This is a genomic window from Thermosphaera aggregans, from assembly GCF_014962245.1.
GTDB classification, from domain to species: domain Archaea; phylum Thermoproteota; class Thermoprotei_A; order Sulfolobales; family Desulfurococcaceae; genus Thermosphaera; species Thermosphaera chiliense.
Genome location: NZ_CP063144.1, coordinates 1 through 227514, shown reverse-complemented (window position 1 = coordinate 227514; position 227514 = coordinate 1). Strand labels below are relative to the sequence as shown.

Sequence of the window (227514 nt, the reverse complement as noted above, 5' to 3'; positions counted from 1 at the left end):
ATCGCTTCCTCCTTCTCAACAGGCTGCGGAGGCGGCTGCGGCGGCGCCTCCTCCTTCACCTCTACCGGTTTAGCCTCAACGGGGAGCTTGTGCAGCTTCTGCTGTATCTGCAGGAGGTGTTGCGCCTCCTTACTCCCCTGCTTCACCAGGTTGCTGAGGTAGTCGAACACGCTCATGCTCTTGGATAAAGCCTCCTCAACCTCCCTCCCCGTTAACTCCTCAACCTCCCTGCCAGCAGGCGCTCTTGCCACGAAGTCTACCTTCAGGTTTCTCAAAACCTCTTTGAGAATAAGGTCTCCTCCGTGGTCCCCGTCCACGAACAGCAGGATCTTCTTCGTCTCAGCCAGCTTCTTAAGGGTTTCAGGAACCTTTCTAGCCCCGCCTATGGCTATCACGTTGTTTATCCCGTATCTTAGAAGGTTTATAACGTCAGCCCTGCCCTCAACCAGTATGATCGTGTCAGCCTTCTCGACATCCGGCCCTGCTGGAAGCTCGTCTGGGCCGTAGCTTATCGGCTCGGGTGCTTTAAGCATTTCCTGAATGCTCTTAATGATCTCCCTGACGTCGGGAGCCTTCTCCTTGCTCCACTTTCTAAGTATTTCCTCAGCCCTCTCCATTATCTTCTTAATCTTCTCCAGCCTCAGGTCGACTATGTCGACCACTTTCAAGCTGGCGTCGTAAGGCCCTACCTTGTCAACGCTCTCTATGAGCGCGGCTAGGAGGGCTGTCTCAACCCTGTCAAGGTTGCTCGGTATCAGGATCTCGCCAATCGTCTTACTACCCTGTATCTTAGTGTTAACCTGTATCCTCCCTATCCTGCCCTTGTCCTGTAGCTGGCGGAGGTCGAACTGGTCGCCAAGCAATCCCTCGGTCTGCCCGAATATTGCGCCGACAATGTCGTGCTTCTCGACAACCCCGTCGATCTCTATCTTAGCCCTTATCAGATACTTGCTCATTAAACCACCATTGTCTATTATAAGGATTTGAAAACCCGTATAATAAGCACTGCATCCTCGCAGAATGCCTGGTTAAAAACCTATACAACCCTAACCCTGTTAACCTTTTTATTAGCCCACGCGTACCTTCTAATCCTCCTGCTCCGCCCGTAGCCGCATGCCGCGCAGTATCCCTTGGAGACGTTGAAGCTGTGCCTGCCGCATCTTCTACACCTGATATGGGTTTTACCGCGGCTCCTCCTCCCCATGCTGCTCGTACCCTTGGTCACCTAAACCACCTCACTGCTCGGTTATAGGGGATATGAAGACCACGGTGTCTCCTCTTATCACAACAGTGCCCAGCTTCCTGCTGGACCCGCCCTCCCCTATTTCCTCGACATCGTCGAGCACTATGTTCAAGTGTTGATCATAGCTCCTCAGCTTTCCGCGGAGCGTTATATCATCCTTTATCTTGATTAAAACTATGTTCCCAATGTTCTCCTCGAGCATTTTATGCGCTGTCTCGCTCAAAACCAGCACCTCTAACGTTAATGCTTAATGAATCTACATGAAGTTTAAAATACTAGGTATCCTTAAATACTTAGCGATCAACAGGCTCAACGTGGTTGGTAATGGCTAAGAGGCATACTCTCTCGAAGAAGGAGCGGAGAAGGCTCGCCGAGGAGCTCTCCTACATTGGTGATTTAAGGATTGAGGATGAAGGGCTGGTGGAGTATTATCAGGATGAGAACGGTGAGAAAATACTTGTAAACGGTGAAGCAGCATTCGTCAAGCTCAGGGATAAGTGGATACCTCATTTAAGATTCATCCTGAAAAACCTTCAAGCCCTCAGGCTTCCAAAGGTTTACGTGGATAAAGGGGCAATGGAGGCCTTGCTCAGGGGCGCGGACCTGATGGCTCCCGGGATAAAGAGTGTTGAAGGAGTTTTCAAGGAGGGAGATATCGTAGTGATCTGCGAGCTCGAGTCCCGCAGACCCTTCGCTGTTGGCAGAGCACTAACCCCCTCAGACCCCATAGTCAAGGGGGAGCTCAAGAAGGGTAAGGTTGTTGAGAACATTCACTACTTCAACGATGAAATATGGAGGCATGGCCCCTGACCTCTTCAACCGTTAACATTTAAAACATGTCTAAATATAGGTTGAAAACCTGGATTAAACGGGAAGGGTGTTAACCATGGTGTTCAACCAGGGTGACTTCATACTCGTCGAGTACAGTATTAGGGTTAAGGAAACCGGGACCCTCCTAGACACCACGGACGAGGAGCTGGCTAAGAAGGAGAACATATACGAGGCTGACAGGCTCTACGGCCCAACACTCGTAGTCCTGGGCAGGGGCTGGATGAACGAGGTTGTTGAGCAGGAGCTTATGAAGATGGAGGTTAACGAGGAGAAGGAGGTTGAAGTACCTCCTGAGAAAGCCTTCGGCGAGAGGGACTCGGGGAAGGTTAGAACCTTCAGCCTGAAGGAGTTTCAGAGAAGAGGGTACAGTGTTAACGTGGGGGATGTTGTCGAGGTTGGAGGGGTTAAGGGCGTTGTTAAAAGCATAAGCGGCGGCAGGGTGGTAGTTGATTTCAACCACCCGCTGGCTGGGAGAACCCTTGTCTACAAGGTTAAGGTCGTGGGGAAGCTTGAAGAGTTCAAAGAGAAGGTTAAAGCCCTTGCTTCAAGACACCTCAACATCGCCGGCAGCGACATAGACGTAGCCTATGAGGAGGCGGAGAAGAAGCTGGTTGTAAGCATCCCCGGGAAGTACTTGTCGAGGAGGGAGCTGAACTACTCCAAGATATCGCTGGCGACAGACATCTTCGACATGTTCAAGGATGCTGTTGAAAAACTAGTGTTCCAGGAAACCTTGTCGAAAACCCAGGCTCAAACCGGTTAGATGACCCCGGTTTCCCTGGCCAGCCTGTAAGCAGCCTCTCGCGTTAAACCATTTTCACCAAGTATCGTGTATCTTTCAGGCCTTATCGTGTGAGCGATCGTCAAGGCTTCAACAATCTTCTCAGGCTCAATCCCTATTTCACGAGCGCTTGTCGGAAGCCCCACTTTCCTCAAGATCCTTCTAACCCTTCTCCACGATGAGTCGCCGTGAAGGTAGAGCATCATTATTGTTCCAAGAGCTATCTGCTCCCCGTGGAGCGCTCTGCCGGGCGCTACAATATCCAGGGCGTGGCTGAACAAGTGCTCGCTCCCGCTGGCGGGGCGGCTTGACCCGGCTATGCACATGGCTACCCCGCTGCTCACGAGGGCTTCCACCAGTATTCTAACCCCTTCCACGCTCCCGCTCGCGATCAGCTCATGGTATTTGAGCACGTGCTTAGCGCTCATCAATGCTAGCTGGGCAGCGTAGTCGCCGTAGTACTCTCCCTTCAACCTGTGCGCGAGAGCCCAGTCCTTAACAGCCACCAGCTTGCCGACCAGGTCGCCGAACCCTGCCATTATAAGCCTCCTAGGGGCTTTAGCAATGATTTCAACATCCGCTATTACCGCGTAGGGTGTTTTAGTGTAGATGCTGGTGGGCTTCCCGGTTCCCTTTAAGCTGGCGAAAGGGCTTGCTATCCCGTCATGGCTTGGCGTGGTCGGGATGCTTATCATTAAGGAGCCTGTTTCCTTCGCAACATACTTTGCCACGTCAATAGCCTTCCCACCGCCCACGCCGACCACTGCTTCAACCCCTTCCTCCCGGGCCCTCCCCGCTAAAGCCACCGCGCTGTCAACCATAGCGTTAGGAGTCTTCCAGACAACAACCTTTCTCTCAGGGCTGAGAGCCTCCTCAACCCTTCTCCCAGCAACCTCGTAGGTCAACTCCCCTGTCACTATTCCAACCTTTCTAACAGAAGGGGGAAGTATCTCGGAAACCTTCTCGACAACCCTGTGGCCGACGATGACTTTCAACGGGAGTGTTATCTCGTGAACACTCTGCAAAACACATCCTCCAGCATACGAATCATATATTTAAGCCTGGTTAATAATTTGAGAATTTAAAAGAACAGGCGGTGCGGCATGGAGAAGACTGCTTCTAAGACCACGACAGTTGGACTGGTGGCTGGAAAGTACGTTGTGCTCGCTGCTGACAAGAGGGCTACAGCAGGGCCTATGGTCTATCATAAAAGGGTTAGGAAGATATTGGAGATAACCCCTTACGCCGCCATGACTATATCAGGGCTTGTCGCGGACGCGCAGTTCCTGGTTGAGAACGCTAAGTATGTTGCGAAGGATTACGAGCTTAAAATGGGGAAGCGGATAAGCATTGACGCCTTAGCCAGCAGGATTTCCCTCATACTTTCAGCATACCTAAGGTTCTCACCCTTCATTGTTCAGCTCCTCCTAGGAGGTGTTGACGACGAAGGGCCTAAGCTATACTACATGGATCTCTACGGGAGTGTTTCAAGAGAAAAGTACATGTCAACCGGCAGCGGCTCCCCCGTTGCCTTCGGAGTCCTGGAGCAAGGGTATAGGGAGGGGTTGACGCTGGAGGAGGCTAAGGAGCTTGCTTTCAAAGCTGTTTCCTCAGCAATAATGAGGGATAGCTTCACCGGTGAAGGGGTTGACATAGTGGTGATAGGTCCTGAAGGGATTTCCGAGGAGACAAGGCTGTTTAAGAAAACATATGCAACGGTTTAGCTTGGAAACACTTATAAGTATGTTTTAATATGTTTTTCATCGCTGAAGACACGCAGTAGTTTTCTAACCCGTTTAAACCTTGGAGAAAAGGGATGGATTGTGAAAATTGATAAGTCAGTGTTGAACAGGAATAAGCTTGCACTACTCGGTAGCATTGTGCAGGAGATACCGCCGGAGCTCGAGCTATCCAATATAGAGTTTGAAGGACCCTCAATAGTTGTCTACGTGAGGAACAGGAAGGCTATTAGCGAGCACCTGGATCTAGCGCAGAATATTGCGAAGAAAGTTAGGAAGAGGGTTGTCATAAGGGTTTCAACAGAGTCGAGACTGCCTGTTGACGAGGCTAAGAAGAAAATCCTTGAGATAGCTCCCAAGGAGGCTGGTCTCGACCCTAACGGCATATACTTCGACGAGACCAGCGGCGAGGTCTGGGTTAAGGTTGAGAAGCCGGGTCTGATAGTGGGGAGGGGTAACTACGTAAGACACAGGATCCTCGCGGAGACTGGTTGGAGAGCAGTGCCGATGAGGGCTAGCCCTCTCGAGTCCAAGGTGCTCAGAGAGGTTGTAGCAGGGACTTTGAAGCAGAGCGAGTACAGGCTTGAATTCCTCAGAAGGCTTGGCGACAGGATCCACAGGGACGTTGTTTTCAAGAACAACTATGTGAGGATAACCGCGCTGGGAGGGTTCAGGGAGGTTGGCCGATCCTCAATACTGGTTGAGACACGGGAGAGCAGGCTGCTCCTAGACATGGGGATTAACACGGGCGTTATGGACGACCCGTTCAAGGCATTCCCATACATAGATGTAGACTCGTTAAAGCTTGAGGAGCTTGACGGGATAATAGTCACGCACTCCCACCTCGACCACGTCGGCCTCGTACCCCTGCTCTACAAGTACGGCTACAGGGGCCCGCTGTACGTTACCAAGCCTACCAGGGAGTTAATGATAGTCATGCTTAAGGATTTAATAGAGGTTTCGAGAAGGTCTGGGAGATACCTGCCTTTCACCGAGAAGGATTTAACCACGATGATACTCCACACAATCACCGTAGAGTACGACGAGGTCACCGACGTAGCCCCTGATGTCAAGCTGACAATGTACAACGCGGGCCACATACTCGGCTCAGCCATAGTCCACCTCCACGTTGGAATGGGGCTTCACAACATCGTCTACACCGGCGACTTCAAGTATGCTTCCACAAGGCTTCTCGACAGGGCTAACACGGAGTTTCCGAGGGTGGAAACCCTTATCATGGAGTCCACGTACGGGGCTGCGAGGCAGCAGAACAGGCTTGAAGCAGAGGCTGAGCTTGTCAACATTGTTAAGAGGACTGTTGAGCGCCAGGGAATCGTGCTGATACCTGTTTTCGCCGTGGGCAGGGGTCAGGAGATAATACTGATATTGAACGAGGCCATGAAGAATGGTTCAATACCCAAGCTCAACGTCTACGTTGAAGGACTTGTGAACGAGGTTACAGCCATCCACACACAGTACCCCGAGTACTTGAGCAGGAGCATTAGGGAGGCTATATACAGGGGTGAGAACCCGTTCACGGCTGACTGGCTCAAAATCCTTGAATCAGGCGTTGCAAGACCCGACATCGTTGAGGACCGGCCCTCCGTGATAATAGCTACGAGCGGCATGCTCACCGGCGGGCCAGCCGTCGACTACCTCAAACTCCTGGCCAACGACCCTAGGAACAGCCTCGTCTTCGTAGGCTACCAGGCCGAGGGGACCCTGGGCAGGAAGATTAAGGATGGGATGAGGGAGTTGACAATGGTTGTTGAGAACAAGGTTGAAGCAGTCAAGGTAGAGCTTGAAGTATACAGCATCGACGGCTTCAGCGGGCACAGCGACCAGGCTGAGCTGGTGAGGTATGCTCAAAGCATTAAGCCCAAGCCTAAGAAGATAATCCTCAACCACGGGGAGCCCTCTGCGATCGACACCTTGGCCAAGCTCCTGCGCAGGGCGCTGCTGGCTCCGGGAACAGGCTACACTTCTCTCCCAGAAATCTACACCCCCTCCAACCTTGACACCATCCACCTCACATCATAGCAGGGGCGGTGCGGCATGGTTAGGAGGGTTTTAATGCCCGGCAGGTTCCAGCCATTCCACAACGGGCACTACAGTGCTCTCAGAAGCCTTCTCGAAGAATATGATGAAGCAGTGTTAGCGGTTGGGAGCGCGCAGGAGGGTTTCACATGCCAGAACCCTTTCACAGCTGGCGAGAGGCTTGAGATGATAGACGCTCTCCTCAGGCGCGACGGGCTCAGGAACAGGGTTTGGCTCATACCGGTCCCGGATATAAGGATGCCCTTGGCGTGGACCACCCATGTCTTGGCAATGGCTCCAAGGGTTGAGGCTGTTGCCTCAGGCAACCCTCACGTCCTGTATATTTACAAGTGGGCTGGTTTGAAAACAATAGAGCTCAAACTCCACGAGCCGTACAGGTATAACGGGTCGAGGATTAGGAGCGTAATGCTCGAGGGCGGTGAGTGGAGGAGCCTTGTCCCAGACATCATAGCCGAGTACATTGACTCTGTAAACGGCGTGGAAAGGGTTCGAAAGGTGTGCTCCAGTGGAGTATATTGAGGTTGACGGTAGCCTAGGCGAGGGTGGGGGGCAGGTTTTAAGGTACTCGCTAGCTCTGTCAGCGCTCACGTTGAAGCCTGTTAGAGTGTTCAACATAAGGGCTAAAAGGGATAATCCAGGCCTCAGGCCCCAGCACCTCGCAGCCGTGAGAGCTCTCGCCGAGGTTTCAGGAGCGGAGGTTAAGGGTGCCTCCCCAGGTAGCATGGAGGTCTTGTTCAAGCCGAGGAGGAGGGTTCACGGCTCCCTGAGCATTGACGTTGGGACAGCGGGGAGCGTGTCGCTCGTTATCCAGGCAATACTCCCAGTCCTCCTTTACTCGCCCGGGGAGTCAGCGGTTACTGTTAAAGGAGGCACAGACGTGCCCTGGAGCCCCCCGGTTGACTACATGTCCCTGGTTTTCACGCACAACCTGAAGCCCATGGGGGTTGAAGCATCGGTGAGGCTTCTGAAGCGCGGCCACTACCCGAGGGGAGGGGGAGCCGTGGAGCTCCGTGTCAAGCCGGTTGCGAAGCCTTTGAAACCCTTAAGCCTTGTCAAGCGGGGAAGGCTTTTGAAAGCCGTCGTGGTCAGCCACTCCGTCAGGCTTCCAAGACATGTCGCGGAGAGGCAGGCCTCCACAGCGGCAAGCCTCATTGAGAGAGTGCTCGGGGTTAAGCCCGAGGTAGTGGTGGATGCCCCGCCGCCTGAGAGCGACACCCACCTGGGGCCGGGGAGCGGGGTGCTAGCCTATGTTGAAGCAGAGCCCTGGGTCAGGCTTGGAGGGGATGCTCTCGGCGAGAAGGGTAAGCCGGCTGAGAAGGTGGGGGAGGAGGCTTTCAGGAAGCTGGCCGAGGATTATGAGACAGGGATGGCTTTCGACAGGCACATGGGGGATATGCTAATCCCCTACCTCTTCCTTGCTCAAGGGGTTAGCAGGATAGGGGTTGCGAGAATAACCTCACACCTCACCACTGCTCTCGAAATATCCAGGCTCTTCTTCCCCGGTGCTGAAGCAAGGGTTGAAGGAGTTGCAGACGGCCCAGGCATTGTCGAGGTTAAAAGCCCTGGGTTCCAGCCTTAAGCAATCCTACAAGCCAGTTTTTCAAAGCATCCAGGTTTAAACCTGTTAAAGCGGAGACAACCAGGGGCTCAGCCCCTGTCTCCCTCCGCACTCTTTCACGAGCCTCCTCCAGCTCGCCCGGGGGTGTTGCATCCGCCTTGTTCAAAACTATCATCAACGGTTTACCCTGGAGCATGCCTTGAACAGTCCTGTAAACATTCAACTGCTCGTCTAGACTGTAGTATTTCCCAGGGGACGGGTCGATGAGGAAGAGGAGGGCATCAGCCAAGTGCTTCACGGCTAGGACCGCCCTGTGCTCCACAGGGTTTCTCTCGCTCATAGGCCTGTCGAGAATCCCCGGCGTGTCAATCAACACGATCCTCCCGTAAGGCTCCACCGCCAAGTGCCCTGCGATAATGTTCTTGGTTGTGAAAGGGTAGAAGCCTATCTCAGGCTTCGCGTTGGTGAGCCTTGATATAAGGGTTGACTTACCAGCCTGGGGCATTCCGGCTATGATAACTCTTAAATCACCCTCCACATCCGGCATCCTTGAGAACTCTATGGCTGTCTTCCTCACCGTTGACAGGATCCTCCTATTCCTCTTGTAGATTGATACAAGCCTTCCAACCCCGGCTCTGAAAACCTCCCTCGCAGCAACCTCCCCCTCGGAAGCCTTGAGCCCGCTTCTCGAAGAAGCATATATGTCGACAGCCGCCCTCCTCAAAGCCTTAATCCTCTTCAACACCTCCCCGGGTTCAACGCTTGCTTCAAGCTTGAAGAGCTCAGCGTGGAATCCTCCAATCTCTATCACCTTTCTAAGGAATGCTTCAGCCTTGGAGAGCTCGCCGTCAACCAGCTGGTAGCATGTTGAAAGCTTTTCAAGAAGCCTTGCCCTGGCGCTAACCCTTCCCGAGGAGCCAGCGGATTTTAGCCTCCGCTCAAGGATGGCTAGGAACTCGCCCGGCTCGTGAATAATGCTCCTCCTAAAATCCTCCGGCTTCAACCAAACCCTTAGTGTAGGAATGTTTAAAGCTTCTTAAAGGCTAATGGGTTAACGCCTGCTTATGGGCTTGGGGAGGCTGTATCCTGGGAGCGAGGTTTTTAACAATATTGTAGAGCCTCCGGTAGTTTGTCCCGCTGATGTTGAAGACTCTTGCAACATCCTCAGGCCCCGGGGTCTTCCCCGTCCTCACCCTGACGGAGAGCATGTACGCTAGCGCGTACTTACCTCTCTCGCTCCTGGAGAGGAGCGCGGGGTTCAACTCCTCTATGAGTTTCAAGCCATTCCTCACATCATCCCAGTACCCGTTCGCCTCAATGTTCTCAACAGCCTCCATCGAGGCTTTAGACATGATGGTTTTCACAAATCTCTTCGAGGACAAGACGGCATCGTAGTCTACTGTGAGCCACGGCTTATTCCTCACCCTCTTCTCAGCCATCCTGTAAAGCCTCATGTTAACCGAGTAGTTCTCTGAAACAATCCTTTTCACAGGCCGCCTCCTCCTGGGCTGCGGCTCCTCTTCCTCGAAGCCTACGTGAGCCTCCTCGATAATGTTCTCGACCACGAGCCCGCAGCCGCTGCAGACTACGAAGCCATCCCTGTAATCCCATACCAGGGGGTTGCCGCAGACAGGGCAGGTTGAACGCGTCATGTATACGCAACTCCATTATTTCTCTTAGGTGAAACATCCAAATAGATAGGGAGAGTAGGGCGAAAGTAATTCTATCCCAGGAGGAGACGCATGCTCCCAGCCAGGAGCCTCACGCGGGTTCGGAGCTAGCGTTGCACACTATCATGATGTGCAAGAAGCGTGCGCGCTGGCAGGGCTTACGCAGCAGCGGTAGCATGGTTGAAAGGAGAAAAAGGCTTGACCCAGAATACATTATAATAGGGGGTGGTGCTCGTGGAGGAGTTGGTCTTTAAAGCAGTGATGGCGGTTACACAGGCTTTCGTAATAACACTGGTTTTCACTATAGAAAACATAAGGTTTGCTAAGCGGCTGAGCAGGAGGTTAACCCATGGTCCCATACTATACGTGCTAGATGAAGCCGGGAGATTAAAGGAGGCTCCCCTGAGCTCAATCCCTGAGGATCTGAGAGGGAAGCTCCTGGAAATACTTAATGAGAAGGCCAGGGAAGCCGATAAGAAATGGCTTAGGCAGTTGGTATCGTCCCCCACGCCGCTCAGCAGGAGGGCGATCATTACTCAAGCTATAATACTCTTCACAGTGCTCTCAATAGTATCATTCATCCTGTACGCCTACGTGTTCAAATGGTGAATCCCCCAGCACCCGTCCCCCATCCAAGCACCAGCTTGCGTGGAAGGTTAAAGCATAGTATGTTACAGTGTTTTTAGAAAAGAGGTGAGGAACCCGTGGAAAAGGCTTCTCCCGATGAAAAGTGGCTAGCCTCCTTCCCTCCGCTCCTTCTGATAGAATGGCACCGGCGGCCGCGGCAGGTATTCAACCCCGGGCCTCTGCTGAATAGCTTGCGGGTACAGGCTCATTAACGCGTAGACTTCCAGGGGGACTTTAACGCTTACGTTCAGCCCAAGACTTCTCGCCTCCTCCACGGTTATAGGGTAGTCGTGCGTGTACCTTCCCTCTGTTAAAGCCCTGGCTACTTCACGAGCCTTCTCAACCCCCAGCTTATCCTCCAGCAGTTTAACAATGAAGCCCTGTATCTCCTTGATAGCTTTCTCGGCGACATCAGCCAGCACTAGGATGTCATCCCTCGCATCCCTGCCTTTCAGCTTAGCTATCTTCACGAGGCTTGGGGCAGGGTAAACCATGTTGCCCACGGGTATCTGAGGGTCAAGCGGCCCCAGGACGGCGTCCGGGTCCATCACGATCTCGTCCGCGGCTAAAGCTATCAGCGTCCCCCCGCTCATGGCGTAGTGCGGCACGATCACTACTTTCCTCCCAGGATGCTTCTTAAGCGCCATCGCGATCTGCGAGGCCGCCAGGACCAGCCCTCCCGGCGTGTGAAGTATTAAAGCTATTGGCTGATCCGGAGGAGTGCTCCTGATCGCCCTGATCACGGCCTCCGAATCCTCTATGTCGATATACCTGTACACTGGGAAGCCCAGGAACCCTATTTTCTCCTGCCTGTGTATCATGGTGATGACTCTCCAGCCATACCTCCTCTCTATCTCCCTGATCAGCTTCAACCTGGCATTGGCTAGCGACCTCAGCTGGAGCTGCGGGTGAACAGCCATGTAAAGGAGCAGTAGGAAGAATAACAGGCTCACGGGGTCAAACATTCCAAGGCACCCTAATTTCACGTATATTACTAGTGAATGCCGGGATAATATGCTTGATCTCGTAGCGGGCTCGCGTGGAGGAGATTGATGAAAACCCTGGGGCCGTGGGCGGCCGACGGGTCAAGCTTATTATCGCCTTGCTTCATCAAATTTTCAACGGGTTTGGAAATTTGTTGATGAATGGGGCTAGTCTTAATAGGAGTGGTGGGTTAAAAGTTCTAGCCGCAAGCGTCGCGGTCACATCAGTCCTGGGCAATTCTTACGCCTACAGCGTGTACGTGGCACCGCTTGCCAGCCTATGGGGGAGCACCTTCTGGGCTTCACTACCATTCTCAATCCTTATCGCAACCTTCGCCTTCTCAAGCATTATAGGCGGCAGGCTCTACGCTAGGAAGGGGAACATTAGGGTTCCAGCCCTGCTCAGCATGGTTTTAACCGGGGGCGGGCTTCTACTGTCATCGCTCGTGGAGGTGGTTTCAACCCCCTTATGGCTTGCAACAACCTACGGGGTGGTCGTGGGGCTTGGCAACGGCATGGGCTACGTGCCGATAGTGGCTCTAGCTAGGAAGTGGTATCCCGACAAGGCCGGCTTCGCCACGGGTGTTGTAATACTCGGCTACGGCGGCAGCGCCCTCGCGTTCGCGCCTCTCAAGGCCTTGCTGATAGAGCTCATGGGGGTTGGCCTAACATTTGCCGCGGTGGGCTTGATCTCCTTCACGATCGGGGTTCCAGCCGCCATGGTGGTGCGTGATCCCCCGCAGGAGCTTGTCAACTACTTCAGCAGGTTCGCGAAGAAGAGAGCGGTAATCCCTAAGAGAGACTATAAGCCCGGCGAGGCTCTTAAAACACCTGATTTCTGGCTGCTCTGGGCTAGCTTCATGCTTACAGCAGGCCCCGGGCTCATGTTGATAGGGCATATGGCGAATCTCGCCGCGCTAAACAACATACCCAGCCCTCCCCTCGCTGTCAGCATTTTCTCAGTGATGAACGCGCTGGGGAGGCCTCCCGCGGGCTGGGTCTCCGACAAGCTTGGAAGGTTTGGAAGACCCTTGACGATGACAGCGTTCTTCACAGCACAGGGCTTAGTGTTCTACGCGCTTTCAACCCCGTTGGCAAGCATTCCATGGCTCTTCTTCTTCATGGTTGCAGCACTAGGCTTCTTCTACGGCTCCGGCCTCGCCCTGTTCCCTGCTGCAACAGGCGACTTCTTCGGCTTAAAACACCTCTCGGAAAACTACTCCCTCATCTTCATCGGCTGGGGGCTGAGCGGCCTGCTCTTCCCGTCACTAGGCAGCTATATCGTGGATTCAACAGGAGGCTACGAGCTCGCCTTAATAATATCAAGCATTCTCAGCGTGGCGGGAGGACTGGTAAACCTTTACTTGAAGAAGCGTCTAGCTCTCTACCTGCAGTGAAGCAGGCTAACCGTTTTTTAATAAAATGAAATCCTTAACAGTGAAGACTTCCCCGCATAGGAGTATTCCCTCGGAGCATCGTTTAGATTGCCTCGTTGATCCTAGCCATCATTGCCTATCATTGTATTCGCAATTATGCTGGGCCTTAAAGCCTCACCTATTCCAAGCCATTGACCACTTAACTCAAACCTTCCCCATGCTGAGTACTTGGAGGAGGCGGGCCCGCCGGGATTTGAACCCGGGTCCTCCGGCTCCGCAGGCCGGCGCCCTATCCAGGCTAGGCAACGGGCCCTTTTAACGTGTTTTAATGTTTTCCCCGGTGTTAAAAACTGTTTTACAAGGTGTTCTACTGTGTGAGCGTGTTTTTGAAGAGGATGGTTTTCTCCTCGGGTCCTTTAGCAGTTATCTTCAATATGTCCACGCCGTCTCCTGAGAGAACATCCCTCTCTATCACTGTTTTAACGGCTTCGACAACGAGCTTCTCAGCTTCCTCGAGGCTTATGTCAGGAGTGTACTTCGGCTCGATGTATCCGAGCGCTAGCTGGGCGCCGGAGCCCAGTGCTGCGTACTTCTCCTCGATCAAGCTGCCGACAGGGTCGAGGATGTAGAGCTGTGGGCCGCTGTCATCGTATCCTCCGACAACGATCTCCGTGAGCATTGGGGCGAGCTTGTAGCTGTAGAGTATTACGGACAGCATCTTAGCCAGTCCTTTAACCCTGATCTCCCTGCCGTGCTGGAGCTCGTAGTACTTAGCCTCCATCTCGAGCATTCTCTTCAAAATGTTCACATCACCCATCAACCCCGCGAACCCTACGCCTACGTGCGGGGTTATCGCGTAGACTTTTTTAACGCTCCTGCTCAGCACGAACCCGTCGTATGTAAGCCTTTTCTCACTGGCTAGGACAACGCCTTCCCTTGTCTTAACACCTATGGCTGTGCCAGGCAACATGCTCATGAACACGCACCTTCTTCTCAACCAATATATTTTTAACAAGGAATTTATACATATCCCAGACCAGTTCTAAGCCTTTAGCGGGTGGTCTGCGAGCACATATTAGCTTGTTCAAACAATACTATCCCTGGTTGTAGCCATGTCTCAATGCCTAGATGTTATCAACACGCGTTGCAGCGTGAGATGGTTTAGGCCAGACCCTATCCCTGAGGAGACTGTGCGCAGGCTCCTGGAGGCAGCGGTGAGGGCTCCAACCGCCCAGGGTGCTGAGCAGTGGTTTTTCATGGCAGTGGTTTCGGAGGAGAAGAGGAGGGAGATTCACAGGCTTTTGAGAAAGGCGCACGAGCACTACGCTACCAGCGTGTTGCTGAAGCCGTACAGCCCCGGGGCTGTGGCTAAATGGATGAGCAGGATTGACCAGGGGATGTACGCTGCCCCCCTCTACGTAGCAGCCTACTTGGACCTCCGGGAGAGGATCTTCAGGGACGAATACTTCGAGTATGAGAGGCTGATGGCTGTTCAATCCTTGTCAGCCGCCGTGGAAAACCTGATCATAGCTGCCTGGAGCATGGGGCTGGGAAGCGTGTGGATAGGTGTCCCAGTCTTCATGAGGGAGGAGTTTGACAAGGTGTTAACGCCTCCTGAGAAATGCGAGCTCTCAGCCATAATAGCGTTGGGGTACCCGGCTGAGAAAACCGCGTCGCGGCCGAGGAAGCCGGTTGAACAGGTTTCCAAGATTATTTAGGAGGCAGTGTAGGCGGAGTTGCGGGTTGAAAATCCATTGGGTTAACGCTCGCGCTAAGCTTAATAAGCTGTGGTAGCTCGAAATATAATCGTGGTGGGCGAATGGTAAAATCCATGACCAAGGACGCACTCCTCTCAGCATTCGCCGGTGAGTCAATGGCTCACATGAGGTACCTGGTTTTCGCGGACATTGCTGAGAGGGAAGGGTTCAGCAACGTGGCAAGGCTCTTCAGGGCTATAGCGTACGCGGAGCAGGTTCACGCTGGAAACCACTACAATGCGCTGAGAATTTTCAACGAGGAGGCCAAGGTTTCATCAGGTGCTCCAATAGGCCCCGGGGATACTAGTAAAAACCTCGACCTAGCCTACAGAGGGGAGGTTTACGAGGTGGAGGAGATGTACCCTGTCTACCTCGAGATAGCGAAGTATCAGGGTGAGAGGGAGGCTCAGCGAAGCTTCCACTTCGCCTTGTCAGCGGAGAAGATTCACGCAGAGCTCTACAAGACCGCTAAGGAGTATGTGGATAGGAAGCAGGACTTCCCCCTAGGCCCTGACGAGAAAGTCTGGATATGCCCTGTATGCGGCCACACCCACGTGGGCAGGGAGCCCCCTGAGAAGTGCCCTGTTTGCGGCGCCCCGAGAAGCATGTACAAGGGGTTCTAGCTTTCAAAAAACTTTTTTAAAATCAACCGGTTAGAGCGTGTACTTCCACACGCCCTTGCCCCTGTAATTGTATATTATGGTCTTATAGGAGGTTGTGTACTCTATCGAGTAGCCAACACCCTCCCTCCCAATCCCCGAGTCCTTCCTCCCCCCGTACGGGTAGTAGCCTACCCCGTGCCTCGGCATATCGTTAACGTACACTGCCCCGACCTCAAGAAATCTTACCAGCTTCCTTATCTCATCCATGTTCTGCCCGAAGACAGCAGCGTCCAGCCCATACCTTCTCTCATTCACTAGTGAAACAGCCTCGTCAACGCTGTTAAACCCTGTGATAAGGGCTACAGGGGCGAACACCTCCTTCCAGTAGAGGATGCTCTGCCTCAGCAACCCGTGATCCCTGAACTCGACCAGTGTTGGCTCCATGTAGGTTGGCCCCAGCCTCCTACCCCCGTGGAGCACTACTCCTCCCTTCTCAACAGCGTCTTCAACAGCTTTCAAAGCCTCGTCTACAGCGCCCGGCTCTATCAAGGGACCTATTGTCGTGGACGGGTCTCTAGGGTCTCCAACCCTGACCTTGGAGAGCTCCCTCAGCAGGGCTTTCTTAAAGGGTCCGTAAACCTCGTTCTTAACGAGGACCAGCTTTATAGCATCGCACCTCTGGCCGGAGTAGCTGTAAATACCCATTGCCACTCTTTCAGCTGAGAAGTCCACGTCGGCATCGCCCAGGACTATTGCCGGATCCCCTCCCCCTAGCTCCATAACGAGCTGTTTAATCCCTGCTTTCTGAACAACCTTCTTCCCCGTCTCACTGCTGCCTGTGAAGCTTACCACGCCAACCCTGTCATCCCTTATGATCCTGTCGCTCTCGCTACCGGGGACTGTTAGAACTGCTAGAGCATCACTGGGGAACCCGCTTGCCTCCAGGACTCTTGCAAGGAGGAGCACGGGTAGCGGGTCGGCTGAAGGGGGTTTAACAGCTACAGCGTTGCCTGCTATGAAGCTGTACGTTATCTTCGACACGGTGTCGAACAACGGGTAGTTGAAGGGGATGATTGCTAGCACTATTCCAACAGGCTCCCTCCTGACAACAGCCTCGGTTTCAATTGTTGTCTGATCCCAGTCCCCGGGCATGTACTCGCCGAAAATCTTCCTAGCGTCAAGATGGGCGGCTCTAAGCCTGTCAATGCTTGCCAAAACCTCGCCCTGTGCTTGGCTACGGGTTTTACCCGAGTTAATCATCAACGCGTTCACGAAGTCCTCCTTCAACTCCTCAAGCATTTCAGCAGCTTTCTCCAAAACCTCCACGCGCCTCCACCCGGGCAGGTCCCTGGCGCTCCACCTTCCCCTGGCGTGCAGCGTGGCCATGGCCTTGTCCGCCAGCTCCCAACCGGTTTTTGAAACCCGGGCTATCACGGACAGGTCTATCGGGGTTTTAACATCCATGTAGGAGCCTGTGTCAACCCATTCACCAGTGATGAACGTTTTAAAGTATGTGGAACCGTTTCTCACAGAGTATAGTTCCTCGAAGAGTTTAGAACCAGGCTTGAAGGAGTCCGTTTCAACCGCCTCCATGATGGATTAAGGGAATATATGATTTTATACCTTCATGTTTAATTGTTTAAACCATTCATTAGGTTTTAAAACAGCCCCGTCGTGGTTGAACAATAAGCGTTAAAATCCTTGTTAAACATTTTAAAAACACAGGTGGGATTATTAAACACGCTTCTCAAACCTGCTCGGAGAACTCGCTTGGCAAGGGTGGGTTCCCGGGAGGGCGGGATGAATGAGCTGCCTGAGATGCGTCTACTTCAAGCCTAACAGCATACTCCCCTACATAGGGTACTGTGAGGCGAGGAGGAGGGCTGAGTCAGCCATCGAGCATGGAGCACCCTGCGGGGATTTCAGGGAGGCAACTATTGACGAGTTGAAAGCCGTGCTGGAGAAGGAGGGGTGGCTGTACTGCTTAACGTGTGCTTCAACAATTACGAGCGAGGAGGAGCTGCTGGAGCATTACAGGAAACACGTGGTCATCCCAGGCGTCCTCGTCGACGAATCCGTTGCTGAGGAAGCGCCTAGCGGGGATTGAGCTGGATGGGTGGAAGCTTGAAAGAGGTAGGCATCCTGCTAGGGGGTCCGCAGGGCTCGGGTATTGAAACATCCATGTGGATCCTGAGCAGGGTTCTCGTCAGCAAGGGGTATGGGGTGATAGCGGATAGGGAGTACTTCTCAAACATAACCGGGAGGCACAGCTATATTCAAATGCTCGCATCCTCCGTCAAGCCTCCCAGGTCTCTCAAATACCCTGTTGAAATACTGGCTTCAATGGATGCTGAAACAGTCTTCACCCACTTCACCGACATATCGGAGGGCGGGATCCTAATATACGATGTGAACACCTCATCCAGGAGGATTGATGAAATACCGAGCATGGAGGATGCCACCAGGGAGAGGGTTGCCAGGATCCTGTCGGATAAGAATGTCGAGCCCTCCGTGGAATCCGTTGTCAAGTACTTGGAGAGGGATAAGAGGATCCTCCCCCTCGGGCTGGACTTCTCCGCGCTCCTGAAAACCCTGAGCGAGCAGTACAGGATTGACGCACGCGCTCTCTCAAGATTCCTGAGCGGTATCATAGTGTCATCGGTCGCTGTTGTCCTAGGTCTGAGCGAGGAAGCTGTTGTGCAAGGCTTTGAGCAACAGTTCGGGGAGAGGAAGCACCTTGTCGAGCAGAACACCGCGCTCTACAGGCTGGTGAGGGATGCTTTAAGCAATCACTACGGGGCTGTGAGGCTGGATGAACCAGGATTCTCCATGGAGAAGGCAATGGTTGTAACAGGCAATGACGTAGTGGCTATCGCCAAGATCGTGGCAGGGGTTAGGTATCAGAGCTACTACCCTATAACCCCTGCTGCAGACGAGAGCTTCCTTCTTGAGAGGTACGACAACATAGTGGATGAGACCGGGGAGGTGGTAGGCTCAGTAGTGGTTGTGCAGACTGAGGATGAGATAGCAGCGGTGAACTCGGCTATCGGCGCGGCTTTAACAGGGGCTAGGGCTTCCACAACCACCAGCGGCCCAGGCTTCGACCTAATGGTTGAAGGATTATCCTGGGCAGGCATGAACGAGGTCCCCCTGGTCATAACATACTACCAGAGGGGAGGCCCCAGCACCGGGCAGCCAACCCGTGGAAGCCAGAGCGACCTTTTCAACGCTGTTTTCGCAGGGCACGGGGAGTTCGCTAGAGTAGTCTTATCCTCCAGCGACCATCTCGAAGCTTTCTACGACACTATCGAAGCCTTTAACATTGCTGAGAAATACCAGGTGCCCGTGATACACTTGCTCGACAAGTTCCTGGCTAACACTGTCGCCGTGATGCCCGTACCCGATCTCGGAGGGGTCGGGATTGAGAGAGGTGTTTTAGCTAAGGGAGGCCCCGGCTATAAAAGGTTCAGCCTGGAGTCTCTGATCTCCCCTAGAGCATTCATCGGGGCAAGGGACACCGTGATGTGGTACACGGGCGACGAGCACGACGAGCACGGGCATATCGCGGAGGACCCTGAGATCAGGGTTAAGATGTATTCGAAAAGGATTGAGAAGCTCAACCTTATTCAGAGAGAACTGCCGCTGGAGAGGAAGCTGAGGCTTCACGGGCCGGGTAGCCCAGACTACCTTGTGGTAGGGTGGGGCTCGGTTAAAGGAGTGGTGCTGGACGCGATCGAGTACTTCTCGGAGAAGGGGCTGAGGATGGCCTACCTCGATGTTAAACTCCTATGGCCATTCCCATCTGAGGAATTCCTGAAAATAACCAGTGGGCTACCCGACTCAAGGATCCTGGCTGTCGAGCACAGCTACGGCGTGAACATTGCCGAGCTGGTTTCAATGAGCACTGGGAGGAGGATTGTTAAACGTGTTTCAAAGTACACTGGGAGGCCGATCATGCTTGACGAGCTGGTCAAGGGTTTGGAGGAGATTGTTTCAGGCAGGAGGGAAAGGGTGGTGTTGACTTATGGAGCCTAGGTGGAGCTACAAGTCCAACGTCTGGCCTGACTGGTGCCCCGGTTGCGGGAACTTCGGAATACTGACAGCGCTGTTGAAAGCCCTGGAGGAGCTGAGCCTTGATCCTTCGCAAACAGTAATAGTCTCAGGCATCGGGTGCTCGGGTAAAACACCCCACTTCGTCAACGTCAACGGCGTCCACACTCTCCACGGGAGGGCAATACCTTTCGCAACAGGGATTAAGCTGGCCAACCCCGGGCTGAAGGTTATTGTCCACGGGGGTGATGGAGACCTGCTGGGCATAGGCGCAGGGCACTTCGTAGCCCTGGGGAGGAGGAATATCGACGTAACGGTAATACTACACGACAACGGCGTCTACGGTTTAACCAAGGGGCAGGCCTCGCCAACACTGCCTTTGAAAGCCAGGACGAAGTCGCTGGCTAAGCCGAATATTCAGCAACCGGTTAACCCGGTTCTCCTCGCCCTCTCATCAGGCTACACGTTCGTTGCAAGAGGCTACGCTTTCGACGGAGCGTACTTAAAGAACTTGATCAAAATGGCTGTTCAACACCGCGGGGCAGCGTTCATAGATGTCCTACAGCCCTGTATAACATTCAACGACGTGTACACTGCTGACTTCTACAGGAAAGCAGTCTACAAGCTTGAAAGCGATCCTGGATGGGACCCTGTTGTGAAAACATCCGAGGAAGCCAGTGTTAAGCTGATGCGGGCTGTTGAGAAGAGCCTTGAATGGGGTGATAGAATACCGGTAGGAGTGTTCTACGTCAACCCGCACGTGTCAACCTTTGAGGAGAGGCTTGGCGAGAGGCTGAGGAAATACCCGGTTCAAAACCCCTCTAACACGCCTATAGAGTCAGCCGGGAAGCCTGTGCTGAGCCAGGAGGCTTTCGAGAAAATGTTCAAGGAGTTCATAGTAAGGGTTTCGGGGACGCAGGGGAGGTAGAAAGTGGCTGGGGAAGGCTTGGACTGCTTAGAGGTTTTCAAAACCCTGAAACCCTTCGAAACTAGGATAGTGGCTAGAAAGGGGAGGTTTCCCGAGGAGGTTAACCACGAGGTATACCTGGGGCTGGGGGAGACCTGGGTTAGGCTGCTGGCTGTGAAGAAGTTCAACGGTAGACCTCCCTTCTACCGGGGATGGGTTGAAATATTCCACATCCTCCCCGAGGTCTATGTTAAAAAGTTTAGATACGTCTACGTGAACTCGCCAGAGGAGGAGAGCCTGGTCAAGTGCTTAGCAAGCCAGCTCTCCCCAGGGGAGAAGATGTTTATCGAGTACGTTTATGATGATGAAACATACAAGGCTCTCGAAGCAGGCGTCCCCCCGCCCCTAACACGCCTAGGCTACATGCTCCTTGAAAACGGCTTCACATGGTTCAAGAACTGGTACTTCGCAGAAGGATTCATGGAGGGCAGCCCTAAGCTCCAGGGTGAGAAACCGCTGGATGAGAACCACAGGGCCCGCCAGCTACGTGAAATCTGCGGCGAGGCCGAGGAGTTCCTGGAAGCAGCCGGAAAGAGGTCCTATGAGCCGAGCAGGGAGGGCTTCCTGGCGAATGCTGTTGAAAGGGCTCGGAGAATAATCGAGAAATGCTCACCGGGCTAAGGCAAAACCCATCACGCCTTATTCTTTTTCACCCCCACCAGCTTCCCCAACGGAAGCCGGGGCTTCTTCAGCGCCTGGCTCAGCGAGGTAGTTTTCAGCCGGGTTTACAAAACCCCTATGAAAGAGTAGCTGTTGCTGTAGACGAGGCCCCTGATAGCTTGCATGCTGAAGCATGGCTTAACGTAGTGCAGAGGGCTTACTGGGAAGCCGTAGCGGAGCTCCTCCGTGCTGAACACTAGTAGCCTCCTGCCCAACCCCTCGTCCGCGAGGGCCGCTACCAGCCCGAGGTCTATGGAGGCGTGCTCCTCGCCCAGCATATACCAGTATTTAGCGCTCCCCAGGAGGCGGCTGGAGGAGTGTGCTTCAACAAAGCTCTTCAGCTCTAAATCCATCACAGTGTACCTCCAGTAGAAGGTGAGCGAGTCCCCGCCTGTTGAAGCCTCGTAGACAAGCATGGTTGACGATGCTAGTAGCACTATAGCTAGGAGACATGTTGCAAAAGGCCTCGTCTTTGAGGCTTTCGCCAAGCCGAGCCCTACAGGGTAGACGAGGTAGTTTAGAAATCTGTGGACTATGGAGGCGGCGAACCCTGCGTGGGCTGAAACATAGAGCACGGTGGCAGCGACTGGTAGAACTGCTGGCACAGGGCTCAGGGGTGCTGGCTCACCTCTCCCGCTCTTGCGCGGCGTGGCCGCTAGGAAGGCTAGAGGGGTAGCGTAGAGCAGGAGCCAAAGGGTGTTTTTCAAAGCCTCCGTGAAGACCGAGTACTGGTGGGAGATGAGCTCGAAAACCAGGAGGCTGGGGGTTAGCATGGCTATTAAACCATCATGCCTAATGCTGAAGAGGACGAGGTAGGAAGCATAGAAAACCAGCCCGTAGGCTACAAGCATTGCCGTGGTCTCTGGGTTAAGCGGCACCGGCATCCCGATCCGCCAGGCAAACACCGCGCAGGCCACGCCCAGTAGTGCGGTAGCATATATAGTGCTTGAGTAAGCCCTGAGCCCTTCCAGCCCGGGATTTTTCAACGCGTCCACAACTCTTACGTACATTAGCGTTGTAAGATATGCCAGCGTGATCAGTGAGGTTAGCGGGTGGCTGAGAACGAGCCCCATGCATGCGGTGGCAATACCGAGCCACCTACTTTTACCCCCTCCGACAGCCATTAGGAGTAGCAGGGTCAGCGCGACCGGGTGCGCGTAAACCTCTTTCAAGTAGGCACTGGTGAACAGTGTGAAGGAAGGGTAGATAGCCAGTGCTAGGGCTCCGAGACTGCTTGCCAAGGGTTGGAAAAACCTTCTAAGCAGAGCGTAGAAGAGGATTCCTAGCGCGAGCGAGAGCAAGGGGGCTCCTATGAAAGCGTAGAAGGAGTAAAGGTCTACCCCTGTCACAAGCGTGTACGTTAGCGATGAAACAACTGCTGAAGGATATTTAGCATGGTGCGTGGCAAGCTCGAGCATTCTCACCCCGGGCTCAGCCTCCAGCAGAGCGGCCAGCCTCAGCAAGGGCCATGTATCAGTTGAGTAAACAGCATTGTTTACAAACCAGGGTATGAGCCTGAGGGCTGAGACGGTGGCGAGGACAGCGGCCAGGAGTTTATTCAGCCTCAGAATAACACCCCGATGGAAACAGTGATATCCAAGTCCTCTGCTTATAGCCTATATATAATTAGTTTGTTCTAGAATTTAAACAAAACCTTAAAAACGAGTAGGAAACCCCTGGGTGTTCCAGGGATGCTAGCTTAACGGTGGAATGCCCAGTTCCTCCACAATTCTTTTAATGCTTTCCTCGACCCCGGGTTTTTCAGGTGTTAGCGGCGGCCTTACGTAGGGTTTTACAGGTGTTTTAAGCAGTTTGAGTAGTGTTTTAACCGCTGTCGGGTATGATGTCGAGTAGTCGTATACTTTAACCAGGCTTAGCAGCCTCCTCCAAGCCTCCAGGGCTTTCCCCAGGTCCCCGGATACGTAGGCATCGTACACTGCCCTGTGCAGCTGCGGGTAAGCGTTAGCCAAGGCCATCACGCCCCCGTCGCCGCCCATCATTAAGACTGGTAGGAGCATGTCGTCCAGGCCTGTTAAAACCGCGAAGTCTTTCCTAACCTCTTTAACCCTCTGGATCAACTGTCTAATGTAGGTGAAGCTCTCGTAGGTTACCTTAGCCCCGGCTAGGTTGCTGTACTCCCTGGCTAGCTCCACGTAGAGGTCTACCGGTATGTTGATGCCTGTGGCGGCTGGGATGTTGTAGGCTATGAGGGGGAGGTCAACTTTTTCAAGAACTCTTGAGAAGTGTAGCCTCAGCCTCTCCCCGGATACTTTGAAAAAGTACGGGGGTGTCAGGATAACGCCGTGAACGCCTAGATCCTTGAAAACCCTTCCCAGGGAGACACAGTCCTCAGTGTAGTTAGCGCTTATCCCTGGGAGAACCCAGACCCTGCCGCCAGCCTCCTCGAGAACCACTTTAGTAAGCAATACAGCCTCATCCCTGGATAAGTGTGGGAACTCGCCCGTAGTGCTGTTGGGGAAGACGCCGTGGACCCTGTTCTCAACCAGGTATTCAACCAGCCACCTGGTAGCGTCAACATCTATTGAGAAATCCTCCTTGAACGGTGTTATAAGAGGGACTATAACCCCGTGAAACCTAGCGGGCGCAGCACTCATGCACAGCCCTATATACGTTAAGTAAAGCCAAGTATATAGATTCCCTTGTGGAAACCCTGTCTCACTGTGGCGGTGTGAACGGGAGAGCAGGTGGTTGCCCGGGAGGGGTTTGGCTTCAACTTGTTTGGAAATCGCGGTGTCTGATCCCTGGTTGTAAAGCATATATCGTCGCGTGGGGTAATTTATATCGGGGGTTCGATGTCGGAGGCCCTTCCTTCAAGTGGCGAGACCTACGAGTCGGACCAGGTGAGTGATAGGTTTACCGGGGGCTTGGAGAAGCTGAGGATTGGTGCTGTTTTAATGCTGGTGGTTAGGGCTGCGGGTGTTTTAATCCTTGCCGCGATCGGTGGTTTATCGCTGCTGGTTTTAACTCAGAACACGGTAGCTCCCGGTGGGATTCCTGTTCTAGCTACACTCTTGGATTCATAATTGTGGTGGAGATTATTGTTGCAGCAGTCTATGTTTTAACAATATTCGGCTACTTAATACCGTCTTTCACACGCTTCAAGGAGTATAGTCTCGAGGATTTCTCCACGCCTACTACCCTGGTTCAGGTAGGGTATGGTGTTTTCTCAGCACTATTATTCATCAGCATCATGTTGCCTTTAATGAGTGGTTTGCTAACGGTTGCTGATATACTGAGGCTTATCGGGGAGATAGGTTTAGCATTAGGCTTGTTCAAGCTTGAAGAGTTCACAGGTGTAAGCGGTTTCAAAACCTCAGCTAAACTAATAATCGCGGGGACAGCACTAGGCATCACACTCCCCGTAGCAGCAGTAGTGAGCGTTATAGGGTGGATACTACTGTATAAAGCAGCCAAGTCAGCATTAACGAAGAAGCAAGCATAACCCTCCCCTGCCCAATCCCAACCCGTAAACCACACACTTTTTCAACACCCTTCCCGCAGAAGACAAAGCCCACCCCACCCGGTTAAACACTACACCAACCATTAGAACACACAAGGCAACAGTCTTCGAGAACAACGCGTAAGCAAAAGGCTTCAGCCATAAAACAGTTATAAGCTTGACCCTAGAGCCCTCCAACCACGAGACAGCCGGCTCCCACCCCAAGATCTACAAGGAGTTGAGAAGACTCCGGGAAAGGCCCGAGATGTCGGAGGATTAGCTGGAGGCCAGACTTAGATAGTATGAATCCGTAGTGAAAAACGTGCCAAGAGGCTCCACGGTTAAGCAATCCTACAACAGAGCCCCAGCCACAACATACCCGGTAACAGTCAAGACCGAGCACGCAACCAACAACTCACTGAGCAAGATCAAACCAATCTCAAGCCTAGTACAAGTCAGTAGCGAGACAGAAATACCACTACCGGTAGACTACGCAGACAACCTCTCAGCAATTATAAAAGAACCCAAGCAAACAATATACCAGAAACACCTCGCCAAACTAACCAAAAACACGGGAGTAAAAGCCAAAGATGCCATATTCCCACTCTCACTCACAATCCCGAGAAGCTAAGGCACATAATCACCTAGAAAAACACAACCGTAAACACCAGCATCCACTCCCAAATCCCCTGAAATCGCTGGCAGAATCTCGGTAAGTTATGATTAAACAACGTTCAATAATTGGATCATAACGAGTAATCCTGTTAAAACATCATCATTGAATCATAATAATGAACAAGTGAATCAACGATCTTCCCCAACGCTTATAACTATAAGAAGCCTCTTCAACCCAGGTTTCTCACTCTGCTTTAGACTCTACCCAATGAAAGCACTAAGCCGGAGTCTCGCACTTGCACAATCTGGTTGAATAGAGCCGTGACTTATAAGATAGCTACGAATTTCTCTCGTCCTTTACTGAAACATCATTTACGGAATAGATTTCACAGTTTAAGAATACTGTGGTTACTATTAGCTTACTACATTGTTGTAAATTCTTGCTAGTTTCTCTTTGTAATTGTCGATTGTAAATTCCTTTAACAATACTTTGTGCACATTTCTCGTCATATTTTCAACTTCATCAGGGTTTTGAAGCAAGTAATTAACTTTATCGGCAAAGTCTTGAATGTCAAATGGCTTTGCGAGTAAGCCGCTGCCAGTCATCTCTATCAACTCCTTCTGTCCACCCTCAACATCGAAAGCAACAACGGGTTTACGATGAACGAAAGCTTCTAGTATAACATAAGGAAGCATTTCCCTACATACAGAAGGTACAATAACAACTGAGGCTCTTTTCAAAAGATTCTTTTTCTCTTCTCCAAACAATAAGCCGTGTAAAATCATATTTGGCATACGGTATCGCATTAGTTTCTCCTCTAAAGGCCCCGTCCCAGCTACGTGGAGTTCAGCCTTCGGATTCAGCCTCCTAGCTATTTCTGGTAGGAACAATACACCTTTTTCATGGACAAGTCGACCAATGAAGAGCACTATTTGTTCTTCATCTTTACGTATAGACTCTACTCGGGGTTCCAATGCGTCTCTTAGTAGAGCTGGGTTTACCGGGTTTGGAATGTACTGAGCCTTAACGCCAAGTTCCCTATATAATTCAAGAGTAAATGTCTTAGAAGGAGAGATCACGCAATCAGCGTCTTGTAGTAATTTCCTATAGATATAAGAAACATAAGGTATGCGAGTGATTTTTAAAGGGATTTCTATTGGTGATCGCGATTCATGTTTTTTTAGCGAAGCTACACATATAGCACAATGAGGATGTGGCGCTATCTTTTTACACACTTTAAATTCTGGGAGCATTATCTTCCACCCTATAGGACATAAGTAGTTCCATCCATGAATAGTGAAAACCAATGGGATTTTTAGTTTACGAGATACTTTGAAGATAGGATAACCATTATAGGCATCTGTGATGTTAGCATGTATTAAGTCAATTTTGAATCTTAAGCAGACTTTACTTAGGCTTTTCTCAAGGTAATTATCAAAAATGTTTACGATATGCTTTTCTGTTCTAGCATATAAAACTAAGTCTTCATAAGTCCGCCTTGTCCGATTTAAAGATGCTTTAATAATTCTATTACCCAACTCAAGATTTATGTCGGCTAGTATTCTAGAATATTCCTCCACACCACCTCCAAGCCCCCAACCCGTATTGTTTAATATCAAAATATCCAATTCAATTACACCTAATTTCTAACCTAACCCAGTTTAATACGAAAATAACATAATTGTAACATAAAATATAAAATACACATCGCACATCCTTCGCCAATTCTATTAGATTTCTTCTTTAAAGACGACGTTAATTATTAGGGAATGTGTTTGAATTATAGTGTTTTTAGGTGTAAATATTGTTATGTTGGGATTAAATCGCTGAGAGAAAACTTTGCCGACGGCTCTTTGAAAAGCAATATAATCCTCCGGCTCAGGAATAGATCCACGTTTCTTATAGCGTTTCCAAAGAGTTTGGTAATCCGCGTCTAAAAATATAAAAATCATATCTCTGGGGATAAAAGCAAACAGTATTTTCAAGACACCAATGGGTCTTTTTTTCACAATATTTTTGAAGAAATACAAGAAATCCGTGAATGAATCTAGAAGATAGCGCTCGGCAACAATAACGTAGCCGAGACGTAAATAGAGTTGAACAATGAACGTTAAGGCCAACGCATTCAGTAATTCTGCATATACAATAAACGTTGAAATTCTTTGCAATATTGTTCTCTTAGGAACCTTTGTGACATATCCTCCGGGATAAACATATGGTTCACCGCATGTTAGCCTGAGAAAGTTCCAAAGAATGCGGAAGGGATAGTGTTTCGATCGAATTAATACACGCTTTACTTTTAATCCTTTCAACCTCAATACCTTGACAATTAATCGTGCTTGCGTACTTTTACCAGCACCATCGGGCCCGTAAAGGTAAATGAACTTCATAATTACTACCTTGACTTATTTATTAACGAATCGATCAAGTATCCCAATTTTAAGGCAATACTGGAACTACCAAATCTTCTTTGTACATATTTCTGTGCATATAATTTTTCAAGATTGAATGACGGTTCTCTAATCAGAATGAGCGCTTTACTAACTGCTTCTTCAAATTCCTTCTTCTTCAAGGATTTTATATACATGACCAATGGGCACTTACCAGCAACCCATCTTATTCCAGGTAAATCGCTTGCAATCACTGGTTTACCCAATGCTAGGTACTCTACTAGCTTAGTAGGACATTGATATCGCCACCAAGGATGATCCGGAAGTATTACAAGACCTACATCGCATGAAGATACAAGTATTGGAACCTGTTCGAAGGGAACAGGAGGTAAAATAATTATATTGTTAACTCTGTTTTGCTTGATGAATTCTCTTATCAAGTTTTCGGCTGTACCTGTTCCAGCTAGTAAAAGAACTATTTCACTATTTTCTTTAAATGACTCGTAAAAAAGCTTTATTATTTGCATAATACCTCTTTCTTTATCTAGACTTCCGTGATAAAGGAGGATCTTCTTGTTAATTAGAGATTGAAGCCCTAGTTTTGGTCTTATTTCGTTAATATTTTCAGAAATGCTGAATTTTACAAATTCGTCTCCGAGAGGAGATGGTATAACCACAAACTTTCTCAGCGGGATATTTGCAATTCTTGAAAACTCATAAGCTTCAAAAGGTGTTATGGCAGTGAAAAGATCAACAAAGCACCTGCCAATGATAAGGGATAACTTGAAATTGAGAAATCTGATAAAGCCCCTAAAACCAGATTCGCCTACTGGCCTGCTGAGGATTAACATTATACCTTTATTATTTAGCAGTGTCTTGGCAAGAAAGAATATTGGAAGCATGGAATAGTCAAAAATTATAAGCTTAGGTCTTTCCCTTAAAAGGATCTTAAAAGCCGAAGCATATAATTTCATTAAGGTGAATAATGGAATATAATTTTTGACTTCTAAGGTCGTAATTAGCAAGTTGTTTTGTTTCACACTTTTATTGATAGTGCTAGGCATTATTATCCGGACTTTATATCCAGTATCTGCAAGGCTTCTAAACATTCTAAGAACTGAGGCTCCATGTAACCTGTCCAACCAGGGGTCTGAGGTAATAACCAGAATATTGGCTTTAGACATTTCGTTTTCCTATCTTAACTTTAGGGTTCAATGTTCTGTTTACATACGATAATAGGCTATCTCGACCAAGCCGTATGTAGTAAAGTTTTCGGTTTTATCAGTGTTGAGGGGTTTTTACGCATTATCATTGTCTCTGTAGTTAGTACCTTTGGGTTCATGTTGTTAGAGAGCCCGGAGTGTTGCGTGCCCTGAACGTGAAGTCAAATAAAATACAAAAACTTATGACGAGCTTTCCATATTGGATGGATCGGTTATCATTCATAGTGTGATGTTATGAGAATAAGCCACTTATGCTTTCTTCTGAAAACATAAGACTCTAATTAACGAAGGGATCCGTTCGCTTGTATCACTTTCGATAAACGGGATGAAGATTATACTTAACGGCTTTTCCCTGTTTGCACAGCTTTACGCCTCATTTGAATTTTACATCATTCTTTTTAATCTGCTCTGCTACAAATAACCGCTCTTATTGCTCTATCTAAACCTTTAACCGCGTGTTCATACGTGTAAGCTTTTTCTATGATTTTCTTAGACGTTATGCCCATTCTTTCCCTCGCATCTTTATTCATGATTATGTTTTTCAGCGCATTGTACAAGGAATCTGCATCCTTTTCTGGTACAATATAACCGTTAACTCCATGTTGAACTACATCGGGGGCGGAACCAACCGCAGTGGTAACAATAACAGGCTTTCCGACCGACATGGCCTCTACCACGCCTAAAGGCCACTCTTCAGGTAATTCTAGCGTGATTGAAGGATAAACATAAATGTCTGCGGCTAGAAAATAAGCAGGTTTAACTTCTTCAGGTATAGCCCCGGTAAAAACAACGTTTTTTTACCTTTAACTCCCCACATAGGTTTTCTAGATTTTGTCGTTCAGGCCCGTCTCCGGCTATAATTAAAACAATGTTCTCAAATTCTCTCTCGAGTTTTGCAAATGCTTTAATCAAATAGTCTACACCTTTTTTCTTTATTAGCCGACCAAAGTACAATACGATAACTTTGTCGTCAAACTCAGCTCGGAGGCGTTTGGCAAACTCTACATTCTCAGGGGTTGGCTGAAGTACACTGGTGTAGAAGTGAACGATCTTAATCTTTTCCTTGGGTATGCCTAGCAATCGCCAGTAAGTATACGCTCGTTTACCTGGACAGATTACTAATGTAGCATTGGAACACATTAATTTGTTTATGGGCCATGCCAATTTAGCGACAAGGGTATTAGGCCAGTACCAATGGGTCTCCCTAACTATTATGGGAATGCGCAGAAGTTTGGCCAAGATAAATGCAGGTATAGACTCCAACACAGGAATACCTGTTGTGATTATCACATCGAAGCGGCCCCTCAGTATGCAGCGTGTAAGACCGAGGAAAATTGGTAAACCATCTAAGAGGTAGACGTGCTTAAAACTGATTGGTAGTTCGCGGCGCCTCGTCCAACCCCATGGTACAACATCATAAATTTGCGTTAATCGTTCTATAATAGGTTGCCTACCCTTGACATGGTATCCACTAGAGTATGGGGTAATAGGGGCGGAGGAAATAATTAGTATTTTTGGCTTTTTACATGTTTTCTGGTCATGTAAATTTGTGAAATTATTCAAATCAACCCTCCCTTTTAATGATAGCCCTATCTTCTTTATACTTCTTTTTACTTATTATTTATGGATTGAGATTGAGGCTTCTAAAAGCCAGAGGATCCAGCAATCCGCCTATGGCGGATAATATTAACACTGCAATTAGTAGTATTGACAACCATCTTTGCTTTTGATGCTTGAGAGCGTTTGCCACAATCCATGTTGCTACAACCGTTGCCAAGGCATACCCGGGAAGGTTGAAATACCTTGAAATACTGAAAAATGCGATGCCCCATACATAGAATCTCTGTCTAAGACTACCGAGTGTAATGAATACCATAGATGTTAATGCAACAGCTCCCAACTCATTATCTGTTTCCTCATGTTTAAGGATTGCACGAAGATGCATTATTATGTATGACAAAGTTGCACCTATAACTAATGCAGGACCTAGCGCATTTAAAGGATACAACACCCCTCTCGGCAAACCCTCGGTTATCGCCACCTCTCCGCGTGCTGCAGCTACTATAACATGATTTATAAAACCCAAAACTTTTTGTAAGTAACCACTAAAAGGATAAAGAGCGACAGTATAAGTTATATATATTGAAAACACAGCTATAGGTATCAATACGCGATATTGTCCATGTTGAATACCACCGTGCTGAATACCTTGTCTTAAAGTAATTCTATTTAGAAGGTACAGTACAAATACCATGAATAAAAAGGAAGGTATAACCGTTATATGCACTAGACCCGCTATCAAAAGAATGAGATATGTGATTAAATTACTTATACTTAGTATGCGAAGCCGGATATAGATGGTATACAAAATTAGCATAATAAAGAGTCCCATAGTTTGTGGCAAAGGCGTATTAAAGTAACCGTAGAGATACGGGTTAGCATAGACAACCGTAACCATGCCAAAGGCTATGTGACTGAGTCTCAATAATCTATTGGAAATCTCACGAATAAAAGTCCATATTGAGAGCCAGAATAATATCTGGATTATCATGTTTAGTAATAAAACGGAGTGTAACGAGTTTAGATTTGACGTGAGGGATAATAGGGAAGTTAGCAGAGTGAATACGGGAAATGATACATAATACATGTCCTCCTTTAAGACGCTTGGTATATGGCCTAATCGTAAAATTTCTTCGGAATCGAACATGTAGGCAAATATGTCTGGATTGCGAAAGTTCTGAGGACTTGACCTTGCGTATACGGCCCATGGGAGAACAAGTAGAAGAAGCAACATTCCGATGTAAAAAGATTTGAACTGATACCAAGTACGATTATCTCCTAAAGAATTATGCGTGAGAAGTTTAAGAAAGATTATTGAGTAGAGCATCGAGAAATATAAGACGAGGAAAGGATAAGAAAAGGAAAACATGGAATTCGCCTATAACTATTGCGAATATATTCTGTCTAAAACGCTTATGAATGTCGAAATGGTTCTACGGTTGTTGAACTTTTGTATGATGTGTTCTCTGTTTTTAATGCCTAGCTCGTTAGCTTCCTCCAACGTGAGAGATTTAAAGGCCATTATCCCATCTGCGATTGCATTGTAGTCTCCTGGTTTTATTAATTTAACACCATAGCCTGCTCCAGCTACGATTTCAGGTATTCCGCCAATATTTGACGCGATAATCAGTTTGCCATGCAACATAGACTCAATTAACGCGTATGGTAGTGGTTCCGGCCATATAGAGGGAATTATCGTACATGCAATCTTGTTCACGAACTCTTCGAGACTTTTAACCCTAGGCAGTAAATTAACTACTACACCATTTCTGAGTTTTATCGTGTAAGGTTTTTCTGAGATCTTCGTCATGAAAACTGTGATATTGGCATTATTGTTTTGGATGGATTTTAATGCTTTTATTAGAATGTGGAAGCCTTTGGCGAAGCTTTTTCCGCCGAAGTAGCCTATGCCTTTACTCTCTGCTTTGATATATGGTAAGTCTGGAATTGGATTGTAAATAACATAGCTTTTATCTCGTAGGTGTGGTGATTTTGAGACTACCAAATTTCTCTGTGCATGGCTAACAAAGATCAGCGCGTCTGCGAGAGCTCCTAGTCTACTGTAGTGTTTGCCTATAAGTTCGTTTACAAAGGCGGAGCCTACAACAGATCCCGCTTTCCGCCTTCTTTCTATCATTTCATGTATTATGAACGATTTGAGGGGGGAAGGCCCTATTTTCTGTTTTTCAAAGTCGTACATTAGCGATGTTGGACATGTTAATGAGTAGTTGTGTACGTGTAATATTACGGGTTTTCTGTTAATTTTGGCGATTGGTATTACACTGTACCAGCCACCCGGTATGTAGACTACATCGTTCTGCTTTATTAGCTTATTTATGAAACTACTTAGTAAAACTCCGAGATTGGCTAGTGTGTAATACCTGGTTCCGTACAGTACCATTTTCATGGGTATCCTGTATATCTCTACTCCATTGCTCAATAACTCGTGTGAAGATTCGCCCGGAAACTTGGTGGTGACAACCGTTACTTTGAAGCCTTCATTAGCTAGTAGCTTCGAATATAACCATGTAGCTAGCTCGGCCCCGCTTCCATGAGGGTAAAACAACTCGGAAAATACAAGTATTCTAGAAGGCATTACTCCGTGACCTACCTTGGTTGTTCAACTATAGCGCAATGTTCAATCATATATTGCATCACTAAGTTCTTCACATCTTCGATCTTAGCATTACTTGTATCAATCGTTACCACTTTCAGTTTTACCTGCCTTATGATAACTTGATACGCTAATTTGTAGTATTCAACGAGTTTAGATGTTAAAGGCTCGTCTTTCTTTCTTTGAAGTATAGTCTCTGTGCTCGCATTCATGTAGAAAAGAACCGCATGTTTCGGGATCATCAAAGTAAGCAGTCTTGCATACGTGCCCGTGATTAACTCCTGATCGTTTAAGAAGTATGAGAGAGTTACTAATGTATCCAATAAGTATCTATCACAAATCACAATGTAACCTAGTAGCTGTGGCAGAAGCACGCGGTAGAATATTGCTGGAAGTAAACTTATCAATTCAAGTATTTTCCAAGGCGTTCTGATTTTTTGTTTAAGCTCATCATTAAAGCCATAATAGCTGAGAGGAAGTCCATCCGGGTTTTTACCGCTTAGTAGTTTTAAAAGCAAATATGCTAGGGTATGATGATGCTTGACACCTGTTCGCCACACTCTACACCCCTTCCTCCTCAAATAAGATGCTACGTGATCAGCATGTGTAGTCTTACCCGTTCCATCAGGGCCAAAGAAGTATATCATTTTACAGTTTAGCTCACTCATTTGAAGCGCTCCCGGAGGTAATTTAAAAGTATACCTATGCCCTTTGATGAAGGTTGCTTAATTACCTGGCCTAAAACTTTTAAATTTCTATTCCGACTTATTTCCAACCACGTTTTCAACATGTAAGTCCAAGCTATTACGGAGACAGGATACGGATATGGCACTCTAAACTCTCTAGAAATCTCAGACTTGATAATCCTCAAAGGCATCGTAGATATAAATCGTTTGTTAAATTGAAGCTGTAAATCTATATCGAAATTAAATAGTTTGTGTGCTAAGTATTGAGCACTGTATAAGTAGATAACCAATGGCAAATAAAAGTTACTCCTCACAGCTATTTTTTCTATTTTTCTTATGTCTCTTTTCATCAAAGCATGGATTGCAAAATAAAGCCCAGGTATGGATAAATTAAAGTCTTTAAGCAATGCATAAGCGGCCTCTCTAACAACTTCATAATCCTCGGAAAGCTTAAACGCAATCCACTTATTTTCAAGCTTGAACCTTTCATAGGCCTGTATGCGCCATAAATCCTCAACCCTGAACACGTCCAGATATCCAATGGCTAAGCGGGTGTGAATGTCTAGGTCTACGTAAGCACCGCCTTTTCCGATCTTCCTTAGAACAACCTCAGGAGTACCTATTTTAAGTATGAAATATCCCTTTTCCCCAAGCTTGGTTATCAGAGGATAAAGGTCTTTTTCATGGCGTAAAAGTATATCGACATCGTCTGGAATGTATCGGAAAGGCTTAAACGTTTTGAAGATCATTATTTCAATACCAAGTTTTTCTGAAATGTCCAACAGTGAACCCATCTCTTCAATCTGCATTCTCCACTTTCTTTCATATTCATCCATTAGAAGATCCGCTTCCTTTGGAAGTCTTATGCCAAGCTTTAAACATCCTTCATAGAAGAGAGGGAAAACCTTGTTTTTCACGGCGAACTTTATCGAAGAACTCAAGAAATCTTTTGTTATACTTACATCAGAGAAGTCTTCGCGCAAAGTAAAGTACGGATTTGCAACTTTAGTCACAAATTCAGAAACACCTATCTCCAAAACATCTTTTTTGCTCAATTTACTCCACCGTAAAAGCAGTAGATGAAATTTCTATCTCCAGCAAATCTTTTACTGCGAATTCGGACATAATCATTGATCGTAGGTTGCAAGTTCAATTATGTTTGCCACGTTTTGCCTCCAAAGAGATTCCCAGCTATCGCAGGTAATAATGTAGGGTTTTCCACCCTGCGATATAGATAGGGCTTCCTCAATAGCCCTCCTATACTCGACTTGGTTTTTAACAATGAATACTTTCCTATTGCGCAAAGCTGAAAAGCCTATCCCTTGCAAGCTCTGGGGGGTAGCTATGATGTTTAGCCCGCTTGCTACATATGCGAGAGTTTTTAGAAATGTTCCTGCCGCATGGCTGAAGACAGGCGAAAGTCCGTAGTCTGCTTCAGCCAAGTATTTCTTTAGCTCTTCGTAGGGTACTCTGCCCAAGATGTTGATGCTAGGGTTTCGTACTTGTTTTTTCATATCATCCCAGGGTCCTGTTATGTAGAGTCTAAATTTATCGGGCGGCATGCCATTAAAGACTTCTATAGTCGTTTTAACAGCTTCCTCATTTGCCTTAGCCCTTCCACCTGCTAAAAGTATAAAGTGAGGTACATCCGCGCCTCTTTTAGACCTTAGCTTTAGATATTCATCAATACTCTCAAAGCATATGGGATAAGGATTTGGTACTACGGCTGTTCTATTAACTTTGAACATACGCTTTGCGTTTACGAGATCTATCTCAGAAGGGTATATTACACTTGTTGAGCTCCTCAATTGCAGTTTATGTAGCGCAAGGTAAAGTCCATAACGTAGAAACTCATTGATATTAGTCCGTGAACGCAGATACAGTGTTTGAGAGTAATTTGCCAAGGGATCGTAAATCACTATTTTGCCCTTTAATCCAAGTAAGTGTGCGAAAAAAGAGAAGAGCGTCATGGAGCCAAAGACCAAATAGAAGTTTGATCTCCTGAATACGTTCATTACCTTTATAACCGCCATAAACTCGTCTACGTAGTGGGTCAGCTTAATTAATGGATTTAGATCTTCCTGGTTTTTCCACTTTAATAACCCGGCTATTGACTTATAGAACCACCGAGGCACATGAACATAGTACACACAATCTTTGAGTTTGTATGCATAGCTACATCGGGTATGATCCAGTGTAAACACTATCACCCTATTTAAATGCACACATAATGCGGAACAGATAGAATGTATTCTTACATCATCGCCCGATACAAGTCTCCACGGAGCACTATAATATGTGTAAACAAATAATACACTTGAAGTGAATTGACTTCTTAGCCTCATTGCTTTTATGTCTACGATTTAACTTGTTTATCCCAGACTATTTCCTTGTTTTTTAGGTTTCTGAACGTTGCTATGATGAGGTGTAGTTGTTGAGCTATCCACGTTCTATATGGTTTTACTACTAGTAGCACCACTCCCAGTGTTGTAATAGCTAGTGCGAGGGTGGATTGCGCGGTTGCTATGCTTGCTACCAGCAATGTGATTGATGCTAGTAGCAGGAATGGGTTTACAAGGTGTAGGAATGCTTCTACGGCCAGGACCCACTTGAACTCTCTCGGCGCCTGCTTCATCATCCAGAGTGTTTTAGCGAAGTGCTGTATCAGGTGCTGAGCCCGCCTCACCCTCCACCAGAAGTAGCCTCTCTCGGGGACTATCTCCTCAACCAAGATGTTCTCCGGGGTGATTGCTCTGTAGCCCATTAAGGCTATCCGCGTGGCCGTGTGGCTGTCATCAGCACCTATATCGGTAGGGAATCCATTAAGCTTCTCAAGCAGGCTTCTTCTAAAAGCCCCTAGTTCTCCATGAAACACCGGGGTAGCATGCGCCTTGCTCTCGGCTATTCTCAAAACATTGTAGTACTCCCTGTACCCTTCCTCAACACTGTTAACTCCTGACCCAACCGGCTTCTTCAAGCATGAGACCGCTCCAACCCCAGGGTCTGCAAACCACTTCATGGTTTCCGAAAGGGCCTCCCTGGGCCACATCGCGTCGGCATCCGCTATGACTACGATCTCGCCTGTAGCATGCTTCAACCCATGGTTTAACGCGTGTGCTTTACCCCTCCTTTCGCCCTCCCGGATGAGCCTCAACTCTATGTCTCTATGCCTGGAGGCTGACTCTTCAACAAGCTCGGCTGTTCCATCACTACTGTTACTGTCGACAACGATTACTTCCATCAGGCTCTTAGGATAGTCTTGGCCGCGAATGTTGTCCAGCCTTGCCTGGATAATCCTGGATTCATTATATGTTGGCAGGATGATCGACACTTTAGGCCTGTAGTTCTCGTCGACACGGATGTTCCACGGCTTGTTCAAGTACTTCTTCTTCATGTAGAAGTAGTATGCTAATGGTACACCAAAGTGTATAAGTCCAAGCATTAATGCTACAATGTCTAATAGTGTTGCATTCATTGCTTCTCTAAGCCAAGGCGCTTCCTAAGGATTTCCAGTGTGACTATGGTTGTTACAGTGCTGATATAGCACACTCCTGCTCCCTGGATTATCTTGGTGTTAAACCTGGTTCCAGCCACTAGCGTGCTTGATTCGTAGTGTGCTAGTGGATCAGGCATGTGTTGCCTCTAACCAAGCACCCTCCACATTGTTGGCAGGTTTAGGTAGCCTACTCCCAGTGTTATCAGTCTTTTCAAGTTGCCGAGTACTTGGGTTAAGCCCTGCCTGAGGGCTAGGAGTGCGCCGTAGAATACTGCGCGGCCTCTTAGAGTGGAGAGCTCTATCTCCAGCAATATCCCCCTTAAAACATCCCGGAGGACAGGGGATTTTACCTTGTGGAGGTGTTTCGCCGCCGCCCAGAGGAGGGCCCGGGACTCCCTCCGGAGCCTTCGCCAAGCACCGTTTCTCAAAGCCTTCCTCACGTAGCGCTTTAAAACATCTCTGTCAATATTCTCCGGTACGAGGTGCTCGGCAACCAGGCTCCTCGCCACCTCAAGGGAGCCCTGGGGGTGGCTACTCTCCAGTAAATCCATCCAGGCAGCGGCTATAAGTGTCAACACATCTCACTCAGCAATGCCCTATAAATCAACACCACTATATAGTGGGAGTGAGTTTAAAAATTTTCTCAAAACCCGTGGAAGGATTCCCCTATACAGCAGGATGTAATACCAGACCATTCCCTCTAGCGTGTGCACTCGCTCTTTAAACAGGGTGTGGGCTTGTTCCTGAATCACTCTGTTGGAACCTTACTGTGAACTAGTTAGTGAGTGCTTTGTTTGACGGGCCCGCCGGGATTTGAACCCGGGTCCTCCGGCTCCGGAGGCCGGCGCCCTGTCCAGGCTAGGCTACGGGCCCTTTTCAAATAGTTATTTAGATTGGATGCTTTAATAGTGTGTTCTCCGGGATGAATGGTTAGATCATTTTCAGCCCTGAGCCTGTTAAAACGGTTGCCACACTCATACCCTTAAGCCTGTCGAGCAGCTTCAGGAAGGCTGCGTAAACTATTGCCGAGGTGGGCTCTATTGTGAAGCCTCTCTCCCAGAGCTCCGTGTAAGCCTTCTCGATCTCGCTGTTCCCAACCAGTACGACATCCCCCTTGCTCTCCCTCACCGCTGAAACAATCTGCTCAAGCCTCGGCGGGTTGGGCACAGCAACCCCGTCCGCCAGGGTGGAAGCCTCCCCCTGCTCCTCACACCCCTTGAAGGCTTTGTAAACAGGTTGCACGCTGTATCCTTGAACAGCGTAGATCACGGGTGTTTTAGAGACTAGTCCGAGGTTTGCAAGGTTTTTGAAACCCTTATACACGCCTAGGAGGAGGGAGCCCGAGCCGACAGGGATGATCAAGGCATCGGGGACCCCGGCTTCCTCGTAAATCTCGTAAGCAATTGTAGCGAAGCCCTCGAGGAACAAGGGGCTCCTGGTGTGGGAGACGTAGAATGATTCCCCAGCACGCTCCAGCACCCTCCTCGACGCTTCAGCCCTGTCCACCGTTTCAACCACCACTCCGCCAAGCCTTCTCACAAGCTTCTTCTTACCCTCCGGAGCACTCCTCGGCATGTAGATGAAAGGCTTCAGCCCGTAGAGCCTTGAGTAGAGCGATACGGATATCCCCGTGTTCCCGCTCGTATCCTCGACAGCGGTGTCAAACCCCATCCTGTAAGCATAGTAGAGTGAGAGAGCTGACCCCCTGTCCTTGAAGCTCCCGCTAGGGTTCAAATAGTCCAGCTTAAACCATACTTCAACACCGTTCAACACCTCCCTAACCAGCGGGGTCCCGCCCTCACCCCTCCCACGCTCAGGAGTGAAGGGCAGCATGGACGAGTACCGGGCTAGACCCCGCCCCCTAGGCTCGAAAACCAGCGGGTGAGAGATCTCCAGGGGGAACCTGCACACGGGGCATTCGTAGAAGTACCTGCTCCACAAGCCTGCTTTAAACCCGCACCGAGGGCAGTACCACTCAGCCAATCCACGGGCACCCTTAATAATTACTACATGTTAAATATTTGAAGCATTGCTTTTCAACGATTAACCAGGGTTTTCCAGTGGGATTAGCAATTAGTTTATAACCTTTCGGAAATAGTATATATATGGGATCAGGTGAGCCTGATTGAAGAAGATCTTGTCAATACTAATCATACTGGCATTACTTACCCCCTACCTAACACTAGTTAAGCCTGTTCAAGCACAGCCTGTCCAACTCGTCTCGATAACCCCTGACAGGGACTACCTCTACCCTGGTGAGGATGTAAACATAACCATTCAAACATCCGTTCCATACGCAAGGGTAACATTCCTGTTAAGGCACACATACAACCCTGAGGTGGTTTACTACGCTAATACAACGATTTTCCCAGACCCGGGAACATACAGTGTTATACTCCATGTCCCATACGAGCTGTTCAACATCGGCGACACAGCATACAATGTGCTATGGATCCAGATAATATTCGGCACGGAGTCTATAAGCGTGTACAGGAGCGTTTACCCGCTCATAATGGTTTCACCATCGGTTACAACAATCCTTGACGAGAACGGGCTGCCGAAGAAGATCCATGTCTCAGGCTTCGGCTTCGAAGAGGGTGCAGGCGTCTACGGCTTCTACCTTGGAGAATACTACTACGAGCTCGAGGAGCCTGTATACGCCAACACCAGCGGCATGTTCGAGTACGAGTTCTACCTGGTCGACATAACCGGCTCCAGCATACCAGGCGGGGAGCACGAGGTGTGGGCTGACAGCGACGCCGAGTTCAACGACTACCAGCAACCGGGGATTCTCACCATTAACCCGATAGCCTTCATAAACCCGACGGAGGGGCGGGGAACAGTTGAAGACCTCATGGAGGTCGAGGTATGGGGTCTCGGCTTCCCCGCGGAGGCCGAGGTTGAAAGCATAAAGCTGTGCAGCGTCTCAAACCCGGCGCTGTGCTACGTGTTCCCGCTCGAAAACTTCTTCACCGACTCCGACGGCTTCCTCTACATCTACGATCTAAGCCAATACAATAGCACACCTCTCGCAGGAGGAGTCTACTACCTCGTCGTGGAGACTGCTGAGGAAACATACGTCTTCCCCAGCGCGCTCTACACCGTGCTCCCCTACATCGAGCTGCTGGGCCCGGACGTGTACCAGCCTAGCACGCTCATATGGTTCAGGGCCGCGGGCTTCCAGCCCGGGACGCTGATATACGTCTACGTTAACGGCGTGCTAATGGTTCAGGAAGCCACTGATGAAAACGGCTACGCGGAGTTCGCCCTGCCGGTGCCGGAGCTGGTTGAGGAGGGCAACGTGACCATACTCGTGACCGACGGGGTTTACGAAGCCTACTTCTACCTTTCAACACCGTTCGCCGTAGTACAGCCCAGCAGCATCCCAGGTAAATACAGCAGCGTCCACGGCTTAACAGTTTACGGCTACGGCTTCATCGAGGGCACAGGGGTCTCCGAGATCTGGCTCTGCGCCACCAACTGCTACGTGTTCCCGGTTGGAGACGTTTACGCTGACAACACAGGATTCTTCCACATACCAGAGCTTGGAAACTACTTCGCAACAAACATGTCCTATGGAACCTACCAACTGCTCGTGAAGCTTGACAGCGGAGGCGTGCTGGCAACCTCATCCTATGTTTCAGTCACGGCTTTAATGGAGCTGTTAACCGGCCCGAGCGTTAAGATAGGCGACACAATATCGATAGCGCTCTACGGCTTCGCATCCGGTGAAACAGTCAACGTCTACCTGGCTAACAGGCTGATATACACGGACAGTGTTGACGTAGACGGTAACGCAACCTTCGTGATCAGGATACCGCTCGATGTTCCGGGAGGAGTCCAGGAGCTCAGGGTTGAGGGTGTGGAGTCTGGAGTAATCCTCAACACCACCCTGGTGATCCAGCCCAGCGCCTTCTGGCTCGTACTGGACTACGAGCACGAGCCCAGGGACGCCCCCAGGGCTTCAGCATCCTACAATGGAACCCAGATAATAGTCTACTACCCGACAGGTGAGGTGGCTTACCTAGGAGACTATATTCAAGTCCTCGGCTACGGCTTCGGCGTTAACGAAACAGTCAACATATATGTTGGAGGAGTCCTCGCCGGCACGGCAAGAGCCGACTACTCGGGCAGAGTGGTGTTCACAGGCCTAGCCCCCTCTGTGCCGGGAGGCAGCTACAGCATAGTGCTCGAGGGCGAGGAGACAGGCACTGTTGAGGCAGTATGGCTTCTCGACGAAACAGTCACAGAGCTCGAGATAGAGGGGAGGATAATAGCTACGGCCCTGGGCAAGGACGAGCTCGTGCTGGAAGGCTCCGGAATCATAAGGATCTACGGCTCAGGCTTGAAACCAGGCACAGTGTTCAAAGCAGTCCTCGTCAACGGCACAGACGCCTTAATGTTCTACGCCTTCTACATCCAGACAGGCTGGTACGTCAACTCCAATGGACTGCTCGTAAGCAGCTACGGGTACCCATCCCTTACAATACCTTTCTCGCAGCCAGCGCTCTACATGGTTACACTGTACTATGAAGACCCCGGCGGCAACGAGTCCTCGGCTGAGCTTCCAGTTCTGGTTATAATACCTTTAGAGATAACTCAGAGGCTTGACGAGATAGAGGCCAGGCTCTCCATGCTGGAGCAGCAGCTAGCAGGAGTCGAGTCCATGATAGAGGAGCTGTCGCAGGAGATAGCCCTCCTCCAGGACATGATCAGCGATCTCACCGGGCAGCTGAACCTGGTCAACGCTACCTTGAGCGGTGAGATAAGCCTCTTGAGGCAGAGAATCATGGAGCTTGAGCAGCTAATCGCAAACCTGAGCCAGCAGCTTGAAATGGTTAACACGTCCTTAACCGACAGTATAGAGGACTTGAGAACCAGGCTTGAAAACGCTTTAACCACTATCCAGGAGCTGTCGTCAAGGATTAATGAGCTGGAGGAGAGCCTCACCGGGCTGAGCAGCCTCGTCAACAATATTTCCAGCGATCTCGAAAGCCTAGGAGAGGATGTTGGAGACTTGAACAGCAGGGTTAGCGATCTAGAAGGCCGGGTGAGCACTCTCCACAGCAGTCTCAACCAGCTGTCAAGCAGGCTTGACGATGTTTCATCACAAGCGTCGATGAGCTACTCGATAGGGATAATAGCCTTAGTGATAGGCCTTGTTGGCGCGGCCCTAGGCCTGCTAGCCTACATGAGGCCTAGGAGACCCGGGTAATGAAAAATCTTTTTTACCCAAACTCAAACATTCCTCGCAGTCTTAGCCCTTGCCCAGATTCTCGGCTGGGGAAGGTTGAACACTGTTAGCACTAGTGTGAAGACCACTGGTAGAGCGAAGCCCGTGATGCTTGGATTATTCTTGCCGTTGTAAAAGCTGAGCACGTAGTAGCCTATTGCCGAGGAGCTCAACTGCTTCTCGGAGAAGACAAGTATTTTCAGCACGCCCGTAGCGCCTTCTCTACCGCCGGAGACGTAGAAGGCTGTGAAAACCTCGTTATTGTTCGAGACCAGCAGTCTCGTAGCATTCCCCGTTCCCTCCTCTTCAACGTAGATGAGGGTTGGGAGCAGGACAGTGTCGTTGCCTGGTGTAAACCATATTCTGACAAGGCTTCCGCCGGGGACATTGGTGACGGTTATGTTATAGGCAAACCTGTAGAAGCCTAGCTGCAGGCTAGTGTTGGATGAGAGCTGGTTGTAAGGGAGGTCCTTGAAGAAATACTCTTTAACCGGGTACTCGTGAACACCGTAGCCGAGCGTGTAGCCCTCGCTGATGTACGGGGCCAGGGAGAGGAGTGTTGCCGATGCAAGCAGTGCTAGGAAGACCATGTCCAGCGGGAAGCCGCTGTAACGCACCCCTCTAAGCCTCCTAGCCGCTGCTAAGAAAATGTTAACCAGCACTGCGGTAGTGATGAGCACTACGTAAGGGTTGAAGCCTTTAGCAACGATTATCGCGTAGCCCGTGTCAACCCTGTCCACGAACACCTGGGTGAACACCCCGTTAACTATCACAGTGTTGGAGTAGTTGGCTCGTTCAAACCCTAGGTCGTAGACCCCTATGGCAGTGCTCGTCTTCCAGTGGCCTGTTATTGATTGAGCAGTATCCAGCGGAAGTATCCAGGTGTAGGATGCGCCGTAATCTACTGTGAGAATCCATGCTGAAAGAGCGATCACGATCGCTATGGAGGCTAGAACAGCCAGCTTGTCAACGCTAATGGTTATAGTGATACTGCCCATACGCATCAATAAATTATAAGGAGGCCTGGGATATAATAGTTTCGCGAAACACACTCCTTGAAAAAGACTCTGTCGTGAAAGGGGTCTGCTTGAAATCTGTCAGCACAATAGTGGGCGGCTACCTGGTCCTCGTTATAACTGTTATGATGGTTTCACAGCTCGCATACTCCTACACGCAGAGTATTGAGTCGTGGAGGAGTGTTCAGAAAAGCACTGTGGAGTCTTTAACGAGCATTACAAACCCGCCCCTGCTCAGCCTCAGAGTCCTCAACGGTGAGCTCTACCTCATAGTTAAAACAGTCCAGCCGGTTCTCATCGAGGCAGTGTTTAAAGAGTACGAGGGCTATAGGTCGTTGGCGAAGGTTTCGGAAACCGTGAGCGGTGAACTCCTCTTCCCGCTGAACTACACTGGTATCCCGTTTAAAACCGGCGTGGTCTTATCCGGGGGAGTACTCCTCTACTACTCACCTTGGAGAGACCCTTGGCTGCAGACCGCGCCCCCTGAGATCGTGGGGAGGACGGTTATAGATGAGGAGCTGGTCAGCTATTTAAACAGCGCATCGAGGACCCAGCTTGTTTTAAACCTGGACTGGGCTGGGTACAAGGTTGGGCTTGGAATAGTCAACTACACTAACACAGGGCCGGATTTTAAAACATTGATTGAGAAGGGGCCTGTTCAATGCTACCAGACCATTCCAACCCCGTACCTCTGCACTGTGAGCATGGTTCAGAACTACGGCTGGCTAACCTACGGGGAGTTGCCGAGCAAGCCTTACTACTCCTTCATAACCTACAACGGGGTTTTAACAGATCCAGCGCGCGGCCTCATCTATGAAAACGGCATCCTCAAGCTGAACCTGTCCTCCCTTTCACCGTACCTTGGGCTTCAAGGCGGCCACACCTACGTGCAGGTGTTCAGGGCTGCGCTGGTCTACGACGACCTCGAGGCTTCTTTCACAGTTAATGCTTCAATAATCAACGCTACCAAGAGCTCCAGGATTTTTGTAACAGCCTATGTTTACGACCCACGCGTCAACATCATGCAACCGGTCCTCATAGATTCTTCAAGCATAGGGTCCACGGGGCCCCACCCATGGATTGGCAGAATGGTGGTCGAAGCTCCCCCGCAGGGTGTTCTACAGGTTCAGGGAGTTTTCAACCTGACAGTAAGCCTTTCAGGGCTTGGATTGAAGGAAGCGCTCGTTGTCTACGGGGTTGAATTAGTCTCGACAGTTGTGGCGAGCACTATGGTTCAGGTGGAGTTAACGGGTCTCCGCGTCCAGGGGTGAGAAGGAATGCTTGGGAACAACCTTCTTCCCCCGTTCATGGGGAATAATCCTCAACCTCCCTCCCTCATGCTCGAAGTACAGCTCCCTCCCCTGGTAGTACCTGTCGAGGAATATGGCGAGCGCAGCTATCTCGGAGTGGGGCTGGTTGCCCACCGCTACATTGTAGTCCGCTACCTCGTAGAAGAATCTTGGAACCTTGGAAGCACCTATCACAATAAGCATGTCGCTACCCCTCCCCCTTATCTCGTCGATAACGCTGTCAACCGGTAAACCATACATTGTCAAGTGAACAATGAAGCCGTGCCTCCTCCACTCCTGCGCGTACTTGAAGGAGTCAACCCCCATTTCAAAGTGGAGGCGCCCTCCCCAGATCTTAACGGTCTTCTCGAACGCCTCCTTAATCTTCTCGTCCACGACATCCCCGAGTATGAAGCCGTTCGCTCCGAAAGCTCTTGCAACCAGCAGGGCGTGGGTTGTAACCCTTTTATCCCTTTGAGGCCTGTGCCCGTATCTTAAAACATAGATTTTCGCAGGGCTCACTTCCTCAACACCTTCCTCAGCGTTGCCTCAACAAGCATTATCAGCTTATCAATGTTGATGTCCTTCTCCGCTGAAATAGGCAGTAAGCTATCCTGGTCATTGTTTAAAACCCTCGTCAAACCCTCCATGATCCCGTTCAACCTTTCACTGCTGACCAGGTCTATCTTGTTTAAAACATGGATTAAAGGCTTACCCTTACACCCTATTTTGCTGAGAATGCTCATGGAGGTTTCAACCTCCCCCATAATCCTCTCCAACGGCTTCGAGGAGTCTAGGACGTTGAGGATTAGGTCGGACTCGGCAACCTCTTCGAGAGTAGCGTAGAATGCTTCAACAACCTCCGGCGGCAGATCCCTTATGAAGCCAACAGTATCTGTCACCACGGCTTCAAGGCTGTTAAACCTCACCTTGTACGACTTCGGGGTGAGGGTTGTGAAGGGCTCGGGGCCCACGGGCTTGCTGAGCCTTGTCAGCCTGTTGAAAAGGGTTGTCTTCCCCGCGCACGTATAGCCTATGATTGCTACGTGAGGGTATCCCAGCCTCTCCCTCCTCTCCCTTCTCAGCGACCTCGTCCTCCTAACCCGTTCAATCTCCCTTCTAACCTTGTTCTCCCTCCTCTTCAGCATGAAGTAGTATTTTTCAAACCCGTACTCTCCAGCCCCGAGGAAACCGTGCATCTCCCCTATCTTAGCATACCTTATAGCCTCCTTGATCAGCGGGAGGTTGCGCCTCAGCTGTGCCAGCTCTATCTGGAGCTTAGCCTCGAGGCTTCCAGCATGGTTTGCAAAGATCTCGAGGATGAGCATTGACCGGTCTACAACATCCTTCCTCAGCTCCCTGACAAGGTTTATTATCTGCGTCGGCTTCAGCGAGTCCATTACAACGAGCTTGTCAAACCTCTTCTTCCTCAACTCGTCGAGCACTGGCGCCGAGACGTATGTTTTCCTGCTCGGCTTCTTAACAACGAAAACATCCTCGATCACGGGGTAAACAGTTCTCACGAGGCTGAGCTCTTCATCAAGGTATTCAACATACTTCTTCGGAACCGCTACCTCAACGATCAACCCTTAGGAACCACCCTTATCCTCCTTGTTAAGCTTGACGAGGTCTCCAATGGTTATGTAGTCCTCGCCCCTGCCTGACGCCGGCGCAGACTCGTCTACAATAGGCTCCAGGAGCTTTATCCCGAGAACCTTCTCAAGCCTCCTAGCCAGGTCTATCCCGGGCTTCAGCCTCCCAGCCTCAATCCTCTTGATAATGTTCTCGCTCTCCTTAACCTTCTGAGCCAGTACCTGTTGCGTCCACCCAAGCCTCTCCCTAGCCTCCCTAACCCTTTTAGCATAGTCCTCGACAACCTCGTACTCCTCCCTGACCGCTTTAGGCCTCGGCGGGGTTGCCGCAGGCTTCGGCTGTGGTGTTTTCTTCTTCTCCTCAATGTAAGGCCTAGCCTTTCCCTGGGTTACAAGCCTGTTGTAGCACTGTGGGCATGCTATTAAAACACTCCCCTCTACCACGATCTTTCTACAATCCCTGCTGTCCTCTACCTCTCTACCACATATTTCACAGTAGCATGGCATTTTCCCGCCACACCCCTGCTTCAATATCTACCTATGGTTTAAATGGGTTTTATAATGGGATAATAAAACCGGGTTTCGTTATGAGTAGTGAGATTGAAAACCTGGATCGGCTTGACGTTGTCGTTAACGAGGAGGATTACGTCAGGTATCTTGAAAACAAGGTTAAAACGCTGGAGAATGAGCGGAAGAACCTTCTGTTGAAGCTTAACTACTACAGGAGCGAGCTCGACAAGCTCCTCGCCTCACCCTTGATCGAGGCTGTAGTCGAGAACGTGCTCCAGGATGGGAAGGTTCTTGTTAAAAGTAGCACAGGGCCAACCCTTGTAGTCACGGTTTCAGACAACGTTGACAAGTCTAGAATAGTCCCCGGGGCAAGGGTAGCTTTAAACCAGAGGGGTTCTACAATAGTGGATGTTCTCCCAGAGTATGTTGACGCCCTCGTCCAGTCTATGGAGGTTATAGAAAAGCCTAGCGTGAAGTACGATGATATAGGTGGTTTAAGCGAGCAGATAAGGGAGCTACGGGAGGTTGTTGAGCTGCCTTTGAAGAACCCTGAGCTCTTCCAGGAGGTTGGCATCGAGCCTCCGAAAGGCGTGCTACTATACGGCCCACCAGGCTGCGGGAAGACAATGCTCGCCAAGGCAGTTGCCTCAGAAGCTGGCGCAACGTTCATAAGCATAGTGGGGAGTGAGCTGGTTCAGAAGTTCATAGGTGAGGGAGCCAGGATAGTCAGGGAGCTCTTCGCTTACGCACGCAGGAAGGCTCCTGCCATAATATTCATCGACGAGGTAGACGCTATCGCGGCTAAGAGAATAGATATTGGGACGAGCGGTGAGAGAGAGGTGCAGAGAACACTCATGCAGCTCCTCGCAGAGCTGGATGGTTTCAAACCCCTCGACAGGATCAAGGTTATCGCGGCGACGAACAGGATAGACATCCTCGACCCGGCCATCCTGAGGCCTGGAAGGCTTGACAGGCTTATCGAAGTACCGCTCCCAGACCTGGACGGCAGGGTTGAGATACTGAGGATTCACACCCGCAGGATGAAGCTGGACAGCAGTGTCGACTTGAAAGCAATCGCCAAGATGACCCAGGGCTTCTCCGGCGCCGAGCTCAAAGCCGTTGTCACGGAGGCCGGGTACAACGCTATCAGGGAGAACAGGAGGGTGGTCTCCATGAGCGATTTCCTGAAAGCTGTTGAGAAGGTTAAGAGTAAGAAGCAGTATAGGAGAGTTGACGAGTTCTCCCTAGAGGTAAAAGATAAAGGGGAGTACGTGAAGTATGTGTATCAATAAGCTTTCAAGCCGAGGATTCAGGGTTGATAACGAGGAAGCCTTTAAAGGAGGAGCTGGATGAAGCGCGGAGGATAGCCGAGTACCAGTTTAACGTTAGAGGGGAGGATTTCATCCCCGATGACTCTGTTTTCATCCTAAGCCCTAGAACCTACAAGCTGAGAATGATACTTGTTAACGGGGAGAAATACCTGTCCCTGAGAGCACAGGACTACAGGTTCATCCTCCACCTGGAGGCAGGGCGGAGGCTTAACCAGCTCCTCCCCCACCCCTATCACCGGGTTTACGTTAAGCCGGAGTACAGCGTTTTCATACGTGAAGGCGGGAATCTCTTCAGCAAGCACGTGTTAATGGCTGACCCGGGGATGAGGCCGGAGGATGAGGTTTTAGTCATGGATGGGGATGAGGTGATCGCTGTGGGGAGAGCCATGCTCCCGGGCTGGGAAATAGTATATTATAAACGGGGTGAAGCAATAAGGATAAGAGAGTATGTGGGAGGTAAGCATGGGGAGCATTAAGATAATACCTTTGAAAAGCCTTGACAAATCACTCTTCGAGAACGCGCTGTTCATAACAGGTTACCAGGGTTTCGGGATGGTAGGATATTTGACAACCCGCCACCTGGTTAGGGAGCTGAAGCTTGAGAAGATAGGGTTGATCAGGACGAAGCACATGCCCGAGGTAACCCTGTACGGGGATGGCGGGCTTCTCTACCCGTTCGAGCTCTACGCGGGCGAGGTGTCCGGGCGTAAAGTACTAGTGTTGTTGAACAACGCGGTTCCACACATACATGAGAGAACGGATTACGCAGAGTTCGCAGCATCCTTGATGAAGGCTTTCAAGGTTGATGAGGCGGTTCTGGTCGGCGGGTTAGACCCTAGTTTAAAGGAGAGCGAGGATGAGAAGTACAGGTGGATACCGATAGGGAGAACCAGGATCAGCTTGAACGCCCCAATCCTCAAGAACAGGCATGTAATAGGCCCGTTAGCCTTGACAATGATGTTTGTTGAAGCATACGGTTTAAACGGGGTAGTAGTCCTGGCTTACACAGACCTCTACAAGCCGGATCCGCGGGCCAGTGCTGTAGCTGTCGAGATCGTTGGGGAGTTGCTGAACACTAAGATAGATACTTCATCACTGCTTGAAGAAGCCAAGATTATTGACGCTATAGAGATGGAGAGGGAGAAGATTGAGAAAGCTATGGAGAGCGAGCTAGCAGAGAAGAAATCTCGCCTAAGCTATATATAAGGATTTTATCCCCATGTCTTGAATACTTCCTTATCCTTTCAAACAGCTCCCTGCTCATCCACGAGGACTCCAGGACTATTAAATCACGGGCCCCAGCCTTCTCTACCAGCTTATCCATGAGCCTTGCAAGGTGCTTGTGGTTTAAAACATCCCTGGTTATCCCGCCCTCATGCTGGTAGAACGGGTACGTCGGGGATAGCGAGGGATGGAACACTCCCAGGGCTGGGTGTATGAACAAGACTTCAAACCCCTCCCCCACTCCAGCCTGGCCCACCGTTAGCTTCAAGTACTCTGGCTGGTGGTTGAAGGGTTTGGAGTGAGCCGGGATCAGGATAACCCTCTTCCCTCTCACCCGGTTCTCTAGAACCTGGAGGCTCCTCCTCCTAGCGTGAGCCAGCCTGGGGTTTTCAAGCGAGTCCCTGTCAATAATCATCAATGCTCTACCATCAGGCTTTGAACGAGGATTATACTTCTACAGTATATCACGGTACTTCCTAACCACGTGGAAGGCTCTCCTCAAGCTCGGGTGGGATTTACTCCTGTACTCGAGAAGCTCCCATAAACGGCCCTCCCTTTTATGCTGCTTAACATTCCTCAACTCCTTCATTAAGACATGCAGGTTATGGGTTGCCAGAAGCTCCTCCCTCTCCCTGCTACCCAGCTCCTTCAACTCCTCAGCACTGTACCGGCTGCAAACAGGGCAGTTGCACGGGAGGTAGGTTAGATCACTTATGTTCTTCGTCCCCGTCTCCGTCATGTATCTTCCATCCCTTGCGTAGAGTATGTAGCTCGCGGAGTCGAAGAAGTCTGCCCCCACGGCTACGAGGAACGGTATGATCATCGGGTGCCCCACGCCGAAGACGTGCAGGGGCCTGTCAGGAGGGAGGTGTAGCTTAGCCAGTGCTGTGAGCTCGACTATAACCCTGTACTCATACTTCTCCAGCAGCAGCGTCGGCGAGCCTATAGCGTACATCTGGTAGGGAAGCCTCCACGCCTGGATCGAGGATCTCACCAGGAGATCCTTGTAGGGCGACCCCTGGATCGGGAGGACCCATACCTGGTCTGAATCCATTATGAGGGGCAAGGCTTCAGCAGCCCTCCTATAGGTTTCGCGAACGGCTTTAAGAGCCTCCTCCCACGTCATCTTGCTACCTGTTGGAACATCTAGTATAACCCCTATGTCAACCCCTATGTTCTTCTCGTACTCGACAATGGTTTTATTATCTACCTCGACATCGCCGTACACGAGGACCTGGTATCCGCCTGAGTCAGTCATTATGGGCTTGCTCCAGTTCAAGGCTTGGTGAATGCTTCTTACAGCTCCATTGTTTCTCTTGTAGAAAAGGTAGGCGTTCGTGATGAACCCGTCGTAGCCTATTTCATGCAGAACGTTTAAGCCAGGAGCCTGCCTAACCGGGTCTACAACAGGGAATAAAAAAGGGGTTTCAATCACTCCATGCCTTGTCCTAAGCTTACCTATCCTCCCCGCGAGCTCGTACTCTCTAGGCTCAAAGTACAAATCGCCTATCCCTTTACAGCCTTTTCTTTAACAGCAGTATACTTCTTCCAGAGACTATACAGTGTTTCAGCCATTGGTCCAACTCCTTCAACACCCTTCTCGCTAACCCTGTATCTTCCCTGAACCTCCACTATCCTGGCCTCCGGGATCACCCTTACCAGGTGCTCAGCAATCTTCATCTCGTGGAGCAGGAAATCCTTGAACTCCTCGGGGTCGAACAAGGGGACCTCGGAAACAAGTATCTCGGAAACCCTATCCCCCTTTATCACTACCTTCGGGAACTTGACACCGTTATTGTCTACAGCGTTTTGAATCAGCAGGTTTAGTGATGGGTGGTCGAAGCCGATTAGAACACCCTCGTAATGCCGCCCATCGCTAAGGATAACCTTAACCTTCTTGTCAATCATGCCTGAGAGCTCGCTCACAAGCTTTCTTGAAGCATCAATCACGGACACCTTGATCACCTAAAGCTTTAATTTAGCTTAACGTTATTAATTCTTACTTAAAAATCAGATTAAATAGGTTTACGAGAGTGCATAGCCATGAGCGTTAAGCTGGAATGCGTTATTGACGGGGTCGAAGACCTGAGAATGCCCAGGGTTTACAGGGTGCACGCTACCTGCGGCGAGGCAAAGCTCGACTTGGAGCTGCATAATGACATCATCCCTAAGGCAATGCTAACCGGTAAGAACATGAGGGTTGAGGTTTCAAGGGAGAAGGAGAGCTGTCTCCAACACTACTTCTGCGGCCAGGGCTACGTGGTATCGGTGGGCAGGATTGGCGAGAACCAGAGAGTAGTTATTTCGCTACACGGATTCCTGGTTGTGCTGAAAACCCCGTCCCAGCTAGGCTTAAACCCCATGGACCAGGTGTTCGTTGGAGCCGATTTCGAGCAATAAAAAAGGTTTGAAGACCAAACATTTTAAGCAACCTGTTTTTCAAAGGGCGTTGTGAAGAATTCTCCCAGGCTTATAAGAATATACCGCTTCATAAACGCGGGTGAGGAAGAGGTTAGGAAGGAGCTCTCCAGGATTGAAGAGCTTATCAAGCAAAGGGTTCTCGAAAACCCTGGGGTTGTCTACAATGTTTTAACAAGCATATCCCACACCGGCGTCGACTCCCTGATAATGATAGAGGCAGGGAGCAGCGGGGAGGTTGTCAGGGAATCCGAGCTCATCTACAACTTGCTGAAAGCTTCCTGTAAAACCCTGGATTTCGAAATCGTTGAGGAGGAATCCTGGAAGCAAGCATTATCTTCAGGGCTGAGGAGTTTTTTCTACGGAGGAAGCGGCTAGACACCATACCTTTCACGGTTGCAAAACCCAGGGTTAAATACCCTGTGCAGCACAGGGTGGAGAGCGGTAACCAGGTTGGAGACTATGTTGTGGTAGGCTGGACCATTAACACTGTTCCAAGGCTTGAGGCTAGACTACCTTTAAACCTGTTGAACAGGCATATCCTAATAGTCGGGGCGACCGGGACAGGCAAGTCCTACACTGCTTCTAGAATAGCGTGGAGGGTTAGCCTGAAAGGGATCCCAGTGATAATTCTCGACTGGCACGGCGAGTACGGTGACCTGGTGGCTGAAGGGGTGAGGCTCAACCCGTTTGAAAACCCGGTGGAATTCCTCAGCACCAGCGACCCCAGGAGCGATGTAGAAGTTATCAGCGACGTACTGGGCTTGACTCCTCCGCAGGAGTACCTGCTCTGGAGAATCATCAGCGAGAAGGGAAGCAAGCTAGAGAGTGTTGAATCACTTGCGAGAGCCCTGGAAGCCTACTACGACGATGCTAGCTGGGTAAGGGAGACAAGGCTTTCACTCCATAGAAAGCTGAAAATCCTAGCCTCAAACCCCTACGCCAGATTATTCAACAGTAACAGCAGGCTACCGGTGGATGCGGCCGAACCCGGCAAGCCCGTGATAGTGGACTTGTCACTGATCCGGAATGTTAACGTGAGAAGGATATATGGTACAATGCTTCTCGCCAGACTGGTTAACATGAACTACGGCTTGAGAAAGAGGTATTTGATACTTGTAGAGGAGGCTCAAAACTACCTGGGAAGGGAGAACCCTGTCGGCTTCCTAGCCAGGATGATGGGGGAGATCAGGAAGAACAATATAGGCTTCTGCGTTATAACACAGTCGCCTTCGCTAATAGTTGACCAGGTCCTAGTCAACACTAACACTAAGATCATCCACTCGGTCAAGTCTAACATGGATTTAGAAGTGGTTTCGAGAAGCCTCTTCTTAGACCAGGAAACAGCTAGGATACTTCCCTACATGGATGTTGGAGAAGCACTCCTCTTCAATCCCAGCCTTAAAAAACCTGTTTTAATAAGGGTTGAGTAGTGAAGACTGAAAAGATTAGTCTTCCTCTTTCTTCTCCTCTTCTCCAGGCTTCTTGCCTGCTTCAGCGCCTTTCTCAAGCTTGCTGGCAGCTATTAAGTCATCGATTCTCAGGATTATTGTTGAAGCCTCCGTGCCAGCCTTTATAGCGTTAGCCACCACGCTGACAGGCTCGATAACACCGTTCTTGTACATGTCGTCAATGTCGCCGGTGAACACGTTTACCCCGATGTACTTGCCATCGTCTTTCTCATGGGCTGCTCTAAGCTTCATTATCATGTCGACAGGGTCTAGCCCAGCGTTCTCTATCAGAGTCACCACGAGTCCCTCCAGGGCTTTGGCGAAAGCCTCTATGGCGAGCTGCTCCTTCCCACCAACCTTCGTCGCTAGCTTCCTGATGTGCTTAGCCAGCTCTATCTCTATTGCTCCACCGCCGGGTACTATGCGTCCATCCTTGATAGCGTCTGCCACTGCGGACAGGGCATCCCTCATGCTTCTCTCAGCTTCGTCGACAAGCCTCTCTAAACCACCCCTTATCACAATGCTCACAGCTCTTGGGTTCTTGCATCCCTCAACGAACACCATCTTGTCCTCTCCAATCTTCCTCTCCTCAACCAGCTTAGCGTAGCCCAGATCCTCGGGCTTCAAGTCGTCGATGTTGCTCACGATCCTGCCGCCGGTCGCTCTCTCCAACTTCTCTAGATCGCTCCTCTTAACCCTTCTCACAGCGAGGATGCCCTTCTTAGCGAGGAAGTGCTGGGCAACCTCGTCAATACCCTTCTGAGTTATGACCACGTTAGCACCTATCTCAACGATCTTGTCCACAAGCTTCATCAGTATTTCCTCTTCCTGCTGCAGGAAGGCTTTCAGCTGGCTTGGGTCGTTAATCCTTATCTCAGCATCGATCTCGGGCTTCTCGATCTCGAGGGGTGCGTCGAGCAGGGCTATCTTAGCCTCGCTAACCCTTCTCGGCATTCCAGGGTGGACAACCTCCTTGTCCAGCACGATGCCGTAGACCAGCATTGAGTCGAGCAGGGCGCCTCCATACTTCTTGATTATCTGGATGTTGTCAAGGTCGACATAGTACTTGTCTCCTCTCAGCTCAACGATCTGTTTAACCGCTTTAACAGCCATCTCGGCAAAGTACTCCCTGGCATCGTGCACTGCTTTGCTGGTTAGAGAGGTCTTGGCAATCTTCTTCAACGACTCCTCATCGTCAATGCTTATCGGCTCTGAGAGCTGGTAGAGCAGGTTCAAAGCCTCCTCCATCGCCCTCCTGTAGCCGGCGATTATGAGTGTTGGATGAATATTCTTAGCCAGCAACTCCTCAGCATTCTTCAACAGCTCGCCGGAGAAGACAACAGCTCTCTTAGTTCCATCCCCAACCTCGCTGTCCTGGCTCTTCGCCACCTGGACGAGCATTTTAGCGGCTGGGTGCTGTATCTCAGCCTTGTCAAGGATTGTCGCACCGTCGTTGGTGATGGTGACGTCTCCAAGAGCGTCAACCAGCATCTTGTCCATGCCTTTCGGCCCGAACGTTGTCTTAACCATTTCAGCAACCGCTCTAGCAGCCATTATGTTGGTTCTTAAAGCATCCCTACCAGCGGTTCTCTGGGTTCCCTCCTTAAGTATTAATACAGGTATTCCAGTTGGTTCGACAGCCATTTTCATTCACCCTCGTAAACTAAGGATCCAATGATCTGTGAATTTAATGGCTTCTATATAAACTTTTCTATCCCTTGGAAAGCTTGAAGCCTTGGGGAGGAGCCTCCAAGGCAACCTCCCAGTCAACAATCCTGTAGTAAAGGTTCAACTCCTCATTGTTTAAAACCAGGGTGTGGTCAGCCCCGGGATCCATTACAACGACCAGGTAATCCCCAGCAGTCCTCACGCCTTTCACGCCAGGTATCCTGAGGAGGTGGCGTACTGCTGTGAGAGTGCAGCTTGCACAACCCTTACTCCTAACCTTCAGCTTTAACAGCTTATGGCTCAACCTAGTAAGCACCCGGGGGCCTCTCCAGCAATTTATGCTTACACTGTCTTTTAACCGTGAACTAAGCGGGTGGTTGCTTCTGCACGGTATTTCAAACACTCCCGCTACCATGGTGGTTTCGCAACGGTTCACTCAGCACTCCTCCAGGAGCTGGGGGTTGCTGGAGTAATTCAGGTTTAAATGTAATTAATATTTAATTAAGGAGTAGTAGGCTTGCCGAGGATTGTTACACCAGTGTTCAGGAGCAAGATGGATTACAAGGTTGTCACACCCCTGCAGGCCCGCCGAGACCCTGGCCGAGGCTGGTATGTGTGAGAGAGGTGTTGGTTGAGGAGTACTTGGACTTCGCCTCCCGGAACGCTAGCATAACTATTGATGATCAAATCATCCCGCTTAAACCTATCAAGGTGACGAGGCTTGAGCCCTCCTCGCAGGAGCTCCCCGATGTTTCAACCACTGTCTGGAGCTTCCCTAAGCGAGGCTCTTGGGCTACTCATAAAGGAGATTACAGGGGAAACTGGCCTCCCCAAATCCCGCGTGCGCTAATCCTCAAGTACACTGGTGAAGGAGATGTTGTATTAGACCCCATGGTTGGCTCGGGGACGACGTGTGTTGAAGCCGTGTTGCTCGGGAGGAACTGTATCGGCGTGGATTTAAACTATCATGCTGTAATGCTAACCCATCACAGGCTTTACTACCTGGTTAAAGCACTAGAGGGCAGTGGTGCCCCGCGGGGCTGGTATAGAATCTACCACGGGGATGCGAGGAGGCTGGATAAGATACAGGATGATAGCGTGGACTTGGTGGCGACACACCCGCCCTACCTCAACATAGTCAGGTATGGCGTGGAGAAGTCTGAGGGAGACCTCTCAGCTGTGAGAGGGCTAGAGGAGTTCCTGGCCTTGTTCAAGGAGGTGGCCAGGGAGATTTACAGGGTGCTTAAACCCGGGAAGACCCTAGCAATCCTCGTAGGCGACACACGGGTTAGGAAGCACTATGTCCCGCTAACCCACTACGTCCTGCTAACACTTCTAGACACCGGCTTCGTGCTGATGGAGGAGGTTGTTAAAATACAGCACAAGATGAAAACGACCAGGGAGGTTTGGAGCCGTTTGAGAAACAGGGATTTCCTGCTGATATATCATGAAAAACTCTTCATACTCAGGAAGCCTGTTGGCAAGGATTCAAGGCTGAGGTATAGTGGTAGGCAAGACTTCGTCGAGCTGAAGCTTTAAACAATAGTGGAAACCCCCGCCAGCCCTCATAGTATCACGCTAGGGCTCGTAGGTAAGAGTTGAATTTATGAGTGGGTATTTATAAATTAAAAAATGAACTGGGCTCTGCCGACTTGGAATGGTGGTTACGCTGCCGAGGAAAGAGGATAATGCTTTAATGAGGATTGCCAGGGACATCATCCGTAAGACTTATGGAGAGATAGCCTTGCAATTATTCGACTACATGCTGGAGAACAACGGGTACGTGGCTGAGGAAACCCTAACCAAGGACACCGGGATCAAGTCTAATGAAGGGAGGAAGGTTCTTCAGAAAATGTCCGAGGAAGCAATAATAGTGCCCGGGAAGCTGAAGACAGGGGATGCAACCCTTCACACATGGGTTTTAAACAAGGTTGCGCTTAAGAGCTTCGTGCTCAACAGGTTGAAGAAGGCTAGGGAGAAGCTTGAGGCCAGGCTCAGCTACGAGAGGGATAACATTATCTACGAGTGCCCGGTGTGCGGCAGAAGATACTCCTTCGAGGAAGCCTACCTGAACGATTTCAAATGCGTTAACGAGGGAGCAGACCTCCTAGAGTCTAACAATGACGAGATAGTTTCACTCCTCCAGTCGAAAATCAAGGAGCTTGATGAGAAAATAGCTGAGCTGAGTGAGCTCTGAGTTGAAAGAATACACCGTAGTAGACTTGTTCTGCGGGGCAGGAGGATTCTCCCTCGGCTTCCACCTGACACGCAGGTTTAGAACAATCCTCGCCGTGGACAATTACAATCCTGCAGGGCTTACGTACAAGCTGAACTTTCCAACAGTGAAAGTCCTGCTCGAAGACATTAAGGAGGTTAGTGATCCACTGCTGAGGAAGACGCTGAAGGATGTGAAAATAGATGTGTTAATAGGGAGCCCTCCCTGCGAGCCTTTCACAGGAGCGAACCCGAGGCGGGAGCGCAACCCGTTGGACAGGCTGTACAAGGACCCTGCCGGGCAGCTAACACTCCACTACATCAGGATCCTGGGGGTTCTCCAGCCCAGGGTTTTCGTGATGGAGAATGTTCCAGCAATAACCGAGGATGGTTTAAAAGACACTCTGCTAGGCGAGTTTGAAAGAGCCGGGTACGAGAAGGTTTACTTCAACATTCTCGAAGCCGAAGAGTACGGCACTCCAAGCCACCGGAGAAGAGTGTTTGTTTCAAACATTAGAATACAGCCTCCCCCCAGCCCCAGGGTCGTAACGGTTGAGGAGGCGCTCAGCAATCTCCCCCCTCCGGGAGGCTTCCCGCCTAATCACGAACCCCCGAAGGAGCCTTCCCGTAGAAAGGTTAAAAGGATGAGCATGCTCGACTGGGGCGAGGCCATGATCCACTACCAGGGGGCTGAGAAGGAGCTTCCAAACCTGATAAGGCTTCACCCGCGCAGGATAGCCCCCACTGTGCTGGGATCCTCACGCTTCATACATCCCTACGAGAACAGGTTTCTAACAGTTAGGGAGCAGGCAAGGCTCATGGGTTTCCCAGACTCATTCGTCTTCACAGGGGGCAGGGACGACCAGTACAATATGATCGGTGAGGCGGTCCCCCCGCCTCTCGCCAAGGCGATAGGTTTATACGTTGCCAATAAGCTGGATGAGGAAGGGGGTTGAAATGTACGTTGTGCTCTACTCTCCAACAGGAATACACAAGGTTGTAGAATTCCTTAAGACAATGTACCTGGTCGACGGGTTCACCCCCGTGATCGTCAAACCCATAGGGGCAGCGGCACAGATAGGTGTGCCGGAGGCTCATAAAATAGCCTACAAGGCTGGGAAGCCCCTGATAGTTCTACCGGAGCTGGCAGATGTTTCGAGAATCCTGGGTGCCGACCCGGTCTACTACTTGAGCGATGAAGGCGAGGAAAAGGGGTTTGAAGAGGTTTTCACAACAGGCGGAAATGCCGCGGTGGTTCTAAACGCGGGTGATGTAGAGCCTAGTAGGAAGGAGCTTGAAAACGTTAAAACAGTATGGATTAGGAACTTCCCTAAGGGCTTGCCGGCCACCGCCTTATCCGGCGTCATAGTCTACAATGCATTACTACTGAGGACTACCAGGTAGCGTAGGATATCTTTACAGCACGGCTCTCCTCGTCAATCCTTCTCCAATCCTCGTAGGAGAGCTCCCAGCCGAGCGCCCCAGCCAGCTCCTCAACCTGCTCCGGCGTCTTAGCACCCGGTATTGGCAGTATGACAGGACTGTACTTCAGCATCCAGTTCAGCACGACCTGGGCAGGAGTTTTACCATATTTTGCAGCCACATCGCGCAGCGTGTTCAACAGCTTCTCAAGCTTCGCAAAGTTCTCAGGGTGGAAAACAGCCTCACCGCCCCTGACATCCTTGAACTCGGGCAGGGCTCCCGGCGAGTACTTCCCTGTTAAAGCCCCCTTAGCCAGGGGGCTCCAGGGTATGAAGGTGAGGTCGTTTGCTTCAGCATAAGGTATCAGCTCCTCCTCAGCCCACCTCTCAGCCAGGTTGAACCTGTACTGCATGCTGACAATGTCGGTGAAGGAGAAGGATGATCTCAACTCCTCGATCAACACCACCGGGTAGTTGCTGACTCCAAGGTATTTAACCTTGCCCAGGAGGACAAGCCTTTCAAGCGTTTTAGCATAGGTTGAAGTGGGGAAGTTGTGCCAGCAGGGAGGCCAGTGAAGCTGGAGCAGGTCTATTGAGTCAACCCCAAGCCTTTTCAGGGACTTGTCCACAGACTTGAAGATGTCGTGCGGGTTCAGGAACTCGCCAGGTATTTTAGTAGCGATAACCACCTCGTCTCTATTAACACCAACCTCCTTAAGGGCTCTTCCCAGGAACTCCTCGCTCATCCCTCTCCCGTAAACCATGGCGGTGTCGAAGAAGTTTATGCCTAGCTCAACCGCTTTAGCGATCACCTGCTTAGCCTTCTCGTAATCGGTTAACCCCCATGCCTCACTATACTGCCACGTGCCCAATCCTATTCTTGAAACTTTTAAATCAGTCCAGCCAAGAGTAGTGTACTCCAAGAGCCACACACCTGTTTACAAGTATGTGCTTCATGGTTTAAAACGCTTGAAGCTTATTACCATGTTTAGGTGAACCTAATGAGCACTAAGTTCAGGATTACCGGTTTATCCGCGGCGAGAACCGCTCCCGCGATAGAGGACAGGTATGAGACCATCGTGGTCGGGGGAGGACCGGCAGGTTTGACAGCCGCGCTGTACAGTGTGAGATACGGGCATAAAACACTCTTAGTGACGAAGCTGCTAGGGGGCAACATCACGGAGGCACCCCTGGTTGACGACTATATTGGAGTACCCGATGTCTCAGGCAACGATCTCGCCGACAAGTTTGTGAAGCATGTGAAGAAGTATAATGTCCCAATAGTCATCGACGAGGTTGTCGACGTTGTGAGGAAGCCTGAGGAAAACCTTTGGTGTGTGAGGCTGAGGGATTTGAAGAAGGAGGTGTGTGCTTACTCCATAATCCTAGCGGTTGGCTCGGAGAAGAAGAAGCTTGGTGTTCCAGGCGAGAAGGAGCTTGTTGGTAAGGGGGTTTCCTACTGCGCAACCTGTGACGGGCCATTGTTCAAGGGTAAAACGGTAGCGGTTGTTGGAGGAGGCAACGCTGCGCTAACCTCAGCCATATACCTGGCTAAGATAGCTTCTAAAGTATACTTGATACACAGGAGGAGCGAGTTCAGGGCTTTCAACGTTTACGTTGAAGCAGCCAGGAGCAATCCAAACATCAAATTCTTACTCGACAGCGTTATCAAGGAGATTATCGGCAGGGACAGGGTTGAAGCGATCAGGGTTCTAAACCTGGCTACCGGGGAGGAGAGCGTTGTAAACGTGGACGGGGTCTTCGTTGAGATAGGGCTTCAACCACCCGTCGAGTTCTTCAAGAAGATAGGTCTCGAGCTCGACGAGACCGGGAGGGTGATGGTTAAGGTTGACAGGAGCACAAACCTGCCAGGCATATTCGTAGCAGGCGACGCGGCGGGAGGGCCGTTCAAGTACAGGTTTGAACAGATAATAACAGCAGCCGCGGATGGGGCGATAGCTGCTGACGCGGCTTGCAAATACGTCTGCGCCCTAAAGCATGCGGGAGGGTCAGCGCCCAGGTAACCCTCACAGCGGGACCGGGGGAATCTCTTTTTCGAAACACGCCTATAGTGAAAAATCTCGAGCCGGCCGCGTGGCGTTAAGATTAAAAAACCAATAGACTAGTTAAGAATCATGAGGGGTTTCGAGGGCCCGTAGCTCAGCCAGGTAGAGCGCCCGGCTCATAACCGGGTGGACCGGGGTTCAAATCCCCGCGGGCCCATTTAAACAGTCCTCCTATGTGCCAGCCTTCCACGACTTCAAATACTCCTCCTGCTCCGCGGTCAGCTCGTCAATGGATATACCCATTGACTCTAGTTTCAAGCGCGCGACCATTTTGTCAGCTTCGAGCGGCGGGTTCATGACTGCTGGCTTCAACGCGTGCTTGTTCTCTACAAGGTATTTGGCAGCGATGAACTGGTTGGCGAAGCTCATGTCCATTACCTCGCTTGGGTGTCCTTCAGCCGCGGCCAGGTTTACCAAACGGCCCTCTGCGAGCAGGTAGAGCCTTCTCCCATCCCTCAGCACATACTCCTCGACATTGCTCCTGATAAGCCTCTTCCCCACCGACAGCTTCTCGAGATCCGGTATCCAGACCTCAACGTTGAAGTGGCCTGCGTTAGCAAGTATGGCGCCATCCTTCATGAGCTGGAAATGCTCCCCTCTGATAACTGCCTTGTTGCCCGTGGCCGTGATGAACACGTCCCCGAGAGGGGCTGCCTCAGCCATCTTCATGACTTCGAAGCCGTCGTGGACTGCTTCAAGAGCCCTTATAGGGTCAACCTCGGTTACGATAACCCTCCTAGCCCCCAGCCCCCGGGCTCTCGAGGCAATTCCCTTGCCAACCCATCCATACCCCGCTACCACGACGACCTTGCCAGCCACAAGTATGTTGGTGGCTCTCAGTATTCCGTCGAAAGTGCTCTGCCCTGTCCCATACCTGTTGTCGAACATGTGCTTTGTGTAGGCGTTGTTCACGGCTATCACAGGGTATTTGAGAACCCCTTCCCTCTCCATGGCAACCAGCCTGTTCACACCGGTGGTTGTCTCCTCAGTCCCTCCCACTATTCTCTCGGCTAAACCAGGGTATTCCGAGTGCAGGAGGGCGTGGAGGTCTGCTCCATCATCAAGCACTATGTCCGGCTGGCTCTCGGCAATCTTTCTCAAACACCAGTAGTATTCCTCGGGCGACTGACCCCTCCAAGCGTAAACCCTTACCCCGTACTCGACCAGGGCGGCGGCGACATCATCCTGTGTTGACAACGGGTTGCTCCCGGCTAGTAGTACCTCTTCAGCCCCAGCATCCTTGAAAGCCTTCATCAGGACAGCTGTCTCCTTGGTAACGTGTAGGACTGCGCCGATCCTGAGGTTTTTGAAAGGTTTTTCATCACGGCTTCTCCTACGCAGGAGCACGAGAACAGGCATGTGCTTCTCAGCCCATTCAATCTTGAGGCTTCCCTCGGGCGCGAGGCTTAAATCCTTAACCCTGTAATCCAAGCTCACCACCATCCTAGATAGTGTTAACTAGTAACCGGTGTAATAACCAGGGTGTGGGGAAGAAAATTTAACCCCCGATGAGCCGGAAGCCTAGAATGATCAGGAAGCTGACCAATGGAACCGTTATGTTGTCATCGATCTTGCTGTGTATCTCGAAATGCTCGATAATGCTTGCCACCAGTCCTGCGAAAGCCCCGGGGAGGCCGAGGATGATCTGCCCCACGGGCACTGTTACAACAGCCATTGCAAGGTTGCCGAACCATGACTTATTCCTCCTGTTATACAGCGCGTTCCTCACGATCCCGGTTATCCCGTCGCCGAAGGACATGAATGCTACGGGGACAACGCCGTAAACCCAGTCCCTGAACACGACCCAGGAGGTAATCATTACAGCACCCCACATTATGACGAAGTTCACCTCGTTGATATTGTCGGGATCCTGGAACCAGTAGAGGAGCTTGCCTGTCTTATGCGGGATGTATGTTGCAAGGAATAGGAGGACGAGCATTGGGATAATCGTTAACGGCGTGGTGTACCCGAGAAGGGGGATTAATATTGACACGACGCCGCCGGCTAGGATGTGAATGATCTTCCTGTTATAGTACACGGCCTTGATGTGCGTGGTCCTCTTCTTAATCATCATGTTGTAGGTGAATTTCGTGAGAGGGATTACAACGATCAACACCCATATGAATAAAATAGCAGTATAGATTGACTCCCTGATCAATACCTCTGTAGATAATCCATCCAGCATAAGCCAACCTCTTAACCACTATCTAAAATATTGTTTAGAAGTAAGTAAAATACTTATTTTTATATATTTTCACTGCCTCATTAAATCCTAGCGTTTCCCAAGGTAGTCGAACAAGCTCTTCTTACCCGCTGTTGAAGCAATCTTCTTTAAATCATCCTCCGTGATCCCGAAGTACTCCAGTATTCTCAGCGCTGCAGGCACTACCTGGTGTTCAATATAGTAGTTGACATCCACCAGTCTTGGATCCTTGACGAGGCTGAAGGGCTCAGCTCTCTCCGATATTTTCCCAGCTCCTTTAACTATGACGAACCCTACCTTATCCCCTACATCTATCTTTAACCCTTTCCTCTCAAGCTTTCTCGCAGCAGAGACGTGTGGTGATTCCACATCGTATTCTTCAATCTTCTTGGTAAGGGTTTTCCATATGACCATCTTCTCAAGCGGTATCTTGTACTGCATCAGGTCGGCTATGACTGTTTTCACGTATTCAACAGCCTTGTCCACGTTCTTCTCTCTCAGGAGGATGCTGGTAATGTTCTCCTGCACCTCCTTAGCGAGCTCTGTCCAATCCCCTCTAACAGCCTCGAACCCGACTATATCTACCCTGCCATCCGTGAGCAATCCCGCGTAACGCTTCTTAGCCTCGGTGAAGAAGACTCTCTCATAAATCTTGTCAATCTTTATCTCGAAGCCCAGCTCCTTCTCAACGTACTCCACGAGGTTCTTAACCTTCACAGGGTCGTTCTCAACGAACAAGGAGTCGGTGTCGCCGTATATTACTTTCAAACCCATCTCCCTCGCCCTGTTGATCACTGTTGTGATCATCGTCCTGCCCCAGGCTGTGACAGCTTCAGCGCACTCGCGGCAGTACCACCTGGCCCCGAGCCAGCCCATGTAACCGTATGTCGCGTTAGCCAGGATTTTAACCGCTCTCTGCCTCTCATCAAGCAGCCTGTACTCCATGCTTGTCGGCGGGTATTTCTTCATCTCACTCCTCAACTGCTTTCTCAAGCCGAGGAGCATTGAGAGAACGTTCTTGAAGAAGCCGGGGGGTTCCCTCCTGAAGCAGTGCCCGACCTCGGGTGCTATGTAGTGGCTGGCTATGCTGCACCCGCCTGATCTATCAATGGTGTCAGGGCCCACGTTATACTTGATCATTATGTTAGGGTACATGCTCGTGAAATCCAACACCGCTATGTTCTCATGTATTCCTTTCAAAGGCGTTAACACCACGGCACCCTTGTATGTTTCAGCCTCCTTCTCCTCCCTGTTAGGGATTAGCTCGTTATTCAGCAACGCCTCGTGCATCAGGAACCATTCAAGCCTGTACCCCACGCTCGCAGCCCCAACCTGGTCAAGCGGGAGCCTGGTAATGTTCGATAACTGCATCGCGAACGGGAGGAATTTTTCAGCCAACCCCATCGTCGAGCGGACATCATCCTCGTTGTACTTTAAAAGCAACCCTTTCTTGGAAGGATCGTTCCAGTACTTCGGGAAGTCCACGTAGTCTATTAAAACCCTTGAATCCCTCTTCATCACTCCCAGGTAGTCTGCGACAACGTCGAGGCTTTTGATCTTGATCTCGGGTATCTCATCCGCGAAATCGTAAAGGTCAACGTTCAACCTCCCGGCCACGGAGACGTGCCCGTAAGTGCTTGTCGACGGGGGAGAATCCCTCTTCCTCCCTACATCCAGTCTCAAGCCCAGCGTGCTGGCTCTTTCCAGGAGGTACTGCCAGTCAAACCTGTTGCTATTATACCCTACGACGATGTCCGGGTCGTAGGTCTGGATGAACCTGGCGAACTCCATGATAGCGTTCTTATCGTTGAATCCGTCGGCCAGGAACTGCTTGAAGACTCCGTTACTTGTTAGAACACCTATTATTATGACAGGGTCTCTGTCAGGCTTAGGAGACCCTGTTTCACTGTAGACTTCGATATCGAAAGCCATGATCCTGAGCTCCGGGGTCGACCAGTCCTCGAGAGGCGTGATCTCTCCTTTAACCTCGTACTCCTCCTCAACCCTGTACACCGGGTTCTTACCCCTGGCCTCAACCTCCACCCTGTGCCATCCGCACGGTCTTAAATGATGGTCGAGAATGTATCTCAGGCTGAACCTTATGTCAGCCTCAACAACCTCGGCAACCTCAGGTATCTCCTTAACCTTCTCCCTATACCTTCTAACAGACTCCGGTATCACGGTCGTTATCCTTAAAGCGTTAACGGGTTTACCGTAGAATTTTTTCTCAACAGGCTCAGCCTTTATAATGGGCGAGGATCTCTCTGATAAGCCAATAATCCTTCTCGCAACGGCTTCAGCATTCGCTTTCTCCCGTAAAATAGCGTAAAAGTACGGCCTAAACCCCCTGTCCCTTAAAAGAACCCTCTTACCATCCCTTGTAACACCCCATATTATGATATGGGGTTCCTGGGAAACCACTTCGTAGCTGACGTCCAGCAGGTAGAAATCCAGCAGCATGCGCTTCCCTTTAAAAATAATGTTTAAACAATCTCATAAACATGCTTCGTAAATGTGGTGTGGCTTGAAAATACTTGAGGAGGATTTAAAGAAGGGATGGATTAAAATACTCGTCGAGGACGAGGACGACCTATGGATCCTGTACAACCTCCTGAGCCCAGGGGACATTGTCTACGGGAGGACGAGCCGCGAGGTGAAGCAGGGGGAGGGGGGCTCGAGCAGGAGGGTTTCCATGACCCTGGGCTTGAGAGTGGAGAAGCTTGAGTTCCAGGAGTTCTCTGACAGGCTGAGAGTTAGAGGTATTGTGGTGGAGGGGCCCGAGGAGTTCGGCGTGAAAGGACACTACCACACGATCAACCTCTCCCCCGGCGACGTCCTAGTGGTGTTCAAGGAGAAGTGGTCGGCCAGCGAGCTTGAAGCCTTGAGAAGGAGCTCTGTGAAGAGGAGGAGGGTGATGCTGGTGAATATTGATCATGACGAGGCATGCATAGCCATGTTGACGGAGCAGGGTGTTGTACAGCTCAGCGAGGCCTATGGGAGGTTGCCGGGTAAGATGTACGCTAGCGGGTACGACGGCTTGCTGAGAAACTACTTGGAAGAAGTGTTCATGCTTGTATCAGAGTATGCTTCAAGGGAGAAGGTTGACGCGGTCATTGTTGCCGGCCCAGGCGACCTGAAAAACACGCTTGCCGATCTCATACGCTCAGGGCTGAAGAGTTTACCAGTATATGTGGACTCAACCTCAATAGGGGGTTGCAGCGGCTTAAACGAGCTTCTTCGAAGAGATGTTGTCAAGAAAGCTGTCTCAGAGCTTTCAATCATAAGGGCTCGCGAAGTTTTCGAGGTTTTCAAGAAACTGGTTGTTGAGCAGCCTGAGAGGGTTGCTTACGGGGTTGAAGAAGCCTACTGTGCAGCATTGATGAGCGCTGTAGACAGGCTTGTCGTTGTCTCAGACCTGATTAAGAGCGGTGATGAAGGAGTTAGGAACAGGGTTCTCGAAACCCTTGACAAAGCATTCTCATCGAAAGCAGACGTTTGGATCATACCTGGGAGATCGGATGTTGGCGTTGAAGTAAGCGGTTTCGGAGGCATCATAGCGGTTTTAAGATACCCGTTGCAGAGCAAGACCTGCTAACGCTGGAGAGCCCTCCGCACAATACTGCTCCTTCTCGCAAGCTCCTGTATAGCGTGCTCGAAGGTTTCGTCAGGCTGTAGCACGTGTTTGAGGAAAACCCCTGTCCTCCCAACACTGTCCCTCCTGCTGAGAACCCTAACCCTCTCGAGAACTGTTTCAACACTGATACCGAGCTTCTCGGCTACAACGCTTTCGAAACCTATCACTGGAGATTCTAAGTGCCCGTTAGCAACCGGCTCGATCAACACAAGCTTCTTGTTAACCCCGGGAACCCGCCTATCTCTGGCTAATCCATCCTTGTCGAGCAGTCCCCCAAACCTGTAGAACTCGTACTCGCGGGGCTTCAAATCCGCGAGGGGGAAGCTCACGGTTTTCCTCTCCTCATCATCCAGCACGATGTATGCTTTAGGAGTGTTTGCAGGGGTTGCCATCACAATATACTTCTTCCTGACCTGGAGCCCGCTCAAATCTAGAACATACTCCAGCTTGTACGAGGGTACCGGGTAGGGGATGAAGACGTCTATGTCGCTCCCTTCCCATACATCGCCTCTTGCAACGCTCCCGTGCACCACGGGGTTTAACCCGGTGACGGCTAAGGCTTCAACTATTCTAATAGCTTCCCTTCTCAAACTCCTCAGCAGGCTCCAGTGAGCCTCGTTGTAAACAACCTCCTTGAACTCCGGCGTTTTCTTAACCTTCTCCCTGACCAAGACCCGGGTCCTCTACCCTTCACTGACAATTATTATTTAAAGCACATTTAACAATATTCTACTCTGGTGTGTTTAAATACATGGACGTGTTCGCAACAGCGTTGACCGCGATCCTAGCGCTGTGGCTAGTGCTTAACGCACTGCTCAGGTTTTCGAAAAAGCTTACGGGAAGCAGCAGTGTAGAGTTGAAGTACGGGGTCATCCTCATCCTTAGGAAGAAATCTGCTTTGGAGACGAGCAGGGTTTTCAAAAAGCTGAGCTACGTCTTCACGGGGTTGTTCGCGCTCTCCCTCGGGCTATTCCTATACTTCTCCGTCAACACTGTTGTTTCAAGAGTTGTGAGCAATGCTCCGGGAGCAGTCTTATTGATCCCGGGGGTTAACATAAAGGGTTTGGACATACTCTACTTCATAATCGCTGTAAGCATTGCGGCAATCACTCACGAATACTTCCACGCTAAAACAGCTGTTAGCAACGGCGTGGAGGTTAAGTCCTTCGGATTCATGATAGCATTCATCCTTCCACTAGCCTTTGTCGAAGTCTCAGAGGAGAGGTTTAACCCCTCGCCTTTGAAGGCTAAGACGAGCATTCTAGCAGCAGGCGTTGCAGTAAACTTTATCATCGGGCTGGCCTTCCTAGCCATAATTCTCCTCTCGTCAACACCTGCCCTCTACGTGCTAGGGGTTGAGCAGGGGGGTTTGGCGGAATCCCTGGGGATTTCAAGTGGTGACATACTGCTAACCATTAACGGGACCAGGCTGGCGGGTTTTGAAAGCTTGAGAAGCATTCTCTCAAGCAGTAGCGAGGGCGTGCTTGTTCTAGAGGTTTTGAAGCCTAACGGGGAAGTAGTTGTCAAGCAGTTCTACAAGAACAGCACCCCCGTGAAGCTCGGGGTCAACCTGACCGAGACAAGGGTGCCGGCTGAAGGGTTAGCAAGGCTCCTCGGATACTCATCATCAACAGGGTTGTTGAAAGCGTTCTCATGGATATACCTGGTAAACTTCAACCTAGCATTGATCAACGCCGCCCCCATATTCATAACGGACGGCGGGAGAATAGTCTACGAGGTGCTGGGGAATAAGCTTGGCTTGATCGTTAACAGCATGTGCACCGTAATCCTAGTGCTTATGATAGCCCCTATCCCGTTCTAACCGCTGGAAAAATAGTTAATAATCTCCTGTAATAAAATATTAAAACGCCCGCGGGCCGTGGGGAGGGCCTAGTTTACTGGGCCAGACAACCATGCACGGCGTGGCAGGGCCCTGTCAACCCCCACGTAAGGCAATGACCCCCGCCCCATGGGGCTTGCGGTGGCGGAGCCCTCCCTGGAGGGGGAGGGTGAACCGTCTTAGCCAGGGGAACCCGGCCAGGCCCGGAAGGGAGCAACCTAACCCTGGCCGCAAGCGTTCATGGGTCACCGGGGTTGAGACCTGCGTGGAAGGGCTCTGGCAGGGTCTTCCACGCTGTGCATGGGGCTGCGGCCCGCGGGTTGTTTAATCAATTGTTTAAACACTGATTGAAGGCAGATTAATAAGCGTTGGAGACGTATTTTAATGATCATGGTGGTTGAATGTATAGGGGATTAGTCTCTATTCTACTACTAACCATGTTACTATTCAGCCTAGCGTTAATTCCTCCGAGGGCGGAGTCTGCTGAGCAGAAGATATATCTAGCGCTTGTATGGCATTATCATCAGCCATGGTATTACAGCGTGGACGAGTCCTACTTCACCCTTCCATGGGTTAGGATGCACAGTGTTGGAAACTACTACAAGATGGCCTACATCCTCAGCAAGTACCCGGATGTGAAGGCAACGTTCACGTTCTCAGGCTCACTGTTAGAGATGCTTGTCGACTATGTTGAGAACGGCAAGATGGATATTAGGCAGATCATATCGTGGAAGATTGTCAACGGTACTGTGAACAAGACTGAAGTATTCTCCATGCTGAGAACCCCGGGCGGGTTCTTCGACATAAACTGGAACAGGATTGTCAACGTTATCCCGAGATTCAGCCAGCTCAGGAGCCTTGCCCAGTCAGCCTTCTCAACATGCTCGGCTACAGCGGTGACTGAGCAGGAGCTTGTGGACTGTGTCGTGAACCAGTTCACAGGCGGAAACCTGACTGGTCAGAACGTGGTTGACCTTGCAGTATTGTTCAACCTGTTCTGGATCGATCCTAGTGTTGCAGAGGAGCAGTACCCTGACATCTACCAGTTAATGAACCGTGCAAAACAGTATAGCTCACCAGGGTTTACCGTTGGCGACTTGCAGAGGATTCTCGAGGTTCACGAGGACATGATGTCCAGGATAACCCAGATCTACCGCAACCTCTCCTCAACGGGTCAGGCCGAGCTGATACCTGTACCGTACAGCCACCCGCTAGCACCCATTGTTGTAGACTTCGACTGGTCGGAGGATATTGAAGTACACGTTAACGTTAGCATAGAGCTGTTTAAGAGGCATTTCAACTACACGCCGGTTGGGGCGTGGCCTGCGGAGCAAGCCGTGAACTCCTACGTTGTCGAGGCTTTCAGGAAAGCCGGTATCACATGGACTATCACGGATGAGTCAATACTGGCTAAGACCGGCGTATCAACGAGCGATATAAACAACCTGGGCGTTCCATGGTACATAGACTTCCCATCCGGCAGGATATACGTCTTCTTCAGGAACACGGAGCTGAGCAATCTCTTAAGCTTCCAGTACAGCAACTGGAACCATGTGGACGCGGTTAACGATTTCGTCAACAAGGTCCTGTCATTCAGGAACCAGGCCACGGGGCCGAGGCTCGTGGTGGTAGCGCTCGACGGTGAGAACCCCTGGGAGAACTATGAGAATTTTGGAGACCTGTTCCTGAACACGCTCTACCAGAGGATCACAGAGCTCCAGGGGCAGGGAGTGCTGGAGACTGTTACCCCACGCGAGTTTATAGAGAGATTCCCAGGTACGGCTAAGCAGCTCCCGCTTCAGAACTACCAGTACCTGGACCTCGCCGGTAAGGATATTTCAAACATCCCTCCAGTCGGCTACGGCGATGATTACGGGAACCTCCCAAGGAAGACTGTGCAGGTAAGGCTGCCAGAGGGCTCGTGGTCGGGCGGAGAGCTAACCACTTGGATTGGTGACAGGCAGGAGAACGTGGCTTGGATGTGGCTTGCAAGGGCTAGGAGTAGCATACTGGAGAGGCTGGGATTAGGGAGCTTTAAGCAACTGTATGAGCAGAGGCCTGATATCGCGAAATACTTGTTGAAAGCAGAGGCAAGCGACTGGTGGTGGTGGTACGGTGGGGATGGGGGAGGCTCCCCTGAGACCTTCGACCCGATTTTCAAAGCATACTTGAAAGCAGCGTACGAGCTCGCCGGCCTCACCGTCCCGGACTATCTTAACGTTAAAGCATACCCTGACGGCAGGCCAATAGGCTCGTTGAACACTAATATTCCAAGCCCCGTCAGCACCCCGGTCACTGTTGACGGCGTGTTCGAAAGCCTGTGGTGGAACAGCATATCCAGCGGCGCAGGCTTAAACATTACAGTAGGTTCCACCTATGTTAGGAATGCTCTAATACTGTTCGACCCTGGCAAGCTCTACATAGGCTTCAATGTTTCGGCAACAGGGATAGACCTCGGCAAGCTGGCGGTAGCCGTGTACTTCACATCCTCGAACACATCCCTGTCACCGTTAAACCCCGGCTACAACGTCTACCCGAGGCATACCCCTGTCGACCTGGGAATGTACCTGGTGAGGGAGGTTTTAATCTACCCGGCTAACTCAACGGTGAAGGTTAATGCTGCGAACGGGAACGGCTCATGGATCAGCGTGGGCAACGGCGTGGGGGCTGGCTCAACAAGCTTCGAAGCAGCTGTTCCATGGAACCTGCTGGGAATACCCAGGGGAGAGTACACCTACCTGGTGGTAGCAGTCTACTATGATAACGCGCTGGTTGAGTGGTCTTCAAGGCTTGGCTTAACACATCAGCTACAGGTTCCAATAGAAGCTGTCACAGGAACCATAGTGTTCGAAATGGATGATCCCGTGGGCGACGACGACGGCGCGGGAGGCTACACCTACCCATCCAACCCCGTGTTCGCGCCTGGAGTGTTCGACCTGGTTAAATTCCAGGTTACCGACGCAGGGGACAAGGTAGTGTTCACCATTGCTTTCAGAAACCTGGGCGGTAACCCGTGGGGAGGCCCTAATGGGTGGAGTATGCAGCAGGTGCACATATACGTTCACACAACAATGAGCGGCGGTAAAACCGATACCTACGGTTTAAACGTGAAGATAGCTGAGGAGCACGCATGGCACATGGCCCTCATCGTTGCGCCCGGCTGGGGCTCGGACCCTGTTCCAATCGGCGAGAAAACCGGTATATACTACTATGATAAGGAGTTGCCGACGGCTCAGGGAGGAGACTTCAAAGTGTACGCTGACACAGGCAATAACAGGATCATCGTGGAGATACCTAAGTCAATGCTTTACGATGCCGGCAACATTGATAAGTGGATCTACACGGTCGCGGTTACAAGCCACGATGGCTACTCGCCAAGCAAGATAAGGGCTTTCCAGATCGGCGGCGGAGAATGGGTCGTAGGGGTTCCATCAGACTATGCTCTAGCAGTCCTCAACAACGTCCTACCATACGTGCTCGACCTGCTGGCGGAGACTAAGGAGGACCAGTACAGCATGCTCCGGAGCTACAGTGTTGAAGCCAAGACCCTCGCCACTGTGAGAGGTGTTGGAGCAGTCGTGCAGCCTACGGAGACAACTACAACCACCACGACTACTGAAACAGAAACCACGACAACCACTGAGACAACAACCCCCACTACAACCACGACCGCCCCGACAACTACAATAACGTCTCCAGCCACAACCACGGAGCCAACCACCCCGGCACAGCCCTTCGATTACACCTTAATCATCATCGTAGTGGTCGTGTTAATAGTGGTAGGATTGACAGCCTTCCTGTTCATGAGGAGGAGGCCTTAGGAAATAATTTTTTTCCTTGAAAACACATTAATTTTCTTAGGGTGTGACGATACTTGGCACGTGTAAGGCTTGAGAAGGTTGTTAAAAAATACGGCAAGGTAGTAGCGGTTGACCGCGTAGACCTCGACATTAGGGATGGGGAATTCTTCTCCCTCCTAGGCCCCTCGGGCTGCGGGAAAACCACGACCCTGAGGCTTATAGCAGGCTTAGAATTCCCTGACGAGGGGTTCATCTACATTGACGACAGGGTTGTCAACGATGTCCATCCCAAGGACAGGGATATAGCAATGGTTTTCCAAAACTACGCTCTCTACCCTCACATGACGGTTTTCGAGAACATAGCCTTCCCGCTTGAATCGCGCAGGAAAGCACTCAACCTGTCGAAGGATGAGATTAAAAAGAGAGTGTTGGAAATCGCTAAATTCCTGGGTATTGAGGAGTTGCTTGACAGGTATCCCTCCCAGCTGAGCGGGGGTCAGCAGCAAAGGGTTGCACTGGCAAGAGCCCTTGTGAGGAAGCCGAAGGTTTGGCTGCTTGACGAGCCCTTGAGCAACCTGGACGCTAAGCTTAGGGTGCTGATGAGGGGTGAGCTGAAGAGGCTTCAAAAGCAGCTCGGGATAACCACGATATACGTGACTCATGACCAGGTTGAGGCTATGGGGATGGCTGACAGGATAGCGGTAATGAACAAGGGGAGGGTTGCCCAGGTTGGAACACCGGATGAGCTATACTCCAGGCCCGCGGACACTTTCGTCGCAACCTTCATAGGCTCCCCGCCCATGAACCTTATCCAGTGCACTGTTGTTGAGAAGCAGCCTCTAGAGTATGTTGTCCCCCTTGAGCTCGAGGGTGGAGTCATGGGGAGCGGCAGGGTTTCCACAAGCATTGTCCTAGAGTGCAGGGAAGGGTTGAACATCCCGCTCGACCCCTCCCTTGGATCCAAGCTTCTCGGCGAGGGAGAGTCCGAGGTCTACCTGGGTGTGAGGCCGGAGGATACGCTGGTTTTCAAGGAGGCTAGGAGCGGCCTCGGTGTTTTGAAAACAAGGGTTGAGGTTGTTGAGCCGCTGGGTTCTGAAACCATATTGAACATTAAGATGGGCGAGGACTTGTTGAAGATTAGGCAACCAGCAGGCCTGGCCTTCCAGCCTGGAGAGGAGGTTTACCTGGAGTTTAACCTGAGGAAGGCGTTACTGTTCAGCAGGAAGAGCGGCAGGCTCCTGGCTTAACTGTTTTCTAACCCTTGACAGCTCCCATCCTGTATGCTTCCCCAATGTATTTCTGAGCGAATATGTAGACCAGTATGACGGGTATAGCGTAGATTAAGGCTAGGGCTGCGAACAGCGACGGGGCCTGCTCACCTCTTGGACCTATTGCTGTCTGGAAAATATATGCTCCAAGAGTCTGTATTCTCAGAAGGTTAGCCACGAAGAACTCGCCCCAGGCCCCCATGAAGGAGAAGAGTGTTATAATTACCATGGCGCTTCTCGAAGCAGGCAGGACGATTTTGAAGACGATTTGACTCCAGCTAGCGCCGTCTATGAAGGCTGCCTCATCCAGCTCCTTGGGGAGGTTGTCGAAGTATGTTTTTATAAGCCAGGTTTGAAACGGCACAGCTCCTGAGGCATATATGAATGGTAGAACCCACATGTTGAATATTGGTATACCCCACGAGTTGAGGATTACTAGGAACATGAACAAGGCTATCACAGCTATGATCCCGAAGCCTCCTCCAACCTGGCTGAGTATAAGGTAGACGTATAGGAGTGTGTCTTTCCCGAAGAATTTAAACCTTGAGAAGCTGTAGGCTGCAGGCGTGATCACGGCTACGGATATCAGGATCGTTAAGAACGATATTATGGCGCTGTTTATCAGCGCGTTGTAGAAGAGAGGGTCCTGGAAAGCCCTCAGGTAGTTTTCAAAAGTCATCCCGTACTCGAAAACCTGGGTTAGGCTTGTCAGAATAATGCCTTTCTCAGGCGTTATAGACTGTATTACAATGAATAGTACAGGGTACAGCATAGCGAACAGTACTGTAAACCCCATGACTGTCGCAAAGATTTTCAAAACCGATTTACCAAGGCTGAAGCCCATTTCACCGCCCACCTCTCAGCTTCTTCGAGGAGATAAACCATATGGTAACGTAGACTAATAGTATCATGACTATAACAAGGTATGTTGCAGCAGCATACCCGTAGTCCTTGTCTATCGACACCCTGTTGTAGCCGAACAGTATGAGGAACTCGTTAACGTTTCCTGAGCGTGTTCCAAGACCTGGGATTGAAATGGTTTTAGTTGGGCCTCCTGCGTTGAGTAGGAGGGGAACCATGAATGCTTGTAGAGAAGCTCCCGTCGTAAGTATTGTAGCAAACATCAAGGGCTTCGAGATGAGGGGTAGTACAACCCTTCTCAGCCTTGTGAAGGTTGAGGCCCCGTCTATGTACGATGCTTCCACAAGGTCTTTGGAAACCCCTGCGAGAGCCCCCATGGTAACCGTCATTATGAACGGGTATGCAAGCCAGGTTTCGAACAAGTTGTAGACGAGGAACGCGTCCCACTCGTAGTTATAAATGTCTAATCCAAGCATCCTCCCGAGCTGGCCGTTCGGGTTGAACAGGAACCTCCACGTCAATCCTGAGAGAAGGATTGGGATCGCCCAGGGCGCGAGTATTAAGCCTCTCAACACCTTGCGCCCCCAAACCAGCGGTGAGGAGTAGAGGAATGCTAGCGCTACCCCGGCTAGGAGTTTGAGAGGCACGCTTGTAGCCACGAAAACAGCTGTCTTGTACAGGGAGTAGACGAACCTGGGGTCCGTGAAAAGTTTTTGAAAGTTCTCAAGCCCTATAAACCTCATTGTCAACCTGTTTCGCTCGTTTATCAGGCTCTGGGAAACCGTGTCGAAGTAGCCTTGTAGATCACTGCTCATCCCTATGAAGTACTCCTCTGCTGAACGTATCAAGCGGATTGCTGAGTCAATCCTGCTCAACAACTCCTCCCTGCCCATCACGATGTACTGGGAAGAGAGCTGGGATACCGAGGAGTATATCACGCTAAGGTTGTTAACGGCTTCCGAAGAGATTAAGGGTCTCGTCGGCTGGAAACCTATCTCGGTACAGTTGAACGTTTTCTGAACCTGCTCAGGTATAAGCCTGAGTCCTTGAGCTGTGACATATATGGCCGAGGCGTTGAACATAACGTACAAGTCTGTGGTGTGATCCTCTGACTCCTCGACAGCCTGTTTGAAAGCAATCAACTCGTTCTCAAGCTCTCTCAAAGTATTGGTGACTCTTTCAACAACTGCTTCAGCCCTGGTTGACAGGTTCTCCTGTGTTGTAATTGCTTCAATACATGCTAACGTGTTGTCTATTTCTTTCAAAACATCAGGGTTTGGGAGAAGGTTTTCCTCAGTAGCGTTTGTGAACGCTATGCCAATGGAGAAGAAAAGAGGCCAAATACTGAAGAAAACGTAGAGAATGATGCTCGCTAAGGCAAGCGCGACTCCGATACGTGAAGGGTATAAAATCTTTTTAACGCTCATGGGAAAACCCCTTCTAAACAATCAATATGGTTCTCAAAGGGATTTGCGGGAAAAAAGAAGTGTAGGATATAACTATCACCTGCCCATGCTCTGCATTATGGTTGCATATGCCTCGTCGAGCTGCGGATCCACAACAGCGATAGCAGCCTGAATAGCCTCCTCGACAGTCTTACCCTCCGCTAAGGCATTAGTGTACTCGCCGATTATAGCGTTCAGGTTGGTGCCGATTCCCCACACCTTGTCCATCTTGGGGTCTTTAGGCATTGGCGAGCTCCTCAGGACCTGCTGCATGAAACCGTATACTACAGGGTACTGGGACTTGTTGTTGACGACGTACTGTATTACTGATTGTTTAACAGGTACGTAACCGTTCTGCTCGACAAGTATTTTCAACGCGTTATCGTTCAGAGCCATGTACAGTATGAAAAGGACGCTCGCGTAGGTTCTTTGAACGCCTCCGGAGTTAGCTAGGATTGTGAGGTAGAGGTTTCTGAAACCGCTGAACGGTTTCGGAACGTTGTTGCCTATGTTTGGAATAGGTACTACTTCAATATTGTTCAGCCCAATAGCGTTCTTAATTGAGGGCAGGGCCCATGGGCCAGTTATTATCATAGGTGTTTTACCTGTGAGGAAGTTGTTCAGCTGGTTGTTAAAGCCGAGGTCCGAGGTGTCTAGGTATGGTAGGACGTTTTGAATGTAGAATTTAACACCATCTTTCGTCCCAGTAGAGTTAACACCGACGGATCCCGTTTCCTCATCATAGTAGTATCCGCCGAACGCGGTGATGAACGGGTAGAGGTGGTAGGGGTCAAACTGGTAGGATAGTCCGTATTTGCCTGCACTAGGATTGTGGAACTGCTGCATGATATTCTTCATTTCATCGAAAGTGGTTGGCGGATTGGGAACCAACTGCTTGTTAACAATGAGGGCGATTGCCTCACCCGCGTAGGGGAGTCCATACGTCTTAAGCTTATAGGTAACTGCGGACATCGCTAAGGGCTGTATAGCCGGGGCGATATCGTTGATAATTGCTTCTGTTCCAATAAATGTTTCAAGATCCAGTATCCATCCCTTATCAGCGAAGGAGCCTATCCAGTCGTGAGCCCATGTGAAAACATCAGGCGCCTGGCCTATGAAGCTCTCCCTCTGCTCCGGCGGGAGCGCCGCTATCGCAGAAATCTGTGTTTTCAACGCATCCATGCTGGAGTAGGGTATTGGAACAACGTTGATGCCAGGGTATTCCTGCTTGAACATGTCGATTACTTGCTGGAATGCGTTGAACTCGTCCTGGGATAATGCGTGACCGAAGTATATTGTAACGGAGATGCTTCCATCCTTGGCTGCGTCGACGAATGCTTTGAAGTTGGCTGGAACAGTGATTGACAAATCACCGATTAATATCACGTTGCCTGCAGGGGGCGGGGTTGTTGTACCTGTTCCCGTAGGGGTTGTAGTGGTTTCTGTTCCGGTCGGCGTGGTAGTGGGGGTTGTTGTCTGAGTTGTTGTGGTTTGCTGTGCTCCTATTTGCTGAGAAATAAGATATGCTCCGGCAATGGCCGCTACCGCCACGATTAAAACTATAATCACAGCTTGGATCTTCGTTAGAGCTTTACTCAAGGGTTTCACCTTCAATTAAACTATTCTACCGTGGTTCTAAAAAACTTTTTCAAAGACGATTTAACTTTTTGTTTCAAGCAACATGTTGTTTCATACTGGTTTTTAAACATCAATAACAATATTAATATCCAAGGGTGTTTCCGATGCTTGAGGTAAAGGATCTCGTCGTCGAGGTTTCCGAGCGGAGAGTTGTCAACGGCGTCAGCTTCAAGGTTGACTCCGGCGAGCTGGTTGTGATAATGGGCCCTAACGGTAGCGGTAAGAGTAGCCTGGCCTACGCTGTCATGGGTCACCCCCAGTATAAGGTTGTCTCCGGTAGCGTGATAATAGACGGGGTTGACTACACCTCCAGGCCGACTCACGAGCGCGCGCTAGCAGGGCTCTTCCTAGCTTTTCAAAACCCTGTTGAAATCCCTGGTGTAAACCTCTTCATGCTTCTCAGGAGTGTTTTAAACAAGAAGATGGGGAGGATGGATATTTCAGAGTATGTTGAAGGATTGGAGAAGAGGGTTAGGAATGAGGCTGTTCTAATAGGGTTGAAGGAGGAGTTGCTTGAAAGGGATTTAAACCTTGGTTTCAGCGGGGGAGAGAAGAAGAGGTCGGAGATCCTGCAGGCACGGGTGATCAGGCCTAAGTACATTATTCTCGACGAGCCTGACAGCGGCCTCGATGTTGACGGTGTCAGGAGCGTTGCCGACTACATTAAGGAAGCGCTGTCCGCAGGCTCCTCCATAATACTGATCACACACTACCCCAGGGTCATAGAGTATGTTTCCCCAAGCAGGGTTTACGTTATGCACCGGGGCAGGTTCGTTGCTGAAGGAGGCTTGGAGCTTATCGACAAGATCAACAGGGAGGGCTATAGGTGGCTGGAGGCTGTGAGCGTTGAGGGTGCTGGAACTTGACGAGCAAGTCTATCTCGAGGGGGTGTTTTACCCGAAAGAGGTTGAGTTAAGGGGGAAGATTTCCAGGGGTCTGGTCGAGGAGATTTCGAGGCTTAAGAAGGAGCCTGAGTGGATGACCCGCCACAGGCTGAGGGCTCTCGAGTATTTTGAAAAAGCCCCCATGCCGAAATGGATGACGGGTGTTTGGAGCATAGATCTCGATGAAATATCATCCTACTATGTTAAGCCTGCTCACGCTAAGGTTGAGAAATGGGAGGACCTCCCCGAGGAGATTAGGAGGATTTACGAGAAGCTCAACCTCCCCGAGACCTATGCGAAATATCTTGCAGGCTTGACAACAGTGCTTGACAGTGAGAGCGTTTACACAGCGATGAAGGATTTGCTGAAAGACCTGGGAGTCGTCATGGTCCCGATGGAGGAGGCTGTTCGGAAATACCCCGACCTTGTTAAACAATACTTTGGAAGGGTCTTCCCCTACACGGATCACAAGTTCGCAGCCCTCCACCACGCCTTGTGGAGCGGCGGGGTTTTCGTGTACGTGCCTAGGAACGTTAAAATACCTTATCCTGTTGAAGCATTCTTCTTCATTGGAAGCGAGCTAGAGGGTCAGTTTGAACACACTGTCGTGGTAACAGATGTGAACAGCGAGATAACCTTCATCGAAGGTTGTAGCGCGCCGAGGCTTAAAACCTTCAGCTTCCACGACGGCATGGTTGAGCTTTACGCTCACGAAGGGTCGAAGCTCAGCTTCGTAACCGTTCAAAACTGGAGCAGGGATATTGTCAACTTCAACAATAAGAGAGGGATTGCTGAGAAAAACTCGGTTATTGAGTGGATAGAGGGAAGCATTGGGAGCAAGATAACAATAACCTATCCTTCAACCATCCTGAAGGGAGAGTACGCTAAGACTAACAGCACGGTTGTAGGGATTGCCAACGGGCCGTTCATCAAGGATACTGGTTCGAAAATAGTTCACGCAGCCCCTTACACGTCAAGTAGGGTGGTCTCCAAGAGCATTAGCGCTAAGCGCGGGGTTAACATATACAGGGGTATGGTGCAGGTTAACAAGGGTGCTAGAGGGTCTAAAAGCTTCGTCCAGTGTGAGAGCCTGATCCTGGATGAGGAGAGCAAGAGCTACACATACCCTATAATACACGCTTACGAGAACGATGCTGACATAGCCCACGAGGCAACAACCGCTAGGATTAGCGAGGACCAGTTATTTTACCTGAAGTCTAGAGGTCTCTCCGAGAGGGAAGCGTTATCGCTCATGATACTTGGCTTCATAAGGGATGTATTCCCGAGACTCCCATTCGAATATGTTTCAATGCTTACAAAAGTTATCCAACTAGAGTTCAGCGAGATGGGTGGTGTGGGTTGAGCATCACGGAGCTGCTTAGGGAAGGGTTCCAGAAGCACGGAGACTCGCCAACAGTGAAGCACTACACTGACTGGAGTGTTTTCAAGAATGTTTTAGAGAAGCTCGTCAACAACGAGGTAGGGTTGGATAAGAAGCTAGTGGTTGAAACATCGGGCAATGCTCGAGTAGAAGGCCTCGGCGAGATAAGGCTTTACGAGCTCAACTCAGCCCTCCCGAAATACCACATGATCTTGAACAGCGAAGCAGTCCTCGCCGGCTTCCACGGGGGAAGGGGCTTTATCAAAGTGGAGCCAGCAGTTGAGACAGGCGTGAGTGTTGGAAACCTTATAGCGAGGATTGATTCACCCGGCACGCTCGTGTTAAAGGTTGTGAACAAAGTGTCGAATGGCTTATTGCTGCTGGGGTTGAATATCAACGTAGCCGACGGTGTTGAAGCCAACGTAGTCGTGGATTTAGAGGAAGCCTCTGAGTCTGCTTCAAGCGTCAACTTCAGAGTGGAGACCGGGAGTGGATCGGTCGGCAATATTGTCTTCCTGGTTAACCCGGGGAGGATGATGAGGATTGAGGGCTTGTTCAAGCCCGGCGGCAACTCCTTCACGCTTGTGAGATTAACCGGTGTTTTAAACGAGAACAGCAGGATTGACGCTGTGCTCGACGGGCTTGTCGACGGTTTAAACACCACGCTAAACCTTTACTCAACACTCTACATGAGCAAGCATTCAGCAGGTAGTGTGCGAGGCAGGGGGACGATATCGCCTAAAGCCTCAGAGGCCAGGCTGGTGTACGGGTTTGAATCAATCCTTGAGGAGAAGGCTGTAGCGTACATGCAACCGTTTCTAGAGGTTAACAGTAACAGGGTGTTGGAGGCTAGGCACTACGCTAGAAACTACCTGGTCACACAGGACAAGCTCTTCTACCTGGCTACGAGAGGGCTGAGCTTCGAGGAGGCTAAGAACATTGTGCTGACAGGGTTGTTAACCAGTTTAATGCCGGAGGAGCTTAGGAGCTACTGCTACGGTGAAATAAAGAGGAGGATGAAGGGTTTTCCAAGGGCTAGATCCTAACCCCGATTACCTTCCTAGCCTCATCTATAAGCCATATTAAGAGCGAGGCGGCAAGCCCGTAAACCCACATGCTCAGAGGTAGCGGGGTAGTGTAGAATACCTGGTTCAGCGGCGTGTAGATGGTGACAACATGGAGCATTAGTGACGTGGCTAGCGCTGGGATAAGCCACTTGTTAAACCTTATCCTCCACACAGGCTTGTTCTCACTCCTCGATGCTAAAGCCCTGCCGAACTCTGAGAGCACTATTGTCGTGAAAGCAGCTGTCTGAGCCATTAACAGTGTTTGAGAATTCATAGTGTAAGCTAGTATTGTGAAACCGGATATGAGTGCTCCGAACAAGACGTAGTACAGGATTTTCCTCTTAGTTATCAACCCTCCTCTGTACTCTGAAGGAGGCTTCTCCATAATGCCTGGCTCAGCCGGCTCAAGGCCTAGGGCTACTGCGGGGAGAGCGTCAGTGACAACGTTGACCCATAGCAGATGGATGGGTCTCAGCGGGGGCGGAAGGTACAGTAGTTCAGCGCCGAAAACAGTGCCTACCTCGCCCATGTTGGCTGTTAGCAAGTAGTTTATAGGCTTCTTCAAATTATCGAATATCACCCTGCCCTCCTTAACCGCTTCAACAATTGTGGAGTAGTTGTCGTCCAGGAGGATGAGCTGTGAAGCCTCCTTAGCGACATCCGTCCCCCTTATCCCCATCGCCACGCCTACGTCAGCGAGCTTTAAAGCCGGGGCGTCGTTAACACCATCCCCTGTCATAGCGACCTTGTAGCCTTTAGCTTTCAACGCTTTAACAATCCTTGCCTTGTGCTCGGGCGTGACCCTTGCGTAAACGTTTATCTTGTCAACTACTCTGGCAAGCTCCTCATCGCTCATCCTGTCCAGCTCCCTCCCCTCCAGGACTGTTTCCTCACTGGCTTCCAAGCCAATCATCCTGGCTACAGCGATAGCTGTTAGCTTATGGTCTCCTGTAACCATGATTGTTTTAATACCAGCCTTGCTCGCTGTTTTCAAAGCCTCCACAACCTCTTCCCGCGGCGGATCTATTATCCCTAGGATAGCGTAGAAGACGAGGCTTGTTTCAACCTGTGATACATCGTAATCCTCGCTGAAGCTATCCATCCACTTGTACGCAACCCCGAAAGTCCTGTAGCCCTGTGAAGCCAGTTTCTCAATCTCCGCTGACAAGGCCTCCTTCACCTCTCTCGTCAACTCCTCCTCACCGCTACCCCGTACTTTGGTTGAAACATCGAGCAGGAGCTCCGGGGCCCCGGTTGACACAACCAGGTATTTACCCCCTACCTGGTGAACCGTTGTCTTCCTCTTCCTGAACCTGTCGAAGGGGTATGTTTTCACCAACGGGTATTTCTCAACAGCTTTCCTAACACCCTCCTCACCCAGGGCCTTGTACGAGAGCACTAAGGCTGCTCCCTCAGTGGGAGAGCCCTTCACCCTCCACGAGGAGCTATCCCTGGTTAAGGCAACGTCAACGCTTGTGTGCGCGGCTAGGATCTCGTACAGGAATGAATCATCCCGGGGATCGCCTGGATTGCACACCACTCTTCCAAGAGGCTCATAACCTGCCCCTTCAACCGTGCAGTGCTTTCCAATCATCTTCACTATCTTAACCGTCATCTCTCCCTTGGTGATTGTCCCTGTTTTATCGCTACATATAACGTCCACAGCGCCCAGGGTTTCAACAGCCCCAAGCCTCCTCACCAGTGCTTTCTTCTTCGCCATCCTATACGCCCCTATGGCGAGCAGGGCTGTGGCTATTGCAGGGAGGCCTTCAGGAATTGCCGCAACAGCTAGGGCTACTGAAACCATGAAGGCTTCTACAACTCCCAGATACCCCTCTATCAAGGATGTCACGAAGACCACGGCCGCTATCCCCAGTATTATCAACCCTATCTTCTTCCCGAAAGAGTCAAGCTCCTGTTCTAGAAGAGTCTTCTCCTCCTTAGCCTCAGCAATAGCCTTGGCAATCCTCCCTATCTCTGTCGAGGAGCCTGTTGAGACTACTACAGCCCTCCCCTTCCCTCCGACAACATAGGTTCCTCTGAAAACCATGTTCCTCCTATCGCTCACAGGGGTTTCCGGGGGGAGCAATGATTCAGAATCCTTCTCCACCGGTGTCGACTCACCGGTTAAAGGGGACTCGTCGACGAGGAGGTCTGCTGACTCAATAATCCTTGCGTCAGCAGGAACCTTATCCCCTTCCTTGACAATGAGGATGTCCCCTGGGACAAGCTGTGAAGCAGGTATTTCGGTTAAAACACCATTCCTCAGCACAGTGCAGTAGGGGACTGCCATGGATTTTAATGCTTCAACAGCTTTCTCAGCCTTGTACTCCTGGATGAAGCCCATCACTCCCATTATGATCACAATGGTGATGATGGCTGCAGCGTCCACGATCTCTCCGAGAGCAGCCGAGATCACGGTGGCTATTAAGAGTATTATGATGAGGAAGTTGGAGAACTGGTGTAGCAGGAGGAAGACCGGGTGCTTCTTCTTAACAATTATCTCGTTAGGCCCGTACTGGGTCAGCCTCCTGGAAGCTTCCTCGCTGGAGAGACCTGTCTCCGGGTTAACGTTGAGTTGTGCCAGGGCTTCCTCAGGCTTCATTGAGTGCCATGGCTTGCTCAATGCTTAAACCCCCTTGTAAACAATCAACGAGTGAAGCGCATAATATATTTAACCTGGTAGAATCCTGGAGCGTGTTACATGTTGTTGTGTTGAAGCATTAAATCATCCGTGCCAGGGTGAGAAGGAGCAGGGTTGTTGAAAGCGTTAGCACGGCCGCGGGCACCGTGTACTTGTACACCTTGTGGATAGGTGTGTTGAAGTGTTTCGCAGACATAACCAGGCATGCGTGCGCGGGGGAGAGCATTGCTCCTAGGAATCCTCCAAGGAATGCAAGGGTTGTATAGTACCATGTTGCTGTTAGCAGGGTTTTCAAAGCAGGGAAGCCTAGCGCTACGAACGTGAACTCGAAACCAGTGGCTATGACTATTGAGAATGGAACGGTGAAAACTGCAAGGGCACCGTAGCCTGCTAGGCGCTGAGCTAAGGTATCCGCCAGCCCGCTCGCCCTTATAGCGTTGCCGAAGACGAGGGAGACTATTATCAAGCCTATTAGGGTTGGGTCGAGAGACTTCTTAACCGATTGCTTAACCACTTCTCCGCCGGGACGGTATAGTAGCAGGAATAACACCACCACTGTTGAGAGGGCCAGGTAGAGCGGTAGGTTGAGGGTTATGGAGAGGAACGCTATCAACGGGAAGGGCCAGAGGTGGATCAGCCCTTTCAACCTGTACTTCCCGCCAGCGTTGACAACGCTGTTCCTGGAGATGTAGGCGAAAAATACGATCCCGGCTAGTGCTGAAGAAGCCATTATAAACCATGTCCTAGCGAAGATCTCACTATAGGTTAGCCCGAGTAATGCGGAAGCTAGTATGATGTTCTGGTAGAGAGGCCATGTTGAAACCCATATGTGTCTAAACCAGTAGTTGAGAAAGGTTTTCTCCTCCCCGTTGAAACCAGCCTTTGAGTAGACCGGGTCGATCATTGTGGCTGAAACATACGCGCCAGCAGGCATCGGTAGCAACCCTATCGCAGCGGGCACGCCTATTGAAGCAGTCCTCCAGCCGAGGGATTCGAAAGACTCAACCATCTCCCTTGAAGCCCTTGTGCTCCTGTAAAGGTTTGCAAGAACCATTGCAAGGGTTAGAGATACCACGGTGTTAACCATTGTAGCGTTGAAAGACTCAGCCACCACGTTGAAAACGCTCAAACCCAGCAACGGGATAGAGTAAACCAGGAAAGCAGTAGTTATTGCTAACGCAATATTAACTCTCCTCAACACAAGAACTATAGCCAAGCACACTGAAACCGCGAACACAACCACAGGGTCCAACGCAAGCATCAATCAACAACCGCCTTCCACAACCATCCATCTCTAATAAAACCCAGGCTTAAAGAATTCTAACACATAGGCAAACAGGCGAAACCAAATCATCAATGAAACCCCTAATACCAATACTGCCGAAAAGCTGTCGGTAGCGAAAGGCGGAGTTACATTTCGTCAATATCATCCTTGAACCTTGGCTATGAGCCTTGCATTCTCAGGGTGTTGCATAAAGTGTCGTCTAATGCAATGAAAATGGTTAGATTGTCACGGTGTTTTTATCTGTACGTCTTGCAGTGCTAGATACGCCAGCTTATCCGCCATAAACAGTGGCAACAGGAATTTGCTTAACCCGTTTAACGGGTTCAAGTAGTCCAACCTGCAAAGTCTCAAAATATTCGTTAACTACTTTGTCAGTGTTTATGTCGATAGTTTTCTTCCCATACTTCTCAAGCAAGTCAGGTCTAACGACTTCAGCTTCCCCTTTGTCGAGATGACAAGCACTCTTTCAGTGTGAACACCATGCCGTAGCATGCTCCATAAAAACATCATATTGCAACCAGAAACAACGAAATACCGGTTCAAATAGAGGTTTACCAATCACTGCTAAACCTTGGGCGAGCAATAATAAGAACAGGGGATTATGGAGCAGTTAAAAGAACTCTTCCTCAATACCCATGTTCGCTAGTGCAATTCGTGATTGTTTCATTAAAATATTCGCATGAGACCTGATGGTAGCCAGTAAAGTTTTCCAATGATGCTAAAATGTTTGCTGGTACCAGGTGTCTGTTGCCATGGTGCTGGTTCTCGTAGACGATTCCTATATACCAAGGGTCTACAATATACCACGTACCGTTTGCGAACACCTCTGCCCACATATGGTCTATGTCTAGAAACCGTGATATTCTAGCGGTATAGCCTAGCCTGTTCATCAAATACGCAACAGTGATAGCGTACTGTCCGCAAGAACCCCAGCCTTGCCACAGTATAACATGCGCCCGGGTAAAGCCTAAAACGCTTAAGAACGAGTAATCAAACGAAGAAAGGGTGTTGTCAATTTCTAAAACCGCCATAGGATTGTTCCACGACGAGTTAAGCCTGGCATCAACATAGTCAACTACTTTCCTTACCAAGCATTCAAAATCATCCCCGCATGCCATGGGAGTAGAATTTACAAGCGAGGCTACATCATGCTCCACGGGAAGGAATAAAGTCATACATAGAGAAGTCTCGAGTAAGAACATTACTATAAAAACAGCTAAGAAGGAGGTAAGAACATCGAAAGAACTAGCTGTTTGGTGCTGAAGGTTTAACCTAATTTTCCGTCTTAGTTGGGGGAGTTTCCGCAATAGGTAAAAGAATAATAGAGAATAAGATAAGAACTGCAACATTATCATTATTAGAATTATCATTGGGCCAAGGGGATTGAGTAGAATGGGATCGAAGAGGTTAAAATACTTAACAATGTAATAGTATAGAACTCTGCTTGGCAAAATAGAGGTTGGAATACATAATATTAGGATCCATAGAAGAACAATAACAGTCTGCAACTTACCGAGGTTCATTCCAGCATTCCTTTTGATCCATGCCACAGCATTTCATCTCTAATCTAAAACATTAACATTATGAATGTTAGATATTTAAACCTTATCATATTTTTACACTTTTTAAAATTCTGTATTCAGTATAATAAGATGTCAATGAAGAAATATTTCAAGCACAGGAAAAATAGAATTTAAAGTAGTGATTATAGAGTGTTAGTATTTTTATCGTGTAACCTCTTACTAGAGATTCGAAGTTTTTCAGGAAAAATTGGCCTTGTTTCAATAGTGTCTGGTAATATGGAAGGTATATGCACCCGCATCGATGGAATGAGCCTCTCTAGGCTGTTGCAAAAGTTTTAAAAAGGAACGCGCCGGGGGCGGGATTTGAACCCGCGCGGGGAATCCCCCACCGGCTTAGCAGGCCGGCGCCCTACCAGGCTAGGCGACCCCGGCTCCGGTTTTCATATTACTTTTCCACAACTTATTAATGTTTCCACTGCTTTACAACAAGCTCCCAGTAGTCTGAAATCATCCTCACGGTTAACGCTATCAGCAGGACGTTTCTAAGCTGGATTATCCAGAACACGGGCGATGATGTTGAGGCAGGGTTGTTTTCAACGGGGAGTCCCAGCCCCAGGGTGTTGTTTAAAACCTCTCTCAAAAGCCTGTCCTGGAACCATAGAGCGATTATTAGTGCGTTTAAAAGCTCGGAGATTACTGTCGAGGCGCGGAGCCTTGGGTCAACCCTGCAGAGGTAGAGTAGCGGTATTGCGAACAGTATGGTCTGGGGAACGGCCACAGGGTTCAGAGCCCAGGATGCTAGGATGAGCAGGGCGGTGTGCACGGCAGTAGGCTTCCCCAGGGGCCTAAGCCCGTAGAGGATGAGTATTATTGTTGACAACAACCCCCATGCCACCGCGTACAGTAATTGAGAGCCCGCAACCCCTGTGAACAACCAGTAAACACTGCTGTTGAAGACAGGGGTAAGGTAGTTTGACACGAGGAATCCTAGTGAGGATGGGTTGGCAAGGTATAATGCTGCATAGGCTGCGAGGGGAGGTATTAATCCAGCATAGTGTCTCAACGGGTGGTATGACTCCAGCATGTAGATCAGGCTCAGCCCGAGCAGGATTGTTAAGAACGGGTTCCATGTTGCAAGTAGCCCAGCGTATAGGAGTGCTTTATGATGCTCCCCTGATAGAAGGCTGGACAGGAACAAGATGTACAGTGGCAGGATCAGCGAGTCGAAGCCGTATACTCCGTATACCAGTATGCTGGCGAACCCTAGTGGAAGCCACCGCTCATCAACATTGTCTGAAAACCTCCTATGGAACAGTACGAGCGCGATCAGGATCGAGATGCTTGAGGCTAATGACTGGATGATGTAGAAAGCGGTTGCGTAAGCTGTGGAGGACATGTTGCTGGAGAACAGGAATGCCAGGCTGCTCACCCCTAGGAAGGCCATTCCCGCCAAGGGTTGTTCAGGTAGCTTGTAGTCAAGGTATGGAATAGGTAGGGTGCTTCCACCGCTGCACAGCGTAGCCCTGGTCTCCTGGTTAAACCATTTATCCGGGCTCCCGCAAGGGTTGGCGAGAATGCCTTTATAGTATGAGCTGTAGAAGTCGTTGTAGAGCGGGCTAGGGTTTAAAACAGTGTGGAAGATATGCCGCTGAACCTCAACCGGCATGTGCAGGATGAACGATGCCAGTAAAACCGCGACATATAGTGCTAAAACCATTCTAAACCTCATTTCAAAGGTCACCATGCTGTGTTTTATATTGAAGGAGAGCATTAATTATACTGTCGGTGGCGGGAGATTTGCCCAGGATTGATTTGAAAACAGTTTTCCACTACCTGGTAATAGCCCTGCTCTTCACATCCTCGCTAGCGATTTTCTACCAGAGTGCTTGGGAGTTTACGAGCCTTGAGATTGAGAGAGGAGGGAGAGGGTATGTCTCCGACGAGGTGTGGTATGTTTCATCAGCCAGGAACATCCTCTACAAGATATTCCGCGTTGAGCCAAGGCTCTCGAACAACTCCTACGGGGCCACAGTGATCTACGAGGGATACGTCAACTCGTTCAGGCTTAAAGCAGATGCAAGGGATTTCAACGTATTGGTTAGAACCGATTATTCAAAGCTCAAAGGCTTCTACGTCGTAGCACCCTCCAAGGAGGTGTTTAATGCTTACCTGACGAGGATTAGGGATTATGTTAACGTAACCGATATTGTGCCGGGCTGGATGCTGCCTGATGCTGAAAGGGTTAACGAGTACATTAACTGGGAGCACCCGCCCATGGGGAAGTACCTGGTTGCAGCATCAATCTGGCTGCTCGGCGATTACCCGCTCTACTGGAGGCTTCCAGCAATACTAGCCGGTGCTTTAACAGTTGTTTTAACATACCTTGTAATGCTCAGCTTAACCGGGAATCAAGCAGTGTCTCTCACCGCTAGCCTCCTCTTAATGCTGGACCCGTTGTCTAAAGCCCTCGCCAGCATAATGCTGCTCGACGTCTACATAGCATTCTTCACGGTTTTAACAGCTCTACTAGCTGTGAAAGGCTTGCTGAGGCATGCCATGATAGTAGCTGTCGTCGGAGGGTTGTTCAAGTTCTCAGCACTCTTCCTCCTCATACCCGTTGTCTTCCTCATGGTTAGGAAGGATGTGAGGAGCAAACCCTCCTTCACCACGCTGGTGTCATCGCTCACCCTTAACATCGCGTTGTCCGGAGTGTTATTCCTTGTTTTAACCACGCTCACATCTCTACCTATAGCTTCCTACATGGGGTTTTCAAACTGGGTTAAGTACTCTTTGATAGGGTCTTTCACATGGCATGCAAGCGTGAAGTGCACCGGGGCTAGCTGCCCTATTTCCTCAGCACCGTGGGAGTGGTTCATGAACGTTAACTCTTTCCCACTCTACATATACCCTGATGGCTCAGCGCTTAGGGCTTCAGGCACCTGGCCCTTCTGGATTTCCTCGCTCACCCTCTCGATACTACTGGCCCCGGCATGCCTCAGGGATAGGAGGTTTGGAAGGCTGTGGGTGTTCTACATGGGTGTTTTAGCAGGCTTCATCCTACTATGGCTCATGGGCGGTAGGAGCCAGTACAGTTTCTACAGCATACAGCTAGCGCCGCTGGTCTATTCGTCGCTGACCTACGCTGTCGCCTTCATAATCTTCAACAGGGACCTACTGGTTGACACTCTCAAGTACTGGGGGAGGTTTAAAGAGCTGATCGTTAAAGCAGTGATCGCTTAACAATATCCAGGGGTTTTTAAATCGATATATATCGATTTTTAAACGGGGCTTAAAATGGCTGGCGTTATTTCAAGGATGCGCTTGATAACTGTTAAAATGCCTGAGATCTACGTTGAGGGATTAGACGAGCTCGTCAAGATAGGGAGGTACAGTAGCAGGAGCGAGGTTATCAGGGTTGCGATAAGGGATTTGCTTAAGAAGGAGTTATGGATTAGTGAAAGCGAGTTTTCATGATTTTTCAAGCCGTTCTTCAATTCTCCTAATTATAAGCTTTATTAATGGATCATCCTCGTCAAGCATCCTCATGCTTAACGGAGGGTTGAAATCGGGGAGTATTCTCCTCAGGGTTTCAAGATCAACAGGTGTAGGGTATGCTAAAGGGTTCAACACCTCGATAGCCATGGCCTGTCTCGAACCCTTGATATATTTGTAATCGCCTTCTCCAACACCTGTGCCAGGGATTCTGGACAGCCTTCTCCAAACCTCCTCGGGCGAGCCGGTTATCACCCTCCCAGCTGTGAACTCGCCCATCAATGATTTAACCCGGCCGCTAACGTACAGGAGGACCCTGTCCCCTCTTCTAACCTCGAAACCCATGTACCTCCTCAGCTCAAACTTCTTCACGCCTGTGAAAATCCTGTAAGCGTACACCGGCTTAATGCTGAAGAGGTAGATTGCCAATGAACCACCTTTCAACGAGTATTTTAATAAGATTGCTTGGAATTATTTATTCTTGATGTTGAAGGTTGGTATATCTGAACAGTGATGATTGACACCAGTGCTGAAGATGATCACGATGGACGCGATAAAACCCGGGGACACGGTACTCGTCTACATAGATGATTCTAGAAAGTTCGTCGTGAAAGTAACGCCGGGTAAAATCCTTGGGACGGATAAAGGCTTCATCAAGCACGAGGAGCTGGTAGGGAGGCTTTACGGTGAAGCCGTTGCCACGAGCCAAGGGGTTAAAGCCCTCCTCCTCCGCCCGCTGAGGCATGATTACTCATCTACTGTGAGGAGGATTACCCAGATAATATATCCCAAGGATGCATCGCTAATGATCTACTACTCCGGCGTGAAACCCGGTAGCATTGTGGGCGAGGCAGGGGTTGGCTCAGGGGTTTTAACGCTCTCGCTTGCTGAGATAGTGGGGGAGAGCGGACTCGTATATGGTTTCGACGTTAACGAGAAGGCTTTGGAGAACGCTAAGGAGCATTTGGAGATACATGGCTTGAGCAGCAGGGTGAGGCTGGTTAAACACGATGTAAGGGAGCCGCTAGGCGTAGCAGGGCTTGACGCTTTCTTCCTGGACATGCCTGATCCCTGGAACGCGCTTGAAAGTGTTTACCAGGCTGTTAAGCCAGCGGGGACTGTTCTAGCATACGTTCCCACGGTTAACCAGGTTGAGAAGACAGTGCTGGCCATGGAGAGGCATGGCGGCTTCGGAGATGTTCACGCTTACGAAACACTTCTCAGGGAGTACAGTGTTGAGGAGGGTGCTACTAGACCCCACACCCTCATGGTTGGGCACACAGGCTTCATCGTGTTTGCGAGGAAGATAATGGTTTCCTAGAAGCGGTGCTTCCCCTTCACGTACAGGTAGATGGTGTGGGTTAAGCCGTTATCATCCCTTACATCTACAACCCGTTGCTCCCTCCACCCGGGTATTCTGAACTCGTGGCTGACTATTCTAGCCCCATCCCTCAACTCTTTCTCAAACTTAGGTTTCAACGCTTCATTAACGGATGTGAGGAGGAATAAGGTGACAATGGTTGCCTCCTCAATGCTTACCTCGAAAAAATCGCCGTGGATTATGAAAGCCCTGTCGGAGACATTAGCCTCCTTTATCTTTAAGGAAGCCTCCTTAACCCTTTCCGAATCCTTCTCAATCCCTACAGCCTTCTTAACGTTGAATTCTCTGACAGCAGTGATAACTATTCTCCCATCGCCGCATCCCAGGTCGTAGAGGATGTCGTCAGGGCCGGCGTTCGATAATCTAAGCATCTCCCTTACCACAGGGTAGGGTGAGGGAACGTATGGTACGTAGGGGGTCAAAACTCAGGTTCCCTCATGCTCCATGGGTGAAGCAGGAATCTCAACGCCGAGACTCCTTATCTTCTCCAGCATTATCTCCTGGGCCTTGGACTCATCCGGCTGGAGAGCCTCGTTTAAGGGTAGTTGGGAAAGAATCCACTGGACTCTCCCATCATCAAGCTCCACGAGTATTTGCGGCGCCCATGCCATGCCGAACTCGTCCTTGTCCCCGTGCTCGACAAGGTAGACGTAATCCTCCTCCTTAACCTCAAGCTCGCTTCCAACCCTCTTGCTTAAATCCTCAGCCATTTTAACCCACATTTTATGGTAGGGGTGGTGTTTAGCCGTAACCAACACGATCTTCTTGATTTTAACCATTAATCAACTACCTCCACGCATTCCAAGTTTTAGATTATACTGTAAACATATTAAATATGTGCTCCAGGCTTTTCAAGCGGTATAGGATTGGGATCAGCGAGCTCGCCAGGTAGGGGGTTGGCCCTAGAGAGGTTTTTAAAACAGTGTAGGAGAGTGTTGTTAAAACCTGCTCCAGCTCCTCCGGGGGATCCGTGTGAACGCCGGAGATGAAGCAGTCTTCAACAGGCTTTGAAACCGCTCCATCCTCTCTTAAAACATGGATGGTTTTACAGTCGTGGAAGAACTCCTTCACCAGTTCTCCGAGACTCCTGGAGGATGATACTGTGGAGCCTTCTCTCCCCAGCTTCTCGAGGACGAGCCCGTTGCCTCCCCGGGTTAAAAACCCTACTTCAAGGTTTTCATAGGATAGTTTCCCGTAAAGCATTCTTATTCTATCTAAAATATCTGAGCGCGTGAAACCCGGGGCTAACTCCACGTAGAGGAGTCTCATCCCACTACACTGGCGAGGGCTTAGGCTTCCTCTCCTCCTCAGCCCTTACCTTGATAATGCCGTAGTGGATTGCGCATGAGACACAGTAGCATTTCGTAACAGGATACCTCTGTATAACAGCCCCTTTCTTCTCCAACTCCTCCGCGAGCTGCGGTGGAACCGGGCTGTACATCCTGGTAACACATATGGCTTTATCGCTTGGAACCCTTCTCCCGCAGTTGTCGCACTGGACGATTTCAACCTTACCCTTGTCGCCCTTGTGCCTACCCCTGCTCTCTCTTTTCTTAGGCATGTGCTTGAACACCTCGTTAAGCAATCTTGCTGAATCTATAGAATAATACTGTTATAAAACTATTGCTACCGCGCTCCCTACGCCCTATGGTTTCTTAAAAGCTCCGATAACCCGCCCGAGCCTATGATATCCTCCCACCTTATCCCGAAGGCTGAGAGGAACTGCTCAAGCCCGCTTTTAACCAGCTCAATGTATTTATCCGGGTCAACCTCCTGAAGCCTCGTCAGCTGTATAGCCTTATACCCCTCCTTGCTCTTCACCTTGACGAACGTTATGATATCTCCCTCCTCCACGCTGTACCCGTAGTTCATCAGCTGGATCGCAGCCTTAACGTGAGGCGGCTTGGTCTTGGTGTAGAGGGAGGGTGTTTTCGTCAAGGCTACCCTTATAGCGAGCCGGTCGAGCGTTATCTCCTTCCTCTTTATATCGTGGTGTATGGTCTTCACCTGATCCTCCAGCCACTCGACAAACTCTATGAAGCCCGCGGGGTTTTCAACACTCCTAAGTTTTTCAAGAATATTCTCGAACAGGTCCTTGAGGAACTCCGGGGTGTTTCTTTTCTTGGCGACAAGCCCCTTGATCTCTATGCCGCCGTCAACGGTTCTGCCGAGGTAGTTCTTTTTAAGCCCTGTGAAAACCACGTATGTGAAGGACTTGTCAATCTCGATCTCAAGCCCTAGTTTCTCAAGAATCCATGACTGTAGCTTCTTCAACTGCTCCTGGGTCGGGGCCCAGACGAATATTGAATCTGTGTCACCGTACAGTGTTTTAACCCCGAGGTCCGCAGCCTTCCTCACAATCGTGTAGAAAGACTTCCTGCCCATCGCGGTAACGCTTTCAGCCACGGCTGGGGAGTACAGGGAGAACTTCTCATCCCCGAAGACACCGTAGCTGGCGTTTATGAAGACCTTGATAGCTCTCTGAACCACCTCGTACCAGGCTAGGGTTTCAGGAGGGAGGCTCTTATCCTTCGACCTTTTCTTATATATTCCAACCCTGAAATCCCTTAGAATACCGGTTAGCTGAGCCGTCAGCCCGGGCTTGTCCACGCATACTTCGTGAAGCCTCCTCCCTGTTTCATCCACAATGTCTATTGTCTTACTACACCATTTCATGTCAACGGTCTCGTAGCTTAGGTTGTATTTTTTAATAATGCTCGGGTACAGGGAGGCTATGTCGAGGACGACCACGTTGAAGAAGGCTCCCTTCGGAGGCTCCACCACTAAGGCTCCAGCATACTTCTTCCCCTCAATAATCGCCTTCGTCCCAGTGCTCCTTACATGTCTCAGAATATCCTCCTTGTTAGGTATGAGGTAGCCGAGCTTCCTGTGCTCCCAGAAGAACAGGTTTTGAATCCAGTTTGATATCTGCCTCCTGCATATGTCTTCAATGCTTGTCTTTGAAACCCTGGCTAGAAGGATCATGAGCTTCCAGACTAGTTCATTGCTGAACATTGTCAGGTTCAGCGTGATCTCAGCATCCCTATAGTTGTATGCAACTAGCAGCGAGGCTGATATGTCGCCTATGGTTTCCTCGAAACCTATTTTCGACACTCCGAGCAGTGCTCCAGAGACAGCGTCAAGCTTCTCCTCCTGGTATTTCCCCCCGAAGGCATAGTTTTTAACAGCCCTGTTCGAGAAGAACTTGTAAAGGTCTAGGTGAATGCTCGTGTCAATCCTGATCATGTCCTCCCCTATCTTCAACGGGATGTGGCTTCTCGGTATGCCCAGCTTGAAAGCCCTCATGTACAGGTATTGAAGGTCGAAGTTATCGCCGTTGTAGGTGAGGACTACCGGGTAACCCCCCATTATTCTGAAAGCTTCCAGCAACATGTCTTTCTCAGAGTCAAACACCTCCACCTCGGCTTCAACAGGGTAGTCCTCCATCATGTAGTCGAAATCATGCTTGTACTCCCTGGCCAGGAGGAGTATTTTCTTCAACCCATCGCTACCGGCTAACGCTATGCTGATGACAGGGTATTCAGCAAGCTTCGGGCTTGGGACACGTCCTTTGAACGGGGTGAAAACCTCTATGTCAACTGCTACACGCTTCACCTTTGGCGGGGACTCCTCGAACAGGAGGAGGAGCTCCTCGGCAAGCTTCACTGTTTCAGGGGGCTCGTTCCTGAACAGCTCCCTTACTTTTTCAACAAGGGATTGAGGGATCTCTGGCTTAACCATTACGAGCTTCTGGACACCGTTGGAGAAGTCTGTGACATACCTCATCCCCGGTATCAGCTTGTTATCGTAGATGTAGTTTGCATGATACTTTATCTTAGCCTCCCACGCGGTGTTGAACTTGCTCCTAATCTTCCTCACGACCAAGGGGTCCTTGGTTACCACCTTCACCAGGCGAACCCTCTCCATGGTGAGAGGGTTGATCTTGTACTCCTCCTCGATAGAGTCTACCCCGGAGTTCTCCAGGTTCCCCAGCCTCTCTCTTATCAACGACGGGTCATCAGATGTTAGGAAGTATGGTTTGTGCCTGGTGGGGTCGGCTATTTTAACAAGCCTCTCCCCTTTCTCATCAACGAATTCCAGGATAGCCTTCTCCATCTTACCATCATAGTAGACTCCTAGAAGGTAGTGAGGCTTGTTCAAAACCTTCTCATATGTTTCAGAAGGGAGGGATGCAACATAGCCTATCTTGCTAATCCTCATCAACCTAACCCTTTGCAGACTTGATAGCTAGTATTGCTTGGATGATATCCCCTTTCGAATTAACAAGGGCTTTGCGAGCCTCCTCGTATGAAACCCCTGTCTGCTCCATGACGAACTTGATGTCTTCCTCAGGTATTTTAACCTCCTCAGCAACCGGTTGCTGAGGAGCCGGCTGCGCTGAAACCTCTTCCTCCTTCACCACGCCTGAGATTTGGAATGCGACCTGACCCCCTGTTTTGAACGCAACAACCTGCGGGTTGGTTATAACCAGCTTCTTGTTCTTCAGGAAAATCTCAACCCTGTCAACATCACCGTATTCTTCAACATCAATACCCATTTTCTTAAGCATCCGCTTAAGCTCTCTCGGGCTCATGGAAAACACGTGTAAAACACCTCTCTCACTGGTTAAACAAACATATAATAGATGTGATTTATATCTTAATCAACCAGGTTTCCCAAAGAAGTAGTTAGTGAGTGATATGTTTGACGGTTAAGCTAAGGATTTTAGGCGGCGGCAGGGAAGTAGGCAGGGCTGCATACCTCCTAGAAGGCAAGGAGAAAGTGCTTTTCGACTACGGGGTAAACTTTGACGAGAAGGATATGCCGCAGCTGCCTCTCCACGTGAGGCCTGTCGACCTTGACGCTGTCGTAATCTCGCACGCCCACTTAGACCATGTGGGTGCAGCTCCATACCTGTTCATCACCGGTAAGCCAAAGATATACTCGACACGCCCAACCCTTGACATAGCTAGGCTTCTAACAATAGACTTCCTCAAGCTCAACGCCGCGGTGATCGAGTACGACATGCTGGAGTTTGAGAAAATGTACTCCAGCACGGTCTTCGTCGACTACCAGGAGTCTGTTGAGCAGGGTTTCAAACTAGTGTTTTCAAACGCGGGCCACATCTTAGGTAGCACCATGGTCTATCTCGAAACCTCAACCGGGGAGAGAATCCTTTACACGGGAGATGTTAACAATATCTCCACCTGGACACTCTCCGGAGCTGATTTCCTGCCCGCGAGCGTTGACACTATTATTATGGAGTCAACCTACGGCGGGAGGAACCATCCTAAGAGGCATTTAGTGGAGAAAAGGTTTGTCGAAACGGTTGAGGAGGTTGTGGACAAGGGGGGCACAGTACTGATACCTGCCTTCAGCGTTGGCAGGAGCCAGGAGTTGATGACCCTTCTCACGAGCGAGCTACCATATGTTGACGTCTACATCGACGGCATGGTTAAAGACATCAGCGAGATCTACTTGAAACACAGGAAGTTCCTTAGAGACCCCAGCTTGTTCATGAAAACCGTGGAGAACGTTAACTTCGTAACCAAGGCGAGCGAGAGGAAGAAGCTTGTCAACAAGCCCTGCGTGATAATAGCCTCCGCTGGAATGTTGAAGGGCGGTCCAAGCGTGTACTATTTCAAGAAGATTGCGGATAACCCGAGGAACGCTGTCCTCCTGGTGAGCTATCAAGCACCAGCGAGCAATGGTCACAAGCTCCTCGAGGAGGGCAGGCTCCCGGAGATGGAGCTTAACGAGGTTAAGGCCAGGGTTGAGTGGTATGATTTCTCAAGCCACGCTGGGAGGGACGGCCTCGCGGAGATAGCTGAGAAGTACAAGGCAAGCGTGAAAAACATCGTCCTGATCCACGGGGGAGACGACGACCAGGAAGCCCTCAGGAAGGAGCTGAGCGAGAGGCTTGGGGGAGACGTCAACATCATCGCGCCCAGGACGGGTGACGAGATAGTTCTGAGCCCGTGAGAAGCAGGGTAGCGCCGGGGCGGGGACTCGAACCCCGGACCACCGGGTATCCGCCATACCAGGCTTTTCGAAACGGGTTTCTGCAGGGGGCTGGTTTCCAACCCCCTTTAACAGCCCGGCGCTCTACCGTGCTGAGCTACCCCGGCGCTATTAATGATTAAATCTTTAGCGGGTTTATAAACTCTAAATAAATCAATAGTTTTACCACTCCCCCTGCTTGAAACCGGCGGAAGGCTTAAAGGATGTTTATGAGAAGATCCACTGTTTCCGTGAACATTGAGAAGCTTTACGAGAAGCTTCTGAAGCGGGGCAAGATGCATGTAAGGGTTGACGAGGTCGCGGGATACCTGTGCATTTCGGAGAAGAGTGCTGGGAGGTTGCTTTCAAGGATGGCTGAAAAAGGTTTTCTCGAGAAATGGGGTAATGGAATATACTTGTTGAAAACGGATGTGAAGCGAACCGGTCTTAGAGACTCATGAAGTCCTCGGGCCTCGGAGGCTCCGGCTTCAACCCTTTCCTCTGCCTTATCTTAGCGATCAAGTCCATTAGCATGCTGTCCGGTATGTAGGACCACCTGCTGAACTCCTGGCCCCATATTGCCTTGCCTGCTGTCACGCTTCTCAGGAGTTCTGCAAGGTCGAATGACTCGGCCACGGGTATTTCAGCTATCACTCTCGCAAGCGCGCCGGACTGTTGAACGTCGATCAGCTTACCCCTCTTCTTCGTCAACACTGTGGTGATGTTGCCTATGTACTCCATCGGGCTCCTAATATCCAGCTTCATAATAGGCTCGAGCAGGGTTGGCCTCGAGGGTAGGAAGCCCAGGAATATGGCGTTTCTCACCGCGGGGAATATCAGGGCTGGACCCCTGTGAGCCGGGTCCTCGCGAACCATTGCGTCGTGCAGGACGACTTTAACGCCTCTGACAGGCTCGTTGGCAAGCGGCCCCTCCTTCATGGCCAGCCTGAAGCCTTGCACAATAGTGTCCTTTATCTCCCTCAAGTACTGGACACCCGAGGTCATGTCAACCAGCAGGTTGATGTTCTCGTCAATAGCCCATATCCTCCTAGCCTCGTCAGCATCCCAGCCAGCCTGATCCCTCAGGATCTTAGCCCTCTCCCTAGCATCCATGTCCTCCGTTATGATCCCGTCCTGTATCAGCCTAATGGTTTCCTCGTTCAGCGGGGAGACGCTGATGTAGAACCTGTTGTGCTTGTTCGGGGACTTGCCCTCGTACACCTGGCTCTTATCCCTGACAGTCTCCCTGTAGACTATGACGGGTTGCGAGGACACCACGTCCAGGCCGTAGAGGTCTTTAAGCAGTGTTAGAGCAATCTCTATGTGGAGTGTTCCAACACCGCTGAGCAAGTACTCACCGGTCTCCTCGTTGATCTTGATTATAAGGCTCGGGTCTTCAATGCTCAGCTTGTGGAGGGAGTCTATGAGCTTTGTAAGCTGAGACGGGTTCTTCGGCTCTATGGCGACTGTGACAACTGACTCGGTGATCATTCTCAGCTTCTCGAAAGGCGTCATCAAGTCCTTGTAGTTCATTGAAACCAGGGTCTCACCAGACCTTGCCTTGTCAGCTCCCAGCACTGCTGCTATGTTGCCAGCGGTTATCTCGTCAGCCAGCTCCCTGTACAGACCCATGTAGAGGCTGACCTGGAGTATTTTCTGAGGCATGCGCGCGTTGACAAGCCACACTTCCTCTCCAGCTCTAACAGTGCCGGAGTAAACCCTGCCTGTAGCCACCAGCCCCGCGTGCGGGTCAACCCTAACATCGTTGACGAGCATTATCAACGGGCCGTTCGGGTCTGCATCCATCATGTACTTGGCGAGCTCGCTGTTAACATCTCCATGCCAGATCTTCGGAATCCTGTACTTCTGAGCCTCCCTCGGGTTTGGCACGAACTTCACAACCATGTCGAGAACTGCTTCGTGCAGGGGTGCAACCTTCTGCAGTTCAGGCACGGCTTCCTTCCCACGGGTGTACACGTCCACTACGTCGGAGAACTTTATACCCCTTTGCTGAGCCATGGGGATTGTGAAGCCCCACCTATCCCTTGCAGAGCCGAACGCTACCTGCCCCTTAGCAGGGTCCAGCTGCCAGGCCTGCTGGAACTCCTTGTCAGCGTATGAGCCTATCAAGGAGTTAACATCCTTTATTATCTGTATAAGCCTCTGCTGGATCTCGTTAGGGGACAGCCTCAGCTCCTTGATCAACCTGTCAATCTTATTGATGAACAGGATTGGCCTAACCCTCTCCTCCAGCGCTACGCGCAGGTACATCTCCGTCTGAGTCATAACTCCCTCGACAGCGTCAACGACAACGATCGCCCCGTCTATTACTCTGAGAGCACGGGTTGTCTTAGCCTGGAAGTCAACGTGCCCCGGTGTGTCGATAAGGTTGATGACGAACGGCTTACCCTTGTACTCGTGGTAAAGGCTGACGTTAGCTGCTTTAACAGTCATCTGCCTCTTCTGCTCAACATCGAGGTAGTCGAGAGCTAGTGCCTGCCCAGCTATCTTCTCAGAGATCAGCCCGGCAGCCCCTAGTAGCGAGTCAGATAGCGTTGTCTTACCGTGGTCAACATGAGCTGTTATACCCACGTTCCTAACTTGCTCAACATTCTTCATTATCTTGAGCACTTCGCTCGTCTGCTTATACCTAACCATGATTTATCAACCCATACCCACATGGATAAGCATTTGATGCTTAAAACAATAATTTTATAAACGAATTATAAAGATTTAGCCTGAAAACCTTACACGGCCTCCCGGGAGGAGTACTCTTTAAGCTTCTCCTCTAAAAACTTCCTCGCATACTGGATCGCTTTCTCAATATACTCGTTGTAGTCAACCATGTCCTTGAATCCTCCGCGAACCCCTACGTCCATCACGATGTTCAAGGAGTCGCTGGCTTTTTCAACACTCACTATGATTGAGAAATCGCCTTTAAACGGGAGGTTCTCGCTGAGGAAGGAGGAGATTTTCTCCTCGGCCAGCGAGGCCAGCTCCTCCATGACCTCGGGAGTGATCTCGTTGATTTTTAAGTTAAGCTCTCTAGGCTTGCCCAACAGGAATCCCGTATCTCCCTAAAGCTTCCTTAAGCTTTGCTTCAAGCTCGCTTATCTGTTTCACAAGGAAGTCCAGCTGCTTCTTATACTTATCTTTTTTCAAGGACAGGATCTCCTTCCTCTCCTCCAGCTCCTTGATCACGTCGTTCTTCCCCTTCTTAACAAGTATGTGGCCGACAACCTTGTAGAGCTCGGCTGTGTCTTCAAGATTCTTCACAGTGTTTAAAACAGTGTCAACATCCGTCAGCTCTGCCTCGGTGAGCTTTAACTCGGCGTCTATCTTAGCGTGAGTCTCCTTTAAAGTCTGGTATTGAACTATTAACTGCTGAACCTCGGGCGGAAGCGTCTTCCTGCTCATTCCTTAACCCCTCGCTCAACTCCAGCAACATTATAATTAATCCTATAAAGCTATTGTGAAGAGCTCTTAAAATATTTATTTCCGTCGACCGCATCTTCAAGGTTAAAACACCCTCCGAGCACTCCACTATTATTTCAACACTCTTAGGGGCTGACTCAGCCTCAGGCTTCAACGCTTTCTCAAGAGACATGCAGAGTTGCTGGGGTAGGCCGTTTAGAGAATACTCAACGCTATACTCGTTCATTCAGCACAACCCTTGAAACCTTTAACCAAGGCCCTATTTCAACCCCTCCTTTCCCGAGAAACCTAACCCTCAACCCTTTCCATTCTTCAAGCTTAACGGTAACGTCGGCGCGGTTGCTTAAAGCCTTGTAGAACACCATTAGGAAAAGGTCTGCCAGGTTGAAGCACTCTTCCCTGGTGCATGATCCGTAGTCAACGCTTATTGTTGAAGGATTGGAGATCTTCACAGCGCTAGGGTTTTCCCGGACAAGCCTCACCCCTCTTATAGTAACCCAGCCGATCTCCCTTCCCTCAGGCTTAACGCTCTTGAACTCTACATAGTAGAATCTCAGCCGTGAAGGGTTTCCGTTTTTCTCATCAACTACTAGTAGCCATTTAAAACCCTTGAGGTATGCTTCAGTGAACAATTCCTGAAGAGTCTTCTTCCCTCTAGTAGTTTTCTCGGAGAAGGGGATGATGCTTGACAGGTCTTTCACAAAACTCCTTGTTCTCTGAGAGGATCTGTGAGATGTGGTTATGAGGATCAAAAACTTACTCCCTGACTATGACGTTGGGGAAGTACCTGGCCACCTCGGTCCTGGGGACGTAGGCTCCTCCAGCCCATTTGTTCCCGCACTTCCTACACATCCAGAGCCCTGTTGAAACCCTGACAACCTTGCCCTGGTATCCGCAGAACGGGCATGTGTGAGGGGCGTAGCGCTTCATTAAGATGTCTCTAACCTTCTTTCTCAAAGTAGACCCGTATCTCGCACCGTACCTTCCCGCTATCTTAACTACTTTAGTCCTCCCCATTTCTAAGCACCACGTTAATACTGGTTGGTTTCTAACGGTTTCATGTAGTCACTGGGATTATTTAATATTTTCCTTATTAAATCTATAAGGAAGCCTCCCTGTTTAAGGGCTATCTCAACAGCCTGCTCCAGGGTCTTCCTGCTGATTCCTGCAATACCTTTCTTCTGTATCCCGCACACCCTGCCCTTCTCGTCAACAGCTATGGTTAGGAAGGTGTTTAACACCACTTCCTCCTCTATTGAGGGATCAACAACTATGATGTCCTCGTGAACCCCCATTGTCACCGTAGCCACCAGCGTGTTCACGGGTAGAGAGGACACATGCCTCTTATTATCTACTACGTAAACCCCTGGTTCCTTCTCCTCGTAGTAGGGTATTTTAGCCGTGGCGAGCGCTAGCATGCTGGACAGCATGCTGGCGTCAACAATGTTTCCTCCATGGTCTATAAGGTATATGTCGTTGAACACTACCCATACCTTCTTCCCGGGAGCTACAACCAGCTGTTTGAAATCTATTGCCTTAGGCTCGCGCAGGCTCCTGTCAACCACCCTGGCTACTTCAATAGAGTTCTCATCCGGCGGCCCCGGTTCAAAAGTCTGCGACGCCAGTGGGACAAACTCGGCGTGAACCTGTAGAACTCCTTCATCAGGCCTGTCGGCGAAGGGTTCTCCAAGCTCTATTTTCACACCGGTTATCACCTGTGTCGTCCCCAGTATGACGTGGGAGCTTCCATCCGCCTTCTCGATCGGGTTTAAGTAGACGCTGATGGGTCTGTAGTCTAGGAGACCCCTGCCGTCAATCCTCTCCCCCTTCCTCAACAGCTTGATAATGGCCTCTGCCTGGGCTTTAGGCAGGACCGGTTCCTTAACAGGTGTAATGCTCACCTACTTCACCTCCTCGAAAGCCTTAATGTACTTAGCGTAGAGGGCTTCCTTAGCAACCTTGTAAATGGATTCAACACCTCTCCACGCAAGCTCGATCCCTGCTTTAAGCTCCTCGGGTGTTAAGACACCGTTCAGCTGGAGAAGCAGGATTTCCCCAATATTCGGGGCTATCCCAACGGGCAGGTCTGCCTCGCCATACTCGTCCTCGAGCTCGTTGATATCTAGTGCAAGGCTTCCCTCAATCTTCCCGACCGCAACACCTATTACCAGGTCCTTCATAGGTATGCCGGCATCTGCTAGAGCTATTGAGGCAGCGGTCAACCCCGCGGTCCTGGTGCCTCCGTCTGCTTGTAAAACCTCAATGAATATGTCGATAGATGTTCTCGGGAACTGCTCCGAGAAGACAACTGATTCGAGAGCCTCCCTGATAACCTTGGAGAGCTCTATCTCCCTCCTTGAGGGAGCTGGCGACTTCCTCTCGCTCGTGGAGAACGGGGCCATGTGGTATCTAACCCTCAGCGTTGCCCTATCCGGCAGAGCTATATGCCTCGGCAAAGCCTCCCTCGGGCCAAAGACCGCTGCCAGCACCTTAGTCCCCCCGTACTCGACGAGAGCGCTTCCGTTAGCGTTCTTCAAAACCCCTACCCTGATCTTCACGGGCCGCAGCTCGTCCAGCCGCCTACCATCCAGCCTCGTGCCATCCTCCCTGAGCAACCTAGGCTTGCTGCTCACTGCTTCCAACACCTCCGCCAAGCTTTCTCTCCAGAAACATTTTAACCTCCTCTGTTAAACCACGCATGTGGGCTTTTAACTCAATAAGCTTTATAGCCTGTATTAAAACCTTAGCCCTGTTTTCATCAGGGCATTTAAGCCATACGAAGCCGTTCTGGGCTATGGTTATCTCGCACCCGCTCATGCTTGTCAGCAAGTTGTACATGCTGCCTTTCTTCCCGATAAGCCTTGGAACCTTGCTAGGCTTCACATCGACCACTACTCCCTCGGTTATCTTCCCCAACCCCTTACCCTTCACGGTTATTACAGGGTCCCTGGTCCTGTCAAACACCGCTATCTTCCCTATGACGAAATCACCTATGTCGAGATAGTTTCTCAGGTTGTGGGTTAGAGGGTTGAAGCCCTCTATTACCTCGCCAGCGTTCAGCACGCCCGGGTAGGGGCTTCTTATGTCCAGGGTCCACGCTGTCACGCCAACGTTTTCAACAATACCTATCACGAGGTCGTCTCTCCGAGGGATGTAGACACCCTCTAGCGGTATCACCTGTATTTCCTCACCGTTAACGCTGACAACCCCCACTACGTCGCTTATGATCTTGTTCTCGAAAATGTACACGTGCTTATCAGGGATCTTCTTGAACTTGATAAGCTCGCCGGCTTCCTCAATATATGCTAAAGTATCCCCGGGCCTGACCAGTTGCCTGTCAGCCACGATTACCCTGAGCTTCATTTCTCCCCCACGCTCACAATCTTTATTTCAGCACTACCCTTGGTTAACGCGTTCACCTTATCTATAAACTCCTGCTGCATACCGGCAGGTATTTCAAGCTCCACGCTCACGCTTCCATCACTCCCCCAGTTAGACTTCTTCACAACCCCGAGTGACTGCACAGACTTATATGCCTTGCTAGCATACTCAGCGGGTATTTTAACCGATACATATGCTTTAGCAAGCTTTATAGGTATGAACCTGGCTATCTTGGACACAATCTCCTCAACCTGCTGCTCAGCAGGCTTGTAAGGGTCTATCGTAACCCTTGCCTGCTCCATCGCCAGCTCAATCCTTTTCGCAGGAATGGGGAGCTTTGTCTTAGGGTCGACGGCGTTCTTCGCTATCAAGTTCACGATCTGGTTTTTCTTATCCTCCAGCAGCTTCCTCCTCTGCTCAGCCGTGAACTGCAGCTCCCCCTTCTTAATAATCTCCATAGCGACAACTCTAGGATCGTCAGTGCCGAACACAGCCTTCAAGGATTCTGGCGAGGCTTTCAAACCCTTCCTCGCATCCTTATATATGAAGTCTCCTGCTACAACTTCGTCAATGCTGACCGGCTTCCCCTCCTTCACCTTGAGGGCTAGGTCGGGGTCGACGAGGATTTCAAACCTGTGCCCCTTAGCCTCATACTTGGCTACTACCAGCTTATCCTTCACAAAAACCACCATGCATCCATAAGATATAGTTATTGAAAGACTTGATTAAAATGATTCTTGAAAAACAGGCTACTTCCTACCCTCCTGTTTGAGACGGCCTTCCTTCTCAAGCTCTGCGAGAAGCTCCTCTATCTCGCTCTTCCCCATGATCCTGAACTGCTTCGTCTCAACATCTATGTAGCCGGCTTCAATATAGTCTTGGAGAGGCCTGCTCTCCACTATGGAGGCTATTGCGAGAATCCCCAGCTTAATCGTTTCCCTGGCGCTGAGGTCGTAGCTGTAGTTTTTCTCGAGGAACTCCGTGACGTTACCGCTTTTCTCACCTATTGCAACACCGTAGTAGCTGAGGTACCTACCGCTCGGCTCCGTCATGAATAACTGGGTACCCTTTTCATCCACGCCTACGAATATCATTGAGACGCCGAATGGTCTCACGCCCGCGTGCTGGGTGTAAGCCTGCTTCACATGGCACACCAGCTTCGTCAAATACTCCACTGGGATTGGCTCATCATAGTAGAACTTGTGTATCAAGGCTTGGTGAATAGCGTAGTCTATCAGGATCCTGCCATCACCGGCCATGCCGGCGAAGCTTACCCCGATGTGATCGTCTACTTTAAACACTTTCTGAATAGCCTTCTCATCGGTTAAAGGCGAGATCTTCTGCTTCTCAGCAACCACCACGGCTGCGTTCTTCGTTCTAACGCCTAGGGTGGTCCAGCCTCTTCTAACCGCTTCGAAAGCATACTCAACCTGGTAGATCCTGCCGTCAGGCGAGAATATGGTGATAGCCCTGTCATAAGCAGCAGCCATTGAAAGACCCATATCAATCAACCCTCTTTTAGGTAAAAACTACATTTAAAGGGAATAATAAGACTTTTTCTCACGCATTCAAACCGTGTTTAAAACACGCGAGGAGCACAATTATACCTAGGGGGAGTCCTCCGTGAAAAGGTTTGAAGGGAAAACATGCATTGTAACAGGCGGCGCGAGAGGTATTGGAGCTGCAATAGCGTGGAGGCTGGGGGTTGAAGGCTGCAGCATAGCGGTTTTCGACATTGACGAGGAGGCCGGTGTCTACAGGGTTGGAGAGCTCGCTAAGGCAGGGGTTGAAGCACGCTTCTACAGGGTTGATGTTTCAAGAGAGGATGAGGTATCAACCGGGGTTGAAAACGTCTACGCTGATTTCGGCAGGATCAACGTCCTAGTAAACAATGCGGGAATAGGGTTCACCGGCAGAAGTATTGAAGAGCAGAGCATTGATGAGTGGAGGAGAATAATAGACGTGAACCTTACAGGCCCGTGGCTGTGCAGCAAGCACGCTGTGAAATACATGAAGAAAACCGGCGGGGTAATAGTGAACATTGCTTCTACAAGAGCGCTTCAGTCAGAGCCTAACACCGAGCCGTACTCAGCCTCGAAGGGCGGCCTGCTAGCTCTTACACACTCGCTAGCCATCTCCCTAGCCAAGTACGGGATCAGAGTGCTAGCTGTCTCACCAGGCTGGATAGACACTAGTGAGTGGCAGGTGCCTCCGAGGAAGCCATCCCTCACCCCGCTCGACCATGCATGGCATCCTGCCGGGAGAGTCGGTAAGCCCGAGGATGTTGCATCACTGGTAGCGTTCCTAGCATCGGACGAGGCTGGGTGGATGACAGGGGTTAACGTGGTGATAGATGGAGGCGTGTCGTCGAGAATGGTCTACCTTGACGAGGAGGTGATTAAGCAGGGCTTGTCAACCCTTCTCGGAGACCCAGGGCTTGGCGAGCTGGTTGTGAAGCTGGCTTACAAGGCCAGGGAGGATAAGGCTGTTCTCGAGAAGATAAGGTCTATGCTTATGCGTTAGCTGGGAAAAATTATTATATTTCCGGAGCAGGAGATATATAGTGGGATCAGGCTTGAAATGCCCCTACTGCGGTTTCGAAGGGGAGTTCCTCAAGATAAAGCAGTGGAGAATGCGCTGGTACACTGTCGAAATGCTTGAATGCCCGAAATGCCATGGAAGAGTGAACCACTACCACGGCACAACCCCTACGGGGAAGAAAAGCGACTTCTACTTCAGAATAGGACGTAGGAAGCAGTGAGCGGGAAACCTTATAGTAAAGAAGTGAGGGGTTAGACAGCACCAGCGTAGCAGGTTTGAACACGGGAGGTTAGAGCGAGTAGTTTTTCAACAAGCGTTTAAACCCTGCGAATACTTATATATGATCCACTAGCAAATAATATATATGAATGTGAAGGTGGGTTAATGAGATCTCTCGCACTAGCTTTCATAACACTATTAGTTCTCAGCGTATCACTCACAGCATCAGCAGGCTCGGTTGACAAGGCACTACCGTTAGCCGGTTTATCAGGAGGATCAATAAGCGTTGACGGAGACCCGGTCGAGTGGGGAGTATTCGACTGCACCGGCAAAGCCCCGGGCCTATACCTTGAAACAGTCAACGAGATACCGCAGTGGATATGGTGCGACCCCCTGGGAGATGAGAGAACAGATTTCTCTCAGGGAAGCCCAGATAAAAGGGTGGATCTGATACAGTTCAGAGTGACAGGCGATGAGAACTACCTGTACGGGTTGATAATAGTTAACAACATGGACTTTAACTACATAGGCGAGGACGGCGGCACTATTGTCGCCATAGCCATAAACAGGAATGGGGAAACCATCGGCGAGGAGTGGTTCTCCGGTGACTCAGATACAAAGGTTAGTAGTGATGCTAGATGGCAGTACCAGATAGTGGTAAACCTGGCCGACTCAAGATACCGAGGTCAGGGGCGAACATTTGTATCGGACGTGTTACGGGAAAACTGGGGTGGAATATTCTACATCGTTAACTCCTCGTGGAGCTTTAAAACCGATGAGGATTCCCTAGCCGCAACCAATGTGAGCAATAATGCCATAGAGTTTAAGGTTAGATGGGACACTATAGGCGGGGTGCCGAGCGACGGGAGCTTCTTCCTCAGAGTGTCCCTTATCACTGGCAGGGGGTGGTCGAACTTTGATAATAATGGAGGGGGCTTCTGGGACATAGGGGGAACGAGCACAAGCGATGCGCTGGACGCGATTACCAACGTAACGGGTAACACCTGGGAAGAGGTTAGCGATGGAGATGTCGACTACTACATTGACTTGTACTTTGCAACCACACCGCCACACTACCCGATCCCGGAGCCAGGCTTAATGGTAGTTACCGTCACAGCGGTTTCAGCGTTCGCAATGGTCTTCCTTCTCAGGAGGAGGAAGTAGTTTTTTCCCTCTTCCCCCACCTAGGCATAGTAAGAGCTAGGCCTTTCCTGCTAGTGTGGGGGAATTCGTGCTGAATTTCCCAGTAAATTCATCCGGGCAGGTTGAAAGCTTCCTCAACATTGTCGTTTATGGTCACTGATTTCAAATTAGCATCTGCTGTTGTTTGATGCATTACATACTGAACCTATGACGTTCTTTCAGTTCACCTGTGTCAAAAGGAATCTCGGTCAAAACCTCATCAGCTGACTGTGCAAATCCTATAGACATTGGGTTAGTCGTCAGTGAAATTGTAGCTCCACGTAGGATTGAGTATTTCCATGTTCTGAGAAATCATAGGTCAATAGTTCTATCTTATGTGCTTACAGGGTTTTCCCAACGGGTTTGAATGGTTTAGGCTCCAGTGTGGTTTTTATTGATGAAGGCAACTCTTTTAGTGTTTATCTTGTTTCTGAGGTTTCACGTGGCTACTGGCTTGATCCACGGCATGTTCTAGGCAGAATTTGTGTTTCAAGGCTTTTACAACCTATCAGCGTTCCGCATTAATCATTCATAGAAAAATAGAACAATAATGCCGAGGAAAGCCATGCTTGCAAATAAAACTACGTCAATAGTTCTCTGAAGAACTATGTTTACTAATGTCCCAGCAATACCAAATACCAACAAAGACAGGCCCATTAAGATTGTTCTTTTTGGTTTTCGCGATATTTTACTTACCCAATTGGGAAATCTAACCACCCCATGAATTCAGCACACATAAGCAAGAATACACCAGTAAATTAGTGCGGGGGGTGGGATTTGAACCCACGCAGGCCTATGCCAGCGGATCTTAAGTCCGCCCCCTTTGACCAAGCTCGGGCACCCCCGCACTTTTCATTAAGTTATCTGTGATCAAGGGTTTAAAACATTACAGGTTATCAGATCGTCGCGAAGCAATCACTTCTCATTTTGGAGCGGCGTCATCATCTATTGTAGAGATCTCTTCAACAGCCTATTAAATAGGTTCACCGCCCTCTACCGATAATCTTCAACGCTTTCTTAAGAGTTCCTGTTGTCTTCAAAGGTATTATGAGGCATTTGCACTCCTCGGTTTCCAGCGGGATTGTGAACAAGCTGATCAAGTGTTTAACGTACAGGTGGCTAACCCTGTAAACACCTTTCCTCACCGCCTCATCCATGAATATGAGCTGGGGGGATGCCTTGGCGAGTACTGCCTTCCCGTAGTAGGTGGTGAAAGCGTTTTCAACATGCTTCTCAATCACTTCTCTAGAAGGGTTCCCATTGCACGCTAGCGTGAAAACCACGTACCTCTTCCTAGGCTTCGAAGGCTTGCCCCGCTCCTTCTCAACCAGGGTTTTCCAAACCCTCAGCACTCTTCTAACCTTTCTAAGAAAATACACTGTGGCCGCGAGCACAACGGCCTGTACTACAACCAGTACCATGAGGATTGCTGCGAGCTGGTCAGCCACTGGAGCCCACCTTCCCCGCGATCACCGAGTAAGGGTGGCTGGTCAGGGAGAGGAGTGCTTCCTTCTCCGGGAAGTCCAGGAGGAGTGTTAGAAAGTATACTGCGGCCCTGGGATGGGGTAGCTGGCTCCAGTCCGAAGCCCCTGAGCCGGTTACAACCGGGATCTTCATCCTTAAAGCAAGGTTCACCCTCCTATAATACTTGGCCAGGTGCACGCTGCCAGCCCTTCTCAGATCGCTCAGCCAGATCTCAAGGGGCTTCCCATAGTACTTCATCGTGGAGAACTGCTTCTTATCGAACACGTCAATGTTCTCGAGAGTCATAACTATGGTGTCAACTCTTCCATCGTGAGCACTCCACCTCGCCGTCGCAGTGTCCCGTGGGGAGACCGACACCACGGTTTTACCAACAGGGATTTTAGCCAGTGCCTGCTTCAACTCCTCGAGGCTCCTGGGAGAGAGCACTTTCTTCCCCACAACCCTTACCCCTCCGCCACCGTCAGGGTTCTCCCAGCAGGCGAGCGCGGAGTAGCCTAGTGCAGCAGCCTTCTCCAGGAGCTCGCTACTACAGTCTTTAACGTTTAAGTCTGTGAACATGAGCTACCAGCCGGTTAACAGTTTATGACACAATTAAGATATTCACGGCTTCAACGTATTAAGCCTATTTGTCTAAGCAGGGCCTTAACCTCCTCCTCCCTCCTAGCGTTGGAGAAGTGGACGACTACTTTCACCACGTCGTCAGAGTCGAGAAGCCTGAGGCTTCCCGCGTAAGCATCCTGCTTGCTGAACCTTAAGTAGAGCCTCCCCGTTCTAACATCATACCTGAGCTTGAAGCTTGCTGATAGAATGCTCTTCTCGGTATCAGAAAGGTTTTCCGCCAGGTGCTTGAGGAGTAGCTCACCGTCCACGGCTTCAGCCTTCATCAGCAAGATCCTGTTGCCGTAGAAGCCGTGGAGGGTTTCAGAATCAATCTTAACGCTTGATTGAAGGGTTTTGGGAAGCAGGTTTAAAAGAGCTGTGCGGACTTTCTCACAATCCTCTGTTGAGTGGCAGGAGGTGGTTACCTCCACGCTCTTAACAACTACTCTTCGTTTATCCTCTCTGCTACCTGCCATGGATCGCGTGCTCCCCTGCTAGCCTCATGCCTCTTCTTCAGCAACCTCTCCTTCTGCTTCCTCTTCCACTTGTAGTTGGTTGTGCCGCTGATCCCGCGGCTCTTCCTCAACCCTCTCATCTTCTTCCCAGCACTGGTTAAGCCTCTGAAAACCCTGCCCCTGTTCTGCGGCTCACATATCCACTTAATCTCCGGGTCGCTGCATATTGCCGGGTGGTGTGGATCCACCAGTATTACCTCATACCACTTGTACCTGCCGTCCTCGCCCACGTAGTAGCTGTTCAGGACTTCGAGACCGGGGAATTTCCGGGCAGCCCTTTCCTCAGCTATCAGCCTTATACTCTTCGCCGGGGCGTACCCGTAAACACCCATTCTCTTCGGCCTTCTACCGCTGTCAGGCCTCGGCTTTCTCTGACCTCCCTTCCTAACCCTTACCCTTGCGATTACGAAGCCCGGCTTAGCCTTGTAGCCAAGCTCCCTGGCCCTGTCAAGCCTTGTCGGGGATTCAACCCTCACCACCGAGGGCTGCCGCCTCCACTCTATCAGCCTCTGCCTCATCAACTCCTTCATGTCTCCCTCGTAAGGCTTCTTCCAAAGCTCCGCAATATAGTGGTAGACGCTTCTAGCCATGGCTTAAGCACCATTACTAAGGGTTAATATGATTTTATACGGGGTTTATAAAGTATGGTTTTTAAAGAAATTCATGGTGCCTTGTGAATGCCCCCGCCCGAGAAGCTCATAGGCATCGTAGGCAAGACCAACGTGGGCAAGTCAACCCTTTTCAGCGCTTTAACAATGGTTCCCGTTAAAATAGCCGACCACCCTTTTACAACCATAGAGCCCAACATAGGGGTAGGCTATGTTAGAACCCCCTGCGTCCACGTCGAGCTCGGCCTCAAGCAGTGCAATCCTAGAACAGGCTTCTGCGCCAGAGGCTTCAGGTTTATCCCTGTCAAGCTAATGGATGTTGCCGGGCTCATACCAGGAGCTAGCAGGGGACGAGGGCTGGGTAATAAGTTCATGGATGACCTGAGGCAGGCTGACGTTCTCATACACGTTGTCGATGCATCGGGCGGGACAGATCTCGAGGGAAACCCGGTTAAGCCCGGCACCCAAGATCCTTTGGAGGAGGTTGAGCTTATCAGGAGGGAGATTGACGAGTGGTTTTCCTCGGTTGTTAAAAGAGTGTGGGAGGCGAAGATAGCGAAGAGCATTCAATCATCCTCAACCCCTCTCGACCTTGTGACGCAGAACCTGTCAGGCCTCAGCATTAGGAAGCACCATGTTATCGAGGCGTTGAGGGAGTCCGGCCTGGAGTCGAAGCCCTTCAAGAACTGGTCCACCAGCGATGTCGAGCTTTTCGCTCTCAAGCTTAGGCAGGTTGCCAAGCCCATAGTGATAGCTGCTAACAAGGCGGACCATCCCGTAGCGGAGGAGAATGTGAAAAGGCTGAGGGAGAAGTATGGTGACGATGTGAAGCCTGTCAGCGGCCTCGCGGAGATGATTCTGAGAAAGGCGGCTCAATCAGGCCTCATAGACTACCTGCCCGGCGACCCAGGGTTCACGGTGAAGCCAGGGGTTGAGCTGTCAAGGGAGCAGTCCAGGGCGCTGGAGCTGGTGAGGGTTAATGTTCTCGAGAAATACGGGTCCACGGGCGTGCAGGAGCTTCTAAACTACGCAGTGTTCAGGAAGCTCGGGCTGATAGTGGTTTACCCGGTTGAGGATCAGAACAAGTACACGGATCACTCGGGCAACATCCTCCCGGACGCCTACCTTGTCCCAGGCAACACGACGGCCAGGGAGCTAGCCTACATGGTTCACACCGAGCTGGGGCAGGGCTTCCTCTACGCTGTCGACGCTAAGAGGAAGGAGAGGATTGGTGAGAGCTATGTGTTGAAGAATGGGGATGTGGTGAAGATAGTGTCCACTAAGTCCTGATCAATCCCCTTCCCGATCGCTCCTCCTAGCCCTCAAGCTCTCCCAGTACTTTGAAGCCTCCCTGTAGTAGTAGTCGTCGCTTTTTCTCCCGCCGAAGAAACCGAGTCCCTTCTCCTCTAGAATATTCTTCAGCTCTGAAGCCTCCTTCTCCCCGATCTCACCACGCTCCCTCAGGTAGTCGACGACTCGAAGGGCTTCCTCAACACTCCTACACCTTCTTATGTAGTCTACAACTCCTGGGACATAGCCTCTCCAAGGATCTATGCTGGAGGGGTCGAAGCCGACTGTTATGCTCTTCCCCTTATCCTCCACGAGCTCCTTGTAGAGGTTCGGGTACTTCTTCCTGAACTCTTCGATATCATGGATCATTTACATCATCGTGTAAAATATCTTGTCAACCCGGCTTATAACCTGCGCGGTTGCTCAGGGTATGTGGTTTTCGAGGGCACGTCCCTGTGGACAACAGCCCCCGGCAGGATCCAGGAGTACGAGCCTATCTTAACCCCCGGCATTATTGAAACGTTAACGCCTGTTTTCACATACCCGCCGATGACAGCCCCTAGCTTAACCCTTCCCGTATCCTCCAGCCTATCCTTCACCATCATTTTAACAGGCTTCTCGTCAAACCTGAGGTTCGCAGTGATCGTGCCCGCCCCCAGGTTGACGTTCTCGCATACGACGCTGTCGCCTATGTAAGCGAGGTGGCTTGCTCTAACGTTCTCGAACAAGACGCTCTCCTTTACTTCAACGCTGAACCCTACTTTAGAGCCGCTGCATATAACGCTGAAAGGCCTCACCCTCGCGTTCGGCCCCACCTCCACGTTAGAGTCTATGTAAACCGGCCCCTCCAGCGATGAGAACGAGTGGACCGTGGAGCCTTCTCCCACGTACACCTCCCCGGTTATCCTGACAGGCTCCTCCACCACTCCTTTAATACTCCTCTTCAAGTCTTCGAGAGCCATCTTATTAGCCTCCAGTATGTGCCACGGCCTCCCTATATCTATCCACCACCCCTTAGGCAACGTGTACACGTTCACCTGCTTCACCCTGGCTATGTTGCTAACTATGTCGGTGAACTCCACCTCCCCTCTAACGCTAACCCCTACGTTCTTATGCTCGTCAATATCCTTAGTGTTGAGCTTGTAGACCCCTGCGTTAGCGATGGGTGAGGGGGGTTGCGGTGGCTTCTCCACAATCCTCTTCAACCTCCCATTCTCTAGCTCGAGCACCCCGTAGTGTTCAGGCTTATCCACAACGGCTCCGAGGATGACGGGTTCTTTAATACTGGCCAGCTCCCTGTAAACGCTCGCATCCTTCATGAAAACATCCGAGTACACTATGAGCACGTCCTCACCGTACGGCAGGTGGTCCAGTGCCTTGACCACGGCATCGCCAGTGCCCAACGGCGGGTCCTGAACCACGTACCTGACCCTGAGCCCCCTGTGAAACCTGCTCACGTACTCCATGATCATCTCCTTCATATAGTTTACGACCAATACCACCTCGTCAATGTTTAAACGACTCAGCCATTCGAGATGCCAGCCTAAAACCGGCTTGCAGAGAACTGGGATGAGCGGCTTAGGCCTCGTCTCCGTAACAGGTCTTAAGCGTACACCGTTACCTGCGGCTAGGACAACGGCTTTCATAGCATTCACATATTATTGTTAAGAACAAGTGTTTGTTAATAAAGAATCGTGTAAGGCTACTTAGACTTCAACTGAACCGGGGAGACAACCACGGCTGGCTTGGGCCCTTCCTCCGTGGGGATCATTATGAGCTTAGACTTGTATACTTCAACACGCCTGATAGGGTATATCTTCCTAGCAAGCTCGGCTATTTCATTAGATATCTTACCGCTCAGTATCTCGTTCACCAGCTCATCCATAGTGAGCTCCGGGGTTTTGGAAGCAATGTAGTCCTTGATAATCCTCCTGATAGCTCTTCTCTGGCTTGTCTTACACCTGAAGCTTGTCAAGGCCGCTATGGTGAGCCTCATTACGTACCCATCCTTGGTTGTAACGTCGAGTATTGCCTGGACCTTGCTGCTCTTCCTCCTGATCAAGCTCTTCATATAGTCTCTCGCCAGCTCATGCCCCCTGAACCTGGTGTACGCCTTACCCTCCTCAACGCTCACGATCTGGAAGTACAGCTTGACATGTACCTGGGAAATATCGCCTGTTAAGTCGTAAAGGGTTGTCTCAACAACCCTGCCGATAAGCTTCTCGGGCTCATCCGCCGGGGTAGTGCCCAGCGACACCTCTCCGAAAGCTTTCGGCGCGAGCACTTCATACCATTTCTTCATCTTCCACTTGTCTCGCGCAGTATACTTGGCTTTAGCCGGCATAATCATCCCTTTCCATGTCTAGGTAGGGTTTATATCGTTTTAGGGGTTATTTAAACATTGCCAGCTTCTCAGCAACCTCCAGTAGCTTCAAAACCTCGTCAACACCCCCCTTCAAAGTCCTAAGCTCCTTCAAACCCCCAGGGGCTGTGAAAACAAGCTCGTAGGAGGAGCCTTCCCCGCTAACCCTCTCCTCTATGACAACCCCTTTCGGAGGCGTTGCGTTATCCGGGTGGAGCATCCTGTAAACCGAGGCGATGAAGCACGGGTTTCCTGATGATGCTTTAACAACCGCTTTAAACCCCGCCACCCTGGATCACGCATAGTTGCTTATCATCGCAGGACTCGTAAACCTTTCTCGGATCCCAGCCAACCCTGAGAAGCTCCCTCGCCACAGTGTAGACGCGGTCGCCCCGGATGATTGAGGCAGGGGTTTTAACCTGCGGCAGGTACCAGCCTGCAACGTCAGCCACGATGTCAGCCCTCTCCAGGAAATCCTCCACGTCAACAGGCCTTCCCTCGAACAAGTACCCGGGTATTGAGGAGGCGAGTACTGCGGCGAGCTCGTCGATCACCTCCTCGTATATCGCCAGGATCTGTGTTGCAACGCTTGGAAGCGTCACCCCCAGTATCCTGGCCGGGTTCTCAGCCTTAAGGCTTGCGTAAACCATGAGAGCCCCCGCCAGCTCGAGAAGCTCGATCCTCCTGGTGTCAATGGATGTTGAGTATTCGAAACCGATCAATTTTAGAATACTGTTTTTAACGTAATCCGGCGGCGCTTTAACAGTGTTCTGCAGTGTTCTAACCAGGTCGGTCAGCATCGGCTTCCCCGAGTCGGTGAAGAAGTCGGCTGCCTGAAGCTTCTCAACAGGCCTCCCCCTGGATATGTTCTTCAACAACTCCTCAACCCTGTCGCGAACCCCTGTGTACCCGGGGATGAACGGGTTGAGGGTTCTGGTGAACGCCTTGGAAAGCCCAACCCTCCTATGCCCCCAAAGCCTGAAGCTCAGCTCGGACGATATCTCGCCGCCTTCTAGAAGACTGTTCAAAATATTCTTCTCAACCCCTTTGAAGCCCTCTCCCCCCGTGTCAAGCCCCTTGTAAACCCCGGCTGTAACGGCGAGGATCTTGTCCCACTTGTCAACGCCGAAGTACTCGTCCAGCACGCTAACCACTGTACCGGTTAAACCACTATCTCTCGCCGGCTCCAGGACAACCTGGCTTGAGGGTTTAACAGGCTTCAGGTTAAGAAGCAATGCTGGCTCCCCGGGCTCGTCGATTATTCTCTTCAAGTCAAGGCTTACCTTAACATCGTAGCCATGCTGGGAAAGGTTTTTCAAAAGAATGGCTGAGGCGAGCAAGGAGTCAATGTCACTGCTGGGGATTATCCTGAAGCTCTTCTCGCGCTGTATAAAGTTTATGAGCACTTCCCTGCCCAAGCCACTGCACCAGCTGTTTAAATATTGTGCTTGATTAATAATAAGGATTAGGCTCCGGGACAAGGGTGGGATGGAAAAAAGACTTAGAGCTGAAGGGCGGGATTTGGTTTAACCCTGAAGCGGTATTTCTAAAAGCTCTTCGTAGGTTTCAAGGCTGAACACCTTGATCAGCCCGGGAGAGATAGTGTATAGCTCACCGCCAACGTATACTGTGCGGACGCAGGACTGGTGCTGCAGTACGGCGTCAACCCTTAACTCATCACTGTTATACTTGATCACGAGCGCCCCGCTTGACATGCCGCCCCCGCCGTAGCTTGCGAAGGGTATTAAAACAAGCTGTCTCTCAGGGTGCACGGTGACAGCGTGGTGGTCGTATAGGGCTTGGGACCACGTCGACGGCAGGTTGATCTTGAATATCTCGCTCATGTTAACAGGGTCTGTTACGTTGAACAGCGATATTTTAAGCCACCCATCCTCAACCCCTATGCCAAGGAGCCTGTCATGGCTTAACGGGTGGAGGTATTCGCTGAACCCGGGTATTTCAAGGAAGCCTATAACGGATGGGTTGCCCGGGTCTGAAACATCTATTGCGAACAACGGGTCTACCTGCCTGAAGGTTACGAGGAAGAAGATTCTACCGATCAGTCTTGCAGAGTATATTCTTTCACCGGGGGCTAGATTTCTCAGGGATCCAACCACGCTGAGGCTGTTCAAGTCTACGATGAACACGCTGTTGCCCATCATAGTGTTGCTCCAGCCTACGTAGAGGGCGCCTGTCGTGTTTTTAAACGAGGATTCAGTTATCCCCTGGTTCTCATAGTATATTGTGTATACAACGGGGAGGAAGTCAGCCGTAACCGTGTAATTGGCCTCCGTTGTAGCGGTGATGAAGAATTCTCCAGCCTCCTCCATGGCGAACTGGTCTAGCAGTAATCCTGGAATAGTGAAGGATCCTTTCAAGCTTATTGAGAGACCGTTAACGGTGAAAACATAGAACGTTGTCTCATCTCTCCTAGGCTCCGCGTTAACCCTGGAGACAGCCTCGTCGAGAAGCCTCCTCCTAGCGTTATCGCTTAAGCCTGACAAGTACTTGTTAACCTTCTCGTAAGCCCTATCCACCAATCCCTGGTTCAGCAGGTTTAAAACCTCGCCCTTCTGCTCAGGAGGCATGTGCTCAGCGATTGCTTCAAGCACCATGGCGTAGGCCTCAGCAAGCCATAATGGCTTCTCGCAGGCGATGTAGAGATTGCTGAGAGACATGTAAAGCCAGCCGCCGCTCCTAATAAGGAAGGTGTAGGTTGCGTAGGCAAGCTCCTCGAGATCGACTACGAGTATTACAGCGTAAGCGTCAGGATGCTGATCCACTGCTGCAAGGGTTTCAAGAGGCACGGGCTTCTCGTTAACGTAGGGGATGATGGGCTCGTGTATGTAGGTGTTCGCTACAAGGTACAAGTAGCTGTCGAGAAGCCTTGAGCTAAGCATGTACCCTGTCACGGAAACCTTCCCGAGAAGCACGGGGTTTTCAGGGTTTGTGAGGTTGTAGAAGTGAACAATCAGCTTGGGTGCTCCAATAGGCGGTGCTAAATACTGAACCGTTTCCACGCCCTCGTAGTAGTATCCGTAGGATTCGGCGAGAACAACAAGCTTCTCCTTGTAAAGGAACAATCCCCTAACGCCTGTCTCAAAAGCGATCACAGACTCGACAGCCTTTTCCAAAGTGCTTACTACGAAAACCTTGTTCCCTGAGGCAACAACCACGAGCTCCCCGTTGGTTTTTACAATATCAGGCTCGTCAACCCCTTCAACCTGCACGTTGGTTTTAGAAGCAGGCTGGGACCCCGCACCACCGCCCGACTCCTCTCTCATCGCTATTAGCGGCCCGTAAAGCGGCCCCGGGTACCACTTGTTCACAATTGAAGCCTTCTGCAAGAACTCTGCCAGCTCGCCGTAGTTGCTGAACTTTTTCAAGCCTTCGAGATTGTATGTAGGGGGTGCTCCACCTGGGATTTGAGTCGTAGTTGTGGTGAAACCCCCTTGGCTTAGGAATCCTGTCATCAACGGGGGTATGGAAGCACCGATCAACACTGCTGCGAGCGCAAGGGTTATGAAAACATGTTTTCTCAAATCAACCACCTGTTTACCATTAATGCTTACGGCTTGATAACTCCATGGTTTGAACACTCTTGTTCAGGTTTTAGAACAATCCTGGTTAAAGGGATCGCTTATAATGGATGAATCAGTAATTAATTGTTGAATGGGCGCAGGCTGATGGATTCTAGTAGCGAGGACTTGAGCGGCACAGCGCTGAGAATATATGTTTACCTTCTAGAGTCGCGGGAGCCCAGGGGTGTCAGGGATGTTGCGAGAGCTCTTAACATACCTGTCAGCAGCGTCTTCTACCATTTGAAAAGGCTTGAGGAACTGGGCGTGATCACCCGGGCCCGCGAGGGCTACGTGATCGCTAAGGCAATACCCCTGGAAGGCTATGTTATCCTCTGGAGAAGGCTCATCCCCAGGCTACTCATATATTCAATGTTCTTCCTAGGCATTGCCATAGGGCAGTCATACTTGATTGTTGCGGCCCGGAGGGCGAGCCCTGAAAGCATTGTAGCGTTGATCACGAGCATAGCGGCTTTCACAATCCTCCTTGTCGAAGGATTAATCATGAGGCACAGGCTCAGGGCTGGTTAAGGATTCGTGGAGGGTATTATATTTAAACGTTAGGATAAGGCTCTAAGGGGAGTGCTGATGAGCCTGCGAGGGGGTACTGAGAGTTTGAGAAGGCTCCTGGAGGAGAAAGGCGTCTGGCACAGGCTGTACGAGTTCCCAGAGCATACTGCAACGGTTGAGGCAGCTGTCAAGCAGCTGGGCGTGGATCCTGGCAGGATTGTTAAAACGCTCGTGCTGGTTGACGAGGAGGGTAAGCCCCTGGCGGCAATCATCCCTGGTAATAAGAGGTTGAGCCTGGACAAGCTTTCAAGCATTACTGGTAGAAAGCTCAGGCTGGCCAGGGCGAGAGAGGTTGAAAAGGCGACGGGATACCCTGTTGGAGCGGTCCCGCCTGTTGGACATGGTTTGAAAACCTATGTCGACAGGGAGGTGTTGAACAGGGAGACGGTGATCGGGGGCGGTGGTAGCACTCACTCCCTTCTAGAGTTGAAGACCAGGGATTTACTGGCTCTAACCCAGCCCGTCGTCTCCGATATTGCCGAGTAGTCTTCGCTGAAAACGTTTTATCCATGGATGCATAATATATTATGTGGGGTGTTGAGCACGTATCAGAATTCTGAGCTTGAAAAGCTTAAGGAGAAGCTTAACGAAATGCTAGCCCTCTCCGAGGAGCTCCAGCTGTTCATGAAGTTCGTTGAGACAGCTGAATCAAGCAGGGCGCTTGACAAGAAGACGAAAGAGCTGATCTCGCTCGCCATAGGAGTAGTCATCAGGTGCGAGCCATGCATCATGTGGCACATGGAGGAGTGTTACAAGGCTGGTGCAAGCTTTGAGGAAGTGCTGGATGCTTTGAAAACAGCAGTGGTCATGGGGGGCGGCCCGGCGTTAGCTTATGGTGTTAAAGCCTACGAGCTCGCGAAGAAATACTACGGTAAATAGTGCTCAACGCATTTACGAGGCTTCCCGAGAATTCACGCTTCAGGGATTAGCGCTCAACCAGGCTGATGTTTAAATACTTGTGAAGGAAAACATATGTTTTTAGCACACATGAAGCAAGGTGTTATGCTTGCGGAAAGCCAAAGTGCTAACAGCTGTAACTCTGGCGTTGATTCTAACCGCATCGATCACTGTTATTGCAAGCTGGGATTACACCAGGGATTTCAGCGACAGCCTCGGGGACGGTAAGTGTGCACTTGGATTCACGGACATATTAGCTGTCGGATACGGGTTTAACGTAACGCACGTAGGCTTTAACATAACCGTTACCGGCAATATCCCCCTCCCCTCTGAAGCTACATACTTCTACGGAGTGTTAATAGATAGCGATAATGATTCTTCAACAGGTCTTGAACACTGGACAGGTATCGGGGCAGACTACCTTTTGGAAGCATATATCGATGGCACCACCGTGTCGAGCCCGGTTGTTAAGCTCTACAAGTATGTAGGTGGTGGCTCAACATGGGATTGGGAGGAGGCGGGTAGTGCTGAGGTATCAGCTAGTGTTTATGCTAAAACAGTATTAAACGACACATTAGAGGTTGTGGTCGGCAAGAACTACTTAACCCCGCTCGCCGGGGAAATAAGCTTCACAGTCTACATTAGCAACGACACTGCGAGATGTGATTACGTCTCCGTGAAACCGGGCAGTGGAGGGCCTGTCCCCATCCCGGAGCCTGCTCTACTGGTGGCTGCACCTGTGATAGTAGTTGTTTCAGCGATACTATTGTTATTCACCAGGGATAGGTTGTAGTTTATCAATCATCGAGGCCTGGGCAAGTATTTGAGGTCTTTAACAACCTGCTTCTCACAACCGCTTTATCAGTGACAACATTGTAAGACTTGAAAAACCCTGCCGATCGAAACCGAGACTAGAAGCGATGAGAAAAGACTGAGGGAAGATGTTTCGAGGTGTAGTATTCCTTCAAACGTTGTGAAAGCCCCGTCTCAACGATTTTTAAACGAGTGGATAGAACCTCACGTTCAAGCCTGCGTGCCCCCGAAATATACTCTCTCCTCGCAACTGTCCGCGTATGGTCTTATATGCTCGTAGTTTCTCTCGAAAACCAGCTTAGGGTTCAGTTTATTAAGCACGTACTTGCAGACGGGTTCCGAGACTATTCTACAGGAAACCCTTGTGTCAACCCTTAATCTTTGCGAGAGCTCGAGTATCGGGCAGGGATTCCTACATCTTGTCACCAGTTCGTTATCGCTCAGCTTGACGATCTCCACGTGCTTTTCATCCAGCACTAAGAAGTCGAGGTAGAATAGTTTGAAAACATCGCTCATTGATGAAGCCTTGCGAGGTTTCAGAAGCCATAGCACAGCGTATGCTTGGAAAACATTTCTAGCAAGGTTTAAAACAATCCTTGCAAGCAACCCGGGTTTAGACAGGTAGTGTTCACCTACTCTACTGAACAGGTTATTTTAAATATTTTAAGGTTTGGGGAGAAATAAGATAATACACTACCCTGCATGATCGAGGTGGCTTCTACGTCTGACTCCCGCGAGTATTCGGAGATCGAGAAGTACCTTTACTATCCCGAAACCGAGGAGCGAAGGCTCTACAACGTGGGCTTCCTCAAGATAATAGCCGTAGCCCTAGTGCTCGCGAGCGTTGTAGGTGTTTTCGCCGCGGCACGGTACTCGCCCATCCCGGTTGTAAGGATCAGCGATGTCCAGGGCAACGTGTTAATGAACTACGCCACATTCTACGTTGAAGGCGTTGTCGTGGAGCCTCCTCGCGTGGATTACTCAGGAGGGAAGCTGAGGATTACGGTAACCGTTAACGATAACTCAACGCCCGTGAGCCTATCAGTCTACGCTTACGACCCTCTCGCATCCGATATGATCAAGGCTCGGAAAATACCTTTCATAGGGGACAGGGTGAGGCTTCTCGTCCAGCTGAGGGTGAGGGAGGATTACGCTTACGCCTACCTCCAGGAGCTGAGGGGTGTTGAAATACTTGAGAGACCCGGGAGCGGTGATGGAAAGGTTTACGTGGACTCGCTGGAAGAAATCGCCGAGTACTCGTATGTTTGCGTGCAGGGCTTGGTTAAAAGCCCCCGTAATGTTTCATCGGGACTGCTCTTCGACGTCGCAACATCCAGGGGTGCTGTGACGGTTCTGATACCAACAATAATAAACCATGTCTACGGGGATGACGCTACCCCGGTTTTATCAGCTATTTCAGCCGGGGGAGTCCCCGTGGACGTCTGCGGAGTGGTCTACTACTATAGGGGTACTTCGCCAGAGATCGTTGTCCGCGAGCTCGAGGATGTCAACATAGGAGTGCTACCCGTGGCTGAAACAGTGAGCTTCGGAGACCTGGTGTTCAACACAGCCTTCTACGAGGGGCAGACGGTTAGGACGCAGGCAAGATTCCTAGGAGTCTACTGCGAGGCTTTCGACGACCCGTGCAGGCTTGTCTTCGAGGATGTGGAGGGCCAGGGTATTACGGGAGACATTATGATGCCTAAAGCTCTCATGGCAACAGCGCTTGACCCGTGGAGCGTGGGCTCCGGCACAGTGTTCAACTTAACTGTTAACGTGGTCAATTCAACGTACATGGTCGCGTATGCGGCAGACCCGGTGGAGGTTGCACCCCCGTTTGAAACCAGTAGTGTTGAGGAAGCCCTCTCGCAGGAGAGGGGTAGGATCATAGTTCTGAGAAACGTAACCGTCTCATCATCAAGCACGACAAGCGGTGGTAGCTGGAGGATTTACGTGAGCGATCCATCAGGCTACAACATACTGGTGTTCGTCCCGTCGACAGTGGCTAAGTCGATGGGGTTTGAAATCCCGGCGAAGGGCACTTACATCTCGGTCGCCGGCTACAGGCATGTCTACGGTAGCACGGACGAGATCGTTGTCTACACTGTGAACGGGATTACCGTTGAGACAGCTCCGCCACCGCCGCCTCCGCAACCCCCTGCCTTCATCGAAATAGACATTAGGAGTGTGCCAGGCTACGTTGGCTCCAACGTCTCGTTCACAGGACTCTTCTACGCGATACGCTACGACAGCTCCCAGAGAATATACTATGTCGAGGTGAGGTCGAGCGATGAAGGCTTCGCGGTCAACGTTTCCATGAGCAGGACGCAGCTTATATCCTTCCTGGATCCGGCCATAGTGGGTTGGAAATCGCTCATAAGGATCAACGGCACTGTTAAGTCAGCCAGCCTTGTAGAGTACGTGTACGGTGAAGTGGTTGAGCTCAGGGCTCCGTTAACAGTTACTGTTCAGGAAGCCCTGGCGCAGCCTTTAGGCAGGCCCCTGATGGTTCTCAACGCCACAGTGGTGAGCTCTAGGGTTTTATCAGGAAACAACTGGGAGATCAACATAACTGATTCAACAGGCGCTGTTATAACAGTGTTCATACCTTCTTCAACCGTCAGCGATCTCGGAATGTCCTCGCCACCGCCTAACGGATCACTGGTCAAGGTTGCAGGGTACAGGGATGTCTACGGTAGCAAGCAGGAGATCGTGGTGATCTCTAAGAACGGGTTCACGGTTCTAGGGTAGGTGCAGGGTTATGGAGGCTTTAGTCAACCCTGTCGATGTTTTAACATGGGGTTTAACAGGCACCCTCATGGGCTTACTGCTATCGTGGATCCCGGGGCTCCACATCTTCAACCTCCTGGTTCTTGTGTTCGCCCTGGCCCCGGGGTTCATAACCTCCAACATCTACGCTCTCCCATACTTCGCCCTCGGAGCTGTAGTAGGGTTCTCGTTCGCCAGCTCCATTGCTTCAACATATCTCAGTGTTTCAGACGAGTCAATGATGCTTATGCTCTTCCCGTCGCAGAGGTATCTGCTAGCGGGGAGGGGTCACAGGGCTGTACTGCTCTACCTGATCGGCGCGTTGACAGGGGGGGTTTTCCTCGCAGTGTTCATGGCAACAATCGGCGTTTACGCAATGCCCGTGATATATAATCTCTTCAGCCCATACTACTGGTTCATCCTGCTGGCAATAGTTGTCTTCATGTTCATGAGCGAGTACCCTAAGGAAGCCGACCATGGGAGGACGCCTAGGGAGAAGCTGTGGCTTGCCTGGAGGCAGGTGTTAGGCGGGGTGTTGGTGTTCTTCGCATCAGGCATACTGGGCTTCATAGCTTCATACTCGGGTTTATTAAGGATTGAAGCAGCGTACGCTAGGCTAACACCCTTGTTCATAGGCTTCTTCGGCTTCCCATGGGTTCTGAGAAACCTTATCTCCAGGAGGAGCATTCCCAGGCAGGATACGAGGGATGTTGTGGAGACGGCTCCAGGCGCGGTCGTAAACGGCAGTGCATCCGGGATAATAGGGGGAGGGATAGCTGCGTTCTTCCCAATAATAACCGGGGGAATGGGGGCGCTGGTTGGGGGGCACATGGCGAGTAGCAGGGGCGACGACACCTTCCTGATCAGCCAGGGAGCTGCTAGAACAGTATACTACACTGGTGCTCTCTTCTTCCTGTTCCACCCAACCATGAGGATAACCAGGGGCTCGGTTGCATGGCTTGTAGGAGGGGTTTACACGCCTAAGACATGGGCTGAGTTCTATGTTGGAGCAGCCTTCATCATCCTAGCAGCAGCCGTCTCCTTCGTTGTCACCCTATACTTGTCGAAAGCCGTGGCACGCCTTCTAACCAGGGTGAGCTACGTCTACATTTCCGCTGCCACCCTAGTGTTCCTCGTGAGCCTCGTATACTATTTGACAGGGCCCGTGGGCCTGGTTTTAATGCTCGCGGCGACAAGCGTTGGCTTCGCTGCAATGGTCTTCAACACGAGGCTGAGCTACTGCCTGGGCTCCCTAATCCTCCCCGTTCTCGCAAACACCATGGGGTTCGCCGGCTTCTTCCTTGAACTGCTAGGGCTAGGTGGTTGAGGATGAGAGGGTGGACGCACTACTTGTCCGGTCTAGCAATGGCAATGTTCTTCCCGCCCCTGCTCTCAGACCTTGTCAAAGGAGTCATGTGGCCGGTTCTAGCAGGGGTTTCAGCATACCTGCCAGACTTCCTGGACTTCAAGTTCAAGAAGTTCCTGTGGAGAGTGGACTACCTCGTGGATCCCGCCCCAAGGGATCCGTTGAGAAAACTCTCCCCCAGGAGGATAAGGGTTAGCGAGCTCTCCCAGGGCTTGAGATGGAGGCTTTACTATCTTGAGGGGAGGATCGAGGATGTGCTGGAGGAGAGGGAGGGTTACGCGAGGTTTAAGCTAGCGGATGAAACCGGGTCGGTGGTAGTGGTCGCCAGGAACGGGGATTACGAAAAGCTTAGGAGAATGCTCGGGTCAAGCATTAAGGAGCTGGCAGCATCGGGCAGGAGGGTGAGGATACCGGGCTACCTGGAGGTGGACGAGGGTGGCTCAGTCTACTGGAATGTTGCGGACGCCCCACACCCGCAGTATGTTGCAGACGCTGTTGCAAGAGCTATTGACGAGGCTTACGAGACCGGGAGGATGGTAACCGTTAAAATACACAATATAAGGATGCCGGGGGACTTCTACAGGAGGTTCCTAATCCAGTACGACTCCAAGAACAGGAGGATAATCGTTCACATGGGCCCGCTGGTCTCCACTGGAGGCTTACCCCTCGAGGGGACAGAGCCCCCTGAGTACAGGAGGATAGGGGTTGCTGAGACGAAGCATGCTTTCAGAAAGGTCTACCCTAGGCCAACAGTGATAGATGCTTTCTCAGGCCCCGAGATAGGTTATGAGAAAGTGGGGGATGTTGTCGAGGAGGTGTTCATACCGTGGCACAGGGGCTTCTCCCACAGCTTGACAGCGAGCGTGGTGATCGGTGGGTTAATAGGGCTTGCAACCCTTGCACTAGGCTACGCTAACTGGTTCTACCTCGCAGTAGCGTCAATGCTGGGACACGCGATGCATGTCCTGGAAGACCAGCTGGGCTTCATGGGCTCGGTCCTATTCCCGCCGTTGACGAAGAGGAGGATACCTGGGCTGATGCTGGGGCCGAGCAGGCAGGGCTTGATAAACTTCGCGACAAACTGGCTGATGCTAGCGCTGGCTGCTTGGAACGTGAACAGGTTCATGCCCGAGATCTCTCCCGGCATGCCCAAGCCGATAGAGCTGTCCAACACTCTCCCCGTTACACCAGCGGCAGGGGATGCCCTGCTACTCCTCCTACTAGCACTCCCAGCCATCGCGATCTACGCTTGGGGCGTGCTGGATAGGAGAAGGTTCCTCATAAAGCAGAAGGAGAGGCTTGAGGAGGAGAAGGCTAAAGAGGCTGTTGAGGAAGCTTACGAGGAGGTTGGAGGATACTAGGCACCATAGCCAATACTACGTAGTCAACTCCTCCCATTATCATGCAGCATTTTTTAAAACCCCATGATGATGGAAGGGATTCAGTTGCTTGTGAAACACTAGCTTAAACAATGGATTCGAAGAGGGATTTTCAACGAGACTGTGGTCAATACATCCGAAATACCTGGATAGGATAGGGCTGGTAGCACTGTGGAGGGAGGGCTTGCTAGCAAGACGTGTTCTCCAGGGATTGACCAAGGGTTACAGAAACCACCCCCAGCTTGCAAGGTTTAAGAAGTATGAGAAACCCCTGGACCTGATCGACGCATACCTCTACCAGGTCTACCTGGAAGCTTGCGCGAGAGGCTACAGGTTCAGCCTTTCAAAGATCAGGGTGGTCGAGCTCCATGAAGCAGTAGAGGTAACCCGTGGACAGCTCATTTACGAGTTCAACCACTTAATTAGAAAGCTTGAGAAACGCGACAAGGCCTGGCTTGAAAGAATTAGAGGAGTAGACCCGAGTAGCATTGAAGCCAACCCTGTTTTCAGAGTTGTTGAAGGCGACGTAGAGGAGTGGGAGAAAAGCAATAATAAAAGACTGAAAGACTTCACATAAGAGATTACCGGGTTACTCATTTCAATGGTTTAAAACCGGCATTTTCCAATATCCATCGAATTATGTTAATTGAAAATGAGTAAATAACATTTGTGAAGTGATTGTTTAGACGGGATGAACATGTTAAATGGTATACTCCCGTGTACATGGTTCTGAGCGTTTAAATATCTCTCCATAGTGTAAAAATTGTTTAAGTAGTTGCGAAGAATGCGGTGGTGTATTTGAGTGTCCGGTAAAATATTGATTCTACACGCTTCTCTCAATGTTCTCGGAGGCGGGGAGTTGCTTGTACTTAGGCTCTCGCAGGCGTTGATAGAGCAGGGTTTCGACGTTGAAATATGGACTCAGACTCCTGTTGAAGATGAGAAGATTAAGGACTTGTACGGCAACGTAATCCCTACGAGGTTGAGTGTTAGAAAGAATAGGTTGGCACAGCTCATAGAAAAGATGTCCCGCGGCAGGTTTGAAAGGCTTCGCAGGCTTCTATTCTATTTAAAAGAGATAGATGAAGCTATGAGTGAAGCCGACCTCGTAATTGACACACAGAGCAATGTTCCCTCCGGGGCGGACGTGTCATACATACATTATCCCGCGGTTCTTCCGCCCAGGGATAAGGCTGGCCTTCAATGGGATGCTTACAATGGACTGGTTAACCTAGTGGCTAAAAGGTTGTCAAAACATACTGGCAGGGTTATAGCCAATTCTACCTGGACCGCGTGCATGGTTTACAAGGCATATAATGTGGTCCCGGACATTATCTACCCGCCCGTGGATGTTGAGTATTTCAGGGAGGTTTCAGGGAATGCGGAGCGAGAGAAGCTTGTTGTCACCGTTAGCAGGATTGTTTATGAGAAAAACCTTGACAAAATACTAGTTGAGGTAGCTAAGCAGTTACCGGATTACGAGTTTGTTATAGCAGGGACCACCACTGAGGGGTCTGCGTCGGTTTTTGAAAAACTGAAAGCATTAAGAGATGAGTTGAAATTAACGAATGTGGAGTTCAAGCCAGACATTCCTAGGTATGAGTTGCGGGAACTGCTTGGTAGGGCAATGTTCTATCTTCACCCGCCTTTCCCAGAACACTTTGGGATATCGGTTGTTGAAGCAATGTCAGCCGGTGCTATCCCAATAGTGTATAAGGATGGAGGTGCATGGTATGACGTGGTTAGCAAGGTTTCTAGCATGCTCGGCTATAGCAGTATAAGTGAGGTCCCAAGCATTATAAAATCAATAGAGGATGACAAGGAATTATATAGCAAGCTAAAGGAGAAGGGCATTGAGAACTCCATTATTTTCAGCTATGATAATTTTAGGAAGAGCATTGTAGATAAAGTGAATTACATATTGAGAGTTAAGAAGCTGGCACAGGAGCTGTGACATTTGAAGATATGCATTTACGGCACAGTATTCAATAACGTCCGCACCATAGAGGAGAGTGTGGAGTCTGTTTGGAGGCCGGAGCACGATATCGTGATCGTGGATAATTACTCCACTGATGGAACATGGGAGAAGCTTTTAGAGCTCAGAAAAGATTACAATCTTAAGCTTTATCGATACCAATGTACTAGGGGATTAGGTAGGCACATAGCACTCTATAAATGTCCAGAAAATTCTACGACTGCATGGTTCGATCTGGATACGGTATATACTCCGGCTTATCATAAAGCGATAGAGTATGCTGTGGAAACAAAGCAGGTTGTGAACGCCGGAGGACTATTGATAGTCAGACGAGAGCTTGCTCTCGGCAAAGGGGGTTGGCGGGATCTGAACTATGGCGAGGATGTGGAGTTTGTTTCAAAAATAGGATTTCATATACACCTACCTATTGTTTCAGGTTTCAACGAGATTGCATCAGCTTACATGACTAAGCGCGAGAGAAGGTACGGTGGGTTGAAGAGAGTCGTGAAGGGAACCCTAGACGAGTTGAGAGGTAGCGCTCCTTCAATATATCGATTGATAGTAAGCAGAAGTAAAAGACTAGCGATCTTCTACGTTCCAGCTAGGTTATTAGGGTTTTACAGGAACCGGAGACCTGATAATTTAACATGGATTGATTTAACCACCCTTACCAAGGCTGTCCCTTTAAGAGAGGCTGGTATAGATGAGAAATTCTTTCAATTTGGGGCTACACTCACTTTGATAAACTTAGTGAAGGGTGGTGAAAAAGCAATTGATGAAAAAGCTTTAAGCCTTGTTTCAGGGAGTCTGTGGAAGTTTCGTCTCAAGACTCGCAATGTCCGGGTCTTATATTACAATACTCCACAGCTTATTGATAAATCGCTTATTCCATTGGTAGTTAATGTGACAGTGTTGAAGTAGCGGACGAACCCTTCCTACCTTAAAGAGTAATTCAAGTGTTGATGCCTGATTAGTTATTTAGCTTTTCTTAAACTTAAGGATGAGTTAGAAGCTTTAATTTTTCGCAACCACTATAACCGGGATTACCTTGGATGTATAAGATTAGAAGTTTAAGTGTTTGAAATGTAGGAGGGGTTTGGTGAATAATGAAACTTAGGGTTTGGTCGAGGAAGCCTCTTCATAATCTCCCGGGTAAACAATAATAAGTAAGAACCGAAAAACATTAGAGTAGCGACTCAGTACGAGAATCCTGGTTTTCCACCCTCTTTTAGAAGTAGGCGGGGGGAAGAGAAGCTATAGGTGGAGATGCATAAGGCATTTCTTGAGCTAGGTTTTGAATCGAAGCTGATCACAATTGTCGTAGGTAAGGAAAGATTTAAAAGAACTATCGAGTTGATGACACAAGGTTTCAACCCTGCCATCGAACTCCACGAAGCTCCTTTAATGAGTAAGATTATTAACAAAGCCACCATGGACTTCACTCGTGGAAGGCTTGTAAGGTTAAGGGGCCTGCTAACCCGATACCTGCTAGTTAAGGTTGAAAGAAAGCAAGGTGAATTATTTGTTGATACGGTTCCCTATCTTCCATATCCATTGGATATAGTGCATGTCCATGTCCCCTCGTGCTTCCTTATGCTGACACAGGGTTGGCGAGGAAAACCTATAACTGGCTTGTGAGAAGGGTGGCTTAGTCCTTAACAGGTGATACCAAGCTAGTCCTGGTTAGTAGCACATGGACTATGAGAGTATTTGAATCCATCTACGGGTTGAAATACAGGGTGGAGATTTTACACCTTCCTTTCGACGTAGAGTATTTCCACAGCGACCGCAGGGATGCGTTGATTGTCGCAGGGTCAAGGTTCAGCCTGGAGGAGGGGCTTAAAAACATTCTTACAGTAGTAGAGAAGCTACCTGACTATAAACTTTACATTGTAGGCTCTGCGACAAGGGTTTCGCGTAAGGTGTTAGATTAGCTCTGGGGCGGGGTCGAGAGGGATGGTCTTGGGAACGTTGAGGTTAAGGTAAACATGCCCAGGGTGAGTTAAAAACGGTCTTGGCAAGGGCAAAGTTCTACATGCACCCGCTGTATCCAGAGCATTTTGGCCTCTCAGTGGCCGAGGCTGAGGCCGCTGGCGCCATCTCAATATTTTACAGGGATAGGGGCACGGACCGATATAGTGTCAAATATTGATCAAGACCTGGTAGCTTTCCAAGGAAAGCTATTCTACCTTCATTAAGGTTCGCTTATATTTTTACTGTAAGTTCATGTTGCGGAAAACATGTAGCTAGAAGCTCCTTACACTATTTTGCAACCAGGTTTAGCATTTTTTCCACTTGCTTACCCGGATCAACCTTTATGTAGGATTCTTGTATTATTGCCTCTCTATTGAAACTTTTTTCCAGGACCTTCATTATTTTACTCGCCAGCTCCTCGCTTCTTGGCTTGGATAAGTAACCTGTTACCCCGTCCTCAACGATCTCCTTTAAGCCTCCTTGATCAGTTACCACAGCCGGCACACCAAGCCTGTTAGCCTCAACGGGTATTCTACCAAATGCCTCGGGCCATATAGAGGGCATGACGACAGCTCTGGCTTTGTACATGGTGTGGTAGTAGTTTCTGCTGGGGAGTTTGTCGACGAAAACAATGTTGTTTAAGCTTAGGCGTTTAGCGTATTTCTCGACCCAACTATCTTTGCAGCCGACCATGTAGAGTTTTAAATCTTTAAACTGCTTGGATACGGTGGACCATGCATCCAGGAGTATGTGTGGGCCTTTAACAGGGTTGGGGCCTGAAGCGTAGAATATGTAGTTCCCATAGGGCTCATTGGGATTCGGCTTCACGTACTTTAAGGGTTCTATAACTGGGTTGTAGACGACCGCGTAAGGTTTACCCCCCAGCTCGGGCACGTGCCTTACGTGAATGTCCCAGAGCGTATTGGAGACCGGGATATAGCCATCTATGCTTTCTAGAACCATGTTTAACAGTTTCACCCATTTCATGTACTTGTACGGTCCTTTAGCGATATCCAAAGTGGCAAACATTCCTGCCATACCAATACTCAACGCCCCCACCTTGAAGAGCATGGATCTATGGCCTTGCCTACACCTGATGATTCTCCACGGAGAACACTTTTTTAGGCACACCTCGCCACGACCATAGAGGGAGTCCCATCGAGGGCATATTAAAGCGTAAGAGTGAAGATGAGCTATAACAGGAATGTTCTTCACATTTTTCACGAGTCGTGCAGTAGGATATTCTACATCCGTAATCCAGGCAACGTCAGCCCATTGTATAAGGCTTTGGGCAGAGTTAACCCCTATCACAGGGTAGCCTGCTTCAAGCTTGCAGTGGGCCCGGTGCACCGGAATCCCCATGGAGGTTATTCTAGACGTGAACTCTTCATTAGCCCGGTCGCATGTTAAAACCTTCAACTCAACCTTATCTTTGAGGAGCTCCAGTAGCTCTAAAGTAGCGATTTGGGCTCCGCCAAGCCATAAGCCATGAGTTAATGCTAAAATCCTCACTTAAAACTCCTCTAAAATATACGATTTACATGAAAGCTAAAAAGCTGGAGACGTGTGCAGGGTTTTTAAACCAAGCTAATGGTTTTGATCTAACCATGTCTACGTTAAGGTTTCCGGGCGGGCCTTCTTATGCTACTCTTCCATTGACGAGATAGATGACTTTGTCGACAGTATTCACTGCCCAGTTGAGGTCGTGTGTGACAATAATTATTGATAATCCTTCTTCTCTATTGACTCTTTTGATTTCTTCGTATATCTCAAGCCTCATAGCAGCGTCAAGGCTTTGCTCCAACTCGTCCGCCAGGAACGAGTTTCCACCGGCCACCAGGGACCTAGCTATGGCAACTCTCCTAGCCTCTCCACCGCTTAACTGGGAGGGGTGTTTCGAGGCGAGGTGTTCAATAGATAGTTTTCTAAGGGCCCATTCAACCCTATCTTTGATCGCGTTTTCACAGAAGCCCTTTATCTTCAATGGAAACGCTATGTTATCCCAGACAGTCATATGGGGGAACAACGCATTCTTCTGTGGAATATATGCGACGCCTCTTCTGTAGGGTGGTGTATTATCAACCGGCTTCCCATCGAATAACACGCTTCCCTTGTACAGTGTCAGGCCGGCGATTACTTTAAGCATTGTTGTCTTACCGGCTCCATTAGGGCCTATAATAGCTGTTATCTTACCAGATGGTATGTCAACCGTAACCCCGTGCAGGGCGTAGTTCTCAATACTTCTCAGCGAGACACCTACCACCGTTTCTCACCAATCCACTTAGATGAAACTTTCTTCTCAACCACGTCTATGGATTCGACAATTACCACTATAGGGATGGTTAGAGCTATCATCGTTGACAATAAATGCTTAACATCTATGGTTAACGAGTATAAGAGTAAGAGGTGTCCTAGACCGCTTGTTAAAACAAGCATTTCAACAATAAGCGTGGTCTTAAACACCATTACAACCTCGGTTTTAACAATGGGCGTGATCTTTAGGAGTGATATAGGTGCTACAATCCTTGCAAGCGTGCTCCATGAATTAGCGCCCAGTGTAAAAGCAGCCTCTAAAATCTCAGAATTTATTGTCCGCGAAGAGTTTAACACACCATATAGTATTGGTGGGAAGCTACAAATGAATGAAGCGGTTGCAGGATGCGCGAGCGAGTCTTGGCCTACTCATAAGAGTAGTAGGGGAACCCAGACAACAGTGGGCAGTGTGAATAGTATTGAGGCTATTGGCTGAACATACTCATCAATCTTCAAGCCTACGACTAGTAATCCAAGAGCGATACCAACTACTACTCCCACGGCAAACCCTGCTCCAGCCCTGATCACTGTTAAAACAGCGTTTTCGAGAACAATGCGCATATAGTCCCCGTCTAGGAAACAGCCTGCAACCTCGCTGAAGGAGGGTAGTATGTACGACGGGTATACACGGGCTCTAGCAACGAGCTCCCACACTAGTATGAGAATCGTGAACGATACTAGGGCTTTCACAGGTTTTAAACTCTTATACTGACTCGACGAGAAGGGTTGCATTATACCTCTCCTTGATCACTCTCTTAGAGTATGCGAAGTCAATGTACGCCTGTATTTGGTCTCCATCGAGACTTGTATTCCATTGAATACGTTGAATAGCCCTTAACGCATCGTCCCCGCTGATGTCAAGCCACTTGGATAGCGTTTCAACCGCTTTGGAAGGATCTTCCTCAACCTCATCCACCATCTCTCCAACAAGGTCTGCTATAATTCTCAACACATCCCGATTCTTCTCCAGGTAATCAACCGTGGTGAACAAGTAGCTTCCAGGCATGTCAGGCCAGACCTCGCTACTCAGGAGCAGTATCATAAGCCCTTTGGACTCCGCAACCTCCGGGTATGGCTCAGGGAGTATGGCAACGTCTATGTAGCCGCCGACAAGGCCTGTTAATATCTCCTGCGGTTGCAGGGTCTTAATCTCCGAGAATTTAACACCGTATTCATCCTGTATCTTTAAAGCTAGTAAGTATGCCTGACTCCCTGGTCCAGGCGTGTAGACCGCTCACCCGTTAAGATCTTTAACACTGCTAACCCTATCCGGGTTCACAATGACTGCGAAGCCTCCGTCGTGTATTTTCCCAATAATCCTTATGGGTATGCCCTTATCGATCATTACTAAAATAGGTCCTAGACAAGCCTGGCCGGCGGCAATGTCTCCGCGTGCGACGCCGGCCGCTAGCTCCATACCGGTCTTAAACAAGAGAATATTGGTTACGTTTACTCCTTTCATCTCTAGTAAGGCATTGTCTAAAACCATGTAGAATGGTGTTGCGTGAGCATTGAACTCGAGCCCCAGGGATACTGCTTTAGCAGTACTAGTACTCCCTGAGTAGAAGCCGTAGTACACTCCTAAAGCTTTGAGAAGCACCAATGCGAGAGTAATGGTTGCGACCAGGGGTTTCCTCCTCATTAAACCGCCTTGCTAGCCAGGCCGTCTTCAATTGGAAAAGGGATGAGACGCTAATGCTTTAAACCTAGTGCTAATTGATTGTTAATCAAAACACGTTAACGCTTGCTCCGTAAGCACGAGGGCACGTGGAAAACACTGCCTGCGTAGTTAACCCCCGAGTCCCTGGGTTTAATACGTTGTAAACGATATTATGGGAGAATAGGGTGTTTTCAATGATTCCACACATGGGCGATTCTCTATTGCAGGGGTTACTGTTTGAGGATGTTCAATACCTGGATCTAACCACTAGTGTTCTCGGAATAGGCGATTTAGAAGGCGCGGCGTCAGTTTTCTTTAGAGAGGATGGTGTTGTTGCCTGTAGTGAAGAGGCCGCCAGGATCTACGAGCTCGCTGGCGGTAGAGTCGATTATTTCCTCAGGAGTGGTGAAGAAGCTTCGACAAACCAGCTGGTTTTAGAGACGCATGGCAGGGCTACATCACTTCACCTTGCCTGGAGAACTGCCCAGACTTTGCTAGCATATTGTAGCGGGGTTGCAACATACACTCGTAGAATGGTTGAGAAAGCAAGGAGGCTGAATCCACAGGTAGTAGTGGCTACAACACGTCAGACACCGCCGGGTGCAAGAGCGTTCTACCTTAAGGCTGTGATTGCCGGTGGCGGAGTAGTGCATAGGCAGTCGCTCTCAGACTCTATACTGGTATTTGACAACCATAGGGTATTCCTCGGAGGCCCGGGATGCGCGCAACGGTCGAGAAGGCCCTGGCATCAAGCGGAGGTAGGAGTATCGGGGTGGAGGTTGAAAGCCCTGAAGAAGCATTGGAGGCTGTAGAGGCCGGAGCATATTACATACAATTCGATAAAACACCACCTGGAATACTGGCCGAGTACGTGGAAAAGGTAAAGTCCATGAGCAACAGGGTAGTCGTAGGAGTGGGGGGCGGGATAACGCTGGAAAACATTGAGGAGTACGCTTTCGTCGGGGTAGACGTAATAGTAACCTCTGCTCCTTATAGGGCGAAACCCATAGATGTGACAACAAAAATGGAGAAAACCACGCCTGCAACCTGATAATACTTCTCGGCAAGGTCTGAATAATTTTTAGAGTGATTGGAAGCGCTTGTCAATCACGTAGTAGACTCTCATAGAATATTGTTAATGATCACACAAGTGTACGCCGCCATGATAGCATTAAACATTGACAATACTGTTGCTAAGAACCTTAACTGCGCCTGCTTCACATAATATTTCACTTCATCGATACACGTGGAGCGAGTGCTTGCTCACGGTTCACCTGGGGCTTCCCGCACAGCCTGGTTTTGCACCATGTTCCTGCTTATCTTTCCCACGTAGATCCAGGACAGTTTCTCACTTATAGGTTCCAAGTATTCTAGGCACGTATAGTATGTAGTGTTAAACGAGTTTTCTCTATGCACTACTAGGATTACACTACGGGCTTCCGTATAATTCAGGATCCTGCACAATGTCTCGTTCGCCACACCGTTCCATGCCCAAATAAATCTTGAGGGATCAGGGTTTCTCACAGCTAGGTGTACGTATCTTGCATAGTCCGGGTGGGCCACGACTACTGCATCGTCCAGCATAAAGCTGTTGTTCTGGAAGAACCACATAGTCTCTATCAATCTATTGTCAGCAAGGGATGGTGCCAGTATTGACGGGAACTCTCTAAGAGACTTGTAGTAGTCGTAAGACCAGTTATACCCGTATGCGAAGGAAAGCCCTGGGAGAGAAGCTATCACAAGGTAGATCATTATCGCCCTTCCATCCTTCACCGCTTCAACAAGTCCTATAGCTGCCAGGGTACTGGCTAATGGTGCAGCCCCAATTAGGAACCTGTACCATGTAGTAGTGGATGAGTATGGTGCTATTAGGGGTGAGACGCCTGCGAGGAGTAGCGCGAGCATTGTTGATGCTACGTAGGGCTTTCTATGTTTTGCAAGAGCCGTGATAACTAGTGGAAGCATGATCCCGTAACCTGCTACAAGGTATGAAACAACCTGTGACTGCTCAAAGCTTGGGACAAGCCCCGGCGGCAGGACTCCAACAGCCCCGACCACGCTGTACGGCCTCCTCCAGTACCATGTCTCCAGTGCTGTGTTAACGAGGAGACCTGCTAAACCGCTCGCCAAACCATGTCTGCTCCTAGCTCTCCAAGCCCTGTAGGCTAGAACCAGGGAGAACGCCAGCCCTGTGAAACCCGTTACCTCCATGCTTAGCCCGCACCCGGCGAGCAGTAGGATGGTGGCCAGGGATTACTTCCAATCTTTCGGGAAACCCCACCTCTCCAGCACTATTATCGTTGCAAGCATAAACACAGAGCCCAGCAACTGTCTCTGGTAATCCCACGATATCCTCAGGTTTAAGATGAACGTGGTGGTTAAGAAGCCTGCTAGCAAACAAGTCCTCCAACCCTTCCCGTAAACCTTCACAGCAAGTAGGGTAGATAATCCTGCTAGAATGCTGAACGCTATGCTCGGGTAGACTTTGAACACGTACCACGCGTCCACGAGGTAGGTGAACGGGGCTAGAAGCATTGGTAGTAGGGGCGGAGTGTTCCTCCAACCACCCATCCAGTAGTAGCTGGTGAACGGGTTAAGCCTCTCCTTGAAGTCTAGCAAGTGTGCAACATACTCAGGAGTGTCCCAACCTATCAGCCAAGGCCACCACTTCAGCTCAGGCATAAACCTGAAGATGAATGCGAAAACGCTCACTATGAATGCAGTGATCAACGGGTGCTTGTCTAGGAACCCTCCGGCTCCACGGGCTAGGAGCAGTAGATTTCTATAAACGTCTTCAAGGCTTGGATCGGACTTAACAGCTAATACATCCCCTGTTAACAGGTGGACGAGAATGGTTAAAGTGATGAATAGTGAGCCGGTTGCCACTAGGAGAGAGTAAGCATAGCCTTCAATAGTGTAGTCGTCACCCACTAGCGCGCCGAAGTATCCGATCATGTAGGTGTAGTTGTAGTAGATGCTTGCAACCCTTCCGAGAACAACCATGGTAGCCCCGGCTAGGAGGATTAGGATTGAAGAATAGAACGGTTTACCCCGTAGCCTTTTAAGCTCCCTGTAGACGATTATTAGCGAGATCACTGTTGAAGCCCAAACAAGATAGTCGTAGGTAACCCTCCCCGTTAAGATAGGGTTGTGGTAGAATATCCCGTAGAGAGATAGTGCCAGCGAGAGTGACGAGAACACGACGTTGTAAAACCCTGAGCCAGGATTCATGAGCTTGTTTAAAACCTTGTTCAACAAGTCCTTCTGCATTTATAATCAAACCCTATCTTCTCCTGGAACTCCTCTTCTCCTCAAGCTACTCCTCAATCCCCCTCATAGTTTTCATAACCCTTATTTCGAATCTTTTCAAGTATAGTGAGATAAAGGCTAGCATCAAGCTTAGTAGTCCAAGACCTGACAGAGCTATTCCTGCCAATGCTTTTACATGGTGTACTACGTCGTGGAACAGCCATCTGTAGAGGACGTAGGCATCCAGGTATGCCCCCGGGATGAGCATTAACGCTCCGACCGCGAATATAAGGAATGCCGGGTTATATCTCCACGTGAGCCTAACCATGTCTAGCGCTATTTTAAACCCGTGCCTAACCCCGAGCTTCTTCCTCCCGATTCTCTTCCTGTATGATATCGGTATCTCGCAAACCCGGAAGCCTGTTGAAGCTGCATGGGCAACTATCTCCGATTCAACGCTGAAGCCTTTGAACTCGAAATTAACCTCCCCGAGAACCTTCTTGTTCGCAGCGTACATCCCGCTTAAAATGTCGCTTACTTGAACACCGAATAGTATTTTAAAGAACATTGAGAGAGCCTTGTTCCCCAGCCTGAACAGGAAGCCCTGAGCCCCCTTCTCCACATAAACCCTTGAACCTATTACCAGGTCACGGCCTTGCCCAAGCTTTTCCAACAGCTCAGGAATGTGCTTGGCAGGGTAGGTGTAGTCGCCGTCCATGAAGACGTAGCAATCGCTTTCAACGGTTTCAACAGCGGTTTTAATGGCCATCGCCTTCCCCGTTCCCTCCTGGAGTATTACCTTGAATCCCATAGATTCTGCAACCTTCCTTGTCCCGTCCACCGAGTGCCCGTCAACGATCAGCACGTTCTCCTTGGGCACGCCATTCTCGGTTAACTCCTTCAGCACTAATGGGAGTGCTTCAGCCTCGTTTAACACAGGAATGACAACCGTGTAGTCTCTGCAACTATTACTCCTCAATTCGAGGACCCCCCGTTAAAATATCTTGCTTTTTAAAACGGGAAACGCCTAATCCAGACCTGGGAGGCTCTCCAAGGTCAACGTGCTTTGAAACACCTATAGTGTTAAACCCTTGAAGCCCTGCTTCACCACTCATCAGCCGAAAACCCTCCGCAGCAGTACAGATTCAAATAGGCTGTTCACACAGCCCCAGCCTCTTCATGCTTGAGAATGATTTAGTCATGTTTTTAATCTCTGACAGCGAGCTCTATATATAATATTGTATGGCAACCCTTCTTAAATAAATGTTTTTAAACATGTAAGTTAAGAAATAATGTTCAAACGGTTTGGAAGGGTTTAAACCGTTTGAACACTCTCCTGGGTTTCAAACCTGTACATTCCACCAGATATTAGGAGCTTTGCCTTCTCCGGGTCATACTTCCAGTCAGGCGGGAGGACACCGGTTCTCTTATAGTATTTCACCAGCCTGTGTATCTTGGATTCAACCTCTATCAAGCCCTTCTTGCTGTGATAATCCTTCGGGTGCTCGTCGAGATGTCTCCTCAGGTTCACAGCCTTCTGCATGAGAGCCATTAAATCCTCGGGGATAGCTATTTTAACACCATGCTTCTCAAGTATCTGGGCAAGCTTCCTACCAGTAACCTGTTTCACGAGAGGTATCCCGTACTGGTCTCTCAGTAACACCCCTATCATAGAGGGCGTGTAGCCTTTCTTAGCTAGCTCCACCACGAGCAACTCCACATCGCTCGGGCTCATGTCAAGCTTCAACCATCTCGGCGGGCCAGCCCTCGCAGGCCTGTTGGAGTGTGACTGCCCCTTGTCCCTCTTCTTGTTCATAAAGACACCTTCCCCTTAAACACTGCTATATTGGAATCCATATTAAAAACGGGTTTTAAATTTATTCAAGCCTCTCCAAGTATTCTCTTAGGGTTTTGAAAACGCTTCGAAGAGCCCTTGCCCTATGGCTCACCATGTTCTTCTCCACAACATCCATCTCGGCAAAGGTAACGCTGTATCCTTCTGGTATGAAGACCGGGTCGAATCCGAATCCTTTAACACCCCTAGCCTCGGTTGCCACAGCCCCGCATACTTCACCGACACCTGTTATCAGGAATGGCTCGTAGACGAGTACCGCCACGGATTTGAAGCAGGCGCTCCTATCCTCCACGCCCTCCATGAGCTTGAGCAGCCCCTTCCACCCTATTGTCTTATACACGTAGCTGCTGTAGGGTCCTGGGAAACCGTTTAATGCTTTAACGAACAAGCCAGCATCCTCAACCAGCACGGGCTGCCCCAGCTCCATGTATGCTGTTAAAGCAGCGTGCTTAGCAACCTCCTCAAGGCTGTCTGACTGGATCTCTCGTTTAACGCCCGGGCATTGCTTGAGAGTGATCCCGTATTCTCTCGCGACAGCTTCTGCTTCAGCATATTTGTGCGCGTTTCCTGTTGCGAAGCATATTTCACGATACATACCTATCCCTCATAACAGTCTTCCTCAACTCTCTGTCAACATACCTCCCCCTAACCCTTACCTCGAGAAACCTTTTCCTAACCTCTTCGAAAACACCGCTGTACCACTGCCTATAATTTTCAAGGAACTGGTTCATGAACTCCTCGGCTATTCCAGGGTGCATTGCCTGTAGATTCCTGTAGAGGAGGTGGAGGTCTATAGCGTACTCCTCGACGTCATCGCTGTATCCTGCCAGCCCGAAGTCTATTATGTAAACCCTTCCCCCGCTGTAGATTGTGTTAGCAAGGGTTAGGTCGCCGTGGTAAATCCTGTTGGAATGCATCACGGCAACCTGCCTCCCAAGCTCGCCTGCAACCCTTCCCCGCTCCTCACTGCTCATAGAGTCTACAAGCCTTGAGAGAGGGGTTCCCTCCACATACTCCAGTACCAGGATTCCTTTTGAAACATCCACTATCAGCGGGGCTGGTACGTTGAGCCCTAGGCTTCTCAAGTGGGAGAGTATCCTGGCCTCAACCCTTGTCCTATACTCTTTGAAAACCTTGTTAAAGGCTTCATGCCTGTAGGGTTTGTCAAGCCTTTTCTTAACAATGAGGTCTGAGCCGAGGATTCTAACCCTGTAGAGAACCGCCTCAGCCCCTCTGTTAAAGTATTCTACTCTCTCAGCCACGGGTAGTCACCCTCGTCAAGCCTCAGCCTCTGCTTCACCACAGCCTTCTCGGGCTCAACGCTGAAACCGTGTAGGTACATTAAAAGCCCAGTGTAAGATATCATGAGGCCGTTATCGCCTGCGACCTCTGGAGGCGTCCCGTAGTAGGGGATACCGTGGGTCTCGGCCAGCTTCTCCAGCTTCCATTTCAAGACAGTGTTGGATGCAACCCCTCCCACCAGGAGTATCGACTTCTTCCCGGTTAGCAGGAGGCTTCTCTCAGCAACCTCCACGAGCATGTTGAAAGCGGTCTCCCTCAAGCTGTTGCAGACAGCCCCTAACCCATCCCTGCCAGCCCCCCTGGCTTTCTGGAGGGCCGCTGTCAGCAGCCCGGAGAAGCTTAGATCGCTTCCTTTAACAGTGTAGGGTAGGGGGATGAACTCCCGGCTCCACTCAGCGCAGATGTCAACAGCGTGCTTCCCGTCGACGACGTAAGGCGGGGCTATTCCCACCTCTCTCGCGAAAGTATCCAGGAGGTTTCCAAGCGGGATGTCAAGCGTCTCGCCTAAAACCCTGTAACCCCCGTCCCTCGCCGCGACGATCATGGTGTTGCCTCCTGACACATATATTACTAACGGGTCTTCAAGCCCGCTGAAAAGCCTTCCAACCTCTATGTGGGCTACCGCGTGGTTGACGGGGATCAGGGGCTTACCATAGTATGATGCTATGAATCTTGCAACGCTTGCTGAAACCCTTAAACAAGGCCCCAGCCCCGGCCCCATCGAGTAGCTTACCACTGAGACATCGCTGAGGCTGAGACCAGCCTCCCTGAGAGCTTGCTTGAGAAGAGGGTAGGCTTTCTCCATATGGTGTAGCGCCGCCTCCCTCGGGTGGAGGCCTCCTTTCAAAGGCTTGTACTGGCTGTTAACGTTGGCGAGCACCTCTGCAAACCCTTCCCTAAGCCTTACAATCCCTACCCCGAAAGTATGGCTAGTGGACTCAAACCCCAGGGAGACCAGCTCCCTGTCCACGGGTATTTTGTAGGGTACCTTGTAGAGGAGGGGCAAACCCGGACCCAGCCGTTCAACCTGGGTTTAAAAACAAGCCTCTACTACTTCGCGTACTCGACGTAGCCGCATCTCCCGCAGTGCCATCTAGGGACTGGTTGCTTGTGGAAAGCCATGAAGGAGCCGCATTTAGGGCATGACTTGTTCTTCCTCACCAGCTTCCCCGTCTTGTAATCCACTTCGTAGAGCTTGTGAACATAGGGCATTCAACATCACCCTTGCTGCTGAACCTTTTGTAATGATTCATCATTCCTCTTAATAATGTACTCGGGCTCGAAAAGCTTAACGCTTGCGGCGTTGTCGTAGACGTGAGCCTCAACCCTGCTAACCTGAACCCCGTACTCTGTTTCAAGACTCCTGATAATAACCTGTTCAACAGGCTTGCCGTAATGCTTGGACAAGGCGATTCTCAGCAAACCCCTGCTAGGGGTTCCCTCGCCCGGGTGTCCGAGCCTTATGACAAGCTCGAGTCTTTTAACCAGCGGGTTATACCGCTCCTCTAATACCTCTCCGAGATACTTGTCAAGCTGAATCGTCTTAGCCACGCTGTAATCACCTTACTATATGAAACCATTAACTGGTTTAAATGTTTTAAGAAGCTTTAAAACCCTAACCCCCTGGGCATCAAGCTCCACAACCCCTACGTTGGGCTGCCCGTAGATTATCTTGGAGACCCCTGTGAAGGGGAGGGCTAGGGGGAAGACGAGAAGATCCTCCTCCCCAACAACCTCGACAACATGCTCGCCTTTCAGGAAGCTTATCGTGAAGGAGTTGAGGCTTACGCATCCTGGAGGGTTCGCAACCCTGAGCACCCTGCCCCTTGCAGACCCTGGTTCAGCAGGTATGCTCCTCTTGGTTTTATAATCAATAATCCTTATCCTTGCATAGTGGTTTCTGGAGACAACATCGCCTACGGCTGCGTCGCAGGACAGCCCTGTTATAGCGTGCTTTTCGGAAACATACAGCTTGCCCTGGGGGAGGCTGAGGGTTTTCCTCAAGTAGTCCGGGGGTTTTAAGCAAGGAATTGCTCTCCCGGCACTAGCCAATCTTAACCACGTACCTTCCCTTATCCTTAAGCTCCAGCTTCTTGGCGATATCGCTTTTCTCAGGGTTTAAAACAATAATGATACCGTTCCACTCATCGGTGAAGCTTCTCGACCCGCATTTCGGGCATACCTCAACCTCTCTCTCAACCAGTGCCTTACAGTTTCTGCAGGCTTTGAAAGGCTTACCCCTCTTGCTCAACCCTACCACCCTACCCTATCTTGCCCATCTGAGGCTGCCTCATAGTCATGTGGACTCTCAAGCCCTTGCCAGGCATGGGTGCGATGTTGAATATTCTCGCTCTCACAACATCTCCTTTATCAACATACTTCTTAGACTCCTCGAGGAATAAGGCGCCTCTTCCAGCATCGTAGGTTACCTTCTCATCAGCCACCTGGTTAATGTATACGAAGCCGTCGAGCACTCCCAGGTCAACGTAGAGCCCGTTCTTGGTTACCGTTACAACCTCTCCCTCTACAACCTCCTTCAGGAATGGGTGGAAGACAAGTGCTTCGAACTCAACGTTATGGTATGTAGCCCCGTCGCCCGGTATGATCTTCCCCGAGGGCTCAATGTCTAAGCCTAGAATGGTAACAATTATTGAAGGCTCCTTCTTCTCCTCACCGGTAAACGGGTTTTTCAAGATGACAACCGATCCCTCGTACTGCTCCCTAAGCTCTTCCAGAGCAACCTCCTCTAAGGGTCTCCCGAACTTCGAGGGCGGTATTCTGACAACGTCTTTAACCTTGATAACGTTGTACAATCACGCAACACCTTGTCATTGATGTTTTAATAAGCACTTTATAGTATAAATCAATAATCCTTTTATAAATAACTTAAGTATTGAAAAACACTCCTCAGTACTCGAGCAAGCCCTCAATCACTATTCTACGCGACTCCTCCCTCAGGTATACCTCTGATAAACCCTTCTCCCTCGCCCTCCTCCTCAGCTCCTTATCGTTAGAGGCTACTGCGGCATTGTTTAACACGGCGTACTCTATGATCGCGTCATCAGTATTCTTTAAATCCTCCCGGTATTCCACTATCCTACACTTCTCTCTTGCAATCCTAGCAGCGAGCCCGCACTTCTTCCTCATCAAGCCACCCTCCCTCTCCCCTATCGCTTCCAACTCCCTGAGGGAGTGTGTTAGGACAACGCACTCAGGCTTGAACGCGACCTGCTCCTCAATCATCTCGAGGAGTGGGAAGCCCTCAGCCATTAAGAGGAGCATGTTAGTGTCTAAAACAATCAGCGACGGCTTCCTCAGCTGACTGATTTAACAACACCCCAGCCTGCCAGCCTCCACCTTCCCAGAACCCTCCTGCTTATCGCCACCCTCCCGCCCTCCCAGACGGCGGCGGGATCTTTGAGCTCGACAGTCATAGCGGACTTGCCCACCCCTGTTACCACGCCGATCCTGGTGGCGGTTCCTATGGTGAGGACAATGGTCTCCTTAACCTGTATCGGCGGGAGCTTGGTCATCTCCTTAGCCCCTACGACTCTTTCCAGCACGCTGTACTCTATTTCAAGCATTTTAGCAATAGGCGGCTGGTGGTCAGGGTGTGAGACAATGTTTCCAACCATTGAGTCAGCCTTCGTCAGCGAAGGGTCGAGCGGTGTTCTAACAGCTGCCAACCCTCCAGGCCTCGCCTCCTCAACCTGTAGCTCGCCGAACCTTATCTCCTCAATCCTCGTGGTGATTGGTTCATACTTGTAAGCTGTTTTAGAGCCTCCCACAGGTGTTTTCACACCGGGGAGGATGGCTATTTCATCCCCAACCTTCAACACGCCCTGGATTAGTGAACCCCCTATCACGCCTCCCACCAGGTCTTGGAACGATGTCCCAGGCCTGTTAACATCGAAGCTTCTGACAATAAACATTAACGGGGGCTTGCTCAGGTCTCTCTTAGGCGTGGGTATCCGCTCCTGGAAGCTCTGGAGGAGGACGTCAATATTCGTCTTGTGAAGGGCGCTGACAGGTATTATCGGCGCATCCTCCGCTACAGTTCCCTTCACCAGGTTCCTTATCTCCCTGTAGTTTTCAAGAGCCCTCTCCCTTGTCACAACATCTATCTTGTTCTGAACTATCACGATATTCCTTATCCCTATAGCGTTCAAAGCGACCAGGTGTTCAACAGTCTGGGGCTGTGGGCACGGCTCGTTCGCAGCCACCACCAGTATTGCTCCATCCATGAGCATTGCACCGCTCAGCATGGTAGCCATTAAAGCTTCGTGGCCGGGGGCGTCAACATAGCTTACTCTTCTGAGAAGCCTTGACTCGGAGCCTGTTGGGCAGACCTCCTCCGTGGTGTAGGCTTCAGGAGGCTCCATGTCCTCGCAAACCGCTATGTTACCGTCCGCGTAGCCTAGCTTAATAGTCATACCTCTCTTAAGCTCCTCGCTATGCCTCGCAGTCCAAATACCTGTTAAAGCCTGAACCAGTGTTGTCTTACCATGGTCTACGTGCCCGACCACGCCAATATTGACTTCCGGCTGCTGCTTAACCCAGGGCATGATGAATCCCTTGTTAAAACCAATCCTCTAGGATTTATGGGCGAGGTTGCTTTTATACTAAGAAACTACTTAGGATAGACGATCACGGTGTTAACCTGTACGATGTCTGGGGCTATGGTGTCCCCCCTGATCATCTTCCTCCTTCTCTCACCATTCCTCTCAGGGTAGAAGCCGGGGGGTCCTGATAGAAGGGCTTTCTTCTTAACAGGCCCCTGTATGTCAGGCCTCATCGGGAACCCGCTTATATCGCTCCCGCCCGTTATCCTCAGCTTAACGTTCCTTAAACCGATGATGGAGCCGTCTACCTCGTCACCTATCTTCAACCCTACAAGCGACGCTGTCCTCTCATCGTTTACTCTTACCTGCCAGGCGCTAGCCCTGAAAATCTCGCCCTCAAGCTCCGTGTTGCCTGAGAGGTTTATCAAGAACTCTGAGTTAACCAGTACAGTGTTTTCGGGAACGTTGTCAGCGGGCTCAAGCCTTCCAGTGATCTTGATCTTGTCCCCGGTGTCAGGCCTTCTCATCCTAATTGTTGCTACTCCGTGGACAGCGTTAAGCTCTTCTAGAAGCTTCCTCCCAACCCTTATAACGGGGAGTTCGAACTTATCCTTCATCTGATCCGTGAAGGGTACTTCAGCATCCCCTACTACTTTAACCTTGACTGTTTTACGGTTCTTCGGTGCTTCAGGGTCGTTTACAACTATTTTGAAATCCGGCATACAGCATCCTCCACCAGTTGCCCGGTGGGCTGTTTCACTAATAAGCTATTAAGAGGTTTTTATATATTCGCATGATTGTGAACGGTGGTTCCATTGAGCAGTACTAGCAGGGAGTGGATTAGGCAGCCGATAATAGTTGTCATGGGCCACGTCGACCACGGTAAGACAACCCTTCTAGACAAGATAAGGGGTACAGCGGTGGCTAGGAAGGAGCCTGGCGAGATAACCCAGCATGTAGGAGCAAGCATTGTCCCAGCCAGCGTGTTGAAGAAAATAGCGGAGCCTCTTAGAAAATACTTCCCGAAGCTCCAGATAGAAATACCTGGACTACTCTTCATAGACACCCCTGGCCACGAGCTTTTCGCCAACTTGAGGAAGAGGGGTGGGAGCGTGGCCGATATGGCTATTCTCGTCGTGGATGTGATGGAGGGTTTCCAGCCCCAGACCGTTGAAGCCATCAACATTCTCAAGGAGAAGAAGGTCCCGTTCGTTGTCGCAGCTAACAAGATTGACAGGATTGAGGGCTGGAAGCCAACGCCTGACGCCCCGTTCCTGGAAACCATTAGGAATCAGTCTCAGAGAACCATTAACATTCTCGAGGAGAAGATATACAGGATAGCCGGGGAGCTTTACAACCACGGTTTCGAGGCTGAAAGATTTGACAGGGTGAGGGATTTCCGCAGGACTGTTGCAATAATACCTATCTCGGCGAAAACCGGGGAGGGCGTGAGCGAGCTCCTCGCCCTCATGACGGGCCTCGTCCAGCAGTTCATGAAGAAGAAGTTGGTGACAAGCAGTGAGCCAGCGAAAGGCGTCGTGCTAGAGGTGAAGGAGGAGCCTGGCCTCGGGACAACCATTGACGTCATAATTTACGAGGGGGTTTTAAAGAAGAACGACTTGTTCATCATAGCCGGTAAATCCAAGCCTGTTGTAACAAGGGTTAGGGCTCTGCTAATGCCGAGGCCTCTGCAGGATATGAGGATGCATGAGGGTAGGTTCACACAGGTTGAAGAGGTTTACGCTGCAACAGGCGTAAAGGTTTCCGCCCCTGATCTCGACGACGCCCTTGCTGGATCACCATTCTACGTTATCCCTGATGAGACCAGGCTGCAGGATTACTTGAAGATGGTTTCGGAGGAGGTTTCAGAGCTGAGGTTTAAGGTTGAGAGCGACGGCGTCGTTATCAAAGCAGACACGCTCGGGTCTCTCGAAGCCCTCCTCGAGGCGATGAGGAGGGAGAAAATACCTGTGAGGCTGGCGGACGTTGGCAATGTCTCGAGGAATGATGTGATAGAGGCATCGGTGGTTAAGAAATCTAAGCCCGAGTACGGGGTAATCCTAGCCTTCAACGTCAAGCTCCTGCCCGAGGCGGAGGAGCTGGCGGCCAGGGAGGGCGTCAAGGTGTTCCAGAGCAACATCATCTACCATATCATAGAGGAGTATGCTAAATGGGTTAAGGAGCTGAGGGAGAAGGAGGTTGAGAAGGAGGTTTCATCACTTGTGAGGCCTGCGAAGATCAGGATACTCCCAGGCTTCATATTCAGGCGTAGCGACCCAGCGATTGTCGGCATAGAGGTTCTGGGAGGTGTTTTAAGACCCGGTTGCAACGTGATGAGGAGTGATGGAATGGAGCTGGGCATGGTTGTGCAGATAAGGGATAGGGATAACGTTCTCAAAGAAGCGAGGGCTGGGCAACAGGTAGCAATAAGCATTAAAGGAAGGATCATGGTGGGACGCCATGTTGATGAAGGAGACATCCTCTACACGAGCATACCCAAGGAGCATGTGACAATGTGGTTGACCAAGCACAGGGATAAGCTGAGCACTGATGAATACTTGGTGTTGAAGGAGATTATAGAGATTAAGAAGAAGCAGGACCCCTTCTACGGCTTCACAGCCTAGTTCTCCCAGCACGCTTCTAGTTTGGGAAATCAACCCTGACTAGATATTTATTAACTTTCCAGCAAAATAATTACATGGTGTATTAGCATGTCCTATGAGTTGATTAAGAAAGCTTTAGACGTTGAGGAAAAGGCTACAGCATCTTACTTCCATTCAATAGGTATTCTAAGGCTGAGAGGCATTGAGGTAAGAGACCTTGAGGAGGTTATTAAGAAGATAGCTGTTGAAACCCTGATCCACAAAGAGTTAATGAAGGGAATGCTTAAAGCTTACGAGGAAGCCCTGGAAAAGGAGAGCCAGGTAATGAAGGAGCTGGAACAGGTTAAGCCTTCCGCGGTTGAGAAAGCCTTGATAGTGAAGCTTTTGAAAGAACACTTAATCATAGAGAGCGACATGATCGCTACATACAAGCAACTTGCTGAGTCGTTAAAGTACCCTGTGTTGAAGCAGTTAGCGGAAGCTTTAGCTGAAAACGAGCGGATCCATCACGAACTGCTTTCATCCCTGATAAAGAAGTATGAAGAGTAGTGGTTGACTAGCGAATTCAGAGTTTTTTCACAATTCTTCCTCAAACCTTTCCCGCCCTAAATCGAGGAGGGATTATTGGGTAAAAAAAGCGTTTAGCCCATGCCTGCAGAGGTAGAATGCTAAATAATGAAGTAGGAAACAGCGAGAGAGATTAGCGAGGTTAACGCTAGGTAAACCAACATGGCGGTTAATACTTCCCTCCTAGTATCCGGCAAATCCTTACCTATTAGCTTTCTAACAGGGTAAGTGATGGCTTTACCCAGCCTCCTGGGCAATGGGATCATGAATGGAGTGTGCTCAGCGTACTTAACATACTCTCCGACCTTGCTCCTCAGCTCAGCCTCTTCGAGCAATGCTGCCCCGATAATGATTACCGCGGAGAGTAGCCACGGCAGTCCCGGCGCAGGAGGAGACCAGCCTCTACCTCCCTCAACCGTGCTGGCAAGGTATAGGAGCCCGTAACTCCATATTATGAATCCCAGGTACATCGGGTGTCTAGAGAACTTGTAAACCCCCTCCGTGCTCAAAACCTTTCCTCTCAACCTATCGCTAACCCATGTGAAAGTGGCTAGGATGAACAATGCCAGCCCGGTAATCATGAAGACGAACCCCACCGGTGCTGAGAAATCCCCGGTAAACCCTGGCGCCGCTAGTTTCACAGCCCAGGTGACTGCAGTGTTAACAAACCATGCTGGGAGGAATGTTATTAAGCCAATCCTTACGAAAACATCGGAATCCGTGAATGGAAGCCAGAGGAGTCTCAAGACCCCTACCCCAGCTAGGAAGAACATGGTGAAGGCGAAGTACCCTATGGTTGGAAGGTAAATGGCTAGCGAGCCCAGGAGGGCTAGCCTAGTCTTCTTCAACAGGAATCCAGCAACCGTTACCAATAGGATTGCCGCCAGCCCTGCATATCCCACTAGTCTAAACAACGCTTCTAGCTCCTGACACCTTGGGAAGTCTGACAGGAGAACGCAGTCCGGGATGAACCCCAGCATCCATAAGTTAACAATCCTGATAACCTCTATGGACGCGTAAGCCAGTGCTATCGAGAAAGTTATTGAGAACGCTAAAGATGCTATGAGCTCACGCCTACCCAAGCAGACACCGAGAATGGGATGAAAGGACTAATTAATATGCTTTACCAGTAGGTTTAGCAGTGCCTGAAACCCTACCTTGTCTTAGACCCGTACTTCAGGGTCCACTTAAGCTTTCTCGGATCCCTCTTCATATTGTAGTTCTTGAAGCACTTCCTGCTGCAAAACCACATTATTGTCCCATTGTTTAAAACATACATCAACCCTGTCCCCGGTTCGAGATCGCTCCCGCAAAACACGCATTTAGCAAGCCTTGCCATATTCTCCACCGTGCTGAAGCACTCGCTAACTCTCGTTAATGTGTTAACAAGGTTTTTAAATTTTCCCAGGCAACACTTATAAGGATAAATAACATGTGTATAGGGAAATAGGTGAATGATTTGAGCAGTGAGCAGGGTTCGGAGAGAATAGTTGTGGAGCCGCCGAAGATCAATATAGTTGACGAGCTGGGCTTCCCGGCGGAGGTTATTCAAATAATAGGTAGAACCGGCGTTTCCGGCGAGATAATCCAGGTTAGGGTTAGGGTTCTAGAGGGAAGGGATAAGGGCAGGATTATCACTAGGAACGTGAAGGGGCCTGTCAGGATAGGGGATATTGTTATTCTCAGAGAGACTGAGAGAGAGGCTAGGAAGCTTTCAACGAAACGTTAGTGAAGAATATTGTTTTAAAGGAAAAAAGAAAAATAATCCTCTATTCTCAACCGCTCTTAGCCCTGAGCTCCTGCACAGCCTTAACTATTTCTTCAACCATGGACTTGGCTTCGCCAGCATCCACGATCGCAGCGCTTGAAGCCGCTACTTCAATACCTGCTGCCTCGCCAAGCTTCTGCTTGCTTGGAACGTAGACGTAGGGTATTTTCTTCTCATCACAGAGTAGTGGTAAGTGGGCAACAATCTCCGGTGGGTCAACATCCTCTGCTATCACTACAAGCCTTGCCTGCCCTCTCTCGACAGCCTTCGTGGTCTCATTAGTTCCCTTCTTGATCTTGCCGCCGGTTTCCCTGACTTTTTTCACGGTCTCGTAGACTTTTTCAGCCAGCTCAGGCGGTACCTCGAACTTCACATAGAATGGTTTAGGCATACTTCATCCTCCTCCCTATTGGTCGTCCATACTAGGGGTTTAACACTATCGTGTCTTATAAATATTGTGGAGTATGTGTGAGGAAGAGAAACTAGTCGTGAGCGTAGATCGCGACCGCTGACTCCTCCCAGATCCTCTCAATCCGCGCGAAACCTATCCTGTACAACTGGATTACAGAGCCTTCCTTCTCCCCTAGAATCCTCTTCTCCGCCAGCAAGGTTTTTCTGACAAGCCTCATCCCCTCGGGGATTAAGAGCTCCAGCGGGATCTTCTCATCGTCTTTAACCCACTGAATGATTTGGAGGCCGTGCTTCCTAGCCTCCTCCTGATCCCTGCTGTGCAGCCTGGCGGTGACAACTGGCTTCCCATTCACCAGGGATGCTCCTGTGACCTGGAAGTTGCCAACCCCCATCAGCCTGAACAACCCGTTCCCACTCCCAGGGAGGTCCTTGGAAGACACGTAAACCACTGCCTCCCTGCCGAGCCTGTATGTGTAGTAGGTTTTCCTTGACGGGTGGACCGGTATGCTGGCTTCAATATCCTCGGGAACATCCTCCAGGATTACCTGGACAGGGTCTTCAACAGCCATGTAACGGTTTGCAACAGGGTCAACGATAACCCTGTTGATCGCGGAGAGGTTTGCATAGCTTATTTTAGCGTCAACAGGCTTGATCCCGACATCCTTGATGATCCTCCACAAACACTCCCTTGTAATACCCCTCCTCCTCAACCCTGAAAGCGTTCCAAGCCTCGGGTCCGAGTATGCTTCGACACCGGATTCCTTAATCATCTTCCTCATCTTCGACTTGCTCAGGATGACTCCTTCAAGGGATAGCCTGCCGAAGTGGATTGTCTCAGGGTATTTCCAACCCATGTGGTCGTACAGGTATTTCTGCTTAACAGTGTTTGAAACATGCTCCTTAGCCCTTAGAATATGGGTCACGCCCATCAAGTGGTCGTCAACGCCTGCGGCGAAGTTGTAGGTAGGCCATACGATATATCTTTCACCTACGACAGGATGGGGTGTTTTAGACGTGTCTATAATCCTGAACGCAACCCAATCCCTCACACTGGGGTCTGGGTGTTGGAGATCGGTTTTAACTCTGACTACAGCCTCTCCCTCCCCGTAGTGCCCCGAGAGCATCTTGTCGAACTCTTCAAGCTGAGCCTCAACGGGGAGATCCCTGTGGGGACACGCCTTCCCTTCCTTCCTCCATGCTTTAAACTCTTTCTCGCCGCACTTGTCAACGTAAGCCCCGCCCTTCTCTATCAGCTTCTTAGCCACCTCGTAGAACAAGGGTATTCTCAAGCTTTGAACATACTCCTCGCTCCACTTAACCCCAAGCCACTCCAAGTCCTGTTTTATCATCTGATAAGCCTCCGGGTAGGGGGACTTGGTCCGGGGGTCAGTGTCTTCAAACCTTAAAACCATCCTTCCCTTGTACATTGATGCATACCAGTAGCTTAGCAGTGCAGGCCTTGCATTACCCAGGTGTATAGTGTAGTCCGGGTTGGGGGCAAACCTTGTTACAACGGCTCCTTCAACAGCGTTTGGCAGCGGGGGAAGCTCCTTCTCCCTGACCTCCTTCTTCTCTTCCAGTAGCTCTGGCCAATTACTCCTCACTATTTCACGCTGCTTCTCAAGCGGTAGCTTGTTCACTTCCTCGACAATGCTTCTTATAACGTCAATGTATTCTCGCAGGACGCTTCTGATCTCAGGGAGCTCCCCGATTATCTTGGAGGTAACGGCTTTCAAATCGGCTTTGCCATTATACTTCACAGCGTTCAACAGGGCGTGCTTAAACCCAGTTTCACGCACTTTTTCCAATAAAGACTTCTCTTGGCCGCTCACCGGTAAACACCATTATGACTTTTTCAGGCTTCTCCCAGGTTAAATCTATAACAGCTAGTAATATACCTTTCAACGGAGCCTTGATCACCCTGACCTCTCTCTTATTGGTGATGATGTATCCTATTTTCTCATGGGGCTCTACAACCTCCCCCTCTCTCTTCGAGATAGCTATTGTTGAGCCTGAGGCTTCAAGCAGGTACAGCTTCTCCCCATTCTCAACCAGGATGCCCTTGTAGCCGCCTTCCTCCTCCTTGTATACTACTATTACATCTCTTAGGAAGCAGGGCTTCTCCAAGTCCATGTACTCTAAAAGCTTCTCGAACGGCGTGTTCACAAATACTTTGACGCACTCACCTGGCACAGCATCTCTTGCAAGAGCGACGTATACATTGCCGCCTTTGAAGCATATTTTCTTCCCTGATTCAACACCGTTTTCAACATAAGCCTCGGGAAAGAAGTAGTTGCTCATTTCCTAAGCATCTCCAAGTACTTGTCGAGGCTGAAGCCCCGCGAGGACACGTAGTTTCTTAAAGCCGGCCCAACAACCACGGGTATTCTCCTTAGATCGCTTAGTTTCTCAGCACCTACCAGGAACATTATTGTTTTCATTGATTCAACGTACTCGGTAACAAACCTTGAGGCTGATTCAAACCCTTCCTTCAAAAGCCTTGTTAAAACAGGCTTCGCAAACCCGGCCATGTCCGCGCCGATCGCCAGGGATTTGACAGCTCTTAAACCATCCCAAACCCCTCCCGAGGCAATAATTGTTGAATCCGGGCTTGCCAGCCGCGTCTCGATAACGGAGAGCGGCGTGGGAATACCCCATTCCCCTATCAGCTGCGCAACATGTTTTCTAACATCGTCAGCGGTCCTGTACATTTCAACCTTCACCCAACTGGTCCCGCAGGCCCCGGCAACATCGAATACTCTAACCCCTGTGTCAGCGGTGATCTTCCTGACAACCTCGTATGAGAGACCGTTCCCAACCTCCTTGATCAAAACAGGGACGCCAACCTCCTTCACAACCTCTCTCAGAACGCTGAGTGCTTCAAGCGAGAAATCAGTATCCCCCTCCGGCTGTATGGCCTCCTGGGCTGGGTTTAAGTGTACGGCGAGCGCATCGGCTTTCACAGCATCGACAAGCTGTTTAACCTCCTGAACCCCGAGTGTTTTAAGAGTGTTGAAACCTATGTTCCCTATCAACGGGATATTGGGAGCGGCATCCCGTGCAACCCTGTAGGTTTCAACCACTTCACTGTTGAAATTGCTGGTTAGGATTGGCCTCTGGCTTCCAAGCCCTAATGCTATCCCGTGTTGACTAGCTATTTGAGCAAGCCTCCTGTTAATGTCAAGGGTTTCGCGAGCCCCTCCGGTTATCCCGGTTATCATGACGGGTGCTTTAAGCTCGTAGCCTAGGAACCTCGTGGACGTGTCAACACCTTCTCTCCGGAAACCAGGAATTGCCTGGTGGATCAGGATTATGTCTTTGAAGTATTCCTCACACCTGTCCTTGAAGTCGACGTCGCGGTTTACAACTATTTCCAAATGCTGTATCTTCCTCCAGTAAATATCGCTCAACAGTCTACACCTTTAACATGAAGAATTAGCTAAACAGACAATATAAAACTAGCCAGATAATTGATCGGGGGATTACGGGTTTCAAACTACTGTGTTGAAAACCTTATAGACGCGTACCCGACAACGTGTGATTTATCGCCTGACACGTCCCCGCTCGTCGCATATTTCAACAACTCAGCCCTCGCGCCTGCTCCCCCCTTGAGCTTGGCGTACTCTATTAAAACCATGATGCCGCCAGGACCGCACACCGACACGTCCTCCCTGAGCAACGTGTTGTAGAAGCCTGCTGAATCAAGCCTGAGTATCATGGATATTGCCTCCTTATCCTTCCTCACCGTTACATCGTGGGGGTCGTAATGGTTGAAATCACTACTCGCAACAATGATTATATCCCTCTTCAACGAGGATGCTGCTTCAAGGAGTGATTTAGCAACGTCTCTTGCAACATCAGGGGTATGCAGCCTCATGACCACGGGGAGTATTCTAACCCTGTCCCCGTAAATATACTGGATGAACGGGAGCTGCACCTCAACAGAGTGTTCCTCGAGATGTGCGTACTCGTCAAGCTCTGCTATGCTGCTTTTATCCGCAAGGGTTTTCGCAAGCTCGGAGTCTACTTCGAGTAGACCCAGCGGTGTTTCCCACATGCCGCCAGGGTATACTGAGACCAGAGCTCCATAACCCGTGTGATTCGTACCTATTACTACAACTGTCTCAGGGACGCCGTCAAGAGCCATTTGATAGTAGGTGTGGGCTGCGACGGGGCCGCTGTAAACATAGCCTGCGTGAGGCGCGACGTAGCCTACTGTCTCCACCCTTCTAGAAGGCGAGGTCTCAGGCAGTTTCCCAGGACCTATTTTATGGGTGAAAGACCATTTGATAATGGCTTCGAGCTCGCGCTTGCTATCAGGGTAAAAATAACCTGCTACAGCCGGGTGCCTCTTCTTCAATACTTCACCCCTAGACCTCGGCCTCGAACTCTGTGGGCTGCTCAGGGAGCTCCCCGTTCGGCGGCAGGGCTCCACGCTCCCTGAGAACCTGCCTCGTCAGTATCCAGTACAGCAGGGCCAGGCTCTTCCTCCCCTTGTTGTTCCCTGGGATTATGAGGTCTATGAAATCGGTCTTGTTATCCGTGTCGGCGAACGATACTATTGGTATGCCTATTTCAGCAGCCTCTTTCAAAGCCTGCGCGTCAGCCCTCGGATCCGTCAGCAAGACTATGTCGGGCTCGTAGTACCATTTAAGGCTTGGGTTTGTGAAGGTTCCGGGGAGGAATCTCCCAGTGAATGTTTTACAGCCGATGTACTGGCACATCTTGTTCACAGGCTTCTTACCATACTGTCTAACAGATACCACAGCTATCTTTGCAGGCTCGTACCTCGCTAGGAACTTGCCAGCTATTCTCAACCTGTCATCTATCTTTCTCACGTCGAGAATGTATAGGCCATCGCTCCTAACCCTGTACACGAAGGGCTCCATGAACTTCGTGCATATGTGCGTGCCTATGTGAACACCGGCTGACAAGTACTTGTCCACTGGAACCAGTAGCTCTATAACCTTCTCTCCCGGCCTCGGGGTAACGGGCTGCTCGCCCAGACCGCTTATATCCTCGCTCTCGAACATGCTTCTCACCTCACGATATCTTGGGGAACTGTAAAACCTCTTTTGAAACATCCACGTATGATAAAAACATTCTCCTGCAACAATATCTTTTAACGCCTAGATCATCTAAAACCTTACCCGGCTCCTCGCCTGCCTTAACCCTCTTCTCATACTCCTCCCATAAGTGGCCTATGGGGGCGCCGCACGTGAAGCATCTAACAGGGAAAAGCATGCTGCACACCTACCTGTAGCTCTTCTGCCATCTCCTCCTAGCGCTGTATCTACCCCACTTCTCCGACTCGGTCCTCCTGGGGTCGCCGCTCAACATGTGCCTGTCGTACTCGGTGAATATTTTCTTAACCTCTTCATCATTGTCAACATACTCTAGCAGGCCTCTCGCTATAGCTGTCCTGGCAGCCTCAGCCTGGCTCATGACGCCGCCTCCTCTCACCTCTACTCTAATGTCAACCTTCCTCCACAAGTCGCCGACGAGCATTAAAGGCTCCATCATCTTAACCCTTGCCAGTTCCACTGGGAATACCTCGAGGGGTATTCCGTTAATCCAAACCCTCCCAATTCCTGGCTTAACGACTGCTTTAGCAATGCTTGTCTTCCTCTTGCCCGAGGCTACGACGATCTTAAACTTTTCGACAACAGTTTCACTCATTCAAACCACCCCTCCAACCAAGCGCAGCCGCTACCTCGCTCACGTAAACAAAACCCTGCTTAAGCCTGGAGGCATCGGCCTCCTCAAACCTGACGAACTCCCTCCCCTTCAAGCCCTCAGGGGTTCCAACGAATATTCTCAGCCTCTTCAACGCCTCCCTCCCCTTGGGCTGGGTGTAGGGGAGCATTCTCTTGATAGCTCTCTTCATTATCGTGACCGGGGATCTCGGCCTTTTAATCCCGGATTTCTCCGGGTTACGATGAGTTTTAGCTTTCAAAATATTCTTATACCCCTCGATAACCCTGCTTCTCTCACCGCTTAGAACGGCTTTCTCAGAGTTAACTATTACCACCTTGTATCCTTCGAGCAGTTTCTTAGCAACAATGCTCGCTAATCTCCCCAAAATCTGGTTTGAAGCATCAACGTAAAGTATTTTCTCCTCGCTCACGGTCTCACCCTATTATCTTTACATTCGACCCTTTAGGATTCTCCCTAACCAGGTCTGTGAGGCTAAGCACTCTGCACCCTGCTTTCAACAACTGCTCGTATGCTGTTCTAGAGAAGCTGTAGGCTGCGACAGTTATCTTGTGATCTATCCTCCCGGAGCCCAGTACCTTGCCCGGGACAACCACGACATCGCCCTCCACGGTATACCTGTTTAAACGGCTCAGGTTTACTGCTCGACGCCTCCTAGTGGGCTTCGCCAACTCCTCAGCTACCCTCGCCCATATCGGGGCGTCATGGATTTTAGAGGCTTTTTCAAGCTCCCTAATCGTTTTCCTCAAGACTATGCTTGTCTTCTTCAACTCCATCATGCTTAAACACCCTTCTCCCTCAGCGTTTCAACGAAGTCGTCAAGCTTTTTCTCAAGTATTCTAACAGACTCTAATAAAACATTTCTAGCTGATAAAGCACCTGTTAACTCAAGGGTTAGTATGAACTCGTCCTCCTCATGGCTTACCTTGATAGCTCCTGAGGGACATATGTTTTCACAAATCTTGCACATGGTGCAGTCCAGTAGCTTGCCGCTCCTAACCTTTATCTCCCCGGATTCGAAGGCGAGAACCTCTTTAGGGCAGGCTTCAACACATTTAAGGCAGTCCTCTCCTCTGCACAGCCTCTGGTTCACAAGTATTTTTGGAACATACTTGTGCGCTGCTACCGAGACAGGGCTCCACTTAATATGCTCCTTACCTCTTCCAAGCCTAGCGTATGCTTCGAGCTTAACTTTCTGAGGCTTTATCAGCTTCACTATCGGGATCTTCCCGAAGCTAGGCTTCACGTCAGGGTCGCTTGACACCAGGAAGTCGCTGTAGAGTGTTACTGGCTCATCCCCTCCCTCTCCTTCAAGGCTTAGGCGGACAAAGCAGTCTTCCGAGAACAATCCTTTCTCACCAGCCTCCCTGCACTCCTCGGGGCTCTTATACTTCCACAATGCCTCGTTGCTTGTCAGCGGGATTAATCCCAGCCTGTGGGCAAGGTATTCGTCGTAGAAGACTGAGGAGTTCTCCATGAAAGCTACGTAGTCAACAGCCATTGTGGGTACTTCGGATACTATCACTCTCCTAATAGAGTTTAAAAGGTGGAGGCTGACCCCCTTGATCCTTAGCTTAATGAACAGTGGTTTCTGCTCCAAAACCTCTATCTTCAAGCCGGACACACCTGTGGATTAGACCCTCCTTCCTCTCCTGCCGCCTGGACGCCTCGTGGTGTCGTGAGGTATCGGTGTCACATCCTCGATCCTGCCTATTATGAACCCTGCTCTAGCCAAGGCCCTGATGGCTGCCTGCGCCCCGGGGCCAGGGGTTTTGGATCCGTGTCCTCCGGGAGCCCTCACCTTTATGTGTATAGCGGTTACTCCTTTATCCATTGCTTCATATGCTGCTTTAGAAGCAGCTATCATTGCCGCGTACGGGCTTGGCTTCTCCCTGTCAGCTTTAACAACCATTCCGCCGCTGAACCTGCTAACGGTTTCAGCCCCGCTTAAATCCGTGATGTGTATTATAGTATTGTTCAAGCTGCTGTAAATGTGTGCTACTCCCCATTTAAGCTCTCTAGCTGAGAACGCCATCAAGCACCACCCTGCTGAACCTGCTGAATAGGCTTCTCCTTAAACGGGCTGAATGGAGCGTAGTCTATGAGGGGTTCTTCCTCAACGGAGACAATGTACCCTGGTGATGTAACCCTTCTCCCAGCGACAGCTATGTGGCCGTGAACTATGAGCTGCCTCGCCTGGTAGATAGTGTTAGCCAACCCCTTCTTGTAAACAATTGTTTGAAGCCTTCTCTCGAGAAGGTCTTCAACCTTAAGGTTCAAAGCATCCTCCAGTCTCGCGCCCTCCTTGAGCAAGCCTAGTTTAACCAGCTTGCTTATTAGGATCTTCCCCTCTACTTCTCGGACTTCAGCAGGCTCGCCGAGGAGTGAGCGGGCCCTGTGCCTGAAGTAGCGTATTATTGACGAAGCCCTCCACAACTCCTTCTTGTTTCTCAAGCCGTACTGTCCAAGGAGCTTGGTCTCGTACATTAAAATATCCTTTCTCCAAGGATGTCTTGGACCACTCCACTTCTTCCTAGGCTTCTTTGGATCACCCATTCACATCACCCTTGTTTAGACTGTTGTTGCTGCTGCGGACCCTGCCTCTTCTTTCTTACTCCAACAGTTACTCCAAGCCTACCGGTCGTCCTTGTCCTCTGCCCGCGCACTTTCAAGCCGAGAGCGTGCCTTACTCCGCGCCAGCTCTTCACCCTCTTCTCCCTCTCAATATCTTCTTTCACGAAGTAAATGAGCTCAGCACCTACTAGGTGGAGGTCTTTACCGGTGGCGTAATCCTTCCTCCTGTTAAACATCCATGAGGGGAGCCCGTAGGAGCTCGGGTTTTTCACAAGTGCTTCAATCTTCTTCACATCCTCGTCTGAGAGGTAGCCGATCCTGGTGTTAGGGTCTAATCCAAGTATGCGGGTAATCGCGAGAGAGAAAGTATACCCCAACCCCTTAACCTCCGCTAGCCCGTATATCAACGGGAGAGACCCGTCTATATCTGTCTCCAGCACGCGTATGATCTGCCTGAAAGATTGCTGAACGCTCACTTCTCCCACCGCATAGTAAGCAGTATCCTTTAACTAACCATGTAGTAATCTGTTTTTAAGCTTATATCATATTTTAAAACTTACCCATCACGCCTTAACGATCCCTCTTAGAATAACCTGTCATGGAGCGCCGGGGGCGGGATTCGAACCCGCGCGCCCCATTAGGGGCACTGGCTGACCGGGGGATTATTCTCCAGGCCAGCCCCTTAGACCGCTCGGGCACCCCGGCACTGTTAAAAATATTAGGCAACAAGGAGCTTTAAAGATAGCTCCGGGATGGTGGTGTTAAAAGACTAGGAATGCTTGACCTATGCCTTGTTTAAAAACTAAAGCTCTATCTCCATCCAGATCTCCGGTGGCACACGGATACGTATTAGTTGCTTCATGACTCTCTCGTCTTCAGCAATGTAGAGTAGTCTCTTGTGAATCCTCATCTCCCATTTCTCATACTTCTTCTTCCCCTCGCCATGGGGTAGTTTCAAAGTCCTTATCTTCAACTTCTTCGTTGGGAGGGGTATAGGCCCCTTCATGCCAACTCCTGTCTTCTTAACAATATCGGTTATCTTCCCTATGAAATCCTCGAGCACATCTATGTTCGTGCTCCAAATCTTTATCTTAACCATTCTCACCGTCGACATAAGCACCATCCTTTTAAGCAACCTGCTTAAAAACATAAGCGTTTTAGGGGTTTAAAAAAACCTTTACTTCTTCTGCTGCTCTAAAACCTTAACATCTAATACCTGGCCGATACCTATGGTCTTGCCCATGTCACGCATCGCGAATCTTCCCAGCGCCGGGAAGTCTGAATACTTCTCTATCACCAGAGGCTTTATCGGCTTGAACTTCACGATGGCGGCGTCACCCTGCTTCAGGAACTGCGGGTTCTTCTCAACCTCCTTACCGGTTCTCGGGTCGAGCTTGGCAACTATCTCCGTGATCCTGCACGCCACGCTAGCGGTGTGGACGTGGACCACTGGTGTGTAGCCAACGGTTATTGCTGTCGGATGCCACATTACGAAGATGCGGGCTGTGAACTCGTCTGACACTGTTGGCGGGTTCGTCGGATGCCCTGCCACATCTCCTCTCTTAATATCCTTGCGCTCAACGCCTCTCACGTTGAAGCCGATGTTGTCGCCTGGCTCAGCCTTCTCGATCTTCGTGTGGTGTGTTTCAATGCTTCTTACCTCTCCGATCACGCCCGGCGGGTTGAATATTAGCTTGTCGCCAACCTTCAGTATCCCTGTTTCAACCCTTCCAACCGGGACTGTTCCAACACCGGAGATAGCGTAAACATCCTGAATGGGTATTCTCAAGGGCTTGTCAACAGGCTTGCTCGGAACCTCCAGCATGTCTAATGCTTCTACAAGCACTGGCCCAGTATACCATGGCATGTTGGGGCTTCTCTCAATCAGGTTTTCACCAGTCCATGCTGAGACAGGTATGAACGGTATCTTCTCAATATTGTAGCCAAGGCTCTTCAAGAACTTGCCCAGGATCTCCTTAACCTCCTGGTACCTTTTCTCGCTGTATGGAGGCTCGGCAGCATCCATCTTGTTGATGGCAACGATCAGCTGGTTGATACCCATTGTTCTCGCGAGCAGGGCGTGCTCACGGGTCTGGCCCTCAGGGCTCATACCAGCCTCGAACTCACCCTTCCTAGCACTCACAACTAGTATGGCAGCGTCAGCCTGGCTTGCACCGGTAATCATGTTTTTAACGAAGTCCCTGTGTCCGGGAGCATCGATAATGGTGAAGAAGTACTTCTTGGTCTCGAACTTCATGTATGATAGCGATATCGTTACTCCACGCTCACGCTCCTCCTTCATCCTGTCAAGGAGCCATGCGAACTTGAAGCTTTCCTTACCCATCTTCTTCGATTCTTCCTCGATCATCTGAATGGTTTTCTGGTCGAAGTACCCTAAACGGTAGAGTATGTGTCCAACCATGGTGCTTTTTCCATGGTCGACGTGTCCTATGATCACCAGGTTCAAATGTGGTTTTTGCGGCACAGAGCTCATTCGCACTCACCTGCTATCTTTATCATGTTCATTGAGTTTAATAAATTGAGTAAGTCTTTTTAAAATCTTTTTACAACCAACGCGCCCTCCCTGGGAACCTACTAGTGGACGGGGTTAAGGCTTTGTAATATACAGTGCTTCATTGAAAAGTGGTTTGAAGCCTTGTGAGAAGGGATCCCGGGGATTGAAAAGAGGGCGGGAAACGCTACCTGCTGCTTAAAGCTATTCTCTCAATCTCTTCCTTCTTCTGGATCGCGTAGCTCTTTGGGTCGTTGTTTGAAGCAGCTATTATCTCCTCTGCCAGGGCTTCCTCAATAGTGATCGGGTTGTCGAAGGCTTTCTCCCTTGCACCATCAGTTAAATGTCTAAGGGCTAGGTCAATCCTCCTCATAGGGGAAATGTCTACTGAGACATGGTATGAGATACCGCCGTACATGATCCTGGTTGTCTCCTCTCTCGGGGCTGCATTCTCGATTGCGCGGACCAGTACCTGCAACGGGTTCTGACCGGTTTTCAAATAGATGAGCTCGAAGGCTTTTTTAACAATATTGTAGGCGAGGTGCTTCTTACCCATGTTTTCTCCTGGACGCATAAGCTTGTTAATCAACCTTTCAACTATTGGCACCTCGGCTTTCCCAAACCTCCTGTGCTCATGCCTCCCGCTTGTGTGTGGAAGGATGTAGGGTTTAAGGCATATGTACTTCTTCAGGCTGGGATCCCTTACCTCAATGTTATCATAGGTCCACTTGCCGAAAAGCTTGACCTCGCTCAACTTCACAACGTGTCCTTCACTAGCCAATGTAAACACCTGTATAACCATAAACAGTTTAACAGGCTTTTTAAAATTATTGCAGATTCACGCATTCCCCACTAGTCTCAGACCCTGATGATGCTTTATTAGACCATTTATTAATCAGGTTTTCCAGGAGGCATAGCCGTTGAAGCCGTCTTACCTGTTGGTCGAAAAGATATCGACGAGTCTTTTCGCCGGCGGAGAGGTTAGTCCACGCTTAATCCTTCACCTCGAGGATGGGAGGAGGTTTTACCTTGAAAACGTCTCCTACGACATCTTCGTCTCAATAAGGAGGAACCTTGAAGAGGAGGGTTTGGACGAGGAGCGATCCATGATCACCGATGTGATCGAGAGCGTTCCCGAGTTTATAGCCGCGTTGAGTAGGAATCTTAAACACGTTGTAATAGACAGCTTCAACCCTGACAAGGGGGTTTACAGCGCGACAGTGGAGTTTGTTAACGGAAAGTTTTCAACAAGGAGGAAGATGATCCCTAGCCACGCTATCTATCTTGCAATAATTGCGGGTAAACCCGTCTACGTTAGCGAGGAGCTCGTGGATGAGCAGGAGAGGCTTTACAAGATTTTCGAGGAGCTCTCAAAGCTTGAGGATAGAGAAGAGGATTTTGAAAAGTAGCTTTACGGCTTCAACAAGTTAAAAGCTTAAACCTACCTAACAGGCTTCTGCTTCTTACCCAGCCAGAGAGCTTTCAAAGATACCCCGTTAACCATTACTACCTTATACTTCACTCCGGGAATATCTCCTAGAGACCCTCCCATCGGGCCTCCAATACCTTCAATAACTACTTCATCGTGCTCGTCAATATAGTTGACTCCACCGTCCCACGGGACGAATGCTGTAACCACCTTGCCGTTTTTCACAAGCTGGACGCGGACACATTTTCTCAGGGCTGAGTTTGGCTTACGGGATTCTACTCCAACCTTTTCAAGAACTATTCCCCTAGCCATTGGCGCTCCTTCAAGCGGGTCCCTTATCTTGCCTTGCTGCTTAAGCATCCTGAGCTTGAAATCCCTCTGGCTCCACCTAAACTTGAGACGCTTCCTCTTCAGCTTCCTTGCCGCGTACATCCCGTATGGTGCTTTCTTGCCCGGCATGGTTTAATCCCTTAACTCTTCTTCTAGACTCAAATAGTTTCAAGTATTCTTAAATTTTATGCTATAATGAGAGAGTCGATGTTGAAGTGTCTCTTTAAAATAATCTTTGCTTTTTGAACGTTCCTGCCGTTCTTACCGATGGCGAGGCCCTTGTCCGATGGATCCACCGCCACGTAGACTACTTTCTCCCCGCCTGGTTTAGAGGTCACCTTGATCTCCTTTATCCTTGCAGGAGCAAGCGCGTACTTAACCTGCTCCTCAAGGTTGTCGCTGTAGCCGACTATTTCTATGTTCTTGTTCAAGATCTTCCTGAGTTTTTGAACGAAGAAGCCTTTGGGGCCTACGGCTTTTCCAATATCCTCGGGGTTAACCAGGAATATGACCCTGTTCTCAGACTCATCCATGATGCAGTCTCTGACGGTGGCGCCCGTGATCTCGTGTAGCAGTGCCATGTACCTAAACTCGTCAGGAGTTATCTTCACTTGACTCCTTTCCTTACTCATTACCCGATACCTCCTTGGCTAGGTCCAGGATGTTTGACTGGCCAGGGTCGATGATCACCATTGTTGAGACGCCGAAGGGTTTACCGATCAAAGCCCCCAGCTCGAAGTTTGTTCCAGGGAACTCTATAACAGGTATGTTGCTCAGCTTCGCGTAGTATTTCAGGTCTCTCTTAACATGCGGTGGTGCGTTGGCCGCGATGACAGCGGCCTTGGCCTTTCCCAGCATGACGAGCTTCTTTGACTGGTTGAAACCGATCTTGAACTGGCCGGTTTTACTCAGGGTTTGAATAGCCTTAACCAGCTCCACAGTGGCAGTGCTCATTGCTCGCTCCCCTCTTTCTCCTCACTGGCTTCTGGTTTTATCAATGTTGGGAACATATAAATCTGAACCATTCCTGTTCCTACAGGAATGACTTGCCCCATTATAATATTTTCGGTAATGCCGTACAGCCTGTCCGACTCACCCATTGCGGCAGCCTCCAGGAGCTTCTGAACAGTCATCTCGAAGGTTGCCCTCGCCAAGACGCTCTGCTTCTCGCCGGCTACACCCATTCTACCAACCTGCCTTATATGCCCTGTCCAAGTCATGATGTCGGCTAGCAGTATTATGTGCCTGGTGTCAACGTCTAAGCCTTGATCATCCAGGACGTTCTTAATCTCCCTGATGATTGCAGCCCTAGCTGCCTCAATCCCGAGCACCCGTTCAATCTCGAACACGTTGTTGGTGTACAGCCTCTTATGGTCTATCCCTGGGATTTTCATGAGCTCTTCGAGATTGCTTCCCTCAGCTATTAACACGTACTCGTTCCCTCTTTTCTGGATGATAACCTTCTTAATTCCTTTAACACCCTTCAGCTTGGTTGACAGGACCTTCTGCCTTATCTTCTCCGCTTTAACGTAGTCAACCTCTTCCTCGAACAATATCCTGATCACGAGCGGGTTGTCCTCGCTCCACTCAACCTCTCCAATATTTAACGACTTCAAGGTTTCAACCACTGTCTCAACAGCTATTCCCTTATCCGACAGCATCTCCTGGTCGAGCTCAATGTTCATTTCCGTGAGCTCTATGCTTACTCCCTTAGCAATGTTTTCTAGAAGCGTTGTCTCAATGGTTCTAGCTATCTCCTTAGCCTTCTCCTCATCATACTTGTGGTCATCGTCCAGGTATATCTCCGTAATAGGTGTTTCAGGCTTCTTCCTAGCATCAACGATCTCTATAAGCCTGGGGAGTCCCAGTGTGACGTTGTACTCTCTGAGACCAGCGTAGTGGAAGACTCTGAGGGTCATCTGGGTTGAGGGTTCTCCAAGGCTCTGAGCAGCGACTGTGCCAACAGCCTCGCCTGGCTCAATCATGGAGGACCTGTACCTTCTAATCACCTCGGATATTATTGCCTCAACCTCGTTCTCGTAGAGCTCTGTCTTATTCGTCAACTCGATGAGCTTGTCTCTAACCTCGTTGTACACCTGGGGGCTCACGTATCCTTCAAGCTTCTCCTTCAGTATTTTCTCGATCTCGCTCTTGGAAAGGGCTTTTAAGGAGCTCACAGCTTCCACCCCACTACCTTCTCAATCACCCTGTTAACATTCACTGCTTTCCCGTGATCGCTTCTCATCGGGTCGACGCCGTCTTCACCATATACTAGTTGGACAAGCTCTCCAGAAGTAGCTCTCACCGTCCCATCATACTCTACCCTCAGGTCCTGCAACGCGTTTATCAGCCTCCTCTGCATGTACCCTGACTGGCTTGTCCTGACAGCTGTGTCTATCAAGCCTTCTCTCCCAGCAGCAGCGTGGAAGAACATTTCAAGGGCTTCAAGCCCGTTGACAAACCCGTTGGCTATGAAGCCTCTTGCCTCAGGCCCTATATCTTTCGGCTTGAAGTGTGGTAGCGACCTGTACAGGTAGCCTCTTGAAAGCCTCTTACCCCTTACTGTTTGCTGGCCTAGCAGGGCAGCCATCTGCGTGAGGTTGACAGGGTTGCCTCTCGCGCCGGTCCTAGCCATGATGACCACGGGGTTTGTGAGCGTGAAGTATGGTGTTATAGTGTCTGCGACATCGTCAAGCAACCTCTTCGACAGCAAGTCCACTATTTCATCCTCCAAAGTCTCCTCCGGTGTTTTACCAGGCCTCGGGGTGAGCTTACCCTGCTGGTAAACCTTTATCAACTCCTCCACACGGCTCTTCTTCTCCAGGATGATCTGCCTTATCCTCTCCCTAGCAGGCTCCGGCAGGGATAGGTGTGAGTAACCCATGGTGAGCCCGTATTTCTCACTGGCTCGTAGGAACATCTTGTATACTTTATCCTTGAACAACCTCCCTATGTCTTCACCGTACTCTTTTATCAACCAGTGGACAAGGCTTTCAGGCTCCTCCCTTCCAATGCTTGCCTTGTCCAGCACACCTTCAAGGAGAACGCCTTTCTTAATGATCACGATGCTGTCGTGCGGGCAGTCCTCGTCAACACATCTTAGGGCTGAAGCCCCGGCTAGCTTGGAGTTCCTCTTATAGTTTAAGTCTTTAGGCAGGAAGACCGAGACCAGTTGCTTCCCGGTCCAGTACTCCTTCGGCTTCAGAATCGCCGGCTCCGGTATTGCCTCGTAATAGCCTGCAACCCCAAGTAGCTCGGCAACCTCCTCCTTTCTCAGGATTGTTGACTTGCTCGTTAAGACGAAGGCACCGCTGATATAGTCTTGGAGACCTCCTATTATCGGGCCGCCGTACCTGGGTGTCAGAATGTGCTTCTCAACAAGCATTAGAAGCCTTGCCTCAGCCCTTGCCTCCTCGCTCTGCGGGACGTGAAGGTTCATCTCGTCCCCGTCGAAGTCAGCGTTGTAGGGTGGGCATACGAGAACGTTCAGCCTCAACGTCTTATACGGGAGAACCCTTACCACGTGCGCCATCACCGATATCCTGTGCAACGATGGCTGCCTGTTGAACAATACTATGTCTCCGTCAAGCAGGTGTCTCTCAACAATGTATCCCGGGGCGAGGGATTCCGCGGCGGCTTTCCTGTCAACGTATTTCAGGCTTATCTTCCTGCCATCCGGCCTTACAACGTAGTTTGCGCCAGGCCACTTATCAGGCCCGTTTAAAACCAGCTTTCGCATCTCCTCAATATTCCATGGTGTAACCCTCTCAGGTATTGTCAATATCTTCGCCACAACCTCTGGGACTCCTACCTCGTTAATGCTTAGGTTGGGGTCTGGGCTGACCACGGTTCTAGCGGAGAAGTCAACCCTTTTGCCTCTTAGGTTTCCACGGAACCTGCCCTCCTTGCCCTTCAACCTCTGGGCAATGCCTTTCAAGGTCTTACCGCTTCTGTGCTTCGCCACAGGTATGCCTGGGGCTTCGTTGTCGAAGTATGTTGTGATATGGTATTGTAGAAGCTCCCATTCATCCTCCACTATCGCGCTCGGCGCCCCGCTCTCCACATGCTCCTTCAACCTCGTGTTAACCCTTATAATGTCGACAAGCTTGTGTGTCAGGTCGTCCTCGCTCCTAATACCTGTTTCCAGCAGTACTGAAGGACGCACTGTTCGCGGAGGCACCGGCAAGACTGTTAGAACCATCCACTCAGGCCTCGCCTCCTCAGGGTTCCCGCCTAGAAGCCTTACATCCTCATCCGGAATCTTCTCCAGCCTCACCCTGATGTCCGTGGGCCACAGCTTCTCCAGCCCTGTCTCCTTCTGCTCGTAGAAGGAGTGCGGCTTATCCAGCTTGTACCTGTACTGTTTCGCCCCGCAATGAGGGCACTTCACCGCAACGCTTGCCTTCCTCTTAACATACTCGTAGAATCGTTTAAGCAGGTAGATCAGGTTGAGCTCTTCAAGCTCCCTCATCAATGCCAGGTATTCCTGCCTCTCATTCTCAGGTATTTTAATCCTGCCGCATTCCCTGCAGGTCGCTTTCAAATACATTAATATGTGCTTAGCGAATCCCGCGTGGATAACGGGTTTCGTAAGCTCTATGTGTCCGAAGTGCCCGGGGCACGAGTCCCTGGTGTTTCCGCAAACCGGGCATGTCTCCCCTGGCTCAATGGCTCCAAGCCTCTTATCCATTACTCCCCCGTCTATGGGGGCTCCATCGTTATCGTAAACGTCTGAGGTTATGATCTGTGTAACACTCAGCTTCCTAATCTCCTCCGGTGAGAGGAGGCCGAACCTTATCTCTGAAACCCTGTTAACCATTCCATCACACCTCCTTCCTCACGTCCTTGACAACAAGCCTCGGCTTAACCCCGAAGCTCATCAGCTCCTGGAGCAGGAGTTTGAACGCGTAGGATATTTCAACAGGTTTCAGAGAACCCTTCTCCTTATGTATTGGACACAGGTATTTACCCTTGTTCCTATCATACCATCCAATATGCCCACAGATCTCGCAGACGTAGACCCTGGTTATGTCGCTCCTGTCGAGGATAGTTTCTCTTAGAAGCAGGGAGGTACCGTGTCCTACTAGGCAGTCAACCTCCATCTCACCCCATCTCAGCCCGCCGGCTCTTGAGCGGCCCTCGGTTGGTTGCCTGGTTAGTATTTGAACAGGGCCTCTTGCCCTGGCATGGACTTTGTCGCTGACCATGTGGTGAAGCTTCTGATAGTAGACTATGCCGATGAACACCGGGGATTCAATCATCTCGCCAGTCCTACCATCATACATTACCTCCTCTCCCGTGGGTAGGTAGCGGTGCCTCTTCAACACTATTTCAAGCTCTTTAACAGGGGTTTTATGGAATGGTGTAGCGTCTACAACCCTCCCCTCCAGGGCAGCGACTTTCCCGGCTATGCTTTCAATCAACTGGCCAACTGTCATACGGCTTGGGAAGGCGTGCGGGTTTATGACGAGGTCTGGGACAACTCCTTCCTCTGTGAAAGGCATGTCGTACTGTGGAACCAGTAGTCCCAGCACTCCTTTCTGACCATGTCTCGAAGCAAACTTGTCCCCAAGCTCGGGAATCCTTAGATCTCTCACGCGTACTTTGACAAGCTTGTTTCCCTCACTATCGGTTGTTATGAGGACGGTGTCGACAACGCCTTTCTCCTCATGCCTCATGACCACGCTGGTATCCTGCTTCGTCAGCCCGGCTCCAAGCATGTACTCCTGGGCTCCAAGGAATCTTGGAGGACTTATCTTCCCTACGAGGACATCGCCGCCTGCGACCTGGGTCTCAGGGGCTACGATACCATCCTCCTCCAGCTTCTCATATGCCCTTAGCCCTCTGTATCCTCTAATGTTGGTTGGAGGTATAACTATCTCGTCCTGCTGACCACCCATGTACTTGTATTCAACCGTTGAGTAGAGCCTGAAGAACGTGCTTCTCGCAAGCCCCCTGTCAGCACTGCTCTTGTTCATGATGAGCGCGTCCTCAATATTGTACCCTGTGAACGTTAACACTGCTACTACCATGTTCTGCCCTGCGGGGCGCTCATTATACCCTATAACCTCCATCGAGCGAGTCTGCACAAGCGGTTTCTGCGGGTAGTGGAGGAAGTGTCCCCTTGTATCCATTCTCTTCTGGAAGTTCGCGGAGTAGAGTCCCAGGCTCTGCTTAGCCATCGCAGCCTGGTACATGTTTCTCGGGCTCTGGTTGTGCTCGGGATAGGGGATTATCGATGCTGTTATGCCGAGTATAGCCGGTATCCAGATCTCGACATGCGTGTGCTCCGGCGTGATATTGTCGATTGAGAGAGCGATGTAAGCGTTCTCCTCCTCGTCAGGATCCAGGTACTCTATAATCCCCTTGTTCACAAGGTCTTCGAAGCTTATCTCACCCTTTCTAAGCTTCTCCAGGTGGGTGCGTGTGAGTTTAACCTCTCCCTTCTCAACAACCAGCAGGGGCCTCCTAATCCTGCCCGGGTCTGTGTTCACATAGACTTCGTCGAGATACTCTGTTTTAATATGGGCTATGTTAACCTCGGTGCTGAGCTTGCCCTGTCTCCTCATCTTCCTTAGCTCTTTGACAAGCTCCTCCCCGTTTGGATGGTAGCCGATCAACCTCCCGTTAAGGTATACCTTGCTCCAGCCTCCGTACTCGCTGGGTAGTTCGCCGTATTTTCTAACAGCTTCCTTCACCTCGTCCAGTATACCCTTCACTGTCTTACCGGTTGCCTTGTCGGTTATCGTTATCAAAGGCTTAACCTGGTGCTTGTAGAGTATGGGCTCTACCTCTGACTCGGGGATACCCACGCTGACGTTAACCATTAAAGCAAGGTTTTTAACGAGACCGATGTTAGCTCCTTCAGGTGTTTCAAACGGGCACATCCTGCCCCATTGAGTCCCGTGGAGCTCTCTGGCCTCGAAGTGGGGTTGACCTCTCGAAAGCGGTGACACAACCCTTCTTAAATGGCTTAGAGTGCTGAGCATGTTGGTCCTGTCAAGTAGCTGGCTGACGCCTGTTTTACCGCCGGGCCAGTTCCCAGTTGCCATTGCGTGGAGAATCCTATCGGTTATCACGCTGGGTTTTATAACCATTTTGAGATCTAGTCTCCTGTTCTTCGCCAGGTACTTCTCAGCGCTTTCTTTCAAATCCCGGGTGAAAGCCAGTAGTGCAGTTCTTAGGAGGACGGAGAGGAGGTCTCCAGCCAGCTTAAGCCTCTTATTCCTGTAATGGTCCTTGTCATCCGGCTCCCTGAACCCTAGGTGGAGCTCGATTATTCTAGAAATCATCTGCCCGATGAAAACAGCCTTCTTAATCCTTGTCTCAGGGCTTGGATCAGTCCCTATGTGCGGGAGGAGGTTTTCATCCAGTGCTCTCTGCGCTCTCCTTATTCTCTCCTCCCTAGGCCTGCCTATCGCTATTCTTGAGCCTATGTAGTCTAAAGCTTCCTCAATCTCCTTCTCCTTTATCTCCCTTAGTACTCGCTCCTCCTCCTCGGGGGAGAGTCCCTCGGGGATAGGCTCTCTCGGAAAGATCTTCGAAACCTCCTGTATCGAGGGGAACAGGTGTAGCTGAATATCTGAGTTGAGGCTGACAGCGTAGAGGATTTCATCCTCTCCAACCAGCCCCAGAGCCTTCATCAACACGATCACGGGTATTTTATGCCCCTGGAAGTTAGCGTAGAATGTTCCATCCTTCCTCCGCTCTATGACGAGCTGGGATCTCTTGCCTTTTGAAACACTTATTATCTTAGCTAAATGAGTGTAGGACGACCCCTCCGGCGCCACGTCCGTGATAATGTTGTTGCTCGCCAGGTCTTCCTGAGCAACCAGCACCTTCTCGCTACCGTTTATTATGAAGTAGCCGCCGGGATCCTTCGGGTCCTCCCCGATAGATGTTAACTCCTCAGGAGTCATCTTGCTCAACGGGTCGATACTGGATTTCAACATCACCGGTAGATCCATCAGCTTTAACTCCTGCTCCTTAGACCTCCCGGTTTCATCAACATACTTTATCCTAACCATTACGGGAGCAGCGTAAGTGAGGTTTCTCAGCCTACACTCCATCGGCGTCTTCTCCTCAGGTATCCCTTCAAGAGTTATCCACTTCGGCTCCTCAATGCGGTAGTCGACAATAGTGATCTTCACGTCCTCGGTGATAGGGATTTCCTTAAACTCCTTCAACATCTCCGGCAGGAGCTCGCGGATAAACCTGTCGTAACTGTCAAGGTGCTGTCTTACAAGCCCTTTCTCCTCGAAATACTTCTTCATAACGAGCCATAGATCTTCAACTGTTAACTGGGCTGCCATGGGCCTCAAGCCTCCGTCTTCTTGGTAACATCAACGACTACATACCTGTATGCTATTGAAGTCCCAGCGGTAGGGCTCTTCCTATATATCCTTATGATATCCCCCGGCTTAGCACCGATCGCCTTGACAACGGGGTCGTCGATGGAGATCCAGGGGAGTTGCCAAGGATGGAGTCCAAGCCTTTTCAAAACCTCAGCGGCTTCCTTAGGGTCGAGAACTTCATGCTTTGGCACTAGCTCGTGTTCCAGAATATTAATTCTCTTCTTCATGATAAGCACCTTAAACAGGGCGAGCTAATCATGCTCTCCTTGGTTTAACAAGTTTAGACGGATTTTTAAAAATATCGCTTTAACTCCCTATAAATATGTCTTTTAAATTTTAAATGGGAAAGAAGTGGACCGGCCGGGAGTTGAACCCGGGACCTCTCGGATGCCAACCGAGCGCTCTTCCAGGCTGAGCTACCGGCCCGTCTAGAGTTAGATAAGTTTTTACCAGGTTTATAAGGTTTAACCGCTCCCCTCCCTCTTGAGCGTGACAGGGGTTTTTATCCAGACATCCAGCTGCGGGAACGGTATTGAAACACCTGCATTGTCAAGGGATTTCTTAATCTTCCATAGCAAGTCTTTCGTTACAGGGTATACAAGTGTTCTGGGCACCCATACCCTGACAGTGATAACCACCCCGCTGTCCCCGAGTTTTGACACGAAAATATCGGGAGCCGGTTCCGCCAGCACGTAGGGATGGCTGTCCACGGTCTCCTTTATCACCCTGTAGGCTTTCTCAGCATCCTCGCTGTAGGCTATTGAAACAGTGAACTCAAGCCTTCTCGCAACAGCTTTACTGTAGTTTTGAATAACGCTTGATAAGAGCTGGCTGTTCGGCATGGTGACCAGTACTCCGTCGAACGTTCTTATCTTGGTGAACATTAATGAGACCTCGACCACCTCCCCCATGGTGTTGCCTATGGAAACAACCTCTCCCTGCTGGATCACTCTTTCAGCCATAACGTAGAGTCCGGCGAAGAAGCTTGCCATTAAGGGTTGCAATGCTACACCGACTATTATGCCCGCGAATCCTCCAGCTATTATCAAGCCTGTTAGCTCCACTCCTAAGTATCCGAGAGCTGTGGATAGAGCTATGAGGAGGATTACATAGTAGATAATTTTGGAGACAAGGCTTGCAATGTTTCTAGCGTAGAGTCGAGCCCCTACCTTGAAGACTGTTCTACGGATTAACAGGGCTGTGAAGTATCCTATGCCGAGTATGATGAGCGCGACGGTGATGTTTAGGAGCTGGGGGTTGCTCAGGATGCTTAGAATCGAGTCGACGGTGCTCATGCTAATACCCCCACAGCATTTCAGTGCTTAAGGCTCTCAATAATCCTTTAAACTCCTCGGGCTCCTCGAGCTCGACGCACTCCTTGCACGGCTTCTCCTCGTAGAGGATTGAAGCATGCTCGTCGGAGTTTATAATCATTTTAATATCCTGCGTGTAGCACTTCCACGTTCCTGGAACATAGAATATTTTCAAGGGCTTAGCGTCCAACAGGATTTTCGTGACGCTGGCGAAATCCTGGGTTTTATTCACAATTAACACTCTTGTCAAGCAATGCTTCTCCAAGGGCTCAGCCGTGTTGTCAGCCACCGGTTCCCCTTTCACAAGCCTGGCTATGTAGCCCGTGGCCTCAACCGATGATACTACTGGTCCATATAGAGCATACTTGTAGCTTGGATGCAACGGTATCAGGTCGATCAACTGGTAGAAGTCCCCGCTGTACGCGTATATTGCTAGGTCGACAGGTAGCTGCAGCTGGATTCTCAGGGTGGATTTAGGGCTCAGGACAACCGGTTTGGAAAACGAAAACAGTATGTAACCTGTCACGTAGGAGGGGTGGAAAAGCGAGTAGATAGGCCTGGTCTCAACCACCGCGTTCCTGTCGAGAAGGACTTCCTTAACATCCCCTTTCATGCTTCGCCAGTACTTCAAATGGTTTTCGAAACGCTCAATCTTGATGGAAGCCTCGCCGATCTCCAAGGAATCCTTGACCACTAAGCCGTACATCCCTGTTCTTCCCCTTAAACACTATGATTTAATCTTTATTAGGTTAATGCTTTATAACGAAACCTTCACGGATTATTTGTTGGTCGAGTTGAAACACCCCTGTTTCAGTGATTGATCATGAGCGAGATAATAGATGATTTGATAAAGAGGACAGGCGCTGCCTCGAAAATCTTCATGGATAGGGAGGTTCTCCAGCCGGACTACGTGCCGGACACCCTTCCCCACAGGGAGAATGAGATTAAAAGGCTCGCGGAACACTTGATCGTTGTGGCCCGCGGGGTTAGGCCGAGCAACGTGCTGATATATGGTTTAACCGGTACCGGTAAAACAGCTGTTGCAAGGTATGTGGTAAGGAAGATTGTTGAGAAATCAGCCTCGCTTGGAACAAAGCTGAAGGATGCTTACGTTAACACTAGGAAGGTGGATACGACCTACAGGGTGATAGCTGAGATTGCGAGGCAGCTTGGCCTCATGGTTCCCTACACTGGTTTAGCGGTGAGCGAGGTGTACAGGAGGTATGTTAACGCGTTGGAGAACTGGGGAGGCCTACACGTGGTGATTCTTGACGAGATAGACTACTATGTTAGAAGGGAGGGGGATGACCTCCTCTACAAGCTTGTCAGGATAAACGAGGAGCTCTCCAACTCGAAAGTGGTTTTAATCGGGATAACCAACGATATTAATTTCGTTGAAAACCTGGATCCAAGGGTTAGGTCTAGCCTCGGAGAGGTTGAAATGGTTTTCCCACCCTACAATGCCGAGCAGTTATACACTATCCTGAAGCAGAGGGCGGAGAAAGCGTTCGTCCCCGGGGCTATAAGCGATGGAGTAATCTCCTTCTGCGCGGCAATAGCTGCTAGGGAGCACGGTGACGCTAGGAGAGCCTTGGACCTGCTGAGGGTTGCAGGAGAGATAGCTGAGAGGGAGGGTGCTGCGGAGGTTACAGTGGAGCATGTTAGGAAAGCATCTGTTGAAATAGAGGAGGGGAGGGTTTACCAGACGGTTTCATTCCTACCCCTCCACCAGAAGCTTGTTTTGAAAGAGATCCTGGAGATCGTGAAGAAGAAGGGCTCAGCCACCACCGGGGAGGTGTACCTTGCTTACGTGAACAGGGTTAGAGACCTCGGGTATGAGCCTCTCACTCAGCGAAGGGTTAGCGAGATCATTTCTCAACTAGACATGATGGGCCTTGTCCTGGCGGAAGTGGTTAACAGGGGTAGGCACGGGGTTACAAAGGTGATAAAGGTTAAGCCGGACATTATCAAGAATATTGAGGAAGCATTGAAGGATTTAGGATGAGGGTTGAAGGCTTCGACGACGGCTTCTTCCCCCTGGATTTCAAGGGGAGGAGAGGAACCACAGTTATAGCCGGGGTTGAGCTGGATAACGGTGTTCTAACAAGAATGGGGTATGGAGTCGTAGTCGTGGATGCTAGGGACTCGGAACGGGTTATCACGGCAATGTCTAAGCTCATGACAGGGGAGCTGGTGTTCCTCGATGGCGTCACCTACTCAGGTTTCGACGTAGTGGATCCTGACGCTGTTCACGCTGAGACCGGGAAGCCTGTGATAGTTGTTCAACACCATCCTTTAAACCTTGAGAAGATAAGGGAGGCCCTATCCAAGCATTTCCCCGACTGGGCTGAAAGGTTTAGAGTTATCAGCAGGGTAGCTTCATCAATGACTTTTGTTGAAACACCTTGGAAGCCTGTGCAGATCTACCCTGCAGGCATCTCCTTTGACGAGGCTGTCGACCTCTACAAGAGAAACTGCATCTACAGCCCTGTTCCGGAAGCTCTGAGAATTGCTGACATGGCTGCATCAAGTATTTCACGGCTCAGGCTGCTTCAGAATTTGTGAACAAGGGCGTTGATGATCCGTTATGAGGTAAGGGGTTGGACCCCTGCCAGCTGTCGAACCTCTCCGCAGAATCAGAAGTATCCGGAAATGCTTGAAACCGCATTGAGAGGGAAGAGGCTTCCGGGCACAGCCTTGTTTTTATAACGAGTCAACCATTTCTTTATAAAATAGGTGCTTGCTTCCATGGGGGCGCAGGGTTCTTGCACGGAGACGTTGAATGCTTTGAAACCATACATGAGTAGCCGGGAGCTTGAAAAGCTTGCGAGAGTGAGGGATTGCGGCCTGATCGAGTGGATCAGGCAGGTGGCCGAGCATTTGAAGCCATCATCAATCTTCATCAACACGGGTTCAGAGGAGGATTTGAGCTATATTCGTAGAAGAGCTGTTGAGAACAGGGAGGAGTATGTTTCAAGCTACAACCCTCTCCACACCGTCCACTTCGACGGTGTGAAGGATCTAGCAAGGGATAGGGGTAACACGAAGATCATGACTGAGAAAGGGGTTGAAATACCCCTTGTTAACAGCGGATGGCGCGAGGAGTTGAGGAGGGAGGTATGGGAGATTTACCGCGACATAATGAAGGGCAAGGAAATGTTCATAGGCTTCTACTGTTTCGGTCCAAGAGGCTCACCCTTCACGCTCTATGGCGTGCAGGTAACGGACTCAGCCTACGTGGCTCACAGCGAGAACATTCTGTACAGGGTTTGCTACGACGAGTTCACGCGTAGCGATAGGATCGAGTACATGAGGTTTCTTCACAGCTCGGGTGAGAGGGATGAGAATGGCTGGAGCAAGAACATCTCTAAGAGAAGGATCTACATCGACCCCGAGGAGATGATAACCTACAGTGTTAACACACAGTACGCTGGCAACACTGTGGGGTTGAAGAAGCTCTCCCTCAGGCTCTGCGTTTACAAAGGATTCAAGGAAGGATGGCTCTGCGAGCACATGTTCATAATTGGTATGAAGGGTAGCGGCGACAGGGTAGCGTACTTCACAGGGGCTTTTCCAGCTGGTTGCGGTAAAACCTCAACCGCGCTTATCGCCGATCTCGTGGTAGGCGATGACCTAGCCATCATAAGGAATGTTGAGGGTGTGGCAAAGGCTATCAACCCTGAGGTGGGAATGTTTGGAATAATCGACGGCGTCAACCCTGTTGACGATGCGGAGATTTACAAGATACTGACCTCGGGGGATAGTGAGGTAATATTTGCTAACGTGCTCTTCACCGAGGACGGGGATATATGGTGGAACGGGAAGGAGGGCGATCCCAAGCCAGGGTTGAACTACGCTGGTAAGTGGTGGCCTGGCAAGAAGGATGAGAACGGCAACCTTATCCCGCCATCCCACCCTAACGCGAGGTTTACGACAAGCATATTCTACCTGAGCAGGGTTGACCCCAGGATTAACGACCCCATGGGCGTTCCCGTCTCAGGCATGATCTTCGGCGGTAGGGATTCTGACACATGGGTCCCGGTTGAGGAAGCTCTTGACTGGTTCCATGGAATAGTCACTAAGGGAGCGTCGCTGGAGTCGGAGAGGACTACTGCAGTGCTGGGTCAAGCAGGGGTGAGGGAGTTTAACCCGTTCGCAATCCTGGATTTCCTGTCGATCTCCCCGGGTGCTTTCGTAGACCTTCACTTCCGGTTTGCAGAAGAGCTTTCATCAACACCCAGGGTTTACGGGGTCAACTACTTCCTAAGAGGAGAGGATGGCAGGTTCCTGACTGAGAAGGTTGACAAGAGGGTTTGGCTGCGGTGGATGGAGAAAAGGGTTCACGGCGAGGTCGAGGCTGTGGAGACACCGACAGGCTACATACCGATATACAGTGATCTCGTGGTCTTGTTCAACGAGGAGCTGGGCAAGGAGTTCCCTGAGAGTCTTTACGAGAAGCTGTTCACGATCAGGGTGAAGCAGCTCTTGGATAAGATTGAGAGGATATGGATGATTTATGCTGAAATACCTGATACCCCCCCGCTATTCTTCAGCATTTTGAGAGAGGAGAAGCAGCGGCTTACCAGTGCAAGGGACAGGTTTGGAGAGTTGATAAGCCCGTTCAGGCTTGACCGTGCGTGATTTTAAAAATAGGGTTATGCGGGCCCGCCGGGATTTGAACCCGGGACCTACGGGTTAAAAGCCCGCCGCTCTACCATGCTGAGCTACGGGCCCCCAGGCTATTATTGATTAATCCGAATAGGCTTTTAAAACATACCGCTCTAACCAAGTGTTCCCCGCGTTGACCGAAACTTAAAGATTAAAAAGCTCTACAGGATTATTTCATAATTGACAGCCGGGTCGTCTAGCGGCCAAGGATGCGGGGCTCTGGTCCCTTGGGCCGAGGGGGAGTGCCCCCGTGACCGGGGTTCGAATCCCCGCCCGGCTACTATTTTTTAAAAAAGCCTTTACTTCCAGGCAGCCATGTAGTCTACAACGTTGTCGGGCACCCTGCCCTCTACGGCGTCTTTTATCGATTCATCTATAATGTTAACAGCCCGGTCCATGTCCTCGTAAGGTATTGTCAACGGGGGAGCAATCCTTAGCACGTTGCCGTATTTGCCGTAGGTCATCATTATCAATCCTTTCTCCCACGCTCTCCATATTATTTTCAACGCTAGTGTTCTATCAGGCTGCTTCGACTTCTTATCCCTTACTATGTCAACTCCGAGCATTAGGCCTAGGCCTCTTACATCGCCGACTACTTCATACTTCTCCTTCAGCTCCCCAAGCCTTTTCGCAAGATATCTTCCCTTCTCAGCCGCTACCTCATCCAGCTTGTTCTCCAACACATACTTCACAGCCGCTATCGCGCCAGCCACGGATGAAGCATGCGCGGCTGATGTTGCGAAAAAGGATTGCGGAGGAGCCGACTCCACTATCTCCCTTCTACCAACCACTGCCGACACGGGCATCCCGCCGCCCAGCGCCTTACCCAGCACTATTACATCGGGGGTTATGTTGAAGTGTTCTATTGCGAAGAGTTTGCCAGTTCTTCCCATCCCGGTTTGGACTTCATCATCTATTAAAACCATCCCGTATTCCTGGGTTATCTTCCTAACCCCTCTCATGAAGTTTTCAGGAGGCACTAGCACGCCGCCATCGCCCTGAACCGGCTCTATTATCATTGCCGCGAAGGATTCCCCAGCATACTTCTTCTTGAAGAAGGTGTCGATCATGCTTAAATACTCCTCACCGCACTGAACCGGGTCCTCGATGTTGTTAACGCACCTGTAGGTATCTGGGAACTCTAGGAAGAATACGTTGTGGAAGGGTATGGTGCTCCTTAGATCGGGGTCGAAGGAGCCGCCGACGGCAATGTCTAGGGCAGTGGTTCCGTGGTATGAGTATGTGAAAGATGCTATCCTCGGCCTTCTAGTGTATGCGAGAGCAGCTTTCAAAGCTGTGTCGTTGGCGTCGCCGCCGCTCAACCCTATTACAACCTTTTTCTCATAATCCCCTGGTGTAATCTTCACAAGGATTTCTGAAAGCTCTGCCACGGGCTCGTGGTAGAGGTAGAGACAGTAATGGATGAACTTGTCCAAGTGTTGCTTAACAGCTTTGACCACGGCATCGTTGGAGTGCCCGATGTTGTATGATGCCGCGCTTGCGAGGAAATCTATGTACTCGTTCCCGTCAAGATCCCATATCCTGGCGTTCTTGGCTTTAGCGATTACGATTGGGAAGTACTTGAATGCTTGGCTCTGCGACATATACTTTTTATACTTCTCCACGATGGGGAGGCTCTTATCTATTTTCTTACTGGTAGGAATGGACGGGTTTATGCTCATAAGATCACAAAATATAACTATGGGTGTAATGGTTAATATTGCTTGTGATCAAAACCGTCTTTGGGATTTTATGAGAACCCGGAAAAAGAATTCCTCTGCTGAGGAAAAGGGTTACTCGAATTTGAAAATCCCGGTTTTCTCAACAGTTCGTCTGCCAGACAACCAGCCTACTATTCCGATGATCAATACTACTGCAACCACGATTAAGTGGGCAACATACCTGTAGCCTAAGTATGGGTCCTCTCCCACGACGTCCTTGATGTTTGTGGAAAAGCCTAGCGACAGCATCAATCCTCCTAGGATTATAAGGGATAGTATCCACACGATTATCGACGTGTCCTTTTGCCGAGGAGTTACTTCAAACTCAACCATTAGACCACCATAATAATATGTTTATCCCCACTCATATTTAAACCTTAACAGAACCCTCTAGCGTGGGAAACTATAACTCATACAGTAAAAGTATTTATACTTTATACGATAAAATACTAGTATTTGTGGGTGAAGGATTTGGATATCGTCGAATTAATAGATTATATCGATGGCCTCGTGTGGGGTCTACCTGCCATAATCATCCTGGCTGGAACAGGACTAGCCGTTGGAATACTAGGAGGATTCTACCAGATAAGAAAGTTTGGCACGGCGGTTAAAACAATGCTGTATAAGGGTACAGGAGGCAGGGGTGAGGTTAAGCCTTTCGCCATCTGGGCCACAGTCATGGGCGCTACCGTCGGTGTCGGAAACATCGCAGGTGTGTCAACCGCTCTACACCTTGGAGGTGCTGGAGCCCTATTCTGGATGTGGGTCTGCGCAATACTTGGAATGGGTTTGAAGGGTGTTGAGGCAACCCTGGGCGTGTGGTCCAGGAGGGTTACCCCGGAGGGAAGGATTGAGGGTGGCACACCATACTACATCAGGCTGGTCCCGGTGATTGGGCCGGCTCTCGCAGTGTTATTCTCAATCTTCACTTTCATAGCGGCATTCGGCATTGGCAACATGGTTCAGGCTAACAATGTCGCGCTCGGAGCTGAGTACATTGGTAAACTATTCGGGGCTGAAACCGAGGAGCAGATCTTCCAGTTAAGGCTGATAGTTGGCATACTGATAATGTTCTTCACAGCCCTCGTCGTCATCGGCGGTCTGAAGAGGATTGCAGAAGTAGCTAACTACATGATCCCGTTCATGGCGGCATGGTACATAATATTCGGAATCGGCGTCTGGATAAAGTTCGGCGGCAACTTCCTCGCAGGCATCTCGGAGATCTTCACATACGCTTTCACACCACAGGCCGCTGCAGGCGGCTTGTCGGGATGGGTTGTCTACAGCGCTATCAGGTACGGTTTCGCGAGAGGGTTGTTCTCTAACGAGGCAGGCATGGGAAGCGCTCCCAACGCCTACGCCTTCATGACAGTAGACCATCCTGGCAGGGCCGCCTTCTACGGCGTCTTCGAGGTGTTTATGGACACGATTGTTATCTGCTCGATCACGGGTATTGCAAACATTGTTGCGAGAACATACATCGACAGACCCGACCTGAGCGGTGCGGCTCTCGCCATGGAGACCTTCTACAGGGCGTACGGTACATACGCCCCCATCATTCTCGGAGTAGCCCTTGCATTGTTCGCCTACACAACACTGCTGTCGTGGGAGTGGTATGGAGAGATTAACTGGACCTACTTCTGGGTTAGGACGCTGAGGCTTCCTGAGAAACCGATGAGGTTTATCTGGAGAATAATTTGGATAATACCCATTATACCTGCCGCCGTGTACGGAGCATACTTTGAAACATTCTGGACCTTCTCAGACATGGCTAACGGCTTGATGGCTATCCCCAACCTAATAGCTGTAGCATACTTCACGCCTCTAGCATTGAGACTGATCAAGGACTTCTACTCAAGGCATACAGTGGAGACCGGGGAGGCTAAAAAGTAGGTTTTTCTCTTCTAAAACCCTATAGCATTATTTTTTCTCCAGCAATCCTTCATAAGTAATCTTGTAGAGCTCTGAGGATTCAAGCCTTCTCCTATCTCTCACATACTTTCTCGTCAAATACCCCTTGGGCAGGCTGTACTTAGCCGAGTACTCCTCCGCCGGGATGCTGTACTCCCTCTGTATCTTATCCCTGTAGATGTCGTCAAAGATGTTGAACGCGCAGAACGGTATCAGCCTGCCATCAGGTACTGAGTAGTGTATGTTGCACCTCTGAACTCTTTGAATATCGTAGTTGTACAGGTCCATGAAGTGCATCTGCCCTATGAACAACAGCTTATAGTGTAGCTCTCCCAGGGCTTCATAGCTTCTTTTAACAATAATGTTAAACAGTAGCTTGTAGAGGTCGAAGCCCTCGGGAGCTTTCTCCTGGTTGATAAACTTTCTTATACTGTAGAGGAGGCGTAGGCCTGTTGTCAACCTGCTAGAGCCTGTAACCAGGTCCTCCCACTTATCCTTCAAGTACTCGAGGAGTCCTTCAATATCGACGAAGTCCGTTATAGGGGTGAACTTGACGTTGCCGTTGCTTCTTTCAACGTAAACGTATGTTCCAACACCACATATCGGGTGGTTGCTCATCTCAAACTTGAACTCGCCGCTGAAGCCTTCCACGAACCTTGAGAATATTGCGCTAACGTTGACCGGGAACCAGGCGTTGGAGTGGATCTCCCCGTTTGTCTGCTCCTCCACGAGCTTGACAACGTCGGGTATTGTGATACGGTATTTCTCTCTTTCATGCTTCTTCATGTAGCCTGTAAGGCTTACCGGCTGGAAGTTCACTGCTCTGACAACATCCATGTTTCTCCCCGCGAACTTTAGTATAGCTCCCAGCTCGTGAGTGTTCACGCCCTTTATAACAGTGGGCACCAGGACGACGCTGGTCATCCCGGCCTTCCTGAAAGTCTCGAAAATATATGGTACCTCCCAGTGGTTTTTCCAGTTGACCACTGGTGACACGCCGTCGAAGCTGAGGTAGACTGTGTTGACACCGTTGCTTCTGAGAGCCCTAGCGTACTCCACTGCTTTAGCAGGATCCTCGAGATATAGCTCTGCGAATTTTATCCCGTTGGTGTTCAACTGGATGTGTTTAACCCCTTCATCCCTCAGGAGCTTGACAATGTCTATTAGGTCATCCCTTAGCAGGGGCTCTCCGCCCGTTAGCTGTATCGCAACCGTTACCCCCTGCTTCTTAATGCTTCTCACCATGTCCCTTATCTGTTCAAGGCTTGGCTCGTAAACGTATCCGGCGGCTTCAGCGTAGAAGAAGCAGTACCAGCAACTTAGGTTACACCTATTGGTTATAACCATGTTTATCAACGCGGTGTGGTTCTTATGCATTGGGCAGAGTCCGCAGTTAAAGGGGCAGAGGGTTGATACAGGAGTGTACACGTGGCGTGCCCCGCGGCCTTCTTCATACCAGCTTGTCACCTTCTTATAGAAGGCTACATCACCGTAGTAGAGCTCCTCTATCTCCCCGTGCTCCGGGCAAACCCTCCTAATGTAAACCTTTCCCTCTCTCTCAACAATAATGCTTGCCAGCTCCCTGTAGCAGTATGGGCACACGCTTAACGTGAGGGATAAGACCTCTTCCCCCTGCCTAACCTTAGGCAAGGAGTAAGATATCTCACCAGGCCTCTTCAACGTTGTCTGGGTCAAACCATTCACCAGCAGTCTATAAACATGTTATAGCACAGGGGAATTAAAAACGTATCCGGGATGCTCCTGGAGGATAAATAAGGGTTTTACAAATTCCTTATTCAAGTGTTAAACCATGGGGAAAGCCATTATTATAGCAGGCGTGCCGGGAACGGGCAAGTCGAGCTTGGCCAGGGAGCTTGCAAGAGTCTTAGGCACGGAGGCTATTGACCTGTCAAGGTTCGCCATCGATAACGGGCTCATCCTGGAGTATGATGCTTCAAGGAAAACATACGTGATCGATGAGGAAGCCGTTGCCTCAAGGATTAAAAGAATTGTTGAGAACAGGGATGGCTACGTCATCATAGATACCCACTACCCAGAGATCATCGACCCCGGCATCGTGGACAAGGTTGTTGTTCTAAGGCTCAATCCTCTCGAGCTCGAGAAGAGGCTACTGGATAGAGGGTGGGGGAGGGAGAAGGTTAATGAGAATGTTATGGCTGAGATACTTGGAACGGTCTCGGTGAATGCCTTGGAAGCCTTCGGGGAGAATAAGATTTACGAGCTGGATGTTTCCGGGAAGAGTATTGATGTAGTGCTTGGTGAAGCCCTTGCGGTGGTAAGAGGGGAGGCCGGGTTTGAGCCGGGCTTAAGGATCAACTGGCTTGAGCAGATCCCTGTGGAAGCCTTGGAAAGGTTTGAGAAATACGGGGGTGATAGCGACGGTTTTTAAACTAGCCTCGTGGAGCGAGCTGGAGAGGATGGTTTCTAAAGCAGACATTGTGTTAATGGTCCTGGATGCTAGGACGCCGCTGGAGACTTTCAGCAAAAGGCTTGAGGCAATGACTGCTAGGCACGGCAAGCAACTGCTTCTCGTTCTCAACAAGAGCGACCTGGTTCCCAGGGATGTTGCTGATGAGTGGAAGGAGTTTTTCAAAGCCAGGGGCTACCACGCAGTCTACATTGCCGCTGCCAGGCACATGGGTACTCTAAGGCTTCGCCGAACAATCAAGCACTTGGCGAGAGAATTCCCGGCAACGGTCGCGGTGGCAGGCTATCCCAAGGTAGGGAAGTCCTCAATAATCAACGCCCTTAAAGGACGCCACTCAGCCCCTACGAGCCCCTACCCTGGGAGCCCAGGATACACTAGGACCTTCCAGCTCTACAGGATTGACGAGGACATCTACATGATCGACACCCCCGGTGTAATACCGGTGGAGGGCGGGGATCTAGAGAGGGTTTTAAGAGGGTATCCGCCGGAGAAGCTCCCGGACCCAGTGAACCCTGCGATCGAGCTCATAAAGAAGATACTAGGCTACGATAAGGAAGCATTCGTTAAAACCTACGGTATCGAAGCACAGGATCCTCTGGGGATTCTTGAACACTATGCTGTTAAAAGAGGATGGTTTTACAAGACCACGCGGGAGCCCTTGATAGAGGAGGCCGCGAGAGCTATCATAAGGGATTATCACGATGGTAGAATACCTTTTTACGAGAAGCCTGGATAACTAAGTTCTCGAGGATGGTGGCTCATGCCTGTTAAAGTCACTGTGACGGGTGAAAAAGAGCCGAGGATTATTGAAGCATCCAGGATCAGGGTTAAAGACCTGTTGGCAAAACTAGGGCTGAACCCTACCGAGTACGTTGTTTTAAAAGATGGTGAAATACTCGTCGAGGATGACGAAGTTGTTGATGGGGATGCGGTAACAGTCTTCACGGTTAAGTCGGGTGGGTAGGGTTGAGCGCGGGGGCAGGCGTGCTTAGCGCTGAGGAGCTTGAAAGGTACAGTAGGCAAATCCCTTTGATTGGGGTTGAGGGGCAGCTTAGGCTTAAAGGCTCGAGCATCCTGGTTGCCGGGGCCGGGGGACTGGGCTCCTCTGTTCTCTACTACCTGGTTGCCATGGGTGTTGGCAGAGTAATCGTTATAGATGAAGGGTTAGTGGAGTTGAGCAATCTTCAAAGGCAAATCCTCTACACTGTTGACGACTTAGGTAAGCCTAAAGTAGTTGCAGCATACCATAAGCTGAGAAAACTCAATCCTAACGTTGACATAGTACCGGTTCACGCGAGAATCACTGAGGAAACAATAGATGATTACGTAAGCAAGGCCGACGTGGTTGTCGACGCCCTGGATAACTGGGAGACAAGGTTCGTCCTGGACAAGGCTTGCTGGAGGCTTGGAAAACCCCTGGTTCACGCCGGCGTTGGGGAGTTCTACGGGCAGTTAACAACTATTATACCAGGGAAAACACCCTGCTTAAGGTGTTTGTTCAAAGGGGTTGAGAAGGCGGAGAAGAAGCCTGTAATAGTGATGGGGCATATTCCCGGGTTGATAGGACTGCTGGAAGTTAATGAAGTTGTTAAGATTGTTTTAGGCATAGGGGAACCATTGATTAATAAAATAGCCTTATTCAATGGTAAAACAAACAGTCTCGAAATAATAGAGATTAAGAAGTTTGACTGCCAGGTGTGCCTAGAGCAGTAAGCTTCTCAACCACCCATTTCCGGGGTTATAAGCGAAACCCTGTCACCATCTTTCAACGGGGTTGTGAGCGAGATAGTGGGGGTGTCGTTCACGTATGTCACGAACACGTATTGGCCCTCGAGGAATTTGGTGAAAATCCGCGGGTTAACTGCCTCACCAAGCTTTTTCAACAAGTCGTAGAGTGTTGCGTTCTCAGGTAGCTCAACCGTTATTATTGACTTCTGGGATAGCTCGCTAGCTCTTCCCAGGAATACCACGGTTACCTTCAAAAAGGCCTCACCCTTACCGTTATAATACGCTTATCCCCCTATATTTTCCTTCACTACTATAATTCTATCGGCACTAGTGATTTCCAAGTCGTAGTTTTCAACGAGCTTATCGTTAACGAGGACGAGGATGTTGTATCCTTCAACCTCCTCCTTCAACCCTTCTACAATGTTTTTCAGAAGCGCTTTCTCAACGCTGAAGCATTTTTCAACGCTTTCAGGAAGTATTTTAACGCAGAGCAATTCGCGAACCCCTTGCCTACCTCCTGTTTCAGGAATTAGTATTTTGCCTTAAAATGTTGAAACACGCGATGGTTGACTTAAAAGAAATAAATGATTATTTTAAAATAACTTTTTAAAACGGTGCGAACACTCCTATGAACACAAGCCATGCAAGTATGGTCTTAGCCACCAGGCTCAGTATAATATACATTCTCTCGCCGTAAAGGTAGTCTCTCCACTTGCCAACGCTCTTGTACTGTAGGAACATGTTCAGAGCGAAGACGTTGAAGACGATGAAGTATATGAAGAATATTGCGTAGACGAACGCTGGCGGGTTAGTGCCTGCTGATGAAATCGCTGCGGCGAAGTATGCGAACAGGACTATCCATGGGACTGCGCCGGTGAAGCATCCCAGTATGAAAGGCGTCCAGTTGGTCTTCTCGGTGTACTGGTTTAACAGCTCCATTAAGTAGCCGAACATCATCGTGATAGCGTTTAAGGTGAAAATCATGACAAGGGACCAGAGATCGAGAACGCCGATGAACAAGGCTATTAGCACGATCATCACTGAGCTGGAGAAGAAGTACTCGTACCAGCGGTATGGGTTCATCCCTTTCTTCAAGTTTTCAACATACTTGTCAAACTTGAGGAATGCTATTGTGAAGTGGGCTATTGCAGACATCAATGGGAATGATGCAACCAGTACGCCGAGATTGCTCAGCGTGAAGAGTACCTGCGGGTTCGGATAGATCCTGAACGGGAACTGGCTTACATCGAATTTCAGGTAGAAAGTATATATAGGCCGCTCCCATTCCAGCAGCACTCCTAGAATCAGCATTAAAACACCGGTGATGGAGTGTAATATGCCTGCGGCAATGTTTATCCGCCTGAGATGGGTGAACGTTATTGGTGACTTAGCTATTAACTCCAATCTCTCCTTAGGATTCAAGAAATCCGCCCTTTTATTTCATGTTTAATAAATGAATCTTCCACAATTTAAACATTTCAACAATAAGCTTCAGCAACTGTTAACAGGGTGGTGTAGGATTGTTTAAACCATTAAAACACTCCATCCCAAGGCTATTAAAACCTGGATAATGGTTGGTATAATTGCTACTCTCAGCCAGGAACCCCAGGTTGTCCTGACCTTCTCCTTTTCAAGCATTCCAACCGCTACTATGTTAGCGGTCGACCCTATCGGGGTGAAGTTCCCTCCTAGGACACTCCCGTATAATAGGCTCCAGTATATTTTCTTCGCCGAGAACAATGCCACTATGGTTTCAACCATGGGTGTTGCCGCCACTATGACGCTTAGATTGTCCAGCACGCTGCTTAGAACCGCTGAGAAAACCAGCATTAGCTCTGCCAGCATGCCTGGATCCTCGCCACCAGGGCTCATGCCTGTCTCGATGAACACGTAGGCTAGCTTAGAGGCTATCCCCGTGTATAATAGGGAGAAGCCTAGCATGAAGAGCGTTATGAAGAACAGGATTGACGGCCATTCAACACCCCTTGTTATAGCGTACTCCAGCTTTTCAGGGCTGTAGATCAACCCTGCGACCAGTATCAGCGTATAAGGTATGAAGGAGAGGAGGGAGTGAGCCTGGATGTGGGTGCCGGAGAAGCGTGTGAGGATTTCAGCGGTGAAATCCACCGTGGATACTGTTACAAGGAAAACTAGTATGAGCATTGTGCCCATTTTAACCCTGCCAAGGTCCTCCCTACGTATGTTGGAGTAGTAGGCTTCTATCCTCTTCCTAACCCTTTCCTCGCTAAGCTCGCTTGCCAGTGTTTTCAAGTAGTTTTTACTTAACAAGTAGATAGTAGTGTAAACAACTATTAAAAGGATGAATGATAAAGGCAGTGATTTAAACAGGAAGTCTTTAACGGACAACTGGGCTGTGAAAGAAAGGTATATTCCAATAGGGTTTCCAACAGGCAGGGCCATGCTGCCAGTGTTGGTTGCTAAAACAGCGGCGACAGCCATAATGCTTACATCCTGCCGGGTCATTCTTTTAATCTCGAACACTAGGAGGATCACGTAGACTATGCTGGTTGCCTCGTCAACGATCATTGCTAGGAACCAGGCGAAGAACAGTATTATAAAGAATAGCTTGCTAACCGAGCCGTTGGAAAACTCGAGTATCCTGATCGCGAGGTATTCGAAAACCCCGAGGGATCTAAGGATGAATGCGAGCGTCATGCTACCTATCAAGAAAAGTATTAGGCTCCACTCCACACCTGCGATCATGTCTTGGGGAGGCACTATGCCCAGGATTGTTATCAATGATATTCCCAGGAAGGCAGCGTAGTAGCGGTACTCCATTGAAAGTATAGTCAACCCTATTACAGCTAGGAAAAGCCCCAGGGAAACGGATTGCTTGAAAATACTTGTTAAATCATTAATGCCTCCTTTGTTCCCAGTCACCGTTCTCCAGTAGCCTACTATTTCAGCACCAACAGGGGTGTCCGGGATTACGATGAAGTAGGAGAGGAGGGTTGATATGGTAAAGGAAAGTATGAGTGTTAAGGCCATCTTCCTCCACATAAAAAACACCATTCCCTATTCGCTAAGCATGCTTTACAGTTTAGGAGGCCACTTCCTGTCAAAGAATATGTTCTTCCCCGTTACCGACAACGGTATACCGTACACTATGTCAGCTTTCACCAGGCCGAGCTCCTGGGCTGCAACCCCTATAGTGAACATTACCCTGTTATCTATGTTCAGCAAGCCTGCTGTTTTAACAGCAGAACCTATTGCTATTCCAAGGTTTACTAGTGAATTAACAGTATCAGGGTCAAGGGTCCATTTGCCAGGCTTGTTCAACTGAAGGCTTGAAATACTACACCCGATCAGAACAACAGCTAAGCTGTTCCTAACGTTCTGAGCATCCCTCTTGAAGAAATCCCCGTACTCCGGGGCCAGCTCCTCCATCTTAGAGGCAAGCTTCTCCAGCTCTTCTTTCGATTCGAGGATGAGTGTAACTATGTTGTCCACTCCCTTAGCTTTCGGAGCGGTTTTCGCAGAGGCCACCATTAATTCTGCAGCTGTTTTCACAGCGTTTCTCACCGCATCCTGCTCGGTAATCATCGGGTTCACCAGGGCTTTTGTAATTAAGGGTCCTGTATAAATACCTGTCCCCGGCTACATGTTATACAAAATATTTTCAAGAACCCATGCTCCCCACGTGGAGGGGGCCCGGTTTAGACCCGAGTTTTAAACAGTGTGCATGTTTTTCAAACATGATTATGTTTCTGGATCCTGTAACGTGATCAAATAGGGTAGTTAATCGCTAATTAACTTAACCGGGGTCAAGTTAACCAGTGATCTCCTCGCTGAATCCTCCGCTTGTTTTTCAACGGGGGAACAGCTTGATCAGTGATCGCTGAATCCTCCTTAATACAAAGAAACCCGTATCGGGCCCGCAACCCTACAACACCCGCAGGCGCCAGGACACCGGGGCTAGGCACCATGCTAATACCTTCAAAACTAACCCATGAGTCTGAATGTGAAACGGGCTAGGTGGTTTCGGTAAAACCCTTCTAGATCGGGCTGGCGCGGTAATACGCACGATTCTTTAACAATGCTCTGGCCTCCATAAATTATTTCTGAAACAGTTTACTGTTAACTCAATCATGAAAGAATTATGCTTCAAAAGTAAGTGTTTGAAAACATAGGGATAATACTTTCCCTCCTCAAACCTCCCCGGGGCTTGTGAAGTATATAGGTGGTTTACCCGAAAACCTCCTAGATCAAGAATTTCAGGTAATACTGCAGGTTTTTCCAACATTGTTTAATACTTCTTCTTTAAGACAATAATTCATAACTAAGTGCTGTTTCAAACACTGTTGTTCAAAACTCGTTTTCAAGCTCTTGTTTTAGACGCTGTAGTAATCTCTATTAACGGTGGCATATTCTTAGACTTAGTTATTTTCAACGTTACAGCGTCAATAAAAAATATAACATCGCTGTCCGGCTCCGGCATAATAGTCTTCCCATCTATCAAAACCCTGTCCGGGATGGTAACGTACGATTCGAAGAAGGCGCCGAAAACATCCACCCTCGCCCCGCCCTTCTTATACTCAACTCTAATCTGCAAGCCTCCACCACCGGGAACCGCAAGCTTGGATGCTATGATACCCATTTGTCTCCACGCTAACCTTTATCCCGGGGTCTTAAATAGGTTACAGGTCGCTCAGCCCGGGCTCAACCCTCCTCGCCTTCTCCAGCAGGCTAGCATACCATTCCGGTAGCCTAACCTCCCGCACAACCCTGCCGGGCGTGTAGGGCTTCAAATCCAGCACAGGGGTTCCGTTGAACACGTCCAACCCCTTGACATGTAGAAACCTGCCTTCAACTCTAGCCAGCTCGACTATTGAAACCCCGATCGGGTTTGGACGGTGAGGGGAGTCGGTTGCGAAAACCCCTATTAACGGTAGTTCTTCCAGTGTGAAACCATATTTGACAAGCCTCCGTGGCTTAACCAGCAGTGTTTCCCTGTCTCGATCACTAGTCTTATGCAGGAATGTTACAAGGATTATGTGCGAGAAGCCTTCCAGCCCTTTCAAGCCTTGCTCGTACTCGGGGAATATTTCAACAACCCCTGGAACCCCGTTAACGCTCTTCTTAACCTCCTCATCACCTGCTTCAACGTGGACTACCCCAATAGGCTTGACCTCTATTCTGAACTCGGCCATGGTGGAGGACACCGTTCCCAAGAGGTTATTATTTTCAAGCAACAATTAATATGCTTGGAGAGGCTTATGAGCGAGGTAACAGTCCTCGGGCTTGGAAGAGTCGGGTATAGGACGCTTAAACTATTGCATGAACTGCTCCCTGACGCAAACTTCAACGCTGTTGACGCGAACCCAGGGGTTAAACCCTTGGCTGAAGCCCTCGGCAGGACAGTGTTCCATGTCTACTCGCAGGACGTTTTGAAAGAGCTTGCGAAAAAGTCGGACTTATTCGTAACAGCACTCCCCTCCTCCACAGCCTTCCCGATCCTGAAAACCCTGGCTGAGGAATGCGTTGATATCGTGGATGTTTCATTCACCAGGGAAGACCCCTACCTGCTCGAGCCTGTAGTGGAGAAGTGTGGAACCGTGTTCATACCTGACGCCGGGTTCGCCCCGGGCTACAGCAACTTGATCGCAGGATACGTGGAAAAGGAGCTGGGAGGGCTGGAAAGCATCGACATAATGGTTGGAGGAATCCCCAGCTACCCCATCCCCCCTCTAGGCTACGTTGTAACATGGAACCCCTTTGACCTCATCGAGGAGTATAAGAGGCCTGCGAGAATTATCCGCAACGGAGAGCTCGTAGCAGTGGACCCGTTATCCGAGACCATCACGGTAGATGTTGAAGGTGTTGGAATGCTTGAAGGATTCGTGTCAGACGGCTTGAGAACCCTGTTGAGAAACATTAGGGCGCGGAACATGAGAGAGGTTACTCTGAGATGGCCTGGGCACGTAGGCTATATGAAGTTCCTGAGAGACCTGGGTTTGATGAGCGAGGATTACTTGGAAATCGACAACACCAGGGTGCAGCCGGTGAGGGTTCTCGCTAAAATCTTCGAGACAAGGCTGAAGGCGGATGTTAACGATGTAGCAATCCTCCACGTGGAGGCAACAGGGATTGGCGGGGGAAGGTATGTTGAAACAGCGGTTTTACAGGGGACGGTGGAGAACCCGGCAACACCCTTCTTCACAGCCCTGGTTCACGCGTATGCTTCATACCTGGCGGCGAAGCGGCTGGTTAAGCCTGGCGTACAGCCCTTGGAGAACATGAGCGAGCATAAGCAAGGATTCCAGGAGTTCTTGGAAGCTAAAAACGTTAAGATAAGGATTAAGCGCTGGTAGGGAGGGTAATGTTTTTAGAAGCAGACGCTCTTGGAAGGAGCATAATTTTCGGGTTGATCCCGGCCCTGGGAACCAGCATTGGAGGGTTAATAGGGGTTTTAACACCCCACTCAAGAGACTTGTACATGGATTTCGGCCTAGGCTTCGCGGCAGGATTGATGCTGGTAGCTTCTTTCACAAGCCTGCTAATACCATCCATAGAGTTATCCAGCATCTACGTAGCGTTAGCCGGCTTGATAACCGGGGTGGTAATGATATTCATCGTTGATAAGCTAACCCCGCACGAGCACTTGCAGGAGAGGTTTGAGGGCCCTGCCAGGTACAAGGGAAGGGTTAAAGCACTCTACCTAATGGTTTTCGCCCTGCTCATTCACAACATACCTGAAGGAATGGCTGTCGGAGCCGGCTCCGCCCTCGTCTTCGAGAAAGGATTGGCCTTGTCAATAGCCATAGCCATTCAGGATGTGCCAGAGGGGTTCGCAGTATCATACCCGCTGATAAGTTTAACAGGGAGCAGGTTTAAAGCCTTCTCGATAGCGGTTTTATCCGGGTTCAGTGAAACACTTGCAAGCATCCTAACCGGGTTGCTCATAGAGGTAAGCCAGGGGTTAATACCGTTCATACTCGCGCTGGCCGCTGGGGCAATGGTCTATGTTGTGAGCGACGAGGTGATCCCTGAGACGCATAAGTATGGTCATGAAGACGTTGCGACAATGGGGTTTGTAACAGGGTTTGTGACGATGCTCTTCCTGGACACACTGGCTTGAAACTACTCCACCGTAACGGTTTTAGCAAGATTCCTAGGCTTATCAGGGTCAAACCCTTTCTCAACAGCAGCGTAGTATGCTAGAAGCTGGAGGGGTATTGTGTGGGTGAGAGGGGTTAAAGCCCAGTGTGTCCGCGGCACGGGTATGTAGTCGTTTAGAAGCTCCACAGCCCTTGAGCCTTCAGGTCCCACGCCAACAGTGAATGCTCCACGAGCCTTCATCTCCTCAATATTCCCTAACAGCAGGGTTTCAAGGTAGGTGTCGTTCGGTATTACGAAGACTACGGGGAAGGATTTCTCAACCAGGGCTATAGGGCCATGTTTCGACTCGCCCGCTGGATAGGATTCTGCATGAATATATGCTATCTCCTTGATCTTCAAAGCACCCTCCTTGGCAACCGGGACCCCAACCCCCCTGCTCAGGTAGTATGCGCTGCTGGAGCGGGAGATTGCGCTGGCCAGCTTCTTAGCTCGCTCCCCAGTGTCCTCCAGAGCCTTCTTAACCAGTTCGCCTGCCGAGCTAATGCTTCTAAGTATCCCCTCCCTCTCGCCAGCGTCTAGTTGACCCGTGGCTTCCCCAAGCCGCACAGCGAGATAGGTTAAGAGGGTTGTCTGGGTTGTGAAAGTCTTAGTCGCGGCCACGCCTATCTCGGGGCCTGCGCGCGTGTAAAGCGTTACATGGCTTTCCCGGGGGATTGCTGAATCGATCACGTTGCTTACGGAGATTACTCTAACGCCTTTTCTCTTGAAAGCTCTTAAAGCCTTTAACGAGTCCATTGTCTCCCCGCTCTGGCTTACCACGATTAAGACATCTCCCTCTCCCGCCGCGGGAAGGTAGGTGTCGTACTCGCTTGAAATAAAGCTTATGATGGGTTTGCCGGCGAGCCTTGTCCCGGTTATCGAGAAGTGTTCAGCAGCGTGGAAACTAGTGCCAGCCCCTGTAACATAGACTTTCTCAGCATTCGCCAGCAGTTCAACGGCTTCAGGGATTAGTTGGTCGTGCAGGGCCCCGTGGAGGGTTTCCATAACAGCTCTCGGCTGCTCGTGAATCTCCTTGAGCATGAAGTGGGGGTACCCGGATTTCTCGGCTTCACTAAGACTCCACTCGACAATCCTAACATACTCCGCGAGCTCGACTGGCTTACCGGTTGCAAGGTCCTCCACGTAAGCTTCGCTAGGGGTGATGAAACCCGCCCAGTTATCCCTTAACGCCACCACCTTGCGGGTGTGGGGGAGGACTGCAGGTATGTCGCTGGCCAGGAGGTTGAATCCTACACCGAGGCCAATTATCAAGGGACTATCCTTCTTGGCGAAGAAAATTTTGAATGGTTCGAGAGGCGTTATCAGCAGGATAGCGTAGGTTCCCTTCAAAGCTTTCACTGCTTGCTTGAAGGATTCGAAAACATCCCCTGTCTCACGGTAGTATTCTTCTACAAGGTGCGGGATAACCTCGGTATCAGTATCGCTTACAAACACGTGCCCCTTGTTCTGTAGCATTCTCTTAAGCTCCACGAAGTTTTCTAAAACCCCATTGTGCACTACTGCGAACACGCCTTTACAGTCAACATGAGGGTGCGCGTTAACATCGTCGGGGACTCCGTGAGTAGCCCACCTAGTATGCCCTATGCCCACGCAGCCGTGTAGCCCTTTGAAACCCAGCTTCGCATCCAGCTCTCTCAGCTTCCCCTTGCCTTTCCTAACCAGGAGTTGATCCCCTATAACCGCTACTCCTGCCGAGTCATAACCCCTGTACTCCAGCCTGAGCAGGCCGTTGAAAACTATTTCACCAATTACGAGCTCCCTGCAGACCCGGTTGCTCAGGCTGGCTCCTATAATTCCGCACAAACAGTTCCACCATGCACTAGTGATAATCATAGTTAAGGAATTACTTATAAAATAAAGTCCGTACTATATGAGGATTTGGAGATGATTGTTTTGAACACACTGGTGTTGAAGATAACTGGGAAGGCTTTCGACGAAGGATCAGGGTTGATCGAGAAGTATGTTAGCATTTTGAAGACGCTGTCGGAGAAGTACAAGCTCATCGTTATAACAGGCGGGGGACGTTTAGCAAGACACTATATTGATATGGCTAAGAACATTGGAGTGACCTCGAACTACTGGCTGGACCTGATCGGGATAGACGTATCCAGGCTCAACGCTCTCTTACTCATCGCGGGCATGGAGGGGAGGGCCTACCCTAAGCCTTATGAATCGCTCAACGAGCTTCTCTCAGCACTACCCTACAGCAATGTCCTGGTGGCAGGCGGGCTCATACCCGGGCAGTCCACAGCCTCTGTGGCTGTTCAATCAGCAGAAGCTGTGGGCGCACGCGTCCTCTACTACTTCTCAGCAATAGATTACGTCTACGACAAGGATCCGGCGAAGCATAGTGATGCCCAGCCTTTTAAAGAAATAACAGCAACCCGTCTCAAGGAAATCCTTGCGCAGAAGCAACTGCCTGGAGAGTACGCTTTGATCGATGATAAGGCTCTCGACATGGCGGTTAGGAGCGGGATTGAGATACGCTTGATATTCTTCAAAAACCCTGAGAAAATATTTGAATCGCTTAACGGTTTAAACCCTGGCACCAGGATTCTACCTAAGTAGTTTCCCGCACATCCTTCCCCGTTAGCCCCCGCCAAGCTTGCTCCTGACCCTGTAAAGCCAGTATTTTAAAACACGCGCCTCGTAAGCCGTGGGCCTCGCCCTGTGCAGAATCCTCCTCCACACAAGCCCCGCTCTCCTAGCCTTCTCCGGCGTGGAAATAATTGCCGACGAAATATTGTCAACCAGGGATATAAGGGCCTCAACCTCCTCGCGAGGGGCGGAAGGGGCTATGTTTAGGGATTGCTCCCTGCGAATCTTCCACAGCTCCCACAGGAAGATTGCTACTGCTTGGCTAACGTTTAAAACAGGGTATTCCGGGTTGCCCGGTATTGAAACAATGAAATCCGTCTTAGCAAGCTCCTCTCTAGTCAACCCTGTGCTCTCCCTGCCGAAGACAAGAGCCATTCTCCCTATCCTGGGGGCTATTTGGGAGGTGAAGGTCTCGATATCAATGGCTTGCCTGAGCACGTCGCCCGGTGAATACCCTTTAGCGCTTGTCGCCACGGATGCGTCAACTCCTTTAAGAGCTTCGTCAAGCGAGCTGACAACGACGGCTTTCTCCAGGAATTCCCTTCCCTTCGCAGAGTACAGTAATGCCTCCTCTACCGATGCTGACGGGTTGACAAGGTAGAGCTCATTCACTTTAAAGTTAACACACGTCCTTGAGATCACGCCGAGGTTGTAAGCACCCTCTATGCCTACGAGCACAACCCTAATCATTTAGCCTGCCCCTTTCTCCTACAGTAAACAACCTTTATTTCTTCATAAAAGAATTTTGAAACAGTCGTTTTGATCTTTTCGAAACCGTTCTCCGCAAGCAGGGACTCAACAGCCTCCTCCCCGGTTAGCGAGGAGTAGACCAGGAATAGGAAACCACCTTGTTTTAAAATCCTGGAGGACTCCCTGATGAAGTAGGCCACCGTCTCATAGCCTTTCACACCTCCCTCAGTAGCGATATCTATCTTGCCGGGATCGTATGCTGGGAGATAGGGAGGATTGCTCACTACCATGTCCACGGAGCCGTCGTTAAGGGCTTCAACACTGGTGATCACAATGCCTCTGCTGGACAGGTTGTTAGCCTCTACAGTGTCCCTGCTAGATATCAGCGCATCCTCCACCACGTCCACGAGCACGGCTAGCTGGCAATAACCTTGTGAAACCAGGTGAGAACCCACCACACCTGTCCCTGAGCCCAGGTCGACGCAGACTCTTCCACTTGGCTTTACCTCATCTACCAGGTTGATAAGTAGCCAGGTGTCATCGCTCGGCTTATAAACGTTTCCGTGAGCGATGATTCTCAGTTCTCCAACTATGTACTCGCTAATTCTTCCGCTAATGCGAGGAACACCTCGGGCTCTAGCTCGAAAACCCTTTTATCAGATGGGATAATCCTGTTTAAAACCTCGGCGCTAAGGCTTAGGCGGGACTCTGCAACCCTCCTAGCATTTCTTCTCCGTTGGCTGAACAAAGCCCTTGTCACATGCTCAACCTTTTCAACCACCCTATCATAGGTTCTCCTGCGTTCAAGCAGGAGCAGGCTTGACGCTACCTTAGGCCGCGGGATAAACGACCCGGGATGGTAGACTCCTGCAACTCTTAAATTGAAGAGTAGTTGCACTATCACGCTGAGCCTTCCGTAGGATTCTGAACCGGGCTTGGCGACCAGCCTATCCCCAACCTCTTTTTGAAGGGTGAGAACAGCCTTTGAAACAGAATTATCCCTTGCAATCATTATGAGCATGTCGGATGTTACATGGTAGGGCAGGTTGGATACTACTTGGGGTCTTCCAACCCCTGTTGCTAAAGCATCCCCTCTAACAGGTATGAACCGGGGGTTTCTAACAATGCTGGCGACGACTCTGATCATTCTTTCATCATACTCGACGCAGGCCAGGGACCTGACCCTGTTGATCAGGAATATTGTGAGGGTTCCTATCCCGCACCCAATCTCTACAGTGTCCTCGCTACTTGTTAACGATAAAATATCGGATATTAGCCTAGGGTTTACCACGAAGTTCTGGCTTAACTTTTTCGAAGGCCTTATCCCATGTCTTTTCAAAGTGTTAATAGTCCATGAGACAAGCGATGCCCTGTCAAGCTCCGGGAGCTCTATAATATTTCACCGTAAAGCCTCTCTAAGTATCTTAGATATATCGCGTCCCTCTCCCTCGGCTTCAGGAACAAGTAATATTTCTCCCCGCCCATGAACTCCTTCAACAATCTCTCAATGATTATCTTGACCGGCTCAATCTTAACCCTCTGCCTTATATCTTCGAAGCTTTCAAACCTCCTAGTAGCCCGCTCGTCAAGTATGAGCCTCATCGTTTTCTTACCAATACCGGGCAGTAGTTCTAAAGCGTGGAGCCTGATGTTAACAGGGTCTGCGATGTTGAAGAATTCTACGAAGACCTTTTCATTCTCGTTTATAATCATCTTCAAGGCCTCGGGCAGGTTTGCTTTCGCCATGCTTGTGAGATCGTCGTAGTGGATCTGAATAATCCTCTTCACCTTACTGGGATATCCCAGCTCCACCTTCTCCAGGATATCGATCCTGACAGCTGGCAGGGGGTTTGCCTCCAGGAGGGTGAAGTACTTGGTGCCCACGCCCTGAACCAGCGGCTGGTTTCTGTGCTCGTAATGGCGGTCTGAAGGGTTTCCAAGCTCCATGTAATCCAACACTATCATCGAGTTTTCCCAAGGATGCTCCTGCCGCCTAGGATTATCTGGCCTGAAAAGAGACATGTAAACCACCATTTAGAACATGATTTGTGATGCTTACTTACCGGTGTTCTCGACACAGTATTGGCTTACAAAGTTTACTATTTCCTCAGCCACAGCTGTTTCCAAGACTTTCTCCTCGAGCTCTAGAAGAGGCCTCAACTCATCCACGGTTTTAGGGCATATGTTTACAATCATTACTATGGATTCTTCCCTGAGACCTTTCGACCTTAAAAACTCCTTGACCTCGCCCACCTTCTCATACGGTATTTTGGAAAAGCGTTTCAAATACTCGTAGGTTCGAGTAAGCAACAGGGGTATGGGCACGCCCTGCGCCTGCAGCCTATCAATTACTTTCTTCAACTCATTAAGCGCTTCAGGGTTTGTTAAGGGCTTCTCCTCGAGCAAAGGTATCTCGCTCAAATAATCACACCACCTAACTTATATATGAGTGGAGGAGTTTAAATTGGTTTGACCTGGCTGCTCGAGGCCAGCCTTAAATGCTCCGGCCTGACGAACAAAATCTTTTCCTTATCCCCAGCCATAACCTTCACTATGTAGGATAATCCTCTCCTCCCTATCACGACACCTGTCCTGCCATGGTATCGCCTGTGCGGCATCCCCTCGTGCACGGAAGGGTTAATCTTAATGTGGACTACGTCTCCCTCCTTATACTCTACTAGTAGCAGGCTTAGAGGAGGCACGCTCCCCTTTTCTCTCACATTCTTCTTCAACAACTTCCTGGTCCTATGGCGTAAGCCTCTTGGAGCTCTAACCATTTGTTAACTCCTCTCAGCATTTCTTAATACAGAATTGAAAACTCCCGTTTTTAACTTTATCTTAAACTTCAGTGCTCGATGTAGAGGACGTCCAGCTCAACAGGCTTCAGCTCGGTGTTGAGGATGCTTGCGAAGCAGGGGTTGGTCCTGCCCTGGTCACAGTGGACCAGCTCCTTAACGTATAAGCCTCCATCACAGTATACCAGTGCTTCAAAGCTTGTGGAAGTGACCAGCCTTGTTCTAACCTCGTAGACTTTTCTCACCCTGAGGACATCCTTCTTACGGGCTAGGATTCTTATAGGGGTTCTCTGCTGGATGCTAACGTTTCTAAAGAACGCTTCCAGCTCATTCAGCTGTGTCTCGCTGACAGGGGTGGGCGAGATTACGAGTAGCCTGTAGACTTTCCTCCTCTCCCTGGAGGTTTGCTTTAGAAGCTCAATATCCCTCCTACTAGCTGGCTCACTAACTCTTACCTCAACGAGATCGCTACGGATCAGCTCGTTAATGTTTCCAATATCGTAGCTTCTGACGAGTGGTTCAACAATCTCTATCACCAACGGCCTGCCTGGGCCAAGCGTTCTAGCATCAACATCTTCTCTCCCGGCGGCATGAATCTTCACTTTTTTAGCCTTGAACGGAATCGTTAACCGGGACTCCAAGTATTCTTGAATGCTCAAGGGGTATTTCCTCCCACCCTGCTTCGTAAACCATGGAACGTGTGAGATGTTGCGCCCTCTCTTATTGTACACGCCTTTCAGCAGGACCGGGGTTATCACTAGCTCAACCTTGTGGTTGAGGTCTTCATCAAGCTTTACTATCGCAGTTGCTTCAGGCTTCTCGAAATCCGGCATCAGCCCGTATTTAATCATCACCCTCTTCCCTACTTCTCTCTTAACCTCGTTCTTCAAGGACTCAGCCCTGGTGAAACCTGCTTCAGCAATCAGCGACAGCTCCTTTTCACGCAACTTCCTGCTCAGCCTAACCCCTATCACGAACCGTGTCACGGAGGCTTCTCTCAGCTTCTCGTAAACCGCTTCCGCAAGGGAATCCAGCCATTCATCGCTAATCCTCCCACCGCAGATGAAGCACTTCCTCGGACTCACATTCTGCGTGAAAAGCTTCTGGAGCATCCGGGTCAAGGGCTCCCCGCTGTTCTCAGCCAGGGCGTAGAGACGGTCTTCTCCAATCCTCTTCGACGAGTAATCATCATGCAGCTTGAACCCGAGCATTGTTTTAAGCGAAAACCCTCTTTCACGATTGCTCAAGCCAACCCCGTACTTGGCGAAAAGCCTGCCTAAGCAGTGATCGCATAAAGGATACTTAGACAGTGTTTTCTCAACGTCTTTTACGATTTTGTTAAAGTCTAGCGGGGTTGAAATGCTCGATTCTCCCACGCCTCCTCACCCAGGCACCGTACGCTCTGTCTAACACATAGTGCGCTACAATAATTAACTCTAAATTATTGTTCACCGGTAATTTAACAACGCCCTCTAAACCGTTGAATACAGAACCGGGGAGTTCCCGGGGATTAGCTATCACAAAGTGCTTGCTTAAAGGAATGGCTTGAGGATTTTCAACAACTCTCTCACCCTGACTTGTCAGTAGCACATTACCGGGTTCCATGAGCAGGTGTGACGCTCCCGTGGTAAACAATCTCACACCTGGTGGGAGAGAGTGCTTGCAGAAAACCGTTCTCACGAACCCGAGAATACTCTCTTCCTGAGCATGCAGGTGTCTAAGGTCCGAGCCCTTGAGCAGGAACAGTAAGTTCCCTGTTGAAACAAGCAGGTCGGTGTCAACCCTTATCCCGTGGCTAATGATCAACGAGTACAGGATAATGTTTTTCAGCTCGGCCGCCGAGCTACACGGGTCCTCCTGCTTCACCATTACTATCCTATGGGGCCTGTAAATCCTGGACATTGAATCCTTCTCCAAGCTTCTTTAAAAGATCCTTCCTCTTCCTGAGCTGCTTGCTCAGCTTCTTTAACATGTCATACTGTTTCAGCAGTTCTCTCGCATACTCCGTGTCGACGCCCGCGCCTCTGGCAATCCTCTTCAAGCGGGACTTGTCTATGATCTCCGGGTTGTCAAGCTCCTCGTATGTCATAGAGTTGATCACTGCAAGCCACTTGGATAGCTTGACCTCGAGGTCTTTCGGGTCTATTTCAAACGGGATTTTCACTCCAAGCCCCGGGATCATCTGGAGGACTTTTCGCAACGGCCCCATTTTCCTCAGACTGACCAGTTGCTTGTACACAAGCCTCATGTTAAGCCTCCCCTCCATCAAGTCTTCAACATCCTTCTCGGTGAACTCCAGCTGTATCCTCTTAACTTTTTCAACCAATCCTTCAATGTCGCCGTAGCCTAGGACTCTTCCAACAAGCTTGGAGGGTTTGAACACTTCGAAATCCTCGATTTTCTCCCCAAGACCCACGAACTTGATGGGGGCGCCTGTTGCGGCAACAGCTGAGAGCGCTCCACCACCCTTCGCCGTGCCGTCGAGCTTGGTTACGATTATTGAGCCTATAGGGGTTGTTTCGTGAAACTTTTTCGCAATATTGTATGCTTGCTGCCCTATTGACCCGTCGATCACCAGGATTATCTCGTCTGGCTTAACACTGCTGCTTATCATCCTCATTTCTTCCAGCAAGTCCTCTTCTTTATGATGCCTGCCAGCGGTATCAATGATTACTACTTCAAACCCTTTGTCTATGAAGTATTTCACACCTCGTGTAGCAATCTCCACAGCATCTTTAACCGAGGGGTCGCCGTAAACCGGGACACCTATCTGCTCCCCCAGCTGCTTCAACTGGTCGTACGCGGCCGGCCTGAAAGTATCAGCAGCCACCAGCCCAACCTTATAGCCCTCGAGCTTGTAGAAGTAGGCTAGCTTGGCAGCGGTGGTGGTTTTACCGCTTCCCTGAAGCCCGACAAGCATTATTATCCAGGGCTTCCTCGCAGGCTTTACTGAGGGTTTTAAATCACCCCCGAGCAGCTTAACCAGTTCCTCGTAAACGATTGACAAGAACCATTCTTTTCTCGAAACCCCGATCGGAGGCTCCTGTGTTAAAGCCCTCTCCTTAATCTTCTTCGTTATTTCTAGAGCAAGGTTTAGGTTGACATCGGATTTTACAAGCTCCTTCTGCAGGTCTTTGATAAACTCGTTCACGGCTTCCTCGTACTTCTCCGACCTGAAAAACTTTGCAATAGATTCTTTAAGGTTTTCAAAAACCATTTTCAACCACTTACCTACTCTAATAATCCCTTACTACCTATTAATAAGGAAAAGTTGGATGATCCGCGAGCTCGTCATCTTTGCCGTATAGTGGAGTAGTAGGGATTGCAGTATTCTCCAGCGCCTGCTTCATGAAACAATTAGGAGTGCGGGGGGTGGGATTTGAACCCACGCAGGCCTATGCCAGCGGATCTCTCCCTGGGCATGTCTTGAGTCCGCCCCCTTTGGCCAAGCTCGGGCACCCCCGCGTTCTCATGATATTAATGTTTTAACACATGCTTTAACTTTTACTCTGCACCGGGGAGTAGTCATATATAAATACCTGTTAAAAATTATGGTTTCCAGGGGTAGGAAGCCATGCCGTTAAGACCTGCGAGATGCTACACGCACTTCAGCGGCCCGCCTTACACTAGGAGAGAGTACATTCCAGGCGTGCCGCAGCCGAAGATCTCTAAGTTCGAAATGGGGAATCCCAAGCTGGACTACGACTACGAAGTGAAGCTTGTAGTCGAGGAACCGGGGCAGATAAGGCATAACGCTCTGGAAGCCTCCCGTGTCATGGCTTTGAAAGTGTTGACAACGGCCGCTGGCGAGAACAACTTCTACTTGAAGGTTGTTAAGTATCCGCACCATGTTATAAGGGAGAACAAGATGATGGCTTTCGCAGGTGCTGACCGTTTGCAGGATGGCATGAGGCTATCGTTCGGCAAACCCATTGGAACAGCTGCAAGGGTTTTCCCAGGCGACGAAGTGATTGTTGTAAGGGTTAAGAAGGAGCACTTGAAAGCCTGCAAGGATGCTTTGAGAGTGGCTGGCAGCAAGCTTCCACTGCCTACGAGAGTGGTTGTGCAACCCTTGAAGGAGGGTTTACCCCCGGCTTAGCGAGATGAAGCGTTTTGTTTCAGAGAAGATTTATGCATTGACTACGAAATCCCTTTCAACCTTTTAAACAGGTTTCTCGACGAGGAGAAGCCGCGTAAAATACTTCTCCACGCGCCAGATGGTTTAAAACCCCTGTATTCTTGCGTAGGGAAAAATATCCCTTCCAACATAGAAGTATACTATTCCTCAAGCCCAGGGTACGGTGCCTGCGATATTCCTTTATGGGAGGCCGAGGTTCTCGAGGCGGACAGCATCGTCCACATCGGGCATCTCGAATATCCTTTCACAGGGCTAGGCAGCATTGGGAGAAGGATTCTATACCTGCCAGTCTACTTTAACAAGCTACTGGGCGCTGAGTTTTTGGAAAGCCTGTCCAAGCATCTTGAAGCCCAAGGGTTTGCCGCGGTATCTGTTTCATCAACCATCGTGGAGGCTAGGATTCGTAGTCAAGTAGGAGAGTACTTGTCAGGTAAGGGATTCGTGATTTACGAGGTGAAACAGCCCGTTCTCGGGTGCATTTACACACCTGTTGCCGCTCTCGACGAAAAGGTTGATGCGCACCTACTGATCGCTGGCGGCTTGTTCCACCACCTTGGAGCCTACTTATCCCTGAGAAAGCCTCTCGTGAGCATTGATCCTTACAGAGAGTCCATCATGGATTATTCCCGTGAGTTTTCGAAACACCTGCATAAGAGGTTTTACCTTGTCTCCAAGGTTAAGAACTCCTCGATGAGAACGCTGGGGATAATAACCGGGGGGTTGCCTGGGCAGCATAGGCCCCGGCTGGTTGAGGCTTTGAAGGAGTTGGCGGGCAGGAAGGGTTATGAGGCGTACGTGATATCCTCGACTTACCTTACCATGGATAGGTTGATCGCGATAGACAATTCTTTGAAGCTGGACTTCTACGTGGTGGCGAGCTGTCCGAGACTCCCCATAGATGACTTATCCAACTTCTACAAGCCCGTTCTCACACCGGGGGAGCTCTTAATGGTTTTAGAGGGCAGGGAGGAGTATGTTTTCCCATGGTGAAGGTTTTCGATAAGAAAACGGTTGAGATAATAATTTCTAAAATACCCCGCCTCAAAGGCTTGAAGAGACGCTTGGAGCAGTATCCTACTCCTTCCTGGATAGTGGCCCACATGTCGTGGAGGGCTTTCATGAACGGTGATGTTGAGGGTAGGAGTGTTGCGGACCTGGGATGCGGTGATGGGAGGCTTCTCTACGCTTCTCTTCTACTGGGAGCTAGGCTAGGCTTGTGCGTGGATATTGATGAGGAAGCGGTTAAGCATTCTGTGAGCGTTTTAAACAATTACTTCAGCGAGTACAGCCCGAGAATACTTTTCATCGTCGCGGATGCTTCACAGCTGAGCTTCTCCAACGTGGACACTGTTGTCATGAACCCTCCTTTCGGAGTGGTGAGGGAGAACAGGGGGCTTGACGTAGCCTTCCTGAGGAGGGCTCTGCAGTATGCCAAGAGTGTTTACAGTATTCACAAATACTCACCCGGCTTGTTAAAGATTTTGAAAGACCTGGCCGCCTCCTATAATTCCAGGTTAGAGCTTACGGAAATACTTGATTTCGAGATTCCAATGGTTTTCGAAACCCACAGGTCAAGGATATATAGGTTTAAAAGCTTATTCATAGTGCTAAGAAGGGTGGTTTCCGATGAGCAATGCTAAAGCAGTGGTGCCCGGTGAAGCCTTGGGAGTTGAGGAGGAGGCTCTGCCGGTTCAAGGAGTCTACGTAGACAAGAAAGGCTATCTCAGAGCGCTGGTGGTTGGAACCGTCGTGATGGATAAGTTGAAGAAGACGATAACGGTTCGCCCAGCAAACAAGCGCGAGCTAGGGCTGAGGCCTGGAATCCTGGTTGAGGCAATTGTTTTAAGCGTGAGCGATGACATAGCTGTCCTGAACATCTACAATGCTAACGGTGCCCCAGTAGACTTCTCAGGCATACTCCACGTGACGCAGGTTTCAAGCGAGTACGTGAAGACAATGTGGGATGTTCTAAGACCTGGCGATATAGTGAGGGCTAGAGTGATAAACAGCACGATCCCCTACCAGGTTTCAATCAAGGATCCCGGGCTAGGGGTTATAGCAGCTAAGTGTAGCGTGTGCGGGGAGGTTCTATACAAGGCAGGGGACAAGCTCCAGTGCACTTCCTGCGGAAGCGTGGAGACCAGGAGGATAGGGGTTGGATACTTGTATGTTTTAAGGTGATTACTTGCCACTGGTTAAGCGAAGATTCTACGTCAACTGCAGTCACGACGAGTGCGTTGAAATCATACAGAGAGTTTCGGAGAAGCTTCCCTCGATCGATACTGTTGAGTACGAGGTTAGGGAGGATGGAATGCTAATAGAAATGTACGGGTACTCAACCGATATCAAGAAGGCTTGGGCGGTGATTAAGGAGTATTTTAAGCGCTCGGGAAGGCCGGGCGGGAAGGGGTTGGTTAAGTATTCCTTGAAATCCCTGGCTAGGCAAACGGGTAAGACGTTTCCGCCCATGGTCCTGGTTAAGCTGCTGGGTCTCAAAGGCTTTAAAGCAAGCTACTCCTCCATGGATGAAGCCATATATACTGACGCGGGCTTGGATGTGCTCATGGATTTGATTAATCGAATAGATGCTGCTGTCGCCCTGGTCAGGGATAGGGTTAAGGGGACGGCTGGGAAGTATTATTTGACAACGCTGATAGTTGCGACAGGTCTGGGTCTTGAAGACATTGTAAGCGAGTCACTGAGGCTTGGACACTTAACGATTAACGAGATGAACGGTCTTTTATCACTGGCTGTTGAATGGGATAAAGGGGTCGATGAATTTATTAAGAAATATCGAGTATCCTCTTCTTAACGGATGAGGTGGTTTCGTGGAGATCGAGGTTTTAGCGAAAACTTCTAATCATCTCGCGATCAAGATTAAAGGCGAGGATCACACGCTCGGCAACCTGTTGATGAAGGAGGCGTTGAGGCATCCTAAAGTAGCTTACGCATCCTACCGTGTCCCGCATCCTTTAAGGGAGGAGATAGAGTTCGTGATAACTGTTCAAGAAGGCGCGGATGTCGGGGAAGTATTGAGGGAGATAGTGGATAAGATAAAGAGTGAGCTGAGCGATTTCAAAAATGCGGTGGAGGCTTCGATAAGGTGAGCGTTAAGAAGGAGTCCAGGGTTCTCACCATAGGAGAGTCTGATAAAACATTTGTCCTGGCAACTTACAGGGGAAATTTTTAGAAGAACTCACCGTAATCCCTCGGTCACTCGTTTTAAACCCCAGAGACTTGTTAACATATCTAAAAACTAGGGAGGAGCTGTCATTCATTGTTAACTGCACCGGGGATAAATACGCTTACGGCTTCCTAGGATTAAGGGTTTTCGAGGGCGGGGAGGCGTTGTTGAAGCAGTGGGAGAAGTGCTCGCTAGTGCTGAAGTTAATAAAGTGTTTGAACAATATTTACCTACCTAGCCTTCAAAGCGAGGACACTATAAAAGTGTGTTGAAACCATAGTTAAAACAACATGGTGGTTTGAATGGTTAGGTTTTGCCCCAAGTGCGGAGGGTTAATGAAACCGGTGAAGTCGTCGAAAACCACGGAGCTGGTTTGTGTTAAGTGTGGTTACAGGATGAAAGCTGGTGAAAGAGAGCTCGAGAAGTATAAGGTTTCATCGAAGATCGAGCACTCTACGAGAGAGAAGACAATAGTTGTCGGCGATGTTGACACTTCTAAACTGCCTGTTACGAAAGAGGCTACGTGTCCTAAATGCGGCAACCATGAGGCATACTACTGGATGATTCAGACAAGGGCTGCTGACGAGCCGCCGACAAGGTTTTACAAATGCGTTAAATGCGGTCACACTTGGCGGGAGTACGAGTAGTTCCAGCCGTGTTTTTATTTAACACTTCACATATCTAAAGAGTATATATGGGGGAGGATTTTGAGGCTTGAATTCCGCGACGCCAGGGTATGGAGGTATTCAATGATCTCTATAGCCAAGATAATTGACGAGGCTGCTTTTCAAATAGATGATTCAGGATTGAGGCTTAGAGCTCTGGATCCATCTAGCATCGTCCTCGTTGAATTCGTCTACCCTAGGGAAGCATTTACTGTTTACGATGTTAAGAGTAAGGATTACTTCGGCGTTGGAATGGAGGATTTCACAAAAATCCTTAAAAGAGCTGGTAAAGGTGACGAGCTAATCCTTGAGAAGACCCCGGACGGCAGGCTCTCCATAGTTTTCAGAGGCAGGGGTTTTAGAAGGTTCATGATTCCAAACCTAGATATCCCCGCCCAGGATATTCCTGAGCTATCACTGAACTTGCCCGTGAAGGCCAAGATGCTTCCCAAGATTCTCAAAGACGTTGTAAAAGAAATGGAGCCTATTAGCGATACAATCGTTTTTGAAGCAGTTCCTGAGGAGGAGAAGATCATTGTTAAAGCATCCGGCGATATTGCCGAGGCAGAGGTGGAGCTTTCAGTTGCGAGCGGCGCCCTTCTAGAGTTCGAGGCAGCTTCACACTCTACCTCCAGCTTCACAGTAGACTACCTGGTCAACATAACGGCTGCCGCCCAGGTTTCAGAGTATGTTTACATAGAGCTTGGCAATGATGCACCTATCAAACTCGAGTACGGCTTACCTCAAGAGGGCAAGCTGACATTCTATGTCGCTCCGAGATCAGAGTAGTATTGTTTTAAGGAACATTATAAGGAGCTACTACAAGAAGCGTCCATTACAACCTCCTCCCGAGATTCATAAGAGGGAAATAGCTCTTGAAAGCCTTGAGGATGGGGCTTACCTGAGACATCTTTCTTTCGCCTACATGGACAGGTTGTACGAGTATATTTTGAGTAAGAAGACCCCTCTCCACCTCTACTACTCCTCCGCACTTTACGAGAACCCTTCAGCACAGCCCATGGAGGCTAAGGGGTGGCTGGGCTCGGAGCTGATATTCGATATCGACGCTGACAAGTACCAGGGTTGCGGCGAATCATACTACGTCTGCATCAAGGATAACCAGGTTTACGATGTTAAGCCTGACTCGTGCAAGAGCGGCGGCAAGCCTTTGGAAATCCCCCTGTTATCATGGGATTGCGTTAGGAGGGCTCTTGAAGAAGCTGTCAAGCTCAAGGACATATTAACGAGCGACCTGGGCTTTAAGGATGTGAAAATCTTCTTCTCCGGTAACAGAGGCTTCCACGTTAGAGTATCCGATGAGTCAGTGCTTACTTTAAACAGCGAAGAGAGAAGGCTGATTGCTGACTATGTTTCATGTGAAAACCTTGACCAAGAAAGGGTTTTCCCCACCTACCGGTTTAAGAGGGAGGAAAGAGTCGTATTCTCCAACGTGGAGTATGGGTTGAGGAGAAGGGTGAAGCTTGAGGCTGAGAAAGCCGGTATCCTACGGAAGGATAGGTTGAGGAATGAGGAAGTATTCACTATAAGCGTGGACGAGCTCTCAATCATGTTGCAAAGCGTTTGCGTGTCGATAGATAAGGTTGTAACCATGGACTTGTCAAGGCTTTCCAGGTTCGTTGGGAGCTTGAACTGTAAATCAGGGTTGAAGATTGTTGAAGTAAGCGATGTCTCTAAGTTCATGGATTTCACGTACAAGGACCTCTCCCCGTTCAAGGGGAAAATCTCGGTAACCCCGCTGGTTGATTTTCCAGGCTTACCAATATATGGAAACAGGATTGATCTTCGCAAAGGGGTTAAAATGGAACTGGATGCAGAGGACGCGTTGTATGTGGTTTTAAAGGGCTTGGCGCATTTATATAATATAAAATCCTTGGAGGTTAAGGCTTGAGTAGCCCGTTGATACGTTTAATCAGAGATGAAATGTTTTCCAGGAACATTCAAGTAATACCTTCTAGCAGGATTGGAGAAGTCAGGGGGTTGGTTGAGAAGGCGTTTCTAGGGTTAGACGTGGGTGATGCCAGGTCTAGGGTCATTGTTAGAGACATGGTTGCAAACTTGGAGCAGGACGCTGAAATGTTGTCGAGGACGAGGGTTGTTAAAACAGTATTGGGAGGTGAGGAATTGCCAGAATCCTTCGATAGAGAAGTGCTGGAGCTTGCTAAGAGACTGGTTAAGGCTGAGCAGGCTATACTGTCCGCGAAAAACATTGTGCTCGGCAACAAGTACTTGGTTTTATTCACAAGCGACTGCAGGCTTGACGACAGTGTTTTCCGTAAAGGCGACATAGCCCTGCTTACCCAGGCTCAGTTGGTTAAGGGGGTTCTTCAAGACTGCTTAGTAACGTTGAAACACCCTATCGTAGAGTATTCAGATAACGTTGGTTAGTTTTAAACAACTTGCGCGTAGAAGCTGTAAGCTATGAAGAAGGTTATAGCCAGAGTGATTGACAGTATTATGAGCATGGATGTTTGAAGCAGGACCCGGATTCTCTCATCTTTCATCTCCTTGAAAACCCTTGGCCTCACATAGGTTGAGAAGTGTGGCAGTATGAAGCCGATTGCTGCGGAGAACAGGATTAGTGATGAGTACAGTATTGAAATCGCTATTAGCTGTGTGGCACTGTTCGGGTTGAAGTACTGGAGGTTCATGATGTTGTAGACCCAGTTCCCTAGCACAGCAACGGTGGATACTCCTGCGAGTATGAGGGAGTATTTTCTCGCCTTATCTAGTACGACATCGTATTCGACGAGATGCGAGTACAGCTCTTTTCTAAAGCGATCCTTCATCAACATCTCCACGGTTCCAAGTATCTCCTGCTTTGAATAAAAATCTTTATTACTTGACAGACCTGTGAATAAAGTAAGCAGTTAGAAATGGTGGTTGAATGAACGCTAGGTTTGTCGCAGGCATTGCTTTGCTAATAGTCTCTGCAACACTGTATGTTTACCTTGCATTCATGTTTAACCCTGCTTACCAGAACATTCCAGACGATGCTGCAGCCTGGATAGTGTCTTACGCTAAGACCTCGGGTAGTCTCGAAGATTATTGCGGGGCATTCCACAATGCCTGCGCATGGGTGTTGAAAACAGTGTACTACGCTGTCAACGCCTTAAGGATTCAGCCCATGGAACTAGCATTGATAGGCGGGATGTCCCTCCTCCTATCAGCATTCCTTCTTTATTTCCTGGTTTTCAAGGATGCTTTCATCGCGGGGTTTTCAACACTGCTCCTCTCCACGTCCCCGGTTTTCATATACTGGTTTAAGCCCAGCAACTACGGGTTCCCAGCCTGGGTGTTCACAGGATTGCTGGCTGTAGCGCTTACAGCCCTATACTTGTCCACGAGGAGGAAGATAATTCTTATCGCCGTGACCGCCGTCTACGGGCTTGCGCTAACGCTCTACCCTGGCTCATGGGCGTTGTCAGTGGTTACTGGCGTTGCATTTCTATTAGCGCTTCTTTATGAGAAGGAGCCTTCACTCTGCATTCATGGTTTAACAGCCTGGTTAGCAGCCTATGCTATCCCAGTACTCTTCCTTGGGACAAGCTACTTGGCAAGCATATGTATGCTGGGGATTATCTGGCTTGGAGCCCCCATTATACTTGCAGGATTATCCTATAAGAGCTTTGAGAAAGCAAGCGTTAAATTCTTCGCGGCATTGTTCCTCGCGATCTTTTCAACCCTTCTATCAATATATTTGTTGAAAACAGGGTTGTTAACGGGTTACGCGGAAATATTCTCTCGGAGATTTAACCCTGTCATAGACTACGGGATCCTCGGTATTTTCAGCTTGATGGGGTTGATAGTGTTTTCCAGAAGCGAGATCCTAGCAGGGAGAGGGTTTGACAGGACGGTTTTCCCTGTAGGATTCCTCCTCGGCCTTGTCCTCCCTTACGTGGATCCCACATCTGCGCTTCTATCCCTAGTATTCCTGGCACCGTTAGTAGGGATCACGCTTGCTTCACTGTTTACTTCATCAATGATCGTTGAGAATTTCAGGAGGAGAATACTGTTTGCAGCGCTTTCAATAATGATTCTGGCTGGCGGCGTAGCAGCAAACGCTGTCTACTCAGCATCAGTAATGGCGGCTAAGCCAAGCATCTACTTAGCAGACATGGACCTCTACCTGGGCGTTGGAGAGAAGCTTTTAAACGAGAGCGCATGGGCTTCAGCGCTGGAGGCGTTGAAAACAAACTTGTCAAGCACAAGCGGCGGCGTCCTCGTAGTCTCCTACTGGGATTACTCATGGTGGGTGCTCGGATATGTTGGCGGTGAAGGTGGCGTTAAGGTTTTGTCAACCCCGTTGAGCGATGTAAGCTACAAGAGGCTTACGTCATGGGTATTGTTGAGCGATGAGTTAACGGCTGTGAAAATATTGAAGAATATTTCTGAAACAACCGGGGTTTCAACAATCTACCTGGTTGTTTCAACAGCTTTCAGCATAGGCCTCACAGGCGGTAAATCCAATAACGCGTATCTTGGAGCAGTAATTCCAGGAGTTTCCTCCCTGTATGGGGTACAGCTACCTTACTATGCCGCGGCAGGGGATTTGTACAGGCTTCCAGTATACTCGTCACTGATGAACAAGTCGTACTTGGAGTTCATTAATACTGGTGTTGGCAGGACTGTTTACGAGGTTCCACTAGCCTGGAACACTAAAGGCGGTGAAACACTGCTTGCCGCAGTAATCGTTGACGGCTTGTCCAAGGCAGGTTTCAACGTCTACAACGTCCTGTATAGTCAGAGCAAGCTTTCAAGCACGTTAAAGTATTTTGAACTAGTCAACGTCTCCGCTAAACCAGTCTACTCGGTAACAGTATCATACTATTCATATGAGGTTAATTATGCTGTTTTAATATACAGATTAAACGTTAGTGGTTTAAGCGGGGTGTTTTGAAATGCCGATAGCTAGGCAGGAGTTGCCGAACGTGGGTGATTACGTTATAGGCACAGTGGTAGAGGTTTTTGACTACGGTGCCTACGTAACACTGGACGAGTATAATGGGCTGAAAGCATTCCTCCCGTGGAGCGAGGTTGCTTCGAAATGGGTTAGAGATATCAGGGAGGTTGTGAGGGAGGGGCAGAAGATTGTTGTGAAAGTGATCAGGGTTGATAGGAGGAAGAAGGAGGTAGATGTCTCGCTTAAGAAGGTAGCGGATAATGAGAGGAAGAGGAAGCTTCTATGGTGGAAAAGATATGTGAAGGCTTGCAAGATAACGGAGATTGTCGCCCAGCAGGTTGGAAAGAAGATTGAAGACGCGTACAGGGAGGTTATCTGGCGGCTAGAGGATGCCTACGGGGACCCGATGTACGCTATCGAGGAGGCTGTTTCCACAGGGCCTCAGGTACTGTTGAAAGCGGGGGTTCCGCAGGAATGGGTTGACGCTCTTATAAAGGAGGCAGGGAAGCATGTAAAGGTTAAGGAGGTCAGGGTTAGGAGAATACTGGTCATGCGCTCCATAACTCCTGACGGTGTTGAAAGGATAAGAAAGTGTCTCGGAGAGGTCTCTGAGGTTTTAAACGGGAAAAACGTGAAGCACGAGATATACGTGACCGGCTCCCCAAGATATGTTATAGACCTGTACTCGCAGGATTATAAATCCGCTGAAACCCTCATGGCGGAGGTTGTTGAAACGCTGGAGAAGTGTTGCAGAAGCAATCACATAGAGTTAAGTATTGAGGAGGAGAAGGCTTGAACTGGTTGATGAGAAAGTGCCCGCGATGCGGTAGATATACTTTATCAGCTTCTAAGTGCCCGGTGTGCGGGTCAGAACTAGTGGTCCCTCACCCGCCGAGGTTCAGCCCGGAGGACAAGTACGTGGAGTACAGGGTTAAGATGAAGAAGCTTAGCGGTGTACTTAAACTAGATGAGAAACCCTACTATGTCCCAGTATAGCTTCCAGGATTCCTGCTTCCAGTTTAATGGTTAAAATTTAAAAGCTCCTACTGAAGATATATCAAACTGTGTATGCCGCCGTAGTATAGCCCGGCCTAGTATGCGGGCCTGTCGCACGCCCTTCTCCCCTTTTCAATGTTTCAAAGAAATCCTCGTGCTTTACACCTGTTTTTCAAAGTGTAAGAATTGAGAGAGCGCCGCCGCCGGGATTTGAACCCGGGTCACGGGCTCTCTGCACGCCCTTCTCCAATCTAGAATACCATTACTTACTGTGCTTATAAAGTTTTCAGAGATCCAGCCTTAAGCACTCCAGGAGGCTCCCGCCCCTGGTTGATAACGGGTTAAAGGCTTCGATGTGTTTTAACGCCCTCAAGGCGGTTCTCCACCGGCGCTTCTGAAACTGGTAATTTATTTTAACGCATCCCTGTTTTGATGAATAAAGGGGTACTCAATGCTGCCGATGATTTACGGACTGATCGCCGGGGTGCTCTGGGGGTTTAACCCTGTGGTGATTAAAAAGTATGGGGAAGGCTTAGACACGGTCACTGTTAACGGTGTGAGAGCTTTCTACGCGTTTCTCCTCACGTTGATCATCACTTTCACGATTTCTCCAACGTATCAAGCGGATTTCACAGGGTTGCTGATAATATTTCTAAGCGCCTTATCCGGCCCCTTTCTCGGGGATATTTTCTACGTTAAAGCTATCAGGGGCATAGGCGGCGGGAACGCTATAACCATAGGCTACATGTATGTTTTCGTAGCAGAATTCATCTCCATCTTAATTCTAGGCGAAACCCCTGACTACCACATCCTGATAGGGACCCTGCTAGCGGTTTTCGGCGTGAGCTTGATATACAGGGGTTATGGGAGTGTTTCAAGTAGAAGAGAGTACTTATCGGCTTTTCTCACAGCCGTTTTCTGGGGTTTCAGCACTATTTTCTCAAGGCTTGCCACCCTGCACGGGGATCCCTTCTTCCTAACCGTGGTGAGAAACCTGTATGTTTTCACTCTTGCATCAAGTATTAAGGGGTCGCGGGTTGTTAAGGAATCGTTTTCTCGAAAAGGATTCATCCTTGGCTTTTTAGCTGGAGGTTTAAGCTTTGGACTAGGGATGGCTTTGTTCATTAAAGCTTTAAGCATAGGAGGTGTTCAGGTTTCAGCCCTCCCTACACTCATAGCCCCTGTTGTTGGGAGGGTTTTCTCAATAATAGTTAACGAGGAGAAGCCTGATTCCAGCGGTATAATTGGAACTTTTGTAACTGTTCTTGGATTAAGCATTGGTTTCTTGAAAACTACTTTTTAATCAACTTGAGCACTATGTATTCTCTTCCACTATACTCCTGTCCTGTTAAAGCCCCGTAATATCTCGGCTCGGTCAGGATTACCTGCCCCTCTCTCATCAAAACCTCGTAGTGTTCTACCGCGAGGATTTTCCTGAGTTCGTCTAGACCAATACTGCCCCATTCAATACAGTTCGCTACACCACTAATGAAGTGTCTTGAAAACGGTGTCTCATAGTACGTGTACTTGCACAGGTATACCTGGGCTTTCTCACTCTGCATGCTTGATCTCGCTCTTAACCTTCTTCGATACAAGGCCCTTGAACATTGCAACAGCGTACAGTATGGCTTCAGGCCTTATAGGGCATCCTGGAACATAGTAGAAAGCGTCAACCTTAACACCCTTCTCCTCGAGGATTTTCTGAAGCCCTTTAATCCCTCCTATCGTTGAATAAGTATCATGCCAGATACCTCCCCCTACTCCGCAAGAGCCGAGCGCTATTACAACCCTGGGTCTTGGAGCAGCCTCTATCGCGTTGACTACTTTCGGGAGAGCTTCAAGCGTTATCGGACCTGTTAGAAGTATGACGTCAGCATGCCTGGGTGAGGTTACAAGCTTCACCCCGAATCTCTCAGCATCGTGAAAGGGTGTTAGAACGTCGAGTATTTCAATATCACAAGCGTTGCAGCTTCCTGTGTTGAGGTGGAAAACCCAGAGGCTTTTCTTTAAAAACTTACTCACTAACACCACCTGTTCTTCTCTTGGCTACCGACTCTACGAAGGATTTCTTCCTGCAGTCAGGGCAGTCGTTAAGGTATTCCTCAGTGACCGGCGACTTCTCCACCACGTAGTACAGCATTTTCTGAGTCCCTCCTTCTCTATCACATGTTTCACACTTAGCTCTCTTGTGAACCACGTGCACGTAGAGGTCTGAAGCATCATCTGTGGCTAGCTCGAACTTCCTTGTCCCTTTAATAGCGCCTACGGGGCAGACGTCGATACATCTCCAGCAGAAGATACACCTCCCTATGAAGTAGCGGATTACAGTGGTTTCCTTATCACTAATCAACTGGAGAGCGTTAGGCGGGCACGCGTTAACGCAGGCTCCACATCCAATGCACTTGCTCTCATCTATCTCTATTAACCCTCTGAAATCAGGGGATACGAGAGGCTCCTCGTAAGGATACTTCTTGGTTACTCTTCCCGATTTAGTAGCTATTACTATGAGCTTAGCCGGCTTGAGCTTTTCACTCATAGTTTAACACCCTGTGTCAGGTTGAGCTTGAGCACGGATCCATCCTCCTTTACCACTACAACCCTGTCTGTGCAGGAGAAGCATGGGTCAATACTTGCTATTGTCAACGGGGCATCAGCCAAGGGCTGATCCCTCAGCATCACTTTTAAAGCAGGGATGTTGTTGTATGTTGGAGCTCTAACCCTCCACCTGTATGGCTTGCCCTCGCCGGTTATCACGAAGTGGATATCGCCTCCTCTCGGGGCTTCAACGACTTGGACTCCTATTCTACCTGGGGGAATGTCGAATTCCTCGAGACGTATCGGGCCCTTCGGTATCTGGTCGAGGAGTTGCTTTATCATCGAGATAGACTCTAAAGTTTCGTCAACCCTTACCAGGGCTCTCGCCATGTTGTCTCCCTCAGTGTAGACTGGTACTTTGAAAGATACATGCTTGTAAGCAGCATAGGGCAGGTCTCTTCTAGCGTCTCTATCTATGCCTGAAGCTCTTGCAACAGGGCCTTCAACCCCCAGCTTGACAGCATCCTCTTTCGGTAGGATACCGGTCCCGGTCAGCCTCCGCTTAACCTGGGGCACGGAGACCGCTACCTCTACTAGCTCCTTGAACTCTTTCTCAAGAGTCTCCAGGGTCTCCAGGATCTTTGACTTCTTCTCCTCGTTAATATCCTTCCTCACTCCCCCGACAAGGTTTATCCCGTAGGTTTTCCTGCTCCCTGTGAGGTATTCTGAAAGATACATTACTTTCTCGCGAATCCTCCACATGTGCATGAAGCCTGCGTCGTAACCCACTAGGTGGAAGGCCACGCCGAGCCAGAGGAGGTGGCTGTGAAGCCTTTCAACCTCTAGGATTATGCTCCTGATGAACTGGGCTCTCTCGGGGACGTCGAGCTTAGCAGCCTTCTCAACCGCGAGAGCGTAGCAAGTGCTGTGTTCAAACCCGCATATCCCGCATATTCTCTCAGCTAGGAAGTTTACCTGCTGGTAAGTCATCCTCGACTCTCCAAGCTTCTCAATACCTCTGTGAACGTGGAAACCTCTGTACTTGACGTCGACCACTCTCTCTCCTTCAACATACAGCTCGAAGTACTCGGGCTCGTGGAGCGCGGGATGGTACGGCCCCACTGGCACAGTCGAGGATTCCTCGGTAACCGACACCTTCTCGCTCACGGGAATCATGTTTGGGCGTTTATCGTACTGGAAATCCTTCCTCAACGGGTAGACCTCTGAGGGCCAGCCGGGCGGTAGGACAAGCCTGTAGGCGCTCCTGCCCTCGAACTCTATTCCAACCAGGTCCCGCGCCTCCATTTCACACCAGTCTGCAGCAGGGACCTGGTCAACAATGCTCGGCGCCCTGGGCTTGTCTCCCTCCAGATAGGTTTTCAAAGTAATGTACAAGCCGTTGGCGTCGTCTGTGAAAAGATGGGTGAGTGAGAAGAAGCCGTTTAAGGGTCGTTCATCGGTTGCAACACAGGTTCTGTGAACGCATTTAAACTCGTTGAAGAGCTTTCCAGCTAACCCGGGGAGGTGCTCCGGCTTGGATACTATGTGGACTGTGTCACCGTCCACGGTTATCGATGCGCCGGCGGATTCCGCTAGTTTTACGTATTTATCTATTGTAGAAGGATCTTTAAGCATAATAAACACCTATCAATAACCCTGTTATAGACAATGCCATTAAAGGTATATAAAGCTTGAGAAGGCTTGCAGGAGCAAGATCTATCCTAGTCCTCCCAACCACCGTGGCGGCAACACCGTAGATAACCCACATTACAATTATTAGCGGTAGTAGGATGAGGGGTGTCAGGAGCCCTGGGCTGGTTAAGGCTTGCAGAATGATCGCGAGGGGAACCATTTTCGCAAGGAGCCTCCTACTCAACAAGGCGTAAACATAGGCTGCGAGCAAGGGTCCGCTGAACTCTACGAAAACCCCTGATGCAAGCTCAACCTCTGCTTCAGCAATGTCGAAGGGCGGGCGCCCGGTGCTCACGTAGCTCGTTACAAACAATGTTATCATGGCGGATAAAAGCCCTATGTAAGTATATGGGTAGGCGGCTCCCCCTCCCAGTATGAAGGAGATAACCCCAACAGAAATTATCATTGTAAACTCGTTCACAAGGGAGACAACAACTTCTCTATAACCTCCTATCTGTGAAAACGGGTTTGGAACGAGGAGGGGTGTCATAGTGCTTGATGCTTGAGCAACCAGGAATAAAGCTAGCCCTGTGAACAGGATTTGAAAACTCCTCTCCACGATGATGAAGTAGTTTAGAGCAATCAGTGATGAGAGCTGTAGAATTATGGTTAGCAACACCATGTAGGTGGCTAAGGCGGAGCCCGTGAAGGGTTTAACCTCCTTGCCCATGAGTTTGAGGAAGTCGTATAGTGTTTGAGTTACGGGAGGTCCTATTCGTGTTTGAATAGTTGCTTTAACCTTCCTCTCCAACCCGTCGAGCAGTAAGGGTAGTATAAGCATCACGGCCGACACGATCCCTACCAGTATTATCTCGAACACATGCTCACCTCAAGCCATGTATGTTACAAGCCAGATTATCAAGATCGCGATCAGCCCGAACCAGAGGGATGCCATTATCATGGACTCTATCATTGTTATTTGAATCTTGTTGAGAATGATGGACAGCTTGTTTACCACGTATCCTAGTTTAATGAAGAACGCGTCACCCATGTTTATAGAGTACTGTAGTATTCCTCTAAGCAGGTCTGCCCGCGAGCCCTTACCTCTGTGAAGGGTTTTCTCCAGCAGCTTCTCAAACCACCGCATCGCGCTTCCTTTAGCCGAGCTCATGCTTCAACACCCGATAACCACTGCTGCTTCTCCTCTCTAATCTCTCTCAGGTTTCGCACACATATTAATATGGTTAACGGGGTTGTTAAAGCGATGATTATTAGGAGTGTGTAAATCCAGAAGTCAGCTGGGAAAACGGAGAGCAGGAGGTAGGAGAGTACTATTGTGAAGAAGGATAGGAAGTAGTCTCCAACCAGCTCGGGGTTGTTGAGGTTTTCAGGCGGGATTTTCAGCGGTGGCTTAATGGATGAAGTGTAGGCTGCTATGAACTTGCTCATGTATATCACGGTTATCACGGTTGAGAAGCTGATTATAGCGAGCACTGGGAGGGCTAGCAAACTCCCTGTTAGAACAAGGGAGAGCGTGGTGAGTATCAGGAGGAATTTCACAATGAAGCCGGGGGTTGGCGGGAAGCCAGCTAGGTTGAGGAATGTTAGGAAGGCTATGTTGAGCGCGTTCGGCGAGACAAGGCCTAGGAAGCCTAGCTTGTAGAGCTCGTGAGTGTTCGCGAGCTGCTCCATTATTGAAATGTTTACGAAGCCCAAGGCCTTGGCTATGCCGTGATACACGACGTATACGACTATCAATGTCTGTATGATGGGCTCTCTGACCAAGCCGTAGAGTGCGAACAGCATTGTAACAACGCCCATGTGCCCTAGTGAGCTGTACACTATCACTCTTTTAACGTCTGTTTGAACAGTGGTCATTAAGTAGCCGTACACGGATGTTATAATGCCCTGCGCCATCATGATGTAGAATACTGCAGGGTTGAGGCTGAACATTGAAATTACTATGAAGAGTGAGAAAGCACCCATTTTCAATAGCAACCCGCTTATCACGGATGAGCCTGGGGAGGGCGCGTGGTAGTGTGCTGTTGGGAGCCATGAGTGCAGGGGGAATTGGCCGAGCTTGGTGAGGAATCCTATGACTAGGATTAGTGATTCGAGAATTCCAACGCTCATGCTGGTAGCGGAGAGCTCGGTGAACGGGGTTAGCAGGGACTCTATGAAGCCGTATTTCTGGGAGGCAAGCACCCATATAGATAGTATTGAGATATCGCCCGGGGTGGCGCAGAAGACAAGGTATTTTATCGCCACAGGGTAGTTCTCATAGCCTTTCTCCATCAGTATTAGGAGGACTGAGACCAGTTCTAGAACTATCCAGAGAGTTATTGCTTCGATAAGGGTTTCAGAGGAGAACAACAGTATGATCAGGGAGAGCATGGTGTCCATTACCAGTTGCTGATACATCACCTTACCGTAGATTACCTTGTAGTAGCCCTCGGTGTGGAGGGTTAAGCCTACAGCTGCTATTGTGGAGAGAAGCATGAAATACGGCTGGAACCATAAAAGCTCTATCATTCCTACGAGGAAGAAGAGCCCGGGGATGAGGAATCCGAGTATTCTTAAAACTTTTGAAAGCCTGGGGTAGGAGTCCACTATCAGGGCTCCCGTGACTGGGAGCAGGATGGCAAGTATAACGTATGTTTTAACCAGCATGTTCACGCGGGCTCACCCCTCTGAACGCGACTGAGAACAATGTTGCTACTAGGACAGGTATCATCATGGTGAACGATACCACAAGGGCTATTGTGGAGAATCCTGATATCAGTATTGTGAGATTGTAGAGAACGTTGAGCGTTCCAAGCGCGAGGATAGCAAGCTGGGGTTTCAAGTCAACATTGTTAACAGGCTGGAGCACTCCCTTCCCCTTCCTCAGGTATATTTTGAAGTAGTTTATGCTTATTGATATAGTTGTTGCAATGTAGAACGCTATCCCCAGCAGGATGATTGTTTTAGCCAAGTCTAAGCCCTGGTAAAGGATCGCGTAAATGCTTAGAAACTTCGAGGTGAACCCGATGGTTCCGGGGATCCCAAGCATGGTGAAAACGGCTAGCAACCCTCCTATAGAGGATACCGGCATGATTGTTGAGACCCCGTGTAGCCCGTGAATGTACCTGCTGCCGTAAGCATACTCTACTAAACCCATTTCAGCGAACAAGGTGGTCTTGTAGGCTGTGTGCATTACTATTGATGTCAGCAAGGCCAGGAAGACGTACTCGCCCGGGTATAAGAGGTATAGGGCGAATACTAGGCTTATGAACCCGTTGGTCGATATCGTCGCGTATGCCAGCATCTTCTTGCCATCTCTTTGCTGAGTAGCTTGCAACCCGCCGTAGATTATTGAGAATATTCCGGAAACTATCAGGTAGAAAGCTATGATAGGCTCGTACTCTCCAAAGTCAACCAGGCTTACAACCCTGTACAAGCCTAGGAAGCCCAGCGGCGTCATGACACCGCTTAAAAGCGCTGAAGCAGGGGATGGGGCAGCGGAGTGTGCGCTTGGAAGCCAGAAGTGCAACGGTACTGTTGCGGCCTTGGTCACGAACCCCGCTATCAGCAAGGGTATAAGGTATGCGGGTACCATTGTCTTAACGGTTGCGAGGTCTGTGAAGCTTTTTAAAAGGTTTTGAAAACTCATCGCACCTGCGACCAGCAGTACCGATGTAATGATCATGGTGAAGACTGTTACCTCGAAAGTTAGCGTTGAAGTGAATATGAAGCCCCTGCTAGAGGTGAGGGAGCCCTCGTACGAGTGCTCTTCTCCTTCCTTTATTAAAGCGTATGCGAGGACTTCGGATATTGTCCAGAAAGTGGCGAGGGCTAGTATGTTGAACGAGGCATATGTCGTGGTTAAACACAGTATTAAGAGGTCGAGCAGGGTGCTGGCTGTTGGCGAGTAGTTGTTGATTCTGAAGTAGTCGTAAGCGTAGATGGAGATTATGCTCCCCGAGGCAATGGTTGAGACCGCTAGCACGGCTCCGAAAGCATCGAGCGCTCCATTAGCGTGTAAGCCGTAAACACTAATGGTTAAAAAGATCGCGGAGAAGACTTTTAAAGGAATAACCTGGGCGGGTGAAAAACTCTTCTTGAAACTGGGTAGGAGGAACAAAACCGCACCTAGGATGTAGAAAAAGATTGCTGTTAACAAATCCATAGAAATCCCTTGGCTACTTAAGGGATTCATACCTTGCCTTAGCCCAGGATTCAGCAGTCTTCTTCTTAGCTATGTCGAACACTACAGGTTCAGCGGAGTACACTATCGCCCCCGTCGGGCACAGGGAGCTGCAGCCTGGCTCAAGCCCTTTCTTCCTTTGATCCGAGCACAGGTCGCACTTCGTGGATATTCTCAGCGCCTTGTCAAGCTGCGGTATGCCGAACGGGCATGCGTACAGGCATGCCATGCAGCCTATGCACTTGCTCGCTATAACGTATACAGCCCCTTCCTTATCCCTTGTCATGGCTCCCGTTGGACACACGTCTATGCATGGGGCTTTAGCGCAGTGGAGGCATGAAACCGGTATTTCAAGGCCTAGAGAGGTCCTGTAGACCTTGATGTATGGTTTTCCTTCATGGATGAAGTCGCATGCTGCTTCGCATGCTCCGCATCCTATGCACGTTCCTATGTCTATTATCCTAAGGTATCTTTGAGGGGATGTGGATGGGTTATCCAGACTCATCAAGCTCACCTCGCGAGTGGTTGTTTAACCAGTTTCGCCTGGATCCAGCTGTTCATGAACCTTGCCGCGTAGAGGCCGCTTCTCGTTGCGGGGCCTATCTTGCTTGGACCGTTGACCACGTCGCCTGCTGCGAAGACTTTCGGGTTGCCTGTCTGATACCTCTCGTTAACAACTATCGTGTTGTTCCTGGTCAGCTTTATCCCGAGCTTGTTCAAGACTTCCTCGCTAGGGCTTACTGGAGGGGTTGCAGTCTCCCCTGTTGCGAAAACCACTGTGTCAGCCTCTATTATAAACTCTGATCCCTCAATCGGCACTGGCTGGGGTCTCCCAGTCTCATCCGGCGGGCCGAGCCTCATCTTCTGCATCTTAATGCCTTTCACCCACCCGTTCTCAGCCAGTATCTCCACCGGCGCTACAAGCTCCTGGAACTCCACGCCCATCCGCTGAATCCTTTCAATCTCGAAAATCCCTGCCGGCGCCTCGTTAATGGTTCTCCTGTACAATAGGTATGACTCCGCGCCTTCTCTAAGCGCCTGCTCCGCAGCATCCACAGCACTGTACCCTCCCCCGATCACCACCACCCTCTTGCCTGGCTCGGGCTTCCTATTGATTAGCTTCAGCTCGAAAAGCCTGAAGCCGTAGACGTACTCCAGTGCTGAGATAACACCTTTAGCGTTGGACCCTGGGAGGCGCGGTATTTTGGAAACCCATGTCCCCGTTGTTATGAGCACCAGGTCGTAGTTGTTCACAACCTCCTCAAGGCTTATCTTCTTTTCAACGAACATGTCGCCTTCCTCGTGGTGTTTCTCCTCGCCTGTGAAAACCTTGGTTCTAGTAGAGAAGTTTACTCCGAACTTTTCCTCAAGCTCTCTCACGCCGAGCAGTACCCTGTGCCTGGGTATTCTCCACGGGGGGATTGCGAACAGCATTAACCCTCCGGGTAATGGTTGCTTATCGTATACTGTTATCTCGAAGCCTTGGCATGACAAGTACCCTGCCGCCGCTAAGCCGGCGGGGCCGGCTCCTATGATTGCTACTTTCAAATTGTTCGACGGCGGCTTCTCCTTGCACATAAATGCGAACTTGAGGTAATCACCCAAAGCTTCTCACTCACGCGTTTTTATAATTGGATGCCTTTATAATTCTTATGTGTGATTACTTATAAAGTGTCTAAAGACACGTTTTTCCCATTAAAATATATATCAACATGGAGTTTTACATACTTAAACATATATCGAGAATTTTCGTAAATAGTTTATTAGGATAAACCATCAGTATTTTTCAATTCAAGAAGGCGGCTGTGGGCTGGAATAATGAGCAGGGTCAAAATAGTTTTCATAGATGTTGACGGGACTATTACGGAGGGGAGGGATACCTACCTGCTGGACCTTGAGCTTGTGAGTGTTTTAAGGATGCTTGCCGGCCAAGGGGTTTACGTTAGCATAGTGTCAAGCAACGCGTTGCCCGTGGTTATAGGGCTTGCGAGATACCTCGGGTTCAACGGCCCTGTCACAGGGGAGTCTGGCTCACTGGTTTACTATGATAAATGGGGCCTTGTCGAGCTGGCCGGATCCCCCACGAGGCACGTATACGTTGACGTTCTGGAGAGGTTTAAGGACTATGTTGACGACACGTGGCAGAACCGTTTCAGAATATACGAGTATGCTTTAAAAGTTAGGAAGGGGTTCGACGGCTGGATGGTTTACAGGATGGTTGCTGATTACGTTGAATCCAACTACAGGGATGTCCGCGTCGGCTACAGCGGTTACGCGATACATCTAATGCCCAGGGGCGTTGACAAGGGTGTTGCGGTGAAGTATGTTCTGGATCGAATGGGCATCAACCCTGATGAAGCAGCAGGGGTTGGCGACAGCGTGATGGATGTTGAAATCATGAAGCATGTTGGCCTCAGGGTTGCCGTGGGGAATGCTGATGAAGAGTTGAAGAAGGTTTGCAACATCGTGCTGGATAAGCCGAGCTCTAAGGGTGTTTTAGACTTCGCCAGGATGATTATTCAGGGTGCTGTCTAGTTGAAGAAGCTGCTCCTTTTCGACCTGGACGGGACCCTGGTGGATAGTGAGGACTTCATAGTCTGGTCTTTCCTCGAAGCTGGGAGAAGGCTTGGCGTGGAGATTAATCCTGGGAGAGTTAGAAGGATGATAGGTTATCCGCTGGACAGTGTTCTCAATGAAGTGCTCGACTCAGCGAGTGTTGACCTTGAAGAGTTTAAGCGTGTTAGGAAGGGTATTGTAGAGGAGAATTGGAGGAGCATGGTGAGGGTGTTCCCGGATGTTCCAGAGGTTCTCGAATACTTGAAGAGGAGAGGTTACATCCTCGGGGTAGCCTCCTCGAGCGTGACATCCAGGATTAAAGCTTTCCTAGAGTACTTCGGGCTTAAAGAGTTTTTCCAGGTAGTATCCGGTGTTGAGGAAGGAGTTAGGGGTAAGCCTGAGCCAGACGTTATCTTGAGAGCGGTTTCCACGGCAGGGGTTTCCGTCAGCGAAGCAGTCTACGTGGGTGACAGGGATGTCGACTGCATAGCCTCCCGCAGGGCAGGGGTTGACTTCATACTGGTTGAGAGAACCCCGGAGCCCTCAGATTCTGGGTGCGAGCCTGTTTTAACAGTTAAATCGCTGAGAGAGCTCACCCGCTTCTTCTAAGCAATCTACCGTGGAATCCTATTTTAGGATGTTTACTAATAATTATTAACGCCCGCGGCAATCCCGGCGGCGGCATGGTTGTGACGCCGGGCATAGCCCGGTGAGTGATTAACCGGCCTCCTGCCGCGGGTACATGTGGATGTGTTTCAAACATTCCATGAATGTTTCAATGATCAAGAGGGGTAAAGTATATAAATCCCCCTTGTTAGATATGAATCTAGACGCTTACTCGCTAGTATGGAGACCCGAGCCAACCGGGGGACGCTACCCCCGGGATGCTCAGGTCTGACGAAGGGTGCACGGGCTCAACCCCGTGTTAAGCGCAGAAACCCTCCCACCGTCCCAAGCGGCCGTAACTCCGGTTGATCCTGCCGGACCCGACCGCTATCGGGGTGGGGCTAAGCCATGGGAGTCGCACGCTCCGCCGCTGCGGGGCGTGGCGCACGGCTGAGTAGCACGTGGCTAACCTGCCCTCGGGAGGGGGATAACACCGGGAAACTGGTGCTAATCCCCCATAGGGGAAGGCGCCTGGAAGGGTCCTTCCCCGAAAAGGCCCGGCAGGGGTTAACGCTGCCGAGCCGCCCGAGGATGGGGCTACGGCCCATCAGGTAGTTGGCGGGGTAACGGCCCGCCAAGCCGATAACGGGTGGGGGCCGTGAGAGCGGGAGCCCCCAGATGGGCACTGAGACAAGGGCCCAGGCCCTAAGGGGCGCACCAGGCGCGAAACCTCCGCAATGCGGGCAACCGTGACGGGGCCACCCCGAGTGCCCCCTTTCCGGGGGCTTTTCCCCGCTGTAGGAAGGCGGGGGAATAAGCGGGGGGCAAGTCTGGTGTCAGCCGCCGCGGTAATACCAGCCCCGCGAGTGGTCGGGACGGTTATTGGGCCTAAAGCGCCCGTAGCCGGCCCGGCAAGTCCCCTCCTAAATCCCCGGGCTCAACCTGGGGACTGGGGGGGATACTGCCGGGCTAGGGGGCGGGAGAGGCCGAGGGTACTCCCGGGGTAGGGGCGAAATCCTATAATCCCGGGAGGACCACCAGTGGCGAAGGCGCTCGGCTGGAACGCGCCCGACGGTGAGGGGCGAAAGCCGGGGGAGCAAACCGGATTAGATACCCGGGTAGTCCCGGCTGTAAACGATGCGGGCTAGCTGTTGGGTGGGCTTAGAGCCCACCCAGTGGCGCAGGGAAGCCGTTAAGCCCGCCGCCTGGGGAGTACGGCCGCAAGGCTGAAACTTAAAGGAATTGGCGGGGGAGCACCACAAGGGGTGGAGCCTGCGGTTCAATTGGAGTCAACGCCGGGAATCTCACCGGGGGCGACAGCAGGATGACGGCCAGGCTAACGACCTTGCCTGACGCGCTGAGAGGAGGTGCATGGCCGTCGCCAGCTCGTGCCGTGAGGTGTCCGGTTAAGTCCGGAAACGAGCGAGACCCCTGCCCCCAGTTGCGACCTAGGGCTACGGCCCTGGGGCACACTGGGGGGACTGCCGCCGTTTAAGGCGGAGGAAGGAGGGGGCCACGGCAGGTCAGCATGCCCCGAATCCCCCGGGCTACACGCGGGCTACAATGGCGGGGACAGCGGGTTCCGACCCCGAAAGGGGGAGGCAATCCCTCAAACCCCGCCGCAGTTGGGATCGAGGGCTGCAACTCGCCCTCGTGAACGCGGAATCCCTAGTAACCGCGCGTCAACATCGCGCGGTGAATACGTCCCTGCTCCTTGCACACACCGCCCGTCGCTCCACCCGAGGGGAGAGGGAGTGAGGCCTGGCCGGCTTGGTCGGGTCGAACTCCCTCTCCCTGAGGGGGGAGAAGTCGTAACAAGGTAGCCGTAGGGGAACCTGCGGCTGGATCACCTCCTGCCATTAGGCCGGACGGTGGGAGGGCTGCTCAGCTTAACACAGGGTTGTGCCCGTGCACCCTTCTGATGCTTATGCAACACGGGTGTAACGCCCGTGTGAAGGCGCTAACCCCTGTTTCACAGGGGTGATGGGCGCTGTGGGGGCTGGTACATTCAGGGGTACCAGTCGAGTTCACGGGATCCTGCTCCTCGTCCCTGGGGCTGCGGCGAGGACGCCGCCCGGTGGATGGCTCGGCTCGGGCGCCGAGGAAGGCCGTGGCAAGCTGCGATAAGCCCGGGGTAGGCGCAAGCAGCCGTCGAACCCGGGATCGCCGAATGGGACTTCCCGCCACGGGTCTTCCCGTGGCGCCTGGTCATCCGGGCGGGAACCCCCCGAACGGAAACATCTTAGTAGGGGGAGGAGAAGAAATCAATCGAGATCCCCTGAGTAGGGGCGACCGAAAGGGGGACAGCCTAAACCAAATCTCCACGGGAAAACCGTGGAGAGATGTGGGGTTACGGGTTCCCGGGCTGGGGGTAAACCCCAGGGAGCCGACCCATGGTAGCCGAAGTGGTCTGGAACGACCCACCGTAGAGGGTGATAGTCCCGTAGGCTAAACCATGGGGGCTCCTGCCCGGGAACCAGAGTACCACGGCTTGGTTTTGCCGTGGGAAGTTGGGGGTCACCGACCTCCAAGGCTAAATACGTCCCGAGACCGATAGCGTACTAAGTACCGTGAGGGAAAGCTGAAAAGAACCCCGAAAGGGGAGTGAAAAGAGCCTGAAACCGGGCGGTTACATACGGCGCGGCCCGTAAGAGGTGAGACCCGTTGAAGGAAACCGGGGTGACCCGGGAGTACGAAACGGGTTGATCAGGGTCGCGCCGTCCGTCTTGAAACACGGGCCGGGGAGTCCACGGTAGTGGCGAGCTTAAGGGGGTCAAAGCCCCGTAGGCGTAGGGAAACCGACAAGCCCGCAGCCGCGTAAAGCGGCGAGGGGCGGGGTCCCAAAGGGCCTGGAGTCACTGCCGTGGAACCAGAAACCGGGCGATCTAGGCGGGGGCAGGGCGAAACCGGGGGAAACCCCGGTGGAGGCCCGAAAGGGTTCTGACGTGCAATTCGTTCCCATGACCCCCGTCTAGGGGCAAAAGACCAATCTAGCCCGGTGATAGCTGGTTCCCGCCGAAGTGGGTCTCAGCCCAGCCTCGCCTGAGGTGGGCCACGGGGTAGAGCTACGGATCGGGGGTGCGGAAGCCGAAAGGCTTCGGCCCCCGGTCCAACTCCGAACCTGTGGCCACCGTAGAAGGCGGGAGTGGGGTTCCCCGGCGTAAGGCTGGGGGCCGAGGGGGGAACAACCCAGACCGAGGTTAAGGCCCCTAAGTGCCGGCTAAGTGCCAATCAAAGGGCGTCCCGCGACTCAGACAGCGGGGAGGTGGGCCTAACAGCAGCCATCCTTTAAAGAGTGCGTAACAGCTCACCCGCCGAGACGCGGGGCCCCGAAGATTGGTCGGGGCTCAAGCCGGCCGCCGAGACCTCGGGGCACGGCTCCGTTGGAGCCGTGATCCGGTAGGCGGGCGCCGGGTCGGGGCAGAAGCCGGGCCGTGAGGTCCGGTGGACCCGATCCGGGTGCAGATCCCGGCGGCAGTAACAGCGAAGAGGGGTGTGAATCCCCTCCGCCGGAAAGGGCAAGGGTTCCTCGGCAACGGTCGTCGGCCGAGGGTTAGCCGGTCCTAACCCGGGCCGTAACACGGACCCGGGGAATGGGAAACGGGTTAATATTCCCGTGCCGCGGGGATAGGTGCGGCAACGCAAGCCCCGCCTCCGACGCCTCCGGATAGGTGGACTGGGGGCGTCCGAAAGGACGCGACCCAGCTAACCGGTGAAGGCCCTGGAGAACCGTTATGGTGAGAAGGGGCTGAAGCCGGGAATGGGGCTCCGTTAGGAGCCTTCCACCGACTCCGGGGGCCCTTGAAAAGGGGGCGGGGAACGATTCCCCGCGCCCGTACCGAGAACCGACACAGGTGCCCCTGGGTGAGAAGCCCAAGGCGTCTGGGGGATAACCCTGGTCAGGGAACTCGGCAAATTGGCCCCGTAACTTCGGGAGAAGGGGTGCCTGCGGTCCTGGGGGATAACCCTGGGTCCGCAGGTCGCAGTGCCTAGGGGGGCCTGACTGTTTAATAAAAACATAGGTCCCCGCAAGCCCGAAAGGGTTTGTACGGGGGCTGAATCCTGGCCACTGGCGGTCCGTGAAACCGGGGTACAACCCGGCGAAGCGCCGCTGAAGGCCGGGAGTAACTCTGACTCTCTTAAGGTAGCCAAATGCCTTGCCGGGTAAGGCGGTATGGTGGGGTTGGTTGAAACACGTAGTCTGTTGGAGGGA

Annotated in this window: 249 protein-coding genes, 11 tRNA genes, 2 rRNA genes, 1 other RNA gene and 2 pseudogenes (1 of these 265 only partly in view); 98 read left to right on the top strand and 167 right to left on the bottom strand. The window is 50.1% G+C overall.

Features of this window, described 5'->3' with window-relative positions; genetic code table 11:
- The 3 genes from dnaG to IMZ38_RS01305 all read right to left on the bottom strand — a co-directional run.
- Positions 1–956, bottom strand: partial view of a DNA primase DnaG gene (gene dnaG, locus IMZ38_RS01315; RefSeq protein ID WP_193436403.1) — the 5' portion only. Its footprint begins 298 nt before the window's first position; only the first 956 of its 1254 coding nucleotides appear in the window; it begins with the start codon at positions 954–956; its stop codon lies off the left edge, out of view.
- Between the two features lie 80 nt (positions 957–1036).
- Complete coding sequence (locus tag IMZ38_RS01310) at positions 1037–1225, bottom strand: 50S ribosomal protein L37e (RefSeq protein ID WP_193436402.1); 189 nt, start codon at positions 1223–1225, stop codon at positions 1037–1039.
- A gap of 10 nt (positions 1226–1235) precedes the next feature.
- Positions 1236–1466: an LSM domain-containing protein gene (locus tag IMZ38_RS01305; RefSeq protein ID WP_193436401.1), complete on the bottom strand. Its 231-nt coding sequence runs from the start codon at positions 1464–1466 to the stop codon at positions 1236–1238.
- A gap of 101 nt (positions 1467–1567) precedes the next feature.
- Between IMZ38_RS01305 and IMZ38_RS01300 the strand changes: the two genes are divergently transcribed.
- Both IMZ38_RS01300 and IMZ38_RS01295 read left to right on the top strand, forming a co-directional pair.
- Complete coding sequence (locus IMZ38_RS01300; protein ID WP_193436400.1) at positions 1568–2053, top strand: DUF1947 domain-containing protein; 486 nt, start codon at positions 1568–1570, stop codon at positions 2051–2053.
- A gap of 76 nt (positions 2054–2129) precedes the next feature.
- Positions 2130–2837, top strand: a complete 708-nt coding sequence (locus tag IMZ38_RS01295; protein WP_193436399.1) for an FKBP-type peptidyl-prolyl cis-trans isomerase — start codon at positions 2130–2132, stop codon at positions 2835–2837.
- Here the strand turns inward: IMZ38_RS01295 and IMZ38_RS01290 are convergent.
- The gene (locus IMZ38_RS01290; RefSeq protein WP_193436398.1) at positions 2834–3880 is read right to left on the bottom strand and encodes an NAD(P)-dependent glycerol-1-phosphate dehydrogenase; all 1047 of its coding nucleotides are present in this window, start codon (positions 3878–3880) and stop codon (positions 2834–2836) included. The two genes, IMZ38_RS01295 and IMZ38_RS01290, sit on opposite strands and share 4 nt — an antisense overlap.
- 78 nt (positions 3881–3958) lie before the next feature.
- On the opposite strand from IMZ38_RS01290, the gene psmB (IMZ38_RS01285) reads away from it, so the two are divergent.
- The 4 genes from psmB (IMZ38_RS01285) (at position 3959) to rtcA (ending at position 8231) form a co-directional block, all read left to right on the top strand.
- Positions 3959–4579, top strand: a complete 621-nt coding sequence (gene psmB, locus IMZ38_RS01285) for an archaeal proteasome endopeptidase complex subunit beta (RefSeq protein ID WP_193436397.1) — start codon at positions 3959–3961, stop codon at positions 4577–4579.
- Positions 4580–4678: 99 nt separating this feature from the next.
- Positions 4679–6634, top strand: a complete 1956-nt coding sequence (locus IMZ38_RS01280; RefSeq protein ID WP_193436396.1) for a beta-CASP ribonuclease aCPSF1 — start codon at positions 4679–4681, stop codon at positions 6632–6634.
- A 15-nt stretch (positions 6635–6649) separates the two neighbouring features.
- Positions 6650–7171: a nicotinamide-nucleotide adenylyltransferase gene (locus tag IMZ38_RS01275; RefSeq protein WP_193436395.1), complete on the top strand. Its 522-nt coding sequence runs from the start codon at positions 6650–6652 to the stop codon at positions 7169–7171.
- Positions 7158–8231, top strand: coding sequence for an RNA 3'-terminal phosphate cyclase (rtcA, locus tag IMZ38_RS01270; RefSeq protein ID WP_193436394.1), 1074 nt, complete (start codon positions 7158–7160; stop codon positions 8229–8231). The genes IMZ38_RS01275 and rtcA overlap by 14 nt, the downstream gene beginning before the upstream one ends.
- Here the strand turns inward: rtcA and IMZ38_RS01265 are convergent.
- Positions 8206–9213: an NOG1 family protein gene (locus IMZ38_RS01265; RefSeq protein WP_193436393.1), complete on the bottom strand. Its 1008-nt coding sequence runs from the start codon at positions 9211–9213 to the stop codon at positions 8206–8208. The two genes, rtcA and IMZ38_RS01265, sit on opposite strands and share 26 nt — an antisense overlap.
- 40 nt (positions 9214–9253) lie before the next feature.
- Positions 9254–9862 carry a TFIIB-type zinc ribbon-containing protein gene (locus IMZ38_RS01260; protein WP_193436392.1) on the bottom strand — a complete coding sequence of 203 codons (609 nt, stop codon included), beginning with the start codon at positions 9860–9862 and terminating at the stop codon, positions 9254–9256.
- 252 nt (positions 9863–10114) lie between these two features.
- Between IMZ38_RS01260 and IMZ38_RS01255 the strand changes: the two genes are divergently transcribed.
- Positions 10115–10489, top strand: a complete 375-nt coding sequence (locus IMZ38_RS01255; RefSeq protein WP_193436391.1) for a hypothetical protein — start codon at positions 10115–10117, stop codon at positions 10487–10489.
- 125 nt (positions 10490–10614) lie between these two features.
- Here the strand turns inward: IMZ38_RS01255 and IMZ38_RS01250 are convergent, their stop codons facing one another.
- On the bottom strand, positions 10615–11472 hold the full coding sequence (locus IMZ38_RS01250) for an SDH family Clp fold serine proteinase (protein WP_193436390.1): 858 nt from the start codon (positions 11470–11472) through the stop codon (positions 10615–10617).
- A gap of 74 nt (positions 11473–11546) precedes the next feature.
- On the opposite strand from IMZ38_RS01250, the gene IMZ38_RS01245 reads away from it, so the two are divergent.
- On the top strand, positions 11547–12887 hold the full coding sequence (locus IMZ38_RS01245) for an OFA family MFS transporter (RefSeq protein WP_193436389.1): 1341 nt from the start codon (positions 11547–11549) through the stop codon (positions 12885–12887).
- Between the two features lie 217 nt (positions 12888–13104).
- On the opposite strand, the gene IMZ38_RS01240 is transcribed toward IMZ38_RS01245, so the two are convergent.
- Positions 13105–13179: transfer RNA gene (locus tag IMZ38_RS01240), tRNA-Arg, on the bottom strand.
- Between the two features lie 54 nt (positions 13180–13233).
- Complete coding sequence (psmB, locus tag IMZ38_RS01235) at positions 13234–13842, bottom strand: archaeal proteasome endopeptidase complex subunit beta (RefSeq protein WP_193436388.1); 609 nt, start codon at positions 13840–13842, stop codon at positions 13234–13236.
- A gap of 136 nt (positions 13843–13978) precedes the next feature.
- Between psmB (IMZ38_RS01235) and IMZ38_RS01230 the strand changes: the two genes are divergently transcribed.
- Complete coding sequence (locus IMZ38_RS01230; protein WP_193436387.1) at positions 13979–14584, top strand: nitroreductase family protein; 606 nt, start codon at positions 13979–13981, stop codon at positions 14582–14584.
- A 101-nt stretch (positions 14585–14685) separates the two neighbouring features.
- Positions 14686–15246 carry a rubrerythrin family protein gene (locus IMZ38_RS01225; protein WP_193436386.1) on the top strand — a complete coding sequence of 187 codons (561 nt, stop codon included), beginning with the start codon at positions 14686–14688 and terminating at the stop codon, positions 15244–15246.
- 30 nt (positions 15247–15276) lie between these two features.
- Here IMZ38_RS01225 and gapN read toward each other — a convergent pair whose 3' ends face one another.
- Positions 15277–16818: an NADP-dependent glyceraldehyde-3-phosphate dehydrogenase gene (gapN, locus tag IMZ38_RS01220; RefSeq protein WP_193436385.1), complete on the bottom strand. Its 1542-nt coding sequence runs from the start codon at positions 16816–16818 to the stop codon at positions 15277–15279.
- A gap of 211 nt (positions 16819–17029) precedes the next feature.
- Here gapN and IMZ38_RS01215 point away from each other — a divergent pair, with 211 nt between their 5' ends.
- The 4 genes from IMZ38_RS01215 to IMZ38_RS01200 are packed head-to-tail and all read left to right on the top strand — an operon-like array spanning position 17030 to position 20863.
- Entirely contained in the window at positions 17030–17332 is a 303-nt protein-coding gene (locus IMZ38_RS01215) for a hypothetical protein (protein ID WP_193436384.1), read from the top strand.
- A gap of 5 nt (positions 17333–17337) precedes the next feature.
- Entirely contained in the window at positions 17338–19260 is a 1923-nt protein-coding gene (locus IMZ38_RS01210; protein ID WP_227410939.1) for a 2-oxoacid:ferredoxin oxidoreductase subunit alpha, read from the top strand.
- The gene (locus IMZ38_RS01205; RefSeq protein ID WP_193436383.1) at positions 19250–20203 is read left to right on the top strand and encodes a 2-oxoacid:ferredoxin oxidoreductase subunit beta; all 954 of its coding nucleotides are present in this window, start codon (positions 19250–19252) and stop codon (positions 20201–20203) included. The genes IMZ38_RS01210 and IMZ38_RS01205 overlap by 11 nt, the downstream gene beginning before the upstream one ends.
- 3 nt (positions 20204–20206) lie before the next feature.
- A complete protein-coding gene (locus IMZ38_RS01200; protein ID WP_193436382.1) occupies positions 20207–20863 on the top strand; it encodes a DUF1122 family protein in 657 nt (218 codons plus the stop codon).
- Between the two features lie 104 nt (positions 20864–20967).
- Here IMZ38_RS01200 and IMZ38_RS01195 read toward each other — a convergent pair whose 3' ends face one another.
- Both IMZ38_RS01195 and IMZ38_RS01190 read right to left on the bottom strand, forming a co-directional pair.
- Positions 20968–22365 carry a hypothetical protein gene (locus IMZ38_RS01195; protein ID WP_193436381.1) on the bottom strand — a complete coding sequence of 466 codons (1398 nt, stop codon included), beginning with the start codon at positions 22363–22365 and terminating at the stop codon, positions 20968–20970.
- A 231-nt stretch (positions 22366–22596) separates the two neighbouring features.
- Positions 22597–23517, bottom strand: coding sequence for a dihydrodipicolinate synthase family protein (locus tag IMZ38_RS01190; protein WP_193436380.1), 921 nt, complete (start codon positions 23515–23517; stop codon positions 22597–22599).
- A gap of 198 nt (positions 23518–23715) precedes the next feature.
- Between IMZ38_RS01190 and IMZ38_RS01185 the strand changes: the two genes are divergently transcribed.
- From IMZ38_RS01185 to IMZ38_RS01175, 3 genes are all read left to right on the top strand, one after another.
- Positions 23716–23946, top strand: coding sequence for a hypothetical protein (locus IMZ38_RS01185; RefSeq protein WP_193436379.1), 231 nt, complete (start codon positions 23716–23718; stop codon positions 23944–23946).
- Between the two features lie 2 nt (positions 23947–23948).
- Complete coding sequence (locus IMZ38_RS01180) at positions 23949–24365, top strand: hypothetical protein (RefSeq protein WP_193436378.1); 417 nt, start codon at positions 23949–23951, stop codon at positions 24363–24365.
- Positions 24366–24675: 310 nt separating this feature from the next.
- A complete protein-coding gene (locus IMZ38_RS01175; RefSeq protein ID WP_193436377.1) occupies positions 24676–24993 on the top strand; it encodes a hypothetical protein in 318 nt (105 codons plus the stop codon).
- Between the two features lie 398 nt (positions 24994–25391).
- Here the strand turns inward: IMZ38_RS01175 and IMZ38_RS01170 are convergent, their stop codons facing one another.
- The 14 genes and pseudogenes from IMZ38_RS01170 to IMZ38_RS01100 all read right to left on the bottom strand — a co-directional run bounded on the left by IMZ38_RS01170 (position 25392) and on the right by IMZ38_RS01100 (position 38930).
- Positions 25392–26606: a glycosyltransferase family 4 protein gene (locus tag IMZ38_RS01170; protein ID WP_193436376.1), complete on the bottom strand. Its 1215-nt coding sequence runs from the start codon at positions 26604–26606 to the stop codon at positions 25392–25394.
- 102 nt (positions 26607–26708) lie between these two features.
- Positions 26709–27368 carry a nucleoside/nucleotide kinase family protein gene (locus tag IMZ38_RS01165; RefSeq protein ID WP_193436375.1) on the bottom strand — a complete coding sequence of 220 codons (660 nt, stop codon included), beginning with the start codon at positions 27366–27368 and terminating at the stop codon, positions 26709–26711.
- A gap of 5 nt (positions 27369–27373) precedes the next feature.
- Entirely contained in the window at positions 27374–28552 is a 1179-nt protein-coding gene (locus IMZ38_RS01160; RefSeq protein WP_193436374.1) for a glycosyltransferase, read from the bottom strand.
- A 437-nt stretch (positions 28553–28989) separates the two neighbouring features.
- A pseudogene (locus IMZ38_RS01150) lies at positions 28990–30154 on the bottom strand (glycosyltransferase family 4 protein).
- 58 nt (positions 30155–30212) lie between these two features.
- Complete coding sequence (locus tag IMZ38_RS01145) at positions 30213–30491, bottom strand: hypothetical protein (protein WP_193436372.1); 279 nt, start codon at positions 30489–30491, stop codon at positions 30213–30215.
- A gap of 1044 nt (positions 30492–31535) precedes the next feature.
- Positions 31536–32747 (bottom strand): glycosyltransferase family 4 protein, encoded by a 1212-nt coding sequence (locus IMZ38_RS01140; protein ID WP_193436371.1) that lies wholly within the window; start codon positions 32745–32747, stop codon positions 31536–31538.
- Between the two features lie 11 nt (positions 32748–32758).
- Positions 32759–33433 carry a nucleoside/nucleotide kinase family protein gene (locus IMZ38_RS01135; RefSeq protein WP_193436370.1) on the bottom strand — a complete coding sequence of 225 codons (675 nt, stop codon included), beginning with the start codon at positions 33431–33433 and terminating at the stop codon, positions 32759–32761.
- Complete coding sequence (locus IMZ38_RS01130) at positions 33430–34506, bottom strand: hypothetical protein (protein ID WP_193436369.1); 1077 nt, start codon at positions 34504–34506, stop codon at positions 33430–33432. Before IMZ38_RS01130 ends, IMZ38_RS01135 begins: the two co-directional genes overlap by 4 nt.
- A 72-nt stretch (positions 34507–34578) precedes the next feature.
- Entirely contained in the window at positions 34579–35601 is a 1023-nt protein-coding gene (locus IMZ38_RS01125; RefSeq protein WP_193436368.1) for a glycosyltransferase, read from the bottom strand.
- 206 nt (positions 35602–35807) lie between these two features.
- A complete protein-coding gene (locus tag IMZ38_RS01120) occupies positions 35808–36926 on the bottom strand; it encodes a glycosyltransferase family 2 protein (RefSeq protein WP_193436367.1) in 1119 nt (372 codons plus the stop codon).
- A complete protein-coding gene (locus IMZ38_RS01115; protein WP_193436366.1) occupies positions 36923–37084 on the bottom strand; it encodes a hypothetical protein in 162 nt (53 codons plus the stop codon). The genes IMZ38_RS01120 and IMZ38_RS01115 overlap by 4 nt, the downstream gene beginning before the upstream one ends.
- A gap of 9 nt (positions 37085–37093) precedes the next feature.
- Complete coding sequence (locus IMZ38_RS01110) at positions 37094–37522, bottom strand: hypothetical protein (protein WP_193436365.1); 429 nt, start codon at positions 37520–37522, stop codon at positions 37094–37096.
- 223 nt (positions 37523–37745) lie between these two features.
- Positions 37746–37820, bottom strand: a tRNA-Arg gene (locus IMZ38_RS01105).
- Positions 37821–37877: 57 nt separating this feature from the next.
- The gene (locus IMZ38_RS01100) at positions 37878–38930 is read right to left on the bottom strand and encodes a pyridoxal-phosphate dependent enzyme (RefSeq protein ID WP_193436364.1); all 1053 of its coding nucleotides are present in this window, start codon (positions 38928–38930) and stop codon (positions 37878–37880) included.
- 142 nt (positions 38931–39072) lie between these two features.
- Here IMZ38_RS01100 and IMZ38_RS01095 point away from each other — a divergent pair, with 142 nt between their 5' ends.
- Positions 39073–42162 (top strand): hypothetical protein, encoded by a 3090-nt coding sequence (locus tag IMZ38_RS01095; RefSeq protein ID WP_193436363.1) that lies wholly within the window; start codon positions 39073–39075, stop codon positions 42160–42162.
- A gap of 23 nt (positions 42163–42185) precedes the next feature.
- Here the strand turns inward: IMZ38_RS01095 and IMZ38_RS01090 are convergent, their stop codons facing one another.
- Positions 42186–43178 (bottom strand): hypothetical protein, encoded by a 993-nt coding sequence (locus IMZ38_RS01090; protein ID WP_193436362.1) that lies wholly within the window; start codon positions 43176–43178, stop codon positions 42186–42188.
- An 89-nt stretch (positions 43179–43267) separates the two neighbouring features.
- Between IMZ38_RS01090 and IMZ38_RS01085 the strand changes: the two genes are divergently transcribed.
- On the top strand, positions 43268–44467 hold the full coding sequence (locus IMZ38_RS01085; RefSeq protein ID WP_193436361.1) for a hypothetical protein: 1200 nt from the start codon (positions 43268–43270) through the stop codon (positions 44465–44467).
- Here IMZ38_RS01085 and IMZ38_RS01080 read toward each other — a convergent pair.
- The 3 genes from IMZ38_RS01080 to IMZ38_RS01070 are packed head-to-tail and all read right to left on the bottom strand — an operon-like array spanning position 44441 to position 46584.
- The gene (locus IMZ38_RS01080) at positions 44441–45007 is read right to left on the bottom strand and encodes a tRNA (cytidine(56)-2'-O)-methyltransferase (protein ID WP_193436360.1); all 567 of its coding nucleotides are present in this window, start codon (positions 45005–45007) and stop codon (positions 44441–44443) included. The genes IMZ38_RS01085 and IMZ38_RS01080 overlap by 27 nt on opposite strands.
- Positions 45004–46071, bottom strand: coding sequence for a GTPase HflX (gene hflX / locus IMZ38_RS01075; RefSeq protein ID WP_193436359.1), 1068 nt, complete (start codon positions 46069–46071; stop codon positions 45004–45006). Before hflX ends, IMZ38_RS01080 begins: the two co-directional genes overlap by 4 nt.
- Positions 46072–46074: 3 nt before the next feature.
- Positions 46075–46584, bottom strand: coding sequence for a multiprotein bridging factor aMBF1 (locus IMZ38_RS01070; protein WP_193436864.1), 510 nt, complete (start codon positions 46582–46584; stop codon positions 46075–46077).
- 80 nt (positions 46585–46664) lie between these two features.
- Between IMZ38_RS01070 and IMZ38_RS01065 the strand changes: the two genes are divergently transcribed.
- The 3 genes from IMZ38_RS01065 to IMZ38_RS01055 are packed head-to-tail and all read left to right on the top strand — an operon-like array spanning position 46665 to position 49124.
- Positions 46665–47879, top strand: a complete 1215-nt coding sequence (locus IMZ38_RS01065) for a proteasome-activating nucleotidase (protein ID WP_193436358.1) — start codon at positions 46665–46667, stop codon at positions 47877–47879.
- A 23-nt stretch (positions 47880–47902) separates the two neighbouring features.
- The gene (locus IMZ38_RS01060) at positions 47903–48394 is read left to right on the top strand and encodes a PUA domain-containing protein (RefSeq protein WP_193436357.1); all 492 of its coding nucleotides are present in this window, start codon (positions 47903–47905) and stop codon (positions 48392–48394) included.
- Entirely contained in the window at positions 48381–49124 is a 744-nt protein-coding gene (locus tag IMZ38_RS01055) for a proteasome assembly chaperone family protein (protein WP_193436356.1), read from the top strand. Before IMZ38_RS01060 ends, IMZ38_RS01055 begins: the two co-directional genes overlap by 14 nt.
- Here the strand turns inward: IMZ38_RS01055 and IMZ38_RS07290 are convergent.
- Genes IMZ38_RS07290 through IMZ38_RS01045 form a run of 3 tightly spaced genes read right to left on the bottom strand, consistent with a single transcriptional unit; the run spans position 49075 to position 51107 of the window.
- Positions 49075–49557 carry an HAD domain-containing protein gene (locus tag IMZ38_RS07290; protein WP_227410891.1) on the bottom strand — a complete coding sequence of 161 codons (483 nt, stop codon included), beginning with the start codon at positions 49555–49557 and terminating at the stop codon, positions 49075–49077. The two genes, IMZ38_RS01055 and IMZ38_RS07290, sit on opposite strands and share 50 nt — an antisense overlap.
- A 39-nt stretch (positions 49558–49596) precedes the next feature.
- Complete coding sequence (tgtA, locus tag IMZ38_RS01050; protein WP_227410890.1) at positions 49597–50643, bottom strand: tRNA guanosine(15) transglycosylase TgtA; 1047 nt, start codon at positions 50641–50643, stop codon at positions 49597–49599.
- A 5-nt stretch (positions 50644–50648) separates the two neighbouring features.
- Entirely contained in the window at positions 50649–51107 is a 459-nt protein-coding gene (locus IMZ38_RS01045; RefSeq protein WP_227410889.1) for an Lsm family RNA-binding protein, read from the bottom strand.
- A gap of 78 nt (positions 51108–51185) precedes the next feature.
- Here IMZ38_RS01045 and IMZ38_RS01040 point away from each other — a divergent pair, with 78 nt between their 5' ends.
- The 3 genes from IMZ38_RS01040 to IMZ38_RS01030 are packed head-to-tail and all read left to right on the top strand — an operon-like array spanning position 51186 to position 52993.
- Positions 51186–51542, top strand: coding sequence for a DNA-directed RNA polymerase subunit G (locus IMZ38_RS01040; protein WP_193436355.1), 357 nt, complete (start codon positions 51186–51188; stop codon positions 51540–51542).
- Positions 51543–51593: 51 nt separating this feature from the next.
- A complete protein-coding gene (locus tag IMZ38_RS01035; RefSeq protein ID WP_193436354.1) occupies positions 51594–51938 on the top strand; it encodes a hypothetical protein in 345 nt (114 codons plus the stop codon).
- Positions 51939–51994: 56 nt separating this feature from the next.
- On the top strand, positions 51995–52993 hold the full coding sequence (locus IMZ38_RS01030; RefSeq protein WP_193436353.1) for an ATP-binding protein: 999 nt from the start codon (positions 51995–51997) through the stop codon (positions 52991–52993).
- Positions 52994–53008: 15 nt separating this feature from the next.
- Here IMZ38_RS01030 and thsB read toward each other — a convergent pair whose 3' ends face one another.
- Together thsB and IMZ38_RS01020 are read right to left on the bottom strand one after the other, a co-directional pair.
- A complete protein-coding gene (thsB, locus tag IMZ38_RS01025; protein ID WP_193436352.1) occupies positions 53009–54655 on the bottom strand; it encodes a thermosome subunit beta in 1647 nt (548 codons plus the stop codon).
- Positions 54656–54722: 67 nt separating this feature from the next.
- Positions 54723–54983 (bottom strand): hypothetical protein, encoded by a 261-nt coding sequence (locus IMZ38_RS01020; RefSeq protein ID WP_193436351.1) that lies wholly within the window; start codon positions 54981–54983, stop codon positions 54723–54725.
- A gap of 311 nt (positions 54984–55294) precedes the next feature.
- Between IMZ38_RS01020 and IMZ38_RS01015 the strand changes: the two genes are divergently transcribed.
- The 4 genes from IMZ38_RS01015 (at position 55295) to IMZ38_RS01000 (ending at position 58297) form a co-directional block, all read left to right on the top strand.
- Entirely contained in the window at positions 55295–56218 is a 924-nt protein-coding gene (locus tag IMZ38_RS01015) for a DNA methyltransferase (protein WP_193436350.1), read from the top strand.
- Positions 56219–56336: 118 nt separating this feature from the next.
- On the top strand, positions 56337–56876 hold the full coding sequence (locus IMZ38_RS01010; RefSeq protein ID WP_193436349.1) for a transcription factor TFIIE: 540 nt from the start codon (positions 56337–56339) through the stop codon (positions 56874–56876).
- A 1-nt stretch (position 56877) separates the two neighbouring features.
- Positions 56878–57849 carry a DNA cytosine methyltransferase gene (locus IMZ38_RS01005; RefSeq protein ID WP_193436861.1) on the top strand — a complete coding sequence of 324 codons (972 nt, stop codon included), beginning with the start codon at positions 56878–56880 and terminating at the stop codon, positions 57847–57849.
- A complete protein-coding gene (locus tag IMZ38_RS01000) occupies positions 57818–58297 on the top strand; it encodes a RecB-family nuclease (RefSeq protein WP_227410888.1) in 480 nt (159 codons plus the stop codon). The genes IMZ38_RS01005 and IMZ38_RS01000 overlap by 32 nt, the downstream gene beginning before the upstream one ends.
- Here the strand turns inward: IMZ38_RS01000 and IMZ38_RS00995 are convergent.
- Positions 58287–59237 (bottom strand): aldo/keto reductase, encoded by a 951-nt coding sequence (locus tag IMZ38_RS00995; protein ID WP_193436348.1) that lies wholly within the window; start codon positions 59235–59237, stop codon positions 58287–58289. The two genes, IMZ38_RS01000 and IMZ38_RS00995, sit on opposite strands and share 11 nt — an antisense overlap.
- Before the next feature lie 78 nt (positions 59238–59315).
- Here IMZ38_RS00995 and IMZ38_RS00990 point away from each other — a divergent pair, with 78 nt between their 5' ends.
- Entirely contained in the window at positions 59316–60338 is a 1023-nt protein-coding gene (locus IMZ38_RS00990) for an NAD(P)/FAD-dependent oxidoreductase (RefSeq protein WP_193436347.1), read from the top strand.
- Between the two features lie 125 nt (positions 60339–60463).
- Positions 60464–60537, top strand: a tRNA-Ile gene (locus IMZ38_RS00985).
- 14 nt (positions 60538–60551) lie between these two features.
- Here the strand turns inward: IMZ38_RS00985 and IMZ38_RS00980 are convergent.
- From IMZ38_RS00980 to IMZ38_RS00970, 3 genes are all read right to left on the bottom strand, one after another.
- Positions 60552–61811 carry an adenosylhomocysteinase gene (locus tag IMZ38_RS00980; RefSeq protein WP_193436860.1) on the bottom strand — a complete coding sequence of 420 codons (1260 nt, stop codon included), beginning with the start codon at positions 61809–61811 and terminating at the stop codon, positions 60552–60554.
- Positions 61812–61878: 67 nt separating this feature from the next.
- A complete protein-coding gene (locus tag IMZ38_RS00975; RefSeq protein WP_193436346.1) occupies positions 61879–62565 on the bottom strand; it encodes a diacylglycerol/polyprenol kinase family protein in 687 nt (228 codons plus the stop codon).
- Between the two features lie 87 nt (positions 62566–62652).
- Positions 62653–65043 carry a DNA-directed DNA polymerase gene (locus IMZ38_RS00970; protein WP_193436345.1) on the bottom strand — a complete coding sequence of 797 codons (2391 nt, stop codon included), beginning with the start codon at positions 65041–65043 and terminating at the stop codon, positions 62653–62655.
- A 64-nt stretch (positions 65044–65107) separates the two neighbouring features.
- On the opposite strand from IMZ38_RS00970, the gene IMZ38_RS00965 reads away from it, so the two are divergent.
- A complete protein-coding gene (locus tag IMZ38_RS00965) occupies positions 65108–66178 on the top strand; it encodes an mRNA surveillance protein pelota (RefSeq protein ID WP_193436859.1) in 1071 nt (356 codons plus the stop codon).
- Here the strand turns inward: IMZ38_RS00965 and IMZ38_RS00960 are convergent.
- Entirely contained in the window at positions 66175–66888 is a 714-nt protein-coding gene (locus IMZ38_RS00960; RefSeq protein WP_193436344.1) for a nucleotidyltransferase domain-containing protein, read from the bottom strand. The genes IMZ38_RS00965 and IMZ38_RS00960 overlap by 4 nt on opposite strands.
- Before the next feature lie 68 nt (positions 66889–66956).
- Here IMZ38_RS00960 and IMZ38_RS00955 point away from each other — a divergent pair, with 68 nt between their 5' ends.
- The 4 genes from IMZ38_RS00955 to IMZ38_RS00940 all read left to right on the top strand — a co-directional run bounded on the left by IMZ38_RS00955 (position 66957) and on the right by IMZ38_RS00940 (position 73104).
- Positions 66957–68039 carry a site-2 protease family protein gene (locus IMZ38_RS00955; RefSeq protein ID WP_193436343.1) on the top strand — a complete coding sequence of 361 codons (1083 nt, stop codon included), beginning with the start codon at positions 66957–66959 and terminating at the stop codon, positions 68037–68039.
- A 52-nt stretch (positions 68040–68091) separates the two neighbouring features.
- An RNA gene (gene ffs / locus IMZ38_RS00950) (signal recognition particle sRNA) lies at positions 68092–68372 on the top strand.
- Between the two features lie 86 nt (positions 68373–68458).
- A complete protein-coding gene (locus IMZ38_RS00945) occupies positions 68459–71878 on the top strand; it encodes a glucodextranase DOMON-like domain-containing protein (protein ID WP_193436342.1) in 3420 nt (1139 codons plus the stop codon).
- Between the two features lie 53 nt (positions 71879–71931).
- A complete protein-coding gene (locus IMZ38_RS00940) occupies positions 71932–73104 on the top strand; it encodes an ABC transporter ATP-binding protein (RefSeq protein ID WP_193436341.1) in 1173 nt (390 codons plus the stop codon).
- Positions 73105–73111: 7 nt separating this feature from the next.
- Here IMZ38_RS00940 and IMZ38_RS00935 read toward each other — a convergent pair whose 3' ends face one another.
- From IMZ38_RS00935 to IMZ38_RS00925, 3 genes are all read right to left on the bottom strand, one after another.
- Complete coding sequence (locus IMZ38_RS00935) at positions 73112–73969, bottom strand: ABC transporter permease subunit (protein WP_193436340.1); 858 nt, start codon at positions 73967–73969, stop codon at positions 73112–73114.
- A 1-nt stretch (position 73970) separates the two neighbouring features.
- The gene (locus IMZ38_RS00930; RefSeq protein WP_193436339.1) at positions 73971–75413 is read right to left on the bottom strand and encodes an ABC transporter permease subunit; all 1443 of its coding nucleotides are present in this window, start codon (positions 75411–75413) and stop codon (positions 73971–73973) included.
- Between the two features lie 75 nt (positions 75414–75488).
- Complete coding sequence (locus IMZ38_RS00925) at positions 75489–77030, bottom strand: extracellular solute-binding protein (protein WP_193436338.1); 1542 nt, start codon at positions 77028–77030, stop codon at positions 75489–75491.
- Positions 77031–77173: 143 nt separating this feature from the next.
- Here IMZ38_RS00925 and sufC point away from each other — a divergent pair, with 143 nt between their 5' ends.
- From sufC to IMZ38_RS00910, 3 genes are read left to right on the top strand one after another with little or no spacing between them, the layout of a single operon-like run.
- The gene (gene sufC, locus IMZ38_RS00920) at positions 77174–77935 is read left to right on the top strand and encodes a Fe-S cluster assembly ATPase SufC (RefSeq protein WP_193436337.1); all 762 of its coding nucleotides are present in this window, start codon (positions 77174–77176) and stop codon (positions 77933–77935) included.
- Complete coding sequence (gene sufB, locus IMZ38_RS00915) at positions 77916–79316, top strand: Fe-S cluster assembly protein SufB (RefSeq protein ID WP_193436336.1); 1401 nt, start codon at positions 77916–77918, stop codon at positions 79314–79316. Before sufC ends, sufB begins: the two co-directional genes overlap by 20 nt.
- Complete coding sequence (locus tag IMZ38_RS00910; RefSeq protein ID WP_193436335.1) at positions 79313–80380, top strand: SufD family Fe-S cluster assembly protein; 1068 nt, start codon at positions 79313–79315, stop codon at positions 80378–80380. Before sufB ends, IMZ38_RS00910 begins: the two co-directional genes overlap by 4 nt.
- Here IMZ38_RS00910 and IMZ38_RS00905 read toward each other — a convergent pair.
- The 6 genes from IMZ38_RS00905 to IMZ38_RS00880 form a co-directional block, all read right to left on the bottom strand.
- Positions 80370–83027 carry a cation-translocating P-type ATPase gene (locus IMZ38_RS00905; protein WP_227410886.1) on the bottom strand — a complete coding sequence of 886 codons (2658 nt, stop codon included), beginning with the start codon at positions 83025–83027 and terminating at the stop codon, positions 80370–80372. The genes IMZ38_RS00910 and IMZ38_RS00905 overlap by 11 nt on opposite strands.
- 97 nt (positions 83028–83124) lie before the next feature.
- Positions 83125–84306 carry a DUF401 family protein gene (locus IMZ38_RS00900; protein WP_193436334.1) on the bottom strand — a complete coding sequence of 394 codons (1182 nt, stop codon included), beginning with the start codon at positions 84304–84306 and terminating at the stop codon, positions 83125–83127.
- A gap of 295 nt (positions 84307–84601) precedes the next feature.
- Positions 84602–84745 carry a hypothetical protein gene (locus tag IMZ38_RS00895; protein WP_193436333.1) on the bottom strand — a complete coding sequence of 48 codons (144 nt, stop codon included), beginning with the start codon at positions 84743–84745 and terminating at the stop codon, positions 84602–84604.
- Between the two features lie 211 nt (positions 84746–84956).
- The gene (locus IMZ38_RS00890; protein WP_193436332.1) at positions 84957–85505 is read right to left on the bottom strand and encodes a transglutaminase-like domain-containing protein; all 549 of its coding nucleotides are present in this window, start codon (positions 85503–85505) and stop codon (positions 84957–84959) included.
- A gap of 696 nt (positions 85506–86201) precedes the next feature.
- Positions 86202–86285 (bottom strand) — tRNA-Ser (locus IMZ38_RS00885).
- Positions 86286–86316: 31 nt separating this feature from the next.
- Entirely contained in the window at positions 86317–87597 is a 1281-nt protein-coding gene (locus tag IMZ38_RS00880) for a hypothetical protein (RefSeq protein ID WP_193436331.1), read from the bottom strand.
- A gap of 53 nt (positions 87598–87650) precedes the next feature.
- Here IMZ38_RS00880 and IMZ38_RS00875 point away from each other — a divergent pair, with 53 nt between their 5' ends.
- Both IMZ38_RS00875 and IMZ38_RS00870 read left to right on the top strand, forming a co-directional pair.
- Complete coding sequence (locus IMZ38_RS00875) at positions 87651–89093, top strand: glycosyltransferase family 39 protein (RefSeq protein ID WP_193436330.1); 1443 nt, start codon at positions 87651–87653, stop codon at positions 89091–89093.
- 54 nt (positions 89094–89147) lie between these two features.
- Positions 89148–89327: a ribbon-helix-helix domain-containing protein gene (locus IMZ38_RS00870; protein ID WP_227410885.1), complete on the top strand. Its 180-nt coding sequence runs from the start codon at positions 89148–89150 to the stop codon at positions 89325–89327.
- Here IMZ38_RS00870 and IMZ38_RS00865 read toward each other — a convergent pair.
- Positions 89322–89789 (bottom strand): ASCH domain-containing protein, encoded by a 468-nt coding sequence (locus tag IMZ38_RS00865; protein WP_319637045.1) that lies wholly within the window; start codon positions 89787–89789, stop codon positions 89322–89324. The two genes, IMZ38_RS00870 and IMZ38_RS00865, sit on opposite strands and share 6 nt — an antisense overlap.
- Before the next feature lie 91 nt (positions 89790–89880).
- On the opposite strand from IMZ38_RS00865, the gene IMZ38_RS00860 reads away from it, so the two are divergent.
- Positions 89881–90666 (top strand): tRNA (adenine-N1)-methyltransferase, encoded by a 786-nt coding sequence (locus IMZ38_RS00860; protein WP_193436329.1) that lies wholly within the window; start codon positions 89881–89883, stop codon positions 90664–90666.
- On the opposite strand, the gene IMZ38_RS00855 is transcribed toward IMZ38_RS00860, so the two are convergent.
- The 6 genes from IMZ38_RS00855 to IMZ38_RS00830 all read right to left on the bottom strand — a co-directional run bounded on the left by IMZ38_RS00855 (position 90663) and on the right by IMZ38_RS00830 (position 95329).
- Positions 90663–91097: a protein-lysine N-methyltransferase gene (locus IMZ38_RS00855; RefSeq protein WP_193436855.1), complete on the bottom strand. Its 435-nt coding sequence runs from the start codon at positions 91095–91097 to the stop codon at positions 90663–90665. The two genes, IMZ38_RS00860 and IMZ38_RS00855, sit on opposite strands and share 4 nt — an antisense overlap.
- Positions 91098–91151: 54 nt before the next feature.
- On the bottom strand, positions 91152–91505 hold the full coding sequence (locus tag IMZ38_RS00850) for a hypothetical protein (RefSeq protein WP_193436328.1): 354 nt from the start codon (positions 91503–91505) through the stop codon (positions 91152–91154).
- 34 nt (positions 91506–91539) lie between these two features.
- Complete coding sequence (locus IMZ38_RS00845) at positions 91540–91995, bottom strand: RNA methyltransferase (RefSeq protein ID WP_193436327.1); 456 nt, start codon at positions 91993–91995, stop codon at positions 91540–91542.
- A 4-nt stretch (positions 91996–91999) separates the two neighbouring features.
- Positions 92000–92287, bottom strand: coding sequence for a 30S ribosomal protein S26e (locus IMZ38_RS00840; RefSeq protein WP_193436326.1), 288 nt, complete (start codon positions 92285–92287; stop codon positions 92000–92002).
- Between the two features lie 77 nt (positions 92288–92364).
- Complete coding sequence (locus tag IMZ38_RS00835) at positions 92365–94947, bottom strand: DNA-directed DNA polymerase I (RefSeq protein ID WP_193436325.1); 2583 nt, start codon at positions 94945–94947, stop codon at positions 92365–92367.
- A 4-nt stretch (positions 94948–94951) separates the two neighbouring features.
- The gene (locus IMZ38_RS00830) at positions 94952–95329 is read right to left on the bottom strand and encodes a nascent polypeptide-associated complex protein (protein ID WP_193436324.1); all 378 of its coding nucleotides are present in this window, start codon (positions 95327–95329) and stop codon (positions 94952–94954) included.
- A 101-nt stretch (positions 95330–95430) separates the two neighbouring features.
- On the opposite strand from IMZ38_RS00830, the gene IMZ38_RS00825 reads away from it, so the two are divergent.
- Positions 95431–96708 (top strand): MBL fold metallo-hydrolase, encoded by a 1278-nt coding sequence (locus tag IMZ38_RS00825; protein ID WP_193436323.1) that lies wholly within the window; start codon positions 95431–95433, stop codon positions 96706–96708.
- A 12-nt stretch (positions 96709–96720) separates the two neighbouring features.
- Here IMZ38_RS00825 and IMZ38_RS00820 read toward each other — a convergent pair.
- Positions 96721–96854: transfer RNA gene (locus IMZ38_RS00820), tRNA-Asn, on the bottom strand.
- 96 nt (positions 96855–96950) lie between these two features.
- On the opposite strand from IMZ38_RS00820, the gene IMZ38_RS00815 reads away from it, so the two are divergent.
- Complete coding sequence (locus tag IMZ38_RS00815; RefSeq protein WP_193436322.1) at positions 96951–97187, top strand: hypothetical protein; 237 nt, start codon at positions 96951–96953, stop codon at positions 97185–97187.
- Here the strand turns inward: IMZ38_RS00815 and IMZ38_RS00810 are convergent.
- The 11 genes from IMZ38_RS00810 to psmA all read right to left on the bottom strand — a co-directional run bounded on the left by IMZ38_RS00810 (position 97174) and on the right by psmA (position 105044).
- The gene (locus tag IMZ38_RS00810; RefSeq protein ID WP_193436321.1) at positions 97174–99384 is read right to left on the bottom strand and encodes an elongation factor EF-2; all 2211 of its coding nucleotides are present in this window, start codon (positions 99382–99384) and stop codon (positions 97174–97176) included. The two genes, IMZ38_RS00815 and IMZ38_RS00810, sit on opposite strands and share 14 nt — an antisense overlap.
- An 89-nt stretch (positions 99385–99473) precedes the next feature.
- The gene (locus IMZ38_RS00805; RefSeq protein ID WP_193436320.1) at positions 99474–99785 is read right to left on the bottom strand and encodes a hypothetical protein; all 312 of its coding nucleotides are present in this window, start codon (positions 99783–99785) and stop codon (positions 99474–99476) included.
- Entirely contained in the window at positions 99772–100143 is a 372-nt protein-coding gene (locus IMZ38_RS00800) for a prefoldin subunit beta (protein ID WP_193436319.1), read from the bottom strand. The genes IMZ38_RS00805 and IMZ38_RS00800 overlap by 14 nt, the downstream gene beginning before the upstream one ends.
- Entirely contained in the window at positions 100067–100387 is a 321-nt protein-coding gene (locus IMZ38_RS00795; protein ID WP_193436318.1) for a CTAG/PCC1 family protein, read from the bottom strand. Before IMZ38_RS00795 ends, IMZ38_RS00800 begins: the two co-directional genes overlap by 77 nt.
- Positions 100374–100913 carry a Brix domain-containing protein gene (locus IMZ38_RS00790; protein WP_193436317.1) on the bottom strand — a complete coding sequence of 180 codons (540 nt, stop codon included), beginning with the start codon at positions 100911–100913 and terminating at the stop codon, positions 100374–100376. The genes IMZ38_RS00795 and IMZ38_RS00790 overlap by 14 nt, the downstream gene beginning before the upstream one ends.
- Before the next feature lie 4 nt (positions 100914–100917).
- The gene (locus tag IMZ38_RS00785) at positions 100918–101178 is read right to left on the bottom strand and encodes a 50S ribosomal protein L37ae (protein ID WP_193436316.1); all 261 of its coding nucleotides are present in this window, start codon (positions 101176–101178) and stop codon (positions 100918–100920) included.
- A 14-nt stretch (positions 101179–101192) separates the two neighbouring features.
- Complete coding sequence (gene rrp42, locus IMZ38_RS00780; protein ID WP_193436315.1) at positions 101193–102062, bottom strand: exosome complex protein Rrp42; 870 nt, start codon at positions 102060–102062, stop codon at positions 101193–101195.
- Positions 102063–102794 (bottom strand): exosome complex exonuclease Rrp41, encoded by a 732-nt coding sequence (gene rrp41 / locus IMZ38_RS00775; protein WP_193436854.1) that lies wholly within the window; start codon positions 102792–102794, stop codon positions 102063–102065.
- Positions 102778–103524, bottom strand: a complete 747-nt coding sequence (gene rrp4, locus IMZ38_RS00770) for an exosome complex RNA-binding protein Rrp4 (protein ID WP_193436314.1) — start codon at positions 103522–103524, stop codon at positions 102778–102780. The genes rrp41 and rrp4 overlap by 17 nt, the downstream gene beginning before the upstream one ends.
- On the bottom strand, positions 103521–104222 hold the full coding sequence (locus IMZ38_RS00765) for a ribosome assembly factor SBDS (RefSeq protein WP_193436313.1): 702 nt from the start codon (positions 104220–104222) through the stop codon (positions 103521–103523). Before IMZ38_RS00765 ends, rrp4 begins: the two co-directional genes overlap by 4 nt.
- Before the next feature lie 69 nt (positions 104223–104291).
- Positions 104292–105044, bottom strand: a complete 753-nt coding sequence (gene psmA / locus IMZ38_RS00760; RefSeq protein WP_193436853.1) for an archaeal proteasome endopeptidase complex subunit alpha — start codon at positions 105042–105044, stop codon at positions 104292–104294.
- Positions 105045–105165: 121 nt separating this feature from the next.
- Between psmA and IMZ38_RS00755 the strand changes: the two genes are divergently transcribed.
- From IMZ38_RS00755 to IMZ38_RS00745, 3 genes are all read left to right on the top strand, one after another.
- Positions 105166–106065 carry an SDR family oxidoreductase gene (locus tag IMZ38_RS00755; RefSeq protein ID WP_193436312.1) on the top strand — a complete coding sequence of 300 codons (900 nt, stop codon included), beginning with the start codon at positions 105166–105168 and terminating at the stop codon, positions 106063–106065.
- A 40-nt stretch (positions 106066–106105) separates the two neighbouring features.
- Positions 106106–106303, top strand: coding sequence for a hypothetical protein (locus IMZ38_RS00750; protein ID WP_193436311.1), 198 nt, complete (start codon positions 106106–106108; stop codon positions 106301–106303).
- 164 nt (positions 106304–106467) lie between these two features.
- Positions 106468–107466 (top strand): hypothetical protein, encoded by a 999-nt coding sequence (locus tag IMZ38_RS00745; protein WP_193436310.1) that lies wholly within the window; start codon positions 106468–106470, stop codon positions 107464–107466.
- A 780-nt stretch (positions 107467–108246) separates the two neighbouring features.
- Here the strand turns inward: IMZ38_RS00745 and IMZ38_RS00740 are convergent.
- From IMZ38_RS00740 to IMZ38_RS00720, 5 genes are all read right to left on the bottom strand, one after another.
- Positions 108247–108331, bottom strand: a tRNA-Leu gene (locus IMZ38_RS00740).
- 136 nt (positions 108332–108467) lie between these two features.
- The gene (locus IMZ38_RS00735) at positions 108468–108932 is read right to left on the bottom strand and encodes an Rpp14/Pop5 family protein (RefSeq protein ID WP_193436309.1); all 465 of its coding nucleotides are present in this window, start codon (positions 108930–108932) and stop codon (positions 108468–108470) included.
- Entirely contained in the window at positions 108925–109527 is a 603-nt protein-coding gene (locus tag IMZ38_RS00730) for a ribonuclease P (protein WP_193436308.1), read from the bottom strand. Before IMZ38_RS00730 ends, IMZ38_RS00735 begins: the two co-directional genes overlap by 8 nt.
- 50 nt (positions 109528–109577) lie before the next feature.
- A complete protein-coding gene (locus IMZ38_RS00725; protein WP_193436307.1) occupies positions 109578–110045 on the bottom strand; it encodes an RNA-binding domain-containing protein in 468 nt (155 codons plus the stop codon).
- A complete protein-coding gene (locus IMZ38_RS00720) occupies positions 110012–110674 on the bottom strand; it encodes a 50S ribosomal protein L15e (RefSeq protein WP_193436306.1) in 663 nt (220 codons plus the stop codon). Before IMZ38_RS00720 ends, IMZ38_RS00725 begins: the two co-directional genes overlap by 34 nt.
- Before the next feature lie 87 nt (positions 110675–110761).
- Here IMZ38_RS00720 and IMZ38_RS00715 point away from each other — a divergent pair, with 87 nt between their 5' ends.
- Entirely contained in the window at positions 110762–111982 is a 1221-nt protein-coding gene (locus tag IMZ38_RS00715) for a redox-regulated ATPase YchF (protein WP_193436305.1), read from the top strand.
- Here IMZ38_RS00715 and IMZ38_RS00710 read toward each other — a convergent pair whose 3' ends face one another.
- The 6 genes from IMZ38_RS00710 to IMZ38_RS00685 form a co-directional block, all read right to left on the bottom strand.
- Positions 111983–112351: a DUF2095 family protein gene (locus IMZ38_RS00710; RefSeq protein ID WP_193436304.1), complete on the bottom strand. Its 369-nt coding sequence runs from the start codon at positions 112349–112351 to the stop codon at positions 111983–111985. It abuts the gene before it with no gap.
- A 35-nt stretch (positions 112352–112386) separates the two neighbouring features.
- The gene (gene glmU, locus IMZ38_RS00705) at positions 112387–113628 is read right to left on the bottom strand and encodes a bifunctional sugar-1-phosphate nucleotidylyltransferase/acetyltransferase (protein WP_193436852.1); all 1242 of its coding nucleotides are present in this window, start codon (positions 113626–113628) and stop codon (positions 112387–112389) included.
- A 56-nt stretch (positions 113629–113684) separates the two neighbouring features.
- Positions 113685–114326 (bottom strand): 30S ribosomal protein S3ae, encoded by a 642-nt coding sequence (locus tag IMZ38_RS00700; protein WP_193436303.1) that lies wholly within the window; start codon positions 114324–114326, stop codon positions 113685–113687.
- Between the two features lie 46 nt (positions 114327–114372).
- Entirely contained in the window at positions 114373–114633 is a 261-nt protein-coding gene (locus IMZ38_RS00695) for a KEOPS complex subunit Pcc1 (protein WP_193436302.1), read from the bottom strand.
- Entirely contained in the window at positions 114620–115762 is a 1143-nt protein-coding gene (locus IMZ38_RS00690) for a hypothetical protein (protein WP_193436301.1), read from the bottom strand. The genes IMZ38_RS00695 and IMZ38_RS00690 overlap by 14 nt, the downstream gene beginning before the upstream one ends.
- A 108-nt stretch (positions 115763–115870) precedes the next feature.
- The gene (locus IMZ38_RS00685) at positions 115871–117943 is read right to left on the bottom strand and encodes a beta-propeller domain-containing protein (protein ID WP_193436300.1); all 2073 of its coding nucleotides are present in this window, start codon (positions 117941–117943) and stop codon (positions 115871–115873) included.
- An 87-nt stretch (positions 117944–118030) separates the two neighbouring features.
- Here IMZ38_RS00685 and IMZ38_RS00680 point away from each other — a divergent pair, with 87 nt between their 5' ends.
- The 4 genes from IMZ38_RS00680 (at position 118031) to IMZ38_RS00665 (ending at position 120182) form a co-directional block, all read left to right on the top strand.
- Complete coding sequence (locus tag IMZ38_RS00680) at positions 118031–118453, top strand: winged helix-turn-helix domain-containing protein (protein WP_193436299.1); 423 nt, start codon at positions 118031–118033, stop codon at positions 118451–118453.
- A gap of 57 nt (positions 118454–118510) precedes the next feature.
- Positions 118511–118978 carry an aminoacyl-tRNA deacylase gene (locus tag IMZ38_RS00675; protein WP_193436298.1) on the top strand — a complete coding sequence of 156 codons (468 nt, stop codon included), beginning with the start codon at positions 118511–118513 and terminating at the stop codon, positions 118976–118978.
- A 48-nt stretch (positions 118979–119026) separates the two neighbouring features.
- On the top strand, positions 119027–119371 hold the full coding sequence (locus IMZ38_RS00670; RefSeq protein WP_413743236.1) for a carboxymuconolactone decarboxylase family protein: 345 nt from the start codon (positions 119027–119029) through the stop codon (positions 119369–119371).
- A 127-nt stretch (positions 119372–119498) separates the two neighbouring features.
- On the top strand, positions 119499–120182 hold the full coding sequence (locus IMZ38_RS00665) for a hypothetical protein (RefSeq protein ID WP_193436296.1): 684 nt from the start codon (positions 119499–119501) through the stop codon (positions 120180–120182).
- Between the two features lie 230 nt (positions 120183–120412).
- Here IMZ38_RS00665 and IMZ38_RS00660 read toward each other — a convergent pair whose 3' ends face one another.
- Complete coding sequence (locus IMZ38_RS00660) at positions 120413–120808, bottom strand: hypothetical protein (RefSeq protein WP_193436295.1); 396 nt, start codon at positions 120806–120808, stop codon at positions 120413–120415.
- A gap of 96 nt (positions 120809–120904) precedes the next feature.
- On the opposite strand from IMZ38_RS00660, the gene IMZ38_RS00655 reads away from it, so the two are divergent.
- From IMZ38_RS00655 to IMZ38_RS00645, 3 genes are read left to right on the top strand one after another with little or no spacing between them, the layout of a single operon-like run.
- Entirely contained in the window at positions 120905–122953 is a 2049-nt protein-coding gene (locus IMZ38_RS00655) for a hypothetical protein (RefSeq protein ID WP_193436294.1), read from the top strand.
- A 10-nt stretch (positions 122954–122963) separates the two neighbouring features.
- Positions 122964–124298 (top strand): tripartite tricarboxylate transporter permease, encoded by a 1335-nt coding sequence (locus tag IMZ38_RS00650; protein ID WP_193436293.1) that lies wholly within the window; start codon positions 122964–122966, stop codon positions 124296–124298.
- Between the two features lie 2 nt (positions 124299–124300).
- Positions 124301–125698: a metal-dependent hydrolase gene (locus IMZ38_RS00645; RefSeq protein WP_193436292.1), complete on the top strand. Its 1398-nt coding sequence runs from the start codon at positions 124301–124303 to the stop codon at positions 125696–125698.
- 39 nt (positions 125699–125737) lie between these two features.
- Here IMZ38_RS00645 and IMZ38_RS00640 read toward each other — a convergent pair whose 3' ends face one another.
- Complete coding sequence (locus IMZ38_RS00640) at positions 125738–125935, bottom strand: hypothetical protein (protein ID WP_193436291.1); 198 nt, start codon at positions 125933–125935, stop codon at positions 125738–125740.
- Between IMZ38_RS00640 and IMZ38_RS00635 the strand changes: the two genes are divergently transcribed.
- From IMZ38_RS00635 to IMZ38_RS00615, 5 genes are all read left to right on the top strand, one after another.
- Entirely contained in the window at positions 125847–126293 is a 447-nt protein-coding gene (locus tag IMZ38_RS00635) for a pyrimidine dimer DNA glycosylase/endonuclease V (RefSeq protein WP_227410938.1), read from the top strand. The genes IMZ38_RS00640 and IMZ38_RS00635 overlap by 89 nt on opposite strands.
- 225 nt (positions 126294–126518) lie before the next feature.
- Entirely contained in the window at positions 126519–127670 is a 1152-nt protein-coding gene (locus IMZ38_RS00630; RefSeq protein WP_193436290.1) for a glycosyltransferase, read from the top strand.
- 3 nt (positions 127671–127673) lie between these two features.
- Positions 127674–128612 (top strand): glycosyltransferase family A protein, encoded by a 939-nt coding sequence (locus IMZ38_RS00625; protein WP_193436289.1) that lies wholly within the window; start codon positions 127674–127676, stop codon positions 128610–128612.
- A gap of 339 nt (positions 128613–128951) precedes the next feature.
- Complete coding sequence (locus IMZ38_RS00620) at positions 128952–129329, top strand: hypothetical protein (protein WP_193436288.1); 378 nt, start codon at positions 128952–128954, stop codon at positions 129327–129329.
- 62 nt (positions 129330–129391) lie between these two features.
- Positions 129392–129625, top strand: coding sequence for a hypothetical protein (locus IMZ38_RS00615; protein ID WP_193436287.1), 234 nt, complete (start codon positions 129392–129394; stop codon positions 129623–129625).
- A 328-nt stretch (positions 129626–129953) separates the two neighbouring features.
- Here IMZ38_RS00615 and IMZ38_RS00610 read toward each other — a convergent pair whose 3' ends face one another.
- The 6 genes and pseudogenes from IMZ38_RS00610 to IMZ38_RS00585 all read right to left on the bottom strand — a co-directional run bounded on the left by IMZ38_RS00610 (position 129954) and on the right by IMZ38_RS00585 (position 133620).
- The gene (locus IMZ38_RS00610; RefSeq protein WP_193436286.1) at positions 129954–131177 is read right to left on the bottom strand and encodes a glycosyltransferase; all 1224 of its coding nucleotides are present in this window, start codon (positions 131175–131177) and stop codon (positions 129954–129956) included.
- 127 nt (positions 131178–131304) lie between these two features.
- Entirely contained in the window at positions 131305–131928 is a 624-nt protein-coding gene (locus tag IMZ38_RS00605) for an ATP-binding cassette domain-containing protein (protein WP_193436285.1), read from the bottom strand.
- A pseudogene (locus tag IMZ38_RS00600) lies at positions 131922–132311 on the bottom strand (ABC transporter permease subunit); the annotation flags it as partial. The gene IMZ38_RS00605 and the pseudogene IMZ38_RS00600, both read right to left, overlap by 7 nt.
- A 36-nt stretch (positions 132312–132347) precedes the next feature.
- Entirely contained in the window at positions 132348–132710 is a 363-nt protein-coding gene (locus IMZ38_RS00595; RefSeq protein WP_193436284.1) for an ABC transporter permease, read from the bottom strand.
- On the bottom strand, positions 132682–133119 hold the full coding sequence (locus IMZ38_RS00590) for an ABC transporter substrate-binding protein (protein WP_227410937.1): 438 nt from the start codon (positions 133117–133119) through the stop codon (positions 132682–132684). The genes IMZ38_RS00595 and IMZ38_RS00590 overlap by 29 nt, the downstream gene beginning before the upstream one ends.
- A gap of 93 nt (positions 133120–133212) precedes the next feature.
- The gene (locus IMZ38_RS00585; RefSeq protein ID WP_193436283.1) at positions 133213–133620 is read right to left on the bottom strand and encodes a substrate-binding domain-containing protein; all 408 of its coding nucleotides are present in this window, start codon (positions 133618–133620) and stop codon (positions 133213–133215) included.
- A gap of 224 nt (positions 133621–133844) precedes the next feature.
- Between IMZ38_RS00585 and IMZ38_RS00580 the strand changes: the two genes are divergently transcribed.
- Genes IMZ38_RS00580 through IMZ38_RS07335 form a run of 3 tightly spaced genes read left to right on the top strand, consistent with a single transcriptional unit; the run spans position 133845 to position 134863 of the window.
- Positions 133845–134450, top strand: a complete 606-nt coding sequence (locus IMZ38_RS00580) for a beta/alpha barrel domain-containing protein (protein WP_264409043.1) — start codon at positions 133845–133847, stop codon at positions 134448–134450.
- Positions 134411–134689: a beta/alpha barrel domain-containing protein gene (locus tag IMZ38_RS07340; protein WP_264409042.1), complete on the top strand. Its 279-nt coding sequence runs from the start codon at positions 134411–134413 to the stop codon at positions 134687–134689. Before IMZ38_RS00580 ends, IMZ38_RS07340 begins: the two co-directional genes overlap by 40 nt.
- A gap of 39 nt (positions 134690–134728) precedes the next feature.
- Positions 134729–134863, top strand: coding sequence for a hypothetical protein (locus IMZ38_RS07335; RefSeq protein ID WP_264409041.1), 135 nt, complete (start codon positions 134729–134731; stop codon positions 134861–134863).
- A 38-nt stretch (positions 134864–134901) separates the two neighbouring features.
- Here IMZ38_RS07335 and IMZ38_RS00575 read toward each other — a convergent pair whose 3' ends face one another.
- The 16 genes from IMZ38_RS00575 to IMZ38_RS00500 all read right to left on the bottom strand — a co-directional run bounded on the left by IMZ38_RS00575 (position 134902) and on the right by IMZ38_RS00500 (position 145328).
- On the bottom strand, positions 134902–135849 hold the full coding sequence (locus IMZ38_RS00575; protein ID WP_193436282.1) for a hypothetical protein: 948 nt from the start codon (positions 135847–135849) through the stop codon (positions 134902–134904).
- A 42-nt stretch (positions 135850–135891) separates the two neighbouring features.
- Positions 135892–136908 carry a hypothetical protein gene (locus IMZ38_RS00570; protein ID WP_193436281.1) on the bottom strand — a complete coding sequence of 339 codons (1017 nt, stop codon included), beginning with the start codon at positions 136906–136908 and terminating at the stop codon, positions 135892–135894.
- A gap of 46 nt (positions 136909–136954) precedes the next feature.
- Entirely contained in the window at positions 136955–137866 is a 912-nt protein-coding gene (locus IMZ38_RS00565; protein ID WP_193436280.1) for a glycosyltransferase family 2 protein, read from the bottom strand.
- The gene (locus tag IMZ38_RS00560) at positions 137856–138002 is read right to left on the bottom strand and encodes a hypothetical protein (protein ID WP_193436279.1); all 147 of its coding nucleotides are present in this window, start codon (positions 138000–138002) and stop codon (positions 137856–137858) included. The genes IMZ38_RS00565 and IMZ38_RS00560 overlap by 11 nt, the downstream gene beginning before the upstream one ends.
- A 200-nt stretch (positions 138003–138202) precedes the next feature.
- On the bottom strand, positions 138203–138703 hold the full coding sequence (locus IMZ38_RS00555) for a 30S ribosomal protein S15 (RefSeq protein WP_193436278.1): 501 nt from the start codon (positions 138701–138703) through the stop codon (positions 138203–138205).
- 61 nt (positions 138704–138764) lie between these two features.
- The gene (locus IMZ38_RS00550) at positions 138765–139337 is read right to left on the bottom strand and encodes an XTP/dITP diphosphatase (RefSeq protein WP_193436277.1); all 573 of its coding nucleotides are present in this window, start codon (positions 139335–139337) and stop codon (positions 138765–138767) included.
- The gene (locus IMZ38_RS00545; RefSeq protein WP_193436276.1) at positions 139327–140004 is read right to left on the bottom strand and encodes a Kae1-associated kinase Bud32; all 678 of its coding nucleotides are present in this window, start codon (positions 140002–140004) and stop codon (positions 139327–139329) included. Before IMZ38_RS00545 ends, IMZ38_RS00550 begins: the two co-directional genes overlap by 11 nt.
- Positions 139989–141050: a KEOPS complex N(6)-L-threonylcarbamoyladenine synthase Kae1 gene (gene kae1 / locus IMZ38_RS00540; RefSeq protein ID WP_193436275.1), complete on the bottom strand. Its 1062-nt coding sequence runs from the start codon at positions 141048–141050 to the stop codon at positions 139989–139991. Before kae1 ends, IMZ38_RS00545 begins: the two co-directional genes overlap by 16 nt.
- Before the next feature lie 44 nt (positions 141051–141094).
- Positions 141095–141256, bottom strand: a complete 162-nt coding sequence (locus IMZ38_RS00535; RefSeq protein ID WP_193436274.1) for a 30S ribosomal protein S27ae — start codon at positions 141254–141256, stop codon at positions 141095–141097.
- Positions 141257–141262: 6 nt separating this feature from the next.
- Positions 141263–141595, bottom strand: coding sequence for a 30S ribosomal protein S24e (locus IMZ38_RS00530; RefSeq protein ID WP_193436273.1), 333 nt, complete (start codon positions 141593–141595; stop codon positions 141263–141265).
- Positions 141596–141610: 15 nt separating this feature from the next.
- Positions 141611–142096: a DUF359 domain-containing protein gene (locus IMZ38_RS00525; RefSeq protein ID WP_193436272.1), complete on the bottom strand. Its 486-nt coding sequence runs from the start codon at positions 142094–142096 to the stop codon at positions 141611–141613.
- Entirely contained in the window at positions 142089–142304 is a 216-nt protein-coding gene (gene spt4 / locus IMZ38_RS00520) for a transcription elongation factor subunit Spt4 (RefSeq protein ID WP_319637044.1), read from the bottom strand. The genes IMZ38_RS00525 and spt4 overlap by 8 nt, the downstream gene beginning before the upstream one ends.
- 1 nt (position 142305) lies before the next feature.
- Entirely contained in the window at positions 142306–142857 is a 552-nt protein-coding gene (locus IMZ38_RS00515) for a DNA-directed RNA polymerase (protein WP_193436270.1), read from the bottom strand.
- 94 nt (positions 142858–142951) lie between these two features.
- Positions 142952–143344: a PIN domain-containing protein gene (locus tag IMZ38_RS00510; protein WP_227410936.1), complete on the bottom strand. Its 393-nt coding sequence runs from the start codon at positions 143342–143344 to the stop codon at positions 142952–142954.
- 14 nt (positions 143345–143358) lie between these two features.
- Positions 143359–144609 (bottom strand): translation initiation factor IF-2 subunit gamma, encoded by a 1251-nt coding sequence (locus IMZ38_RS00505; RefSeq protein ID WP_193436268.1) that lies wholly within the window; start codon positions 144607–144609, stop codon positions 143359–143361.
- Between the two features lie 65 nt (positions 144610–144674).
- Complete coding sequence (locus IMZ38_RS00500; RefSeq protein WP_193436267.1) at positions 144675–145328, bottom strand: 30S ribosomal protein S6e; 654 nt, start codon at positions 145326–145328, stop codon at positions 144675–144677.
- A gap of 93 nt (positions 145329–145421) precedes the next feature.
- On the opposite strand from IMZ38_RS00500, the gene infB reads away from it, so the two are divergent.
- Both infB and IMZ38_RS00490 read left to right on the top strand, forming a co-directional pair.
- On the top strand, positions 145422–147230 hold the full coding sequence (gene infB / locus IMZ38_RS00495) for a translation initiation factor IF-2 (protein ID WP_193436266.1): 1809 nt from the start codon (positions 145422–145424) through the stop codon (positions 147228–147230).
- A gap of 87 nt (positions 147231–147317) precedes the next feature.
- Positions 147318–147758: a ferritin family protein gene (locus tag IMZ38_RS00490; RefSeq protein WP_193436265.1), complete on the top strand. Its 441-nt coding sequence runs from the start codon at positions 147318–147320 to the stop codon at positions 147756–147758.
- Between the two features lie 119 nt (positions 147759–147877).
- Here IMZ38_RS00490 and IMZ38_RS00485 read toward each other — a convergent pair whose 3' ends face one another.
- Together IMZ38_RS00485 and IMZ38_RS00480 are read right to left on the bottom strand one after the other, a co-directional pair.
- Positions 147878–148858 (bottom strand): methyltransferase family protein, encoded by a 981-nt coding sequence (locus tag IMZ38_RS00485; protein ID WP_193436264.1) that lies wholly within the window; start codon positions 148856–148858, stop codon positions 147878–147880.
- Positions 148859–148929: 71 nt separating this feature from the next.
- On the bottom strand, positions 148930–149115 hold the full coding sequence (locus IMZ38_RS00480; RefSeq protein WP_193436848.1) for a 50S ribosomal protein L24e: 186 nt from the start codon (positions 149113–149115) through the stop codon (positions 148930–148932).
- Between the two features lie 147 nt (positions 149116–149262).
- On the opposite strand from IMZ38_RS00480, the gene IMZ38_RS00475 reads away from it, so the two are divergent.
- A complete protein-coding gene (locus IMZ38_RS00475) occupies positions 149263–149505 on the top strand; it encodes a 30S ribosomal protein S28e (RefSeq protein ID WP_193436847.1) in 243 nt (80 codons plus the stop codon).
- Between the two features lie 46 nt (positions 149506–149551).
- Here IMZ38_RS00475 and rpl7ae read toward each other — a convergent pair whose 3' ends face one another.
- The 18 genes from rpl7ae to IMZ38_RS00385 form a co-directional block, all read right to left on the bottom strand.
- The gene (gene rpl7ae / locus IMZ38_RS00470) at positions 149552–149935 is read right to left on the bottom strand and encodes a 50S ribosomal protein L7Ae (RefSeq protein ID WP_193436263.1); all 384 of its coding nucleotides are present in this window, start codon (positions 149933–149935) and stop codon (positions 149552–149554) included.
- 91 nt (positions 149936–150026) lie between these two features.
- Positions 150027–151787, bottom strand: a complete 1761-nt coding sequence (locus tag IMZ38_RS00465; protein ID WP_227410880.1) for a glutamate--tRNA ligase — start codon at positions 151785–151787, stop codon at positions 150027–150029.
- Positions 151747–152256: a DUF2118 family protein gene (locus IMZ38_RS00460; protein WP_193436262.1), complete on the bottom strand. Its 510-nt coding sequence runs from the start codon at positions 152254–152256 to the stop codon at positions 151747–151749. The genes IMZ38_RS00465 and IMZ38_RS00460 overlap by 41 nt, the downstream gene beginning before the upstream one ends.
- Positions 152253–153365: a type 2 isopentenyl-diphosphate Delta-isomerase gene (gene fni / locus IMZ38_RS00455; protein WP_193436261.1), complete on the bottom strand. Its 1113-nt coding sequence runs from the start codon at positions 153363–153365 to the stop codon at positions 152253–152255. The genes IMZ38_RS00460 and fni overlap by 4 nt, the downstream gene beginning before the upstream one ends.
- 86 nt (positions 153366–153451) lie before the next feature.
- On the bottom strand, positions 153452–154315 hold the full coding sequence (amrB, locus tag IMZ38_RS00450; protein WP_193436260.1) for an AmmeMemoRadiSam system protein B: 864 nt from the start codon (positions 154313–154315) through the stop codon (positions 153452–153454).
- A 10-nt stretch (positions 154316–154325) separates the two neighbouring features.
- Positions 154326–154988: a 30S ribosomal protein S2 gene (gene rpsB, locus IMZ38_RS00445; protein WP_227410879.1), complete on the bottom strand. Its 663-nt coding sequence runs from the start codon at positions 154986–154988 to the stop codon at positions 154326–154328.
- A gap of 10 nt (positions 154989–154998) precedes the next feature.
- A complete protein-coding gene (locus IMZ38_RS00440; protein ID WP_193436259.1) occupies positions 154999–155199 on the bottom strand; it encodes a DNA-directed RNA polymerase subunit N in 201 nt (66 codons plus the stop codon).
- A gap of 9 nt (positions 155200–155208) precedes the next feature.
- Positions 155209–155634 carry a 30S ribosomal protein S9 gene (locus IMZ38_RS00435; RefSeq protein WP_193436258.1) on the bottom strand — a complete coding sequence of 142 codons (426 nt, stop codon included), beginning with the start codon at positions 155632–155634 and terminating at the stop codon, positions 155209–155211.
- Complete coding sequence (locus tag IMZ38_RS00430; RefSeq protein ID WP_193436257.1) at positions 155627–156082, bottom strand: 50S ribosomal protein L13; 456 nt, start codon at positions 156080–156082, stop codon at positions 155627–155629. The genes IMZ38_RS00435 and IMZ38_RS00430 overlap by 8 nt, the downstream gene beginning before the upstream one ends.
- Positions 156083–156086: 4 nt before the next feature.
- Complete coding sequence (locus tag IMZ38_RS00425; RefSeq protein WP_193436256.1) at positions 156087–156449, bottom strand: 50S ribosomal protein L18e; 363 nt, start codon at positions 156447–156449, stop codon at positions 156087–156089.
- Between the two features lie 2 nt (positions 156450–156451).
- Positions 156452–157294, bottom strand: a complete 843-nt coding sequence (locus IMZ38_RS00420) for a DNA-directed RNA polymerase subunit D (protein WP_319637043.1) — start codon at positions 157292–157294, stop codon at positions 156452–156454.
- A 9-nt stretch (positions 157295–157303) separates the two neighbouring features.
- Positions 157304–157705 (bottom strand): 30S ribosomal protein S11, encoded by a 402-nt coding sequence (locus IMZ38_RS00415; protein ID WP_013130248.1) that lies wholly within the window; start codon positions 157703–157705, stop codon positions 157304–157306.
- The gene (locus IMZ38_RS00410; RefSeq protein ID WP_193436254.1) at positions 157705–158226 is read right to left on the bottom strand and encodes a 30S ribosomal protein S4; all 522 of its coding nucleotides are present in this window, start codon (positions 158224–158226) and stop codon (positions 157705–157707) included. Before IMZ38_RS00410 ends, IMZ38_RS00415 begins: the two co-directional genes overlap by 1 nt.
- A 5-nt stretch (positions 158227–158231) precedes the next feature.
- Positions 158232–158720 (bottom strand): 30S ribosomal protein S13, encoded by a 489-nt coding sequence (locus IMZ38_RS00405; protein ID WP_193436253.1) that lies wholly within the window; start codon positions 158718–158720, stop codon positions 158232–158234.
- Positions 158721–158848: 128 nt separating this feature from the next.
- Positions 158849–158949 (bottom strand) — tRNA-Ser (locus IMZ38_RS00400).
- 97 nt (positions 158950–159046) lie between these two features.
- The gene (rpsJ, locus tag IMZ38_RS00395) at positions 159047–159358 is read right to left on the bottom strand and encodes a 30S ribosomal protein S10 (RefSeq protein WP_013130251.1); all 312 of its coding nucleotides are present in this window, start codon (positions 159356–159358) and stop codon (positions 159047–159049) included.
- Between the two features lie 63 nt (positions 159359–159421).
- The gene (tuf, locus tag IMZ38_RS00390; protein WP_193436252.1) at positions 159422–160738 is read right to left on the bottom strand and encodes a translation elongation factor EF-1 subunit alpha; all 1317 of its coding nucleotides are present in this window, start codon (positions 160736–160738) and stop codon (positions 159422–159424) included.
- A gap of 205 nt (positions 160739–160943) precedes the next feature.
- The gene (locus tag IMZ38_RS00385; protein WP_193436251.1) at positions 160944–161558 is read right to left on the bottom strand and encodes a 30S ribosomal protein S7; all 615 of its coding nucleotides are present in this window, start codon (positions 161556–161558) and stop codon (positions 160944–160946) included.
- 118 nt (positions 161559–161676) lie between these two features.
- On the opposite strand from IMZ38_RS00385, the gene IMZ38_RS00380 reads away from it, so the two are divergent.
- The gene (locus IMZ38_RS00380; protein ID WP_193436250.1) at positions 161677–162165 is read left to right on the top strand and encodes a bifunctional nuclease family protein; all 489 of its coding nucleotides are present in this window, start codon (positions 161677–161679) and stop codon (positions 162163–162165) included.
- A 32-nt stretch (positions 162166–162197) separates the two neighbouring features.
- On the opposite strand, the gene IMZ38_RS00375 is transcribed toward IMZ38_RS00380, so the two are convergent.
- The 10 genes from IMZ38_RS00375 to IMZ38_RS00330 all read right to left on the bottom strand — a co-directional run bounded on the left by IMZ38_RS00375 (position 162198) and on the right by IMZ38_RS00330 (position 172888).
- Complete coding sequence (locus tag IMZ38_RS00375; RefSeq protein WP_013130255.1) at positions 162198–162644, bottom strand: 30S ribosomal protein S12; 447 nt, start codon at positions 162642–162644, stop codon at positions 162198–162200.
- A 56-nt stretch (positions 162645–162700) separates the two neighbouring features.
- The gene (locus tag IMZ38_RS00370) at positions 162701–163147 is read right to left on the bottom strand and encodes a NusA-like transcription termination signal-binding factor (protein ID WP_193436249.1); all 447 of its coding nucleotides are present in this window, start codon (positions 163145–163147) and stop codon (positions 162701–162703) included.
- Entirely contained in the window at positions 163140–163469 is a 330-nt protein-coding gene (locus tag IMZ38_RS00365; protein WP_193436248.1) for a 50S ribosomal protein L30e, read from the bottom strand. The genes IMZ38_RS00370 and IMZ38_RS00365 overlap by 8 nt, the downstream gene beginning before the upstream one ends.
- A complete protein-coding gene (gene rpoA2, locus IMZ38_RS00360) occupies positions 163466–164650 on the bottom strand; it encodes a DNA-directed RNA polymerase subunit A'' (RefSeq protein ID WP_193436844.1) in 1185 nt (394 codons plus the stop codon). Before rpoA2 ends, IMZ38_RS00365 begins: the two co-directional genes overlap by 4 nt.
- A gap of 38 nt (positions 164651–164688) precedes the next feature.
- Positions 164689–167334 (bottom strand): DNA-directed RNA polymerase subunit A', encoded by a 2646-nt coding sequence (locus tag IMZ38_RS00355; RefSeq protein WP_193436247.1) that lies wholly within the window; start codon positions 167332–167334, stop codon positions 164689–164691.
- 4 nt (positions 167335–167338) lie between these two features.
- Positions 167339–170827 carry a DNA-directed RNA polymerase subunit B gene (locus IMZ38_RS00350; protein WP_193436843.1) on the bottom strand — a complete coding sequence of 1163 codons (3489 nt, stop codon included), beginning with the start codon at positions 170825–170827 and terminating at the stop codon, positions 167339–167341.
- A gap of 5 nt (positions 170828–170832) precedes the next feature.
- Positions 170833–171096 (bottom strand): DNA-directed RNA polymerase subunit H, encoded by a 264-nt coding sequence (locus IMZ38_RS00345; protein ID WP_193436246.1) that lies wholly within the window; start codon positions 171094–171096, stop codon positions 170833–170835.
- A gap of 125 nt (positions 171097–171221) precedes the next feature.
- Positions 171222–171295, bottom strand: a tRNA-Ala gene (locus IMZ38_RS00340).
- Between the two features lie 38 nt (positions 171296–171333).
- Positions 171334–172164 carry a mechanosensitive ion channel family protein gene (locus tag IMZ38_RS00335; RefSeq protein ID WP_193436245.1) on the bottom strand — a complete coding sequence of 277 codons (831 nt, stop codon included), beginning with the start codon at positions 172162–172164 and terminating at the stop codon, positions 171334–171336.
- 1 nt (position 172165) lies between these two features.
- On the bottom strand, positions 172166–172888 hold the full coding sequence (locus IMZ38_RS00330; RefSeq protein WP_193436244.1) for a DUF432 domain-containing protein: 723 nt from the start codon (positions 172886–172888) through the stop codon (positions 172166–172168).
- Positions 172889–173005: 117 nt separating this feature from the next.
- On the opposite strand from IMZ38_RS00330, the gene IMZ38_RS00325 reads away from it, so the two are divergent.
- From IMZ38_RS00325 to IMZ38_RS00315, 3 genes are all read left to right on the top strand, one after another.
- Entirely contained in the window at positions 173006–174187 is a 1182-nt protein-coding gene (locus IMZ38_RS00325; protein WP_193436243.1) for a Cdc6/Cdc18 family protein, read from the top strand.
- Positions 174184–174747 (top strand): endonuclease dU, encoded by a 564-nt coding sequence (locus IMZ38_RS00320; RefSeq protein WP_193436242.1) that lies wholly within the window; start codon positions 174184–174186, stop codon positions 174745–174747. Before IMZ38_RS00325 ends, IMZ38_RS00320 begins: the two co-directional genes overlap by 4 nt.
- 183 nt (positions 174748–174930) lie before the next feature.
- The gene (locus IMZ38_RS00315; protein WP_193436842.1) at positions 174931–176823 is read left to right on the top strand and encodes a phosphoenolpyruvate carboxykinase (GTP); all 1893 of its coding nucleotides are present in this window, start codon (positions 174931–174933) and stop codon (positions 176821–176823) included.
- A 19-nt stretch (positions 176824–176842) separates the two neighbouring features.
- On the opposite strand, the gene IMZ38_RS00310 is transcribed toward IMZ38_RS00315, so the two are convergent.
- Positions 176843–176916, bottom strand: a tRNA-Lys gene (locus IMZ38_RS00310).
- A 119-nt stretch (positions 176917–177035) separates the two neighbouring features.
- Between IMZ38_RS00310 and IMZ38_RS00305 the strand changes: the two genes are divergently transcribed.
- A tRNA-Gln gene (locus IMZ38_RS00305) sits at positions 177036–177130 on the top strand.
- A 19-nt stretch (positions 177131–177149) separates the two neighbouring features.
- On the opposite strand, the gene IMZ38_RS00300 is transcribed toward IMZ38_RS00305, so the two are convergent.
- Positions 177150–178532 (bottom strand): aspartate aminotransferase family protein, encoded by a 1383-nt coding sequence (locus tag IMZ38_RS00300; RefSeq protein ID WP_193436241.1) that lies wholly within the window; start codon positions 178530–178532, stop codon positions 177150–177152.
- 111 nt (positions 178533–178643) lie between these two features.
- Entirely contained in the window at positions 178644–178904 is a 261-nt protein-coding gene (locus IMZ38_RS00295; RefSeq protein ID WP_193436240.1) for a hypothetical protein, read from the bottom strand.
- A 129-nt stretch (positions 178905–179033) separates the two neighbouring features.
- Between IMZ38_RS00295 and IMZ38_RS00290 the strand changes: the two genes are divergently transcribed.
- The gene (locus IMZ38_RS00290; RefSeq protein WP_227410877.1) at positions 179034–180464 is read left to right on the top strand and encodes an alanine/glycine:cation symporter family protein; all 1431 of its coding nucleotides are present in this window, start codon (positions 179034–179036) and stop codon (positions 180462–180464) included.
- Between the two features lie 27 nt (positions 180465–180491).
- Here IMZ38_RS00290 and tes read toward each other — a convergent pair whose 3' ends face one another.
- The gene (gene tes, locus IMZ38_RS00285) at positions 180492–182177 is read right to left on the bottom strand and encodes a tetraether lipid synthase Tes (RefSeq protein ID WP_193436239.1); all 1686 of its coding nucleotides are present in this window, start codon (positions 182175–182177) and stop codon (positions 180492–180494) included.
- Positions 182178–182292: 115 nt separating this feature from the next.
- Here tes and IMZ38_RS00280 point away from each other — a divergent pair, with 115 nt between their 5' ends.
- Genes IMZ38_RS00280 through IMZ38_RS00265 form a run of 4 tightly spaced genes read left to right on the top strand, consistent with a single transcriptional unit; the run spans position 182293 to position 184644 of the window.
- Complete coding sequence (locus IMZ38_RS00280) at positions 182293–182892, top strand: adenylate kinase family protein (protein ID WP_193436238.1); 600 nt, start codon at positions 182293–182295, stop codon at positions 182890–182892.
- A gap of 28 nt (positions 182893–182920) precedes the next feature.
- Positions 182921–183667 carry a GTPase gene (locus IMZ38_RS00275; protein ID WP_193436840.1) on the top strand — a complete coding sequence of 249 codons (747 nt, stop codon included), beginning with the start codon at positions 182921–182923 and terminating at the stop codon, positions 183665–183667.
- A 24-nt stretch (positions 183668–183691) separates the two neighbouring features.
- Positions 183692–183895: a MoaD/ThiS family protein gene (locus tag IMZ38_RS00270; RefSeq protein WP_193436237.1), complete on the top strand. Its 204-nt coding sequence runs from the start codon at positions 183692–183694 to the stop codon at positions 183893–183895.
- 20 nt (positions 183896–183915) lie between these two features.
- Complete coding sequence (locus IMZ38_RS00265; protein WP_193436839.1) at positions 183916–184644, top strand: HesA/MoeB/ThiF family protein; 729 nt, start codon at positions 183916–183918, stop codon at positions 184642–184644.
- A 5-nt stretch (positions 184645–184649) separates the two neighbouring features.
- Here the strand turns inward: IMZ38_RS00265 and IMZ38_RS00260 are convergent, their stop codons facing one another.
- The 8 genes from IMZ38_RS00260 to tsaA form a co-directional block, all read right to left on the bottom strand.
- Complete coding sequence (locus IMZ38_RS00260) at positions 184650–184913, bottom strand: MoaD/ThiS family protein (protein ID WP_193436236.1); 264 nt, start codon at positions 184911–184913, stop codon at positions 184650–184652.
- Between the two features lie 30 nt (positions 184914–184943).
- Positions 184944–185153 carry a hypothetical protein gene (locus tag IMZ38_RS00255; RefSeq protein ID WP_193436235.1) on the bottom strand — a complete coding sequence of 70 codons (210 nt, stop codon included), beginning with the start codon at positions 185151–185153 and terminating at the stop codon, positions 184944–184946.
- 112 nt (positions 185154–185265) lie between these two features.
- Positions 185266–186081 (bottom strand): heliorhodopsin HeR, encoded by an 816-nt coding sequence (gene heR / locus IMZ38_RS00250; protein WP_193436234.1) that lies wholly within the window; start codon positions 186079–186081, stop codon positions 185266–185268.
- 102 nt (positions 186082–186183) lie between these two features.
- Positions 186184–187680, bottom strand: coding sequence for an ArsB/NhaD family transporter (locus IMZ38_RS00245; RefSeq protein WP_193436233.1), 1497 nt, complete (start codon positions 187678–187680; stop codon positions 186184–186186).
- A 33-nt stretch (positions 187681–187713) separates the two neighbouring features.
- Complete coding sequence (locus IMZ38_RS00240; protein WP_193436232.1) at positions 187714–188223, bottom strand: ferredoxin domain-containing protein; 510 nt, start codon at positions 188221–188223, stop codon at positions 187714–187716.
- 221 nt (positions 188224–188444) lie between these two features.
- Positions 188445–188606, bottom strand: a complete 162-nt coding sequence (locus IMZ38_RS00235) for a hypothetical protein (RefSeq protein ID WP_193436231.1) — start codon at positions 188604–188606, stop codon at positions 188445–188447.
- A 392-nt stretch (positions 188607–188998) separates the two neighbouring features.
- Positions 188999–189277: a hypothetical protein gene (locus IMZ38_RS00230; RefSeq protein WP_193436230.1), complete on the bottom strand. Its 279-nt coding sequence runs from the start codon at positions 189275–189277 to the stop codon at positions 188999–189001.
- A 40-nt stretch (positions 189278–189317) separates the two neighbouring features.
- Positions 189318–189842: a tRNA (N6-threonylcarbamoyladenosine(37)-N6)-methyltransferase TrmO gene (tsaA, locus tag IMZ38_RS00225; protein ID WP_319637051.1), complete on the bottom strand. Its 525-nt coding sequence runs from the start codon at positions 189840–189842 to the stop codon at positions 189318–189320.
- 42 nt (positions 189843–189884) lie between these two features.
- Here tsaA and IMZ38_RS00220 point away from each other — a divergent pair, with 42 nt between their 5' ends.
- Both IMZ38_RS00220 and IMZ38_RS00215 read left to right on the top strand, forming a co-directional pair.
- Positions 189885–190991, top strand: a complete 1107-nt coding sequence (locus IMZ38_RS00220) for a saccharopine dehydrogenase family protein (RefSeq protein ID WP_193436229.1) — start codon at positions 189885–189887, stop codon at positions 190989–190991.
- 8 nt (positions 190992–190999) lie between these two features.
- Positions 191000–191758: a ZIP family metal transporter gene (locus IMZ38_RS00215; protein ID WP_193436228.1), complete on the top strand. Its 759-nt coding sequence runs from the start codon at positions 191000–191002 to the stop codon at positions 191756–191758.
- A 2-nt stretch (positions 191759–191760) separates the two neighbouring features.
- Here IMZ38_RS00215 and glmS read toward each other — a convergent pair whose 3' ends face one another.
- Positions 191761–193602, bottom strand: a complete 1842-nt coding sequence (gene glmS, locus IMZ38_RS00210; protein ID WP_193436227.1) for a glutamine--fructose-6-phosphate transaminase (isomerizing) — start codon at positions 193600–193602, stop codon at positions 191761–191763.
- 81 nt (positions 193603–193683) lie between these two features.
- Between glmS and pyrH the strand changes: the two genes are divergently transcribed.
- Entirely contained in the window at positions 193684–194367 is a 684-nt protein-coding gene (pyrH, locus tag IMZ38_RS00205) for a UMP kinase (protein WP_193436837.1), read from the top strand.
- Positions 194368–194388: 21 nt separating this feature from the next.
- On the opposite strand, the gene IMZ38_RS00200 is transcribed toward pyrH, so the two are convergent.
- The 10 genes from IMZ38_RS00200 to IMZ38_RS00155 form a co-directional block, all read right to left on the bottom strand.
- The gene (locus IMZ38_RS00200) at positions 194389–195087 is read right to left on the bottom strand and encodes a TrmH family RNA methyltransferase (protein WP_193436226.1); all 699 of its coding nucleotides are present in this window, start codon (positions 195085–195087) and stop codon (positions 194389–194391) included.
- Positions 195084–195611, bottom strand: a complete 528-nt coding sequence (locus tag IMZ38_RS00195; protein WP_227410934.1) for a methyltransferase — start codon at positions 195609–195611, stop codon at positions 195084–195086. Before IMZ38_RS00195 ends, IMZ38_RS00200 begins: the two co-directional genes overlap by 4 nt.
- Positions 195612–195676: 65 nt before the next feature.
- On the bottom strand, positions 195677–196426 hold the full coding sequence (gene rsmA, locus IMZ38_RS00190; protein WP_227410875.1) for a 16S rRNA (adenine(1518)-N(6)/adenine(1519)-N(6))-dimethyltransferase RsmA: 750 nt from the start codon (positions 196424–196426) through the stop codon (positions 195677–195679).
- Between the two features lie 50 nt (positions 196427–196476).
- Positions 196477–197109 (bottom strand): DUF655 domain-containing protein, encoded by a 633-nt coding sequence (locus IMZ38_RS00185; protein ID WP_227410874.1) that lies wholly within the window; start codon positions 197107–197109, stop codon positions 196477–196479.
- A gap of 33 nt (positions 197110–197142) precedes the next feature.
- Complete coding sequence (locus IMZ38_RS00180) at positions 197143–197508, bottom strand: RNA polymerase Rpb4 (protein WP_193436224.1); 366 nt, start codon at positions 197506–197508, stop codon at positions 197143–197145.
- Positions 197509–197546: 38 nt separating this feature from the next.
- Positions 197547–197864: a 50S ribosomal protein L21e gene (locus tag IMZ38_RS00175; protein WP_193436223.1), complete on the bottom strand. Its 318-nt coding sequence runs from the start codon at positions 197862–197864 to the stop codon at positions 197547–197549.
- A 68-nt stretch (positions 197865–197932) separates the two neighbouring features.
- On the bottom strand, positions 197933–199258 hold the full coding sequence (locus tag IMZ38_RS00170; protein ID WP_193436222.1) for a tRNA pseudouridine(54/55) synthase Pus10: 1326 nt from the start codon (positions 199256–199258) through the stop codon (positions 197933–197935).
- A complete protein-coding gene (locus tag IMZ38_RS00165; RefSeq protein WP_193436221.1) occupies positions 199221–199799 on the bottom strand; it encodes a hypothetical protein in 579 nt (192 codons plus the stop codon). Before IMZ38_RS00165 ends, IMZ38_RS00170 begins: the two co-directional genes overlap by 38 nt.
- Positions 199759–201099 (bottom strand): signal recognition particle protein Srp54, encoded by a 1341-nt coding sequence (locus IMZ38_RS00160; RefSeq protein ID WP_193436220.1) that lies wholly within the window; start codon positions 201097–201099, stop codon positions 199759–199761. The genes IMZ38_RS00165 and IMZ38_RS00160 overlap by 41 nt, the downstream gene beginning before the upstream one ends.
- 147 nt (positions 201100–201246) lie before the next feature.
- A tRNA-Leu gene (locus IMZ38_RS00155) sits at positions 201247–201347 on the bottom strand.
- A gap of 109 nt (positions 201348–201456) precedes the next feature.
- Here IMZ38_RS00155 and IMZ38_RS00150 point away from each other — a divergent pair.
- The 11 genes from IMZ38_RS00150 (at position 201457) to IMZ38_RS00100 (ending at position 208275) form a co-directional block, all read left to right on the top strand.
- A complete protein-coding gene (locus tag IMZ38_RS00150) occupies positions 201457–201981 on the top strand; it encodes a 50S ribosomal protein L16 (protein WP_193436219.1) in 525 nt (174 codons plus the stop codon).
- Positions 201982–202017: 36 nt separating this feature from the next.
- The gene (locus IMZ38_RS00145) at positions 202018–203010 is read left to right on the top strand and encodes a 2-(3-amino-3-carboxypropyl)histidine synthase subunit 1/2 (protein WP_319637050.1); all 993 of its coding nucleotides are present in this window, start codon (positions 202018–202020) and stop codon (positions 203008–203010) included.
- Positions 203004–203660, top strand: coding sequence for an METTL5 family protein (locus tag IMZ38_RS00140; RefSeq protein ID WP_193436218.1), 657 nt, complete (start codon positions 203004–203006; stop codon positions 203658–203660). The genes IMZ38_RS00145 and IMZ38_RS00140 overlap by 7 nt, the downstream gene beginning before the upstream one ends.
- A complete protein-coding gene (locus IMZ38_RS00135; RefSeq protein ID WP_193436217.1) occupies positions 203647–204201 on the top strand; it encodes an exosome complex RNA-binding protein Csl4 in 555 nt (184 codons plus the stop codon). The genes IMZ38_RS00140 and IMZ38_RS00135 overlap by 14 nt, the downstream gene beginning before the upstream one ends.
- A 4-nt stretch (positions 204202–204205) precedes the next feature.
- Positions 204206–204832, top strand: a complete 627-nt coding sequence (locus IMZ38_RS00130; protein WP_193436216.1) for a DUF2067 family protein — start codon at positions 204206–204208, stop codon at positions 204830–204832.
- A gap of 16 nt (positions 204833–204848) precedes the next feature.
- A complete protein-coding gene (locus tag IMZ38_RS00125) occupies positions 204849–205127 on the top strand; it encodes a DNA-directed RNA polymerase subunit L (protein WP_193436215.1) in 279 nt (92 codons plus the stop codon).
- Between the two features lie 130 nt (positions 205128–205257).
- Positions 205258–205476: a hypothetical protein gene (locus IMZ38_RS00120; RefSeq protein ID WP_193436214.1), complete on the top strand. Its 219-nt coding sequence runs from the start codon at positions 205258–205260 to the stop codon at positions 205474–205476.
- Between the two features lie 30 nt (positions 205477–205506).
- Positions 205507–205851 (top strand): transcription factor S, encoded by a 345-nt coding sequence (locus tag IMZ38_RS00115; protein ID WP_193436213.1) that lies wholly within the window; start codon positions 205507–205509, stop codon positions 205849–205851.
- 60 nt (positions 205852–205911) lie between these two features.
- Positions 205912–206658, top strand: a complete 747-nt coding sequence (pcn, locus tag IMZ38_RS00110) for a proliferating cell nuclear antigen (pcna) (RefSeq protein WP_193436212.1) — start codon at positions 205912–205914, stop codon at positions 206656–206658.
- Positions 206636–207778: a DNA primase small subunit domain-containing protein gene (locus IMZ38_RS00105; RefSeq protein ID WP_193436211.1), complete on the top strand. Its 1143-nt coding sequence runs from the start codon at positions 206636–206638 to the stop codon at positions 207776–207778. Before pcn ends, IMZ38_RS00105 begins: the two co-directional genes overlap by 23 nt.
- Positions 207779–207786: 8 nt before the next feature.
- Positions 207787–208275, top strand: a complete 489-nt coding sequence (locus IMZ38_RS00100) for a hypothetical protein (RefSeq protein ID WP_193436210.1) — start codon at positions 207787–207789, stop codon at positions 208273–208275.
- A 2-nt stretch (positions 208276–208277) separates the two neighbouring features.
- Here IMZ38_RS00100 and IMZ38_RS00095 read toward each other — a convergent pair whose 3' ends face one another.
- Positions 208278–208676, bottom strand: coding sequence for a hypothetical protein (locus tag IMZ38_RS00095; protein WP_193436209.1), 399 nt, complete (start codon positions 208674–208676; stop codon positions 208278–208280).
- A 98-nt stretch (positions 208677–208774) separates the two neighbouring features.
- Here IMZ38_RS00095 and IMZ38_RS00090 point away from each other — a divergent pair, with 98 nt between their 5' ends.
- From IMZ38_RS00090 to IMZ38_RS00075, 4 genes are all read left to right on the top strand, one after another.
- Positions 208775–210787: a hypothetical protein gene (locus IMZ38_RS00090; RefSeq protein WP_193436208.1), complete on the top strand. Its 2013-nt coding sequence runs from the start codon at positions 208775–208777 to the stop codon at positions 210785–210787.
- 1 nt (position 210788) lies between these two features.
- Entirely contained in the window at positions 210789–211586 is a 798-nt protein-coding gene (locus IMZ38_RS00085; protein WP_193436207.1) for a translation initiation factor IF-2 subunit alpha, read from the top strand.
- Positions 211583–211786 carry an RNA-protein complex protein Nop10 gene (locus IMZ38_RS00080; protein ID WP_193436206.1) on the top strand — a complete coding sequence of 68 codons (204 nt, stop codon included), beginning with the start codon at positions 211583–211585 and terminating at the stop codon, positions 211784–211786. Before IMZ38_RS00085 ends, IMZ38_RS00080 begins: the two co-directional genes overlap by 4 nt.
- A 451-nt stretch (positions 211787–212237) precedes the next feature.
- Positions 212238–213089 (top strand): DMT family transporter, encoded by an 852-nt coding sequence (locus IMZ38_RS00075; RefSeq protein WP_193436205.1) that lies wholly within the window; start codon positions 212238–212240, stop codon positions 213087–213089.
- Here IMZ38_RS00075 and IMZ38_RS00070 read toward each other — a convergent pair.
- From IMZ38_RS00070 to IMZ38_RS00025, 10 genes are read right to left on the bottom strand one after another with little or no spacing between them, the layout of a single operon-like run.
- Positions 213079–213348 carry a hypothetical protein gene (locus IMZ38_RS00070; RefSeq protein ID WP_193436204.1) on the bottom strand — a complete coding sequence of 90 codons (270 nt, stop codon included), beginning with the start codon at positions 213346–213348 and terminating at the stop codon, positions 213079–213081. The two genes, IMZ38_RS00075 and IMZ38_RS00070, sit on opposite strands and share 11 nt — an antisense overlap.
- The gene (locus IMZ38_RS00065) at positions 213338–213808 is read right to left on the bottom strand and encodes an NADH-quinone oxidoreductase subunit B family protein (protein WP_193436203.1); all 471 of its coding nucleotides are present in this window, start codon (positions 213806–213808) and stop codon (positions 213338–213340) included. Before IMZ38_RS00065 ends, IMZ38_RS00070 begins: the two co-directional genes overlap by 11 nt.
- Positions 213801–214322 (bottom strand): 4Fe-4S binding protein, encoded by a 522-nt coding sequence (locus IMZ38_RS00060; RefSeq protein WP_193436202.1) that lies wholly within the window; start codon positions 214320–214322, stop codon positions 213801–213803. The genes IMZ38_RS00065 and IMZ38_RS00060 overlap by 8 nt, the downstream gene beginning before the upstream one ends.
- Positions 214319–215956, bottom strand: a complete 1638-nt coding sequence (locus tag IMZ38_RS00055; protein ID WP_193436201.1) for a hydrogenase large subunit — start codon at positions 215954–215956, stop codon at positions 214319–214321. The genes IMZ38_RS00060 and IMZ38_RS00055 overlap by 4 nt, the downstream gene beginning before the upstream one ends.
- On the bottom strand, positions 215949–216833 hold the full coding sequence (locus tag IMZ38_RS00050) for an NADH-quinone oxidoreductase subunit H (RefSeq protein ID WP_193436200.1): 885 nt from the start codon (positions 216831–216833) through the stop codon (positions 215949–215951). The genes IMZ38_RS00055 and IMZ38_RS00050 overlap by 8 nt, the downstream gene beginning before the upstream one ends.
- 9 nt (positions 216834–216842) lie before the next feature.
- Entirely contained in the window at positions 216843–217124 is a 282-nt protein-coding gene (locus IMZ38_RS00045; protein WP_193436199.1) for a hypothetical protein, read from the bottom strand.
- Complete coding sequence (locus tag IMZ38_RS00040; protein WP_227410933.1) at positions 217121–218623, bottom strand: proton-conducting transporter transmembrane domain-containing protein; 1503 nt, start codon at positions 218621–218623, stop codon at positions 217121–217123. The genes IMZ38_RS00045 and IMZ38_RS00040 overlap by 4 nt, the downstream gene beginning before the upstream one ends.
- On the bottom strand, positions 218613–220121 hold the full coding sequence (locus IMZ38_RS00035) for a complex I subunit 5 family protein (RefSeq protein ID WP_193436197.1): 1509 nt from the start codon (positions 220119–220121) through the stop codon (positions 218613–218615). Before IMZ38_RS00035 ends, IMZ38_RS00040 begins: the two co-directional genes overlap by 11 nt.
- A 13-nt stretch (positions 220122–220134) precedes the next feature.
- Entirely contained in the window at positions 220135–220644 is a 510-nt protein-coding gene (locus IMZ38_RS00030) for a 4Fe-4S dicluster domain-containing protein (RefSeq protein ID WP_193436196.1), read from the bottom strand.
- Positions 220645–220649: 5 nt separating this feature from the next.
- Complete coding sequence (locus tag IMZ38_RS00025) at positions 220650–221744, bottom strand: FAD-dependent oxidoreductase (protein WP_193436195.1); 1095 nt, start codon at positions 221742–221744, stop codon at positions 220650–220652.
- Positions 221745–221957: 213 nt separating this feature from the next.
- Between IMZ38_RS00025 and IMZ38_RS00020 the strand changes: the two genes are divergently transcribed.
- The 4 genes from IMZ38_RS00020 (at position 221958) to IMZ38_RS00005 (ending at position 227514) form a co-directional block, all read left to right on the top strand.
- Positions 221958–222674, top strand: a complete 717-nt coding sequence (locus tag IMZ38_RS00020) for a phosphoglycolate phosphatase (protein ID WP_193436194.1) — start codon at positions 221958–221960, stop codon at positions 222672–222674.
- Positions 222675–223304: an HAD family hydrolase gene (locus IMZ38_RS00015; RefSeq protein WP_193436193.1), complete on the top strand. Its 630-nt coding sequence runs from the start codon at positions 222675–222677 to the stop codon at positions 223302–223304.
- Between the two features lie 355 nt (positions 223305–223659).
- Positions 223660–225156 (top strand): 16S ribosomal RNA (locus tag IMZ38_RS00010).
- A gap of 198 nt (positions 225157–225354) precedes the next feature.
- Positions 225355–227514 (top strand): 23S ribosomal RNA (locus tag IMZ38_RS00005).
- The 16S and 23S rRNA genes sit together here, the layout of an rRNA operon.

Bases quoted from the DNA above. Each gene is read 5' to 3' on its own strand.
- IMZ38_RS01055 (WP_193436356.1), top strand. From the start codon at position 48,381: ATGGGGAGCATTAAGATAATACCTTTGAAAAGCCTTGACAAATCACTC.
- IMZ38_RS00030 (WP_193436196.1), bottom strand. From the start codon at position 220,644: ATGAGTCTGGATAACCCATCCACATCCCCTCAAAGATACCTTAGGATA.
- IMZ38_RS00095 (WP_193436209.1), bottom strand. From the start codon at position 208,676: ATGAAGGATCGCTTTAGAAAAGAGCTGTACTCGCATCTCGTCGAATAC.
- IMZ38_RS00580 (WP_264409043.1), top strand. From the start codon at position 133,845: ATGGGCGATTCTCTATTGCAGGGGTTACTGTTTGAGGATGTTCAATAC.
- IMZ38_RS00505 (WP_193436268.1), bottom strand. From the start codon at position 144,609: ATGCCCTGGGTTAAGCAGCAGCCGGAAGTCAATATTGGCGTGGTCGGG.
- IMZ38_RS07290 (WP_227410891.1), bottom strand. From the start codon at position 49,557: ATGATTATTGACAGGGACTCGCTTGAAAACCCCAGGCTGGCTCACGCT.
- sufC (WP_193436337.1), top strand. From the start codon at position 77,174: ATGCTTGAGGTAAAGGATCTCGTCGTCGAGGTTTCCGAGCGGAGAGTT.
- IMZ38_RS00480 (WP_193436848.1), bottom strand. From the start codon at position 149,115: ATGGCAAGGCTTGCTAAATGCGTGTTTTGCGGGAGCGATCTCGAACCG.
- IMZ38_RS01115 (WP_193436366.1), bottom strand. From the start codon at position 37,084: ATGCCTGATCCACTAGCACACTACGAATCAAGCACGCTAGTGGCTGGA.
- IMZ38_RS00035 (WP_193436197.1), bottom strand. From the start codon at position 220,121: ATGGATTTGTTAACAGCAATCTTTTTCTACATCCTAGGTGCGGTTTTG.
- psmA (WP_193436853.1), bottom strand. From the start codon at position 105,044: ATGGGTCTTTCAATGGCTGCTGCTTATGACAGGGCTATCACCATATTC.
- IMZ38_RS00425 (WP_193436256.1), bottom strand. From the start codon at position 156,449: ATGATGGAGTTGAAGAAGACAAGCATAGTCTTGAGGAAAACGATTAGG.
- IMZ38_RS00500 (WP_193436267.1), bottom strand. From the start codon at position 145,328: ATGCCGGATTTCAAAATAGTTGTAAACGACCCTGAAGCACCGAAGAAC.
- IMZ38_RS00560 (WP_193436279.1), bottom strand. From the start codon at position 138,002: ATGAGTGGTGAAGCAGGGCTTCAAGGGTTTAACACTATAGGTGTTTCA.
- IMZ38_RS00280 (WP_193436238.1), top strand. From the start codon at position 182,293: ATGGGGAAAGCCATTATTATAGCAGGCGTGCCGGGAACGGGCAAGTCG.
- IMZ38_RS00970 (WP_193436345.1), bottom strand. From the start codon at position 65,043: ATGCTGCTGGATTTCTACCTGCTGGACGTCAGCTACGAAGTGGTTTCC.
- IMZ38_RS00335 (WP_193436245.1), bottom strand. From the start codon at position 172,164: ATGAGCACCGTCGACTCGATTCTAAGCATCCTGAGCAACCCCCAGCTC.
- IMZ38_RS00715 (WP_193436305.1), top strand. From the start codon at position 110,762: ATGCCCCCGCCCGAGAAGCTCATAGGCATCGTAGGCAAGACCAACGTG.
- IMZ38_RS00440 (WP_193436259.1), bottom strand. From the start codon at position 155,199: ATGCTTTTCCCTGTTAGATGCTTCACGTGCGGCGCCCCCATAGGCCAC.
- IMZ38_RS00575 (WP_193436282.1), bottom strand. From the start codon at position 135,849: ATGGAGGTAACGGGTTTCACAGGGCTGGCGTTCTCCCTGGTTCTAGCC.
- IMZ38_RS00415 (WP_013130248.1), bottom strand. From the start codon at position 157,705: ATGGCGTTCTCAGCTAGAGAGCTTAAATGGGGAGTAGCACACATTTAC.
- IMZ38_RS00655 (WP_193436294.1), top strand. From the start codon at position 120,905: ATGATCGAGGTGGCTTCTACGTCTGACTCCCGCGAGTATTCGGAGATC.
- IMZ38_RS00900 (WP_193436334.1), bottom strand. From the start codon at position 84,306: ATGCTTGCGTTGGACCCTGTGGTTGTGTTCGCGGTTTCAGTGTGCTTG.
- IMZ38_RS01070 (WP_193436864.1), bottom strand. From the start codon at position 46,584: ATGCCATGCTACTGTGAAATATGTGGTAGAGAGGTAGAGGACAGCAGG.
- IMZ38_RS00645 (WP_193436292.1), top strand. From the start codon at position 124,301: ATGAGAGGGTGGACGCACTACTTGTCCGGTCTAGCAATGGCAATGTTC.
- IMZ38_RS01190 (WP_193436380.1), bottom strand. From the start codon at position 23,517: ATGAGTGCTGCGCCCGCTAGGTTTCACGGGGTTATAGTCCCTCTTATA.
- IMZ38_RS01140 (WP_193436371.1), bottom strand. From the start codon at position 32,747: ATGCCTTCTAGAATACTTGTATTTTCCGAGTTGTTTTACCCTCATGGA.
- IMZ38_RS01040 (WP_193436355.1), top strand. From the start codon at position 51,186: ATGAGCGTTAAGCTGGAATGCGTTATTGACGGGGTCGAAGACCTGAGA.
- psmB (WP_193436397.1), top strand. From the start codon at position 3,959: ATGGAGAAGACTGCTTCTAAGACCACGACAGTTGGACTGGTGGCTGGA.
- IMZ38_RS00200 (WP_193436226.1), bottom strand. From the start codon at position 195,087: ATGATTAGGGTTGTGCTCGTAGGCATAGAGGGTGCTTACAACCTCGGC.
- IMZ38_RS01160 (WP_193436374.1), bottom strand. From the start codon at position 28,552: ATGTCTAAAGCCAATATTCTGGTTATTACCTCAGACCCCTGGTTGGAC.
- gapN (WP_193436385.1), bottom strand. From the start codon at position 16,818: ATGGAGGCGGTTGAAACGGACTCCTTCAAGCCTGGTTCTAAACTCTTC.
- IMZ38_RS00045 (WP_193436199.1), bottom strand. From the start codon at position 217,124: ATGAGCTCGGCTAAAGGAAGCGCGATGCGGTGGTTTGAGAAGCTGCTG.
- IMZ38_RS01210 (WP_227410939.1), top strand. From the start codon at position 17,338: ATGGGTGGAAGCTTGAAAGAGGTAGGCATCCTGCTAGGGGGTCCGCAG.
- rrp4 (WP_193436314.1), bottom strand. From the start codon at position 103,524: ATGAAGCTCAGGGTAATCGTGGCTGACAGGCAACTGGTCAGGCCCGGG.
- IMZ38_RS00890 (WP_193436332.1), bottom strand. From the start codon at position 85,505: ATGACTTTATTCCTTCCCGTGGAGCATGATGTAGCCTCGCTTGTAAAT.
- IMZ38_RS00845 (WP_193436327.1), bottom strand. From the start codon at position 91,995: ATGAGACTCCTCTACGTGGAGTTAGCCCCGGGTTTCACGCGCTCAGAT.
- IMZ38_RS00595 (WP_193436284.1), bottom strand. From the start codon at position 132,710: ATGCAACCCTTCTCGTCGAGTCAGTATAAGAGTTTAAAACCTGTGAAA.
- IMZ38_RS00055 (WP_193436201.1), bottom strand. From the start codon at position 215,956: ATGCTTAAAGATCCTTCTACAATAGATAAATACGTAAAACTAGCGGAA.
- IMZ38_RS00675 (WP_193436298.1), top strand. From the start codon at position 118,511: ATGAGCCTGCGAGGGGGTACTGAGAGTTTGAGAAGGCTCCTGGAGGAG.
- rpsB (WP_227410879.1), bottom strand. From the start codon at position 154,988: ATGTTCGAGAGCGAGGATATAAGCGGTCTGGGCGAGCAGCCCGTTACC.
- IMZ38_RS00185 (WP_227410874.1), bottom strand. From the start codon at position 197,109: ATGTCTCTTTTCAGGCCAGATAATCCTAGGCGGCAGGAGCATCCTTGG.
- IMZ38_RS00840 (WP_193436326.1), bottom strand. From the start codon at position 92,287: ATGCCTAAGAAAAGAGAGAGCAGGGGTAGGCACAAGGGCGACAAGGGT.
- IMZ38_RS00275 (WP_193436840.1), top strand. From the start codon at position 182,921: ATGGTTTCTAAAGCAGACATTGTGTTAATGGTCCTGGATGCTAGGACG.
- IMZ38_RS00105 (WP_193436211.1), top strand. From the start codon at position 206,636: ATGTCGCTCCGAGATCAGAGTAGTATTGTTTTAAGGAACATTATAAGG.
- IMZ38_RS00410 (WP_193436254.1), bottom strand. From the start codon at position 158,226: ATGGGTGATCCAAAGAAGCCTAGGAAGAAGTGGAGTGGTCCAAGACAT.
- IMZ38_RS00570 (WP_193436281.1), bottom strand. From the start codon at position 136,908: ATGCAGAAGGACTTGTTGAACAAGGTTTTAAACAAGCTCATGAATCCT.
- IMZ38_RS00135 (WP_193436217.1), top strand. From the start codon at position 203,647: ATGAGCAATGCTAAAGCAGTGGTGCCCGGTGAAGCCTTGGGAGTTGAG.
- IMZ38_RS01205 (WP_193436383.1), top strand. From the start codon at position 19,250: ATGGAGCCTAGGTGGAGCTACAAGTCCAACGTCTGGCCTGACTGGTGC.
- IMZ38_RS00855 (WP_193436855.1), bottom strand. From the start codon at position 91,097: ATGCTTAGATTATCGAACGCCGGCCCTGACGACATCCTCTACGACCTG.
- IMZ38_RS00385 (WP_193436251.1), bottom strand. From the start codon at position 161,558: ATGGTTATACAGGTGTTTACATTGGCTAGTGAAGGACACGTTGTGAAG.
- IMZ38_RS00320 (WP_193436242.1), top strand. From the start codon at position 174,184: ATGAGGGTTGAAGGCTTCGACGACGGCTTCTTCCCCCTGGATTTCAAG.
- IMZ38_RS00235 (WP_193436231.1), bottom strand. From the start codon at position 188,606: ATGGTGCCTAGCCCCGGTGTCCTGGCGCCTGCGGGTGTTGTAGGGTTG.
- IMZ38_RS01295 (WP_193436399.1), top strand. From the start codon at position 2,130: ATGGTGTTCAACCAGGGTGACTTCATACTCGTCGAGTACAGTATTAGG.
- IMZ38_RS01065 (WP_193436358.1), top strand. From the start codon at position 46,665: ATGAGTAGTGAGATTGAAAACCTGGATCGGCTTGACGTTGTCGTTAAC.
- IMZ38_RS00585 (WP_193436283.1), bottom strand. From the start codon at position 133,620: ATGAGGAGGAAACCCCTGGTCGCAACCATTACTCTCGCATTGGTGCTT.
- IMZ38_RS00535 (WP_193436274.1), bottom strand. From the start codon at position 141,256: ATGCCCTATGTTCACAAGCTCTACGAAGTGGATTACAAGACGGGGAAG.
- IMZ38_RS00650 (WP_193436293.1), top strand. From the start codon at position 122,964: ATGGAGGCTTTAGTCAACCCTGTCGATGTTTTAACATGGGGTTTAACA.
- IMZ38_RS00060 (WP_193436202.1), bottom strand. From the start codon at position 214,322: ATGAGTGAAAAGCTCAAGCCGGCTAAGCTCATAGTAATAGCTACTAAA.
- IMZ38_RS00730 (WP_193436308.1), bottom strand. From the start codon at position 109,527: ATGTTCACAGACTTAAACGTTAAAGACTGTAGTAGCGAGCTCCTGGAG.
- IMZ38_RS00835 (WP_193436325.1), bottom strand. From the start codon at position 94,947: ATGAGGATTAGCAAGATAGGCTATGTTGCATCCCTCCCTTCTGAAACA.
- IMZ38_RS00935 (WP_193436340.1), bottom strand. From the start codon at position 73,969: ATGGGCTTCAGCCTTGGTAAATCGGTTTTGAAAATCTTTGCGACAGTC.
- IMZ38_RS00615 (WP_193436287.1), top strand. From the start codon at position 129,392: ATGAGAGTATTTGAATCCATCTACGGGTTGAAATACAGGGTGGAGATT.
- IMZ38_RS00815 (WP_193436322.1), top strand. From the start codon at position 96,951: ATGTTTATGAGAAGATCCACTGTTTCCGTGAACATTGAGAAGCTTTAC.
- IMZ38_RS01165 (WP_193436375.1), bottom strand. From the start codon at position 27,368: ATGAAGTTCATTTACCTTTACGGGCCCGATGGTGCTGGTAAAAGTACG.
- IMZ38_RS00295 (WP_193436240.1), bottom strand. From the start codon at position 178,904: ATGGTTGAGTTTGAAGTAACTCCTCGGCAAAAGGACACGTCGATAATC.
- IMZ38_RS00680 (WP_193436299.1), top strand. From the start codon at position 118,031: ATGGATTCTAGTAGCGAGGACTTGAGCGGCACAGCGCTGAGAATATAT.
- IMZ38_RS01090 (WP_193436362.1), bottom strand. From the start codon at position 43,178: ATGGGCAGTATCACTATAACCATTAGCGTTGACAAGCTGGCTGTTCTA.
- IMZ38_RS01260 (WP_193436392.1), bottom strand. From the start codon at position 9,862: ATGACGCGTTCAACCTGCCCTGTCTGCGGCAACCCCCTGGTATGGGAT.
- IMZ38_RS00795 (WP_193436318.1), bottom strand. From the start codon at position 100,387: ATGAACGAGTATAGCGTTGAGTATTCTCTAAACGGCCTACCCCAGCAA.
- IMZ38_RS01230 (WP_193436387.1), top strand. From the start codon at position 13,979: ATGTCTCAATGCCTAGATGTTATCAACACGCGTTGCAGCGTGAGATGG.
- IMZ38_RS01225 (WP_193436386.1), top strand. From the start codon at position 14,686: ATGGTAAAATCCATGACCAAGGACGCACTCCTCTCAGCATTCGCCGGT.
- IMZ38_RS00550 (WP_193436277.1), bottom strand. From the start codon at position 139,337: ATGTATCGTGAAATATGCTTCGCAACAGGAAACGCGCACAAATATGCT.
- tuf (WP_193436252.1), bottom strand. From the start codon at position 160,738: ATGAGCTCTGTGCCGCAAAAACCACATTTGAACCTGGTGATCATAGGA.
- IMZ38_RS00710 (WP_193436304.1), bottom strand. From the start codon at position 112,351: ATGATCCATGATATCGAAGAGTTCAGGAAGAAGTACCCGAACCTCTAC.
- IMZ38_RS00860 (WP_193436329.1), top strand. From the start codon at position 89,881: ATGATCACGATGGACGCGATAAAACCCGGGGACACGGTACTCGTCTAC.
- rpsJ (WP_013130251.1), bottom strand. From the start codon at position 159,358: ATGTCGACGGTGAGAATGGTTAAGATAAAGATTTGGAGCACGAACATA.
- IMZ38_RS00115 (WP_193436213.1), top strand. From the start codon at position 205,507: ATGGTTAGGTTTTGCCCCAAGTGCGGAGGGTTAATGAAACCGGTGAAG.
- IMZ38_RS01135 (WP_193436370.1), bottom strand. From the start codon at position 33,433: ATGAGTGAGCTAAACTGTAAAATGATATACTTCTTTGGCCCTGATGGA.
- IMZ38_RS01185 (WP_193436379.1), top strand. From the start codon at position 23,716: ATGTCGGAGGCCCTTCCTTCAAGTGGCGAGACCTACGAGTCGGACCAG.
- IMZ38_RS01300 (WP_193436400.1), top strand. From the start codon at position 1,568: ATGGCTAAGAGGCATACTCTCTCGAAGAAGGAGCGGAGAAGGCTCGCC.
- thsB (WP_193436352.1), bottom strand. From the start codon at position 54,655: ATGGCTGTCGAACCAACTGGAATACCTGTATTAATACTTAAGGAGGGA.
- IMZ38_RS00075 (WP_193436205.1), top strand. From the start codon at position 212,238: ATGCTGCCGATGATTTACGGACTGATCGCCGGGGTGCTCTGGGGGTTT.
- IMZ38_RS00870 (WP_227410885.1), top strand. From the start codon at position 89,148: ATGGCTGGCGTTATTTCAAGGATGCGCTTGATAACTGTTAAAATGCCT.
- IMZ38_RS01010 (WP_193436349.1), top strand. From the start codon at position 56,337: ATGGTGGTTACGCTGCCGAGGAAAGAGGATAATGCTTTAATGAGGATT.
- IMZ38_RS00160 (WP_193436220.1), bottom strand. From the start codon at position 201,099: ATGGTTTTTGAAAACCTTAAAGAATCTATTGCAAAGTTTTTCAGGTCG.
- IMZ38_RS01250 (WP_193436390.1), bottom strand. From the start codon at position 11,472: ATGTTTGACCCCGTGAGCCTGTTATTCTTCCTACTGCTCCTTTACATG.
- IMZ38_RS00215 (WP_193436228.1), top strand. From the start codon at position 191,000: ATGTTTTTAGAAGCAGACGCTCTTGGAAGGAGCATAATTTTCGGGTTG.
- IMZ38_RS00800 (WP_193436319.1), bottom strand. From the start codon at position 100,143: ATGAGCAGGAAGACGCTTCCGCCCGAGGTTCAGCAGTTAATAGTTCAA.
- IMZ38_RS00085 (WP_193436207.1), top strand. From the start codon at position 210,789: ATGCCGATAGCTAGGCAGGAGTTGCCGAACGTGGGTGATTACGTTATA.
- IMZ38_RS00810 (WP_193436321.1), bottom strand. From the start codon at position 99,384: ATGGTTAGGTATAAGCAGACGAGCGAAGTGCTCAAGATAATGAAGAAT.
- IMZ38_RS00355 (WP_193436247.1), bottom strand. From the start codon at position 167,334: ATGGTTAACAGGGTTTCAGAGATAAGGTTCGGCCTCCTCTCACCGGAG.
- IMZ38_RS00490 (WP_193436265.1), top strand. From the start codon at position 147,318: ATGTCCTATGAGTTGATTAAGAAAGCTTTAGACGTTGAGGAAAAGGCT.
- pyrH (WP_193436837.1), top strand. From the start codon at position 193,684: ATGATTGTTTTGAACACACTGGTGTTGAAGATAACTGGGAAGGCTTTC.
- IMZ38_RS00350 (WP_193436843.1), bottom strand. From the start codon at position 170,827: ATGGCAGCCCAGTTAACAGTTGAAGATCTATGGCTCGTTATGAAGAAG.
- psmB (WP_193436388.1), bottom strand. From the start codon at position 13,842: ATGAGCATGTTGCCTGGCACAGCCATAGGTGTTAAGACAAGGGAAGGC.
- IMZ38_RS00020 (WP_193436194.1), top strand. From the start codon at position 221,958: ATGAGCAGGGTCAAAATAGTTTTCATAGATGTTGACGGGACTATTACG.
- IMZ38_RS00720 (WP_193436306.1), bottom strand. From the start codon at position 110,674: ATGGCTAGAAGCGTCTACCACTATATTGCGGAGCTTTGGAAGAAGCCT.
- IMZ38_RS00850 (WP_193436328.1), bottom strand. From the start codon at position 91,505: ATGGTTAAAATCAAGAAGATCGTGTTGGTTACGGCTAAACACCACCCC.
- IMZ38_RS00090 (WP_193436208.1), top strand. From the start codon at position 208,775: ATGAACGCTAGGTTTGTCGCAGGCATTGCTTTGCTAATAGTCTCTGCA.
- IMZ38_RS00460 (WP_193436262.1), bottom strand. From the start codon at position 152,256: ATGAGCAACTACTTCTTTCCCGAGGCTTATGTTGAAAACGGTGTTGAA.
- IMZ38_RS00315 (WP_193436842.1), top strand. From the start codon at position 174,931: ATGGGGGCGCAGGGTTCTTGCACGGAGACGTTGAATGCTTTGAAACCA.
- IMZ38_RS00990 (WP_193436347.1), top strand. From the start codon at position 59,316: ATGAGCACTAAGTTCAGGATTACCGGTTTATCCGCGGCGAGAACCGCT.
- IMZ38_RS00930 (WP_193436339.1), bottom strand. From the start codon at position 75,413: ATGAGCGTTAAAAAGATTTTATACCCTTCACGTATCGGAGTCGCGCTT.
- IMZ38_RS00365 (WP_193436248.1), bottom strand. From the start codon at position 163,469: ATGAGCACTGCCACTGTGGAGCTGGTTAAGGCTATTCAAACCCTGAGT.
- IMZ38_RS01215 (WP_193436384.1), top strand. From the start codon at position 17,030: ATGAGCTGCCTGAGATGCGTCTACTTCAAGCCTAACAGCATACTCCCC.
- IMZ38_RS00330 (WP_193436244.1), bottom strand. From the start codon at position 172,888: ATGTACGGCTTAGTGGTCAAGGATTCCTTGGAGATCGGCGAGGCTTCC.
- IMZ38_RS00175 (WP_193436223.1), bottom strand. From the start codon at position 197,864: ATGGTTAGAGCTCCAAGAGGCTTACGCCATAGGACCAGGAAGTTGTTG.
- IMZ38_RS00040 (WP_227410933.1), bottom strand. From the start codon at position 218,623: ATGCTGGTTAAAACATACGTTATACTTGCCATCCTGCTCCCAGTCACG.
- IMZ38_RS00230 (WP_193436230.1), bottom strand. From the start codon at position 189,277: ATGGGTATCATAGCATCCAAGCTTGCGGTTCCCGGTGGTGGAGGCTTG.
- IMZ38_RS00245 (WP_193436233.1), bottom strand. From the start codon at position 187,680: ATGTGGAGGAAGATGGCCTTAACACTCATACTTTCCTTTACCATATCA.
- IMZ38_RS00725 (WP_193436307.1), bottom strand. From the start codon at position 110,045: ATGGCAGGTAGCAGAGAGGATAAACGAAGAGTAGTTGTTAAGAGCGTG.
- IMZ38_RS00945 (WP_193436342.1), top strand. From the start codon at position 68,459: ATGTATAGGGGATTAGTCTCTATTCTACTACTAACCATGTTACTATTC.
- IMZ38_RS00785 (WP_193436316.1), bottom strand. From the start codon at position 101,178: ATGGGGAGGACTAAAGTAGTTAAGATAGCGGGAAGGTACGGTGCGAGA.
- IMZ38_RS00435 (WP_193436258.1), bottom strand. From the start codon at position 155,634: ATGAGTGAAACTGTTGTCGAAAAGTTTAAGATCGTCGTAGCCTCGGGC.
- IMZ38_RS00270 (WP_193436237.1), top strand. From the start codon at position 183,692: ATGCCTGTTAAAGTCACTGTGACGGGTGAAAAAGAGCCGAGGATTATT.
- IMZ38_RS00370 (WP_193436249.1), bottom strand. From the start codon at position 163,147: ATGAGTAAGGAAAGGAGTCAAGTGAAGATAACTCCTGACGAGTTTAGG.
- IMZ38_RS00345 (WP_193436246.1), bottom strand. From the start codon at position 171,096: ATGAAGAAGAGAATTAATATTCTGGAACACGAGCTAGTGCCAAAGCAT.
- IMZ38_RS00555 (WP_193436278.1), bottom strand. From the start codon at position 138,703: ATGAACAAGAAGAGGGACAAGGGGCAGTCACACTCCAACAGGCCTGCG.
- rpl7ae (WP_193436263.1), bottom strand. From the start codon at position 149,935: ATGCCTAAACCATTCTATGTGAAGTTCGAGGTACCGCCTGAGCTGGCT.
- IMZ38_RS00975 (WP_193436346.1), bottom strand. From the start codon at position 62,565: ATGCTGGATGGATTATCTACAGAGGTATTGATCAGGGAGTCAATCTAT.
- glmU (WP_193436852.1), bottom strand. From the start codon at position 113,628: ATGAAAGCCGTTGTCCTAGCCGCAGGTAACGGTGTACGCTTAAGACCT.
- IMZ38_RS00325 (WP_193436243.1), top strand. From the start codon at position 173,006: ATGAGCGAGATAATAGATGATTTGATAAAGAGGACAGGCGCTGCCTCG.
- IMZ38_RS00240 (WP_193436232.1), bottom strand. From the start codon at position 188,223: ATGATTACCGAGCAGGATGCGGTGAGAAACGCTGTGAAAACAGCTGCA.
- IMZ38_RS00375 (WP_013130255.1), bottom strand. From the start codon at position 162,644: ATGCCGGGCAAGAAAGCACCATACGGGATGTACGCGGCAAGGAAGCTG.
- IMZ38_RS01275 (WP_193436395.1), top strand. From the start codon at position 6,650: ATGGTTAGGAGGGTTTTAATGCCCGGCAGGTTCCAGCCATTCCACAAC.
- IMZ38_RS00700 (WP_193436303.1), bottom strand. From the start codon at position 114,326: ATGCCGGCTAAAGCCAAGTATACTGCGCGAGACAAGTGGAAGATGAAG.
- IMZ38_RS00300 (WP_193436241.1), bottom strand. From the start codon at position 178,532: ATGAGCATAAACCCGTCCATTCCTACCAGTAAGAAAATAGATAAGAGC.
- IMZ38_RS00070 (WP_193436204.1), bottom strand. From the start codon at position 213,348: ATGCAGAGTGAGAAAGCCCAGGTATACCTGTGCAAGTACACGTACTAT.
- IMZ38_RS00140 (WP_193436218.1), top strand. From the start codon at position 203,004: ATGGTGAAGGTTTTCGATAAGAAAACGGTTGAGATAATAATTTCTAAA.
- IMZ38_RS00745 (WP_193436310.1), top strand. From the start codon at position 106,468: ATGAGATCTCTCGCACTAGCTTTCATAACACTATTAGTTCTCAGCGTA.
- IMZ38_RS00880 (WP_193436331.1), bottom strand. From the start codon at position 87,597: ATGGTGACCTTTGAAATGAGGTTTAGAATGGTTTTAGCACTATATGTC.
- IMZ38_RS00150 (WP_193436219.1), top strand. From the start codon at position 201,457: ATGCCGTTAAGACCTGCGAGATGCTACACGCACTTCAGCGGCCCGCCT.
- IMZ38_RS01120 (WP_193436367.1), bottom strand. From the start codon at position 36,926: ATGAATGCAACACTATTAGACATTGTAGCATTAATGCTTGGACTTATA.